This is a genomic window from Proteiniphilum acetatigenes DSM 18083 (genome assembly GCF_000380985.1).
Taxonomy (GTDB): Bacteria; Bacteroidota; Bacteroidia; order Bacteroidales; family Dysgonomonadaceae; genus Proteiniphilum; species Proteiniphilum acetatigenes.
Genome location: NZ_KB905694.1, coordinates 115,343 through 346,028 on the forward strand (window position 1 = coordinate 115,343; position 230,686 = coordinate 346,028).

Annotated in this window: 192 protein-coding genes and 1 pseudogene (2 of these 193 cut by a window edge); 79 read left to right on the forward strand and 114 right to left on the reverse strand. The window is 43.6% G+C overall.

The window, feature by feature from the left end:
* From F597_RS0104820 to F597_RS0104835, 3 genes are all read right to left on the reverse strand, one after another.
* Positions 1 to 1,075, reverse strand: partial view of an alpha-2-macroglobulin family protein gene (locus F597_RS0104820; RefSeq protein WP_019538585.1) — the 5' portion only. The gene continues 4,829 nt to the left of window position 1, outside the view; the window shows 1,075 of its 5,904 coding nt (coding positions 1-1,075); it begins with the start codon at positions 1,073 to 1,075; its stop codon lies off the left edge, out of view.
* A gap of 196 nt (positions 1,076 to 1,271) precedes the next feature.
* Complete coding sequence (locus F597_RS21490; protein ID WP_019538587.1) at positions 1,272 to 2,015, reverse strand: Ig-like domain-containing protein; 744 nt, start codon at positions 2,013 to 2,015, stop codon at positions 1,272 to 1,274.
* Between the two features lie 213 nt (positions 2,016 to 2,228).
* A complete protein-coding gene (locus F597_RS0104835) occupies positions 2,229 to 5,213 on the reverse strand; it encodes a PEP/pyruvate-binding domain-containing protein (RefSeq protein ID WP_019538588.1) in 2,985 nt (994 codons plus the stop codon).
* A 250-nt stretch (positions 5,214 to 5,463) separates the two neighbouring features.
* Between F597_RS0104835 and F597_RS0104840 the strand changes: the two genes are divergently transcribed.
* The 5 genes from F597_RS0104840 (at position 5,464) to F597_RS0104860 (ending at position 11,442) form a co-directional block, all read left to right on the forward strand.
* Positions 5,464 to 6,441, forward strand: coding sequence for a lytic transglycosylase domain-containing protein (locus tag F597_RS0104840; protein ID WP_019538589.1), 978 nt, complete (start codon positions 5,464 to 5,466; stop codon positions 6,439 to 6,441).
* 8 nt (positions 6,442 to 6,449) lie between these two features.
* Positions 6,450 to 9,269, forward strand: a complete 2,820-nt coding sequence (uvrA, locus tag F597_RS0104845) for an excinuclease ABC subunit UvrA (protein ID WP_081624337.1) — start codon at positions 6,450 to 6,452, stop codon at positions 9,267 to 9,269.
* Positions 9,270 to 9,571: 302 nt separating this feature from the next.
* On the forward strand, positions 9,572 to 10,072 hold the full coding sequence (tpx, locus tag F597_RS0104850) for a thiol peroxidase (RefSeq protein ID WP_019538591.1): 501 nt from the start codon (positions 9,572 to 9,574) through the stop codon (positions 10,070 to 10,072).
* Positions 10,073 to 10,220: 148 nt separating this feature from the next.
* On the forward strand, positions 10,221 to 11,216 hold the full coding sequence (locus F597_RS20155) for a YihY/virulence factor BrkB family protein (RefSeq protein ID WP_019538592.1): 996 nt from the start codon (positions 10,221 to 10,223) through the stop codon (positions 11,214 to 11,216).
* Between the two features lie 10 nt (positions 11,217 to 11,226).
* Entirely contained in the window at positions 11,227 to 11,442 is a 216-nt protein-coding gene (locus F597_RS0104860; RefSeq protein ID WP_139224037.1) for a hypothetical protein, read from the forward strand.
* 20 nt (positions 11,443 to 11,462) lie between these two features.
* Here F597_RS0104860 and F597_RS21495 read toward each other — a convergent pair whose 3' ends face one another.
* Positions 11,463 to 12,305: a hypothetical protein gene (locus F597_RS21495; RefSeq protein ID WP_019538594.1), complete on the reverse strand. Its 843-nt coding sequence runs from the start codon at positions 12,303 to 12,305 to the stop codon at positions 11,463 to 11,465.
* A 377-nt stretch (positions 12,306 to 12,682) separates the two neighbouring features.
* Between F597_RS21495 and F597_RS0104870 the strand changes: the two genes are divergently transcribed.
* From F597_RS0104870 to F597_RS0104895, 5 genes are all read left to right on the forward strand, one after another.
* Positions 12,683 to 16,081, forward strand: coding sequence for a protein O-mannosyl-transferase family (locus F597_RS0104870; protein ID WP_019538595.1), 3,399 nt, complete (start codon positions 12,683 to 12,685; stop codon positions 16,079 to 16,081).
* 396 nt (positions 16,082 to 16,477) lie between these two features.
* On the forward strand, positions 16,478 to 19,015 hold the full coding sequence (locus F597_RS0104880; RefSeq protein ID WP_019538597.1) for an FtsK/SpoIIIE family DNA translocase: 2,538 nt from the start codon (positions 16,478 to 16,480) through the stop codon (positions 19,013 to 19,015).
* Positions 19,016 to 19,111: 96 nt separating this feature from the next.
* Positions 19,112 to 19,756 carry an outer membrane lipoprotein periplasmic chaperone LolA1 gene (lolA1, locus tag F597_RS0104885; protein WP_019538598.1) on the forward strand — a complete coding sequence of 215 codons (645 nt, stop codon included), beginning with the start codon at positions 19,112 to 19,114 and terminating at the stop codon, positions 19,754 to 19,756.
* A gap of 257 nt (positions 19,757 to 20,013) precedes the next feature.
* Complete coding sequence (gene trxB / locus F597_RS0104890; protein WP_019538599.1) at positions 20,014 to 20,955, forward strand: thioredoxin-disulfide reductase; 942 nt, start codon at positions 20,014 to 20,016, stop codon at positions 20,953 to 20,955.
* Positions 20,956 to 21,155: 200 nt separating this feature from the next.
* Positions 21,156 to 21,863, forward strand: a complete 708-nt coding sequence (locus tag F597_RS0104895; protein ID WP_019538600.1) for a hypothetical protein — start codon at positions 21,156 to 21,158, stop codon at positions 21,861 to 21,863.
* 24 nt (positions 21,864 to 21,887) lie between these two features.
* On the opposite strand, the gene F597_RS0104900 is transcribed toward F597_RS0104895, so the two are convergent.
* The 14 genes from F597_RS0104900 to F597_RS0104965 all read right to left on the reverse strand — a co-directional run bounded on the left by F597_RS0104900 (position 21,888) and on the right by F597_RS0104965 (position 38,608).
* A complete protein-coding gene (locus F597_RS0104900; RefSeq protein WP_019538601.1) occupies positions 21,888 to 22,337 on the reverse strand; it encodes a GatB/YqeY domain-containing protein in 450 nt (149 codons plus the stop codon).
* A gap of 62 nt (positions 22,338 to 22,399) precedes the next feature.
* Positions 22,400 to 23,695: a cell division protein FtsZ gene (ftsZ, locus tag F597_RS0104905; RefSeq protein ID WP_019538602.1), complete on the reverse strand. Its 1,296-nt coding sequence runs from the start codon at positions 23,693 to 23,695 to the stop codon at positions 22,400 to 22,402.
* A gap of 21 nt (positions 23,696 to 23,716) precedes the next feature.
* A complete protein-coding gene (gene ftsA, locus F597_RS0104910; protein ID WP_019538603.1) occupies positions 23,717 to 25,063 on the reverse strand; it encodes a cell division protein FtsA in 1,347 nt (448 codons plus the stop codon).
* A gap of 149 nt (positions 25,064 to 25,212) precedes the next feature.
* Complete coding sequence (locus F597_RS0104915; protein WP_026327135.1) at positions 25,213 to 25,944, reverse strand: cell division protein FtsQ/DivIB; 732 nt, start codon at positions 25,942 to 25,944, stop codon at positions 25,213 to 25,215.
* A 65-nt stretch (positions 25,945 to 26,009) separates the two neighbouring features.
* Positions 26,010 to 27,392 (reverse strand): UDP-N-acetylmuramate--L-alanine ligase, encoded by a 1,383-nt coding sequence (gene murC / locus F597_RS0104920; RefSeq protein ID WP_019538605.1) that lies wholly within the window; start codon positions 27,390 to 27,392, stop codon positions 26,010 to 26,012.
* Positions 27,389 to 28,492: an undecaprenyldiphospho-muramoylpentapeptide beta-N-acetylglucosaminyltransferase gene (murG, locus tag F597_RS0104925; RefSeq protein WP_019538606.1), complete on the reverse strand. Its 1,104-nt coding sequence runs from the start codon at positions 28,490 to 28,492 to the stop codon at positions 27,389 to 27,391. The genes murC and murG overlap by 4 nt, the downstream gene beginning before the upstream one ends.
* Positions 28,489 to 29,850: an FtsW/RodA/SpoVE family cell cycle protein gene (locus F597_RS0104930; RefSeq protein WP_019538607.1), complete on the reverse strand. Its 1,362-nt coding sequence runs from the start codon at positions 29,848 to 29,850 to the stop codon at positions 28,489 to 28,491. The genes murG and F597_RS0104930 overlap by 4 nt, the downstream gene beginning before the upstream one ends.
* Positions 29,851 to 29,967: 117 nt before the next feature.
* Entirely contained in the window at positions 29,968 to 31,308 is a 1,341-nt protein-coding gene (gene murD, locus F597_RS0104935) for a UDP-N-acetylmuramoyl-L-alanine--D-glutamate ligase (protein ID WP_019538608.1), read from the reverse strand.
* 89 nt (positions 31,309 to 31,397) lie between these two features.
* A complete protein-coding gene (gene mraY, locus F597_RS0104940) occupies positions 31,398 to 32,657 on the reverse strand; it encodes a phospho-N-acetylmuramoyl-pentapeptide-transferase (protein ID WP_019538609.1) in 1,260 nt (419 codons plus the stop codon).
* Between the two features lie 54 nt (positions 32,658 to 32,711).
* Positions 32,712 to 34,193 (reverse strand): UDP-N-acetylmuramoyl-L-alanyl-D-glutamate--2,6-diaminopimelate ligase, encoded by a 1,482-nt coding sequence (locus F597_RS0104945; RefSeq protein WP_019538610.1) that lies wholly within the window; start codon positions 34,191 to 34,193, stop codon positions 32,712 to 32,714.
* A 176-nt stretch (positions 34,194 to 34,369) separates the two neighbouring features.
* Complete coding sequence (locus F597_RS0104950) at positions 34,370 to 36,568, reverse strand: penicillin-binding protein (protein ID WP_019538611.1); 2,199 nt, start codon at positions 36,566 to 36,568, stop codon at positions 34,370 to 34,372.
* 110 nt (positions 36,569 to 36,678) lie between these two features.
* Positions 36,679 to 37,011 carry an FtsL-like putative cell division protein gene (locus F597_RS0104955; protein ID WP_019538612.1) on the reverse strand — a complete coding sequence of 111 codons (333 nt, stop codon included), beginning with the start codon at positions 37,009 to 37,011 and terminating at the stop codon, positions 36,679 to 36,681.
* Positions 37,012 to 37,208: 197 nt separating this feature from the next.
* Positions 37,209 to 38,135 (reverse strand): 16S rRNA (cytosine(1402)-N(4))-methyltransferase RsmH, encoded by a 927-nt coding sequence (gene rsmH, locus F597_RS0104960; protein WP_019538613.1) that lies wholly within the window; start codon positions 38,133 to 38,135, stop codon positions 37,209 to 37,211.
* Between the two features lie 29 nt (positions 38,136 to 38,164).
* On the reverse strand, positions 38,165 to 38,608 hold the full coding sequence (locus F597_RS0104965; protein WP_019538614.1) for a division/cell wall cluster transcriptional repressor MraZ: 444 nt from the start codon (positions 38,606 to 38,608) through the stop codon (positions 38,165 to 38,167).
* A 436-nt stretch (positions 38,609 to 39,044) separates the two neighbouring features.
* Between F597_RS0104965 and glsA the strand changes: the two genes are divergently transcribed.
* From glsA to F597_RS0105010, 9 genes are all read left to right on the forward strand, one after another.
* Entirely contained in the window at positions 39,045 to 39,866 is an 822-nt protein-coding gene (glsA, locus tag F597_RS0104970; RefSeq protein WP_026327137.1) for a lyso-glycine lipid O-acyltransferase GlsA, read from the forward strand.
* Between the two features lie 35 nt (positions 39,867 to 39,901).
* Positions 39,902 to 40,942: a glycine N(alpha)-acyltransferase GlsB gene (gene glsB / locus F597_RS0104975; RefSeq protein ID WP_019538616.1), complete on the forward strand. Its 1,041-nt coding sequence runs from the start codon at positions 39,902 to 39,904 to the stop codon at positions 40,940 to 40,942.
* A gap of 363 nt (positions 40,943 to 41,305) precedes the next feature.
* Entirely contained in the window at positions 41,306 to 44,323 is a 3,018-nt protein-coding gene (locus F597_RS0104980; RefSeq protein WP_019538617.1) for a SusC/RagA family TonB-linked outer membrane protein, read from the forward strand.
* A gap of 12 nt (positions 44,324 to 44,335) precedes the next feature.
* On the forward strand, positions 44,336 to 45,967 hold the full coding sequence (locus F597_RS0104985; RefSeq protein ID WP_019538618.1) for a RagB/SusD family nutrient uptake outer membrane protein: 1,632 nt from the start codon (positions 44,336 to 44,338) through the stop codon (positions 45,965 to 45,967).
* A 162-nt stretch (positions 45,968 to 46,129) separates the two neighbouring features.
* A complete protein-coding gene (locus F597_RS0104990) occupies positions 46,130 to 47,287 on the forward strand; it encodes a SusF/SusE family carbohydrate-binding protein (protein ID WP_019538619.1) in 1,158 nt (385 codons plus the stop codon).
* Positions 47,288 to 47,304: 17 nt separating this feature from the next.
* Positions 47,305 to 48,843: an Outer membrane protein SusF domain-containing protein gene (locus tag F597_RS0104995; RefSeq protein ID WP_019538620.1), complete on the forward strand. Its 1,539-nt coding sequence runs from the start codon at positions 47,305 to 47,307 to the stop codon at positions 48,841 to 48,843.
* Positions 48,844 to 48,997: 154 nt separating this feature from the next.
* Positions 48,998 to 50,032 carry a glycoside hydrolase family 53 protein gene (locus F597_RS0105000; protein WP_026327139.1) on the forward strand — a complete coding sequence of 345 codons (1,035 nt, stop codon included), beginning with the start codon at positions 48,998 to 49,000 and terminating at the stop codon, positions 50,030 to 50,032.
* Positions 50,033 to 50,115: 83 nt separating this feature from the next.
* On the forward strand, positions 50,116 to 51,948 hold the full coding sequence (locus F597_RS0105005; RefSeq protein WP_019538622.1) for a glycoside hydrolase family 13 protein: 1,833 nt from the start codon (positions 50,116 to 50,118) through the stop codon (positions 51,946 to 51,948).
* A 56-nt stretch (positions 51,949 to 52,004) separates the two neighbouring features.
* The gene (locus F597_RS0105010; protein WP_019538623.1) at positions 52,005 to 54,335 is read left to right on the forward strand and encodes an alpha-amylase family glycosyl hydrolase; all 2,331 of its coding nucleotides are present in this window, start codon (positions 52,005 to 52,007) and stop codon (positions 54,333 to 54,335) included.
* Positions 54,336 to 54,500: 165 nt separating this feature from the next.
* Here the strand turns inward: F597_RS0105010 and F597_RS0105015 are convergent, their stop codons facing one another.
* The 4 genes from F597_RS0105015 to F597_RS0105030 form a co-directional block, all read right to left on the reverse strand.
* Positions 54,501 to 55,808 carry a M23 family metallopeptidase gene (locus tag F597_RS0105015; protein WP_019538624.1) on the reverse strand — a complete coding sequence of 436 codons (1,308 nt, stop codon included), beginning with the start codon at positions 55,806 to 55,808 and terminating at the stop codon, positions 54,501 to 54,503.
* 190 nt (positions 55,809 to 55,998) lie between these two features.
* Positions 55,999 to 56,955 carry an ABC transporter permease gene (locus tag F597_RS0105020; protein WP_019538625.1) on the reverse strand — a complete coding sequence of 319 codons (957 nt, stop codon included), beginning with the start codon at positions 56,953 to 56,955 and terminating at the stop codon, positions 55,999 to 56,001.
* A complete protein-coding gene (locus F597_RS0105025; protein ID WP_019538626.1) occupies positions 56,948 to 57,685 on the reverse strand; it encodes an ABC transporter ATP-binding protein in 738 nt (245 codons plus the stop codon). Before F597_RS0105025 ends, F597_RS0105020 begins: the two co-directional genes overlap by 8 nt.
* A 2-nt stretch (positions 57,686 to 57,687) precedes the next feature.
* On the reverse strand, positions 57,688 to 58,824 hold the full coding sequence (locus F597_RS0105030; RefSeq protein WP_026327140.1) for a COG1470 family protein: 1,137 nt from the start codon (positions 58,822 to 58,824) through the stop codon (positions 57,688 to 57,690).
* A 561-nt stretch (positions 58,825 to 59,385) separates the two neighbouring features.
* Between F597_RS0105030 and F597_RS0105035 the strand changes: the two genes are divergently transcribed.
* Positions 59,386 to 59,892, forward strand: a complete 507-nt coding sequence (locus tag F597_RS0105035; protein ID WP_026327141.1) for a flavodoxin — start codon at positions 59,386 to 59,388, stop codon at positions 59,890 to 59,892.
* On the opposite strand, the gene F597_RS0105040 is transcribed toward F597_RS0105035, so the two are convergent.
* From F597_RS0105040 to F597_RS0105055, 3 genes are all read right to left on the reverse strand, one after another.
* Complete coding sequence (locus F597_RS0105040; RefSeq protein ID WP_026327142.1) at positions 59,880 to 61,235, reverse strand: alpha-amylase family glycosyl hydrolase; 1,356 nt, start codon at positions 61,233 to 61,235, stop codon at positions 59,880 to 59,882. The two genes, F597_RS0105035 and F597_RS0105040, sit on opposite strands and share 13 nt — an antisense overlap.
* A gap of 96 nt (positions 61,236 to 61,331) precedes the next feature.
* Positions 61,332 to 62,858, reverse strand: a complete 1,527-nt coding sequence (locus tag F597_RS0105045; protein WP_019538630.1) for an MFS transporter — start codon at positions 62,856 to 62,858, stop codon at positions 61,332 to 61,334.
* 200 nt (positions 62,859 to 63,058) lie between these two features.
* Positions 63,059 to 64,069, reverse strand: a complete 1,011-nt coding sequence (locus tag F597_RS0105055; RefSeq protein WP_044060082.1) for a LacI family DNA-binding transcriptional regulator — start codon at positions 64,067 to 64,069, stop codon at positions 63,059 to 63,061.
* Positions 64,070 to 64,158: 89 nt separating this feature from the next.
* Here F597_RS0105055 and F597_RS0105060 point away from each other — a divergent pair, with 89 nt between their 5' ends.
* The gene (locus tag F597_RS0105060; RefSeq protein WP_019538632.1) at positions 64,159 to 65,430 is read left to right on the forward strand and encodes an arginine deiminase; all 1,272 of its coding nucleotides are present in this window, start codon (positions 64,159 to 64,161) and stop codon (positions 65,428 to 65,430) included.
* Here F597_RS0105060 and F597_RS0105065 read toward each other — a convergent pair.
* The 5 genes from F597_RS0105065 to F597_RS0105085 all read right to left on the reverse strand — a co-directional run bounded on the left by F597_RS0105065 (position 65,414) and on the right by F597_RS0105085 (position 70,104).
* Positions 65,414 to 66,106, reverse strand: coding sequence for a YjjG family noncanonical pyrimidine nucleotidase (locus tag F597_RS0105065; RefSeq protein WP_026327144.1), 693 nt, complete (start codon positions 66,104 to 66,106; stop codon positions 65,414 to 65,416). The genes F597_RS0105060 and F597_RS0105065 overlap by 17 nt on opposite strands.
* Positions 66,107 to 66,180: 74 nt before the next feature.
* A complete protein-coding gene (locus F597_RS0105070; RefSeq protein WP_019538634.1) occupies positions 66,181 to 67,035 on the reverse strand; it encodes a Cbp1 family collagen-binding glycoprotein adhesin in 855 nt (284 codons plus the stop codon).
* A 69-nt stretch (positions 67,036 to 67,104) separates the two neighbouring features.
* Positions 67,105 to 67,773 (reverse strand): 16S rRNA (cytidine(1402)-2'-O)-methyltransferase, encoded by a 669-nt coding sequence (gene rsmI, locus F597_RS0105075; protein ID WP_026327145.1) that lies wholly within the window; start codon positions 67,771 to 67,773, stop codon positions 67,105 to 67,107.
* 17 nt (positions 67,774 to 67,790) lie between these two features.
* Positions 67,791 to 68,597 carry a hypothetical protein gene (locus tag F597_RS0105080; RefSeq protein ID WP_019538636.1) on the reverse strand — a complete coding sequence of 269 codons (807 nt, stop codon included), beginning with the start codon at positions 68,595 to 68,597 and terminating at the stop codon, positions 67,791 to 67,793.
* Between the two features lie 82 nt (positions 68,598 to 68,679).
* Positions 68,680 to 70,104, reverse strand: coding sequence for an ATP-dependent DNA helicase (locus F597_RS0105085; RefSeq protein WP_026327146.1), 1,425 nt, complete (start codon positions 70,102 to 70,104; stop codon positions 68,680 to 68,682).
* Positions 70,105 to 70,220: 116 nt separating this feature from the next.
* On the opposite strand from F597_RS0105085, the gene F597_RS0105090 reads away from it, so the two are divergent.
* From F597_RS0105090 to F597_RS20165, 7 genes are all read left to right on the forward strand, one after another.
* A complete protein-coding gene (locus F597_RS0105090) occupies positions 70,221 to 70,925 on the forward strand; it encodes a hypothetical protein (RefSeq protein ID WP_019538638.1) in 705 nt (234 codons plus the stop codon).
* Positions 70,926 to 70,945: 20 nt separating this feature from the next.
* Positions 70,946 to 71,761, forward strand: a complete 816-nt coding sequence (locus F597_RS0105095) for a DUF3822 family protein (protein ID WP_019538639.1) — start codon at positions 70,946 to 70,948, stop codon at positions 71,759 to 71,761.
* Entirely contained in the window at positions 71,752 to 72,285 is a 534-nt protein-coding gene (locus tag F597_RS0105100; protein ID WP_019538640.1) for an RsmD family RNA methyltransferase, read from the forward strand. Before F597_RS0105095 ends, F597_RS0105100 begins: the two co-directional genes overlap by 10 nt.
* 190 nt (positions 72,286 to 72,475) lie before the next feature.
* Positions 72,476 to 73,819 (forward strand): magnesium transporter, encoded by a 1,344-nt coding sequence (gene mgtE, locus F597_RS0105105; RefSeq protein ID WP_019538641.1) that lies wholly within the window; start codon positions 72,476 to 72,478, stop codon positions 73,817 to 73,819.
* Positions 73,820 to 73,906: 87 nt separating this feature from the next.
* The gene (locus F597_RS0105110; protein ID WP_026327148.1) at positions 73,907 to 75,949 is read left to right on the forward strand and encodes a TonB-dependent receptor plug domain-containing protein; all 2,043 of its coding nucleotides are present in this window, start codon (positions 73,907 to 73,909) and stop codon (positions 75,947 to 75,949) included.
* Between the two features lie 234 nt (positions 75,950 to 76,183).
* Positions 76,184 to 77,080, forward strand: coding sequence for an NAD(P)-dependent oxidoreductase (locus tag F597_RS0105115; protein WP_019538643.1), 897 nt, complete (start codon positions 76,184 to 76,186; stop codon positions 77,078 to 77,080).
* Between the two features lie 173 nt (positions 77,081 to 77,253).
* Positions 77,254 to 77,814: an RNA polymerase sigma factor gene (locus F597_RS20165; RefSeq protein WP_019538644.1), complete on the forward strand. Its 561-nt coding sequence runs from the start codon at positions 77,254 to 77,256 to the stop codon at positions 77,812 to 77,814.
* Positions 77,815 to 77,820: 6 nt separating this feature from the next.
* Here the strand turns inward: F597_RS20165 and F597_RS0105125 are convergent, their stop codons facing one another.
* A complete protein-coding gene (locus F597_RS0105125) occupies positions 77,821 to 79,569 on the reverse strand; it encodes a PNGase F N-terminal domain-containing protein (RefSeq protein ID WP_019538645.1) in 1,749 nt (582 codons plus the stop codon).
* Positions 79,570 to 79,789: 220 nt separating this feature from the next.
* On the opposite strand from F597_RS0105125, the gene F597_RS0105130 reads away from it, so the two are divergent.
* From F597_RS0105130 to F597_RS0105165, 8 genes are all read left to right on the forward strand, one after another.
* The gene (locus F597_RS0105130) at positions 79,790 to 80,980 is read left to right on the forward strand and encodes a FecR family protein (protein ID WP_019538646.1); all 1,191 of its coding nucleotides are present in this window, start codon (positions 79,790 to 79,792) and stop codon (positions 80,978 to 80,980) included.
* A 127-nt stretch (positions 80,981 to 81,107) separates the two neighbouring features.
* Positions 81,108 to 84,566, forward strand: a complete 3,459-nt coding sequence (locus F597_RS0105135) for a SusC/RagA family TonB-linked outer membrane protein (RefSeq protein WP_019538647.1) — start codon at positions 81,108 to 81,110, stop codon at positions 84,564 to 84,566.
* 17 nt (positions 84,567 to 84,583) lie between these two features.
* Positions 84,584 to 86,206, forward strand: a complete 1,623-nt coding sequence (locus tag F597_RS0105140) for a RagB/SusD family nutrient uptake outer membrane protein (protein ID WP_026327149.1) — start codon at positions 84,584 to 84,586, stop codon at positions 86,204 to 86,206.
* 26 nt (positions 86,207 to 86,232) lie between these two features.
* Complete coding sequence (locus F597_RS0105145) at positions 86,233 to 87,381, forward strand: SusE domain-containing protein (protein WP_019538649.1); 1,149 nt, start codon at positions 86,233 to 86,235, stop codon at positions 87,379 to 87,381.
* A gap of 26 nt (positions 87,382 to 87,407) precedes the next feature.
* Positions 87,408 to 88,535: a SusE domain-containing protein gene (locus tag F597_RS0105150; RefSeq protein WP_245541994.1), complete on the forward strand. Its 1,128-nt coding sequence runs from the start codon at positions 87,408 to 87,410 to the stop codon at positions 88,533 to 88,535.
* Positions 88,536 to 88,624: 89 nt separating this feature from the next.
* The gene (locus F597_RS0105155) at positions 88,625 to 89,761 is read left to right on the forward strand and encodes a glycoside hydrolase family 76 protein (RefSeq protein ID WP_019538651.1); all 1,137 of its coding nucleotides are present in this window, start codon (positions 88,625 to 88,627) and stop codon (positions 89,759 to 89,761) included.
* Positions 89,762 to 90,001: 240 nt separating this feature from the next.
* The gene (locus F597_RS0105160; RefSeq protein WP_019538652.1) at positions 90,002 to 91,276 is read left to right on the forward strand and encodes a glucuronyl esterase domain-containing protein; all 1,275 of its coding nucleotides are present in this window, start codon (positions 90,002 to 90,004) and stop codon (positions 91,274 to 91,276) included.
* A gap of 30 nt (positions 91,277 to 91,306) precedes the next feature.
* The gene (locus F597_RS0105165; RefSeq protein WP_019538653.1) at positions 91,307 to 93,460 is read left to right on the forward strand and encodes a GH92 family glycosyl hydrolase; all 2,154 of its coding nucleotides are present in this window, start codon (positions 91,307 to 91,309) and stop codon (positions 93,458 to 93,460) included.
* A gap of 29 nt (positions 93,461 to 93,489) precedes the next feature.
* Here the strand turns inward: F597_RS0105165 and F597_RS0105170 are convergent, their stop codons facing one another.
* Positions 93,490 to 93,963, reverse strand: a complete 474-nt coding sequence (locus F597_RS0105170; RefSeq protein ID WP_019538654.1) for a GNAT family N-acetyltransferase — start codon at positions 93,961 to 93,963, stop codon at positions 93,490 to 93,492.
* Between the two features lie 103 nt (positions 93,964 to 94,066).
* On the opposite strand from F597_RS0105170, the gene F597_RS0105175 reads away from it, so the two are divergent.
* From F597_RS0105175 to F597_RS0105185, 3 genes are all read left to right on the forward strand, one after another.
* Complete coding sequence (locus F597_RS0105175) at positions 94,067 to 96,721, forward strand: DUF5686 family protein (protein WP_081624332.1); 2,655 nt, start codon at positions 94,067 to 94,069, stop codon at positions 96,719 to 96,721.
* A 463-nt stretch (positions 96,722 to 97,184) separates the two neighbouring features.
* Complete coding sequence (locus F597_RS0105180) at positions 97,185 to 100,325, forward strand: SusC/RagA family TonB-linked outer membrane protein (RefSeq protein ID WP_019538656.1); 3,141 nt, start codon at positions 97,185 to 97,187, stop codon at positions 100,323 to 100,325.
* A gap of 21 nt (positions 100,326 to 100,346) precedes the next feature.
* Positions 100,347 to 102,263, forward strand: a complete 1,917-nt coding sequence (locus F597_RS0105185) for a SusD/RagB family nutrient-binding outer membrane lipoprotein (protein ID WP_026327151.1) — start codon at positions 100,347 to 100,349, stop codon at positions 102,261 to 102,263.
* A 130-nt stretch (positions 102,264 to 102,393) separates the two neighbouring features.
* Here F597_RS0105185 and recG read toward each other — a convergent pair whose 3' ends face one another.
* Together recG and glyA are read right to left on the reverse strand one after the other, a co-directional pair.
* On the reverse strand, positions 102,394 to 104,487 hold the full coding sequence (gene recG / locus F597_RS0105190; protein ID WP_019538658.1) for an ATP-dependent DNA helicase RecG: 2,094 nt from the start codon (positions 104,485 to 104,487) through the stop codon (positions 102,394 to 102,396).
* Positions 104,488 to 104,652: 165 nt separating this feature from the next.
* A complete protein-coding gene (gene glyA / locus F597_RS0105195) occupies positions 104,653 to 105,933 on the reverse strand; it encodes a serine hydroxymethyltransferase (protein WP_019538659.1) in 1,281 nt (426 codons plus the stop codon).
* Between the two features lie 404 nt (positions 105,934 to 106,337).
* Here glyA and F597_RS0105200 point away from each other — a divergent pair, with 404 nt between their 5' ends.
* From F597_RS0105200 to F597_RS0105215, 4 genes are all read left to right on the forward strand, one after another.
* On the forward strand, positions 106,338 to 106,886 hold the full coding sequence (locus F597_RS0105200) for a hypothetical protein (RefSeq protein ID WP_019538660.1): 549 nt from the start codon (positions 106,338 to 106,340) through the stop codon (positions 106,884 to 106,886).
* Positions 106,887 to 106,895: 9 nt separating this feature from the next.
* Positions 106,896 to 107,957 (forward strand): GDP-mannose 4,6-dehydratase, encoded by a 1,062-nt coding sequence (gmd, locus tag F597_RS0105205; protein WP_019538661.1) that lies wholly within the window; start codon positions 106,896 to 106,898, stop codon positions 107,955 to 107,957.
* Between the two features lie 45 nt (positions 107,958 to 108,002).
* The gene (locus F597_RS0105210; protein ID WP_019538662.1) at positions 108,003 to 109,073 is read left to right on the forward strand and encodes a GDP-L-fucose synthase family protein; all 1,071 of its coding nucleotides are present in this window, start codon (positions 108,003 to 108,005) and stop codon (positions 109,071 to 109,073) included.
* Positions 109,074 to 109,286: 213 nt separating this feature from the next.
* The gene (locus F597_RS0105215) at positions 109,287 to 110,669 is read left to right on the forward strand and encodes a tyrosine phenol-lyase (RefSeq protein WP_019538663.1); all 1,383 of its coding nucleotides are present in this window, start codon (positions 109,287 to 109,289) and stop codon (positions 110,667 to 110,669) included.
* Here F597_RS0105215 and rfbB read toward each other — a convergent pair.
* From rfbB to F597_RS0105240, 5 genes are all read right to left on the reverse strand, one after another.
* Positions 110,666 to 111,712: a dTDP-glucose 4,6-dehydratase gene (rfbB, locus tag F597_RS0105220; RefSeq protein ID WP_019538664.1), complete on the reverse strand. Its 1,047-nt coding sequence runs from the start codon at positions 111,710 to 111,712 to the stop codon at positions 110,666 to 110,668. The genes F597_RS0105215 and rfbB overlap by 4 nt on opposite strands.
* Positions 111,713 to 111,878: 166 nt before the next feature.
* On the reverse strand, positions 111,879 to 112,427 hold the full coding sequence (gene rfbC, locus F597_RS0105225) for a dTDP-4-dehydrorhamnose 3,5-epimerase (protein ID WP_019538665.1): 549 nt from the start codon (positions 112,425 to 112,427) through the stop codon (positions 111,879 to 111,881).
* Positions 112,428 to 112,514: 87 nt separating this feature from the next.
* Positions 112,515 to 113,384 carry a glucose-1-phosphate thymidylyltransferase RfbA gene (gene rfbA / locus F597_RS0105230; RefSeq protein ID WP_019538666.1) on the reverse strand — a complete coding sequence of 290 codons (870 nt, stop codon included), beginning with the start codon at positions 113,382 to 113,384 and terminating at the stop codon, positions 112,515 to 112,517.
* A 223-nt stretch (positions 113,385 to 113,607) separates the two neighbouring features.
* Positions 113,608 to 114,282: a tRNA (guanosine(37)-N1)-methyltransferase TrmD gene (gene trmD / locus F597_RS0105235; RefSeq protein ID WP_019538667.1), complete on the reverse strand. Its 675-nt coding sequence runs from the start codon at positions 114,280 to 114,282 to the stop codon at positions 113,608 to 113,610.
* Between the two features lie 73 nt (positions 114,283 to 114,355).
* Positions 114,356 to 116,824: a TonB-dependent receptor gene (locus F597_RS0105240; protein WP_019538668.1), complete on the reverse strand. Its 2,469-nt coding sequence runs from the start codon at positions 116,822 to 116,824 to the stop codon at positions 114,356 to 114,358.
* A gap of 319 nt (positions 116,825 to 117,143) precedes the next feature.
* Here F597_RS0105240 and F597_RS0105245 point away from each other — a divergent pair, with 319 nt between their 5' ends.
* Positions 117,144 to 118,277 (forward strand): metallophosphoesterase, encoded by a 1,134-nt coding sequence (locus F597_RS0105245; RefSeq protein WP_019538669.1) that lies wholly within the window; start codon positions 117,144 to 117,146, stop codon positions 118,275 to 118,277.
* 3 nt (positions 118,278 to 118,280) lie between these two features.
* On the opposite strand, the gene F597_RS0105250 is transcribed toward F597_RS0105245, so the two are convergent.
* Positions 118,281 to 119,579 carry a UDP-N-acetylmuramoyl-tripeptide--D-alanyl-D-alanine ligase gene (locus F597_RS0105250; protein WP_019538670.1) on the reverse strand — a complete coding sequence of 433 codons (1,299 nt, stop codon included), beginning with the start codon at positions 119,577 to 119,579 and terminating at the stop codon, positions 118,281 to 118,283.
* Between the two features lie 18 nt (positions 119,580 to 119,597).
* The gene (locus tag F597_RS0105255; protein ID WP_019538671.1) at positions 119,598 to 120,767 is read right to left on the reverse strand and encodes a C1 family peptidase; all 1,170 of its coding nucleotides are present in this window, start codon (positions 120,765 to 120,767) and stop codon (positions 119,598 to 119,600) included.
* A 207-nt stretch (positions 120,768 to 120,974) separates the two neighbouring features.
* On the opposite strand from F597_RS0105255, the gene F597_RS20170 reads away from it, so the two are divergent.
* Positions 120,975 to 121,400 (forward strand): hypothetical protein, encoded by a 426-nt coding sequence (locus F597_RS20170; protein ID WP_019538672.1) that lies wholly within the window; start codon positions 120,975 to 120,977, stop codon positions 121,398 to 121,400.
* A gap of 10 nt (positions 121,401 to 121,410) precedes the next feature.
* Positions 121,411 to 122,043, forward strand: a complete 633-nt coding sequence (locus F597_RS0105265; RefSeq protein ID WP_026327153.1) for a ribonuclease H1 domain-containing protein — start codon at positions 121,411 to 121,413, stop codon at positions 122,041 to 122,043.
* 4 nt (positions 122,044 to 122,047) lie between these two features.
* Here the strand turns inward: F597_RS0105265 and F597_RS20175 are convergent, their stop codons facing one another.
* The 7 genes from F597_RS20175 to metK form a co-directional block, all read right to left on the reverse strand.
* The gene (locus F597_RS20175; protein ID WP_019538674.1) at positions 122,048 to 122,749 is read right to left on the reverse strand and encodes a TatD family hydrolase; all 702 of its coding nucleotides are present in this window, start codon (positions 122,747 to 122,749) and stop codon (positions 122,048 to 122,050) included.
* Between the two features lie 3 nt (positions 122,750 to 122,752).
* The gene (yidD, locus tag F597_RS20180; RefSeq protein WP_044060086.1) at positions 122,753 to 123,016 is read right to left on the reverse strand and encodes a membrane protein insertion efficiency factor YidD; all 264 of its coding nucleotides are present in this window, start codon (positions 123,014 to 123,016) and stop codon (positions 122,753 to 122,755) included.
* A gap of 5 nt (positions 123,017 to 123,021) precedes the next feature.
* Entirely contained in the window at positions 123,022 to 123,423 is a 402-nt protein-coding gene (rnpA, locus tag F597_RS0105275) for a ribonuclease P protein component (RefSeq protein ID WP_026327154.1), read from the reverse strand.
* Positions 123,424 to 123,506: 83 nt separating this feature from the next.
* The gene (locus F597_RS0105280) at positions 123,507 to 124,271 is read right to left on the reverse strand and encodes a uroporphyrinogen-III synthase (RefSeq protein WP_019538677.1); all 765 of its coding nucleotides are present in this window, start codon (positions 124,269 to 124,271) and stop codon (positions 123,507 to 123,509) included.
* Positions 124,268 to 125,158 (reverse strand): DUF4271 domain-containing protein, encoded by an 891-nt coding sequence (locus F597_RS0105285; RefSeq protein WP_019538678.1) that lies wholly within the window; start codon positions 125,156 to 125,158, stop codon positions 124,268 to 124,270. Before F597_RS0105285 ends, F597_RS0105280 begins: the two co-directional genes overlap by 4 nt.
* A gap of 26 nt (positions 125,159 to 125,184) precedes the next feature.
* On the reverse strand, positions 125,185 to 125,769 hold the full coding sequence (locus F597_RS0105290) for an LOG family protein (protein ID WP_026327155.1): 585 nt from the start codon (positions 125,767 to 125,769) through the stop codon (positions 125,185 to 125,187).
* 104 nt (positions 125,770 to 125,873) lie between these two features.
* The gene (metK, locus tag F597_RS0105295; RefSeq protein ID WP_026327156.1) at positions 125,874 to 127,178 is read right to left on the reverse strand and encodes a methionine adenosyltransferase; all 1,305 of its coding nucleotides are present in this window, start codon (positions 127,176 to 127,178) and stop codon (positions 125,874 to 125,876) included.
* Positions 127,179 to 127,482: 304 nt separating this feature from the next.
* Here metK and F597_RS0105300 point away from each other — a divergent pair, with 304 nt between their 5' ends.
* From F597_RS0105300 to F597_RS20195, 15 genes are all read left to right on the forward strand, one after another.
* On the forward strand, positions 127,483 to 128,499 hold the full coding sequence (locus tag F597_RS0105300) for an N-acetylmuramoyl-L-alanine amidase family protein (RefSeq protein ID WP_019538681.1): 1,017 nt from the start codon (positions 127,483 to 127,485) through the stop codon (positions 128,497 to 128,499).
* 72 nt (positions 128,500 to 128,571) lie between these two features.
* Positions 128,572 to 129,105: an RNA polymerase sigma-70 factor gene (locus F597_RS20185; RefSeq protein WP_044060053.1), complete on the forward strand. Its 534-nt coding sequence runs from the start codon at positions 128,572 to 128,574 to the stop codon at positions 129,103 to 129,105.
* 100 nt (positions 129,106 to 129,205) lie between these two features.
* Complete coding sequence (locus F597_RS0105310; protein WP_019538683.1) at positions 129,206 to 130,183, forward strand: FecR family protein; 978 nt, start codon at positions 129,206 to 129,208, stop codon at positions 130,181 to 130,183.
* Between the two features lie 157 nt (positions 130,184 to 130,340).
* Entirely contained in the window at positions 130,341 to 133,745 is a 3,405-nt protein-coding gene (locus F597_RS0105315; RefSeq protein ID WP_019538684.1) for a TonB-dependent receptor, read from the forward strand.
* Positions 133,746 to 133,756: 11 nt separating this feature from the next.
* Positions 133,757 to 135,718, forward strand: coding sequence for a RagB/SusD family nutrient uptake outer membrane protein (locus F597_RS0105320; RefSeq protein ID WP_019538685.1), 1,962 nt, complete (start codon positions 133,757 to 133,759; stop codon positions 135,716 to 135,718).
* Positions 135,719 to 135,931: 213 nt separating this feature from the next.
* The gene (locus tag F597_RS0105325) at positions 135,932 to 136,918 is read left to right on the forward strand and encodes a glycoside hydrolase family 43 protein (protein WP_019538686.1); all 987 of its coding nucleotides are present in this window, start codon (positions 135,932 to 135,934) and stop codon (positions 136,916 to 136,918) included.
* A gap of 98 nt (positions 136,919 to 137,016) precedes the next feature.
* On the forward strand, positions 137,017 to 139,227 hold the full coding sequence (locus tag F597_RS0105330) for an alpha-galactosidase (protein WP_019538687.1): 2,211 nt from the start codon (positions 137,017 to 137,019) through the stop codon (positions 139,225 to 139,227).
* A gap of 137 nt (positions 139,228 to 139,364) precedes the next feature.
* Positions 139,365 to 139,742 carry a hypothetical protein gene (locus tag F597_RS0105335; RefSeq protein ID WP_019538688.1) on the forward strand — a complete coding sequence of 126 codons (378 nt, stop codon included), beginning with the start codon at positions 139,365 to 139,367 and terminating at the stop codon, positions 139,740 to 139,742.
* A gap of 20 nt (positions 139,743 to 139,762) precedes the next feature.
* On the forward strand, positions 139,763 to 142,936 hold the full coding sequence (locus F597_RS0105340; RefSeq protein WP_019538689.1) for a UvrD-helicase domain-containing protein: 3,174 nt from the start codon (positions 139,763 to 139,765) through the stop codon (positions 142,934 to 142,936).
* A gap of 109 nt (positions 142,937 to 143,045) precedes the next feature.
* A complete protein-coding gene (locus F597_RS0105345) occupies positions 143,046 to 144,371 on the forward strand; it encodes a glycosyl hydrolase (RefSeq protein WP_157278966.1) in 1,326 nt (441 codons plus the stop codon).
* A gap of 40 nt (positions 144,372 to 144,411) precedes the next feature.
* The gene (locus F597_RS0105350) at positions 144,412 to 145,467 is read left to right on the forward strand and encodes a glycoside hydrolase family 5 protein (RefSeq protein ID WP_019538691.1); all 1,056 of its coding nucleotides are present in this window, start codon (positions 144,412 to 144,414) and stop codon (positions 145,465 to 145,467) included.
* Positions 145,468 to 145,672: 205 nt separating this feature from the next.
* Positions 145,673 to 146,278, forward strand: coding sequence for an HAD family hydrolase (locus F597_RS0105355; protein ID WP_019538692.1), 606 nt, complete (start codon positions 145,673 to 145,675; stop codon positions 146,276 to 146,278).
* Between the two features lie 131 nt (positions 146,279 to 146,409).
* Positions 146,410 to 147,381, forward strand: coding sequence for a C40 family peptidase (locus F597_RS21500; RefSeq protein ID WP_169337965.1), 972 nt, complete (start codon positions 146,410 to 146,412; stop codon positions 147,379 to 147,381).
* Between the two features lie 165 nt (positions 147,382 to 147,546).
* Positions 147,547 to 148,660, forward strand: a protein-coding gene (gene prfB, locus F597_RS0105365) for a peptide chain release factor 2 (RefSeq protein WP_139224035.1) whose coding sequence is annotated in 2 segments (ribosomal slippage) — positions 147,547 to 147,609 and positions 147,611 to 148,660 — 1,113 coding nt in all. Because the reading frame shifts where the segments join, the coding sequence is not laid out codon by codon here.
* The gene (locus tag F597_RS20195; RefSeq protein WP_019538695.1) at positions 148,660 to 149,742 is read left to right on the forward strand and encodes an AI-2E family transporter; all 1,083 of its coding nucleotides are present in this window, start codon (positions 148,660 to 148,662) and stop codon (positions 149,740 to 149,742) included. The genes prfB and F597_RS20195 overlap by 1 nt, the downstream gene beginning before the upstream one ends.
* A 45-nt stretch (positions 149,743 to 149,787) precedes the next feature.
* On the opposite strand, the gene F597_RS0105375 is transcribed toward F597_RS20195, so the two are convergent.
* Positions 149,788 to 150,540 carry a TIGR02757 family protein gene (locus F597_RS0105375; protein ID WP_019538696.1) on the reverse strand — a complete coding sequence of 251 codons (753 nt, stop codon included), beginning with the start codon at positions 150,538 to 150,540 and terminating at the stop codon, positions 149,788 to 149,790.
* A 149-nt stretch (positions 150,541 to 150,689) separates the two neighbouring features.
* Between F597_RS0105375 and F597_RS21505 the strand changes: the two genes are divergently transcribed.
* Positions 150,690 to 152,960 (forward strand): trypsin-like serine protease, encoded by a 2,271-nt coding sequence (locus tag F597_RS21505; RefSeq protein WP_019538697.1) that lies wholly within the window; start codon positions 150,690 to 150,692, stop codon positions 152,958 to 152,960.
* Positions 152,961 to 152,963: 3 nt separating this feature from the next.
* On the opposite strand, the gene F597_RS0105385 is transcribed toward F597_RS21505, so the two are convergent.
* The 5 genes from F597_RS0105385 to F597_RS0105405 all read right to left on the reverse strand — a co-directional run bounded on the left by F597_RS0105385 (position 152,964) and on the right by F597_RS0105405 (position 158,678).
* Complete coding sequence (locus F597_RS0105385) at positions 152,964 to 154,700, reverse strand: lytic transglycosylase domain-containing protein (RefSeq protein ID WP_019538698.1); 1,737 nt, start codon at positions 154,698 to 154,700, stop codon at positions 152,964 to 152,966.
* A 47-nt stretch (positions 154,701 to 154,747) separates the two neighbouring features.
* Positions 154,748 to 155,515, reverse strand: a complete 768-nt coding sequence (locus F597_RS20205; protein ID WP_139224034.1) for a DUF5683 domain-containing protein — start codon at positions 155,513 to 155,515, stop codon at positions 154,748 to 154,750.
* A gap of 6 nt (positions 155,516 to 155,521) precedes the next feature.
* Positions 155,522 to 156,430: a ParB/RepB/Spo0J family partition protein gene (locus tag F597_RS0105395; protein WP_019538700.1), complete on the reverse strand. Its 909-nt coding sequence runs from the start codon at positions 156,428 to 156,430 to the stop codon at positions 155,522 to 155,524.
* Between the two features lie 25 nt (positions 156,431 to 156,455).
* Positions 156,456 to 157,220 (reverse strand): ParA family protein, encoded by a 765-nt coding sequence (locus F597_RS0105400; protein WP_019538701.1) that lies wholly within the window; start codon positions 157,218 to 157,220, stop codon positions 156,456 to 156,458.
* Between the two features lie 126 nt (positions 157,221 to 157,346).
* Positions 157,347 to 158,678, reverse strand: a complete 1,332-nt coding sequence (locus F597_RS0105405; protein ID WP_019538702.1) for a KamA family radical SAM protein — start codon at positions 158,676 to 158,678, stop codon at positions 157,347 to 157,349.
* A gap of 419 nt (positions 158,679 to 159,097) precedes the next feature.
* Between F597_RS0105405 and F597_RS0105410 the strand changes: the two genes are divergently transcribed.
* The 8 genes from F597_RS0105410 (at position 159,098) to argH (ending at position 167,478) form a co-directional block, all read left to right on the forward strand.
* Entirely contained in the window at positions 159,098 to 159,715 is a 618-nt protein-coding gene (locus F597_RS0105410) for a GNAT family N-acetyltransferase (RefSeq protein WP_019538703.1), read from the forward strand.
* Entirely contained in the window at positions 159,712 to 160,902 is a 1,191-nt protein-coding gene (gene argG, locus F597_RS0105415) for an argininosuccinate synthase (RefSeq protein WP_019538704.1), read from the forward strand. Before F597_RS0105410 ends, argG begins: the two co-directional genes overlap by 4 nt.
* Positions 160,895 to 161,869 (forward strand): N-acetyl-gamma-glutamyl-phosphate reductase, encoded by a 975-nt coding sequence (gene argC, locus F597_RS0105420; RefSeq protein ID WP_019538705.1) that lies wholly within the window; start codon positions 160,895 to 160,897, stop codon positions 161,867 to 161,869. Before argG ends, argC begins: the two co-directional genes overlap by 8 nt.
* A gap of 111 nt (positions 161,870 to 161,980) precedes the next feature.
* Positions 161,981 to 163,105, forward strand: coding sequence for an aspartate aminotransferase family protein (locus tag F597_RS0105425; protein WP_019538706.1), 1,125 nt, complete (start codon positions 161,981 to 161,983; stop codon positions 163,103 to 163,105).
* Positions 163,102 to 164,055: an N-acetylornithine carbamoyltransferase gene (locus F597_RS0105430; protein ID WP_019538707.1), complete on the forward strand. Its 954-nt coding sequence runs from the start codon at positions 163,102 to 163,104 to the stop codon at positions 164,053 to 164,055. The genes F597_RS0105425 and F597_RS0105430 overlap by 4 nt, the downstream gene beginning before the upstream one ends.
* An 89-nt stretch (positions 164,056 to 164,144) precedes the next feature.
* A complete protein-coding gene (argB, locus tag F597_RS0105435; protein WP_019538708.1) occupies positions 164,145 to 164,933 on the forward strand; it encodes an acetylglutamate kinase in 789 nt (262 codons plus the stop codon).
* 173 nt (positions 164,934 to 165,106) lie between these two features.
* On the forward strand, positions 165,107 to 166,165 hold the full coding sequence (locus F597_RS0105440) for a M20/M25/M40 family metallo-hydrolase (RefSeq protein WP_019538709.1): 1,059 nt from the start codon (positions 165,107 to 165,109) through the stop codon (positions 166,163 to 166,165).
* A 17-nt stretch (positions 166,166 to 166,182) separates the two neighbouring features.
* Entirely contained in the window at positions 166,183 to 167,478 is a 1,296-nt protein-coding gene (gene argH / locus F597_RS0105445; RefSeq protein ID WP_019538710.1) for an argininosuccinate lyase, read from the forward strand.
* A 51-nt stretch (positions 167,479 to 167,529) separates the two neighbouring features.
* On the opposite strand, the gene F597_RS0105450 is transcribed toward argH, so the two are convergent.
* The 24 genes and pseudogenes from F597_RS0105450 to F597_RS0105575 all read right to left on the reverse strand — a co-directional run bounded on the left by F597_RS0105450 (position 167,530) and on the right by F597_RS0105575 (position 185,283).
* Positions 167,530 to 167,919 carry a VOC family protein gene (locus tag F597_RS0105450; RefSeq protein ID WP_019538711.1) on the reverse strand — a complete coding sequence of 130 codons (390 nt, stop codon included), beginning with the start codon at positions 167,917 to 167,919 and terminating at the stop codon, positions 167,530 to 167,532.
* 110 nt (positions 167,920 to 168,029) lie between these two features.
* Entirely contained in the window at positions 168,030 to 168,494 is a 465-nt protein-coding gene (locus F597_RS0105455; protein WP_044060057.1) for an SRPBCC family protein, read from the reverse strand.
* Positions 168,495 to 169,173: 679 nt separating this feature from the next.
* Positions 169,174 to 169,608 carry a hypothetical protein gene (locus F597_RS0105465; RefSeq protein WP_157278969.1) on the reverse strand — a complete coding sequence of 145 codons (435 nt, stop codon included), beginning with the start codon at positions 169,606 to 169,608 and terminating at the stop codon, positions 169,174 to 169,176.
* Between the two features lie 38 nt (positions 169,609 to 169,646).
* Positions 169,647 to 170,180, reverse strand: a complete 534-nt coding sequence (locus F597_RS0105470; protein ID WP_019538715.1) for a dihydrofolate reductase family protein — start codon at positions 170,178 to 170,180, stop codon at positions 169,647 to 169,649.
* Positions 170,181 to 170,318: 138 nt separating this feature from the next.
* On the reverse strand, positions 170,319 to 170,756 hold the full coding sequence (locus tag F597_RS20210; protein WP_019538716.1) for an SRPBCC family protein: 438 nt from the start codon (positions 170,754 to 170,756) through the stop codon (positions 170,319 to 170,321).
* 86 nt (positions 170,757 to 170,842) lie between these two features.
* Positions 170,843 to 171,346 carry a DUF4199 domain-containing protein gene (locus F597_RS0105480; RefSeq protein WP_019538717.1) on the reverse strand — a complete coding sequence of 168 codons (504 nt, stop codon included), beginning with the start codon at positions 171,344 to 171,346 and terminating at the stop codon, positions 170,843 to 170,845.
* A 113-nt stretch (positions 171,347 to 171,459) separates the two neighbouring features.
* A complete protein-coding gene (locus tag F597_RS0105485) occupies positions 171,460 to 171,927 on the reverse strand; it encodes a helix-turn-helix transcriptional regulator (RefSeq protein WP_019538718.1) in 468 nt (155 codons plus the stop codon).
* A 340-nt stretch (positions 171,928 to 172,267) separates the two neighbouring features.
* The gene (locus F597_RS0105495; protein ID WP_019538720.1) at positions 172,268 to 173,074 is read right to left on the reverse strand and encodes a carbon-nitrogen hydrolase family protein; all 807 of its coding nucleotides are present in this window, start codon (positions 173,072 to 173,074) and stop codon (positions 172,268 to 172,270) included.
* 85 nt (positions 173,075 to 173,159) lie between these two features.
* Positions 173,160 to 173,438: pseudogene (gene arr, locus F597_RS20215) on the reverse strand (NAD(+)--rifampin ADP-ribosyltransferase); the annotation flags it as partial.
* A gap of 78 nt (positions 173,439 to 173,516) precedes the next feature.
* Positions 173,517 to 173,924, reverse strand: a complete 408-nt coding sequence (locus F597_RS0105505) for a GNAT family N-acetyltransferase (protein ID WP_019538722.1) — start codon at positions 173,922 to 173,924, stop codon at positions 173,517 to 173,519.
* Positions 173,925 to 174,006: 82 nt separating this feature from the next.
* Complete coding sequence (locus F597_RS0105510) at positions 174,007 to 174,462, reverse strand: GNAT family N-acetyltransferase (protein WP_019538723.1); 456 nt, start codon at positions 174,460 to 174,462, stop codon at positions 174,007 to 174,009.
* A gap of 105 nt (positions 174,463 to 174,567) precedes the next feature.
* Positions 174,568 to 175,398: a class I SAM-dependent methyltransferase gene (locus F597_RS0105515; RefSeq protein ID WP_019538724.1), complete on the reverse strand. Its 831-nt coding sequence runs from the start codon at positions 175,396 to 175,398 to the stop codon at positions 174,568 to 174,570.
* Positions 175,399 to 175,428: 30 nt separating this feature from the next.
* Complete coding sequence (locus F597_RS0105520) at positions 175,429 to 175,821, reverse strand: VOC family protein (protein ID WP_019538725.1); 393 nt, start codon at positions 175,819 to 175,821, stop codon at positions 175,429 to 175,431.
* A 2-nt stretch (positions 175,822 to 175,823) separates the two neighbouring features.
* Positions 175,824 to 176,123 (reverse strand): type II toxin-antitoxin system RelE/ParE family toxin, encoded by a 300-nt coding sequence (locus tag F597_RS0105525; protein ID WP_019538726.1) that lies wholly within the window; start codon positions 176,121 to 176,123, stop codon positions 175,824 to 175,826.
* On the reverse strand, positions 176,113 to 176,367 hold the full coding sequence (locus F597_RS0105530; protein WP_019538727.1) for a type II toxin-antitoxin system ParD family antitoxin: 255 nt from the start codon (positions 176,365 to 176,367) through the stop codon (positions 176,113 to 176,115). The genes F597_RS0105525 and F597_RS0105530 overlap by 11 nt, the downstream gene beginning before the upstream one ends.
* Before the next feature lie 94 nt (positions 176,368 to 176,461).
* On the reverse strand, positions 176,462 to 177,949 hold the full coding sequence (locus F597_RS0105535; protein ID WP_026327160.1) for an ArnT family glycosyltransferase: 1,488 nt from the start codon (positions 177,947 to 177,949) through the stop codon (positions 176,462 to 176,464).
* Positions 177,950 to 178,115: 166 nt separating this feature from the next.
* Positions 178,116 to 179,456: a hypothetical protein gene (locus tag F597_RS0105540; RefSeq protein ID WP_019538729.1), complete on the reverse strand. Its 1,341-nt coding sequence runs from the start codon at positions 179,454 to 179,456 to the stop codon at positions 178,116 to 178,118.
* Positions 179,457 to 179,578: 122 nt separating this feature from the next.
* Entirely contained in the window at positions 179,579 to 180,208 is a 630-nt protein-coding gene (locus F597_RS0105545; protein ID WP_019538730.1) for a GNAT family N-acetyltransferase, read from the reverse strand.
* Positions 180,183 to 181,061, reverse strand: a complete 879-nt coding sequence (locus F597_RS0105550; protein WP_019538731.1) for an aldo/keto reductase — start codon at positions 181,059 to 181,061, stop codon at positions 180,183 to 180,185. Before F597_RS0105550 ends, F597_RS0105545 begins: the two co-directional genes overlap by 26 nt.
* A gap of 100 nt (positions 181,062 to 181,161) precedes the next feature.
* Positions 181,162 to 182,082: a nitroreductase family protein gene (locus F597_RS0105555; RefSeq protein ID WP_044060096.1), complete on the reverse strand. Its 921-nt coding sequence runs from the start codon at positions 182,080 to 182,082 to the stop codon at positions 181,162 to 181,164.
* Positions 182,083 to 182,137: 55 nt separating this feature from the next.
* Complete coding sequence (locus tag F597_RS0105560) at positions 182,138 to 182,656, reverse strand: HXXEE domain-containing protein (RefSeq protein ID WP_019538733.1); 519 nt, start codon at positions 182,654 to 182,656, stop codon at positions 182,138 to 182,140.
* Positions 182,657 to 182,736: 80 nt separating this feature from the next.
* A complete protein-coding gene (locus F597_RS0105565; RefSeq protein ID WP_019538734.1) occupies positions 182,737 to 183,624 on the reverse strand; it encodes a DMT family transporter in 888 nt (295 codons plus the stop codon).
* A 98-nt stretch (positions 183,625 to 183,722) separates the two neighbouring features.
* Positions 183,723 to 184,220, reverse strand: coding sequence for a DUF1648 domain-containing protein (locus F597_RS0105570; protein WP_019538735.1), 498 nt, complete (start codon positions 184,218 to 184,220; stop codon positions 183,723 to 183,725).
* 151 nt (positions 184,221 to 184,371) lie between these two features.
* Positions 184,372 to 185,283, reverse strand: coding sequence for a DMT family transporter (locus F597_RS0105575; protein WP_019538736.1), 912 nt, complete (start codon positions 185,281 to 185,283; stop codon positions 184,372 to 184,374).
* Positions 185,284 to 185,664: 381 nt separating this feature from the next.
* Between F597_RS0105575 and pta the strand changes: the two genes are divergently transcribed.
* From pta to F597_RS0105595, 4 genes are all read left to right on the forward strand, one after another.
* A complete protein-coding gene (gene pta, locus F597_RS0105580; RefSeq protein WP_019538737.1) occupies positions 185,665 to 186,678 on the forward strand; it encodes a phosphate acetyltransferase in 1,014 nt (337 codons plus the stop codon).
* Positions 186,679 to 186,687: 9 nt separating this feature from the next.
* Positions 186,688 to 187,665, forward strand: coding sequence for a 3-hydroxyacyl-CoA dehydrogenase family protein (locus F597_RS0105585; protein ID WP_019538738.1), 978 nt, complete (start codon positions 186,688 to 186,690; stop codon positions 187,663 to 187,665).
* 87 nt (positions 187,666 to 187,752) lie between these two features.
* A complete protein-coding gene (locus tag F597_RS0105590) occupies positions 187,753 to 188,955 on the forward strand; it encodes an acetate kinase (RefSeq protein ID WP_019538739.1) in 1,203 nt (400 codons plus the stop codon).
* A 150-nt stretch (positions 188,956 to 189,105) separates the two neighbouring features.
* Entirely contained in the window at positions 189,106 to 190,149 is a 1,044-nt protein-coding gene (locus F597_RS0105595; RefSeq protein WP_019538740.1) for an LLM class flavin-dependent oxidoreductase, read from the forward strand.
* 92 nt (positions 190,150 to 190,241) lie between these two features.
* On the opposite strand, the gene rplI is transcribed toward F597_RS0105595, so the two are convergent.
* The 3 genes from rplI to rpsF are packed head-to-tail and all read right to left on the reverse strand — an operon-like array spanning position 190,242 to position 191,406.
* A complete protein-coding gene (gene rplI / locus F597_RS0105600) occupies positions 190,242 to 190,685 on the reverse strand; it encodes a 50S ribosomal protein L9 (RefSeq protein WP_019538741.1) in 444 nt (147 codons plus the stop codon).
* A gap of 16 nt (positions 190,686 to 190,701) precedes the next feature.
* A complete protein-coding gene (rpsR, locus tag F597_RS0105605; protein ID WP_019538742.1) occupies positions 190,702 to 190,968 on the reverse strand; it encodes a 30S ribosomal protein S18 in 267 nt (88 codons plus the stop codon).
* A gap of 3 nt (positions 190,969 to 190,971) precedes the next feature.
* The gene (rpsF, locus tag F597_RS20220; RefSeq protein WP_019538743.1) at positions 190,972 to 191,406 is read right to left on the reverse strand and encodes a 30S ribosomal protein S6; all 435 of its coding nucleotides are present in this window, start codon (positions 191,404 to 191,406) and stop codon (positions 190,972 to 190,974) included.
* Between the two features lie 676 nt (positions 191,407 to 192,082).
* On the opposite strand from rpsF, the gene zwf reads away from it, so the two are divergent.
* Positions 192,083 to 193,612, forward strand: coding sequence for a glucose-6-phosphate dehydrogenase (zwf, locus tag F597_RS0105620; RefSeq protein ID WP_019538745.1), 1,530 nt, complete (start codon positions 192,083 to 192,085; stop codon positions 193,610 to 193,612).
* Between the two features lie 105 nt (positions 193,613 to 193,717).
* Positions 193,718 to 194,440 carry a 6-phosphogluconolactonase gene (gene pgl, locus F597_RS0105625; RefSeq protein WP_019538746.1) on the forward strand — a complete coding sequence of 241 codons (723 nt, stop codon included), beginning with the start codon at positions 193,718 to 193,720 and terminating at the stop codon, positions 194,438 to 194,440.
* Between the two features lie 104 nt (positions 194,441 to 194,544).
* Here the strand turns inward: pgl and F597_RS0105630 are convergent, their stop codons facing one another.
* The 6 genes from F597_RS0105630 to F597_RS0105655 form a co-directional block, all read right to left on the reverse strand.
* Positions 194,545 to 195,876 carry a DUF58 domain-containing protein gene (locus F597_RS0105630; protein WP_019538747.1) on the reverse strand — a complete coding sequence of 444 codons (1,332 nt, stop codon included), beginning with the start codon at positions 195,874 to 195,876 and terminating at the stop codon, positions 194,545 to 194,547.
* A gap of 73 nt (positions 195,877 to 195,949) precedes the next feature.
* Positions 195,950 to 196,948 (reverse strand): AAA family ATPase, encoded by a 999-nt coding sequence (locus F597_RS0105635; RefSeq protein ID WP_019538748.1) that lies wholly within the window; start codon positions 196,946 to 196,948, stop codon positions 195,950 to 195,952.
* Positions 196,949 to 197,090: 142 nt separating this feature from the next.
* The gene (locus F597_RS21510) at positions 197,091 to 198,317 is read right to left on the reverse strand and encodes a DUF4350 domain-containing protein (protein ID WP_019538749.1); all 1,227 of its coding nucleotides are present in this window, start codon (positions 198,315 to 198,317) and stop codon (positions 197,091 to 197,093) included.
* Complete coding sequence (locus tag F597_RS21515; protein WP_019538750.1) at positions 198,310 to 199,158, reverse strand: DUF4129 domain-containing protein; 849 nt, start codon at positions 199,156 to 199,158, stop codon at positions 198,310 to 198,312. Before F597_RS21515 ends, F597_RS21510 begins: the two co-directional genes overlap by 8 nt.
* Positions 199,148 to 200,077 carry a hypothetical protein gene (locus F597_RS0105650; protein ID WP_019538751.1) on the reverse strand — a complete coding sequence of 310 codons (930 nt, stop codon included), beginning with the start codon at positions 200,075 to 200,077 and terminating at the stop codon, positions 199,148 to 199,150. The genes F597_RS21515 and F597_RS0105650 overlap by 11 nt, the downstream gene beginning before the upstream one ends.
* A gap of 10 nt (positions 200,078 to 200,087) precedes the next feature.
* Entirely contained in the window at positions 200,088 to 201,086 is a 999-nt protein-coding gene (locus F597_RS0105655) for a stage II sporulation protein M (RefSeq protein WP_019538752.1), read from the reverse strand.
* Between the two features lie 24 nt (positions 201,087 to 201,110).
* On the opposite strand from F597_RS0105655, the gene F597_RS0105660 reads away from it, so the two are divergent.
* Positions 201,111 to 201,860, forward strand: coding sequence for an RDD family protein (locus tag F597_RS0105660; protein WP_019538753.1), 750 nt, complete (start codon positions 201,111 to 201,113; stop codon positions 201,858 to 201,860).
* Positions 201,861 to 201,872: 12 nt separating this feature from the next.
* On the opposite strand, the gene F597_RS0105665 is transcribed toward F597_RS0105660, so the two are convergent.
* The 6 genes from F597_RS0105665 to folB form a co-directional block, all read right to left on the reverse strand.
* Positions 201,873 to 202,703 (reverse strand): hypothetical protein, encoded by an 831-nt coding sequence (locus tag F597_RS0105665; protein ID WP_019538754.1) that lies wholly within the window; start codon positions 202,701 to 202,703, stop codon positions 201,873 to 201,875.
* A gap of 174 nt (positions 202,704 to 202,877) precedes the next feature.
* On the reverse strand, positions 202,878 to 203,279 hold the full coding sequence (locus F597_RS0105670) for a hypothetical protein (protein ID WP_019538755.1): 402 nt from the start codon (positions 203,277 to 203,279) through the stop codon (positions 202,878 to 202,880).
* A 196-nt stretch (positions 203,280 to 203,475) separates the two neighbouring features.
* Positions 203,476 to 204,036 carry a peptide deformylase gene (def, locus tag F597_RS0105675; protein WP_019538756.1) on the reverse strand — a complete coding sequence of 187 codons (561 nt, stop codon included), beginning with the start codon at positions 204,034 to 204,036 and terminating at the stop codon, positions 203,476 to 203,478.
* Positions 204,037 to 204,106: 70 nt separating this feature from the next.
* On the reverse strand, positions 204,107 to 204,544 hold the full coding sequence (gene ruvX / locus F597_RS0105680) for a Holliday junction resolvase RuvX (protein ID WP_019538757.1): 438 nt from the start codon (positions 204,542 to 204,544) through the stop codon (positions 204,107 to 204,109).
* A 7-nt stretch (positions 204,545 to 204,551) separates the two neighbouring features.
* On the reverse strand, positions 204,552 to 205,385 hold the full coding sequence (gene lptB, locus F597_RS0105685; RefSeq protein ID WP_019538758.1) for an LPS export ABC transporter ATP-binding protein: 834 nt from the start codon (positions 205,383 to 205,385) through the stop codon (positions 204,552 to 204,554).
* Positions 205,386 to 205,851: 466 nt separating this feature from the next.
* Positions 205,852 to 206,205, reverse strand: coding sequence for a dihydroneopterin aldolase (folB, locus tag F597_RS0105690; protein WP_019538759.1), 354 nt, complete (start codon positions 206,203 to 206,205; stop codon positions 205,852 to 205,854).
* A 226-nt stretch (positions 206,206 to 206,431) separates the two neighbouring features.
* Between folB and F597_RS0105695 the strand changes: the two genes are divergently transcribed.
* The gene (locus tag F597_RS0105695) at positions 206,432 to 208,222 is read left to right on the forward strand and encodes an aminopeptidase P family protein (RefSeq protein ID WP_026327163.1); all 1,791 of its coding nucleotides are present in this window, start codon (positions 206,432 to 206,434) and stop codon (positions 208,220 to 208,222) included.
* 6 nt (positions 208,223 to 208,228) lie between these two features.
* On the forward strand, positions 208,229 to 208,756 hold the full coding sequence (locus tag F597_RS0105700) for a gamma carbonic anhydrase family protein (protein WP_019538761.1): 528 nt from the start codon (positions 208,229 to 208,231) through the stop codon (positions 208,754 to 208,756).
* On the opposite strand, the gene flxY is transcribed toward F597_RS0105700, so the two are convergent.
* From flxY to flxA, 21 genes are all read right to left on the reverse strand, one after another.
* Positions 208,734 to 210,029, reverse strand: coding sequence for a flexirubin biosynthesis putative acyl-CoA ligase FlxY (gene flxY, locus F597_RS0105705; protein ID WP_019538762.1), 1,296 nt, complete (start codon positions 210,027 to 210,029; stop codon positions 208,734 to 208,736). The two genes, F597_RS0105700 and flxY, sit on opposite strands and share 23 nt — an antisense overlap.
* A gap of 2 nt (positions 210,030 to 210,031) precedes the next feature.
* The gene (locus tag F597_RS0105710) at positions 210,032 to 211,708 is read right to left on the reverse strand and encodes a C45 family peptidase (RefSeq protein WP_019538763.1); all 1,677 of its coding nucleotides are present in this window, start codon (positions 211,706 to 211,708) and stop codon (positions 210,032 to 210,034) included.
* Position 211,709: 1 nt separating this feature from the next.
* Entirely contained in the window at positions 211,710 to 213,206 is a 1,497-nt protein-coding gene (locus tag F597_RS0105715) for a phytoene desaturase family protein (RefSeq protein WP_019538764.1), read from the reverse strand.
* A gap of 6 nt (positions 213,207 to 213,212) precedes the next feature.
* Complete coding sequence (locus tag F597_RS0105720; protein WP_019538765.1) at positions 213,213 to 217,076, reverse strand: trifunctional MMPL family transporter/lysophospholipid acyltransferase/class I SAM-dependent methyltransferase; 3,864 nt, start codon at positions 217,074 to 217,076, stop codon at positions 213,213 to 213,215.
* Positions 217,073 to 218,269: a DUF2062 domain-containing protein gene (locus F597_RS0105725; protein ID WP_044060058.1), complete on the reverse strand. Its 1,197-nt coding sequence runs from the start codon at positions 218,267 to 218,269 to the stop codon at positions 217,073 to 217,075. Before F597_RS0105725 ends, F597_RS0105720 begins: the two co-directional genes overlap by 4 nt.
* On the reverse strand, positions 218,221 to 218,592 hold the full coding sequence (locus F597_RS20235; protein ID WP_157278972.1) for an ApeI family dehydratase: 372 nt from the start codon (positions 218,590 to 218,592) through the stop codon (positions 218,221 to 218,223). Before F597_RS20235 ends, F597_RS0105725 begins: the two co-directional genes overlap by 49 nt.
* Before the next feature lie 191 nt (positions 218,593 to 218,783).
* Positions 218,784 to 219,407 carry a flexirubin biosynthesis protein LolB2 gene (gene lolB2, locus F597_RS0105735; protein ID WP_157278975.1) on the reverse strand — a complete coding sequence of 208 codons (624 nt, stop codon included), beginning with the start codon at positions 219,405 to 219,407 and terminating at the stop codon, positions 218,784 to 218,786.
* Positions 219,385 to 220,017: a flexirubin biosynthesis/transport protein LolA2 gene (lolA2, locus tag F597_RS0105740; protein ID WP_019538769.1), complete on the reverse strand. Its 633-nt coding sequence runs from the start codon at positions 220,015 to 220,017 to the stop codon at positions 219,385 to 219,387. Before lolA2 ends, lolB2 begins: the two co-directional genes overlap by 23 nt.
* Positions 220,018 to 220,103: 86 nt before the next feature.
* Positions 220,104 to 220,775: a polysaccharide deacetylase family protein gene (locus F597_RS0105745; RefSeq protein WP_019538770.1), complete on the reverse strand. Its 672-nt coding sequence runs from the start codon at positions 220,773 to 220,775 to the stop codon at positions 220,104 to 220,106.
* Entirely contained in the window at positions 220,772 to 221,641 is an 870-nt protein-coding gene (locus tag F597_RS0105750) for a beta-ketoacyl synthase chain length factor (RefSeq protein WP_019538771.1), read from the reverse strand. The genes F597_RS0105745 and F597_RS0105750 overlap by 4 nt, the downstream gene beginning before the upstream one ends.
* A 23-nt stretch (positions 221,642 to 221,664) precedes the next feature.
* Positions 221,665 to 222,849, reverse strand: a complete 1,185-nt coding sequence (locus F597_RS0105755; RefSeq protein WP_019538772.1) for a beta-ketoacyl-[acyl-carrier-protein] synthase family protein — start codon at positions 222,847 to 222,849, stop codon at positions 221,665 to 221,667.
* A complete protein-coding gene (locus F597_RS0105760) occupies positions 222,846 to 223,103 on the reverse strand; it encodes a phosphopantetheine-binding protein (RefSeq protein WP_019538773.1) in 258 nt (85 codons plus the stop codon). The genes F597_RS0105755 and F597_RS0105760 overlap by 4 nt, the downstream gene beginning before the upstream one ends.
* A 42-nt stretch (positions 223,104 to 223,145) precedes the next feature.
* Entirely contained in the window at positions 223,146 to 224,951 is a 1,806-nt protein-coding gene (locus tag F597_RS0105765; protein WP_019538774.1) for a beta-ketoacyl-[acyl-carrier-protein] synthase family protein, read from the reverse strand.
* Positions 224,924 to 225,367 carry an acyl-CoA thioesterase gene (locus F597_RS0105770; protein ID WP_019538775.1) on the reverse strand — a complete coding sequence of 148 codons (444 nt, stop codon included), beginning with the start codon at positions 225,365 to 225,367 and terminating at the stop codon, positions 224,924 to 224,926. Before F597_RS0105770 ends, F597_RS0105765 begins: the two co-directional genes overlap by 28 nt.
* A complete protein-coding gene (locus tag F597_RS0105775) occupies positions 225,367 to 225,825 on the reverse strand; it encodes a hotdog family protein (protein ID WP_019538776.1) in 459 nt (152 codons plus the stop codon). Before F597_RS0105775 ends, F597_RS0105770 begins: the two co-directional genes overlap by 1 nt.
* Positions 225,822 to 226,913: a FlxJ family methyltransferase gene (locus F597_RS0105780; protein ID WP_019538777.1), complete on the reverse strand. Its 1,092-nt coding sequence runs from the start codon at positions 226,911 to 226,913 to the stop codon at positions 225,822 to 225,824. Before F597_RS0105780 ends, F597_RS0105775 begins: the two co-directional genes overlap by 4 nt.
* Positions 226,914 to 226,968: 55 nt before the next feature.
* Positions 226,969 to 227,874, reverse strand: a complete 906-nt coding sequence (locus F597_RS0105785; RefSeq protein ID WP_019538778.1) for a lysophospholipid acyltransferase family protein — start codon at positions 227,872 to 227,874, stop codon at positions 226,969 to 226,971.
* The gene (locus F597_RS0105790) at positions 227,861 to 228,112 is read right to left on the reverse strand and encodes an acyl carrier protein (RefSeq protein WP_019538779.1); all 252 of its coding nucleotides are present in this window, start codon (positions 228,110 to 228,112) and stop codon (positions 227,861 to 227,863) included. The genes F597_RS0105785 and F597_RS0105790 overlap by 14 nt, the downstream gene beginning before the upstream one ends.
* Before the next feature lie 32 nt (positions 228,113 to 228,144).
* Positions 228,145 to 229,377 (reverse strand): beta-ketoacyl-[acyl-carrier-protein] synthase family protein, encoded by a 1,233-nt coding sequence (locus F597_RS0105795; RefSeq protein ID WP_026327165.1) that lies wholly within the window; start codon positions 229,375 to 229,377, stop codon positions 228,145 to 228,147.
* A gap of 15 nt (positions 229,378 to 229,392) precedes the next feature.
* Entirely contained in the window at positions 229,393 to 230,124 is a 732-nt protein-coding gene (flxB, locus tag F597_RS0105800) for a flexirubin biosynthesis SDR family reductase FlxB (protein ID WP_019538781.1), read from the reverse strand.
* Positions 230,121 to 230,686, reverse strand: partial view of a flexirubin biosynthesis tyrosine ammonia-lyase FlxA gene (gene flxA / locus F597_RS0105805; RefSeq protein ID WP_019538782.1) — the 3' end only. The gene runs 979 nt beyond the window's last position; 566 of the gene's 1,545 nt are visible here — the last part of the coding sequence; its start codon lies off the right edge, out of view; its stop codon occupies positions 230,121 to 230,123. Before flxA ends, flxB begins: the two co-directional genes overlap by 4 nt.

Here is a 230,686-nt window from a genome sequence, read left to right on the forward strand (position 1 = left end):
ATTTTGGAAAAGCAGTAATAGATTTTTTCAGCAATTGATACATCTCTCCTGTTTTCTCTTTCTTCTGAATTGTATCTTCGTCGTTGATCAAACCAATTTCCCGAAGATAAAAATCACAGAGTTTATCGATGATCTCTACACTGAACTCCTCTCCTTCCCATTCCTTCAAAAGTGTCTCCAACGACAGTAAAGCATGTGCCTCATAGGCATTATTCAATCGCCCCAAATAGTCGAGCTTATCAAGTTCGGTCAGCAAAACAGATTGACGCATTCCTCTGCCAAGTAACGACGTTAAGTACTTTTTGTAATTTTCAAGCACCCACACCCCATATTCCCCCGGCTGGGGATCGAATGACAAATTCACAAATTTATCTGCCGTTGCAAACAACGATTCCTGAGAGATATTTTTCTTTGCCAGCAGACGACTCAGGTCTTCATCCTGGTCGATTTGCCCGGACAACTCTATGGTACGCCGTTCCAGAAAGTCGTACATAGAGGGATAAAACCTTCGCGAATCCTTGCCCAATTCCACTACGGCTGCATAAGATTCCACTTTTACCTTCACTAGCTCCTCCTCCGGAGCAACAGAAGCATTCAGATGCTCCACTACTTTATTAAAGAAGATGTTACGCGTCCACTCCTTCATATCGGCAGGTACAAAATCTCCTAACTCGGTACGCTGATCAATATTCCACCGGTCTTTCTGATAGTATTGCAGGTATAACTCTCCCAGCATGGAATGCAAGACCGATTGTTCCACTACATCACTGCTTTTCTCCAACATTTCATTCAGATTCCGGAAGATAAGCGTATCGTTTTGTGCATCCAGTGCCAGGTCATATTTCCCCTGATGGATCAAAGCCTTGATGACCTGGGGACTGTTTTTATCCTCTATCGCCTTGCGTAAAATGTTGCTTACAGCTTCTGAAGCCGATTGGGGAAGTGACTTCTGTTCGAATTCAGCCACCTTTGCCCACTCATTTGCATAATAGTCTTTGTTCATCGGTCGGTTATTCTGGGAAAATACTCCTGAAGCAAATGCCAGAAGGAGCAGTGTGAGGTAAATTTTATTCATAGGGGTGTTGTTTGCGAATAATTTGCACTATCCATTTAACAATTTCAGATACTTTTTGTTTTGATTAAAAAAGGAATAGAACAGGAGGAAACAGGATAATACAGGGGAGCTATTTTCAAAATCAAAAAAACCGGTATCTTCTTTCGTAGCATGCATTGAAAGAAGATACCGGTAAAGTAAAAAACAAACTTTTTTATTATTCTGTTTCCACCGTCAACGGAGCTACACAGAGTCCTGTTTTACCATCTGCCGTAAAGGCAATCCAGTAAGTATCCGGAGTTCCTTCTTCTCCATCGGCAGGTTGAGCTTGTACAAGCCTCCACGAAGTTACATTATAGTCGGTACTTTCCCCTTCAACGGTTACCGTCAGTTCTCCCGCAACAACCACTGATTCTCTTACAGAAGCAGTCTCTTCTTCATCGGCATCGCCTCCGATTCTATCTTCAGGGTCATTCAATGCCAATACCAATGATTCATCTCCCTCTTCATTTGTCCATGAAAAAGTGACGATCTTATCTTCGGACTTAGTCAGTGTAAAGGTACCCTCATCCGTACCTGCAATCTTCTCATACGTATCCCATTTGATACGTACGGTGGCATCATCTTTTTCATCCTCAAAAGGATCTTCTTTCACAGCAACGGTTATGGTAGCTTCCGAACCCTCTTTATCGGTTACCTTGATGGTAGTATTACCTTCTTTCAACCCTTTGATGGTTACATCACTACCATCCACCGCTACTTCGGCTACCGTCTCATCAGCCGCAGTCGCTTCATAAGGAGCTACCCCGCCACTTACTTTTACCGCAGTTTCCTCGCCGATAATCAGCTCAGCGTTATTTTTGTCCAGAGTCAATCCTCTGTTATTATCATCTTTTTCACATGAAACGAAAAATGCTCCTGACAGTATCAGGCTCAATACATAAATAGAAATCTTTTTCATAATAACTCTCTTTTTTTAATAGTTAAAAAATAGTATAATCTGTGTGGTTGAGATCTCGTAGACACATAAGACAGATGAGTAAAAAAGCGAAACGCTGCATGAAAACCCTGTTTTTAACTATGATTAATATATTTACAACACTCATTAACAGCAAAAAAACTCCGCCACCCACCCATAACAATTTAACTATCAATACATAAAGTTAAAATAAAATTATTTTCCCGGTTTCATCACAACTCCTATTCTCTTTTTACCATTTATCTTGATGATCACCGGCTGATCGAAATGTACCTGCCGGATAAATTCCGTCTCATGTGCGGCTGGTTGTGCATTCAAAAACTCCTCATCGAAAAATCCATCGTTCTCAGCAAAGGGATTCACTGTAAAATATCCCACACCAAAGGAGGTCAGATTCTGAAAGAAATGAGTTCCCTGGCTCGGTTCTATACGGTAATTCTCTATCCCTGATTCTACAATTACCCGTGCCTGGCTGATATGCGGCCATTTCACGGGGATACCCAACCATGGGTCGGAAGAACCCCACCGTCCCGGGCCAACCAGCACATAATTGGTACCGGCCGCAGCGAAACGGCTGTTCAGCGCCTCTATTTCACGGGCTATCAATCCGTTTTTCGAAGCGTCAAAAGTTGTGGATTTCACATAAACCACATCATATACATCGTTGGATATCCCATTTCCGAGCGCATTTTTCGAAAACAGTAGCGTATTGGTCGGCTCCACCGCTTCCAGGTTTTCATGTACCACCTCCTTATTATCCACGATGGGACGGATCTGTAGTACATAAAAAGAGGCAAACTGCTTATCTTCAATATCTACAGCAAACTCTATCTCTACCGGTCGCCCCATCTCTTTCTGCCCTGCTTTCAACAGTTTGTCCAGGATCTCCGCTAAAGGAAACATTCCATGCTGTAAAATATTGGCGAAAGAGATGATCTTGCGTCCTCCTTCATAATAGCCATCCCGGATAACCTGATCCTGAGGGTCATAAGTAGAAGCCACATACCTGAGAGGGCCCTCTTTTTCTGCTTCTTTGAGACGAAGTTTCAAGAGATTGAACCCGTCGTCGATCATAAAATCTTTTATCTCCGAGTGAAGGTCAAGTGCATAGAAGCGGGTCTGGGTATCACTCAGCGCCAGATCGAGCGAACTCAGTTGCAGAATATTGGATGCATGGAGCGGAGAAAAACGGAGACCTGTATGACCATCCATAATATATTTTCCCAACCCGAAGGCTATGCTCACAATGCCATCTTCCGGTTTTTCGTTCCCGATAGGATAATAGTTAAGAGAACGGGCCACACCCGAGATGGCAGGGTAGAACAGGCCGCCATATTGAGAGCCGACCACCTCCTGCAAGACGATCGCCATCTTCTCCTGATCGATCAGGTTTTGCGTGGCAGCCATATAAGCCTTGCTATCCTTATAGAAAACAGAAGCATATACCGCTTTGATAGCGTTGCTGAGTAGACGCACCATCTCATATTTATCGTTCACATAAGGGATCATGTAGGTGGAATAAATCCCCGCGAACGGCTGATACTGTGAATCTTCGAGCAAACTCGACGAACGGATGGCAATCGGAGTATCTATCGCTTCAAAAAATACGAGGAAATCACTTACCAACCGCTTCGGAAGCTTGGCGGCAAGGAAATGTTTAAGGATCATCTCGTCTTCCAGTTCCGAAAGGGCGACCGGATAGAGATTGTTCGCCTCCATGAATTCATCGAAGATATCGGTACAAAGCACTACCGTCTTGGGAGTAGTTACGGGGAAATTCTGGTTGTTGTTCAACTCCAGATGTGTTTTCACCATATAGCCTATAAAGGCCAGTCCTCTCCCTTTACCTCCAAGCGATCCCTCTCCTATACGGGCGAAATTGGAATACTGATCGAATCGGTCTTTTTCGAAGACAGCCACCACCCCGGTATTCTTCATTCGCCTGTATTGTACGATAGTGGCATAGATGAGTTCACGCGCGTCGTGCATATTGGCATATTCCGAAACATCTATCTTTTTAAGCATCTCTGCCACAGGAAACATGGCGCGGGAATAGAAAAACCGGGAAAAATGGTTTCTCGAAAGGTGATAGTACAAAGCATCATCGGGAATATTGCGGATGTTCATCTGCAATTCCTTCAGATTCTTGATGCGAAATATCTCCTCTTTGGTGTTGGGATCAGTAATAATAAAATCTCCAAATCCCAGATTCTCCTTAATCGCCTTGCGAAGATCCTGCGGAAAAGTTTTGGAATTCTTATCAATAAATACGGCATCCACATCAGCAGCATATTTACGGTTCTCCGATTCGGAAGAAGTATATATAATAGGGATATAATGATCTTTTTTCCTGATCCATTCGCCGAGCCGCTTGCCGGCTAATTTATCCTTCTCCCCATCAATATTGAAACTCATATCACTGATCACACCCAGCATATTATCACCATACTTTTTATAATAGGTGACCGCTTCCTCGTAATTACGGGCAAGTAATATTTTTGGCCGCCCGCGCATGCGAAGCATTCGCAAGTGATCGTTGAGTGCCTCTTTAGAAAACTCCTTCGATTCACTAAGTACAAACTTATAAAGCAATGGTAAGGCTGTAGAATAGAAGCGAACGGAATCCTCCACCAACATCACAGTCTGCACACCGACCGTCTTCACGTCGTGCTCCACATTCATCCGGTCTTCAATAATTTTGATGATAGCCAGCAACAGATCGGTATCTCCCAACCAACTGAAAACATAATCGATTCCGCTCAGGTCCGATTTCCGTAATGATTGGGTGACCGCTTTGGAAAAAGGTGTGAGCAATACTACCGGAATTTCGGAATAACGCGCCTTGATCTGTTTTGCCAGATCGAATGTATCGCTGTTATCCATGTTGGGCATACAGATGATCAATTCATAATGATTTTGCTTCAGTTCCGCAAGCGCCTCCTTTCCACTCGCCACCTGTGTGAATCGTGGCGGATAACGGAGGTTGAGCGAAGTATATTCGTTGAATATCTGCTCATCGACACGGCCGTCATCTTCAAGAATAAACATATCATACCTGGAAGCCACCATCAGGATGTTGTAGATCCGTTTGTTCATCAACTTCACAAAAGGGGTGTCACGAAATCTGAACCGGTTTATATCATGTGCCCTAATTACTGATCCTGGCGTTTTTAGTTTCATATTTTTTATAATAAAGAATAAAGTTTTGTTCGATTGTTATTCGATTGATGTTCAGTTATTAAACATGAGTGGAGCAAATGAATAACGGCAAAGCCGAATAACACGAAGTGCGAATATATAGGAAAAATCTGAGTTCTCACTTCTCATTTCCAAATTTCCAAAAAAAGGATTATCTTTGTTCAACTCAAAAATATACCGGCATCCACATCGCCGGGAGAATATTATAAGAATTCACAAAGTTAAAACAAGAATGAAGAAATCGACACTATTGATCTCTTTTCCAATATTAATAACAGGACTGGGTGTATTTTTCATTATCCTCACATCAGGGGACAACATCGAAAAAGCTGAATCGGAAAGACCGTTGGTACTCTCCATGACAGCCTCGGTAGCCATTCCGGAAAGTATGGAGTTCGCAGGAGAGCAGATCACTTTTGATCGCTATGATAAACGGGAACGAATGGACAGGGAACTGAACAGTTTCACCTACTTCCATTCCACCACCCTACTGCTTTTCAAGAGGGCAAACCGCTTTTTCCCGATCATCGAACCTATCCTCAAACAGCAAGGAGTTCCCGATGACCTGAAGTATCTGGCGGTAATAGAAAGCAGTCTGGATCCCAGGGCGGTCTCTCCCGCACGTGCGGCAGGACTCTGGCAGTTCCTCCAAAGCACGGGTAAACAATACGGGCTGGAGACAACATCCGATGTGGATGAGCGTTACCATGTGGAAAAATCGACTGTGGCTGCCTGTCACTATCTGAAAGAAGCTTACCACAGGCACGGTTCATGGAGTGCCGCTGCGTTGTCGTATAACGGTGGTCAGGCGCGTATCACCAACGGGTTGAGAGACCAGGGGGTAGACGATTCGCTCGACCTCTGGTTGGTGGAAGAGACTTCCCGCTATTACTACCGGATGCTCGCCATCAAACAGATCTTCGAAAATCCGCAGCAATATGGATTCGTTATAAGGCCGGATCATCTCTATAAGCCCATGCAGTTCAAAGAGGTGAAGGTATTTTCCTCTATCCCCGACCTGGCAACTTTTGCCAAACAACACAACATCACCTATGCGCAGTTGAAAGACTTCAACTCATGGCTACGAAATACCAGCCTGAGTAATCCGTCGGGTAAGACCTACACCCTGCTTATTCCTACACAGGAAGACCTATACTACAAGAAAGGGGAAAGTCCTAAGGTTCATAATCCGGCATGGGTGGTGAAATAAAAAAGGCTATGGCATCCGAAACTGAACAGATACAGGTGTACGGCGCACGTGTACACAACTTAAAGAATATAGATGTAACTATTCCGCGTGACTCTCTCACGGTAATCACCGGATTGAGCGGCAGCGGGAAATCATCACTTGCTTTCGACACCATCTTTGCCGAAGGACAGCGTCGCTATATAGAAACCTTCTCGGCTTATGCACGTGGATTTCTGGGAAAGATGGAGCGTCCCGACGTGGATAAGATCACCGGCTTAAGCCCGGTTATTTCCATCGAACAGAAGACCACCAACAAAAATCCCCGTTCTACGGTCGGCACCACTACTGAAGTATATGACTTTCTCCGCCTGCTTTATGCCCGTGCCGGTGAGGCATACTCCTATATTACCGGGGAGAAAATGGTAAAGTATACCGACAGCCAGATACTGGAACTGATACTGGAAAAGTATATCGGTAAAAAGATCTATATCCTTGCTCCGGTAGTGAGAAACAGGAAAGGACACTACAAGGAACTGTTCGAACAGATCCGGAAAAAGGGATACCTCAATGTGAGGGTCGACGGTGAGATCAGGGAAATCATTCCCGGCATGCGGGTGGACAGATACAAGAACCACAACATCGAAATTCTTATCGATAAGCTGGTTGTATCCAATAAATTCACCGACAAGTTGCAAAGCAGCGTACGTACTGCCATGAAGCAGGGTTCCGGCCTGATCCTTATACAGGATGTAGAGGCCGACGAAGTACGCCACTACAGCCGCAGCCTTATGTGCCCGACCACCGGTCTTTCGTATAATGAACCTGCACCCCATAATTTTTCTTTCAACTCACCACAGGGAGCCTGTCCCCGCTGCAAGGGTATCGGTTCAGTAGATCAGATCGATACCGAGAAGATCATACCCGACCCCAACCTGAGCATCGCCGCAGGAGGTATCGTCCCTCTCGGAAAAGAACGAAGCAACCTGCTCTTCTGGCAAATTGCGGCCATCTGCGAAAAATATGGAGTGACATTAAAAACACCCATTAAAAATATCCCGCAAGAAGCTATCGATGAGATCATGTACGGTACCGACGAAAGGCTCAAGATAAAGAATGAATCGCTGGGAAACTCCAATTATATGGTCTCCTACGAAGGTGTCGCCAAATACATTGAAATGCAGCAGGAAGACGAAGCTTCGGCTACCGCCCAGAAATGGGCAGGACAGTTCATCACCACCTCAGTCTGCCCCGAATGCCACGGACAGCGACTGAACAGGGAGGCATTGCATTTCAAGATCAACGGAAAAAATATCGCCGAACTGGCAGAAATGGACATACACTCGCTGTATCACTGGATTATCTCTTCCGAAACGGAAGTAACGGAGAAGCAACGGCTTATCGCAGGAGAGATTAAGAAAGAGATCCTTTCGCGCCTTCAGTTCCTGCTGGACGTAGGGCTGGGATACCTCTCGCTCTCGCGTGCATCAGCATCCCTCTCCGGTGGGGAGAGCCAGCGCATTCGATTGGCCACCCAGATCGGATCGCAGTTGGTTAATGTACTTTACATACTTGACGAACCCAGCATCGGTCTCCACCAGCGCGATAACCACCGCCTGATCGACTCGCTGAAGAAACTGCGCGATTCTGGCAACTCGGTGGTAGTGGTGGAACACGACAAAGACATGATGCTCGCGTCTGACTATATAGTCGATATGGGTCCTTTTGCCGGTCAGAAAGGAGGCGATGTGGTATTTGAGGGACTTCCTTCGGAAATGTTGCAGAAAAACACACTTACCTCCAACTATCTGAACGGCAAATTAGAAATTGCCATCCCTGAAAAAAGACGGAAAGGAAGTGGTAAAAACCTCACGATCGAAGGCGCGTCGGGGAATAATCTTAAAAATGTAACAGTTACTTTTCCGTTAGGGACGCTCCTCTGCGTGACGGGCGTTTCCGGCAGCGGAAAGTCGACATTGATCAACGAAACGCTGCAACCGATCCTCAGCCAGAAATTTTACCGGTCACTGAAAGATCCTCTGCCCTACCGGTCAGTTAAAGGAATCGAGCATCTCGATAAGGTGGTGAGCGTCGACCAGTCCCCCATAGGCCGTACGCCCCGCTCCAACCCGGCTACCTACACCGGTGTCTTCTCCGATATACGCCTGTTATTCGCCGGAATGCCGGAAGCCAAGATCAGGGGATATAAACCGGGAAGATTCTCTTTTAATGTGAAAGGCGGACGTTGTGAAAAATGCGGCGGCAACGGATATAAAACCATTGAGATGAATTTCCTGCCCGACGTAATGGTTCCTTGCGAAGAATGTCATGGCAAACGATACAACCGCGAAACACTGGAAGTACGATTTAAAGGAAAATCGATTGCGGATGTATTGGACATGACTATCAACGAAGCGGTGGATTTTTTTGAAAATGTGCCAAACATATTGCATAAAATTAAAGTATTGCAGGAGGTTGGATTAGGATATATTAAACTGGGACAATCCTCCACTACCCTGTCCGGAGGAGAGAGTCAGCGGGTGAAACTGGCTACTGAACTGGCCCGTATCGATACGGGGAATACCCTGTATGTGCTGGATGAACCTACGACGGGACTGCACTTCGAAGATATTCGCGTACTCCTGGGAGTATTGAATAAATTGGTGGAAAAAGGCAATACCGTGATTGTCATTGAACACAATCTCGATATTATCAAGTGTGCCGATTATATCATTGATCTGGGGCCGGAAGGAGGAGAAAGAGGGGGGCAGATCCTCGCTAAAGGGACTCCTGAAGAGATTGTCAATAACGGAAAAAGTTATACTGCGGTTTATCTTAAAGAGGAATTATAATAACTTGCATTTAAAGTTAAAAATGTAATAGCCATGAACATTTAAATAAACTCTTTGTTTAGAGATTACAGAAAAGGGACAATTAAAAATGTTTTCGTTAAGCTATAAGAGAAAGTCAAACTTGTTTGAATGTTTTCGTTGAGGATACTTGAACTTTCCCATAGCGAGAATTGAAAATCGAGAAGCAAAGGCGACTCAATTAACAAAGAGAGAAGCAAAGGCGACTCGATTAACAAAGAGAGAAGCAAAGGCGACTCAAAACGACTAATGAAATTGAATAAATTTAAATAAGCAATAATATAATGGCAAGTATTACATTTAAAGGCAATCCCGTTCAGACAAGCGGAGAGTTGCCCGTAAAAGGCGCGGTGGCACCCGATTTCACGTTGGTAAAGGGTGACCTTTCGGAAGCCGGGTTATCGGACTTCAAAGGGAAATATGTTGTTCTCAATATCTTTCCGAGTATCGATACCGGTGTATGCGCCGCTTCGGTGCGTCGCTTCAATCAAGAAGCCGCTTCGCTGAAAAATACGGTAGTGCTTTGTATTTCTGCGGATCTGCCCTTTGCAGCCGGAAGATTCTGTGCTGCAGAAGGTATTGAAAATGTTGTCACACTTTCCAGTTTCCGCAACAAGTCATTTGGAGAAGATTACGGTCTGCTGATGACCGACGGCCCGTTGAAAGGTCTTTTAGCCCGGGCTGTGGTAGTAGTAGACCCGGAAGGAAAGGTAGTATATACCGAACTGGTTCCTGAGATTGCACAGGAGCCGGATTATCATTCTGCAATCAACTCGATAGTGTAGTTTGTTTCATGAAGATTGTGTTAACAAGGAAGGTCTGCGAAGTGATTCGCGGACCTTTCGCTTTTAAGCAGGTAAGATTATTCCATACATCGAAGGAAGAACAATGAACAGGAAAACTTTGTTATACAGGCAGTAGCTAACTGTTATTATGGCAAAAGAACATATCCGTAAGAGAATTTCATCCCGATCGATCCTTAATATCATTAGGTTGACCATAAAAGGATTTACAAATGACGGGGTAACCAAGCTAAGTGCCTCTTTAGCTTATGCCACTATTTTTGCCCTTGTGCCCTTTCTTACTTTCATCGTTACTTTCGGTACCTGGTTTGATCAGGATATCTCATCTCAAGTATACGGAACAATGAATGAGTTGATGGGCAGCGAAGTTACTACGCAGGTTCAGGCCATTATAAGAAATACATCGGAATCAGACAGTTCCTCTCTGGCGAGACTTATAAGTTTAGGAGTAATGATCTTCGGTGCCACAGCCATTTTTGCGGAGATGCAAACTTCCTTGAACACCATATGGGGCATAAAACCCAAGCCTAAAAAAGGATGGTTGCACTATTTAAGAAACAGAGTGCTCTCTTTCTCCATTATTCTGATCCTGGGATTTCTATTGCTGATCACCTTATCCGTTTCCACCCTGATAAACAGTTTGAGGCAACAATTAATTGCTTATTTCCCGGATATAACAGCCATTCTTTTTCAGGTTATCGGGATGGTTCTGAATATCCTGGTCGTATCTTCTCTATTCATATTGATCTTCAAAATATTGCCCGATGCTAAAATAAAGTTTCAGGATGTAATGGTAGGAGGCATTGTTACAACTATCTTTTTCCTGATCGGCCAATTTGCCATATCCGTTTATCTCGGGACACGCAATACCATGTCGGTATACGGTGCCGCCGCATTTCTCATTATCCTTCTTTCATGGATATACTATTCGTCCATTATTGTCTATATCGGTGCCGAATTCACAAAAGCATGGGCCAATGAAATCGGAGGAAAGATCTATCCCGACGAATACGCTGTTTCCACGAGGATTGTAGAAATAATAGGCGATAAGCCGATTGAAGTCATCAACAAAACAGAAACAGATCATTCATCCGACAACAAAGAGGATGAGCATATCACAAATTAAAAATAATCATATGAAAACTATTATTGGTATCATTCTTATTGGAGGAGCAATTTTTTTAGGATATCTGGGGATAACCGGATTACAGGAAAGTTCCAACTCGGTGGAAATATTAGGTGTAGAGATCACTGCCGAAGATAAGGGTTCCAAACAAACGGCTTACATTCAACTCGCGGGGGCTGTTATTCTCCTGATCGGAGGTATCTATCTGGCAGGCAAGAAGAAATAGGCGTTCTTTGCGGACATCCTTCACCAATTATTAGTATACGCTTTCACTAACCGATCGGTCCTTTCCCGCTGTTTTTCTGAACTTTCATAGAATAGACCAAAGTTAAATTTCGGTACTATATAATAGACACTTTCCCATCTTCGCAGCCAGGGATTAAACTCCCGTCTCATACCGCCCTCCAGGCTGAACTTGTCCGTAAATTTATATTCCAGGCTTCCACCAAAATAAGAACTGGGCGCGAATGGCGACTTCGTGTCAACTCCCCCGACCATATTTTTCATTGCATTCATTGAATAACCCCCAAATATATTTATTCCCCAGTTATCTGAAAGGGCGATATAGGTAGAGGCGTTGATGGTAAAATCATTGTGAATGTCAATAAAATCCTGGTATTTAACGGCAGAACCACTTATATTGATGATCCAATTGTCCATTGGTTGCATCATAAAACCTGCCGTCATACTATTCATGGAAGATATTCCAGGCATAAAATCCTGTGTACCGGACAGGTAAAAAGTATTTTTGCCCAATACCGGATAAGAAATGAGGTTGGAATTCAGTAATCTTCCCAGTAAATTCATATCATTATACATTGGCCTATGCCAGATTTCATAGAGTGACGGTTCGTATGGAAGAGGAGTCCCTGAGAGGATATTTTCTTTTATGAGTTTATTTGGCCTCATCAGATCCGGATTTAAACCCTGTATCAATTTAGGGTGGTACTCTAATTTAAATTCACGGCCGGGCAGTATGGAAAACGGGAATGAATCCCCATAGTTTTCCCTATGTTGAGCATAGGCTTCCCCTAAAAAAGAGAAGAGGATAACAGTAATGACAAGTACCTGTTTAAACAATTCAGACATGATATACTATAAAATAACGCAATCAACTCTATGAAGCCTGTATATACTCCCCGATACACATACTTGCTATATAGATGCAATTGCTTACTAAAATACTGCATCAAAAAGGTTAAACTATTCTAATCTGATCTATAAAAGCATCTAATTTACAAAGGAAGATAATTTATCATGAGCTCTATTATTTTTTTATTTCGTAATTCATAACATAGGAATTTACATTATACTTTAATTCCAATTCTATTGAATTTGAACAGTATTCTTTATGGTTTTTCTTATCTTTGCATATCATGTAAAACGTACCTAAGATGAAGGGATATAAACTAATTAATTTAATATCAGGCTGGAGCGTCTTTCTTGTATCTGCAATCGTATATCTAATGACTATTGAACCCACGGCCAGTTTCTGGGACTGCGGAGAATTCATCACCCAGGCCTATAAGCTGGAAGTGGGTCATCCCCCCGGTGCACCTATTTTCATGCTGGTGGGTAATCTCTTCACCCAGTTAACACAGGATCCGTCGCAGGTGGCCAAAATGGTCAACAGCATGTCGGCATTGATGAGTGCGCTTACCATCCTGTTCCTTTTCTGGACCATCACCCATCTGACCCGTAAGCTCATTATTGCAAAAGAGGGAGGTGAACTCAGTATGGGCCAAACGATCGCAGTGATCGGCAGCGGCCTTGTGGGTGCACTGGTCTACACTTTTTCCGACACATTCTGGTTCTCGGCCGTAGAGGGTGAAGTATACGCCTTCTCATCCATGCTCACCGCCCTGGTGTTCTGGCTGATCCTTAAATGGGAGGATAATGCCGACAAACCCCATTCCGACAAATGGATCGTACTGATCGCCTATGTCATGGGGTTATCTATCGGCGTGCACCAGCTCAACCTGTTATGCATCCCGGCAATTGTGCTGGTCTACTACTTCAAGAAGAATGAAAATCCCGACTGGAAAGGCGGGATCAAGGCCCTTCTGTTGTCCTTCGGACTTATCGCTATATTAATGTGGGGGATCATCCCCGGTTTCACAAAAGTAGGCGGATGGTTCGAACTCTTCTTTGTGAACACGTTGGGATTTTCATACCATACAGGCACACTTGTCTATATTATTCTTCTGGTAGGCGTGATCGGATGGACACTCTATGAAACGTTCTCCCCGAAAGGGCAGGAACGCCGTGCCAGGACTGCTTTCTTTATCAGCCTGGGTATGACGGGAGTCCTTTTCATCGGCAGCAATGCCCGGCTATGGGTATTACTCATTGCCGCAGGTGCTTATTTTGCATTCAGATATAAAAAATTAGAGGTCAGATTTATCAATCTTGCGGCAACCTGCCTGATGGTCATCGTTATAGGTTTCTCAGCCTATGCAATAATCCCTATCCGGTCAAACGCCAATCCTCCACTCGACCTGAATAAACCGGAGAATATCTTTTCGCTCGGAGGTATGCTGAGCCGTGAACAGTACGGACAGAGACCTCTTCTCTATGGAACTACTTATGCCTCTCAACCAGCAAGGAATGCCGACGGATCGTATATTGTAGAGAGTGAACGTACGTCCTATCGGCCGGTAGTGAAAACTTCGCCCGAACAAAAAGACCGATACGAAAAGAAAGTGACATCGATCAACTATAAATACACCAATACCATGTTGCTCCCCAGGATGCACTCGCACTCCGGGAATCCGTCGTTTAGGAACCATAGCATGGGATACGAACAATGGGGAGGTGTGACCGACCTGAACCAAAAGCCCACTTTCTGGCAGAACCTGAAGTTCCTTTTCAGCTACCAGGTCAACCACATGTACTGGCGCTATTTCATGTGGAATTTCTCCGGCAGGCAGAACGATATACAAGGCCACGGCAGTATTACCGCCGGTAACGGGATCACCGGAATTCCTTTCTTCGACGAGCATGTGCTGGGATTGGGACCTCAGGATAATATCGCGCCCGATATCGTCGACAACAAGGGGCATAACAAATACTATATGCTGCCCCTGCTGCTCGGCATTATCGGTATCCTTTACCAGCTACAACTGAAAAAGAGAGGAAAACAGAGTTTCGCCATAGTCTTCATGCTCTTCTTTATGACCGGCCTGGCCATCATCCTCTACCTCAACCAGACGCCATATGAGCCGAGGGAACGGGACTACGCCTATGCAGGGTCCTTTTATGCCTTCTCCATCTGGGTCGGGATGGGAGTGGCCGGTATCAGCTACTTCTTAAGGAAATATATAAAGAATACCACTGCTGCTACGATGCTTGCTACAGTGGCAACCCTCTGCGTTCCTGTACAGATGGCCTCGCAGAACTGGGACGACCACGACCGTTCGGGAAGGACCCTGGCAAGGGATACCGGGATGAATTTCCTGAGCTGCGTGGGTGAGAACGCCATTCTCTTCACCAATGGCGATAACGACACCTATCCGCTTTGGTACGTACAGGAAACCGAAGGCTTCCGTACCGACGTGCGGGTCACCAACCTCAGCTTCCTCCAGACGGAATGGTATGTGGACCAACTGTTGCGTCAGACATACGAGTCGGAACCGCTCCCTATAAAGTGGACACGCCGGCAGTATGCAGGTAAAGAAGGAAGCGGTGCACTCGTAATTACAAGGCAAGCCCAGGAAGATATACTCCGTCAGAATAATATTCCATCCATTTCTTTCGGATCCTATTTCGATGTGAATGCCTTTAAAGACACGCTTTCCCTGAAGCATACGATGGAGAACCTGAAGACGGGACAAAACAAACCGATGACTCAACTTTACAATATCGATGATATGCTTGTTATCCCAGGCAACGTTCTTTCGTTAGATGTGGATACTGTGCGGGTAAACTGGAAAAGCCTTGCGGCAAAACCCTCGGACAAGATGTATATTGATCTTAAAGGTAAGTCGTATGTCTCTTTTAGTGAGCAGATGATCCTGGAGATGCTCGACAATATCAATGACGGTCACTGGCAGCGCCCCGTCCATTTCGCAACCACCGTCACCCCGTCGCTCTATATGAACCTGAAAAACCGCAACTTCTCGCTCAACGGCCTTACTTATCAGGTAGTGCCCGGTACGCCTCTTTATAACGGAGTGAATATAGAAGCCGCATACGACAATATGGTGAACAAATTCAGGTGGGGAGGGCTTGAAAAGAATCCGGATATCTACCTCGATGAAACCAGCCGGGGGATGCTTTCCTCCTACCGCCTTTCTTTCACACAACTGATCGATACCCTGATTGATGAGGGAGAGAACGAAAAAGCGCTCACAGCACTGGATAAAGTCACAACCATGATTCCCTCGTCGGCCGTGGCTTACGGTCCTGACGAGATAATTTTTGCCAGGGCATACTACCGTCTGGGCGAAAGAGAGAAGGCAGAAGCGCTTATTGCAGACATCAGCGATAGAATAAACAGGAACCTCGACTGGTTCGTACGGTTAAATCCTATACAGCTATCAAATACACTCTCTGATGTGATCTGGAACAACATTAATCCCCTGCTGCAGATCACAAGTATTTATCAACAATATGACAAGGAGAAATACACTATACTGGTCGACAACCTGCTGCAACGGGCGCAGACCTTCTATACGCTCGGCGTTCCCTATGTCGGAGATACCCTTTTAAAAGAGATCACCGACGGTTCGGTACGCGGATACTATTCCACTTCTGCTAACGATACATTACACCGGGCTACGGAAGAAGAGACTATGCAGAAGGCGCTCAACATGATGCAGCAATTCAGCCCGAGATTGTTAGAACAATATTCTGGAAAAGAGTAATATAGTTAACTCTGTCATCTGTTTGCTAAGATATAATTTATATGTAAATAAGCAATGGATTGAAGCAATTTATTTCAGCTATATCAAACACAAAAGGTTTATCATCCGGTAATCCGGTGAAAAGCATTTCAGCAGTTTCCGGAATAAGAACAGGAAAGGGAATAGATAGACATTGCTCAGCTAAAAAGGAAAAGCCGTTGGATAATTCTTCATTTTTACATACCAGAAGAATATAGCGGAACAACGCTCAACTAACTTATTTTCCAGACACTTAGTTTGTTTACCTACATTCTTCTGTTATACAGTATTTTTTTATTACTTTTGTACTAACGTTTTTGCAAAGCGTTTATGTTATAGATTGCAGCAATTACAAACAGTCCAGGAAATATATCCTATATGGCCAGAAGAAAGAAAAAAAGACAAAGACAAAAACCAAAACAAGGACAAAAGAAGAGGATTGTCTCCTTTTTGAAGAATGAACGGGTACATTTCATCTCGGGGGTGATTATCGCCTTCATGGGTATCTTCATGTTGCTTGCTATTGTATCATTCTTTTTTACCGGCGCAGACGACCAAAGCAAAGTAATAAACAAAACATACTTAGAGGTAGTACGCTCGGGCGCATCCGAGATAGATAACTGGACGGGTGCAGGCGGTGCCTACATTGCAGAAAGACTGGTGAATGACTGGTTTGGCCTGTTCTCTGCACTTATTCCCATCTTCCTGATCTATATCGGATTGCGTATAATGAATGTTACGAGTCTCTCATTCCTGAAAGCCCTTTTTATCACCGCATTCGGTCTTATCGGCGGTTCAGTCTCCAGCGCCTTCATTCTGGACAGGCTTTTTCCGGATACTCATGTAAAATGGGGTGGCTCACATGGTATCCAGATTGAACAGATATTGGAAAACAGTGTAGGATGGCCGGGCATTATATTGCTTATCTTATTGTTCATCACGATTATTGTAGTGGCATTCCGGAAGAGTTCGATGTACAAGATACAGGAGACACTGATCAATAGTACATCCTCTTTTGCTCCGCAAAACGAAATATCCTCTACCATTGAAGAAGACGACTGGGATGAGCCTGAAAAAGAGAAAAAGCCGGGATTGATCAGGCGGTTCTTCACATGGTTGAAGAAAGTAAAGCCTTTCAGGGAAGAGGAGCACGAACAGGAAGCATATGAGCAGGATAAAGAAACACCTCAGACAGTGCAACGGGAAACCCCAACTGCCAATACTACACACAACTTTACGGAGTCCACGACTATATCTCCAAAGCCATCCGTAACAAAGAAGCTACTTCAGGTAGAGGATGATTTCGAAGTGATCGTTCCGGAGGATGATGAAGCTATCCACACACCCCATGCGGAAGAAAATAAGCAAAAAGAAGAAACCGGGCTTCCGGAATTGACACCGGAGTTGGAAGAAGATTACGACCCGCGGAAAGATCTCTCTTCATTCAGATTCCCCACTATGAACCTGTTGAAGATATATAATACAGGCGACAGAGCTGTGGATATGGACGAGCAGAATGAAAATAAAGAAAAGATCATTCACACATTACGCAATTACGGTATCGAAATAACCTCTATCAAAGCGACTGTAGGTCCTACTATTACGCTTTACGAGATCGTACCTCAAGCGGGCGTACGTATTTCAAAGATCAGGAATCTTGAAGATGATATTGCACTCAGCCTCTCCGCACTGGGTATCCGTATCATTGCACCCATGCCCGGAAAGGGAACCATCGGTATTGAAGTTCCCAATAAAGACCCGCAGATCGTTTCGATGCAATCGGTGATCAGCTCCAAAAAGTTTCAGGAATGTGACTACGAACTACCTGTAGCATTGGGAAAGACCATTACCAACGAAGTCTTTATCTTCGACCTTACCAAAATGCCCCACCTGTTAGTGGCAGGGGCCACCGGGCAAGGAAAATCGGTCGGCTTGAACGCCATCATTACCTCTTTGTTGTATAAAAAGCATCCGTCGGAGATGAAGATGGTACTGATCGACCCCAAGATGGTGGAGTTCAATATCTATTCCGCTGTCGAAAAGCACTATCTGGCGAAACTGCCGGATGAAGAGAAAGCCATTATCACCGATGTGACCAAAGTGACCCAGACACTGAACTCACTCACCAAAGAGATGGACGACCGTTATGAGTTGCTGATGAAGGCGCACGTCCGTACCGTCAAGGAATATAACGAAAAGTTTGTCAAACGCCGTCTGAACCCCGAAAAGGGACATAGGTATATGCCTTACATCGTGGTAGTGATTGATGAGTTTGGTGATCTGATCATGACGGCCGGAAAAGAGATCGAGATGCCTATCGCCCGTATTGCACAGAAAGCGCGTGCCGTAGGGATGCATATGGTAATCGCCACACAGCGTCCTACTACCAACATCATCACCGGAACCATCAAAGCGAACTTTCCTGCCAGGATGGCCTTCCGGGTTACTTCCCAGATCGACTCCCGCACCATTCTCGACATGAGCGGGGCCAACCAGCTCATCGGACGGGGGGATATGCTCTTTTCACAAGGAAGTTCGCTTATCCGTATCCAGTGTGCATTTGTGGATACTCCCGAAGTGGAAGAGATCTCCCAATACATCGGAAAACAGCGGGGGTATGATGCTGCTTTCGCACTTCCGGAGGTGATTTCCGATATGGAAGCCGGACCCGGTGCTGCCGACCTGGGTGACAGGGATCCTCTTTTTGATGAGGCCGCCCGCCTTATCGTAGTACATCAGCAGGGATCTACCTCGCTTATACAGCGTAAGTTCTCTATCGGCTATAACCGTGCCGGAAGACTGATGGATCAACTCGAAGCCGCAGGAATAGTAGGTGCCGTACAGGGCAGCAAGCCCCGCGAAGTATTCATTGCCGATGAATATTCACTGGAAAAGTTGTTGGATTCATTGAGGTAAGCGATCGGTATAATCTTCGGATGTAGACTGTCAAAATAAACTAACTCCCGTTTTTGCAGTCCAATCCATCAAACAAATAAAACCAAAACAGCTAAAATGAAGACGATCACATCCATATTATTAATTTTTCTCCTGTCAGGATATACATTCGCCCAGAATTCAAACGATGCCAGGGCGCTTTTGGACAAAGCATATGCCACTTACGAGGCTTCCGACGGTATCAGATTATCATTCAAATCGACACTGACCGATAAGGATGGAACAGCCTATATACCCCAGTCAGGAGAAGCCTATATAAAAGGCGATAAATTCAAACTCGAGATGGAAGCGATGGATATCTGGTTCGACGGAAAAACTCAATGGGTATTGATGAAAGATGTGAACGAAGTGAATATCAGTGCTCCTACAACCAGTGAAATAGCTTCTATCAGCCCGCTGGCGCTTCTGGGGATATACAAGAACGGATTTACGTTGAAAACACCTGCTTCCAAAACAATCAGCGGAAGGAGCACACACCTGATCGACATGGTTCCCGCCAGTCAGAATAAAGATTTTAAATCTATCACTGCAGCCATTGATAAGGAGAGCGGCAATATCATACAAGTGATCCTTACCATGGCCGATGGAATGAAAAATAAAATCGATATTTCCGGCTACAACACTAATCATCAATTTAGTGATACCATATTCAGATTCGACAAAAACGATTATCCCGGCGTTGAAATAGTGGATCTCAGGTAAGTCCATATTTTCCGTTTACTGCAAATAGATTATGATAATAACCGATGCGGTATATGGAAGAAAAGTTGTAACTTTGAACTAATTAATAACCCATACACCTTCTCCCGGTATAACAACAGTGAAGAAGGATTTTAAATTCAACGTTTTCATTAAGCTAAATGATTAGAGGCCAAACAAGTTTGGCCTCTACCATAGCGAGAATTGGAAATCGAGGAGCGAAGGCGACTCAAAACGACTAATGTAATTGAAAAATAAATATGAGAAATAAAACACGTTGCCTGATCATCGGATCAGGACCGGCCGGCTATACAGCTGCCATTTACGCTTCACGAGCAAATCTCGAACCCATTCTTTATGAGGGTTTGGAGCCGGGAGGACAGCTAACGACTACCACCGAGGTAGAGAATTTCCCCGGTTATCCCGAGGGGATTACAGGGCCGGAGATGATGGAAGATCTTAAAAAACAGGCGCAAAGATTCGGCACGGAAGTCCGTTCCGGAAGAGCTACTGCTGTCGACTTTTCGGTACGTCCGCTCAAAGTAACCATTGACAATGAACAGGTGATTGAGGCTGACACAGTCATTATCTCTACCGGAGCATCTGCCAAATACCTCGGCCTACTGGATGAAATCAAGTACGCCGGACAAGGAGTGTCGGCCTGTGCTACCTGCGACGGTTTCTTTTATCGTAAGAAAGTGGTAGCTGTAGTCGGCGGCGGCGATACTGCCTGTGAAGAGGCTACCTATCTGTCAGGCCTGGCTAACAAAGTCTACATGATTGTCCGCAAGGATCACCTGCGTGCTTCGAAGATCATGCAGGAGCGTGTAATGAATAATCCCAAAATTGATATCCTTTTCGAACATAATGCGGTAGGTCTCTACGGTGAAAACGGAGTGGAAGGCGTCCATTTGGTAAAACGCATGGGTGAACAGGATGAGGAACGGTACGACCTCCCCATCGACGGATTCTTCCTCGCTATCGGCCACACTCCCAACACTGATATATTCAAAGATTTCATCAAGATGGACAAGGTAGGTTATATTATTACTGAACACCCTACTGCAAAAACCAATGTCGGAGGTGTTTTCGCCTGTGGCGACGCAGCCGATCCCATTTACCGTCAGGCTGTCACGGCAGCCGGAACCGGATGCAGGGCTGCTATAGATGCGGAACGTTATCTTGCAGAAAAAGGATTGTAAAAAACAGTTTACTACTGCTTATCCTATTCAATAACCGGGAAGGAGGAGAACCACTGGATTTTTCTCCTTCTTTGTTTTGAGACGATTCATAGTAGAGTTGAAAGATATCCGTGATAAGGACCGTTTTAACATTTCATTTTTTTTCATCACGAATATTAATCGTATTTTTGTCTTTTATAATACATGACACGTAAACGAGCATGAAAAAATTTCTGTTACTTACAGGTATACTCTTATCGGGAATATCTCTCTTTGCACAACAATTTGATGGAACCTATAAAAACGGAGCCGACTCTATTGCTTTTTCGAATGAAAAAGTAATATTCCGCATAAGCGGTTTCGGAGGACTTTCTTCAGCGCACGCAGGAGAAGGCACCTATGAATTGGCCGGTGATTACCTGTTTATTCATACATCCGATTATTCCGGGAATAAGACTACCTATGAGTTACTGGATAGTTCCGGAAAAGACACTTGCGTTGTTCATACGGTCAGTCCGCAGAATTATGCTGTTCAGGGCATATTGGTGGAATCACGAAGTAAATCGGGTAAACTCATCAGCGGTAAGGTAACAGGCAATGATGGAAAAGTATTCTTTACACCTTGCAATAAAATCTCCTCCATTTCAGCTACTTCACTGGGGTATAACTCCATCTCCCTTGATTATACGCCGGGAAAAGATTATAGGATAAAACTTGCAGAGAACGATATAATAGAAAACAGGACAGTTGCTTTCAAGATCAATTTCATTGACGAGGAAACCCTCTCCCTGCTGATGCTGACGGACGATTTTAATACCGGCAGAAACAGAGACAAAGAGTTACAGAAATTAGAGAATAGAGCACGAAAAACCAATAAACTGGATAAACGGTTAAAAAAGGTCTATATACCCTATAACAGGAGAAACTAATTCCTTGTACAAAACGTTTGCCGGTTATGCCAGCAAACGTTTTACTGTTTCGGAGATATCTTTTCCTTCGGCCTTGCCTGCAAGTTGTTTGGACGCAATCCCCATCACTTTCCCCATCTCTTTCAGGGAAGATGCCCCTACCTCCTCAATAATACGCTTCACAGCGGCTTCCAGTTCTATAGGCGAAAGTTGTGCCGGAAGGAATTCCCGGATCACCTCCATTTGTGCGATCTCCGGTTCGGCAAGATCATCCCGTTTTTGTGCAGTATAAATCTCCGCACTGTCCCTACGCTGTTTCACCATCTTCTGCAAAAGAGCTGTCGTCGCCCCTTCCGTAAGTTCATCGCCCGCTCCTTTGGCTGTTTTAGCTTCCAGCAATTCTTTCTTGATTGCCCTCAATGCCTCCAGCCGCACCTTATCCTTGGCCAGCATGGCTTTCTTTATCTCGTCGGTAATGGTATCTATTAGTGACATATTTTTGATTTGTTGATGTGATAATGTGATGATTTGTTGATTTCAAAATCTCATGATACAGATTAATCGAACAGAGAGGATGATTGTTGTTGCTGCACATCAGATGAGAAAATACGGGGATTAAAGGTGGACTCCCGTTTAAACACAGGTGTCTTTTCCAATGCCTCCAATACTTTATCGTCATCCAGTTCGTCGATAGTCAATACGAAAGGCTCTAATCGGTAGTTAACACTGGTCAGTGTTTTCAGCCCGGTTTTGCCGTAATATTTCTCGATCAGATCCTTGTCTTTTTTCTCCTGTGCCAGTTTCGCATCCTTTTCGATCTGTTGCTGGATCTGCTCGGCTCGGCTCTTTTCCTGTTCATGCTCTTCGATACCCGGCACGCTAGTAATCGAAAAACCGGTAGCGAGCAATGTCACCTTCACCTCTTCGTCGAGCGACTCTTCCACGGCAGCTCCCCAGATAACCTCTATCTCTCTGCTAAATTTCGACATAAAGTCGTGGAGCGCATTCATCTCTTCCATCATCAGCGGATGTGCTTCGCCAAAAGAGAGATTGATAAGTATCTTCTTGGCACTGAAGACATCGTTATTATTGAGTAACGGTGAGTGCAGCGCATTCTTTATCGCATCGTTGATCCTGTCCTCTCCTTTACCCAGACCACTACTCATAATAGCCACACCACCGTCTTTCAGTGTGGTGTTCACATCGGCAAAGTCGAGGTTCACATGTCCGTGCACGGTAATGATCTCGGCGATGCTCCTGGCGGCTGTAGCCAAAGTATCATCCGCTTTGGCAAAAGCATTCAACATAGTCAGGTCGCTGTAGATATCACGCAGGCGTTCGTTATTGATCACCAGCAGCGCATCTACGTTTTTCGCCATCTCTTCCACCCCTTTCAATGCCTGCACGATTTTCCTTGGGCCTTCAAACATAAAGGGAATGGTTACAATACCAACCGTGAGCACTCCCATATCTTTTGCCACACGAGCCACCACGGGAGCAGCTCCTGTTCCTGTTCCACCACCCATCCCGGCAGTGATAAAAACCATCCGCGTGCCGTCGTTCAGGAGATCTTCAATCAGATCGACACTCTCTTCAGCTGCACGCTGTGCAATCTCGGGTTTATTCCCGGCTCCAAGTCCTCCGGTGGTCTGACCGCCCAGTTGTACCTTTACGGGTACCGGCGATTCCATCAACGCCTGGTTATCAGTATTACACAAAGCGAAAGAGACATCGTGTATCCCCTCTTGAAACATATGGTTCACAGCGTTACCGCCGCCGCCACCCACACCGATTACTTTGATAATAGCGTCAGTGCGGCTCTCTATCTGAAAATCCAATAATTCGTCGTCCATCTGTTGCAAATAAAAACAGTGTTATTCATCATCATCTTCAGAGAAAATACCTCCGAATACATCTTCCATTTTCGAGAAAAATCCTCCCTCCTGTTTCTCAGACTTGGATTTCTTCGCTTTAGGAGGTTTCGGTTTTTTTTCGGGTTTCGAATTTCGTCCTATCCCGCTGAACCAACCGGAAGCACCGGATCTGCCGCTTTCCTCATCTTCAATTTCGACAGGTTCTGATTTTATCATCTCACAATTCTCTTCACCAAAAAGAAGCATTCCCAACGCCTGGGTAAAGGCGGGGTCATGCATCAGATCGGGAAAATTATTGACCAATGTTTTTTTGGCAGATGCTCTTCTTACCGGCATCTTCAGTTTCTGTGTGAGATAGAGGTCCAGGTTTTTGAGTTGCGAGGCACCCCCTGTAATAATCAATCCTGCCCCCAACTGGCCTTCATATCCCGACAGAGAGATCTGTTCCTTGATATTGGCCGTTATTTCATCCAGCCGCATGCCTATCACCTTATTCAGTTCGGTAAGATCGACATCCGGTTTCGAAGAAAAAGGAGACAAGAACACAGGTCCGTCCTGACTTTCGAAAGCTTTTCCGAATTTTATCTTAAGTTGTTCAGCATCGTTCTCGGTAAAGTTCAACGCACAGATATCTTTCGTGAGATTCTTTCCGCCAAAAGGAATGACTATCATCCGACGGAGTATTCCACCTTTGTAGACCGACAGCGTGGTAGTGCCCGCCCCAAAATCCAGAAAAACACAACCTAACTCTTTTTCCTCATCATTTAACGCAATGGATGCCGATGCCATCGGCCCTACGATATAATCTGCAATCTCCAGATCGGTTTTGGCAGTAATACTCTTCTCTATGTTTACGAGTAGATTGGGACGCCCGACAATCAGCTTGAAACCGGCCTCTATCTCGGAGCCTGTTACTCCCACCGGACCCGGTTCCGGTTTATCGTCGATATAATATTCCACATCTGCAATCCTGTAATTGCGTTTCAGTTCGGGCTGGAATTTTTCGGCCGATTTACGTAACCGATTCACCTCTTCCTCTGTGACCATCCCGGATGAGATCCGCAGCATCTCACTGAATTCCATCGTATGCAATGATTGCCCTGAGAGAGTAACATATACTTTACCGATTCTTCGCTCCAGGCTATTTTCGAGCATCATGATCAGTTTATGTACATTCGCTCCGGCCTGTTCGATATTGTAAATCATACCTCTGCGGATCGAGTTCCCGGAATCGATGGAACTGCTTGCCAGAATGGAGATAACCCCATTTTCGTTTTTACGGCCAACAACTCCTTTGATCTTGGAAGTGCCAAGATCAATTACAGCTATAAATCCTGATTGCGTCATATTATTCAGTCAAAGATGAACCTTGGTTACAGTTACATTATTTTTTTAACAAACGTCCTGACAATGCCTTTTGTTTGCTTTTTAACATCATTTGCACCAAAGCAATTTACGTATACCAGCCGGAAATGAAATTTTCACCGGCTGCATACCTATTTTTTCGTACAAACCACCTGGTTATCATACTTCAGATTGATGGAAGAATAGCGATTCCATCCCACCACATTGAGTCCTTCCTCCACAAAACGGGCAAATTTGGCCAGCTTTGCCTGATAATCGTCGAGACTTCCCATAATGATCCTGAAATCACCTGCCCTCGGGATCAACTCCACATCCTGATTCTTTTGCACTACTATCTGCTCTATCCATGCATCCCAATCGGGATGGGAACTGAGGAAGAGGGCAAAGTCATACAGTTGGTTCCGGGCAAATTCCTCGTCAATAACCCCGGTGGCGACAGGTACATACACAGCGAAATTACCGGATACAGGCATGATACGTCGCTCATTATCCACATAGAAATTGCCCTTTATATCAGAGATAACTCTCAATACCGGTTTTCGTTGAGATACCGTCGCCATAACAGAACCACCCGGGGTGATGAACACCCTTGCAGACTCCACCAGCCTGTTGGTAAGGATGGTATCCCGGATGGCCAGCGTGTTGATCTCACCGAATGTCTTGCCGACCGGATCGAGGTCGTACCGCTTTACCAGATTCACAATATCCTGCGTCGATACAAACCGGTAGTGGGCACTGTCTTCAATCACTACGCCAAAACTCTCACATACTCTGTTCCTCGACATATCCCTGAAATAGGATGTCGAAAAGATCAGGTAGCCAATGACCACCGCCGCAATCAATATGATGAGAATTTTTTTCACCTGATAAAAATATTTATCACCTGCAAAGATACAATTTGTTATTCAATCGCATGAACTCTTCAAAATCATTTACTTCCCGACAGATATTTCTCTTTCAACACCTGCTCTATTTCGGGAAGAAGCCTGTCGATATCTCCCGCTCCGAACGTCACCAATACTTCCACATCCTTATTCCGGAGCAGATCGGTCAATTCCTGTTTTGTGCAAAGCGATTTCTGTGCCGATGTTATCTTTTCGAAAATGATCTGTGAGGAGACTCCCTCAATGGGTTCTTCCCTGGCCGGATAAATATCCAGTAGTACCACATCATCCAAAAGCGATAAACTATCCGCGAATTCCTGTGCAAAATCACGGGTACGTGAATAGAGATGTGGTTGGAAAACAGCTGTTATTTTCTTATCTGTATAGAGCGCTTTGATCGATTCAATGGCTGCCGACAGTTCCCGCGGGTGATGGGCATAATCATCGATAAAAACTATCCGGTCGGTCTTGATATGAAAATCGAACCGCCTTCCGGCTCCCTGGAACGTATGTATGGCTTCCCGGATCTCGTCCGGTGTAACACCGCATAGCAGCGCTGCAGCGGCAGCAGCCACGCCATTCTCAATATTGATCTTCACCGGAACACCCGGTGAAATATCTCTGATAACCTCCGAAGGTGTCACCAGGTCGAACAGAATTTCTCCATTCCCTATACGGATATTCTCTGCATGAAAATCACCCTCTGATTCTCCGTAGCTCCATATCTTCACCGTCTCTCCGGTACGTGGAGTCATCGGTATCCCCTTTTTCATGATCAGGTGCCCATTAGGCCGGATCAGCGAGGTAAACTTCTCAAAGCTCTCCCTGTACGCCTCCTCCGTACCATAAATGTCCAGATGATCGGGATCAGCCGAAGTGACGACAGCGATCCACGGCTTCAGCCAGTGGAAGGAGCGGTCGTATTCATCGGCTTCCACAACCGTGATATTACTCTTCTCCGAGAGCAGCAGATTATTGTTATAATTTTTCAGAATACCTCCCAGAAAGGCATTGCAATCCACTTGCGACTGCCGTAACAGGTGAGCGATCATGCTCGACACGGTAGTCTTTCCGTGGGTTCCCGCTACACAGATAGCATCGCTGCTGCCGGTGATCTCACCGAGCAACTGCGCCCTTTTCATCACCACATATCCGTTCTCACGGAAATAGAGAAGTTCACTATGTGATGCGGGGACGGCAGGCGTATAGACTACCAATGTTTTCTCTTTATCGAAAAATGGTGCCGGAATAGAATGAATATCATCCTCATAATGGATAAATGCGCCTTCTTCCTGCAACGAGCGGGTAAGCAGGGATTCGGTACGGTCATAACCTCCCACCTTTTTCCCTTTCGAAAGAAAATAGCGGGCCAGGTTGCTCATGCCGATGCCACCAATACCTATAAAATATATCGATTCATAGTTCATTTCTGAATTATCTTTTCTATTTCGTCGACGATCCGTTTTGCCGAATCGTGTTGTGCCAGTTTCGCAATATTATCGCTAAGTCTTTTCAAATCTTCATCATTTCTTATCAGTGCTATCGCCTTATCGAACAGGATATCAGAAGCATCAGCATCCGGAATCATAATGGCTGCACCCTTGTCCACCAGCGCCTGGGCATTCTTTGTCTGATGGTCTTCGGCTACATTGGGGGAAGGCACCAGAATGACTGCCTTTCCCAACAGGCTGAATTCAGAGATAGACCCGGCACCGGCACGGGATATTATCAGGTCAGCCACTGAATAAGCGTAATCCATCCGCGAGACGAAATCAAACAGATGTACGTTTGACGGTATCTTACCTTCCGCTTGTAGTTGCTGCATCTCCTTATAATAATATTTTCCGCATTGCCAGATCACCTGTAGATCATCAGCTTCAGCCAGTTTTGGGAATGCGTGTGTTATACTTTGATTGAGCGTACGGGCACCAAGACTCCCCCCTAACATCAGAATAGTCCTCTTACCGGGATCCAACTGAAACTGAACGTATCCCTGCGCCCGATTCTCTTCCGATATCACCAGATCCTGCCGACAGGGATTACCGGTAAGGACGATCTTCTCTTTCGGGAAAAATTGTTCCATCCCTTCATAGGCCACACAAATAATGGCCGCCTTACGGGCCAGCATCTTATTGGTTACGCCTGCATAAGAGTTCTGTTCCTGAAGGAGGGTCGGCACACCTTTCACTGATGCCGCCTTCAATGTAGGACCACTGGCATATCCTCCCACGCCCACAGCTATATCAGGCCTGAAATCATTTATGATCTTACGTGCCTTCTGCATGCTTTTGAAAAGCTTTACCATCACAGAGAAATTCTTCAGAAGATTCTTCCGGTCGAATCCGGCCACCGGCAGACCGACAATTTCATACCCGGCTGCCGGCACACGCTCCATCTCCATCCTGTCTTCCGCTCCTACAAAAAGTATTTCACAGTCGGGCCATCGCTCCTTCACGCCATTGGCAATACTGATTGCGGGAAAAATATGTCCGCCCGTGCCACCGCCGCTGATAATTACTCGCTTCATACCTGAATAATTTCAAATTCAACCTTATCTTCCAATTTGTCGACCGATTCTTTTATTTCATTTGCAGGATTGTGAAGATCATTCTCCTTATCCTGGCCAGGTTCTGTTTCAGGAGCTTTCTCCTCTTTCTTCTTTCCAATACCGAAACGGTCGGCACTCAGGATCAATCCAAAATAAGCACAGGTGATCAGCGTGGAAGTTCCACCGCGACTCACTAATGGTAACGGCTGTCCGGTGACCGGGATCAGGTTGACTGCCACCGCCATATTGACAAAAGCCTGTATAGAGAGCATCAATGCCGATCCCAGGACGAGGTACTTGGGAAAGAGTTTCTCAGTCTTCCGCGCGATCATTCCCGCGCGAATCAGAATAATTACATAGAGCAACAGGACAAAAAGCCCTCCCAGAAGTCCCATCTCTTCAATAATAATAGCATAGATAAAGTCGGAATAGGCTTGTGGCAGAAAATCGCGTTCGGTGCTGTTGCCGGGAAAGACTCCCAATACACCACCGTTGGCAATGGCTATCTTGGCATGTGCCACCTGATAATTTTCGTCGGTAATCGTAAAGTACTCCTCTTCCGATAATTCTTTATGCGTACTGAAATTCGCAATGCGGTTTTTCCATGTACCCATGCGGTTCAGGGGTCCGGAATCGGTCCAGTTTTCCGGAATCACATTCAACAGCAGAATAAACAGGAGTACTGCTCCTATCCCCACCCCTGCAACTTTCAACAACCGCAGGAATTTCACATTACCGATGAACATCAGCAGATAACAGATTCCAAACAGCAACACAGCTGTCGACAGGTTATCCATGGCGATGATTCCACAGACAACCACCATCAATCCAATCATCCATCGGAAGAGAAGACCCTCATTCTCTCCGTTCTGTTTGCTCAGAAGAAAAGCGATGGTTCCCATCAGTGATATCTTGGCTATTTCCGAAGGCTGAATAGTGAAGCCCATAAAAGATATCCACCGGTCGGCTCCATTGACACTCGTACCTATAAACGGTGTCAGGATCAGCAACACAATAGCCCCGATCAATACAAATATCAACGATGAAAAGTAACGGTAGGGTATATTATGAATAAGCAGGATCACTCCCACCCCGCCTATCAGAAACATGGCATGTCTCAGTATCGGCCCCCACATATTTTGTTGACGGTAGACTATGGTGCTGGTAGCACTGAATATCTCCACCAGTGAAATAACACACAGAATGATAAAGACCAGCCAGATCACTTTATCACCTTTGAATATCTTACGTCCGAAATCACCTAACGAAGATTCCGTTTCTGCTACCCCATCATACAATCGATCGGGATCAGCCATTTGATTACTGTCGTTAAGCATAATTTGATTTGTTGATTTACTAATTTATTGATTTGCTGATTGAACAAGATTGAACAAGATTGAATGAGATTGATCAAATTATAAAAACCTTTCCACTTTCCCACCATTCCACCTCAATCACAACCGTCTGACGCATTCCCTGAACTGGTCGCCGCGGTCTTCGTAGTTTTTAAACAGGTCGAAGCTGGCACAACAGGGTGAGAGTAATACTGTGTCGCCTTTCTGCGCCAGTTGATAAGCTGCCTCCACCGCTTCTGTCATAGAACCGGCATCTCTAATCTCATCCACTTTACCATCGAAGAATGCGTGCAGTTTACTATTGTCTTTTCCCAGAAAGACCAGTGCCCTTACCTTTTTACGTACCAGCTCTTCAATTTCGGTATAATCGTTCCCTTTGTCAGTTCCTCCGAGGATCAATACTGTTTTCGTATGCATACTTTGCAAGGCATACCAGCATGAATTCACATTGGTCGCTTTGGAGTCGTTGATATACTGTACTCCACGTACCGTAGCCACTTTTTCGAGCCGGTGCGGGACTCCTTTGAAATCGGACAGGGATATACGTAACTGTTCATCGCTGACATCCATCAGTTTTGCGACAATACCCGATGCCATCGAGTTGTACACATTATGCATCCCTTCCAAAGCAAGCAATTCCAGTTCCATATCAAATATATTTTCTTTCGTTTGAATGTACAGTTTCCCGTTTTCGGTATATGCAACCATATGACCGTTTTTTTTCTCTCCAAAGGGATAAATGGTGGCTGCTGGCTTCAACTTCTCAATTTCTTTCGTTACTAAAGGATCATCTATCCAGTAAATGAAGGCATCGTCGGTTTTCTGATTCCGGATGATCCTCATTTTGGCATCCACGTAATGTTGCAGGTTATGATCGTAACGATCCAGATGATCGGGGGTAATATTCAGAAGTACTGCAATATCGGCTTTAAAATCACACACTCCTTCCAATTGAAAACTACTCAACTCCAACACGTAATAGTCATAAGACTCTTCTGCCACCTGGCGGGCAAAACTCTTTCCTATATTACCGCCTAGTCCCACATTCAATCCTGCCGAGCGAAGGATATGGTAGATCAGGCTGGTTGTGGTGGTTTTACCATTACTTCCGGTAATACAGATCATCTTCGCATCCGTGTATCTTCCGGCAAACTCAATCTCGGAGATCACAGGAATACCTTTTGCCAATATCTTCTGCATGATGGGAGCAGTGTCGGGGATACCGGGACTTTTCACAATTTCATCGGCCGTCAATATAGATTCCTCGGTATGTCCTTTTTCCTCAAAATCGATCCGGTATGTTTCCAGTGTTTCACGATGTGTGTCGCTCAGGATATTACTGTCGGAAAGAAATACCCTGAACCCTTGCTTCTGTGCCAGTATAGCAGAACCCACACCGCTTTCACCGCCACCAAGGATTACTATTAGTTTTTTATCCATCATTCCTTTATTTAATTGAACAAACCAATCGGTTCAACAGGCGTTACCGGTGTACTCAATCCCTGTCTCTCTTTTACCGCTCAATATCATTACCGCATCTTGAGTGTCGCCAGCGCCAATACGGCCAGAATCATCCCTACTAACCAGAAGCGGCTCACGATCTTCGGCTCGGCCAACGGAGCAAAAGGCTTCTGAATAAGTGCATCGATACTTCCATCACCCGGTTTCTGGTAATGATGATGCAGGGGTGTCATCTTAAAGATACGCTTACCCACACCATATTTCTTCTTCGTAAATTTAAAATAGAATACTTGTGCAATCACCGATAACGCCTCCACAAAGAATACCCCACATAGAATGGGCAGCAGCAGTTCCTTGTGGATCAACACGGCAAAAACACCAATAATACCTCCCATCGTCAGACTACCAGTATCGCCCATGAATACCTGGGCCGGATAAGCGTTATACCACAGAAAACCGACACAAGCGCCAACAAAGGCAGAGGCAAACACCATCAGTTCGTCTCCCCCCGGTATATACATGATATTCAGATAAGAGGCAAAATCGACACGTCCCGAGACATAAGCAAGGATACCCAATGCCACCCCGATAATAGCCGAAGAGCCGGAGGCCAGTCCATCCAGTCCATCCGTCAGATTGGCACTGTTGGAGACCGCTGTCACTATAAGAATCACCACCAGAATAAAAACGATCCATACCGCAGTATCGGCAAAGTCGCCCATCCAGTTGACAAGCCATCTGTAATCGAAATTGTTATTCTTTACAAAGGGGATAGTGGTGCTGGTGGTCTTCACATCTTCATTCTGATAAGTGACTTCCTCTATCACGTTATTCACCCGGATCTCGGTATTCTCCCGGACAACCATTTCAGGGCTGAAATAGATGGTAAGTCCGACGATAAGCCCCAATCCAATCTGTGCGACGATCTTAAACTTCCCTTTTAATCCCTCTTTATCCTTTTTGAACACTTTGATATAATCATCAGCAAATCCCAATGTACCTAACCAGACGGTGCTGACAAGCATCAGGATAATATAGATATTCTCTAATTTCCCGAAGAGCAGTGTGGATGCCAAAATGGAAAGGATCACAATAACTCCTCCCATGGTAGGTGTACCCCGCTTACTGTATTGTCCTTCCAGATCTAAATTCCGGATAGTCTCCCCTATCTGTCTGCGTTGTAGCGCACTGATAATCCTCTTCCCCGCAAAAATTCCGATCAGCAGGGAGAAGATCGCTGCCATTGCAGAACGGAACATCACGAACTGGAACATGCCCGCTCCGGGAAAATCGAGTTGGTCTAAATATTCAAATAGATAATATAACATACAAATTTAGGATTTGGGATTTGAGATTTAGGATTTGATCAATCTCATTCAATCTCATTCAATCTTTTCACTTTTAGTTTTTAGTTTATCAAATATTTTTTCTACTTCTTCCTTATCATCGAAATGGTGTTTCACTCCTTTTATTTCCTGATAATCTTCATGACCTTTTCCGGCAATGAGAATTACATCCCCCGGTTGCGCCAGTGCACAGGCAGTTTTAATTGCTTCCCTGCGATCGGTAATAGTAAGCGTATTACTTTTCTGTTCTTCAGTAAGCCCATTAAGCATATCCTGAAGAATCTCTCCCGGTTCTTCAAACCGGGGATTGTCAGACGTAAATACTGCTTTATCACTAAGCTGTACTGCTTCACGTGCCATAATAGGCCGTTTGGTTCTGTCGCGATTCCCTCCGCACCCCACTACGGTGATAATCCGGCCCTTCTTGTTCAGCACACCATTGATAGCGTTCAGCACATTGCTCAGCGCATCAGGTGTATGCGCATAGTCCACGATAACAGTATAATCCTGCGGTGAACGGAGGGTCTGGAATCTCCCTGCTACCGGTTTTAACAGCGAGAGCGTGCGGAGTAACTCCTCTTCATCGAGTCCGAGCAGGATACCCGCTCCGTATACTGCCAGCAGGTTATAAACATTAAAAGTTCCCACGAATTGAACGGTCAGCTCTTTTCCGTTTATCTCTATATCTGTACCGTCGAAATGCTTTTCAAAGATGCGGGCTTTAAAATCGGCCATTCCTGTCACCGAATAGGTATATTGGGTAGCTTTCGTATTCTGCAGCATCACCGTACCGTTCTTGTCATCGATGTTGGTCAATGCAAAAGCATCAGACGGAAGGTCGTCAAAAAAGGCCTTCTTCACATTACGGTATTCCAGCATATTTTTGTGATAATCGAGATGATCCTGAGTAAGATTCGTAAAAATACCTCCTGCAAACCAGAGACCATGCACGCGTTTCTGGTGGATGGCATGGGAACTCACCTCCATAAAAGCATATTCGCATCCGGCATCCACCATTTTGCGCAGATAATCGTTGAGAGTGATCGGATCGAGTGTGGTATGCGTAGTGGGATACCGTTCACCATTCACATAATTGGCTACTGTAGACAGCAATCCGGAAGGGTAACCCAGATAGCGGAACGTATCGTACAACAATGTGGCAATAGTCGTCTTCCCATTTGTTCCGGTAACACCGACCAGTTTCAGCAATGACGACGGGTGTCCATACCATGCAGAAGCTACCTGTGCAAGAGCTATTGTACTCTGTTTTACCTGCACATAGGTAATACGGGAAAAATACTCCTCGATCATTGGCTTGTCGTACACTACCGCTACGGCTCCCTGTTCTATCGCTTTACCGATATAAGCATGCCCGTCGGTAAAGATCCCTTCTACCGCAATAAAAAGGGACCCCGGAGTTACCATACGCGAATCGGATGTGATGGATGTCACCTCCGCCTCACCGTTACCACGCAGAGCAACAATATCACAAGCTTCGATCAATTTATTTAAGTTCATATCCTTTAGTAAATTAAAAGTGAAAAGTGAAAAGTGAAAAATTAAAAATGAATTCTCAACTTCTTTACTTCTTAACTTCTGACTTCTTTTTTCATTAGCCACTACTTCCCGATAAATCGGGGCAAGTTATCCCGACTTGTCGGGATTGGCACATTATTCATATTGGCACATTGAATCTATCTCATCGTAATGGTGACGGTAGTACCTTTCATCAATTTCTGACCGGGTGAAAGCGATTGGGACACCACCTTTCCCGCTCCGATCAGGTTTACCCTCAACCCCGACTTCTCCAACAGATAAATTGCATCGCGGGCGCCCATTCCCCTAACATCGGGGATCAGAGCACTGTTCAGTGCAATTGGTTCCGATCGGTAAGTGGTACTGTCGTATTTCATCTTCACCCAATCAGCAGCTTCTGCCGGACCTTCCGCCGGTAAATTCAATGTGCTCAACAACGACCTGTTACGATCCCAGTTGCCGTTTTTCAGCAAAGGTTGTTTTTGCAGCGTAGAGTCTATCCTGCAAGCCTCCACATCTAACCGCACCTTCCTTAAATAGGTCTGCTCGGCTATATTTTTAAAGACCATACCAGCCATTCCTCCACCCGAAGGCACACCTTTCGGTTTTCTCAGTCCTACAAAGATGGTGTACATCGGTTCTTCTGCCGGGAAATAACCGCAGAACGAAACGTAATAGCCTCCATAGCCTCCTCCGGAAGCGATTTGTGCCGTACCGGTCTTACCGGCTATGGTGAAATAGTCGGAATCCACCACTTTGGCTGTACCATTTTCCACCACTTTCAACAGCATCTGATGGATTTGCTCCAAGGTGGTTTCCTTACACATTTTCGGATTTACTACCTCAGCCTCCACGTTCTTCACCACTTTTCCCTTTTCGAAAAACTGCTTGGCGATAAAGGGTTTTATCATTGTTCCGCCGTTAGCGATTCCGTTATAGAACATCAACATATAGATTGGCGGCACCTGGGTTTCATATCCAAACGACATCCAGGGGAGAGTGGTTTTCGACCAGTAATTGGTTTTGTCATTGGGGAAACGGATAGATGAAGTACCTTCGATCCCGTTAAGCGGCACATCCCATGTGAGCCGTTTTCTCAAACCGATACGGTCTATTCCCTCTACAAATTTTGTTGGGTTGTTTTCATATCCTTTTAATGCGATTTTACTCATCACCACATTCGATGAGACGGCCATCCCCTCGGCCACAGTCATGTAGCCCCTGTCTTGTCCTCTACGCCAGTAATGATCCCGCACCCATCTCTTGTTATATTGAAAGAGTCCGTTCCCTACATAAAATGAATCGGTAGGAGTGATTACTCCGTCATCGAGCGCCACCATCGTAGTCACTGTCTTAAAAGTAGAACCCGGTTCATTCATATAGGAGAATGCGTTAGGATTTCCCTCGGCATAATCCCCGTTACTCATACGGTCGAGGTTGACAATTCCTTTTATTTCTCCGGTCTTCACCTCCATGATGATGGCTGTACCCGACTCGGCCTCCGTCTCAATCAACTTCTCCCGCAAGGCACGCTCGGTAATATCCTGTATGGCTGCATCGATAGTAGTAACAATATCCCAACCCTCTTCGGCCGGTTTCTCTACCACATCCATCCATTTACCTTGTATCTTCTGGCGGAATTTTATACCGGGAACGCCCCTGAGCAACGAGTCGTATTTCAACTCCAGACCGCTGGCACCTCCCTTATCAATATCTTTATAGACACTGCCGACTGTACGGTTGGCCAGGTTACCGAAAGGTTTTTTACGGGCATTTCGCTCTTCAGCGATCAGTCCGCTACGGTTAGAGCGCTGGTTCCAGAACGGATAGGTACGAATCTCCTTTAAATCGACATAAGAGATATCGGCCCTCAATATTCTTACATAACGCGAACGGATCGGCACCCGCTTATCGATCCCCTTCTCCTGATTTTCACGGATCTGACGTTCTTCTTTTTCGCGCATCGACCACCCGTTCATAATCACATTCTTATACTGGGCAGCGGTCCTGTCGGGAAATTTCTTAGCTAACGTCACCGACAGGTCATCCACATACTTGATAAGTGTATCTTTCTGCATCCCATCCGCCCAGAAATCCATATAAATATTGTATAGCGGTTCTGTAGTTGCCAGGAGTTTACCATCGTGTGTGTAGATATTACCTCTTTTGGGGAGGATCACACGATCCCTGATCACAGTCTCTTTTTCGCCTACCTCACGCCATTTTTTTCCTTCGGCGGTAAAAACGATCTTACCTGCAGAAACAATAATCATTACGGCAAACAACATCAACAGGGCAACGATAAATCCGTATCTGCCTAAAATAGCCCGTTTGTTATTCCGATTTTGTCGTTTCATTTTCTGTAAGTCGTTTTGAGTCGCCTTCGCTCCTCGATTTTCAATTCTCGCAACGGCATAATCCAAACAAGTTTGGCTTCTGCTCATATTGCTTGACGAAAACGTTCTGCTTATTTATCCAAATAATAAACAGGCTCATTTGTCACTTTCAGTTCCAAACCAGCCTCCTCAATACGTCGCTCAATCTCGCCCTGCCTGCTCGCTTCGGTAAGACTCGAGGAAATAGTGAGCGATTCATATTTTGCATCCCTGAGTTCCTGTTGCAGCTTTTCTATCTCCGCCATCTGCTGAAGCACTTTATAGCGATGACTGATAAACAAGAACATCACCAGCACGATAGCAATAACAAATCTCATGTTTTTGAGGAAGAAGTCCTCAGTGAGGACACTCCCCCCAAAAACACGGACAAACGATTTGCGTATGTTATCGAACTTAAATTTCATTTTCTTTTAGAGCCAAGAATCAAGACACAAGAATCAAGACTTTATTAATTGACAATTGACAATGAATTGCAAATCGACGTAGTCAACTAACAATAGGCGTAAGCCAAATCTTAACTTCAGACTTCTCCACTTCTCATTTCCAACTTCTTCACTTCTCAACTTCTTCACTTCTTTTTTAATTATTCACATTGGCACATTCACTTCTTTTCCACAATTCGCAGCTTGGCGCTTCTTGAGCGCGGATTACGCTGCATCTCTTCCTCCGAAGGAACAATCACCTTGCGGTTTATCACCGTGAAAGGCGTCTCCACATTTCCGTAGAAATCCTTCACCAGTTCCCCTTTGAAATTGGCTGTCTTGAAAAAATTCTTCACCAAACGGTCTTCCAGCGAATGATATGAGATCACACAAAGGCGTCCACCCGGCTTTAATAACTGTAAAGCCTGTAAAAGCATCTCCTTCAATGCTTCCATCTCACCGTTCACTTCAATACGAAGTGCCTGGAATGCCTGCGCCAGCACCTTTTTTTCTTTTTCCCTACGGGTGAAAGGCTCCAGAATTGCAAGCAGGTCGTCAGTCTCCCTGATTTGTTTATCCTGTCGATATCGTATCACAGCCGAGGCTATCTGTCGCGCATTTCTCAATTCACCGTACCGAAAAAAAATTTCGGACAGCTGCTCCTCCTCATATTCATTGAGGATATCGGCAGCCTTCTTTTGGGCATTGCGATTCATACGCATATCCAACTCACCTGGCAAACGGAATGAAAAACCACGTTCGGAAATATCAAAATGATGTGACGATACACCCAGGTCAGCCAAAAGACCATCCATTGCCTCCACGCCGTGATATCGAAGAAAGTTCCTCAGGAAGCGAAAATTGCCGTGTACAAAGGTAAAACGGGGATCGGCAGATATATTCCCGGCAGCATCTTCATCCTGATCGAATGCGATAAGCCGTCCATCTTCAGCTAATCTGCTCAGTATCTCACGGGAATGCCCTCCACCGCCGAAAGTGACATCGACATACACTCCGTTGGGACAAATATTCAGTCCGTCGACGCTTTCTTCAAGTAACGCCGGCGTATGATACACCGTTCCATTTTGTCCGCCTTGTGAAGACATAATTTTAATCCTATTCTACTCCTTATACCCTATTCCATTAATTGCTGTAATTTCGAAGAAAATTCGTCGGGATCGACCAACGGTTTTTCCAATTTCTCTTTGGCCCAGACCTCAATGGTTTCATCCACACCGAGAAAACGAACATCCGATTCAATAGAAACCATTTGCAGATAACGCTTTGGTATAAGTATCCGTCCGTTTGCATCCATCTCAAGCCTTTCGGCATCCAGCACAAACTGGCGGAAAATCTGCTGCTGTTCCTTATTCCATTTATTCAATCTTCCACGGAGTATCCCAATCTCTTTCTCCCATACACTCCCGGGATACAGGACAAGACATTCCTGGAAAATATCTTTACGGAGTACAAGAAACTCTTCACCCTCGCCCTGTAAACGCTTGCGAAAGATAGCCGGCACAAAGATTCTCCCTTTTGCATCGGCTTTGGCTTCCATATTTCCCAGAAACTGCAGCATATTTATACTTATAACGCGGTAAAAGTACAAAATAATCCACTTTCCCCCACATTTCCACACAAAAATTTATAAAAAAGTTTTCAACAATCCTCATATCTTCAGTAAATCATTAACTGTCAAACATTTAATCATTGGAGTGAAAGTGGAAATTATACCCACTTTTTTCTAAAATGTTCTCTATTTCTATCTAAAAAGAACTATTTCGTTAAGCGAATACATAGTCAAAACAAGTTTTGCCTCTGTTGAGCGTAGAATTGAAAATCGAGGAGCGAATGCGACTCAATTGAAAATCGAGGAGCGAATGCGACTCAATTAACAATCGAGGAGCGAATGCGACTCAAATAGTCTAATGTAATTGAAGATTTTTTTGTCGATCGCTATCTTATATGCACTATTTTTGTACATTTGCGACAAATTAGAAGGAGAAGACGATGTAATGGATCACAACGCATTTCGGGTTGATATTGACCGTATTTTAAGAGATAAATCACCCAGATATTACAATAAAATTCCGAAATTTCTAACCAACTACCTCAAGCGGACTGTCCATCAGGATGATATTAACGGCATTCTGGAGCGGAATCAAGGGCTTGAAGGGGTAGCTTTTATGCGTGCCCTCATCGACAAAGAGTTCAAACTTACCCTTCAAACCAGAGGAGAAGAGAATATACCCGATGAGGGAAGATTTATTTTCGCATCTAATCATCCGTTGGGCGGACTCGACGGCATTTGTCTTTCTGCCATTCTGGGTGAAAGATATAACGGGAAGATTCAGTATCTTGTAAATGACGTGCTCTACTATATTGATCCGCTGAAACCTATCTTTGTTCCCATCAACAAATACGGTTCCCAGGCTAAAGATTCGGCACGTGCAATCAACGAGGCTTATGCATCTGACAACCAGATGATCACTTTCCCGGCCGGCCTCTGCTCCAGAAAGCAGAGGGGTGTAATCAAAGATCCGGAATGGTTGAAGAGTTTTATTATTAAAGCAGCTGAATATGAAAGAGATATTATCCCGGTACATTTTGCAGGCAGGAATTCCAACTTTTTCTACAATTTTGCCAATCTTCGCAAGGTATCGGGTATAAAATTCAATATAGAACTGATCTATCTGCCGGACGAAATGTTCAAGAATAGCAACCAGTCGTTCACCATCACCTTTGGGAAGCCCATTCGCCGGCAAATGTTCGACAAATCCAAAACACCAGCCGAGTGGGCTCAATACGTAAAAGAAGTGGTTTACTCGATGGCTTAATGACGACTCATTAAAAATAAAAAAGAAAAAGTATTATGGAGAAGATCATAGATCCTATCGATAAAAATCTGATAAAAAGCGAGCTGACCGTTCAGAAGAGGGTCAGGACAACCAACAAAGCCAATAACGAGATTTATGTGTTCACTGCGCACGATTCACCCAACCTGATGAAAGAAGTAGGGCGACTTCGTGAGATAGCTTTTCGTCACTATGGCGGAGGAACAGGATTAGAGGCCGATATCGATCAATATGACACAATGGATGTGCCCTATCGACAGTTGATTGTATGGGATCCCGAAAATGAAGAAATATTGGGTGGATACCGTTTTATCTATGGTTCGGATGTGGAGTTTGACGAGCAAAACAAGCCTATGCTTGCCACCGCTCATCTCTACAATTTTTCACAACAATTCATATCAGAATACCTGCCGCATACGGTGGAATTGGGTCGGTCCTTCGTCTCACTCGAATATCAGTCGACATTACTGGGCAGAAAGGGTATCTTTGCACTTGACAACTTGTGGGACGGATTGGGAGCGCTCACCGTTATCGATCCCAGAATCAGGTATTTTTTTGGAAAAGTAACCATGTACGGCACCTACAATAAGGATGCACGCAATATGATACTTTATTTCCTTCACAAGCATTTTCCCGATAACGAAAAACTGGTAATCCCCATCGATCCGCTTATGACAAATACCGATGTCAACCAAATGAGGCGACTCTTTACAGGGAAGAAATTCAGTGAAGATTACAGGATACTCAACAAAGAGGTCCGGGCCCTCGGTTACAATATACCTCCACTGATTAATGCCTATATGAGTTTATCACCTACCATGCGCTTCTTCGGTACTGCCGTCAACGATGAATTCGGCGACGTGGAAGAATCAGGTATCCTCATTGAGATAGACCAGATACTGGAAGAAAAACGTGCCCGCCATATTGAGTCTTACCTGAAGAGTAATCCCAGCAAACGTTTTCTTATGCTGCTCAGGAAAAGGATCGCAGGCACAGGAAGAAGAAAAGTAGCACTCCCTAAATTAAAGCGCGTAGAAAAAAGAAAAAACAAAAGATAGCAGCCCCCGGATCATTCTTCACATATCAAAAAGACAGGAATATACTAAATATTCCTACTTCAGACATACATTTCATCTCCCTGAAGAGGCATTTTTACACCTTCACCCGCAAGAACACAACTAACTGATAATTTAATCTTTATCATTCAAAAGTGCAATCGTTTGCACAAGCAAACCGAGTTAATTAACTTCTTTTCAATACCGTTCCATTTAAGAAAATCTAATTTTGATGCTGGTAGTGAGGTGACAATATTATAATAAATGAAAAATGTCTATTAACCTTTCATTTTTTATTATATGATACCCGCAACTTTGTAGAGGATGAAGTGAGTATTAATCAGTTAATCTTATAATGTTAGCAACATGTATGTAAATTTCAAAAAAATTACGAAAGCGTTCCTGATGACGATGTTATCGGTTATGCTAATGATTTTATCGGCCAACGCCCAAACCGGCGTTACGATAAATGTGAGAGGGACGGTAACGGATATTGCCGGCGAACCGATTATCGGCGCCAATATCCTTGTACAAGGCACCTCATCGGGAACAATTACCGATTATGACGGTAACTTTACGCTTCAGGTTCCTGCAGACGGCATACTGGAGATAAGTTACATCGGCTACAGGCCGCAATCCATCCCCGTCAACAACAGAACGACCATCAATATAACGATGGAGGAAGATACGGAATTGCTGGAGGAAGTGGTGGTAATCGGTTACGGAACCGTACGGAAAGATGACGCAACGGGCTCAGTAGTCGCTGTAGACGCAACAAAAATAAACAGGGGACTTGCCACCTCTCCTTCCGCATTACTGGCGGGACAAGTGGCAGGTTTGAGCGTAGTTTCATCAGGCGGGGCTCCCGGATCGTCTTCCAGCATCCGTATCCGTGGTGGTTCGTCCATGTCGGCCAGTAACGATCCGCTGATCGTGATCGACGGCGTGCCTGTAGATACTGAAGGTATCAACGGGATGGACGATCCGTTAAGTACTATCAATGCAAATGACATCGAAACATTCACCGTATTGAAAGATGCGTCTGCTACTGCTATTTATGGTTCACGTGCATCAAACGGTGTGATTATCATTACAACCAAAAAAGGGCATAGTGGAAAATTACGGGTGGCTTACAACGGGAATGTGTCTGTCAGCACCAGAACAGGATTGGTGGATGTAATGGATGCACCCACTTTCAGGAATTATGTTATTGACTCTTTCGGTGAAGGCAGCCAGCAGGCGGCCGCGTTAGGCAATACCGAAACCAACTGGCAGGATAAAATTTTCAGAACTGCTGTCAGCACCGATCATAATCTCAGTGTTTCCGGCGCCATAACAGATTTCCTGCCCTATCGCGTGTCCGTAGGATATACCAATGAGAACGGCATTCTGAAAACCTCCGGTTTAGAAAGATACACCGGAAGCATCAACCTGTCGCCAACCTTTCTCGACGGCTCACTGAGAGTGCAGTTGAACGCGAAAGGGGTGTACAATACCAATCGTTTTGCCGATCGTGGCGCCATCAATTCTGCCACTCAGTTCGATCCGACTATGCCGGTCTATTCTGAGACCAATTCTCCTTATGGAAACGGATATCATATGTCACTCAAAGCCGACGGGACCCCTATCGATATCGGGTTGGCCAACCCATTAGCTATACTGGAACAGAAATCTGACAAATCCAAAGTGTACAGGAGTATCGGTAATATGCAGGTCGATTATAGTCTGCCCTTTTTAGAAGGATTGAGAGCCAACCTCAATATGGGTTATGATATTTCCGAAAGTAATGGCGATGTGATTATTACAGACAACTCTCCCATGAGTTGGGTCTGGGGAGATTATAAGGCCGGCTGGGGTGAAAATTCCACCTATTATCAACACAAGAGCAATACTCTGCTCGATTTCTATCTGAATTATACGAACAATTTCGGCGTACACAGAATCGACGCTATGGGGGGTTACTCCTGGCAGCGCTTCTATCGTGAAGAAGAAAATACATATCCCTATTCGGCTGCGATGGCTGCCCAAACAGGGAATGAATTCTACAAGGAAGGGAATGATTATTCTACGGAGAGCTATGTAATCTCTTTCTTCGGCCGTTTGAACTACTCGTTGCTGGAGCGTTACCTTCTTACACTCACATTGCGTAACGACGGTTCTTCCCGGTTTAGTCCGGGCAATAAGTGGGGATTGTTCCCATCTGCAGCCTTCGCATGGCGTATCATCAACGAACCATTTATGGAAAATGCCGGTGATGTGATGTCCGACCTGAAACTACGGTTAGGATATGGAGTTACCGGACAGCAGAACCTGGGTAACGGAGATTATCCGTGGATGGGAAGATATAGTTACAGTAAGGCGGGAGCTAATTATTTCTTTGGCAACACCAAAGTTCCCCTGATTCGACCGTTGGCATACGACGAAAACCTGAAGTGGGAAGAAACAGCCACTTATAATGCCGGATTGGATTTCGGGTTCCTCAATAACCGTATCAGCGGTACATTCGATGTGTACTACCGTAAGACCACCGACCTGCTGAATACTGTAGGTATAGCTGCCGGAACAAACTTCAGCAACGAGTTACTCACTAACGTAGGGGAACTGGAAAACAAGGGAGTTGAGTTCAGCATCACGGGTCGGCCCATCGTAAGCAAGGATTTAAACTGGAATGTCAGTTACAACATCACTTATAATAGAAACAGAATCACTAAGTTGACCATTAATGATGATCCCAGCTATGTGGGTGTACGTTTCGGTGGCATCGACGGCGGTACGGGTAACAATATCGCCATCCACAGCGTAAATTATCCTTCTGGTTCTTTTTATGTATATGAACAGGTATATGATAATGACGGAAGACCTCTGGAAGGAGTGTTTGTGGATCAAAACGCAGACGGACAGATCAATGAAGAAGATATGATCGTTTATAAAAACGCAGCACCTGACCTGTTTATGGGACTATCTTCTCAGTTGTCATACAAAAACTGGGATCTCAATTTCTCACTGCGGTCCAATATCGGAAATTATGTATACAATAACATACAATCGAATCGTGAGTCAAGGTCAATCACCTACGATCCTTCGGGTTGGCTGAAGAACAAAGTGAATAGTGCTACTTTCACCAATTTTGATGCCGTCCACTATCAGTCAAGTTATTATATCCAAAATGCATCCTTCTTAAAGATGGATAACATCTCAGTGGGGTATAATTTCAATAATGTATCCAATTGGCTGCAATCCGCAAGGCTTCATTTAACCGTACAGAATCCGTTTGTGATCACCAAATACAAAGGACTCGATCCGGAATTCACCAACGACGGTATCGACAACAATATCTATCCTCACCCACGCGTATTTATCCTTGGGTTTAATTTAAACTTTTAATTCTTGAAAAATATGAAACGAGTAAAATATAAATTTCTGTTCATCGTAACAATCAGTCTAATGATTGCAGGACTCTCATCCTGTCTCGATGACTTAAACACCATCCCGCTCGACAAGGAAGAGTTAGTGTCGGAAGTGGTTTTCGGAAGTGAAATAGGCCCCTATCAGGAACTGCTCGCCAAGATTTATGCCGGTCTGGCTATCAGTGGTAACGAGGGCGGCGACGGTGATCCCGATGTGGCTGGTGTAGACGGAGGAAGCCAGGCATCTTTCCTGAGAGGGCTTTGGAACCTGCAAACCCTCCCTTCCGACGAAGCGTTATGTGCGTGGAATGACGTAGGTATCCCTGATCTGAATTATATGACCTGGACAGCAAACAACGTATTTATCAAAGGATTTTACTATCGTCTCTATTATCAGATTAACCTGGCTAACGCATTGTTGAGAGAAACAACCGAAGAAAAACTCTCTTCAAGGGGGGCAAGTGAGGAAGTGAAAGCGCAAATCAAAACCTACCGCGCCGAAGCCCGCTTTGCCCGGGCTCTCTCTTACTACTACCTGTTGGATATGTTCAGGAATGTGCCTTTTGTGAATGAAGATAGTCCGGTAGGCAGTACGCTTCCTCCACAGATCATGGCGGAAGACCTGTTTGATTATATCGAAAAAGAACTCACAGAATGTGAAGCGGATATGCTCGATCCATTTGTGGGTTATCACCCAACCTACTACGGACGTGCACATAAAGCCGCCAACTGGGCATTGCTCTCACGTCTCTACCTCAATGCGGAAACATATATGGGAGTGAATAAGTATACGGAAAGTATTACTTACAGCAAAAAGGTACTCGACGAAAACTTTGCCCTTGACCCGGTGTATAAGAATGTATTCACGGCTGACAACGAAAATTCGGTAGAAATGATCCTTCCAATCCGTTACGAAGGGGAAGATACCCAGACCTGGGGAGGAATGACTTTCCTGATGAGCAGTACGGTTCCTTCCGCCCTGCAGGCCGAAATAAATTCAGTGGGCGCATGGCAGGGTAACCGTGCGTTGGTTTCCCTGTTACGCTTTTTCGAAAGAGAAAACAGACATGAAGATGATACCCGTTTCTCTATGGTACGTACCGACCAAACCGAGAACAATGAAATTGTAGACCCTTCCCTGTTCACCAATAACGGAATACCGATCGTGAAATACTACAATACCTACAGCGACGGGACACTCCCGCCCAGTAATATTGTGTATACCGATTTCCCGCTCTTCCGCCTGGGCGAGATCCATCTCAATTATGCGGAAGCTGTCCTAAGAGGCGGAACAGGAGGTGATCAGGCCACTGCACTGCAACTGGTAAACGACCTTCGCCGACGCGCCTATAAAAATGAGGCAGCGACAGCAGCCACAATTACCGCCGGCCAGCTTACGCTCGATTTTATCCTGGACGAGAGAGGTCGTGAATTTTTCTTCGAGGCACAGCGTCGCACCGACTTGGTCCGTTTCGGGAAATTTACCGGCTCCTCCTATATATGGCCGTGGAAAGGCAATGTACCCGCAGGAAGATCCATTGCCGACACTTATAAGGTGTATCCCATTCCTTCCGACGATATAGGAGCTAATCAAAACCTGACGCAAAATCCGGGATATTAGTAATGTGAATAATGTGCCAATGAGACTAATGAGATGATTTGATAATGTAACGATGTGATAATTCAATGACTATTCATTAGCTAATTTTACCATTTACGAATCATCACATCAGTAAATCAACTAATCAAATATATTCTTGACTCTAAACAAATAATCAATCATATGAAGAAGATATTTAGTTTAATAATTCTACTGGCCGGTATAGGATTTTTCCATGCATGCGAGGATAATGAAAAAATTGTCCTGCAGCAGCCGGAGAGTTTCGTGCTCAACATACCCAAGTACGCTTCGGGGATATATGACCTGAAGAATACGGAAACGATCGAGTTTACCACTTCTCAGCCCAACTATGGGTTTACTGCCGCAACCCTTTATGCAGTGCAGATTTCCCTCTCGCAGAATTTCGCGGAATATACCACCCTGCCGGGTACTTATTCCGCAGCCAAATTCGACATATCTGCACAGGATGTAGCCGTAGCATTGGTCGCCTTGCATGACGTGGAAGAGGAAAGTGATTATCCCGCGGATCCGCATCCCCTGTACGTTCGTCTCACTGCCACCATCGCGGGGAGCAAGGTGGAACCGGTCTATTCAAATGTGATCCAACTCCCTCAGGTACTCGGTTATTTTGCACTTGAAGCAATGACGATGCCCGAAGAGATGTACCTGATCGGTAACGTGGCCGGTAACTGGGATTGGAACAGTGCCACCGAGATGATCCCCGTATGGGGATCCCCCGGAAAGTTCTGGGCAATGCAATATCTCGGACAAACCGAAGGTGGCGATAATGCGGAAATCAAATTCAATTACGCTATGGCGTGGAATGGAAATGAGTTTGGCTACAATGAGGTAACCATTGGTGAAGGTTCTGCCGGATTGGCCGGTACATCCGACGCCGGCGGCAATATAGGAATAGGGAATCCCGGATGGTATATCGTAGTGGTGACCACCTCTATAGAAGGGCGCGATTACAAGTATGCCGTTGATTTTTATCCTCCGCATGTCTATCTGCAAGGCCCTGTGAACGGGGGGAACTGGGGAACAACCGATCAGGCTTACCGGTTCGCGATACCTGATCTTTCATTGGAAGCCGATGCCGAGTTCGTGTCACCTGTATTTACCGCGCCTGCAACCGCTGACGACGGGGGAATACGTGCCAGCATTAAACTGCCCGACCATGAATGGTGGCATACTGAGTTCATGGTGTTTGACGGCGTATTCGTACCCCGCGGTGCAGGAGACGACCAGGCTCGTGTAGCCGGAACAACGGGACAGAGATTATCCATTAACTTTACCAAGAGGACAGGTAAAATAGAATAACTATAAAAATGTGTACAATGAAACCTAAAATATACCTTTTGACAACCCTGCTCGCATTGGTCGGCTTCGGAGCATGCGATGATGTATACGACCATATGGCCGCCCCACCGCAAGCCTATGAACAGGAAGATGCACAATCGGTCGACGGATTCACCATTGCCCTGGGATCAGGTTTTGGTTCGGCGATAGTATTGACGGAGGAAGCACTGGAAGAAAACACTCCTTTCGAAGCGGTCAAAGCAACAGCTACTCCACAATTGGCGGAAGGCGCCACCGTGACGTTTAAACTGGAATTGTCCGACACGGAAAATTTTGACCAGGTAGAGGAACTTCCATCAGTGAGCGGGGAAAATGCCGCAACCGTTACGCCCGGTGATCTGGATGAAGCAGTGAAAGGCCTCTATGGGAAAGCACCCAACCCACGTGAACTTTTTATACGGGTAAAATATTATATCAACGACGGTACTTCGTCGGTGATGATGCCCACTCCCGCTGTTTTGGGTCCCGTTACCGTTACGCCCGTAGGACCCGTCATTGAAGAGGAGTATTACCTGATTGGCAATATCAATGGATGGAATATTGAAGATCTCGATGACTACAAATTCAACCATAGTGGAAAAGACGTATATGAAGATCCTATCTTTACTATTTTGGTGGAAATGAAAAAACCGGAAAGCGAAGATTTCAACGGATATTTCAAGATCGTTCCCAAATCGGGTAAAGAGGCCGCTTCGTGGGATGGTGTGCTAGGTAACCCCGTAGACGGGAATACTGAACTGGAAGGGGATCTTATCATTGAAAATTCCCAGGCCATGCGGGTAATGGAACCGGGTTGGGTGAGGATTACGCTCAATATGATGGAGTATACCTATACAATCCAACTTTTAGGCTATACGAAAGATGTTGTTTATATGACGGGAAACGCTATTACCGGTTTGCCGGAGTGGAACAATGAGATTGCTGCAATCGGAAACGGCCTGCAAATCCTCTTCGCCGACAATAGCTCGGCTGATTCGAAATATACCTTCACGGCACATTTTACAGGAGGAAGGGAGCAGAAGTTTCCGATTAAAGCCGGAGTGTGGGATCCTTGCTGGGGATATAGGGATGGTGCATTGGTGCTGGAAAACAACTCTCCCAATCTACCCGGCCCCGCTACCGATGGTTATTACACCTTAAAGTTAGACTTGGGGACTTTAGCAGCTGAATATATACCCTATACAGGTGATGTTAGCGTTACCTATAATTCAATGGGGGTAATTGGAACGGCAACGGCCGGCGGATGGGATACCGATACGGATTTAACCCAGGTAGCCGAACATATCTGGACTTCAAATGCAATAGAGCTTACGGTAGGCGAATTGAAAATCCGTGCGAATGATGCCTGGGATGTCAGTTGGGGAGCCACTGCCGAAGATAATCAGTCTCTCCCGTTCGGAACAGGCACAACGAATAATGGAGCAAACATAGCAATAGAAACAGCAGGAACCTATTATATTGCTTTAAATGATTTGACGGGACATTATATTATCATACCGACCTCAGAGTTACCATAAACAATATGGTAAATGGGATTATTAAAAGCACGGTGACTGTGCCGTGCTTTTTGTCGCTTTTCGCTTGCTGCACGGCAAAGCAGAATTATCACAGCATTTTATCTAACGAATTACGATAGAATAGTGCCGCTCAGGTATTTAAATTGGACAAACGATGAAAAAGCTTTTTCTCTTTTGCTTTTATCTATTGGTTCTGTGCCTTTCCTGCCAACAAACGACAACGGAGGTAAAACCGGAAGATATGTTTGCCAAAGGAGCCGATATCAGTTGGCTGCCACAGATGGAAGCTGCCGGATACATTTTCTACAACGACAACGGCACTCCCGAAGATTGTTTCAAGATACTCAAAGACCACGGCATCAATTCTGTCCGGTTACGCACGTGGGTGAATCCTTCGGATGATCCGCACAGCGGCCATTGCAGCAAAGAAGAAACAGTGGCTATGGCGAAAAGAGCTAAGGATTGGGATATGCGTGTCATGATCAATTTCCATTATAGCGACAGTTGGGCCGATCCGGGCAAACAACACAAACCCAAAGATTGGGAAGGATTCGATTTCGATCAACTCAAAGAAACACTGTATGATTATACCGAGGGAGTGATGACTGCTTTGAAAGAGGCTGGAGTAACTCCGGAATGGGTGCAGGCAGGCAATGAAATCCCTTCCGGAATGATTTATCCTGAAGGGCATACCGATAACTGGGATCAACTGGCGCAACTGATCAACTGCGGATATGATGCCGTCAAGGCAGTCAGCCCGGCTACCAAAGTGATTTTACATATAGATCAGGGAAATAATAACGGGCGGTTTCGCTGGTGGTTTGACCATGCGAAGGAATATGGTGTCAAATATGATGTTATTGGCATGTCGTTTTACCCTTACTGGTTAGAGGATAAACCCGATTACAGTGAGATCATTGACGATCTGGGATATAATCTGAACGATATGGCAAGCCGTTACAGGAAAGAGGTGATGGTCGTGGAAACAGGAGATGAGGATACCAAACCGCAAAATACGTATGAGATGTTACGTGCCGTGATCCGGAAAGTGAAGGAAGTACCCGACGGCAAAGGAACGGGCGTCTTTTACTGGGAGCCGCAGGGAGCCCGTTCATGGAGCCGTTATCCGCTCAGTGCATGGGGTGATAACGGACGGCCGACAAAAGCAATGGACGCTTTTATAGAGTAATGATAAGATCATCAGAGGAATTAAAAATATAAATCCCTAATCTTTTTTTCAATCTACTTATCCGCATTAAATATAATAATCGTATGAAGAAAATAATTTTACTTTTTTCCCTTATTGTAATAGCAATATCTACGGCACACGCCCGTGAGGTGCATGTCGAACCCTCGTTTTGGTGGAGTGGCATGGAAGAGCCGGAATTACAGTTGATGGTATATGGCGAAAACATTGCCGGTTATATTCCGGAAGTGACTTCAAAAAATGTGAGAATCAAAGAATCGGTACGGCTGGAAAGTCCGAATTACCTGATCCTTTATCTCGATATCTCGGAAAGCAGTCCCGAAACATTCGATATCCTGTTCACCGACGGAAAGGAGAAAATCACTTATTCTTATGAATTGAAAGAACGTAATCCGGACAGATATAATATAAAAAGTTTCGATGCATCAGATGTGCTCTACCTGATCATGCCCGACCGTTTTGCCAATGGAGATCCTTCTAACGACCAGATCCCGATGCGAATGCCATACAAGGTAGACCGCAATCACCATAGTGCACGACATGGAGGCGACCTGAAAGGTATATCGGGCCGGTTGGATTACCTGTCTGACCTGGGCGTAACCGCTATCTGGCTCAATCCGGTGCTGGAGAATGATATGGAGGGCGGATCGTACCACGGATACGCTACCACCGATTACTACCGCGTAGATCCCCGTTTCGGCACCAATGAAGAGTACGCGAACCTGATCGCCGACGCCCATTCCAGAGGAATGAAAGTGGTGATGGATATGATCTTCAACCATTGCGGAAGCGATCACCCATGGGTGAAAGACGTACCCTCGACGGATTGGTTCAACAACATGGGTGAATATGTGCAGACTTCGCACATGAAAGAGATGTATTTCGATCCCTACGCCTCGAAATATGACAAAAGCAAAATGGTGGACGGCTGGTTCGTACCCAGCATGCCCGACCTCAACCAACGGAACCGGCATGTGGCAAAATATCTGATCCAGAACAGTATCTGGTGGATCGAATACTCGGGAGTGGATGGCATCCGGCAGGATACCTACCCCTATGCCGATTATGATATGATGGTCGACTGGATTGAAGCCGTAGAGAAAGAATATCCCCAATACAATATCGTAGGAGAGGCATGGCTCAACAACCCTATCGGCACCTCTTTCTGGCAGAGGAACAGCCCGATCAACCCGAACAACACCAAATTGAAATCAGTGATGGACTTCCGCTTTATGGGATTGTCGCACAGCGCTTTCTTTGAAGAAACGGGTGAATGGAACGGGGGACTGCACGGTATCTACGACCACATGACCTACGATTTTATCTATCCCGATATCTATAATGTGCTGCGCTTCCTGGACAACCACGATACTGACCGGTTCCTGAAAGAGTATCCCTCCGGTCTGTCCGGATGGAAGCAGGGAATCACTTTCCTGCTCACCATGCCCGGTACTCCCCAGATCTACTATGGCACCGAATTGCTGATGTACGGAAACAAAAGCCGAAGCGACGGCGATATCCGCCTCGACGTGCCGGGCGGGTGGCCCGGGGATAAGACGGACCATTTCACTGTAAAAGGGCGCGACAAGTTACAGAATGAAGCGTTCAATTTCATGAAGAAATTGCTCCACTGGCGGCAGGGCAACGACGTAATCGCCTATGGCGACATGAAACATTATGTGCTGCAAAAAGGCGTCTATGTCTATGAGCGTTACTTAGGGAATGAAAGCGTATTGATCTTTATGAACGGGACATCCGGCCGGGTGGAGATAAACCTTGACCGGTACACCGAGTCAATAAGAGACAGAACCGGATGGACTGACCTGCTCTCGGGTAGAAATGTTTCGCTGGAAAAAACGCTGACACTTGCGCCCAAAGAAGTGCTTGTGCTGGAATAATAGTGTGGAATAGTAGAAAGGTCATATGTATAGATTTTTTTAGCTCTAATAATAATATGAAAATATTCTCAAAAGCATTTTACTTGCTGCTAATCCTGTTTCTCGCTGTTGCCTGCGGGGAAGATCCGGTGGTTATTCCGGAGCCGGAACCAGAACCGGAGCCACCTGCTGTAATTCAGCCGGGACTCTCATGGAACCTCGAAGAGGCGGATGCCGACAAAGAACTGACAATCTGGTTCAAACCGCGTTCGGGTACAGCACTCTATAATTACAAAGAAGACGTCTATATCCATACGGGCGTTATATCTGAAGGGGTGTGGGAATTCGTTCCCGCCGAATGGAATGAAAACCTGGAGAAGTGCAAAATGACGAGGGTAGAAGGTGAACTGAGCACATGGTCCATCAAGCTCTCCCCCTCCATTCGTCAATGGTATGGTTCAGGTGAAACTCCCGTCAACAGACTGGGTATTGTTGTCCGCTCTCACGATGGGTCGAAACAAACCGAAGATCTATTTATCCCTGTCACCGATACGCAGTTCAAAGGCTTCGAACCGGCACAGGCAAAATTCGGGGATATGCCGGCAGGTCTGAAACATGGCATCAATATAGTGAACAATAACACCGTCACATTAGCACTATACGACAAAGATAAAAATAATGCAAGAAAAGACTTTGCCCATGTGGTAGGAGACTTCAATGGCTGGACATTGAGTAACGACGAGAAATCGCAGATGTTCCGTGACGAAGATGCCGGTTGCTGGTGGATCACGATTGATGGATTAAGCGCCAATGAAGAATATGCTTTCCAGTATTATGTCGGCAAAAGAGACGGAGACCCTATCCGTGTAGCCGATCCATATGCCCGGAAGATACTTGATCCTAATAACGATAAATACATCTCTTCAACTACCTATCCAGGAAATCTGAATTATCCGGAAGGAGCGAGAGGTATTGTTTCGGTATTCCAAACCCAACCGGAAACTTATACATGGAAGGAGCCTAATTTTGAGATCCCTTCACGGGACAATCTGGTAATCTACGAGATGTTGTTGCGTGATTTTACAGAGAGCGGTGATATCAACGGCGCTATGGCCAAACTCGATTACCTGCAATCCCTCGGTATAAATGCCATTGAACTGATGCCTGTACAGGAGTTCGACGGCAACGACAGTTGGGGATACAACCCTACATTCTTTTTTGCGATGGATAAGGCTTATGGAACCGACAGGATGTATAAGGAATTTATCGACGAATGTCACAGACGTGGAATAGCGGTAATTCTTGATGTGGTATATAACCATGCTACCGGCGCCAATCCCTTCGCCAGAATGTGGTGGGATTCCGCGAACAACCGTACGGCAGCTAATAATCCTTACTTTAACGTAACAGCACCTCACCCTTGGAGCGTATTTCACGATTTCAATCATGAGTCGCCACTGGTAGTCGATTTTGTAAAACGTAACCTGCAATTCTTGCTGGAAGAGTACAATATAGACGGCTTCCGTTTCGACCTGACTAAAGGTTTTACACAAAATAAAAACGGAAATCCTAATAATGATAATAGTGCATATGATCCGACCCGCATTGCTATCCTGAAGTATTACAATGAAGCAGTAAAAGAGGTAAAAGAGGATGCATACGTGATTCTGGAGCATTTTTGTGATGATCGTGAAGAGTTTGAACTAAGTGAGGAGGGAATGATGGTATGGCGTAATATGAATCATGCATTCCGGAATTCTGCTGCGGGTAAAAGTTCTGATTTCAGAGGAACTTATTACAAGACCTCTTCCCGCCCCGCTAATAGCTTGATAAGCTATATGGAAAGTCACGACGAAGAGCGAATGGCGTACGAACAAACGCAAGAAGGTGTTGGTATTTTAAGGACGAACCTTAATACCCGCATGTCACAACTTGCGACCAATGCCGCCTTTTTCTTTACCGTACCCGGCCCGAAAATGATCTGGCAATTCGGCGAGTTGGGATATGATGTTTCGATCGATTATAACGGACGTACCGGAAAAAAACCGGTGAAGTGGGAATATATGGATGTACCACAGCGAAAGGAACTACACGATACTTACACAAAACTGGTTTCCCTCCGTTTCGATCATCCGGAACTGTTCAACGCGACCGCAGAACTCGATTGGAAAGTAACACCCTCATTCTGGGAGGACGGCCGCTTTATCACCCTTTCCTCTTTTGGCGAGGCGAAACAGGTAGTGGTGATAGGGAACTTCACCAATGGCCCTATCTCGGCCACCTTCCCGAAAACCGGTACTTGGTATAATTATATGACGCCCGGCGAACCGCCGTTGAATGTAACATCGACCACAAACATCACCGTCCCGGCGAACAGTTTCAAAATGTATACCAGTTTCACAGAATAAACAGGATATCTCAGTGACTGTCGCAATAATGCCCCCAAAAGATCTTTGTCTAACCTTTGGGGGCATTTCACTTTTGTGGTATACCCTTCTTTTTATTTCATAAACGGAGCGGGTGACACGCTCAGGATCCATGTGAGACGATCAGGAACGGGATAGTGGACGATTTCAGGAGTGGGACGGTATAAGGGTTAAGGAATCAGGGACCTGCTCCTCTTCCGCGAACAACTGTCCTGCCATCCGTAAACTATCCAGTTGAAACATCACCCTGTCCTGCACAAGCATAAAGCTATCCCTCAATTCAGGCCTCACCGGCAGGCAGGGGGGCGACTCGATGGTAAGGGGATTGACGGGCTGATTGTTCTTGTGTACCCGGAAATCGAGATGAGGGCCGGTAGAGAGTCCGGTAGAACCTACGTAAGCGATCACATCCCCCTGCTTTACCCGACTCCCTTTCTCAATCCCTTTGGCAAAGCGGCTAAGATGCATATAAGTGGTCGTATAGGTGGCATTGTGTTTTATCTTCAGAAAATTCCCCGCTCCACCACGTTGAAATCCTTTTTCAACTACTACCCCGTCGCCAATCGTCTTTACGGGCGTACCCACCGGTGCGGCATAATCCACGCCATGATGCGGACGATGACGTTTCAATATGGGATGGAAGCGGGAGTTGGAAAACTTCGACGTAATGCGGAAAAAATCAAGAGGATTTTTTAAAAATGCTTTCCGCAGACTATTTCCCTCTTCGTCAAAAAACTCCATGATGGAATCCTGTTGAAACGGGATCGCCCGGAACTTCTTCCCCTGATGCGTGAAAACTGCCCCTTCGATAGAAGAGATTCCTACCCTAGTAGTATCGTCTATATAGGCTACGTCATACATCAAGCGGAACGAATCGCCTTTTTTGACATCAAAGAAGTCGACCTGCCAGGCATATACATCCGAGAGTTTAAGTGCCAGCAAAGCCGGGGCACCGGTATCCATAATCGCATTCCACAGAGAAGAGTTAATTGTTCCTTCTGCATATTCACGTTTCAGGGTAACCGGTTTTGTATAATCATATACACTGATTGTATCGCCACTTAAATCTACTACAGCGTAATCGGTACGCGACTTTTCAAAAACAACATATTTCACGGTCGATGTAGAGTCGGTGATTGCCGCATATGAATTTCCAACCTGCAATCTTGAAGGAGGATAAATGGAAGATACCGCATCTATAATCTTCTCCCTTTTATTGGCTTCAAATCCCAGATTAGACAAAATAGTGGCAAGATACTCCCCACGCCCTATTTCATAATGGGTTACATCCAGCGAATCGACGCATATCCCATATTCATACACACAACTTGTCTCTTCCTGATCAGTCTGGTCAACCTGTTGTTCCTCCTTTTTTAATCCACATGAAACAACAGCGACTATTAACAAAGAATAGATAATCGACTGAATCGTTTTTTTTCTGTTTGTCTTATACATAACTGGTTACATTTACCATTTCCCTGGTTCCGGAACAGGCAAGAAAAACAGATAATCACCTGACAAATTCACAGATACAGCCTGTATTACGCGCTTTTGGATACCGGGAGGCAGAATGGATCCGACTTAGTTAATCTGAGTACAAAGATGCACAAAAATCTCAGACAAGCAAAAAAATATCGGTGTTCTGTCACCTTGAGCGTACCTCTTTCCTCATAAATGAAATGTAAGCAAACATAAAAAAGAGGAGCGTGATGGAGATTAATCCTGTGAGTTGAGGCCATACCACCAGTAAACTCTGCCCCAATGACAGAGGACTTGGGATAGCACCATCCATCTGTTCGAATGTGAGTGGTCCAAGACTCCTCACCGAAGGCATCAACATGGTCATAGTGATCTCCTGGAACAATTCCCCGGGTGAAAATCGTAGTAAATTCAACATAAACTTCTGGTAGCGGACGACCTGATCAGGCATAGCCATAGGCGAGGGACTCAGTGCTTTACCCACCACATTCATGATAATATTATAGAAGAGACTGAAAAACAACCATACGGCTATCCCCGACAATGCGGATGTTGCAGGTTGTTTGCTCTTGATAGAGAAGAAGAGCGCCAGATTGAGCCAGAGCGCAATGTAGACCATTGAAAGCAACAGGAAGACCACAATACGGCAGAACTCCTCAGCAGTCGGCGGTATACCGATAAATATCAATCCGAAGCCCATCACCAGAAAGCCGAGAGCAAAAAGCATGATGCCAATCACAAAAAGTGCAGCTATCCATTTTGCATTTAAGATATAGTCCCTGTAGATAGGTTGCGACAGCAGGCGACTTAAAGTCCCTTTGTTCTGTTCGGTATTGATTGCATCAAATCCCAGCGCGATCCCCAGCAAGGGGCCGAGGAAACCTATAAAAACAGCGAACGAAGGTAAAGCGCCGTCTGAAGCTGTAAACAGTTTTAAAAAAAGAAAATTATCATCGGTACTCCCCTGTTTCACAGCTTCACCTATATTGCTCAGAGCCGTATAGAGTGAACCCATACAGGTCAGGGCAATAAGAATGATCAGGATAACTGCTTTCCAGCTTTTCATATAATCGGATATCTCTTTCCGCACTATTACCCAGAAAGGCTTTGATATATTATTCATGTTCATTCCCTCCTAAATAATGGTTATATACCTCTTCCAATTCTCCCGGTTTATTATGCAACTCATTTATATCGATCAGGGTAAGCAACCGTCCTTTTCCGAACAGCCCGACCCGGTCACACAGTTGCTGTACCTGATGCAAATGATGCGAAGAAAAGAGCACAGTCAATCCGTTTTCATGACTCAGGTGGCGGATCAGATGAATAAAATCCTGCACACCGGTAGGATCAATACCGGAAGTGGGCTCATCGAGAATGATAATTTCCGGATCTTTGATCAGGACATCAGCCAATCCGAGCCTTTGCCTCATCCCTTTTGAATATTTTCCGGTCCGTTTATCCGTTTCGTTACCCAGCCCCACACGATGAAGGAGGGAAGTGGCTTTTTCACAGGCCACAGATCGGGGAATCCCATTCAGTTCTGCCGTATAAATGAGGTTCTCCATTCCCGTCATATCTTCATAAAATCCGACATCTTCAGGGAGATAGCCTACTTTTCTTTTTACTTCGACGGGAGAAGTGGTAGAATTGATTCCGCAGACCGAAACATTGCCTGCGGTAGGCTCCGTCAAGCCCAGAATCATCAGGATGGTAGTCGATTTTCCGGCTCCATTGGGTCCAAGCAGGCCAAAAATCTCCCCCTTTCGTATGTTCAGGTCAAGATTGTCTACCGCCGTAAAATCTCCGTACCGCTTTGTCAGGCCGGTTAACTCAATTACATGCTGAGCCATTTCTACCTCCTTCCATATTTACGGAACAGATAAAAAATTGTTCCTGCTACTGCCAGAATAATTACTACACCTATCCATCCCCAGAGCAGCGGTGTTTTCACGGTCATCCTGAAACTGGCACTTTTGTTCACCTCAGGCGTATTAGCACTGATATTCAACACATAATCGCCGGGGATAGCTTTTTTCGAGGCCCTGACAACAGCCTGGATATTTGCAGTTTCACCGGCTTTCAACGCCTCTACTGAAACAGGTTCAAAACTTACCTCCCAGCCGGTGGGTTTACTCGACGACAGTTTGATATCTTTCAATTCTGCAGATCCGGTATTGTTGACGACCAGGTCAATACGTTTCGTGTCTCCGGCCGTGATATCCGAACTTAACAAGCCCCGTGGAGTGGTAAGTTCCATATCGTAAGAACCAGTCACTACCACTTCAAGTTCCAACTCGTCGGAAGTGGTTCCGGTGGTTGCCTGAACAGGGATTTTATAGGTTCCCGCCTCCACATTGCCGGGCGGCGTGATCTCAATACTGATGTTCTCAGTAGTGTTCGGCTCCACCTGTGCCGACGTGGCCTGCTTTCCTCCGGCACGGAAAATAACATTCCATCCCCGGGGTGCAGCCGCCATTAAGGCATAGAGTTGTGTCTCGGCAGTCTTGTTGTTCAGATTGGCATTGAAGTTAAAATTAGATCTGGCATTGCCCTGCATATTGGGCTGGTTGGTAGTAAACTCGGTTTTAAAAGTCCCCTGTGAAGATACCGTTACTGAAAGGGGTAATTCAGCTTCACCCGCACGTACGACAAAACGGTAGTTTCCTTTGTTCACCTGCAGCGGAACAGTCACCTGAAGATTAAACGATTTTTTATCGTTGGGCATGACGGCAAGCTGATTGACGACATAGCTGCCCGACTTTATCTCCCACTCCCATCCGCGGGGTATACCGCTGACGGAAATGTCAGGATTTTTGAGACTCTCCGTCTCATTCACAATGTCGATACTGTAATTAATGGTTTCTCCCGGCGGTACGGAAATTTTGGTGTAAGGCGTGTAGAGCAGCATCTGCTTTTCCTTTTCTTCCGCATGTAACAGGCCAACGAAGCCCACAAAAAAAATCATCCAAAAATTCAATCTACATTTCATCATAGCTCATTCACAATTACGATATATTATTATAATATTACTTTTATAGCCTATACCGTGCAAAATCTTAGCGCAGAGTTCTAAGCCGTGCGCTAACAAAATCCTGATTAAAGTGAATCAGTCAAAATATATATGTTATTCAGAATGAAAGCTGCGAAAACAGCCGTACAAAATTAAAAAGAAGAAAGAGGCAAAATTGTTAATTTTTCCAAAAAAACAAAGCTTAACATTTAATTATTTTTAAACATCCCCCCTATTAAAAGAAAAACTCCTACCGGAGGAATATAAACGGAGTATCAGAGCATTTTATTTTCAGTTGCCCTAATTTGAAAGTAACCGGATAAGCCTAAAAGAACATTTCTGATTTTTTGGGAAAGGAGGAACGGTTACATAGGATTATTCGATAATTATGTCCCCTGTTTTTGGCTGTTTTAAAACTTATATTAACTTTGCGTAATTAACAAGGCAAAATCACGGTTGGGAAACAAACATACACTGAAATGTAAAATAATCGTATGAAACAGTAGATGTTTATTCCGAACATAAAAAATGAATAATCTTATGAAGTCGATCGCAATTATTTACGGTTCAAGCACCGAACACACCAAGAATGCGGCGGAAAAAATAGCCGAATTGCTGGCTGATTACTCCCCCACCCTTGCCGATATTTATGAAGGTGATGAAACGCCGTTCCTAACTCATGATGTGTTGATCCTGGGCGTATCTACCTGGGGAGTACAGGACTTACAGGACGATTGGAATGATTTCTATCCCAAGTTGGAAAAACTGGACCTGTCGGGAAAAACCGTAGCACTTTTCGGATTGGGTGATGCTTCTATCTATCCCAGCTCCTACGTGGATGCCATGGGTATATTATATGAAATTGTCATTCAAAAAGGAGCAACCGTTATCGGGGAAGTTTCTCCCGAAGGATATGATTTCGAATATTCCAGGGCATTCAAAGACGGTAAATTCATCGGGCTACCGCTCGATGACGATTACGAACCCGACCTGACGGAAGGGCGTATCATTAACTGGATAGAAAAGCTGAAACCCTATTTGGAATAGATCCTGTATTCCCAGGGTTTCAATTCCATTTCTTCCACAGGGAGCACTTGGGATGTGTCGGGAAAAGAAGAAAATCCTTCACCCGGCACATTTCCGTTAAATTGTACATTTACGATTTCATTGCTGAAATTGAAAACGCAAACCACTTCGTTTCCATTGTTCACCCGTTTGAACGACCACACCTTTTCAGTACAATCGTTAGGTATCTCTGTCATCTCCCCGTCACGCTCCTGAGCTGAGAGTGCTTTATTCTTCTTTTTGAATCTGTTCAGCTTCCTGTAGAAGTCACTGAAGCTACCCTCATCTTCCCATTCAATAATATCCTTCTCAAAAAATTCCAGCCGGCGGTTCAATCCCACTTCCTGTCCACTGTATATCAGGGGAATTCCGGGGAGCATATAGGTCAGTGCCGCGAAAGGTTTTGCTGCTTCACCCATCCGTTCGAATTCGGTACCACTCCATGAATTCTCATCGTGATTAGAAGTAAAATACATCGGTATGGCATGGGATGAAAAACGTTCATTCATTCTTTGCAGGGAAGCGCGTAATGAATCGACAGGCTCTTTTCCCTGTGCTATACTATTCATTTTATGATGGAAGTCCCAGGCGTAATAGGCATCGAACACCGATTCGTTCAATTCCGGTTTTTCCGCCTCGGCTAACAGAAAGATATCCGGATTCAGCATGACCAGGGAATCCTTTGCCACCTCCCAGAAATCAGTAGGTATTTCACCGGCCACGTCGCAACGAAAGCCGTCGATACCAGTCTCCCGGATCCAGAATTTCATCGCATCGATCATCGCTTCACGCATCTCGGGAACAGAGTAGTCCAACTGGGCAATATCAGTCCAGTCGTACATAATATTCAGATTTCCCAAACTGTCCCTTACATACCATTCGGGATGAGCTTTCACCCATATAGCATCGCGGGAAGTATGATTGGCTACCCAGTCGAGAATCACCTTCATTCCCTGGTCCTGTGCTTGCTTCACTACAGCCTTAAAATCGGCCAGCGTACCGAACTCACTGTTGACCTCAGTATAATCCTTGATGGAGTAATAACTACCCAGCGAACCCTTTCGATCCTCTTTACCGATAGACTGTACCGGCATAAACCAAAGGATATCTACTCCCAGCTTCTTTAATCTGGGCAGATGCTCCGAAAAAGCATGGAGTGTCCCTTCCGGCGTATACTGTCGTATATTTACCTCATATATTACTGCATTGTAAACCCATTCAGGATGTGCACTTTTAACAACATTCCCGTTTTCGTGACTCCTGTCCCGATTGCCGCATGCCACCAACAGCACCGACAAAAGAAATAATAGAAATATTTTTTTCATTTTTAAGAATAAAGACTATTTTAAATTTGGGATTTGGGATTTCGGATCTGAGACTTGGAAATTCAAAATCTCCCGGTCTCCTCAATCACCTCAGTCTCATTTACGCAGCCGATACACATCATCCCTGTCCTGGACAAAAAAGACGGAAAGTCCCCCCAAGACAAGTGAACAACCGGCAAGCACCATCGTCAGAATCACCTGTCCATGGAACAGATCGCGGGTAATAGAACCCAGGATACTGGCGGCCAGTATCTGGGGTATCACGATAAAGAAATTAAAGATTCCCATATATGTACCCATTTTAGCTGCCGGTAATGAACCGGTAAGGATCGCATAAGGCATAGAAAGGATGCTGGCCCAAGCGAAGCCCACTCCTATCATCGGAATAAGCAGCATCATGGGATCTTTGATAAAATAGAGTGAGATAAAGGATATTCCTCCTAATGCCAACGCTACCGCATGGGTTGCTTTCCGGCCTACCTGCCGGGCAATCAATGGCAGAAGAAAGGCAGTCACAGCTGAAACGGCATTGTACACGGCAAACAATACCCCTACCCAATTGGCACCCTGGTTATACAAAACCGATGTAGAATCGGTCGTACCATATACATGCTGCGTAATGGCCGGTGTAGTATAGATCCACATAGCATAAAATGCCAGCCAGGAAAAAAACTGCACGACAGCCAACTGCCCCATAGTCTTCGGCATATGTAACAGATCGTTCATGATCCCTACCAGTCCGGTCGGTTGATCCGATTTTCCCCTGATAAAGCCTGAAATAATCAGGATAATGCCGAATACAAGTAACAGACCTCCCACAATATAAAGCTGTTCATTTTGATTTCCCAGGTCGGTAAACATGATCAGCAAAGTGGCGGCAAGACCTATGACAGTCCATACGGCTCCGTTCTTTAAGAACTGAGGCGGAGTCACCGGCGCTTTCACCACCATCTTTACACCGGTAGTCCTCTCTCTCTCCTCCTCACAAGCAGCCAGCTCTTCAGGGGAATACTCCTTCGATGTAAAAACGGTATAAAGCACTGAAGCAAGCAGTACTACACCACCTATATAAAATGAGAGTTTTACCGACTGGGGAATGACTCCCTCTTCGGCTATATTGGAAACGCCGAACCAGTTGGTTAATATATAGGGTAATGCAGAAGCCACTACGGCACCGGTACCGATAAAGAAACTCTGCATGGCAAAACCCATTGTCCTCTGTTCGGTAGGGAGGTTATCACCGACGAATGCCCTGAACGGCTCCATGGAGATATTGATGGATGCGTCCATGATCCACAGCATCCCGGCAGCGATCCAAAGGGAGGGGGAGTTGGGCATAAAGAATAGTGCCAGCGTAGTAAAAAGAGCACCTATCATGAAATAGGGCCGTCGGCGTCCAAAACGGTTCCAGGTTTTGTCACTCAAATGTCCGATAATGGGTTGCACGATCAACCCGGTAATGGGAGCGGCGATCCACAGAATGGGTATATCTTCCACTCTTGCACCGAGCGTTTCGAAAATACGGCTCACGTTCGCGTTCTGCAAAGCAAAACCGAATTGGATACCCAAAAAACCGAAACTCATGTTCCAGATCTCCCAAAAAGATAAGCGCCTTTTCTTCATGTTGTAAGATTATTGAATGATATAAATTTAATGAAGTAAATATACTTCCCTTTCAATATCCGGAAACGGTTTTTCATAAAAACCAATTATTTTTTTCATGCAATCGTATGCATTTCTCCACTCGCCCTACCCATACTATTCGGCTTCGCCGTTGTTCATTCGTTACGTTTATGTTTAACAACTGAACAACTATTGAATAACTATTTTCTGGTCGAACCCTTGATCACCAGGTCAGTTTTGATCAGCCGGCTAACGATCCCCGGTTTGGTCTCTTTCCCTTCAATACGGTTAATCAGCAATCGTGCAGCAACTTTTCCCATTTCGAATCCATGCTGGTCTACCGTAGTCAGTGTAGGATCCGTCACTTCGGTGATGTAACTGTTGGTAAAACCGCACACCGATATCTCCTCCGGTATTGTATAACCGGCAGATTTCGCGATCTGCATACAATAGGCAGCCACCTCATCATTAATACAAAAGAAGGCATCGGGGTACGGATTGAAGCGCAACATTTCCGGCACTACTTTTTTTGCCAGCTCAGGCGTATCACACACCCTGTTCATCTCCTTCAAAATAGGCAATTTATGCTTCCTTAATGCGTCTTCATAACCCATACGACGGTTATTGGCGATAGGCATCGATGGATGGGAGCCAAGAAAAGCAATCCGGCTACATCCCGTATTTATCAGGTATTCAACTGCGTTAAAGGCACCCGCATAGTCATCCACCACTACTTTATCAGTATTGATTCCGGTACATATCCTGTCAAAAAACACAAGGTAAATATTATTGTCGATGATTTCCTGAAAATGGCGGTATTGCTGTGTCTCTTTCGACTGTGACGCCAAAATTCCACATACCCGTGCATCAAGCAGGGTTTCCACACTTTTCACTTCACGTTCGTAATCTTCCTGGGAATGGCAGAAAAGCAGTTTATAGCCTTCACTCTCGGCCTCCTCCTGGATCCCTGAAAGTACAGTGGAAAAGAAATAATGTACAATCTCAGGCACAATAACTCCGATGGTATTATTTCTGTTGGTGCGGAGCTGCATCGCAAGCGTATTGGGTTTATATTTGTGCTCTTCTGCATATTTTTGTACAAGTCTCCTGGTATCCTCACTGATGGCAGGATGGTCTTTCATCGCTCTTGAGACAGTGGATGGAGAGAGATTAAGCGCCTGGGCAATATCTTTCAGGGTTATTCGTCCCATATATAAAATAGTTTCCTCAAAAATAGAGAAAAAATGGGAAGAAAGCAATAGATATTTCCTACTTTTGTTATAATTATTGAATTACCGCTATGACCGAGAACAGAAAATGTACTTTACAGGTTCAGTCGGAAACCGGAAAACTGGAAGCCGTACTGATCCATTATCCCGGTGCCGAGGTGGAAAATATGACTCCACGGCATGCACAAAGGGCTTTATACAGCGACATATTGAATCTTTCCATTGCACGCAGGGAATATGATCAGCTGTTGGCTGTATTGAAAAAAATATCGGATGTGTACGAAGTTGCTGACTTATTGGAAAAGGTATTGGAACATGAACATCTGAAAGACGACCTGATCCGGAAGATATGTACCACGGAACAGGCAACGGAATATATCGATTATCTAATGGATCTTTCCGCCCTTAATCTTACGAAAGTACTGATTGAGGGACTTCCTCTGCAAATTAATACCCTGACTGATTTCCTGCGCGAAGAATATTACGCGCTGAAACCGCTTTACAACTATTATTTCACACGCGATCCGTCGGCCGTTATCGGGAATAATGCACTGGTCTGCAAGATGGCCAACAGTGTCCGTATACGGGAATCGCTGATCATGGATGCCATTTTTAAAAGCGATCTCTTTTTTAGTGGAAACATAGTGAACAGTTATGACCTGTCGCAAAACGACCCTCTGGTAAAGATGGAGGGTGGTGATATCTTAGTGGTAAGGGACGACATCCTTCTGATCGGTAACGGCATGCGAACCAGTGCACAGGGAATAGACTTTCTGGTACGGGAATTCTGTAAGACCGGATCGGGGAAGAAGCATGTGATCGTGCAGCAACTGCCGGAATCTCCCGAATCGTTTATCCATCTCGACATGGTTTTTACCATGCTCGACAACGACAAGGCAATGGTTTACAAACCACTGATCATGAACGACTCACCTTATCAGACAGTGCATATGCAGATCGATAATGGTAAAGTGACAAAAATTTCTTCGGTGAGCGGTATCCTCAGCGTTTTACGAAAATTGGGAATCGACCTGATGCCGATAGTTTGTGGTGGTAAATCCGACGATTGGGATCAGGAACGGGAACAGTGGCATAGCGGTGCAAATTTCTTAGCACTCGCACCCGGTAAAGTGATCTCCTATGCAAGGAATATCCATACATTGGAAGAGTTGAACAAGAACGGGTTTGAAGTAGTGAAAGCAGCCGATATTATTAACGGCCAACGGGATATTGTCTCCGCAGGTAATTGCGTAATTACCCTCGAAGGATCTGAACTTCCCCGCGGGGGTGGCGGCCCACGATGTATGACTATGCCGTTGCGACGAACTACAGAATATCTTTAATCTCAGCCAGCCTTTTCACAGTGTAAGTAGGTTCAAAGCCATCCGAAGCTATCCCTTTCGGGTTAAACCATATCTGTGCAATCCGGCTTTGGTGTGCCCCGACGATATCGGCATCCCAACTGTCACCGATCATCACTGTCTGATCGCGTCGGGAATTGGTATTCTTCAGGGCATAGGTAAATATATCGGGATGTGGCTTATTGATGGCTGCATCCTCCGAAAGGATTATCTTATCAAAATAGGGCTTTAGCCCCGAATTTTTGATCTTCTTGAACTGCACCTCCCGGAATCCATTGGAGAGAATATGCATTCTGTATTTCGATTTCAGGTAATCCAACAGATCCAGAGCTCCAGCGATCAGTTTCGTCTTACGGGTAGTTCTTTCCAGAAAATCGTCACTCAATTTCTTTGCATATTCAGGGTCATCAATTCCGAATGCTCTCACCGGTGCCAGAAAACGCTCCACAGTGAGCATTTCCTTAGTGATCTCTCCCTGCCCGTATAAGCCCCAAAGATGGTAATTTCCGGGCAAATAGACACGGTAATATGCTTCGAACGTAGGATAGAATTCCTCATATCCGTAATCACGATAAATTTCCTCCAGGCACTCTTTCCCGTTTCTATGAATATCCCAGAGGGTATCGTCCAGGTCAATAAAAAGATTTTTGTATTGCATCAGTAAAAAATCACGGAGTGGTTTCAGGCCACTCCGCAACATTTATTTTCAGTTTGACATCATCTACCTGTTGATCAATTCACTTCAATAATCAAGTATTTAGTAAGGCTCCAGAAACGCTGAGTATCGGTAATCTGGAAAGTGAGATTTCCGTCGCTTCCTTTTACAAACTCGTAAGTCCCTTCAGGATGTGTAGACCAGAGTTTACCTTTTGATGCATACAATGGAATCTCCGTCACCTCACGAATATCGATCTTCAGAAAATAATCCTTATTGAATGTATCCTGCAACACACGCGTCTGTTGGAGAAATCCACCGGAAAGTATCTTCTGGTCTTTCAGTTCGCTGGCTGTACCAAAAACATAATAAGCCGTATGCAATGACCTGTCCTGTTCACGGATAGTGAGTGATTGCTGTTCAGCTTCAACAGCGAGGGAAGCGATATCTTGCGACAGTTGGGTGATCTGCTCATCTTTCTCTGCCAGTTGGGTCTGTAATTCAGCCAGTCGCGTTGAACTCTCCCTCATCTCGTTATTCAAACGGTTAATGGTATTTTTCAACGACGCTATCTCTTTATTGCTCCCGCTGTATTTCCTATTCAGTTCATCCAGTTGAGTCTTGTTTCTCTGTAATATTTCGTTGATCATCTTGAAATTATCATTTACCCTGTCCCGGGTAGCCTGGCTCATCTCACCACCTTCCGCCGACTGTGTAGAGATATATTTTTCCGCTTCCCTGATTTTAGCGAAGTTTTCTTCCACCTCGCTGATCACAGCCATCATCTCGGCTGCCTCAGCTTCCGTTCCGGCAGACTGCTGCAACAAAGAATCACGTTGAGCCTGAAGCTCTTTATACTCTTTCGATTCCCTTACATTTGTACATGAGACAATGAGTCCGATGACAAAAAACAGTATTCCAATCTTCTTCATATGATTAAAAATTTTCTTCTCTATTAAACGATTGATGCTATAAAATAGTTTGATTCGTAGATTTTACTTTTATTTTCCTGCCACTACAATAACAAATTCCCCCCTTGGTTCATTTTCGGTAAAATGGGAGATCAACTCTCCAAGAGTACCTCTCACGGTTTCTGCATAGAGTTTCGATATCTCTCTCGACACCGAAGCCGCACGGTTATTACCCATATTCTCTGCCAGTTGGGAGAGCGTTTTCACTACACGATACGGTGATTCATAGAAAATCATAGTCCGGGTCTCCTCCGCCAGTTGTTTCAACCGTGTCTGCCTTCCTTTCTTCTGTGGCAGAAAGCCTTCAAAAGAAAAACGCTCAGAAGCCAATCCCGACTCTACAAGGGCAGGTACAAAGGCGGTTGCCCCGGGGAGACACTCTATCTCCATCCCCTCCTGCACACAGGCGCGTACAAGCAAAAAGCCGGGGTCGGAGATAGACGGTGTACCGGCATCCGATATCAAAGCGATACAATCTCCTGCTTTTATCCTCTCCACAATATGCACCACCGACCGATGTTCATTGAATTTATGGTGGGATTGCATACGTGTTTCTATACCAAAGTGCTTCAACAGTATGCCGCTGGTGCGTGTATCTTCTGCCAGAACCAGATCACATTCCTTCAGTACTCTGATTGCTCTCAGCGTCATATCTTCCAGATTGCCTATCGGCGTGGGCACCACATACAGTTTTCCCATGTTCACTGCTTTTGCGCTCACTCAAACCCTTTTTTGATAATCAGAAGAAACTCCTTTACCGTCTGATTTTCAAAATTCCAACTCTGCTCTCTCTTCAAATAAGTCTCAGCTTCCTCAAAACTCCCCAGCCTGTTTAACGTCTCCATTACTCTATTCATCTCCAAGCGGTTGTTATTGAACAATTCCCTCTGGAACAGAAAGCGGTCGTTGAGACTGATTCCTCTTCTCAAATCCAGTAACGCAGGTGGTACCTGAATAATATCATTCAAAGAACGTGCGACCTGTTTTCCCTCTCCGTTTTTTTCAGGAAGAATTTTCCCTACTCCTGCAGGAGACGGCACCCCTTCACTAATCCGCGGATCCCGGTATTCAGGCAAGATGATTCTTTCTGTAAAACTGACTCTTTCTTGTTCTATGACAATCTCATCCATCCCTTGCGAAGGATACTCCGACGATTCAGAATCTTTTGATTGTTCTGAGTCTTCCGGTTGATCTTCGTAATCGGGTTGTTCTGAATACTCCGGTCGGTCTGAATAATCCGGCGTGGTTTGTTGTACACCCGGATCCGCTTCCTTGACAGCATTACCCCGTCCATCCGACTCTGACAGGAATCGTACCAACCGCTCCATCTGCTCCTTCATCTCTCCGATCTGCATCAGTTCCAGTTCATGGAGCGACCGTGAAATCTTCTCTATCCGGTCGAAAGAGGCGCTGAAAAATGAGAAAGGCAACGTGTCGCTTTCCTGGACTGAAAGGAGTCGTTGTTCCAACAATTTCAGATCGCTCAAAAGCTGATCAATATATTCATTTCTTTTTTTCGACATCTGATATTCTTTTTGCCGGTGATTTCCCTTACACGCTCACCTTGAGCAATGTTCCGATCTTTACAACTTACAAAAGTAATCATTATTTGGAAAGCTCCACAAAATCATCAGGCAAATTCACAAGAAATAACTTCCGGGAGCTCCGGGTGATAGAGGTATAAAGCCAGCGATAAAAGTTCTCACCCATATAGGATTGCTGGATATATCCCAGATCGAGGAATACATTCTTCCACTCTCCGCCCTGCGCCTTGTGACAGGTAACAGCATATCCGTATTTCACCTGCAAGGCATTGAACCAGGGATTTGCTTTCACCTTCTTATATTTTTGCTGTTTACGCGGTATGTCGGTATAATCCTCCATCACGTTGAAAAAGAGACGATCGCTCTGTTCACGCGTAAGTCCCGGAACTTCGGTATACAGTACATCCAAAATGATTTTCGCCTCAAATTCAATTTCATAATCACGATGATACAATAGCACATTACAGAATCTAAAACCATACATCTCTTCCTCGCCCCTCACGCGCTGTACCTCTACAAATTCACCGTTGGCCAGAAAGTCAAGATCCTCGAAATTGTCCACCCAGAAATAGTTATTTTTGGTAATCATCAGGATGTCCCCTGCAGAAATCTCCTCCTCACGGTACAAGACCCTATTCCTGATCCCGTTATTATAGGCATTCACCCGTTTATTGGAACGGGAAATGACAATAGTCTCCTCCATACCCTCCTTCTGGTAAGCATGGGATATCTCATCTATCAGTTCTGTTCCTGTAATACGTACTACATCTGCAAAGCCTTCCAATTTTAGTTTCGGATACTCTTCCGTCATCTGAAACCTCAATGCATTCCTCAGTATCGTGGCATTGTACAGGATACCCGACTCTTCCTCCTGGCGCACGATTTGGGTCAGCGTCGCTTCCGTTACTTCAAGCGAATAGGAACGTAACATATCCCTGTCAAGGGCAGGACTGTTTTCCTGTTTCACCGGAGGTAACTGGGCACTGTCTCCCACGAACAGTATCCTGCACCCCTGGGCAGAGTAGACATACTCTATCAGATCGTCCAATAATCTTCCGGTTCCGAAAATAGAAAAATCGGGCGATTCATTACTGATCATCGATGCTTCATCTACAATAAAAAGCGTATGCTTATGCAGATTCTCAGAAAGAGAAAAATGAGGCGATCCCTCTGCAAACTTCTGCTGACGATATATTTTCTTGTGGATAGTGAATGCCTGTTGGGCCGCATAACCTGAGAAAACTTTTGCAGCCCTTCCGGTAGGCGCCAACAGAACGGTTTTTTGCCTGAATTCAGTCATTGTCTTCACAAGACTTCCGATAAGTGAGGATTTCCCTGTACCTGCATATCCGGTCAGTAAAAAAATATGATCGTCGATCCCTGAAAAAAGAAAACCGGCGATCTTTTCCAGGGCTTTCATCTGGTCGTCCGTGAAGTTAAACGGGAAATTTTCGCTGATTTTCTCAATAAAAAACCGATTTACCATTTTTTTTGGTATTTTTTCCTGTAAAAGTAGCACAATTATCATTCTTTTTCTAAATTTGTAGTCTAAAATCAGAAAATCAGAATTAAAACAGTATAAATATTAAAAAGGAAAAGTCCATGAAAGTTGTAATGAGAGTGCTTTTAGCAGTAGCCATTATTCTTTTGGCTTATGTTAGCTGGAGAAGTATCCAAGGACAGGTTGATTTTGATGCAGAAGTAGCAAAACGTGACAAGGCAGTTATCCAGCGCCTGGTGGATATCCGTACAGCGCAAGTCGCTTTACGTGCTCAGTCCGGATCTTACACAGCCAGTTTTGACACACTGATCCAGTTCGTAAAAGATGGAAGAATTGCTACCGTAGTAAAAGCAGGAGATCTCACTGAAGCTCAGTTGGAAGCAGGTATGACAGAGGTAAAAGCCATGCAGATCATCAATTCAGGGAACGAAAAAGCCATTAGGGATGCTGGTCTTTGGGATGAAACAAAGAATGCTCCTCAATTGGTAAGAGACTCTATCTATTCCCCGGCCGTTCAGGTTTTGTATCCGAATCGTCGCAATTTTATCCCTGATTCTCTGGCATTCGTACCTTATGGAAACGGAGCTAAATTCGAAATGGGAGTCGATTCACTGATCACCGCATCGGGTTACCCCATCCAGGTATTCGAAGCAAAAACTCACTACTCAGTTTATTTAGGAGATCTCGACAAGAGATTAGTGGATCAGAAAATCCAGGAAGTACTCGATCGTCCGGGTAACAGATATCCCGGCTTGCAGGTGGGTTCGCTTGAAATGGCTAACAATAACGCCGGTAACTGGGAATAACAGTTTCCCTATATCACAGTATGTTCTTACCTGAAAATATTGATCTGGCATATTCGGAAAGATACAATTTATCCATTCGGCTGTCGCCGAATGGATTTTCTTTTTGTATTTATTGTCCGGGTGACCCGTCTATTTTTCATTTTCAGGAAACCGGACTAAGTGGTAAACTCTCCTATATAGACAACATCAAAAAACTGATTTTTGACCTTGGTTTTTTTAGTCAGACATTCAATCAGGTAACAGTTACTGTCGTTTCTCCTTTTTATACGCTTGTTCCCGAAGCTTATTTTGAAAAGAAGCGGATTGAAGAGTTGTTCCGGTTCAATTTTCATGAAACGAACGGTGTTATTCTTACAGATAGTCCTCTGGAAAATGATCTCCGGACTCTTTTCAATGTAGATGAAGAGGTACATTCATTCCTTTCACGGAATTTATGGAATCCTACATTCCACCACCACTCTTCTATTCTTACCCGTCTGTTCATATCTCATAGAGGTGATGAAACCGGAAAGTGTTGCTTCGCCGATTTTCACGACAAATATGTCACCATAGTTTGTTTCTCAGGAAACCGGCTGCTCTCTACAAATACGTTTCTGGCAACCGATCCTCATGACACTACTTATTTTATCGCAAGCGTGTGGGAAAAACTCACTTTCGACCAGTCTACAGACAGGCTTTTTCTTTCCGGCGATATCGATTCCCAAAGAGCGACGATAGACCTGCTCAAAAAACTGATCCGATGGGTGGAGCAAATGGAATTGAGTCCGAAAGTGATATTGACAGAAGAGCAAAAAAGAATGCTTCCCACTGATATATTGGCTGCCTTATGCGTATAATCGGAGGAAAATACAAATCCAGACGTATTCAGGTTCCACCAAATCTGAAAGCCCGTCCTACGACTGATTTTGCCAAAGAAGGGCTTTTTAATGTCCTCAATAATCTTTTGGATTGGGAAGAAATAACCGCCTTAGATCTTTTTTCCGGAACAGGAAGTATTGCTTTTGAGTTGATTTCAAGAGGATGTACCTATGTAGTGAGCGTGGAACAGAATCAAAACCATTTTAATTTTATATACCGGGCACAGGAAAAACTCGAAGCAAAGGAATTGTTTCCTGTAAAAGCGGATGTGTTTAAATATCTGCAATCTCTGAAACAACAATTCGATTTTATTTTTGCCGACCCTCCTTATGACCTTCCCGACCTGGAAAAAATCCCCGAAATCATCCTCAATAAACAATTGGTCAAAGAGGGAGGATTCTTTGTCATGGAACACTCCAAAAACCATCACTTCTCACACCTCCCGCATTTCAAAGAAGAGCGGAAGTACGGGAATGTGCATTTTTCCTTTTTTGAATTTTAGATCCTGCTTTTTTCTATAAATCAGAGGGCATTTCCATCTCTCCGCATGGTTTCTACAAGAAAATAACGTATATTTGCCACAGTAAAGTAACAAATTGTCAAATGGACGAAGATTCCCGAAAATATAATAACAGTAATATCTTTGACCTGTAAGGGAATACCCTCCTTTCAGGCAAAGCAGAAAGGAGAGTATGATGACAGATACCCGAATCAATTTTCAGAGACTCATAAAAGAGAGGGCATGGACTACCCTGAAAACGGAACTCACTAAACTGGATGTTCCCGATATCACTTACCTTATTGAGCATAGTAACCAGCTCCACTCTATTATCTTATTCCGGCTGCTTCCAGGAGAAGAAGCAAAAGAGGTCTTCCGTGAACTCCATCCCGACAAACAGGGCGAAATTATCAACGGCCTGGCACATCATGCATCGCGTCTCACCGATCTCATGAATGATATGGATCCGGACGACCGCACAGCCCTATTTGAAGAGTTACCCGGAAAAATAGCCCAACAACTCATGCAATTGTTGAGTACGGAGAATCTGAAGAAAACCACACAACTGCTCGGATATCCGGAAGAAAGCATCGGGCGGTTGATGACGCCTCAGTATGTAGCGGTGAAATTACACTTCACCGTGGCAGAGACATTGCAACATATCCGCCGCTACGGGAAGGAATCTGAAACATTAGATGTAGTATATGTGGTAGATCAACACTGGAAATTGATCGACGATCTGCCTATCCGCGATATATTACTTGCAGGTCAGGATGAAAAGATAAAGGATTTGATTGACCACAAACTCGTGGTATTAAATGCCTTCGATGATCAGGAAACCGCTGTACAGATATTTAAGGATTATAATCGCGTAGCTTTACCCGTTGTGGACAGTACCAATACACTACTCGGTATCGTTACGATTGATGATATTTTCGATGTGGCAGAAGAAGAAGATACAGAAGACTTCCATAAATTCGGTGCGATGCAGAATGCTGTCATCAATCCCGTGCTGGCTACTGTTTCATTTCTCTACAAGAAACGGGTAGGATGGCTAATGGTATTGGTGTTCATGAATGTTTTCTCAGGATATGCCATGTCACAATTTGAAAATGTAATTGAAACGGTCGTCGCCCTGGTATTTTTTCTACCTCTACTGATAGACAGCGGAGGGAATGCAGGATCACAATCCGCTACACTGATGATCCGTGCTCTGGCCATAGGAGATGTTCGCCGACAAGACTGGATACGGTTATTGAGTAAAGAGTTTGCAGTTTCATTACTCCTGGGTATAACTATGGCAACAGGAGTCTCACTCATCGCTATCTGGCGTGCACCAGATATCATTCCCGTGGTTGCTCTCACCATGCTTGCCACAGTGATGGTTGGAAGTATGATAGGCATGCTGTTGCCTCTTATCTTTACCCGGATGAAGTTAGACCCTGCTACGGCCAGTGCACCCATGATCACCACTATTTCCGATATAATGGGTGTACTCATCTATTTTTCTATGGCTAAATGGTTTTTCGGATTGTAAATGCCATCCCTATTTTGATTATACAAACTTCCTACAAACAAAAAATTGGAATATCTTTGCACCGCATTCTTATAAAATCAAATAAATATGCGTAAGAAACAATTGAACACGATGAAGGTATTTCGTTTCAAACGATTCACCCGTAAGTCGTACAGCGTTTTCAACAGCCTGCACAAAGCGGTCACGATCGGCGTACTGTCCGGTTGTGCATTGATAAGCGCTCATGCGACATCGGTAGAACCGGCGGAACGGACATATACCGAAACAACCACAGACTCCATTCCTCTGACAGAGTTGGATGAAGTGGTGGTTACCGCTTCAAAGATCGATCTGCCATTGAACCTGGCAGCCAAGCAGGTAACCGTTATTTCGAGACAGGAAATTGAGCGGGCACCCGTTCGCAGTATTGAAGACCTTTTGAATTATGTGGCTGGTGTAGATATCCTGCAACGCGGACCGCACGGCGTACAGGCAGATATCTCCCTTCGCGGCGGGTCATTCGACCAGACAGCCATCCTGCTCAATGGTGTAAACCTCACCAACCCCCACACAGGACATTACAGTTTTAACATTCCCATCAACCTTTCCGATATCGAACGCATCGAGATCGTACAGGGTCCCTCATCGTTGGTTTATGGAGCCAGCGCTTTTTCCGGCGGTGTAAATATCATCACCCGCAAAGACATGGAATCGAACGGTTTCGCCAAATTAGAGGGTGGTATGCACGGACTTTTCGGTGCTGAAGCAAGAGGTGCATATAAAACGGACGGTTCCCTGCATACTTTATCGGCAGGATACAAGCACTCCGACGGATATATCCGGAACAGTGACTATAATATTGTGAATCTGCTTTGGCAAAGCCGCTTCGAGATCAACGGATCCAATCTCGATCTTCAGGCAGGATTGAATGATAAAAAACAGGGTGCCAACACGTTCTATACAGCCGCCTATCCCAACCAGTTCGACGATACTCGGGGCGTTTTTGCATCTATCCGCGGTGAGACCAACGGACGACTTAAATTCATCCCACATATCTACTGGAGCCGTCATTATGACGAATTCCAACTTATCCGGGAAGGCACTCCCGACGTGCCGGACTGGTACAAAGACCATAATTATCACCGGAGCGATGTTTTCGGTATGAATCTCAATATGCAATACGCCTCCCGATGGGGGATCACCGGTTTTGGAGGCGAGTTCCGCAACGAAGGTATTATGAGTAATGTGCTGGGGAAACCAATGGAAGACACCATCGGAAAATATACCCATTCGGATAATCGCACCAATATCAGTTATTTCCTGGAGCACAACTTCATTTTCAACCAATTCACTCTCTCGGTAGGCGGTTTGCTGAACCATAATACGGCAGTAGTGAATAAATTCGACCTGTATCCTGCGCTGAATGCATCATACCGGCCTATGGAATCACTCAGGATTTACGCTTCCTGGAACAAAGCCACCCGCATGCCCACTTTCACTGACCTCTATTATACAACCGCTACCCATATCGGTAATAGCAATCTTGAAGCCGAATTATCCGAAGCATTCGAGGCCGGCCTGAAATACAGCCGTCGTATTGTCAGAGGTAGTATTGCTGCTTTCTACATGAAAGGCAGGAATATGATCGACTGGGTAAAACCATCTCCCGACGCACTGTGGGAGTCGAGGAACCATACAAAAATCAACACAAGAGGATTCGAAGCCACCATAGGTTTCAATTTGAAAGAGTGGTTCGGGAATGGGCAGCCTTTCCAATCCTTCAACATGGGATATATGCATCTTCACCAGAATATGGTAGAGGACGAGTTGATATCCAATTATACTCTGAACCATCTTCGTCACAAATTCACTGCCGCTCTGCATCACGATGTGGCGAAAAACCTCACCCTGTCCTGGAATTTCCGTTGGCAGGAAAGAGCCGGTTCCTATGTACAGTATGTCGATTTGCGGCCCGGTGAACAGGTGGATTTCAAACCCTTCTCCCTACTGGATGTGAAGGCTAAATATAAGTTTCCCTGCGTAGATCTGTTTGTCAATGCAAACAATATCTTCAACACCACACATGTCGATTTCGGCAACATTCCCCAACCGGGATTCTGGTTGTCAGGCGGTGCGAGTATACAATTTTAAAAATTAATTCATTAACAATAAGAATGTAGCGTTGCTACAGGTAGATGGATAGCCTCCCTGTCATGTCAGGCTATTCAACCTGTGGCAGCGTTTTTTTATTTTGGCAAAGTAAGATCAAAATTGTATATTTAAATAATATAAGATGTGCCTCGGAAAAACTCAAGCAAGCTTGGTTTTTCACTCGGTTTTCATTATATTTGACTTTTCATCATTGTACGTTCAAACAGTATAAATATGTTCCAAAAATTAGTCGCAATTGAACCCGTCAGTTTAATTCCTTCTGCAGAGCAAGAATTGCATTCCTTTGCAAAGGAGGTGATCCTTTATCGTGACATACCTGATAATGATAACGAAATTGCGGCACGTATCGGAGACGCCGACGCAGTCTTGCTCAGTTACACTTCACACCTCGGAAAACCAGCTCTGGAACAATGCACGAATGTAAAATATATTGGCATGTGCTGTTCTCTCTATTCTCCTGAAAGCGCCAATGTAGATATCCATTACGCCAATAGCAGGGGAATCACCGTCACAGGCATTCGTGATTATGGAGATGAAGGCGTTGTAGAGTATGTGATCAGTGAGTTGGTGCGATGTCTGCACGGATTCGATCAGGAACCCTGGGACGGCATGGCACGGGAGATCACCGGACTCAAGGCAGGTATTATAGGGTTCGGCAAATCAGGAGGCATGATTGCAGATGCTCTCCGTTTCTTCGGAGCGGAGATATCCTATTTTGCCCGAGGAGAAAAAGAAAATGCCAAAACGAAAGGATACCGTTTCCTTACACTGGATGATTTACTCAACGAATCGGAGGTGATATACTGCTGCCTCAACAGGAATACCGTATTATTACATGAGCCACAATTTGAAAAGCTGGGCAACAAAAAGATACTTTTCAATACCGGACTCTCCCCTGCATGGGATGAAGCACCCTTCATTCAATGGCTCGAGGGAGAGAACCTTTGCTATTGCGACACGGTAGGCGCACTGGGTGGGGAACATCTTCTCAATCATCCAAAAGTACGCTGCATGAAAGTATCTTCCGGACGTACCCGACAGGCGTTCGACCGACTGAGTGAAAAGGTGCTCCTGAATCTCTCTGACTACACAGGGATCAAAATACAATAGGAGAGTCGACTCCATTGTCACCCTCAACTCCTCAGGTCCTGCCGTCGCCAATAAAGTAGCAACAGCTATGTTAAGTCCGGTGAGAAAGATCAAAAGCAGATATCAGGTAGAGGTTATTCCGGTATTTTTTACTTATTTTGCATTTCTATTACTACGGGAGTTCTACCAAATTGTTGAAAAGAGAGAAAGATATTGCTTCAATTTATACCCTGTATGTGGACAATCTGTTCACGTATGGATGCTATTTAGGCTTTACAAGAGAGGTAGTAAAAGATGCCATTCACGATATTTTTATAAAGATTACTACTGACAGTGATAAGTTGAACGACATATCCAATATCAAGTTCTACCTTTTCAGGTCACTGAAGAACAGGCTTCTGGATATCCATAAAAATCAAAGGGAGCATATTGGACTGGAAAATATAGATCTTCTGCGGGAAATACCTTTCAATATAGAAGTGAATGTGGAAGACCTGATGATCGAAGAAGAGGAACAAATGCAGATAAAAACAGGAATTGAACAGATGCTCAATTCTCTCACCGACCGGCAACGTGAAATTATTTACCTCCGCTATGTACAGGAATACGATTATGATCAAATTGCCGAATTACTCCACATTTCGGTACATGGATGTCGTAAATTGGTATCTAAAGCTATCCTCAGTCTCCGGGAGAAATTCGGTATTTTTTTTCTTTTGGGTTATCAATCCTATTTTCTTCTTATCCTTAAATAATTATACCTACAATCCGTCAGCCGGATCATCGTCTGCATCCCCGACCAACACACCGGAAATACACCAGTAGCTAAGACTGCTACCGGCAGGATCGCCCACGGGAATAGCAATTTTAAGCTGATGTTCTCCTGCTTTGAGCTCACCCACATGGATGTAAACCGGATAACTCACGGTTCCGGGACACCACCCCGATCTGCTTAAATCGGATGAAGAGAGTCCGTTCGCAAAATTGCCCGATGCCGGATTGAGTTCACGATAGCTACCACAATCCTCTCTCCATGGAGTGTAGGCAATAATTCGTTCCCCGTTCAGAAAGATCTCGTTCAGTTTCGGATTGAATTCGTCTCCACCGCCCCAACCGCCATGTCCGGTGGATATATAGCGGATATAACCATCCTTCAGGTCCTTATCGATCTTAAAATTAACTGTAAGTGAGTCGTTCCGGAACATATTTTCGGGATACGCCTGACCGGCCATCTCCATAATATTGACCGTCGCAAAAAGCGGATAAACCTCTTTTGCCTTGTTCAACGATTGCGGGTAATATTTGATATTGAGTGTAATACTATGCCCGTCATGTGAATAATTACCGATCCATGCTCCAATCCATACTTCACCTTTAAGAATAGAAGCATAATCGGTAACCTCCTGCCTGAACACAACAGAATCAGGCCAATTATAATCCGCCACTTCAATATGGTTGTACCCGCGTACCCCAAACGAAGTGTAGAAGCGCATTAATTCAAGCGGAGGAAGATAATCGTCGGTCACCAGCATCCCTTCATATGGTTTACCATCTTTGTCATGATAAATGGGGAGGCTCTCCTTACCGTGAAGGAGTCCATCGAAGAAGGATCGCTCCCTTTCCGTAGGAATGACAAAAATCGATCCTGTACGGTCATAAGCGTCTCCTTCCGAGTAGTGTGATAATTCGGTAAAGATAGAATATCCCCTATTCTCTTCCGGAAGTTTTACCTTTCTCATCAGGATCGATCCATTGGCAAACCGGAGGACTTTCTCTTCATCCAACTGTGTCACTTGAGGAATATCCCTGAAGTATATGCTTTCGTGATCAAACACATTGACCGCGATCACCCGGCTTTGCTGGATTTTGTAGTTAAAAGCCGGTGCTTTCAACTCAACTCCCCGCAGCTTAGGCTCCAACACTGTCTCTTCGTTGAGCAATTCCACCTTACTTGCCACTGCCGTAGGATTACCATTCCTTACTACTTTCAATACTATCCCTTCGGGGATTGCTACTCCCGGCTGTACGGAGCCATACATACCCAGTTCGGTAGTGTACCAGATTTCGAGAGTATTGGAATTGATGATAGTTTTTGCTTTCTTGCATTTATAACCGGCAATCACCTCCGTCTCATCTAAAAACTCAAGCCCCTCGTTGATGGTAAACGAACGGATGGTATAAATAGATTCTTCACCTTTCAGGAGCGCTGTTTTGATCTCTCTTCCTGTGTTGTAATCGAGATAGGTAGCCTGCACCGGCGCATCGGTGTCCCTTCTGTGGGAGACAGTGGTAATTTTTGCCCAGTTTCCTGATATTTCCATCACGGTTTTGGCTCCGGAAGTTCCTTGCCTTGATCCTATAGGATAAGTAACCCTAATGGTTTTATACTCTCCTGTACCATCAAAACTATCTCTCCTATCTGTTGACAATTGCATTTTCGACGTTTCTGCGGCAAGTACCGCCACAATAGTAAGGAATCCTGTCAAAAATGTTGATATAGTTCGTTTCATACGATTTTATTTAGACTATCATACTCCTCTCATACGATGGGCAAATTTAGAGAAAGTTTTGCCGTCATTCCATCCATTTCACTATTTTCCCGGCACAAAAATGTTAAAATTATAAGATTTTATCAGAAGAAGGGGATAAACAAAAATAAGAGTCGTCTTGATAATATATAACAAAGGCTTCTCTTCAAAGGTCCTTTTAGCATAAAAAATAAATACCCGAATGAAGACGGATCATATTTATACCAGTTATACGCATTTTTTAAAAGATAACAAATTCATCCAATGGCAGCTAATGCCTGATGAAAAACTGAATAGTTATTGGGAAAAATTCTTTATGCAACACCCGGAATTGCAGAGGGAGTCGCAACAAGCATTCACATTCCTGAAAAAGGAGGGATTGAACAAAAGTGACTTAAATAAAAATGAGCACACTGAATTACTTGAAAGAATTCAGAGAACCATCCGGCAAAAGAAGAAGATACAACAACGCAGGATCTTTTGGTATGCATCCACCGTTGCTGCGATGGCATTGATCTCCATTGGAATCAAACTATTTTCTCCTTCGGCGGAATCCGTTACTACTATTTCAGACAAAGAACTTATTATAGGAGAACTACTGAATAACGAAGATATTCAACTCATTACAAGCGGAGAAGCCATTTTATTCCAGGATGATGTAGAGGTTACTCTTGGTGAAGAAGGTACTGCTCAAATTGTACAAGCAAATAATGAGTCCAGTAAAATCCAGATCGCCCGGGATAAATTTAATTCACTGATCGTTCCTTACGGTAAGCGCTCCATACTCACTCTTGCCGACGGAAGCAAAGTTTGGCTTAATTCGGGTTCGGCACTCGATTTTCCGGCACAATTCAATGGCAATAAGCGGGAAATACGCCTCACCTCGGGAGAGATGTATGTTGAAGTAGCCCATGATACAGAAAAACCGTTTTACGTGCAGACTGGCAATTTCAATGTAAAGGTATATGGAACAAAGTTCAGTATCTCAAATTATGCCGGTTCACCTCAATCGGTAGTACTGGTGGAAGGGAGTGTCAGTTTGCAATTATCCGACAAGGAAGAGTTGTTTCTAACACCGAATGAGCAAGCAGTCTATTCAGGAGGCAGCACATTCGACACACAAAAAGTCGATGTAAATCAATTTATCAGTTGGAAAGACGGTTATTTTTCCTTCGACAAGACGCCAATGACTGAAGTGTTGCAACAGATCGGAAGATATTACAATCTTTCATTCAATTTTGGCCAGAATGTGCATTTACAGAACCGTACCTGCACCGGGAAAATATATCTGTCCGAAAATATGGACAACGTGATGAGCACTATTGCACTGCTTTCATCCACCCGATATGAAAAAGAAAACAATCGTATATATATTACCAATGAACTCGATTAAACCGAAATGCCTATGGACAGAGAAAAATAGAACCAGCAATAAAAAAAGTCGAACGATACCGCAAATATCGTCCGACAAAATTGAATTTAATTACCCTGATTATTAATAATTAAAATCATACAAAAATATGAATAAATACTTTATTGGAGAGAAGAAAAATCCCAATATTTTTAATTACGTACCAAAAATCATGAGAACAACATTATTCTTACTATTTTGTAGCATCTTGTTTTCTCAAGCAGCGACAAGTTATTCACAAGTATTCACTTTTAATCTGAAATCAACATCTATAAAAGAAGCATGCAAAGAGATTGAAAGAAATAGTGATTACATCTTCGTTTTTTCAGATAATAGCGAAAAAATGATGGATAAAAGAATAAATGTGAATGTCAACTCGAAAAATGTAGAAGAAATATTGGATACGATTTTATCCGAAACCGGACTTACGTACAGGATATTGGATAAACAAATCGTGGTATACGAATCGAAAGAAGGAATTCCCCTGAAGAACGAGGAACGAGCCGTTTCTCATAGCTTGCAACAACAGACCGGAAAACAAATCACTGGAAAAGTAATAGATACACAAGGTGAATCCATTATCGGTGCCAACATTGTAGAGGTGGGCACTGCCAACGGTACTGTTACCGATATCGATGGTAATTTTTCTTTAACTGTGGCGAATGATGCCTCCATTAGAATCACCTATATCGGATATCTTGAACAAACAATTCCTACCTCCGGAAGTAACCAGTTCAATATCATCTTACAGGAAGATACAAAAGCACTGGACGAAGTGATCGTCATCGGTTATGGTACCCGTCAACGCAGAAGTATTACCGGAGCAGTAGACCAGGTCAACTCCAGCATGTTTGAAGACAGGCCGGTGTCGAATGCGGTACAGGCGTTGCAAGGAGCATCAGCCAACCTGATTATTCAGCAAAGGAATATGAACCCTAATGATAACAATCTGAGTATCAATATCAGGGGTGTAAGTACGATGGGGAATAATGATCCCCTGATCGTTATTGACGGGTTGATCTCCACGGCAAACACGCTGAACAATATAAATCAGAACGACATCGAAAATGTCTCGGTGTTGAAAGATGCGGGTAGTGCCGCCATCTACGGATCACGCTCCGCCAATGGAGTCATCCTGGTCACCACCAAGCAGGGATCCAAATCGCAAAAACCGACGGTACGTCTTAATGCCCTTGTCGGATACCAGGATCCTCAGATACTTTTTCAGCCGGTAGAAGGGTGGCAAAACGCCATGTACCGTAATCAAGCCAATATAAATTCAGGAAGTGCACCACTGTTCACGCCCGCACAGATACGCGACTTGTATGAACACCGGAACGAAGAGTATTGGTTTTTTAACGAGATTATGCAGAAGGGACTTCAGCAAAATTATAACCTCAATGTATCCGGTGGAAGTGAAAACACCACTTATATGGTATCTGCAGGCTATCTGAATCAGGAAAGTAATTTTGTAGGAGGCTTCGGGTTAGAACGTTACAACTTCCGTACGAACCTGACCACCGAGTACAACCGGTTCAAGTTGACCGCCTTAACGGCATACAACCGCCGTCAGGAACGGACTATAGCCGGAGGTACCGGTAATGTGATCATCAACTCATCACGTATCCCTCCTTACTATTACTATAAATTTCAACAAGACGGGAAATGGTTGATTAACGATATTATCGGTGACGACAATACAATGGCTAAGTTGAAAGACGGTGGGTATGAGAACAAAGCTGAAGATAATTTTATCGGAAGCCTGAACCTCGATTACAACATTCTCGACGGGCTGACTGCCAAAGCGTTGGTGGGACTGGATCTTACCCAGCATCACCGTTTCAGGAGAGATATACAGGTACCTCTCTATTCGGCAACAAATCTGGAAACCCCAAGCGTCAATATCAATCCGAACAGGCTTACGGAAGATTACAATAACAAACGATACACGCTGAGTACGCAGTTTTTATTGGATTACAGCCGTACCTTCAATAATGTACATCAAGTATCGGGGTTGTTAGGGACATCCAATGAGTCCTACACTTACAAGGCAAGCCGGCTCGCATTTATCAAAACCGATCCCGACCTGGGATTGCCCACCACCGATGAGTCGGAACCCGATCCGGGTAATTTCACTTCCAACGGTACTGAAGGCAGCAATCCTGCCACGGATCAAACCAGTATCACGTCGATCTTCGGACGTGTGGGATATAGCTATATGGATAAATATTATGCAGATATCTCTTTCCGGTACGATGGTTCGTCGAAGTTTGCAAAGGCCAACAGATGGGGTTTTTTCCCTTCCTTCTCCGGTGCATGGAGAATCTCAGAAGAAGGTTTTATGGGAGATTACCGGAATAACGTAGGTGACCTGAAATTGAGAACTTCCTACGGGGTACTGGGTAACCAAAACGTAGCCAATTATTCCTATCAGACGGTCTACCAAATGTATACCAACAGTTACGTGTTTAATAATCAAGCGGTACCGGGTACCGGATTCACCTATGGAAATCCCGATCTGACATGGGAAAAATCGGGAAACTTCAATATTGGGGTGGATGCCGGTTTCTTCAATAACGATCTCTATGTCACTCTCGATTACTTTAACAAGAGAACATGGGATATTTTGCTGGCTCCCGAGGTTTCTTCCGTATTCGGAACTACCGCGGCAAGTGAAAATGCCGGAGAAATGAGAAACAGGGGATGGGAGGCCACCGTGAATTACCGGTTAAGATCGGGTGATTTCAATCACAATTTCAATCTGAATATCTCCGACTCCAGGAATAAGGTAACCGACTTTGGCGGAAAGGAACGAATTGATCAAAACGATCAGATGTACAAATTAATCCGTGAAGGAGAGGCACTGGGTTCTTACTACGGATATAGGACAGACGGCTTTTTCCAGAGCGCTGAAGAGATCGCAGACAGTGCTTTACCAATCGGTGCCACTGTACAGCCGGGAGATGTAAAATATGTGGATCAAAACAGGGATGGAGTCATCGATGAAAAAGACCGTGTTGTACTTGGTAATGCCTTCCCCCGATATACCTTCGGTTTTACTTATGACCTGCAATGGAAAGATTTCGATTTCAGCATCATGCTACAGGGAGTGGGTAAAAGGGATATGTATCTCCGCGGAGAGTTGATAGAGCCATTTCACTCCAACTATTCCTATGCCATCTATCGTCATCAGTTGGATTTCTGGACACCTACCAATCCTGATGCAAGATGGCCCCGATTGATCGCACCCAGTTCCTCTTCAAGTCAGAATAACTGGGGTAGAGCCGGTACGGATATTTATCTGTTGGACGGATCCTACATCCGTATAAAAAATATCCAGTTAGGATACACTTTACCTCAGTTATTTACCAATAAATTTGGCATTGAGAAAATGCGTATAAGTGTTAACGCACAGAATCCGCTCACTCTCACGAAAAACTCTTTTATTGATCCAGAAACATCCGAGTTTGGCAATAACATGGGAGGTATCGCAGGTGTAGGAGCCAACAGTGGGCGCAATTATCCCACACTGGTTTATTATGGATTTGGACTGGACATTGTATTTTAATATTTTACGCTATGAATATGAAAACAAAAATCATACAATATATAACAATTATCATAGTTACAGTTGTCGCTTTCTCTTCGTGTAACGACCTCGATCTTGCGCCCACCAATAAATTCACGGATGCCAATTACTGGACCTCCGTAGAAAAGGCTGATGCGGTACTCAATATGGCCTATAGCCAGATGTTCAATGCCGGCTATTTCTTTGCCAACGAACGCCTGACGGATAATATATACGAAGGCAGGGGTAATACAGATGAAAAGATCATTACTTCGGGACAAGCCGACGCTGCCCTCGGCCGGTTTGCCAATGAGTGGAAAAACTGCTACGAAGGCATTAAAACCTGTCATATTTTTCTTGAAAATATCGATTTAGTGCCAAATATGGATGCAGCTTTAAAGGAGAGAATGATTGCTGAAACCCGTTTTATCCGGGCTTCCCTATTCTTCCGGCTCACCAACCATTACGGCGATGTACCCTTGTTCGATTACAACATCAATCTTCAGGAAGCCAATACCATCAGCCGTTCTCCTAAAGCGGAGGTGATCACTTTCGTGAGAAATGAATTGAATGCTATCGTCAATACCTTACCAAAGAGCGGAGAATATGCCGATAAAGACAAGGGCAGGATCACTCAGGGAGCGGTAATGACCCTACTGGCACGCACCTATCTCTACGAAAATGACTGGGCAAATGTAGCCTCTATCACCGAAGATATTATCAACGGAGAGTACGGCCGGTACGAACTTTTTCCCAGCTATGAAGGACTTTTCCTGCCGGAGAACGAACTGAACCAAGAGGTGATTCTCGACATGGGTTACACTCTTACCCTGAGGACTTGGAGTGAGATGTACGATGCCATCCCCATCAGCGTGGGCGGACGTATCAATGCTGCAGCGCCTACACAGGAATTGGTGAATGATTATATTATGACGAATGGTAAGGCAATCCATGAGGCCGGATCAGGCTATAATGAAGATAACCCTTACGTAAACAGAGATCCGCGATTCGGTTATTCTATCGTTTATCATGGTTATCAGTGGAAAAAAGGGGATGGTTCTGTATCGACTATTTATATCAGACCCGGTTCTTCCGATGGAGTTCCAGGCGCTTCCGATCTGGATGAATACGCCGGCCCGGGACAAAACTCCACCGCCACCGGATATTATATCAGAAAATACTTCGATCCTACTGCTCCGGAAGGAATAGCTGCCGGACTGAACCTGATATTAATGCGTTATGCTGACATCCTGTTGATGTATGCAGAGGCAAAAAACGAATTGGGAGAAATGAACCAGACGGTATGGGATCAAACCATCCGTGCTCTTCGCGAACGCGCCGGCTTCACCGATGCCGGAGCATTAAACTATCCGGCCAATGGCGACCTACGGGAAATTATCCGTCGTGAACGTCGCACCGAACTCTTCCATGAAGGGCTACGTTTATTCGATATCCGTCGCTGGGGTACGATTGAAACAGTGATGAACGCCACTCCTACCGGAGCTAAATTTGCCGGGGGCAACACGCAATACATCCGATTAGACCAGAGAAGGTTTAATAAAGACAGGGACTACCTGTTTGCTGTTCCCCAGTCACAACGTGATATCAATCCTAATCTGACGCAAAATCCCGGATATTAATATCATAATTTTAAACTACAGATAAAATGAAAAATATATTGATAAGACTTATAACGCTATCGTTCCTTATCCCTCTGTTCATTGCATGCGACAGCGAGGGCGTAGTAAGGGATTACGGCGTTACATCCGTACAAAAATTGTATAATCCGGATAATGGAAAAGCAGTTGTATTGCATGCGAAAGGCTCACTCACCTTTGAGTGGGAGCCGGCGCTGGCTGAAGATGGTGGTAACCCGCTCTATGAGGTTGCGTTCGACAAAGAAGATGGAGACTTTTCAGCACCGGTAGCCATAATTACAGCCGACAATAACGGAGGTAGTACCCGGGCTACACTTACCCACAAGCAGATAAACAAGATTGCCGCTGAGGCAGGTGTGGAATCGGCAGCGCAAGGAACACTTAAATGGACTGTCTTTTCCTCTAAAGGATACGAACCTGTGAAGGCACAGGAAGAGCGTACACTCACAGTGACCCGTCTGGCAGGTTTTGCCGATATCCCCGAACAGGTTTACATTACCGGAGAAGCCACAGAGGGCGGTGCTGATCTTTCCAACGCACTTATCATGAGAGAAAGTGAGGAAGAAGAGGGGCTGTTTGAGATGTATACCTTCTTAAAAGCAGATACTCCTTTCCATTTCACCAATGGCACATCGGAGGAATCGGCAATCTATTCTACTGCCAATGGGATACTCGTAGAAGGTGGTACTACCAGCCTTGCCAAAGAGGGAGTCTATCGCATCATACTCGACTTCACTACCGGTTCTGCCACTTACACCCTGATTGAAAGAATCGGCTTCTTCTTTTCACCCTCGAACGCCATGTTGTTTGAATTGCCCTACGTAGGCAACGGAGTTTTCCGGGCTGAAGCGCAAACGGTTACCTTCAAACAAGAGAGTTGGGGAAGGGATGAGCGATACAAATTCAGAATGTATGTCCGCGAGGATGCCGGTGAAGGTGAGATAGTAGAGATGGAATGGGGTACAAAGAATCCCACTGACTCCCGTCCTGAACCCAATAGCCCGGATTCTTATTACCATATTGCCCTGGTGAATCCGTCTCAATGGGATAACAAATGGAAACTGGCGGGTGATTTTGATGGAGTACCGGCCAATTACACGATCTATTTGCAGGCCAATATCCCTTATTATACCCATTCCATTGAACTAAGTGAATAATAGTATAATACACCTTAAAATATAAAATGATGTACAAATCAGATATAACGATCGCGTTGATCATCCTTTTTGCGGCTCTCTTCGCTTCTTGTAGCGACAATATGGGAACGCCCGATGATCGGCTGACAGAGGTAACCTCTCTGATTGAACCGATGAATGCCAGGGAGGTGGTTTTGGAGCCCTCTGTCTCTGCTTCACTCTATTTCGAATGGGATTATATCAACCACGCCGAGGCAGGCGTGGCGACTTACCGGATCGCTTTCGACAGTGCGGATGGCGATTTCTCCAGTCCTATTTATATCATTACGGCGGATAATAACGGTTTGTCAAACCATGTCACTGTCTCTCACAGAGATTTGAACAAGATCGCCGACAAGGCAGGCATCAACCCTTCCGCCACCGGTACGATCAAATGGACCGTACTTTCTTCGAAAGGAACCAAAACGATAAAATCGTCACAGGAGCACAGTCTTGTCATTACCCGCTTAGCAGGTTTTGAGGATATCCCCATGGAGCTTTTTATTACCGGCGAGGCCACCGAAAGAGGTGCTGACATCGCTAATGCCATCGCGATGAAAAATCTTGCCGAGGGAGAATTTGAGATCTACACCCGGCTGACGCAAGGTCAACCATTCAAATTCGTCAGCGGCAGATCAGGCGAATACACAACATACTCCTTAACAGAGGACAACATTGTGGTAGACGGAACTTCGGAGGTACCTGTTACCGGCGTGTATAAATTCTACCTCAACTTTGAAATCGGTTCCTACTCGATGAAGCATATCACCAAAGTGAGCCTCTTCCTTAATTGGGCTCAACGATATATTGAGTTACCCTACATCGGTTCCGGCGTATGGGGTGTGACCGATTACGAGATCAGCGGGCTCTCTGGCAACGACAATACCGACGACCGTTACAAATTCCGTATGGAGAGCAGCGAGGGAGAGACCGAGTGGAGAGCAGCCGATAATGACAGCAAACCTACCGGAGCTCCCGAATATTACTATATGGTTGAAAGGACAAATGTGACACAGTGGACAGACGGGCAGATATGGAAATCACCCGCCACCGACGGATGGAGCGGAAAAAGATATGATGTCACCTTCTCGCTTAACCCGGATGGACCCTATACCCATAATTTAGTTATTAAATAAGAATCATTAAAAAAATATCCAGTCCAAAGGGAGTTTCTTACAACTCTCTTTGGGCAAGGGATACAACTTTTGAATAAAAATCATCTCTTATGAAGAAAAAATATCTCTTTTTAATTATGCTGATAATCCCTCTCTGGTGGTCTTGCGGGAAAGAGGATATACCGGCTAATGGAGAGGACGAAGAGGAAGAAACAATCGATTGGAACGTTGCAGCTAATGCGAGCAGCATGGCTCTGATCAATCAATTCTGGAACAGTGGAGGAAACTATTTCAATACCGACAATAGCGGTAACACTACCTTTCAGTATTGGCCCAATGCACATGCACTCGATGTATTGATTGATGCCTATGAACGTACCAGTAATACCGAATACAGCACTTACTTCGATCAATGGTTCCAGGGGGTGAAAGTACAGAATGGCAATACATGGAATAACGATTTTTACGACGATATGGAATGGAACGCACTGGCCTTACTCCGGGCATATAAGGCCACCAGCGATGCCAAATACAAGGATGCGGCACTGGAGTTATGGGGGTATATCAAAGAAGGTTGGAACGATAATGCCGGCGGCGGGATTACCTGGAAAAAGGGCATGGAATACAGTAAAAACGCCTGCTCTAATGGTCCTGCAGCTATCCTTGCTGCTCGCCTCTATCAGGAATTTGGCAATGAAGAAGATAGAGAGTGGGCCATCAGAATCTACGGCTGGCTCAAGTCGACCTTGGTGAACACCAACACGGGCGCAGTCTGGGATAATATCAACTCCAATACCGGAGAGATTAACAAAGAGTGGGTATTCACTTACAATCAAGGCACCTATATCGGCGCGGCAGTTGAGTTACATAAGATATTCAACGAGAAATCCTATCTCAATGATGCAGTCAAAGCGGCCGATTATACTATCGGCAGTCTGGTGGAAAACTCTGTCCTCAAAAGTGAAGGTACTGGTGACGGAGGGCTTTTCAAAGGCATCTTTATCCGCTACTTCACCGATTTGATCCAACAGGAACGACTCGACGCACCTATCCAGAGAAGGTATCTTCAGTTTATGAAGTTGAATGCCGAGACCCTATGGGAACAGGGAACCACACAACCGGCTGTATTATTCGGACCTAACTGGCGTCAGAAACCGGGAACTTCCACGGGGCTGACCGAGCAACTCAGTGGCTGCATGTTGATTGAAGCCGCCGCCCTGTTAGAGAAAGAAGAATTATTCAATTAAGAATGATTATCTGTAATATCTCTTGGTACAATATGGTGTACAGGAACGGAGAAACAGGAAAACTTTAAAGAGGAGCGTGGCAAAATCGGCATTACCTGTAAAATAGACAATGGCACCAATCACTATTGGCTTGAAACTCGAAGTAAGTATATCGCTACTAATTAAATAATAAAAAACAGTATATTTGTAAAATGCGAGGTAGAAAATCTATGATCGGGTTCAACCATAAAAATACAATAGATGATAACAACGAAAAGAATAAAAGAATTTACAGGTTTAATTGTATGGCTTTTTACCGCTTCCCTCATGTATTCCCAGCAAAACGTGAATTACGATGAGTCGAAAATCCCTTCGTATGTGCTACCCGAGCTTTTGCAATGTGAGAACGGAAAGGTGGTCTCGACCATAGAGCAGTGGGAAACGCAGAGAAGGCCGGAACTGCTGGAGTTATTCGCTTCACAGGTGTATGGATGTAAGCCTGAGGGAAAGATCGACGTTACCTACGAAATACTGACGGGGAACCCTGGTGCGTTGGGCGGTAAAGCAACCGGCAAGCAGGTGAAATTTACTTTTTCCAATGGGAAGAAAAAAACAGAAGCTATCCTTCTGTTGTACATTCCCAATAAACCGGCAGGCAAAGTGCCTGTTTTTGTCGGCTACAATTTCAAAGGAAATCACAGTACTACTTCAGACACAACGGTTCTTTACTCTCCCGTTTTCCATCTGGTAAAAGAACCGGATCATCCGGATTGGGAAAGAGGGAATCAAACAAGCCGATGGAGTTACGATAAAATTATCGACCGGGGATATGCCGTGGCGACAATGTGCTATCACGATATTTATCCCGATAAACCGGAACTAAGAGATCACAGTATTGTCTCTCTTTTTCCGGAATATGATCCTGAAAATATCGTGGCCGACGAATGGCAGGCTATCGGCGCCTGGGCCTGGGGATCGAGCCGGATCATCGATTTTCTGGAAACCCAGGAAAGGATAGACAGTGACAAGATCGCCATCATGGGACATTCCCGGCAAGGAAAGGCTGCGCTTTGGGCCGGCGCCCAGGACAAGCGTTTTCGGATGGTGATATCCAATGATTCGGGTTGCGGTGGCGCGGCACTCTTCCGAAGGGAATTCGGGGAAACCATCGACATTATCAATAAAAACTTCCCACACTGGTTCTGTAAGAACTTTCATCAGTATAATAACCGGGAAGAAATATTGCCGGTAGACCAGCATCAGCTTATTGCCTTGATAGCGCCCAGAAAAGTGTATGTGGCGAGCGCCGAAGAAGATCTTTGGGCAGACCCCAAAGGTGAATTCTTATCCGCCTATCATGCAGGCCCGGTATATCTTCTCTACGGATTGACAGCCATCGATTCTGACAAGATGCCGCAATTGCATAAACCGATCATGGGAGACATAGGTTACCATATAAGAGCAGGCAAACATGATGTGACGGAATATGATTGGGAGTGTTATCTGGATTTTGCAGATAAGCATTTCAAGAATTAATTTGTTTTTAATCAACTTCAACAACATAAGATGAAACTAATTTCACCTATTATTCTCCTGTCGATCGTTTTATTCGGTTGCACAAGTACAGCAGAGAAAAAACTCACTGACTATGTAAACCCTTTCTTAGGTACAGCCACCCTATGGGAACCTGAGGATCTGGGATATGTACGTACCTGGGATGTACGTACCTGGGGGGCCGAAGTCTTTCCCGGAAGTTCCCTGCCCAACGCCATGGTGCAGTTGAGTCCCGTCACCCAGTTCCGGAGCGGAGCGGGATATCAATACGAAGATACGGTGATCTACGGGTTCTCACATACAAATAAAGGGCACTGGAATCTGTTGCATATTCCCCTGTTACCTGTTACCGGAGAGATTGCTCCCGGAAATTATGCCTCCGCTTTCAGTCATGATAACGAATCGGCTCACCCGGGCTACTATCAGGTATTCCTCGAAACATATAGTATCGACGTGGAACTGACTACTACCCTGCGTTGCGGATTTCACCGGTATACCTATCCCAAGGGGGAAGACAAAAAGCTGATTGCCGATATGACCCGTTCCAATAATCGGGTAAAGGACTGGAGCATCCAAAAGGTAGATGAGTATACTTTTTCCGGTTTTCAGGATGCCGAAGGAAAAATGTATTTCTATGCAGTATCCAATTATCCGGTAGAGGATATCCAACAGGTAAAAGACGATCAGCATGAAATTTCACTGGTAAATTTCGGGGAAAACCATCAGAAAGACCCGCTGGAACTCAAAATAGGATTCTCCTTTGTCAGCATCGAAAATGCAAAGATGAACTTAGAAGAGGAGATGCTGAATAAGAGTTTCGAACAGGTCCGTGAAGAGGCCGACAAAGAGTGGAACAGTTTGCTGTCGAAGATCAAAGTATCAGGTGGTAGCGAGCGTGAAAAAGGGATCTTCTACTCTACCCTCTATCGCTCATTCCTCTGGCCTGCCCTGCGCAGTGATATAAACGGGGATTTCACGGATGAAACAGGAGAAATCGTCAATGAAGGATTCCGTTATTATACCAATCCATCGTTCTGGGACGACTATCGCAACAAGTTGGTATTACTGGCTATGTTATCACCCGATGTGACCACTGATATCATCAAATCGATTACCGACAAAGGGGAGAAAAGAGGCGGTTATATGCCTACCTTCTTTCACGGTGACCACGCCTCGGTATTCGTGGCGGGCAGTTATCTTCGCGGCATCACCGATTTCGATCTGGAACGTGCTTACAGGCTGTTGCTGAAGAATGCTACTGTACCCGGACGTGGTGGAAGGCCTTATCTGGACGAATACATCGAACGGGGCTGGATCGCGGAAAAAGATACCACCAACGTACCTACATGGGATGAATACAAAGCGGCTGTTACCAAAACAGTGGAGTATGCCTATGATGATTATGCAACCGCTTTAATTGCAAAAGAACTGGGTGATGAGGCGAATTATTCGTTACTGATGGAACGTTCCAACAATTATAAGAACCTGTTCGACCCATCCACCGGGTTTTGGCGTGGAAAGATCGACAACGGAAACTGGATTGAGGACTTCGACCCCTACTATCCCTACTTCGCCTATATGTACCGGGAAGCGAATGCCTGGCAGTCACTCTTCTTCGCACCACACGATCCGGAAGGAATGATTGCATTGTACCCGTCTCATGAGGCAGTGAATCAGAAACTCGACTCTCTCTTTACCGAACCTTGGAGAGGGTATGAAGCGCATAATATGACCGGATTTATCGGTAATTACTGCCACGGTAACCAACCCTCCCACTCGATACCCTATACCTATTATTTTATCGACAAACAGGAGAAAGCGCAATGTGTACTCGACAGTATCATGGATCGCTTTTACGATATGGGCGCCGAGAAACTGGCTTATGCGGGCATGGACGATGCGGGTGAGATGTCGGCATGGTATGTGTTCAACGCCATCGGGCTGTATACCTATTCACCGGCCGATCCGGAATATATCATCTCTGTTCCCCTGTTCGACGAGGTAAAATTTTCTTTGGGTGAAAGCAGGGAATTTACCATCAGGAAGGAGGGCAACGGAAAGAAGATCCGACAGATCAGATACGGTAACGAAACCATAGACGGATGGTTTATTCGACACGACCAGCTGGCACAGGGCAAAGAACTGATAATAACTACTACTGAATAGTAAAATAACGGGTTGCTAATAACCTCATCTTATTCCAATTCTTTCCGCCAATAATGCATGGCAGGCAAGGGCTCTCCGAATCCGAGACTTTGATACAAATGTTGGGCGGAGAGATTATCCTTGCGTACTTCCAGTGTGATGCGACTGCATCCTCTTTTCCTGCCGATCGCAATAACCGCCTCAAGTAATTGTCGCCCGATCCCCTTGCGGCGATAACCGGGCAGAACGATCAGATCATGAATATTGATCATCGGACGGATAGTAAACGTCGAAAAATTTTCAAAAGCGACCAGCAGTCCACACACAGTCCGGTCTGCTTCAGCCAATAGGACGACAGAAGCAGGATGCCGTTTCAACCCGTTCGTTAACTCTATTTGGTCGGCTACCGATAAAAACTCTCCGCCGCCCATTTTATCTCCAATATAAGCGTTGATTAAATCGGCAAGCCCTTTTGTGTGATCTGGATTTGTATAATCGCATATTCTTATATTCACTTCAGTCATATCGTAGTGATAAATTCAGATTTAACATACGGTGCGAAAATACGGCAAAAATCCCAAATAATCATTACATTTGCACGAGTTTATTTAACAATGGAGTCAGGATATGAAACAATTTCTACTCTTCACATTGAGTTGTGTGATAGTCACTGCAGGCCTTCAGGCACAACAGCTCAAAGGTATTATTGTCAACAAAAAAGGAGAACCTGTTCCAAACTCAACCGTCTATATCTACGAAATTGCCAAAGGAATTGCTGCCGATAACCTCGGCGAATTTCAAACCACCCTTGAGCCGGGTACCTATACATGTGAATTTCGTTCCCTCGGATACGAGATTATCAAGAAAAACATAATAATGGGAAAGGAAAACCAGACTATCCGTGTAGAACTTCAGGAAACATCCTATATGCTGAAAGAGGTGGTGATTTATGCTACCGCCAGTAATGAAGACCCGGCCTGTCGCATCATGCGCAAAGCGATTGCCCATGCTCCTTATTACCGTTATCAGATAAAAGAATTTACATCGGAGGCCTATATAAAAGGAAGCCTGACTATCGATAAGATCCCGGGAATCCTTAAACGCGCCATGAAGGTCAATGACAATAACTTCGATATCAACTCCATCATAGGAAAACCGCTGGTAATGGAATCTAAGAGCAATATCCACTTTACATCACCTGAAACTTACCAACAAAATGTAATTGCACTGAAAAGTTCCATTCCCAAAGAATTCAACGTAGACAAAGGGTTGAGTATTATGACCTCAAGCATCTACAACGCTGAACTGAACGGACGAATCTCCCCGCTCGCTCCCGGAGCATTCAGGTTTTATGCCTTTAAACTTGAAAATGTAGATTACCAACCCGAGCATGTCATCAACAAGATCAAGGTAACTCCCAGAAAGAAAAACCCCAACCTCTTCTCGGGTTATATCTACATCCTGGAAGACACATGGAACGTATATATTGCCGACCTCGTCGCAAGTGAACTGGGCACTACCTTGCATTACCGCATCAATTACCACCAGGTGCAGCCTTCGGTCTACTTGCCCACCACCTATGATGTGAGTATGACTATGAATACGATGGGTGTAAAAGGATCAGGGAATTATTACGCATCAATGAAATACAATTTGGTTCAGGTAGATAAAAGCCGGAATACTGCTGCCGACAATGAAACAGTAGTACCTGATGAATCTGAAGAAGAGGAAATATCTCCCAAAAAGCAAAAAATATCGGATGAATTGGAGAAGCTGGCCCAAAAGGAAGAACTTTCTACCAAGGAGGCCTATAAGATGTCGAAATTGATGAACAAAATGGTGGAACCGGAAGAGGTGAAAAATCAACGGGAGTCGCTTGAGATAAAAGATATTGAAAAGGTAAAGATGAAAGTGGACACGCTGGCATGGAAGAGAGACTCTGCTTTCTGGACAAATATCCGTGAGCTGCCGCTTCGGGAAGATGAGTTGAGAAGTTACCAGATAAGGGATTCATTGTCGGGTGGTGACACTATTTCCGAAACATCCCTTGATAGGAATGAAGTGGTACTATCTATTGACGAAAATCCGAAAACCGTGTTCGGAAAAATTACGCAGGGAGGCGTATGGAAAATGAACCGGGATCTTTCACTCCGTTACGGCGGATTAATGGGTGGATTGAGAGAATACAATTTCACCGACGGACTTTGGCTTGGACAAACCCTTTCCTTGAATTGGGCCATCGATAAGAACCGGAATTTCTCGGTTTCTCCGTCGCTCCACTACGCCACAGCACGAAAAGAATGGTTATGGCATGTTTCCACCTCATTAAATTATGCACCTATGTCCCTCGGACGGTTTCATCTCTCGGCAGGACATATTTCCCGTGATGTGAATAGTGAAAACGGGGAGTCGAGACTGATGAACACCCTTGCAGCCATCGATCTGGGACAGAATTTCATCCGCTTTTACGACAGCCGGTACGTCAAAGCCGATCATTACATCGATATTGCCAACGGATTGCATCTGTATAGCGGCGCAGAAATAGATAAACGATCGGCACTGCGTAACCGAACCTCGTTTAATTTTATCGGCAAAGATGTTCCTGAAAATGTTCCCTCCGACGCCACTTTATATCCCAATCATACAGCTACAAATATTACGGTGGAACTCTCCTATACTCCACGATACCGCTACCGCATGAGAGAAGGTCAAAAATGGTATGTCTCCACCAAATATCCTACTTTTTCAGTTGTATACAAAAAAGGAGTCAATCTTTTTACCGACAATCCTGGACCACTTTATGACCGAATTTCCACATCGATCTCTCAAACTATTAAAGTCTCCCCTTTCGAAGAGATTGATTACCTGTTTTTGGGCGGCACGTTCTTATCGTTCGACAGGTTATACCCGAATGATCTCAAATATTTCAGGAATAACCAAATGCTGTTCACCGCGTCCGATTTTAACCGGAGTTTCAACCTGCTGGAACCTTATACCGCTTCAGGGGAATGGTGGATGGAAGGGCACCTGAATTATCAATCACAGTATCTCTTTTTGAAAAACCTGCCTTTCCTGCAACGTTTTTCCTTTGATGAAGCTGTTCATATGCACGGATTATCCACCGAAAACAGGAGATTCTACCTGGAAGGTGGCTATTCTATAGGGTTCCTCGGCTTGGGCAGAGTAGGAATTTTTACCGGTTTTACCGATAAAAAATTCGATCGTTTCGGAGTAAGGTTAAGTTATCCGCTATGGAATTTTATGGAAAAACCCCTTAAATAATTTTCTCTATAACCATAACATCCGATTTTACCTGTTTTTTTAATCGGCAAAAAACCTGGAAAGAATTTATTACTTTAATAAAAAAATAACCCTAAAATTACATAAATCATAATATTTCATGTCATTTCCTGAGAAAACAGAAATCAAAATAGTTTTTCTATCTTTCAAATTGATTTTTTCAACACTATTTTTTACGTATTTTCAGATTGTTAAAATATCAATTTGACAATTCGGATTAAAATATATTTTATATTTTTGTGCGAATTTTTATATTATAATTATATTAATGGGTGGAAAATTTTTGTGCCGAGGTAAGGCAGGAATAAAAATCACAACTATCCCTTTTTTGATAATCGAAGTTTAACGAGAATGTTTTTAAAGACAAGACAGTTTTTCTGTGCTGCAGTTTATTTTTTTTATACTATAAACAATATTTAATTATTAATTGATTAAAACAATGAGAATGAAAATGAAGAACTTTAAGAGTTTGAAAGGATTGTTCACGTTCCTTTTGTGTATGTGGGTATTTGCCGCATCAGCACAAAATCTGACAATCCATGGAGTTGTGACAGACTCGTATAATGAACCGGTTATTGGAGCAACCGTAGTAGTAGAAGGAAATACTACGCAAGGTACAGTAACCGACATCGATGGAAACTTCACATTGACGAATGTTCCTGAAAACGCCAATTTAATATTTAGCTATGTAGGATTACAATCGCAAACAGTTGCCGTGAACGGGCGCACAACTATAAACGTTACACTCAACGAAGATTCCGAGTTGCTGGATGAAGTTGTTGTAACGGCTTTGGGAATTAGGCGCGACAAAAAAGCATTAGGATATGCTATTCAGGAGGTAAAAGGCGAAGACATTGTGGCTGCACGCGAATTAAACGTAGCCAATGCCCTCTCCGGAAAAATATCGGGATTACAAGTCATCCGGTCCAACAATGGACCTGGAGGTTCTTCTAAAATTGTGATCCGTGGGAACAATTCGGTTACAAACCTGAACCAACCGTTGATCGTGGTAGATGGTGTACCTATGGATAACTTTACCGGGGCTAAAAATAACGACTATTGGAACCCTAGTGCCGACATGGGTAACGGTTTATCGGATATTAATCCTGAAGACATTGAGAGTATGACCGTATTGAAAGGAGGATCTGCTGCCGCACTTTATGGATCGCGTGCAGGAAATGGTGTAATCCTTATTACGACTAAAAGTGGACGCAAAACAGATGGATTAGGGATCACTGTTTCTTCTTCAATATCTGCCGAAACAATCTTCATGAATCCTGAATTGCAAAATACTTTCGGTCAGGGAAGCCAGGGAGCTTACGACCAGTTATCTTCAAGCAGTTGGGGCCCTGAAATTACCGGTCAGGAATACACAAAATGGAACGGTGAAACAGCAAGAATGCAAGCCTACGATAATATTAATAATTATTTTAACAAACCAGGTATTAATCTTACGGAAAACATTGCTTTCTCGCAACAATATAACAATGTATCCGTATATACCTCACTGGGACGGACCGATGACTGGAGTAAAATTCCGGGAGCAGACCTGAGTCGTACGAATCTGACAATGCGTGCAACCACTCAATTCGGACCGGATGACCGCTGGAGTACGGATGCCAAAATACAATACATTTCAACCGATGCCCGTAATCGTCCGGTCGGGGGAAGAAACGCATCAAATCCATTCTTCACGATGTATGCTTTGCCCCGTTCTCTCGATATCCGTGATTTCAGTAATCCGATAAATGAGCAGGGAAGAATGGTCTGGTATCAAGGGGGCACCACTCCTCAAATCAATCCTTACTGGTTGACTAAATACAGATTGAGCAATGATGTTCGTGAACGTTTCTTAATGCAGGGTTCGTTGAAATATCAATTTACCGACTGGTTAAACGGGGAAATCAAAGGGGGAACTGATATGTATTTTACTGAATATGATAACAGGACATACGGAAGAAGCCCGCTCTCTGAAACCGGACGTTATAGCTTCGGACAAGATAAATTCTTCGAAAATAATTTTAGTGCCCTCCTTTCTGCGCAAAAAGACAATGTTTTTGGTAAATGGGGACTCGGAGGTTCATTGGGAGGTAACCTTATGCATCGGAAAAAAACCGGAATAACCGCTGGACCGGATGAATTACTTGTTCTTAATCTTTTCACATTCGGCAATTCAAAAAACAAACTGGATGCCGAACGTGAATATAATGAAAAGAAGATCAACTCAGTGTATGGTACAGCACAGTTGAATTACGGCGGATATTTGTTTATCGATGGGACTTTCAGAAACGACTGGTCTTCTACGCTGCATCCGGATAACCGATCGTTTTTCTATCCCTCAATCAGCACCTCCTGGGTAATAAGCGACATGTTGAACACTGAAGGAAAGGGCATGCCGTCATGGTTTACCTATGCCAAAGTACGTGCATCTTTCGCACAGGTAGGTAACGACCTCGACCCCTATCAGCTTTACAATACTTATAGCATTGGTAAAGACCCTGAAAATAACGCGACAGCCGGAACCAATAATACATTGTATGATCCTACCGTACGCAGTGAGTTAATTTCGTCGTGGGAAGCAGGAACCGAACTCCGCTTTTTCAATAATCGCCTGGGATTTGATTTCGCCTGGTACAAGTCGAATGCACATCGTCAATTACTGAACCTGCCGATGGACCCGTTGAGTGGATACAACTTTAGAAAAATCAATGCAGGTAACATCCAAAACCAGGGGATTGAGTTAATGATCAATGCCCGTCCGGTGGAAACAAAAGATTTTGCATGGAACATACAGGCTAATATTTCCAAAAATAAAAATACGATCATAGAACTGACGGACGACGTAACACTCTATGAATTGGGCGGTTATGACAACCTTAAGGTCTATGCTACGGCAGGAGGGGCTTATGGCGAAATCTACGGGACAAAATTCAGAAGGGTTACCGACGAAAATAGCCCGCATTATGGGAAATTGATCGTGGACGGAAATGGACTTCCGCTCGGAACCACGGAAAGCGAAAAAGTCGGAGATCAGCAAGCCGATGTATTAATCGGATTAACCAACTCTTTCCAGTATAAAGGTTTTTCATTTAGCTTCCTTATTGATGCACGTATCGGAGGAGATATTTTTTCTGCTACAAACTTGTACCTGCAAAGTGCCGGAACAGCGGCTGTAACAGCACCCAATGGAAAACGTGAAGAATTTGTCGTGGAAGGAGTTTATCTTGATAACAACCAGCAATATCAGGTAAATACAACGCAGGTAACACCCCAGCAGTATTGGGAACGTGTAACTACAGCGACCGGAAATCTCGGTATTTCCGAAGCAAATATTTACGATGCAACAAATATACGCCTGCGTAACGTACAGTTAAATTACGACTTTAACCGTTCATTATTGACCAATACTCCATTTACCAGATTAAGAATGGGAGTTTCTGTAAACAACGCGTTAATGCTTAAGAGTCATCTCAAAGGAGTAGATCCCGAGTCGGTATTTGCCATTGGCACTAACGCCGTAGGTTTTGAAAATACGGCGCCTCCTACTTCACGGACATTCCTTTTTAACGTAACATTCGGTTTCTAATAAATTAAAATGACAACAACAATGAAAAAAAGGCAAATATTATATACGTTTTTAGCTGCAATCATGTTATTGGGTGCTTGTTCCGATTTTGAGGACATAAACAAAGATCCCAATGCAGCGAATGAGGATGACATTAAGGTGCAATACATATTAAATAAAGCGATCACCGATGCCCAACAAGATCCGCACATTGCGGAACGGGCTTTCGTATTGTACTGGAGACGGGCCGGACGGCAAGATCGTTCGGGCGGCATCAACCTGGGAACATACAACAACGATTGGAGTTCCGATTACTATCGTTATGTATCCGAATGGATGAGATCGGCCACACAAGCAGTGGATTTGGCCGAAAAGCAAATTGAAAAAGATGATTTTGCGGTAGAATATGACCGTCAGATGGCTAAAAACCTCAAAGAGGTGGCTCGTATTTGGAGAGCATATCTAATGAGTGAGTTTTCCGATAACTTTGGTCCACTTCCCATTGAAGCTTTCAAAGGAACCAATCCGGAATTTTCAAGCGTTAAGGATGTGTATTATTTCCTGCTTGACGAACTAAAAGATGCGACAGCCAATATAGATGTGAATGTAACACCCCAGGACGTGGATAAGAAGTTTGACCGTGCATATGAATTTAATTTCTCAAAATGGGTCAAATACGCCAATTCAATGCGTATGCGTCTTGCGATGCGTTTATCAGAAGTGGATGAAGCAAAGGCGAAATCAGAGTTTGAAGATGCTGCCCTCGGCGCTCTTATTCTGGACGCTAATGATATGTTTTCCGTACAGGAGCGTGATGGATGGGATCCTCTTGCAGGAGTTATGTCCAGACCGTGGAACGCTTTATTGATGAGTAATACACTAAACAATCTTATGATTAACTTAGGCGGTATAAAATCAGCAGACCAGTTGGATGCTTCATATTCTTCTTACATTAAACCTCAGGGATATATGGGTGTTAGATATCAAAACCATTTTTCTACCTATACAAACGATCCCTCAATCGGTTTTGTTTTCGATGGACTCCATTACTCTATCGACCCCCGGGCCTACCAACTTTACTCTATCCCGGGTGATTTCAGTAACTCTAACGCCCAATTTACATCAGAAGATGACTTAGGTCCTATTGAGAGATCTATTTTTACCGACAAAGACCAGAAAGAGGAAATAGCCAAAATAAATCTTGCGTTTACCTGGAATACGATGCCCGGGGGAAGCTGGGGTGATATGACTGCTATGAATCAGGTAATCGGTTCCCTTTACAACCCAATCCTTGTTAAAAAGTACAGGAATCATTCACAAAGACGTGTATTCTTTGCCGCCTGGGAAACTTATTTCTTATTGGCAGAAGCTTCCGTAAGAGGATGGGCAACGCCAGTTGCCGCTAAAGAGGCCTATGAGAGGGGAATAAAAGAAAGTTTGGAATACCACGGAATTGATAAGTTCTACGATTCGTATATTGCATCTACCGATTATAACCGCGTTGGAACCTCTGTAAAATGGGATCATACTACAGAACCACCCTCGACGGTTGAGGTGGATATTATAAACGGTTACACCAGGCAACCTGCCAAATATACTTATACATACCCGGTGGCGAGCCAAACATCTTACGGTAAAGCGCTGAACGATCAGATGACTAAAATCATCACCCAAAAGTTCATTGCCCAGAACCCGTGGTTACCACTTGAAACATGGAACGATTATCGTCGTTTGGGTCTTCCATTCTTTGAAAACATGGTAGTTGAAAATCCGTTGACCGACTTACCCGCATTAACTAAGGACAATGTGAAGACGACACAACAACGTGCATTTTTCCCGCAGCGTCTTAAATATCCGGCTTCACTTGAAAACAGTAATCCTGAAGGATATAAAAAAGCCGTGGAATTGCTGGGTGGTCCCGATGCTGTGTTAACACCGCTTTGGTGGGCTACACACTAACTGGTAGTTTAATTGATTGAAAATAGGAGGAATTTTTTAATTCTTCCTATTTTATTTTCTGACCTCTCGTATCAATTACATAGCGGTCGGCATCATAATACTTTAGATCCGATTATTATCATCAAATATTTCAACTGATCCTGCCCCATTCATAGCGGTTTCCGCCCAAACGGTCCAATTGCTGCTTTAGTACCAGATGCTCCGGCTGTTCCAGTTGAGGGTCTTTTTCAATCAACTCTTCAGCAATCTCACGGGCACGATATAGAATATTATTATCTTTTACCAGATCGGCAATCCTGAGATCGAAAGGGATACCGCTCTGTTGGGTTCCTTCCAGATCACCCGGACCACGCAGCTTCAGGTCGGCTTCGGCAATAACAAATCCATCATTGCTTTCGGTCATGATTTCCATCCGCTTGCGGGTATCGGATGAGATCTCATAGGGTGTAATAAGTACGCAATAGGATTGGTCTGCTCCACGCCCTACCCGGCCCCGCAACTGATGCAACTGGGAAAGACCGAACCGCTGCGCACTTTCGATTACCATCACACTCGCATTAGGGACATTTACTCCCACCTCGATCACTGTAGTGGATACCATGATCTGCGCCTCATTGGACACAAACCGACGCATCACCTCATCCTTCTCGGCCGGCTTCATCCGTCCATGCATCTTGCAAACGCCAAATTCGGGAAAAGCCTCTTTGATATGCTGATATCCTTCTTCGAGATTCTTCAGGTCGAGTTTTTCGCTCTCCTCGATCAATGGATAGACAATATAGGCTTGTCGCCCTGCCCGTATCTGTTCCCGGATAAATTCATAAAGTGCTCCACGTTTTTTATCATATCGATGAAGTGTCTGTACCGGTTTTCTACCCGGCGGAAGTTCGTCAATCACCGACACATCCAGGTCACCGTAAACCGTCATGGCCAGCGTACGGGGAATGGGCGTGGCAGTCATCACCAATACATGTGGGGGTTGGTTGTTTTTGGTCCATAATTTGGCTCGTTGCGCCACGCCGAAACGATGTTGCTCATCGATCACCACAAATCCGAGGTTACGGAACTGCACCGTATCTTCAATCAGGGCATGGGTACCAATCAGGATATTGATCTCTCCCGACTGCAGACCGGCATGGATCCTCTCCCGCTCCTTTTTTTTCGTGGAACCGGTCAGTAATTCTACCCTCAGATCCATCCCCGATAGCATTTCAGCGAATGTCTCAAGATGCTGCGACGCCAGGATCTCAGTCGGCGCCATCAGGCAGGACTGGAAGCCGTTATCGAGCGCAATCAGCATACACATGATCGCCACCAGTGTCTTGCCGCTACCTACATCTCCCTGTAACAGGCGGTTCATCTGCCTTCCTGAGGCGGTATCTTTCCTGATCTCTTTGATTACCCGTTTCTGTGCATTGGTAAGGGGAAACGGAAGTTTTTGCTTATAAAACGAATTGAGATGATCCCCCACTTTTTTGAAGATAAATCCATTCAGTTTTCCTTTCCTTTCCGAGGCATAACGGACAATATTGAGTTGGATATAGAAGAGTTCTTCAAACTTCAGGCGAAATTCCGCATCACGTAGCTGAGGCGCTGATTTAGGGAAATGGATATTCTCCACCGCGTCATGGAACGGCGTCACCTTCGCCTGTTTCACCACATCGGGAGAAAGTGTTTCAGGAAGCCGCTCTTTGATCATTCCGAAAGCATTTCCGATAATATTCTGCATCGCCCTGGAGTTGAGATAATGGTTCTTCATCTTCTCCGTAGTGTTGTACATTGCCATCAGTCCTTCAGGTCGATCCGACTCGTTCATAAAGGGATCAAGTTCGGGATGGGCGATATTCCACTTGTCGTTGAACAAGGCAGGCTTACCGAACACTACATATTCCTGGTTGAGTTTGTATTTTCCTTCAATAAACCGTATTCCCTGGAACCAGACCAGATCTACAAAACCAGTCCCGTCGGTAAAGTGCGCTACCAACCGTCTGCGGCGTCCCTCCCCAAAGGATTCGAAAGCAGTGATCTTACCCTTCAACTGGATATAAGCCATCGAATTATCGATCTCGTGGATATAATAAATCCTGCTCCTGTCGATATAGCGGTAGGGATACCACCTCAACAGGTCGCCAACCGTAAAGAGATTGATCTCCTTATTGAGGATTTCCGCTCTTTTGGGTCCAACGCCGGGAACGAATTTTATATCAGTCTGAAGGATGTTCATTCGAGTTTTGCGCAAATATAAACAAAAATGAGGAACAGCTCAAACCATTCCTCATTACTTATTTCTCAATCAGCCAAATTCCAGTTACAATCAATCATCAAATAGTTAAATCAACAAATCAGCACATTGGCACATCAACCTCCTTGGCACATTGGCATATTGATATTACCAACCAAACAACGGATATTCCCGCATGGTAGCGTTCACCTTTTCACGAACCGCAGCAATTGTAGTGCGATCTTCCGGATTCGAAAGCACGGTATCAATCATCTCCACGATCTCTCCCATCAATTCTTCTTTTGCACCACGGGTGGTGATGGCCGGTGTACCGAAGCGCAATCCCGAAGTCTGGAAAGGGGAACGGCTGTCGAAGGGCACCATATTTTTGTTGACTGTAATATCGGCTTCCACCAATACTCTCTCTCCCACTTTACCGGTAAGATCAGGGAATTTGGTACGCAGATCCACCAGAATGATATGGTTATCTGTTCCTCCGGAAACTACCTTATATCCCTTGTCGATGAACGCCTGCGCCATCCGGGCGGCATTCTTTTTCACCTGCACCTGATAAGTTTTATATTCGGGCTGTAGCGCTTCATAAAACGAAACAGCTTTAGCAGCGATCACATGCTCCAACGGCCCCCCCTGCATGCCGGGGAATACAGCTGAATCCAAAAGTGCTGACATCATCTTCACCTCTCCTTTTGGTGTAGTGATACCCCACGGGTTTTCAAAATCTTTCCCTATCAGGATCACCCCCCCACGCGGTCCCCGTAGGGTTTTATGTGTTGTAGAGGTAACAATATGAGCATATTTCACCGGATTCTCAAGTAATCCGGCAGCAATCAATCCGGCAGGATGCGCCATATCGACCATAAAGACGGCACCGATTTCGTCGGCCACCTTGCGGATACGGGCATAATCCCACTCACGGGAATAGGCAGATGCACCGGCAATGATCAGTTTAGGCCTTTCCCTACGTGCCGCCTCTTCGAGTTGATCATAATCGATCTGTTGATTGTCTTCACGTACATTATACTCCACCGGTTGGAACATCAGTCCTGAAAAATTGACAGGGGATCCATGTGTCAGGTGACCGCCATGCGACAGGTTCAGCCCGAGGAATTTATCACCAGCCTTCAGACAGGCCAGAAATACAGCGGCATTTGCCTGTGCACCGGAATGAGGTTGCACATTTGCCCATTCGGCACCGAACAATTCCTTCAGCCGGTCAATGGCCAGTTGTTCGCTCATATCCACCACTTCGCACCCGCCATAATAACGTTTTCCGGGGTAGCCCTCAGCATATTTATTGGTCAATACCGACCCCATGGCCTGCATCACCTGGTCGCTCACAAAATTTTCGGAGGCAATCAGTTCAATACCTTTCAACTGCCGCTCACGCTCTTTCCCTATGATCTCTGCGATCTGCCTGTCTTGCTTCATTCGAATAATTTTAAAAAAAGAAAAGAATTGAGTGCAAATATAGTGAAAGCCGAGAGAAAAGCCAAACTTGTTTGAACTATTCCGTTAAGAGAGAGCAGAACGAGTAAACTCGTTTTGCCGAACGCAGAATTGAAAATCGAGGAGCTTGCGACTCAAATAGTCTAACTCGTTGAACTTATCCGAGGCGCATCCTATATTCTAATAACCTTAGACAAAAAAGTCGAGATTTTTTATCCACAGGGTTAAAAATCGGAAGAGAATTGAGGGAAAAAGGGCGGCGATATACGCCAATTAAAAAAGTAAAATAATCGGATGAAACGAAGCAAAATAGAATTAACTCGCTATATTTGCAGAATATAAATGCAATCAAGCTTCTATTAGTCACCTTTAAATTATCAAAAAAAATGAAACGAACAATTTTTATCATCATCTTACTTGCCGCACTAACTATTCAGTCGGCAGAAGCACAGGAAACCAATTATATTAATATTTCGGCTGATGCCGGTTTAGTGGCCAACACAGGCCGTGACAAGAAATTCGGTATGGGCGGCACTATTGGCTGGCTCACCCAGGACAATCTGCTCTCGTCCAATCCTAACAACTATATCTCTTTAAGTCTGAAAGCTTTCAACAATCCTTATGGGGAAGGTAAACTTCTCTCCAGCATTAAGAATGATGCCGACGATGGCTTCAACTACATCATGCCGTTAGCCGGTTATCGTTTTACCCAGGAAGGCATTGCCGACGGCTTTTTTGTAGAACCGCGTATCGGAGCAGTATTCGGTGCCAGTTATGCAGGATTTGCTTTCTCACCCTTAGCCGGCTATGCCGTGCAGCAATTCAATTTCTCCCTATACTGTGATATGGGTTTTGGCAGTAAAGAGAGCGCTATCCTCAAAAAAAGTTTCTTTACACCGGGTATCAGTGTGGCGTATAATATCAATTTAAATTAGGTCTTATATATGAAGAAAGCGCTGGTCACCGGCATTACCGGCCAGGACGGGTCTTACCTTGCCGAACTGCTTCTGAAGAAAGGATACGAGGTACATGGCACCCTGAGGCGTTCATCTTCTTTCAATACCGCCAGGATAGAGCATCTTTACCTTGATGAGTGGATCCGTGATATGAAACAGAAGCGACTCATCAACCTGCACTATGCCGATATGACCGACTCCAGTTCGCTTATCCGTATCATCCAGCACATCCAACCCGACGAGATTTACAACCTGGCCGCACAAAGCCATGTAAAAGTGAGTTTCGACGTACCCGAATACACTGCGGAAACCGATGCTGTTGGCACCCTCCGTCTTTTGGAAGCAGTGAGGATACTGGGATTGGAAAACAGGACGCGGATCTACCAGGCATCTACTTCAGAATTATTCGGGCTGGTACAGGAAGTCCCTCAGAAAGAGACTACACCGTTCTATCCCCGTAGCCCTTACGGGGTAGCGAAACTATATGGGTTCTGGATCACAAAAAATTACCGGGAGTCGTACGGAATGTTCGCGGTGAATGGCATTTTGTTCAATCACGAGAGTGAACGAAGAGGTGAAACATTTGTCAGCCGGAAAATTTCGCTGGCGGCCGCCCGTATCGCACAGGGCCTTCAGGATAAGTTGTATATCGGAAACCTGGATGCGAAACGCGACTGGGGTTATGCGCCCGATTATGTGGAGTGTATGTGGCTGATGCTGCAGCATGAAGTGCCGGAGGACTTCGTGATCGCCACGGGAGAGATGCACAGCGTACGGGAATTCTGCATGCTCGCATTTGACGAAGCAGGAATAAAGTTGCGATGGGAAGGGAAAGGTATTGCCGAAAAAGGGATCGACAGTGCCACAGGGCGTGTGTTGGTAGAAGTAGACCCTAAATATTTCCGGCCTGCAGAGGTTGAGTTGTTGTTGGGAGATCCCACCAAAGCCAAAACCCTATTGGGATGGAATCCTCACAAGACATCATTCGAAGAACTGGTCAGACGGATGGTGAAAAACGATATGGAAGTTGCAAGAAAATACTCCCGGTAGGTTTTCAGTCCGATTTCAGGAATAAATAATTAACAGGAATTGATTATGGATAAACAGAGTAAGATATATGTCGCCGGCCATCGCGGATTGGTGGGATCAGCCATTTGGCAAAATCTGCAATCAAAAGGATATACCAATCTGATCGGTCAATCGCATCAGGAATTAGATTTGCTGGATGCCGTAGCTGTGAAATCTTTTTTTGACAGGGAAAAGCCCGAGTTTGTAATTCTTGCTGCGGCCTACGTGGGTGGTATTGTCGCCAACAACACTTACCGGGCCGATTTTATATATCGCAATCTGCAAATCCAGAATAATGTCATAGAAGAGAGTTTCCGGCATAATGTCAGGAAACTCCTTTTCCTTGGCAGCACCTGCATTTATCCCCGGGAAGCACCACAACCTATGTCTGAGGAGGCGTTGCTTACCGGGCCGCTGGAATATACTAATGAACCTTACGCCATCGCCAAAATCGCAGGATTAAAAATGTGCGAGAGCTTTAATATCCAATATGGCACCAACTATATCGCGGTGATGCCTACAAACCTCTACGGGCCGAACGATAACTTCGACCTTGAAAAGAGCCATGTATTGCCTGCAATGATCCGCAAGATCCATCTGGCAAAAGCGTTGATGAACGATGACTGGAACACTGTCAGGCAGGATCTTACCCGGCGTCCGGTGGAGGGAATTTCGGGTAACAGCACGCAGCAGGATATGGAAAGTAAACTCCGGAAATACGGCATCAGTAAGGAACGGGTCGAATTATGGGGAAGTGGAAAACCATTGCGGGAATTCCTCTGGAGTGAAGATATGGCCGACGCCTCTGTCTATATTATGGAGAATGTGGATTTTCCGGATCTGGCGAAAGGGAAAACCGAGATACGGAATTGTCATATCAATATCGGCACCGGAAAAGAAATCAGCATCCACGATCTGGCCGCATTGATCAGAAAAACCATCGGTTATACGGGAGAGATAACTTTCGATACTTCAAAACCCGACGGCACCATGAGAAAGTTGACTGATGTTTCCAGATTAAACGCATTAGGATGGAAACATACTATCGATGTTGATGAAGGTGTGAAGAGGATGTATGAATGGTACATTCAGGGTTAAAATATTTTCGTGCCAGGTAGCGCCGGGCAGTAGTTTTTTCACCTTAAATTTATTTTTACAAATGAATTTTTACTAAAATAGATTTGGCATTCCTCTCGGCTTTCACTACATTTAAAGAATATAAGATGCGCCTCAAAAAAACTCAAGCAAGCTTGGTTTTTCTTTAGGCTTTCATTATATTTGTAAAGGAAAAACCATCAAAAAGACACTAGTATGAATCTAATCAGCTATCCGGCAGAGCCTTTCCGTATCAAATCGATAGAGCCTGTTAAAATGATCCCGCGTGAAGAACGGGAAAAAGTGATCAGAGAAGCAGGGTTTAACACGTTCCTTATTCCAAGCGACGATGTATATATCGATCTGCTCACCGATAGTGGCACGAATGCTATGAGCGACCGTCAATGGGCCGGCATGATGATGGGTGATGAAGCCTATGCCGGCAGTCGTAATTTCCGTCATCTCGAAGAGACGGTGCAGGATATATTCGGATTCAGGCACGTAGTCCCGACTCACCAGGGAAGAGGAGCGGAAAACCTGCTGTCGCAGATCGCCATCAAACCGGGACAATATGTGCCTGGTAACATGTACTTCACCACTACCCGTTATCATCAGGAACGCAACGGCGGGATCTTTATCGATGTCATCCGCGACGAAGCACATGATGCTTCGCTGAACATCCCGTTTAAAGGAGATATCGATCTGACTAAACTGCAAAAACTGATCGACGAAAAAGGGGCTGAAAATATCGCCTATGTATGTCTTGCCGTAACGGTCAACCTGGCCGGCGGTCAACCGGTATCCATGAAAAATATGAAAGAGGTACGGAAGTTGACCTCCCGTTATGGTATCAAACTGTTTTATGATGCTACCCGTTGTGTGGAGAATGCTTTTTTCATCAAGGAGCAGGAGAATGGTTATAGCGACATATCCATCAAAGAGATCGTACGGGAGATGTTCAGTTATGCCGACGGATGTACCATGAGTGGCAAGAAGGATTGCTTAGTGAACATCGGCGGATTTTTATGTTTGAATGACGACGATCTTTTCGCGGAGGCAAAGGAGCTGGTGGTAGTATATGAAGGGATGCCCTCATACGGAGGAATGGCCGGACGCGATATGGAAGCAATGGCCATCGGCCTGAAAGAATCGTTGCAGTATGAATATATAGAACATCGCGTGAAACAGGTGCGCTACCTGGGCGACAGGCTGCGGGAGGCAGGTATCCCGATGATCGAGCCCACCGGCGGGCATGCTGTGTTTCTGGATGCCGGGCGTTTCTGCCCGCACCTCACGCAGGATCAGTTTCCGGCGCAGAGCCTCGCAGCCAACCTTTATGTGGAATCGGGCGTACGCAGCATGGAGCGGGGTATAGTCTCCGCCGGACGTAATAAAGATACGGGTGAACATCACCGGCCTAAACTAGAGACGGTACGACTCACTATTCCCCGCCGTGTCTACACTTACCGACATATGGATCTGGTAGCAGAAGCCGTTCAATCACTCTATCAGAAAAAAGAAAGCATCAAAGGGCTTCGCTTTGTATATGAACCCAAACAACTACGGTTCTTCACCGCCAGGTTCGAAGAGATAGATTAATCACCGCAGACGTCCTGATAGGCGCCACTGGCAATGTCATCGAGCCACTCCTGATTTTCGATATACCATTGTACGGTTTTCTCGATACCTTCTTCAAACTGGAGAGAAGGCTCCCATCCGAGTTCGTCCTTGATTTTGGTTGCATCGATAGCATAACGCAAATCATGACCTGCCCGGTCGGTAACATAAGTAATCAGTTTTTCCGATGTGCCTTCCTCCCGTCCCAGCAAGCGATCTACGGTTTTGATAATTACCCGGATCAGATCGATATTTTTCCACTCGTTGAAACCACCAATATTATAGGTATCTCCTACCTTTCCCTTGTGGAAGATCAGGTCGATGGCACGCGCATGGTCCTCTACATAGAGCCAATCCCTTACGTTTTCCCCTTTACCATAGACAGGGAGCGGTTTATTCTGACGGATATTATGGATAAACAGCGGGATCAGCTTCTCAGGAAACTGATTGGGTCCGTAATTATTGGAACAATTGGAGATAATGGTTTGCAAACCATAAGTATCATGGTAGGCCCGGACAAAATGATCGGATGAAGCCTTTGATGCGGAATAGGGACTATGCGGGTCATAGCGGGTCTCTTCTGTGAAAAGGGTACCGTCGAACTCCAGTGCACCGTATACCTCATCGGTAGAAACATGATAAAAGAGTTTATCCGTATAGGCATCTTTCCAGCTTTCTTTCGCTGCCTGCAACAGATTAAGGGTACCCAACACGTTGGTCTTCGCAAATGAGAAGGGATCGGTAATGGAACGATCTACGTGGCTTTCGGCAGCCAGATGGATCACATCGGTTACTTTGAAGGTGGTGAAAACCTCTTTTATCTTTTCAAAATCACAGATATCGGCTTTCAGGAACCTGTAATTGGGCTTATCTTCCACATCTTTCAGATTCGCAGGATTTCCCGCGTAAGTCAACTTATCGAGGTTGATGATCTGATAATCGGGATATTGATTAACAAACAATCGTACTACATGGGATCCGATAAAGCCGGCTCCACCTGTAATCAGGATATTTTTTTTTGCCATGATTGAATTACTCTTCCCCCATCCGGGGTATTTACATATTAAATTGAAAGTTGAATTTTCTTAGGAATGAGGGCAGAAACAAGCTTGCTTGTACTCTGCCGAGTGACGACAGAAAATCAGTGGAGTTAAAATTAAAAATTGGAGATCGACCATAAGCAACCGGTAATTAGTAATTAGTAATTAGTAATTGAAATGGTGGGTTTTGCCGGTCTTTTTCTGAAAGGATAATATCTTCGGGAGGTAAATGCCAGTCGATACCGAGTTGCGGATCGTTCCAAAGGATTGCCCCTTCATAGTCCGGTGCATAATAATTATCACACTTATACTGGAAGATTGTCTCATTATCCAGCACAGCATAACCATGGGCAAAACCGCAGGGAATAAAGACCTGGCGTTTGTTCTCTTCAGAGAGTTCTATCGATAGATGTTGCCCGTAGGTAGGAGAGTCCTTGCGGATATCCACTACTACATCCAGTACTTTGCCTTTCACCACACGTACCAGTTTCGCCTGTTCATAAGGAGGTTTTTGAAAATGCAGCCCTCTCACTACCCCGTACCCCGACAGGCTCTCGTTGTCCTGTACAAAAACGGTTTTACATACTTTCTCTTCAAACTCTTTCTGTGAAAACGATTCAAAAAAATAGCCACGTTCATCGCCAAACACTTTCGGCTCAACGATCACAACTCCCTCTATTTCAGTCTGTATAATATGCATACGAACATTTAAGTGAATCAGCAATTATAATTACCAATTACTAATTCTTTATCTCTTACAACCTTTCCACTTTACAACCTTTCCCACCTAGACCAATCTAAGCAAATACTGTCCGTATGGGTTATTTTTCATCGACATCCCGATTTCCTTTAATTGCTCGTCGGTAATCCAGCCGTTTCTCCAGGAGATCTCTTCGAGACAAGATATCTTCAACCCCTGTCGTTTCTCCAATACCTCGATAAAAGTAGACGCTTCCGAGAGAGAATCGTGGGTCCCGGTATCGAGCCAGGCAAATCCCCGGCCGAAGAGCAGCATCTGCAACTGTTGTTCGTTCAGGAAAGCCTGATTGACAGAGGTAATCTCCAACTCTCCACGTGCCGACGGTTTGACTTGCTTCGCGATATCCACCACCCGGTTAGGATAAAAATAAAGTCCTGTAACAGCCCAGTTCGACTTAGGTTCAGACGGTTTCTCTTCGATGCTCAACACCTTACCATCCTCATCTAATTCCGCCACTCCATAACGTTGCGGATTAGTCACATTATAACCGAATATGGTAGCTACCCCCTCTTTTTCAGCATCTTCCACTGCTTTACGCAACATGGAGGGAAATCCCTGCCCGTAGAAAATATTATCGCCCAGCACCAAACATACGGCATCATCCCCGATAAACTCCTCACCGATAATAAATGCCTGCGCCAGTCCGTCCGGAGAAGGCTGCTCGGCATAACTGAAATGAACACCATAGTCGGATCCGTCACCGAGCAACCGTTGAAATCCGGGCAGATCAAGCGGAGTGGAGATGATGAGAATATCCCTGATACCGGCTAACATCAGCGCAGAAATAGGATAATAGACCATTGGTTTATCGAAAATGGGAAGTAATTGCTTCGATATTCCTTTCGTAATAGGGTATAACCTTGTACCGGATCCTCCGGCTAAAACGATTCCCTTCATAAATCAATCCAGTTTTTCTACAAAGATAGTGAAAGCTGAGAGAAATCGTGAGAGTTTACTATCAAAAGATTTCCGAAGCGCATCCTATCTTATCGAAAGGTAAAAAAATATTTGGCTTACACAGAATAACTACCGAATGTTTTGGGAATTGGGATTTGGGAATTATTTACGTCCTAAATCCGATATCCGGCATCCTAAATTTTCACGAATATCAACTGAACAACTATCGAAGTAAATCCGGCCTCAATCTCCGGGTGCGTTCCAGTGCCTGTTCATGACGCCATTCCTCTATTTTCCGCTCATGTCCCGACAGCAACACATCAGGCACTTTCCAGCCTTTGTATTCAGCAGGACGGGTATACACCGGCGGCGCCAGAAGTCCATCCTGGAATGAGTCGGATAAAGCAGACTGTTCATCACCGATAGCTCCGGGAATAACACGGACTACAGCATCTGCAATCATGGCGGCAACCAGTTCGCCACCCGTCAACACAAAATCGCCGATGGATATCTCCTTCGTGATAAGGTGTTCCCTTACCCGGTAATCAACTCCCTTATAATGTCCGCAAAGAATAATAATATTTTCTTTCAGAGAAAACTCATTGGCGGTGGACTGGGTAAATTGCTCCCCATCGGGGGTAGTGAAGATCACTTCATCATAGTCCCGTTGCGACTTCAGATAACTGATAGCCCTGTCGATAGGCTCTATCTGCATAACCATGCCGGCCTCACCGCCAAACGGATAATCATCTACCCGCTTATGCTTATCAAGCGTATAATCACGCAGGTTATGCAGTCCGAATTCAACCAGTCCTTTCTCCTGAGCCCGTTTCAGGATACTGGTATGAAGCGCCCCTTCTATTATTCCCGGAAGTACGGTAATGATATCAATTCTCATACACCATTGATATTATGTGGTGTAAAGATAATCAATCTTAATGGGAAAAAGAAATGACATGGCTCAAGGCTCATTAATTTCCTCCTTGTGTCGGAGTACTGCCTCCCTGAGAACCTCCATCCTGGTTCTGCATGACATCATCATTACTGATCGTCCGCTGTACTCTTTTCATCGAAGATTTTAAATCACCAAACCGGTAAGTAACACTCAGGTTAATGCTACGCATAGGATTCAGGAATTTGTTCTTTTGAGTGAATCCGTCCCCGGTAGTTGTGGAAGAAAATTCCCTGTATTTGGAAAAAAGACTCTGTGCATAAAGAGAGACATCCAGTTTTTTATTAAAAAGACTTTTCATCACATTAAAATTGTAATGATAGAAGGGCGATTGTTTGGTCTGCAACTGCACGCGGCTCGAAAATAGTCCTCCGTTAACACCTACCCTCAGATCTTTGGGAAAGGTGAATGTGAGCCCCCCGAAAGCACGTCCTGAAAAGCCGCTATTCCTTAATTCACTGTTTTCAGTACTCTGGATATCGGTGTAATTTATTCCCCCGTTGAGATAGGTACGGATCATCTGAGTGGGAGTCCAACTCAGATACACATTGGTCCCCACCGTATGGTTCCGGCCGATATTGTCGTAAGTATTATGGGTCACTCCATTCTCGATAAAACTGTAACTCGTTACCGCATTCTGTGCAAATGAATAGCTGACTGTGGCATTGAAGTTGAGCTTCTGGGAGAAAGAGCCGTAGTTGATATTGAAGTTATGTTGCTGTTCCGCATCGAGGCGTGGATTACCATAACTGATATTGTTGGGATCGACATCATTCACGTAAGGATTCAACACCCATATCCCCGGGCGGGAAATACGCATATTGTATCCACCCCGCAGTGTACGGGTCATTCCCAACTGCCAGGAGATGGTAGCCGAGGGAACGAGATCGAAGAAATTGGTCTTGATAATCGTATCCTGAGCAGTGCTCATAAAATGGATATCCTGCTGGGTATGTTCAGCCCGTAATCCGACCTTCATTCCCACCTTACCTGTTTTATAGCCATAACCGGCATATCCTGAAGTGATATTCTGCTGATGTTCGAGGTCATTTTTCCGGCTCAGATCGGGCTTCCATATACCTTCTTCCACATCAAAGAAAGTATGATCACCCTCACTGGAATTATCCCTGAAAATATATTTCAATCCGGTCTCAATACTATGTTTCCCGTTGAGTGGATTCACATAGTCGACCTGTCCAGTATGTTCACTCCCACCGGCATTGTTTACACTTTTCATTCGGTATCCGTCGGGATAATAGAACGTCTCTTGCTCATCTGTCACATTATCATATTCACTCTCATATTCACTGTCGTTGGGATTACGTTCGAAACGATAAGAAACCGTTAACATCTCCCCTTTTCTTTTGAAGTTTCTCTGATAATCGGCAGACAAATTCATTCCTCCATATTGTGAGGTACTATTCGTCCGGGTATCATAGGAGTGCAGACGTGCGCCTTCCGAAATTGCATTCTGGACACCAATAGAATTGTATTCTCCCCCAAACCGGGACACCGACAGATTGAACAGGTTCAACGTATCGGGTTCATAACTGAGCGCACCGCTCAGATACAATCCACCGCCCTTACCTTTATTGGTTCCGTTGAGCGACAAAATATTTGCCGGATCGGTCTCTTCACGATAGAAAGAAGATTCGGATGCCGGACGTCTGAAATTGTAATATCCGGCATTTCCTGTAAACCCGAATTTGTTGTACTTGGTAGCCAGATATGCATTTCCGCCATAACCGCCAAAAGTATCGCCATTGACGCCCACAGAACCGGAATAGCCGTCATCTGCACGTTTGTCGGTAACAATATTGATAATCCCTCCTATCCCTTCTGCATCATACTTGGCACCGGGATCAGTGATAACCTCCACATCTTTCACACTGTTGGCAGGCATACTTTTCAACACCTGTGACGGGTTCGAGGTAATCATATTCGAGGGTTTTCCATTCAGATATATCTTAAAATTAGTGGAGCCTTTCAGTTGAATTTCATCCTCTCCGTCCACCGTAACAAGCGGCACTTTACGCAGCAAGTCGAGCACACTGGAAGTAGATGATTCCGGATCGTCCTTGGCGTTATAGGTCAATTTGTCGATCTCCACCTTCACCAAAGGCGCCTGGGCAGTTACACTGATCTCATCGAGTTCGGTAGAACTCTCTGTCATCTCAATTTCACCCATATCAACCGATTTTTGTGATGAGCCGATCTCTACCGGTTTTTCCACCTGATCCATTCCCACAAAATAGAAAGTAAAGATATATTTTCCGGGATCGAGTGTGGTAGAGAACGTACCGTTCTCCTGTGTTGCCAGTTTTTTTACCGCAGTGACGGGAGCCGCTTCACGGGCTACCGAAATGGTAGCGTAAGGTAGTCCGTTCTGATCGGATGCCGATATCAATTTTCCTCTCACTGTAACGGACTCAGCCCATAATGTTGTTGAGAACAGGATACTCAACAGTAAAACAAATGTTTGTCTCATACGATTACTTTATTTTTTCATTTCGGCATTTGGAACGTTTACTACGCACGTCTCATCGATGTTCCAAGTGGTTTTATTTATAAGCCGCTAAAGTACGCATTTAATTGAAGGGTACCGAATAAAACAGCGATTGTTACGAAAATTTAGTAATCCGCTTTTTGTTTAGATTTGATTTTTGCATATTTAAACATCAGAGTGTAAAATTATTCCTGAAAAGCATTTCACTATTTCAACTTTTGTTGTACTATTGCAAGTCCTTTGTGACTATCGATTCATTAAAAATAGTCGTTCAAAAAATCGTCTTCAAAATTCTCCGGACATGCGCGCGCTGATCAATGCTTTTATCATACATCTTACACTCAATATTTTGGTTTTTCTGAAAGGGTGGAATGCCTTTGAAGGAAAAAAAGCGGCACGCATCATAATGATTGTCGTTTTCGGAACGGAACTGCTGGTCTATTCCATTGGTTTTATTTTTTACCGCCATCTGCCGGAAGCCGTTACCCAGTTTATCCGGGTAATGGGTACCAGTTGGATGTTGTTCCTTTTATACAGTGGCGGCATATGGCTGATAATCGACCTGGTTAATGCTATACGCCAAAGAATATCACACAAGCCATGGCGTATAAGGGAACAATCACAGCGTTTCAAAATAACGACCTATCTCGTTACAATACTGATTGTTGCAGGCATTATGACCCATGGTCGATACCAATTTATGCATCCGGTAGTACAACAGGTGCCCGTAACTATCCATAAACCGGCAGGACAAACGGATTCCCTAAGGATTGCGGTAATCGGTGACCTGCATTTGGGATACATGATCAACAGGCAGCACACAAAACGGTTTGTAGACCTGATCATGGCACAGCAGCCCGATTTGATCCTGTTCGTAGGAGATATTATCGATGCCCATATCGAACCGATACTGCAACAACGGATGGGTGATGAACTGCTGCGTTTGCACGCTCCTTTAGGGGTATTCTCCTGTACGGGCAATCACGAATACCGCTACGATTCGGAAGAGAAAATCGCATTATTGAATAACCTGGGGATCACTATATTGCGCGATTCGGCCGTACTGATAGATAGCAATCTTTACGTGGTAGGACGTGAAGACAAGGTTGTCCCCACGAGGAAACCCCTGAAGAAAATACTTGCCGACCAGTCAGTAGAGATGTCGAAACCGGTGATCGTACTGAATCATACGCCGGACGATCTCGCTGAGGAAGCGGATGCGGGAGCAGATATCGCACTTTACGGACATACACACCACGGGCAGGTCTTTCCAGGAAACATAGCAACGGAGTTTGTTTTTGAGGTTGCTCATGGTTACAAGAAAAAAGGTAACACACATATCTATGTGACTTCCGGTATCGGGCTCGTCGGCCCGCAATACCGCATCGGTACGGTCTCGGAAATGGTGATGCTGACTGTAAAATTCCGGCAATAATCTTTACAGGCATTCGACCGCTTTTTCCAAATGGACGGAGTGGGAACCTTTCAACAGAATATAGCGATTGGAGACAGGCTCCTTTTTCAGCGTCTCTGTTAATTCCTCCACATCGTCAAACAACCGGAAAGTATCATTCACCGCGATCCACTTGCTGAAAATTGAACCCACCAGATAAACCTTCTCATAGGGCTGTTCCCGCAAAAACCGTACTATCTTCTCGTGCTCTTCATCACTACTCTCTCCCAACTCTTTCATCTCTCCCAGTATCACCATTTTAGATAACGATGAAGGGATGGAAGAGAAGAATTCCAATGCAGCCCTCATACTGGTGGGGTTTGCATTATAGGCGTCGATGATGAGGTCATTTTTTTCAGTACGCTTGAACTGGGAACGATGGTTTGTAGGCTCATATTCTTCCAGCGCAGCACTGATGCGCTCGGCATTGATTCCGAAGAATTTGCAGACTGCAACCGCCGCAATGGCATTATCGAAGTTGAATTCACCTACCAGTCGGGTCTTGACACGGTAAGGGCTATCGAAAAAGCTCCAGTCGAATTCGAGGAATGGAGTGGCATTGGCAATCGTACCCGAAGCAAAGAGCGACGGATCATTCTTGCCGTAAAGTATCCTGTTCATACCTTCTGACCGCTCGTACAGGATCTGGTTATCTTTATTCACAAACACTTTTCCGCCTCGCTCGCGGATAAAATCATATAATTCGCATTTGGTACCGACCAGATTCTCGAAGCTTCCAAATCCCTCCATATGCGCCTTTCCTACATTGGTGATAATTCCATAGTTGGGTTCGGCAATTTCACAGAGCTCCCTGATATCTCCCGGGTGACTGGCTCCCATTTCCACTACGCCTATCTCATGCGATTTATTCATGGATAATAATGTAAGGGGAACACCAATATGATTATTCAGGTTTCCCTGGGTATAAGCTATTTTAAATTCTTTCGACAGGGCTACGGCGATCAGTTCTTTGGTAGTTGTTTTTCCATTTGTCCCCGTAATGCCGACAATAGGAATTTTCAACTTCTTCCGGTGCCAATTGGCCAGCTTCTGAAGAGAAAGCAATACATCCTTTACCAGAATGATCCTGTCGTTTTCTCTCTCCGGTTCCTCATCTACAACGGCATAAGCGCATCCTGCTTCGATCGCTTTTTCGGCGAACAGGTTTCCATTAAATCTTTCTCCTTTCAAGGCAAAAAAGATAGAATCCTTGGGACATATCCGCGAATCGGTAGTGACGGAAGGATATTGAAGGAACAGATTGTATAGTGCTGCGGTTTCCATATAGCTTAAGCTAATGATCTATAAACCCAATTTTGCTGCAATCGGTGCAGGGATGGCATCCCGATGCAAGACAATACTCAAAGTCTTGTAGCGCACGAACGGATCTGAGGCATACCAAAGACCTTTGTAAGGACCGGTTTCACCCCATGAATTTTTCACCATATAGAACTTGTTTCCATTCTGATCTTTAGCAATACCGTAGATTTGCATACCATGATCATCGGTAGTCTGATAGTTATCGAAAGACTCCTGCCTCATCTCCTGGGTGATCTTTTTTTCCGCAAGCACTTCCGTTCCGACGCGGGCTCTCAGATTGGCATCCCGTTCGCGGATAGAGAGACCGAGCCACTTGGCCTGATCAGTGCCTGCATTCTCAGTAGCATTTTCGTCGGGTATAATAGCAATCCCTTCACGTGAAAAACCAGCTTCACTCACATCGGAGGCCCACGCAATGGTGTATCCCTTCATAATCGCGTTCTCCATCACTTCCATCAATTCATCAATAGGAAGATTATAAGAATTAGCCCAGCGCCAGTTATCGGGCACCTCAATTGCAAAAGGCTTGTAGAAAGGGTGGTGCGTAAAGGAAGTCAACGAAATATAATCCTCTTGCCTGAGGCCAAGAAACTCCTTAAAGGTATGCGGAGTATATTGTTTACCCTGATAGGTAAATGTTTCGGGTAAAGGGCCGAGATAAGTATCCAGTATTCCCGAAAATGCGTCGGACCAGACAGGAGAGAGGCTCCGTGCACCTATAATTCCATCCATATATCCTTTCAGTACTTTATCAAGCTCACCGTGATTATGTGTTTCAGAACCGTAATTGAGTCCCTGGTATGCATCCTCCGGCATTATTCCATATTCATTGATGGTCTCCACCACATCAGCAAAAGATCCCCCCGCTGCAAAATTGAGATTGCCATGCAGACGTGCATATTTTTGCGCCTTGTCTTCATAATTTCTACGTACGATATACATTTCAGAGAGATCAAATTCCCCCTTCCCCATACGGATCAGTTCCGACTCTAACATTCCTATACCCGAAAAACTCCAGCAAGTTCCTGAACTGGCCTGATTCTTTACCGGTGTAATAGGATTTTCTTTTATCACTGAAAAGTTATATGCACTCTGTGCCGAAATGGCTAATGTTGCCAAAAGAAGAATAAAGACCGCAATCAATCTGCTCATAATAATAGTTCTATTTTTTATCAGTTGTTACATGAAATAAATAACGTATGAAGTGCTAATAACGTGCGAAGCACAAATATACCATAAATCGGAGAATTACTGCTGTTTTTTGTACAACGATTTCCATAAAAAGTCAAAAAAGAGGTATCTTTACGGACTCAAATAAATTGTTTTGATATGGATGATTTAAAGCCTACAAAAAAAAGAATGCGTAAGGGACTATTGTGGTTCCTCGGAATATTGATAGTTGCTCTCGGAATTTTCATTTATGTACGTTTCTATTATGTATTTGGAACGGGGGTAAAATCGGGGGAGTTGAACTATCTTGTTTACAAGGGAGTTATCTTTAAAACCTACGAGGGTAAACTGATCCAGTCGGGATTCCGGGCCGACAAACCGGGTGGTTTACAGTCGAATCAGTTTGAATTCTCGGTAGAAGACAAAAAAATTGCAGAACAACTGATGATATCCAGCGGCAAGAATGTTCAGTTGCATTACAAAGAGTATTTCGGCACCTTACCCTGGCGGGGTTACACCAAATTTATCGTGGACAGCATCATTATGATAGAGGAGAAGCCCAACAGTACGGATCTGGAAGAGGAGTTAACTCCCTATATCCTTGAATCTATGTAAGGCGGGGTTGATGGCGAAAAAGAAGTTCTATGTCGTTTGGAAAGGCGTAAAACCAGGGATTTATAACTCCTGGGATGATTGCAAAGCACAGGTTTCCGGTTTCGAGAACGCCCTCTACAAATCGTTTTCTACTCTTGAAGAAGCAGAAAAGGCTTTCTCGGGAAACCCATGGAAGTCTCTGCAGCCCCAACAGCGAAAAAAGCCGGCTTCAGGTACAGCATCCAAGCCTGTAGAAAAATTCTTTCCGGAAAGTATTGCAGTCGATGCTGCCTGCAGCGGAAACCCGGGTTTAATGGAATATCGCGGAGTATTTGTGGCGGATAGGACAGAGATCTTTCACATGGGTCCAATGGCAGAGGGAACAAACAATATCGGTGAATTCCTCGCCATTGTACATGCACTGGCACTGCTCAAACAGAAAGGAAGTACTATCCCCATTTATTCCGATAGTGTAAATGCCATCAAATGGGTGAAAAACAAAAAATGCAACACCAAATTAGAGCAAACTACCGCAAACAGACCGATCTTTGACCTGATCGAGCGTGCGGAGGCCTGGCTTCGATCCAATAGCTATCCCAACCCGATCCTTAAATGGGAAACAAAATTATGGGGTGAGATTCCTGCTGATTTCGGAAGAAAATAATATTTCAGTCCTCGGCTTCTTCTTCGTCGGGATAATAAGGTTTAGGGGGTTGAAGTGTGGGAAATATCCGGCGCACATTCCCGGCGACCCTTTCGGCAAATTCCTCTATATTCATATTCAACGCACGGGAAGTTTGCAGATAGACCTGACGAATAGGCATCTCACCTTCATCAGTCTCACAGAATAGGGAATCGAGGGGAATCATCTGCATGGAATCCACATTGATATTGTCTCCTATGGAAAAAAGAAATCCTTCTTTTACAAGCTGTTCGGTAAGTTCCGGTTTACTCCGGTAACCATGAATAATCCATGGCTGGGTAGGCTTCACCTCTCTTCTGACCCGTATCAACTCTTCCCACGCCTTTACGCAGTGAATAATTACCGGCTTCGACAATTTTTCGGAGAGTTCGATATGTTTTTTAAAAACAGGTATCTGCAGGTCGAATGAAGGCCCTTTTAATCTATCCAGGCCGGTTTCCCCTATAGCAATGATACGAGGATTAGATGCAATTTCGGACAGATAGGCCATCTGGTTATCGCTCTCTTCCGAGTACCAGGGATGGATGCCGCACGAAAAAGCGTGACGTGAATAGGATTCTTTGGCTACTTCAAATTCAAGGGGATAGACATCGAAGATACACGAGTGATAAGGATCATCGCTATCCTCAATAAAGATTTGATGGGTATGTACGTCGTAAAATTCCATATTTTAATTGACCTCTGCTTTCGGCTTTCGCTTTTTCGGCTTAGGATCAGGCACGGGATCATATCCGGATCCTCCCCAGGGGTTACAACTGATAATACGCTTGACAGACAAATAGAAACCTCTAAAAGGTCCATGTTTTTTAAGCGCCTCTATTGTATATTGAGAACAGGTAGGCGTATAACGGCAACTCGGCGGTGTAAGCGGAGAAATAACAGCCCGGTAGAAATAGACCGGCAGAAGTAAAATCCACGTCAGCACGTTCTTGATTATTTTCAGCACTGTTTACTTTCCTCAATCCGGTAATTCAATTCTTTTATGGCTTTCAGCATCCCCTTCTCAACAGTAGCATAATCACAGGGCTTATCTGCCACACAAATAAATGCCACATCCAAATGTTTGTTTTCTTCCGCTTTCCGGGAGAGAAACAGATGCTTATTGAGCCGATAGGCTTCTCTCGTAAGCCGCTTCATCCGATTACGGTCAACTGCTGACTTAATCCTCTTCTTAGGAATGGAAATAAGTATCGACAGCGGTATCGTCCTGTTTTGCATCGTCTCCAGATATACTACCCGAAAGGGGTACGACATAAAAGATCGCCCCTGTGCAAAGAGGGCTTCAATTCTTTTTTCGCCTGTTACCCGCTCTTTCTTTGTAAACCTGAAGCGTTGTTCCATATAATACATGCAATCCTCCGAAAGCAATTACATCGACAAAGATAATTGTTTTTGGAATCAATCGTTACAGATTCGAAAAAAAATCAAGCGTAATGTTTGTGGTTTTCTTTCAGAAAAGCTTCCAATGCGGCAGTCATGGAAGGATAATCGGGTTGCGGAGCTTCACAATCGAGTCTCAGACCTGCATCTATCACCGCTCTCGCCGTAGCATTACCAAAGCATCCTATGGCTATGTCTCCCTGTTTAAAGTCGGGGAAATTCTTCAATAAGGATTGTATTCCTAACGGACTGAAGAAGATAACCATATCGTAATCGAACTTCTCATCTTTATCGAATTCATTACTTACCGTCCTATACATCACACTCTTGGTATAGTTTATCTTCTTCTGATCAAGGAAATTAGTCACTTCATCATTATGTTCTTCCGGAACAGGAAAAAGAAATTTTTCTTTCCCATGTTTGGTAAAAGCATTATTTAATCCGTCGATCTTACCGGTCTGACTAAAAAATATCTTCCGTTTCCTGTAGACAATATACTTCTGCAGATAGAGTGCAACAGTCTCCGAAATACAAAAATATTTCATCGTTTCAGGAATTACAATCTTCATCTCTTCACAAATCGAGAAAAACTTATCGACCGCTGTTCTTGCTGTGAAAATGACCGCCGTAAAATCCAATATATTGATGCGTTGCTGACGGAATTCTTTCAACGAGACCCTCTCCACTTTAATCAAAGGGTAGAAGTGCATATCTACATGAAACTTTTCCGCTATTTCGTAATAGGGCGATTTCTCGCTACTCGGTTTAGGTTGTGATATGAGAATTTTCTTTACTTTCCGCGCGTTCATATAATGTTATCTCCTGCAATAGTTATAGCAAAAAGCACCCCTTTATACAATAGTAAATAAGGTGCAATTTCAATCCCGCAAAGATAGACAAAAAAATAGAAAGGGCTGATCTTATTTTTAACAAAAATATTTAATAACTCAATGTAAATGACCAGGCGACTGATAAAAAAAAGTACAATAAGGCCTATCAGTATAATATTTCTAACTTCGTGTAAATAAACATAAAAAACGACAGGGAGAAAGAAAACAATTCCGAGTATCTCCATCATCCGGGAATAGAAAGTAGACCAACCCTTCATCTCGTTCTGTAAAAAGAAAGTGCCGATCAATCGGTAACCCGTAATTTTCAGATAAACTAACAGAGCAAGGCTCACAAAAATTCCAATAAAACCAAGCACCTGCGTTTTGGTGGAAAACAGAGAAAATCCCTGGCTCCACAGCCATGAAAAAATCAGAATAGAGAAAATCAGGATAGTCTGAAGGAGCAGATAGAATTCCCCCCATGCCTCTGTTTTGGTTACCTGGCTTTTATGTACGGATGAAACAGGCTTTCCGGGAGAAAATACACTCTTAAAATTACTTTTCAGTGCTGTTCCTTCCCATCGAAAAATGAAAGCGAATAACATAAAGCTAAAAAGAAAGAGAAGAAAGAAAACAGAGTGTATCCAGGGAGAAAAAGGCAGTGGCACACCCATGGTTCCACCCGGTAATAACTGCATGGAGAGGGTTGTCCCCTCTTCAAAATTGAAGAAAAGCCGGGTACTGTCAGTGGGAAAAAGATCATACTGTCCGAAAGTCATCGGCCATGACTCCGGGACAACCTGCTCTACTTCAGCCTTCAAATAATAAGGAAGAGTGTCGCGAATAGTATCTGAAACCAGTATCATCCCTTTCAGTGCAATGCGGTCATTGGTTAGTCGTACTTAGTGTAATCATAACTCCAGTCGGGAATAGCCCCGATAAGAGCAACAGCCTCTTGGGGAGTGCTCGCCACCTGCCACAACTCCCGATAAACCTCCTTCATGAACTTTTCACTGATCATCTTCTCCAAAAACGAGAGCAACGGCTGGTAGTAGTTGTTGATATTTAAAACAATAACCGGTTTTTGGTATAAACCCAACTGTCTCCAGGTGATGATCTCTGCCAACTCTTCCAACGTCCCTACTCCACCAGGGAGAGCGATTACCGCATCGGCCGATTTCACCATGGCAGCCTTTCGCTCGTGGATGGTTTCGGTGATAATTGTTTCGGTAAGGTGGGCGTGTCCCCAACCGGCATCGACCATGAATTGCGGGATAATACCTTTCACCCTGCCCCCGTTTTTCAGCACGGCATCATTCAAAGCCCCCATCAGCCCTTGTTTTCCGGCCCCATTGATACAGGTGATGCCATTCTCCGCAAATAACGCCCCCAATTTCGAAGCAGCATCAAAATAGAGCGGGTCGATTTCCGCACTGGAGGCACAATAAACCACTACTTCCCTGTTTCTGTTTTCCATCTTTTCAAATTCAAAATTCAAAATTTCAGGTTCAAAATCAAACATCCCAAATCCTACAACCTCTCGTCTCCCCAGTCTCCCAGCCACCTTGTCACCCAGTCCTTCTACAGACCAAACTCCTTTTTAATCTTGTCTACATAATCCAACTTCTCCCAAGTAAACAGTTCTACTTCCACCCGTACCGGTTTCGGCATATAACGTGAATTGAACACCTTTTTCACTACTTTTGGCTCGCGCCCCATATGTCCATACGACGCTGTTTCCCGGTAAATCGGGTTGCGCAGTTTCAATCGCTGTTCAATGGCTTTCGGACGCAAATCGAACAACATTCCAATCTTTTTTGCGATCTCTGCATCTGAAAGACTTACATTGCTTTTTCCAAAGGTATTGACGTAGATATTCATCGGTTCAGCCACGCCGATGGCATAAGATACCTGAATCAGCATCTCCTGGGCAACACCCGCCGCCACCATATTCTTGGCGATATGCCGCACTGCATAGGCTGCCGAACGGTCCACTTTTGAAGGATCCTTTCCCGAGAAAGCGCCACCTCCATGTGGAGCTTTTCCACCGTATGTATCTACAATAATTTTCCGGCCTGTTAATCCGGTATCCCCATGCGGACCGCCAATCACAAATTTCCCCGTCGGATTCACATGATAGGTGATATCACCGTCAAATAGTTTGTGCACATCTTTTCTCTTCCTGTACTGAGCCTGTACCCGCGGTATAAGGATTGATTTGATATCTGACCTGATACGCGATTGCATCCTTCTGTCGGCTTCAAGCGCCGCTTCTTTGGTATTATTTTTCGGCTTTTCAAACTCATCGTGCTGTGTCGAGATCACAATAGTATCGATACGCTGGGGAACCCCCTCTTCATTGTACTCAATCGTCACCTGCGATTTGGCATCAGGACGCAAGTAAGGCATCAGCTCAGGTTCATTTTTCCTGATATTGGCCAGTTCCTGCAACAAAGCATGGCTCAGATCGATAGGCAGGGGCATATAATTTTCAGTCTCGTCGGTAGCATAACCGAACATCATTCCCTGGTCGCCGGCTCCCTGATCCATAGGATCGGCCTTCTGATCCACCCCCCGGTTGATGTCGTCCGACTGTTCATGTATACTGGAAAAAACGCCACATGAGAGCGCTTCGAAACGATATTCGCTTTTGGTATAACCGATCCCGGCGATCACTTCACGTGCTACTTCGGCCACATCGACATATGTATTTGATTTTACTTCGCCGGCCAATACAACCTGTCCGGTTGTCACCAGGGTTTCGCACGCTACTTTAGAATCACGGTCGTATGCTAAAAACTCATCAAGCAAAGCATCCGATATCTGATCGGCTACTTTATCGGGGTGCCCTTCCGACACCGACTCGGAGGTAAAAAAATAATTCATTCTTAAACTGATAAAAATTAGAAGAACTGAAGCAATGAAGAGAAAGGAAAATGCAGTAAAGCGTTTTAGCATTTTTTTCTGTGGTTGCAAGCAGTTCAAATCTGTCCACATTCATTCTGTCGCCCGCAAAGGTAATAATAAAATAGGCTGATGGTTTCGAATAAAGGTTAAAATGTATTATCGGTTCTTTCTATAAGAGAGAAAGAGAAATAAATTAGCTATTTTTGGTGACAATCCGAACAGGTTAATTTCACGCCTCCCGTTGCTATTTTTCTGTTACGGGATGAAATGACGTTTTTTACGTATGAAGATTTATTTTTTTCGCACCGTTATTATATGGGTATTATTTTCAGGAGTTCTACCATTAACGGCACAAGATATGGCCTACCCCGTAGAAGGTGACGGAGTGCTTTCTTTCCTGCGACGATGGAACAGGATCGGCGATGCCTATGTGCGGGAATTTATGGAACTGAATGCCGATAGGTTCAATGCTCAGGGTGGACTGGAATTGGGTACGGTATACCTGATCCCACCCCTCCATCCGGGCGATGAGTACCCGCCTTCCGAAGAAACAGCAAGCGGTGGAACCGATCCTGCCATTTTTGGAGAAAAACTAAGCGAGATCACACTGCAGTCCGATCGATTGAAAGATGCTTGTTTTTATATCATCAGCGGGCACGGAGGGCCCGACCCGGGGGCTATTGCCCGGGTAGGCAATAGGGTGTTGCATGAAGATGAATATGCATACGATATGGCTTTACGACTTGCCCGCAACCTGATGATGGACGGTGCCACGGTATATGTGATCATCCAGGATCCGAACGATGGCATTCGCGATGAAATGTACCTGAACAACAGTTCCAACGAAACATGTATGGGCGAACCAATTCCCAGAAACCAACTCGATCGGCTAAAACAACGAGTAGACAAAGTAAACGAGTTGTACGAGAGGGATAAAGGGAAATTCAAATACATTCGGGCTATTGATATCCATGTGGACAGCCGCAACAAGGGAAAACGTATTGATGTGTTTTTCTATCATTCCAGTGACAAACATTCCAAATTACTGGCGACGACAATGCGGGACCTGTTCCGTGTAAAATATGACACACACCAGCCAGGCCGGGGGTTCGGGGGATTTGTAGAACAACGCAACCTCTATATGTTGCGTCATCTGAAACCACCCTCCATTTTGGTGGAAACAGGAAATATCCAAAACGAATTTGACCGCCGGCGTATCCTTTCAAGCAATAACCGCCAGGCATTGGCCAATTGGATGGCACAAGCGTTTATTGAAGATTACAAGAAATCGGTCCGGTGAAATCCCGGATTCTTTGTTATCTCCAGACTAAACTGATATCTTTGTTTACGATAAATCAACCTATAAAGAGTTTTGAACGAGAATAAGCTAATACAATACAAACATATATTCATGAAATATTTTCCGAAAGTAAAATGTTTCATAACCCGCTTTATCAAATCCTCTGCAATAGCTGAGGAATTAACTCAAGATGTATTTGTGAAAATATGGGAAAACTTCGATAAGATCATGTATATCGAATACAGGGATGCATATATTTATAGGATTGCCCGTAATGCCGCTTTAGATTATATCACCCAAAAATATAAAGAAGAAAGCCTTATTGATAACGTTAAACTAAGGGAAGGTTATTCAATTGAAGAAGAGATGGATGCCAAAGAACTGGAATTACTTATCGAATTAACCGTTAACGGAATGCCTCCACAAAGGAAGAAAGTGTATGAAATGAGTCGAATAGATGGTCTTACTAACGATGAAATCGCAAAGAACCTGAATATTTCAAAAAAAACCGTAGAGAATCATTTAAACTTGGCTTTAAAAAGAATAAAAAAGATAATTACAGCTTTCCCGTTTTTATTTGTCATCATAGCCTCTCATCTACAATAATATTATCCCCCAGTCCTTAGTTAAAAAAAACAAAAAAATCTTATTTCATTAGGTGTGAATCAAATTTTTCAAGTTATCATTTATAAAGAAGGGAGAATCCATGTCAAAAATCAGGCAAATAGTACAATTATTTTTTGAAGGTGATCATCCGGCAGAAACAAAAAAGAAATTCTATCGATGGTTATTATCACCGTCATCCGAGTCAGAGAAAGAGAAAGCCTTGGTTGAACAGTGGAACGGTATTGAGTCGATAGCCGATTCATCAACAAAGAACTCATTCAATAAAGTGATTGCCCGTTTTGGTGTTGACAAAAGAAAACAGAGGTTGAGAGCAACTCCTAAATTAATACGCATTGCCGCAGTTCTCTTAATTCCTATCATAACGGGGCTGGCAGCTTATTTGTACGTGAAAAACTCGGAAAACCAATCCGTGGAATTTGTCGAATATTTTACCCCCAATGCCAATCTCCGGACAATAGATCTACCTGACGGTTCGTCAGTAACAATGAATTACGGTTCGATTATTGTGTATCCACGCAATTTTACGGCGAAAAGAAGAGAGGTTTTTTTAAGCGGAGAAGCTAAATTTACAGTCAGCCATGACAAAAAAAGACCCTTTATCGTAAAAACCAACGATATGAATATAGAAGCTTTGGGAACTATATTCAATGTCTCTTCTTACGTCGAGAACAGCGAGACCATAACGACTTTAGTGGACGGAAAGGTAAGAATAGACATGAAAAACTCCGAAGAAAACTTTATCCTTGAACCCTTGCAGCAGATTGTACTTGACAGGGAAACCGGAAAGACATTCATACGGCAGGCTAAGCTGGAACTTGAATTGGCCTGGGAAAAGGGATATTTATCTTTTCAGAATGCAGATATAGAGGACATCATGCAGGAAATTCAACGCAAATATGATGTCAGGATATATGCTAATTATAAAGAAATCAAAGGTGAAAAACTTACTGTAAAATTCGCCCCTGACGAATCTCTTTATGAGATATTCAAAACAATACAATTATTGATTAACAAATTCAACTACAGGATAGAAGGAGATAATATATATATCTATTAATAAAAAACAGGCAAAAAACAAAAGCCCATGAAAAAAAAGAACCGGAAAGTTGTACTTGCAGGTCACTTTCCGGTTTGAAATCGCAAATACATCCAATATACGTCAAAGCAATTGTAAAAAATGTATTTAACGACAAATTTTAAAAATAAATCTCATAATGAAAAAAATAATATCAAAACGGAAAACTTTTTCCATTTATCATCTTGTCTTGTTATTATGCTTATCCATACCCCTGAATATTTCGGCACAGACACAGTCTGTAAGCATTCAAAAGACCAATGCAACAATAGCCGACATTTTTGAAGAAATTGAAAAACAAACAGGGCTTACTATCGCATTCAATGCTTCTACTATCGATGTAACACAAAAGATATCCATTCAAGTAAAGGATCAATCTCTCGATAAAGTGCTCTCCGAAGTGCTCAAAGATACAAAAACCACATTTAGGATACAAGACAAACGAATAATAATTTTGTCAGTCTCCCAAACGGATAGAGCATCACATTCTATGCAGCAGGATGTTGAAGAAAAAGAAATCAATGGAAAAATAACCGACAATGCAGGCGAACCACTCATTGGCGTTTCCGTCATGGAAGTAAACTCTTCCAGAGGAACTGTTACCGATATAGACGGGAAATTTACGATTAAAGTACCTGAAAAAACCACTCTTATTGTTTCTTATGTAGGCTATAAGACCAAGCGTGTGAATACCGGTAACATGAACACAATAAATATAGTCCTGGAAGAGGATGAAAGGCTTCTGGATGAAATTGTTGTCATTGGATACGGAACCATGAGACGAAGTGATATAAATGCCTCCATCGTATCCGTCAAACCTGATGATCTGGTAAAATCCTCTTCTCCTGATTTCTCCGAAATGCTGATGGGACGCGCAGCCGGGCTTACCGTTTCACAAACAAGCGCCCAACCCGGAGGTGGAATAGAAGTACTTATCCGTGGGGCAGCATCGACAGGAGCAGGAAATCAACCGCTCTATGTAATTGACGGCTTTCCTATCGTGAACGATGGCATTTCTCCCGGTAGTGGAACACAATGGAGTGCGGGAAACCGCAGCCCTCTTAGCGATATCAATCCGAACGACATTGCCTCCATAGAAATACTGAAAGATGCCTCAGCTACCGCTATCTATGGTGCAAGAGGTGCCAATGGGGTTGTCCTTATTACAACTAAACGCGGAACGAAACAAACACAGGTTGAGTATAATATGAGTACTTCCATACAGCAGATCATCAAAAGACCCGAATTGCTGAACGGAAGTGAATTCATGAGAGAGCAGGAACGCTATAATAAAGAACTGTATCTGATGGCCAATACAATATTTCCTTATGGCAACACCGATCCTTCCAACGTAAGCCCTTATTATCCTAAATATACGGAAGAAGAGATCCGCGCTGCCGGAGTAGGCACCAACTGGTATGACCTGATTACCCGTACAGGGAAAGTCAATCAGCACAACCTTACAATTACCTACGGAAATGATGACATTAAATCGCTTGTATCGTTCAACGTTTTCGATCAGGAAGGGGTTATAAAGACATCAGGTTACAGCAGGTACAGCCTTCGTTATAATCTCGACCATAAGATAGTCAAATGGTGGGATTATGGGATATCGGCCCTTGGCTCATATGCTACGGAAAATAATGCAGCATTGGGTGGTGGACGCGATGCTGCCGCCGGAATAATCGAATCGGCTTTAAACTACAGTCCTCTTGTCAAAGCCGAAAGGAATCCCTCTACCGGAGCATGGATAGAAGATCCCAATCAGGCATTGTTGAATCATCCGCTTTCTTATCTCGACATGCAGGATAAGACAAAGACAAAACGTTTTTTAGCAACAGCTTACACTAATTTTCATATCATACAAGATATACTTTGGATAAAATTATCAGGCGGCACCGATATCCGAGACGGACTCCGGCAAGCCTATTACCCAATGACAACGCGTTATGGCAGTCAGATCGGAGGTGATGCCAACATCAACTCGGCATATAGGGAAGATTACTCAGCCGATGCTGTTGTCAACTTCCAACAAACACTAAACGACAAACATAAATTCATCGCGATGGGAGGTTACTCCTATCAGGTAATGAATTATGAAGACGCGTACGCACGGGCTATGGGATTTACCTCCGATGCCATTTCATGGTATAGATTACAGGCAGGGGAAAGAAGGCCGGTGGTGAGTTCATCCAAATCAAAACACGTACTGGCATCTTACTTCGGGCGTGTTCAATACTCCCTTTCCGATAAATATTTATTTACATTTACGGGACGTATCGACGGCAGCGACCGTTTCGGGGAAAACAACCGTTATGCTTTTTTCCCGTCAGGGGCTTTTGCCTGGCGTGCTATCAATGAAGACTTTCTCCACAATATTGATTGGTTGTCCGATGCTAAACTGAGAGTCAGTGTGGGACAAGTAGGTAATGAGAATATAGGCAATGGTGCGGCATCCGAATATTACCAATTTGAGGGTAGGAATTATTACTTTGGCGACAGTGAAAAGCGCGGAGTAAATTTAGGTAAATTCGGGAATCCCAACCTGAAGTGGGAAACGACAACAGAAGCCAATTTCGGAGTAGATTACGGATTTTTCCGCAACAGAATAAACGGAAGCATAGACATATTTTACAAAGAAATAAAAGACTTGCTCAGTTACCGGGCATTACCTCATACATCCATTATAGGCAATATCCCCTGGAATATAGGGAAAACGCGCAGTTCCGGTGTTGAAGTAACGTTGAATACGATCAATCTGGAAGGGCCTCTTTACTGGGAATCAACCCTTACCTATACCTCTTACCGGGATAGGTGGAAAGAAAGAGACCCGAAAGTAATACTAAGGCCTTATGAGAAAGAGGACGCACCTCTCACGGCCTTGTATGCACTTATCCCCGACGGAATAAAGCAACCGGGTGAAGAAACACCTCATATGCCCGGCCTGTTACCCGGACAACAAAAGTACAAAGATGTAAACGGTTTGGACGAAGAGGGCAATCTTACGGGAAAACCCGATGGCAAAATTGACCAGGCTGACGTAGTGTATATCGGTACCCATGCTCCCAAGTTCACGATGGGATTTAACAATGAATTCAAATACAAGGGATTTGATCTGAATCTTTTCCTTTATGCGTCGGTCGGAGCATACAGGTGGCCTTCCACTCATGTGGAACATGGCGTCTATGGCAGTTATGGGACACAGATGCTAAGGGATAATTATAATTATCTGCGGGAGATCCAAAATCGCTGGGGTTCGGACAATCTGGATGCGACTATGCCGAGCGGCGAAGTCAATAGTTACGATGCATTCGGAGCGCCTCATTTCGAAAAAGCGTCGTACTTGCGTCTTAAAAACCTGACACTAGGCTATGACATTACGAGACTTTTTAATACAAATAGACTGAATGCGCGAGTTTTCTTCACAGGACAGAATTTGCTCACAATAACAGGTTATAATGGTTTTGATCCTGAAGTAGAACGCGACAGAGCCTCTTACCCGCAACAAAAAACATTCTCTTTTGGTCTGGATATCAAATTTTAAAACCAAGAATCATGAAAGGTAAAATTAAATATATATTTATCTTATTATTAGGGTTTCACTTCTTATCATGTGAAGGAGACTTAAACCCTCAACTGTATGGGACCATCACCAACGAAGATGCATTCAAAACTCCCCAGGATCTGGAAGCCGCCACTACAGCGTTGTACTACGAACTCAGGCAAAAAGGATGGGGACCTTATCTGTTCACCGACGGAAGTTCTTTTGTTATGGATGTAGCCGTAACAGACGAATGGACTACAAAATGGGCCTGGACTAATTTTCTTAACGGAACATGGACAACCCAGGAAGCAATGGCCATAAGATTTTACGATTGGACTGCACCCAATATCACACGCTGTACATATACCATTGCACGAATAGAAGAATGTGCGTTAAGTGATGAGGTGAAAAACGAATATATCTCTCAAATCAAAGCGTTACGCGCCTTTTTCATGTTCGACCTTTACCGGTTCTACGGGCCCATGCCGATGATCATCGAAGCGGAACGCGCCATCAATCCAGATCCTGATTATAGGCCTGAAAGACCCTCGGCAGAATCGGTGGAAGAATTCATCAGGACAGAATTAAGAACCGCTGCCGATATGCTGCCCGTCGAATGGAGTCAATACGGCAGAATAACCAAAGGGGCTGCTCTACACTATTTGCTAAAATACCACATGTTTAAGAAAGAATGGCAGGAGGCATTGAATATAGCAAATGAGATAATCGGCTTGAATTATTACAGACTTGAAGAAAATTACGCGGATATATTCTCAGCGCAGAATGAAGGTAACCGGGAGTTGATATTTGTCATACGTGCCGAGGCATTGGCCGATTACGGCAATCATACTTATGCCAATATTCTGCCCGGGGATTTTGCATCGCCTCACGGCAATGTGGTCGACGGATGGAACGGACATCGCATGCCCTGGGATTTTTATGATACGTTTGACGAAAATGATAAAAGACGCGAGTTGGCTGTAGTTGAATACAGGACTAAAAGCGGATCGATAACCAACCTGAGAGAAACGGGAGACATTGGTGCATTACCCCTGAAATATGGAATAGACCCTGAGGCATCCGGAATATGGGCCGGAAACGACAAAGTAATGGACAGGTATGCCGAAGTGTTATTGTTTAAGGCAGAGGCATTGAATGAACTGAACGGCCCTAATGAACAAAGTATCAATCTGATCAATGATATCCGAAAACGTGCCTTTGGAGCCGGAGTATCCATTCCCTCTGAAATTATTTTGAAAGAGGAGTTTGATACGGAAATCAATGGGAATGCTGCCGGTTTTTTCACAATGAATAATTATGATGAAAATAACGGTGCAGCATGGACCTACGCTATTGATAATACAGGTGTGCTATCGGGTGAAAATTCGTTGTATATAAACGTGATACGATCCAATAATGAATTTTGGGCTCTTCAGGTACGGGCCGACAACCAACCTGTAAAGAAAGACCGGACTTATTCAGTCAGGTTCAAGGTTAAATCCAGTCAAAACATGAATCTTGATTTCCGTTCCGAAGGACCGTTATCTCACACAGAGATTATTCCTTTGACTGCCGGTGAGGTTAAAAATGTTTCTTTTGACACAGCTCCCGCAGGAGAAGACGGAAATTGCGTAATATTCTTTGCATTGGGAAACACCGGAAACAATTATGACATCTGGATCGATGACATTGTATTTGAGGCCAAGGAACAAGTGACAGGCGGTGTCGGGGATTTTCTTATCAAACTGTCTGACTTTCCCGATAAAGAAAGCCTAAGAGATTGGATATTGAAAGAGAGAGGTTGGGAATTTTGGTATGAAGGTAAAAGAAGACCGGATCTCATCCGTATGAATAAATATATTGAAGTCGGCCAACAAGTAGGAAACAATTTTGGTGAAAAAAACCTGCTGTTCCCTCTTCCATCGCATGTACTGATTGAAAATCCGAGGATAAAACAAAATCCGGGATATTAACAAAAGGTTATTTTAGAGGGTGTGCTAAAAATGAGAATTTGTTTAATACACCCTCTACTAAAAGTTACTGATATGGAGAAGCTGTTTGCTTCTTATTTAAGATATTCCGCAATAATTAAATATAATTATTTACTCTAAGGACAGGTTATTTAGAAACAAAACAAAGAGTATCACATAATTATCTTATAAAAAATCAACAAAAAAGATACAACAATGAAAAAAGCATTTAATTCGTTCCTTTTATTCTTCTTTTTTACAAACACTATCTTTATACAAGGTTGTGAGAACGAGAAAGATCCCAATCCTGACAATCCTACGCCGACACCCGAACCGGAGGAGATCTATGACCTCCGGGTAAATGAGATGCATGTTCGCGATCCATTCATATTGGTGGACAGGGAAAATCAGGTATATTACATGCATGTGAATGGGAATAAAAAAGTCAGAGTTTACAAAAGTAAAGACCTGACCATGTGGAAAGATATGGGAATCGCTTTTAACCCAAGCAGTGATTTCTGGGGAAAATCTGATTTCTGGGCACCCGACGTATATCACTATCAACACAAATATTACATGTTTATCACTTTAAGCGCACCGAATATCAAACGAGGGACATCCGTTTTGGTTGCCGACAAACCCGAAGGTCCTTTTACTCCTGTGGTAAACAGGGCGGTTACACCATCGGAATGGATGAGTCTCGACGGGGCGCTGTATGTCGATAAAGATAAAACCCCATGGATAATATACTGCCATGAATGGCTCGAAGCAGGAGACGGGGAGGTAGTTGCCCAACAGCTCAAAGAAGACCTCACGGAAACCGTAGGCGAACCCAAAGTGTTGTTTAAAGCATCGGAAGCCCCATGGGTTGGTGATATTTCTTCGGGAAATACTACCGGAAAAGTTACGGATGCACCTTTCATTCATACATTGGACAATGGGCAATTGATTATGTTGTGGTCGAGTTTCCGCAAGGACGGAAAATATGCCATCGGGCAAGCAACCTCACAATCAGGGAACTTATTAGGTCCATGGACACAGGAAGCCGAACCATTGAATGATGATGATGGAGGCCATGCCATGCTGTTTAACGATATTAAGGGGCGTTTGATGATTTCATATCATGCACCTAACAGTAATACAGAAAGACCTGTTATTAAGCAGGTTTACATCAATAACGGAAAAGTTATGATACCTGATTAGCATATAAAACTAGCATAATTAATTTTAATAGTTATCTTAATTTTGTAGTTCTTCACTGCAGGATATATCTTATATAGGAATAAATAGTTTTAATCATAATGAAAAATAGAATTATCTATACTATAATACTCTTTTTGACATCTCAACTTATATTTTCTCAGGAGAATAAAGTTTGTTCGATAAACACAGACAATACTGCATTGATCTTCACGGTAAGTGAAACCGGTAGATTGACATTTCGTTACTACGGAAAAAAATTGAATGACGAATCCGTATTTGCAAATGTAAAAAGCTACGGAAAAGCCGACACAAACCGTGATCTGAGTTATGAAACCTACCCCACAAACGGCCTGGGTTATGTAAATGAACCGGCTTTGAGCGTGATTCATTCCGATGGCAGTCTCATCACGGAATTGGTATATACGAACACAGAGGTGATAAAAAAGGATGAAAATATTACGCATACAATTATCAGCCTCAAAGACAGGGTGTATGACCTGAACGTATATCTCCATTTTGAGTCATACCATAAAGAAGACGTAATCGCCCAATGGGTCAGGATAAAAAACGACGAAAAAGGCAGTATACAACTGAAAAATATATATTCCTCATTCCTTAATCTGAAAGCCGGCAGCTATTACCTGACGCATTTCAACGGGGCATGGGCAGGAGAAGTAAACCGCGTGGAGGAGAAACTCGAATACGGTATAAAGAGTATTGAATCGAAAAAAGGAGTACGGACTACCCAAACCGAGAATCCGTCTTTCATCCTATCTTTAAACCATCCCGTTGAAGAGAATGCAGGAATTTGTTACGGAGGGGCATTGGCATGGTCGGGGAATTATAAATTGTCGTTTGAATTGGACGAATTAGACCATTTAAATATTCTGGCCGGCATAAATCCTTATTTATCGGACTACACGCTTGAAACGGGAGAATCTTATGAGACTCCTAAAATGATCTATACATACAGCAGGGAAGGACAAGGCCTTATATCACGTAATTTCCATAATTGGAGCCGTACGTATGCATTGCACAAAGGTTACGAAGAGCGTCCCGTAGTGTTGAATAGTTGGGAAGGAGCCTATTTTAATTTCACGGAACAGACCATTATCGATATGATAGACGATGCTGCCCGTATGGGGGTAGAAATGTTCGTACTGGATGACGGATGGTTCGGGAATAAATATCCCCGTAACGGCGATAACGCAGGATTGGGGGATTGGCAGGTAAACAAGAAAAAACTACCGAACGGATTGCAATACCTGATCAACCATGCGGAAAGGAAAGGAATAAGATTTGGCATATGGATCGAGCCCGAAATGGTTAATCCGAAAAGCGAGCTTGCTGAAAAACATCCCGATTGGATCGTGCAGAGTCCGGGACGTGATAAAATAACATTAAGGAATCAGTTACTGTTGGATTTGACCAATCCTGAAGTGCAGGATTTTATCTGGGAAATGGTAGATAATCTCTTAACGGAAAATAAGGGAATTTCCTATATTAAATGGGATGCCAACAGACATGTTGAACAAGTCGGATCGACCTATTTAAACGCAGAAAGACAAACCCATTTTTGGATAGAATATACAAAAGGGTTATACAGTATTTATGAGAAAATCAGGGAAAAATATCCCGATCTTATATTTCAGGTATGCGCTTCGGGTGGTGGGCGTGTTGACTACGGTTCACTACCCTATCATGATGAATTCTGGACATCGGACAATACAGATCCGCTCAAACGTTTGTATATACAATATTCCACCAATCTGATCTACCCTCCGGTAGCCACCGCGGCCCACGTTTCCACCAACCCGAACCACCAGACAGGGCGTATTACTCCGTTAAAATTCCGTTTTGACGTGGCAATGACCGGTCGGTTAGGACTTGAATTGCAACCCAAAGACATCGTTGGCGAGGACTGGGATTTTGCCCAACAGGCAATTCGTGATTATAAGGCATACGTAAGACCTCTTGTCACAAAAGGAGATTTGTACCGCCTTATTTCGCCTTACGATCCCGGGAACAATTATGCTGCCCAGATGTATGTAAGCAAAGATGCTAAGAATGCTGTAATGTTCGCATTTTGTACCGAAATCAATAATCGTGGAGTTGTTCCCCGTATTCATTTACAAGGACTCCATCCCGATAAATCTTATCGAATAAAGGAAATTAATAATCGTGGAAGATCCTCATTTTGGGGTAACGACAAGGTCTTCAAAGGAGAGTTTTTAATGAATGCAGGTATCGAAATTAATATCTCAACCCAGTTCGATAGTGCTGTCTTCTTGTTGGATGAAGTTCTTTAAATATATATATCAACCAATTATAAGGACAAAAAAGATGGGATTATGCAAATCATAAAATTACATTTTTGTATCTTTACGCCACAGCATATTGCGTGACTTTTGTTTTTCAACTAATTAAACAAAAAAATACGTACAAAATGAAAAAAATCGGTGTTTTATTATCAGCAGTATTATTATTAAGCCTGTATACAACAGTTTATGCAAGCGATTTGACAAAATCTGTACAAGGTACATGGACAGCGAAAGTGGCCGATGCGCCGTATGGTTATCAGGATTATCAGGTAACAATAAAACAAGTTGAAGGCAAGTGCGTGGCTGATATTACAGGTTCACAACTGAATGTAAAGAATCAGGAGTTGAAAGAAGCCGACGGAAAACTGACAACGACAGTATATGCGGGAGAAAATGTGAAAGTAGTGATCTGGAAAGAGAAAAACAAGGTGAAAGGAACAGCTGATACCTCCATGGGCAAGCTGCCGATTCAATTTACCCGTAAACAAGAGTCCAAACAGTAGCCTTATTAGGATCATCGCCTATGTTTTATATTGCCGATCTTCATCTTCATTCTCATTATTCTCGTGCTACCAGCAAGGAACTGAATCTTGAATCGCTTTTCCAGTGGGCGCGTATCAAAGGCATTCATGTGGTAGGCACGGGAGACTTTACGCACCCCCTCTGGTTTAAAGAGATAAAAGAAAAGCTGGAGCCGGACGGAACAGGTTTGTTCCGTCTGAAAAATCCCCCGAAAAAAGAGGTCGACGGATTCAAATGCAAGGATATTGACGTACGGTTTTGCCTTACTTCCGAGATAAGCTCCATTTATAAGCAGGGAGATAAGGTGTACAAAAATCATAACTGTGTATATGCCCCGGATTTTGAAACAGTCGCCCGCATTAATGCGAAGTTGGCGCAAATCGGGAATCTGGAAGCAGACGGGAGACCCATATTGGGGTTGCCTTCGCGCAACCTGCTGGAGATCGTGCTGGAAACTTCCGATGACGCCCATCTTATTCCGGCTCATATCTGGACACCCTGGTTTTCCCTCTTCGGCTCAAAATCGGGTTCCGATACAATAGAAGAATGTTTCGGCGATTTGTCCCCCCATATCTTTGCCCTCGAAACCGGCTTATCTTCCGACCCGGAAATGAACTGGCGGTTGAGCATGCTTGATAAATATACGCTGGTATCCAATTCAGACGCCCATTCTCCGCAAAAACTCGGACGTGAAGCCAATTTGTTCGATACCGAACAAAGCTACTACGCCTTGTTCGATGCACTCAAAACAAGGAAAGGATTCCTCGGCACCTATGAGTTTTTTCCCGAAGAAGGCAAATACCATATGGATGGACATCGCAAGTGCAATGTCTGCTTTGAACCGACAGAAAGTATCCGGCACAAGAATATTTGTCCAAAATGCGGACGGCCACTTACGATAGGTGTCCTGCACCGTGTCTTCGAATTGTCTGACCGCAGACAGCCGCAGCAGCCTGAAGGAGCACCGGATTTTCATTATATCATCCCCCTGCCCGAAATACTTGCCGAAATCAAAAATGCTTCCTCTTCCGGCAATGTGGTAAACCGGTTTTTTCAGCAGGCCATATCTTTGTTCGGCAATGAGTTTACCCTGCTGAGAGAGGTTCCGGTCGAAGATATCAAAAAACAGGCAGGCATGTTGCTGGCTGAAGCCATTCAACGGATGCGTGCACGGAAAGTATATCCCCAGGGCGGGTATGACGGAGAATACGGTATCATTAAAATTTTTAAAGAAGGGGAAATCGAACGGCTTACAGGCCAGATGAATCTCTTTGGAGGGGCTGATATAACTAAAACCGCCAGGCGAGAAAGCAGGGATACGGAAATTACGAAAAAAACACCCTTACCCGGTCTGACAGAACCCACCGATACTCCCTTAAATACGGAACAACAGGTTGCCTGTGAAGCAGAAGGAGCCGTATTGGTTACGGCAGGGCCTGGTACAGGAAAGACCAAAACACTGATCAGTTGGATCGCCCATTGTATCCAAAAAAGAAAGGCACTTCCGGAGGAAATACTGGCTGTTACTTTTACAAATAAGGCCGCCGAGCAAATGAAAGACCGCCTGTTTATCCTTCTGAAAGAAGCATCAAGAGGAATTACGCTGGGTACCTTCCACTCGCTGTGTTTTACCATATTGCAGGAACGTTATGAAAACCTGCATACGGTCTACGACGATGAAAGCCGTGAAATCGTCCTAGGTATGCTTTTCCCGGAAAAAGAAGAAAAGACGCTGAAAAGCCTGTCAACCAAACTAAAGGAATATTTTGAGGAAAACTGTCCGGAAGATGCCGATGAGTTAAAGGAAATCGCTGCGCCATATCAAAGTTTTATGCTGCAAAACGGTGGAATCGATCTGGCCGATATTATCGGTGCAGTCGTCAGGTTGTGGCGCACGGAACCAAAGTGGCTGGAGACTCTCCGGAACCGTTATCATTATATTGCCGTCGATGAACTGCAGGATATCAATCCCCTGCAATATGAATTTTTAAAACTGTTGGCGAAAGATAAAAACATCCTGGCAATTGGTGACCCGGACCAAAGTATTTACGGTTTCCGCGGATCGGATGTAAGATTGTTCTTTCAATTCAGTAAGGATTTCGGTGCAAAAGAAATCTCACTTCAGCGGAACTACCGTTCTTCCGGTTTTATTGTGGATTCGGCCAGTAGTCTTATCCGTAACAATATGTTGCGTAAGGATATCCGACCGGTTGCCCATAAACCCGGCAAGGAAAAAATCCACCTCTTCAGTGCGGACAACGAATATAAAGAAGCGACCTTTATCGCCGGAGAAATTGAGAAACTGGTCGGGGGATTCCACAATCTGATCGGGGATAATACCCATCAGGATGGTCAATACGGTTTCTCTGATATGGCGGTGCTGTTTCGTACCCGTGCCGTAGGCAAGGCTTTGCTTACCTCATTTAAACAATCGGGCACACCGGTACGTTTTGGTGACGCATCCTCTTTTCTGGAAACCTATCCGTTCCATCTCATAACCGATGTAATAAAACTGTATCTCTATCCGAGAGATATGATTGCCTTAGACAGTATACTCAGGCATGGTTTCAACATGAACAAAGAAGAGAGACAGGAATTTCTTTTATCGCATCCGGAAGAAGCGCGTTTTGTTTCTATTTTCGGAAATAAAGGAAAAGAAATTTTTGCAAAGCAAGGAGCAACCGACGCTGTGTCATTTGTTTTTGAAAAATTTATCCCTGATGAAACCCTGGATGATACGGGAATCATCCGGAAAGAAACCATTCTTTATATCGCCAGGGAATACGAAGAAGATCTGGAACAATTTCTGCATAAGATTTTACTGGATACCTATACCGATGTGGCACGCCTGAAAACCGATGCGGTAAGCCTGTTAACCTTTCACGCTTCCAAAGGGCTCGAGTATCCGGTTGTATTCATTGCAGGAGCCGAAGAAGGAGTCACTCCTTTACTGAGAAATAATATTGATATCGAAGAAGAAAGAAGACTTTTTTATGTAGCCCTTACCCGTGCCAAAGATCATTTGTTTATTACAAATTCTTTAACGAGAAAAAATTTCAACCGAACAGGAAATAAGATCCTGTCAAGATTCGTTGGAGAAATACCCGTTTCCTTCACGGAAACCATAGAAAAGAAACCTCCGAAGCCCAAACCTGAGCAGTTACGGTTATTTTAGTATTAATTTATAAAACTATCCTTAAGCCTTTTCGAAGTGAAAAATTTTGTGAAATAATATAATTCCATTATTTTTGGAAATAATAAGAAGTGACGATAATGCAGATCGTATGAAACAAAAAATATTCATTTTATTCTCTTTATTTACTCTTTTGTGTGCAGGAGTTGAGGCAAAAGGAACAAAAGCAATGAGCGCCAATGATTTTTTAAACAGCCTAGGAGCTTGTTCATCTGTTTCACGGAGAGGCGAGAATTTGAACGAAACTATTGAAAATGTAAAATATACCGGACTGAGATGGTTGCGTGTAGGCTATGAAGACGATGTACCGGTTGAAGATTTTATCCGGTTGCACCGCCAAACAAATGTGCTTTTAAGTTTTGGATTACTCAGCGGAGGGAATAATATTGATAGACTTATTACAGAGTCGAGGCAATTGGCAGAGGCAGGCGCTTTGCTTGCCATCGAAGGCGCGAATGAGCCAAATAATTGGGAAATAACCTATCAGGGTGAAAAAGGTGGCGGAAGAAATTCATGGATACCTATCGCCAATTTGCACAGGGATCTTTATAAGGCCGTGAAAGAAGATTCTATTTTAAAAGATTATCCTGTTTGGGCAATCAGTGAAAGTGGTGCGCAAACGGATAATACAGGATTACAATTTTTAATTATTCCCGAAAGTGCAAATACACTGATGCCTGCCGGAACGCAATATGCCGATTATGCTAATTGTCACAATTACATAGTGCATCCGAGTTGGTCCGGCTTACACGATAATCAAACATGGCTAAGTGCTTCGCCCACGAAAGATTGCCCTGTTGACGGATTATATGCCAATTATGGTTTGACCTGGGCGAAAAAATTCCCCGGTTATCCGGAAGATAAATTAAAAACTTTGCCTCGCGTTACTACGGAAACAGGATATGCCATGAATGAAAAAGAAGGAGTAACAGAAGAAATTCAAGCCCGTTTGTATTTAAATTTATATTTATCTCAATATAAACGTGGTTGGAAACATACGGCCATTTACTTATTAAAGGGGCGGGCAAATGAACCGGATCATGAAGCATTCGCTTTTTATACGCTGGATAATCAACCTAAGCAAGCCGCTCATTATCTACATAATTTTACAACGATTTTAGCGGATAATAAATCTGTTTCAAAATCAGGTGTATTGGATTATACTATCCCCGATCAACCTGATACCACACATGATTTATTGTTACAAAAAAGCGATGGACATTTTTATCTTGTGTTGTGGGGTGAACGATTTGCGGGGGGAACGGACAGTGTTACCGTGAAGTTCGGTAAACAACAAAAAACGGTAAAAATATACAATCCCACTGTAGGTATTTTACCAATTAAAATATTGAATAAAGCAAATAGTTTGCCGTTATTACTCACAAATCATCCTCTGATTATTGAAATAGAAAAATAAATATCTTTGAGATACCAATATAAAATTCTATTTTTTTAAAATGAAAAAGATTTACACATCTCTCTTTCCGGTGCTTTTATTTGTGCTGTTGAATTGCACTAACGCCGATTCCAAAGGATCGGAGAATCACGATGCGGAAAAAGAACCATCATGGGCGACAGCCCATGAAATAAACAAACGGCTGGGCCGGGGAATGAATATCGGCAATACCTTCGAAGCAATGCCTTCATGGCAATCGCCCTTCGACTCACAGGATTTGCAACGCATAGCCGATCTCGGCTTCAGCCATGTGCGAATCCCTATCCGATGGGAAAGGGAAGACCGGAGTATATCTTCCAGCCCATATACTATTTATCCCGAGTTTATGAAAACCATTCAATCGGTTGTGGATGAAGCATTGAGAAACAGGCTGCATATCATTATCAACATGCACCATCATGACGCGCTCTATGCTGATCCGGCAGGACAGAAAGAATGTTTCCTGTCGCAATGGCAACAGATTGCTGATTATTTCAAAGAGTATCCCGACAGCTTGCTCTTCGAGATTATGAATGAACCGCATGATAATCTGACTGCCGATCTATGGAACAACTATTCAAAAGATGCCTTGCAGGTGATCCGTGAAAGCAATCCCAGGCGCTGTGTGCTATTGGGTGTAGCCGAATGGGGCGGAGTCAATGCATTACAAAAGCTCGACATCCCCGACGATCCGAACCTTATCCTTACTATCCATTATTATAATCCTTTCCAATTTACCCATCAGGCTGCAGAGTGGGTGGAAGGCTCCGAAGCGTGGCTGGGAACTACCTGGCGCGATACGGAAGACGAACGTAAAGCGATACAGGAAGATTTCAGGTTGGCAAAGCAGATAGCCAAAGAGAAAAATATTCCCGTCCATATCGGAGAATTCGGGGCATTTTCACGAGCCGATATGGATTCCCGAATCCGATGGACACAATATCTGGCGCGTTGGGTCGAACAACAGGGGTTCAGTTGGGCATACTGGGAATGGAATGGAAGTTTCGGTATCTTTGATCCGAAAACAGGTACATATCGTACCGAATTGGTAGACGCCCTGCTTAAAAATCCTATTTAAAAAATAATAATGAAACGAGCATGAGAATTGGTCTTACACAAGAACGTTTTCGATAAGCGAATACAGAGGAAAAACTTGTTTTTACTATGTTGAGCGTAGAATTGAAAATCGAGGAGCGAAGGCGACTCAAAACGACTAACTTCAGTGAACATGATTAAAAGCGAGTTCCATACGACCATAGTGTAAAAAAATTAAATATTATCGTATGAAACCATTAAAGAATATTGTCTTTGACTTCGGTGGGGTACTGATCGATTGGAATCCCATCTATCTCTACCGGGAAATCTTTGATAAAGAAGAGGATATGAATCATTTCCTGGAACATATATGTCGCTATGAATGGAATGTGCTACAAGATGCAGGGCGCTCCCTGGCAGAGGGCACCAGAGTCTTACAGGAACAATACCCTGAGTATCGTAAAGAAATAGCGATGTATTACGGTCGATGGGATGAGATGCTGGGAGGCATTATCGAAGAGAATGTAAAACTGATTAAACCGCTGAAAGAGAAATACAACGTATACGGGCTTACCAATTGGTCGGCTGAAACGATCCCTATTGCCATGGAACGCTACAATTTTTTCAAGGATCTGGATGGGATGGTTGTTTCAGGTGCGGAAAAGATAATAAAGCCCGATCCGCAACTCTATCGTATTTTGCTGGAACGTTATGGGATGCAAGCCGGGGAATCTCTGTTTATCGATGACAATTATACGAACATCGAGACCGCACAACAGCTGGGATTCCAAACGATCCATATAGTGGATGGGGTAAATCTGGAGGAAGTGTTGAAAGCGAGAGCTATCCTGTAATATATTTAGCCTGATGTATTCTTTCCTCCCACCCGCACGTCTTGTTGTTAAAAAATAAGAAGTATACTCGCTACAACAACGATTTTACCTATTTTTGCGGTCTATATATGTTACTATACAGTGTATTTCCTATGGCATACAGGAATAACGGCTGGTTAAAAGTCGTTTCTCTTGCAATCATAACTTTTATCCTGGCCTCCTGCGGTGCGGGAAGAACCACTGTCTCCAGTAGCAAAACATCCACAACTTTACAAGACGATATCATTCAATATGGAAGGCAATACCTCGGCAAACCTTACCGGTTTGCAGGAAAAGGGCCTAACTCTTTCGATTGTTCAGGTTACACCTCCTTTGTATTCAGAAAATTCGGATACAGATTAGATCCCAGTTCAGCGGGACAAGACAGGCAAATCCCCACTATCGCCAGAAGGGAAGATCTCAGGAAAGGGGACCTTGTCTTTTTTGAAGGAAACAGAAGAAACGGAAGAGTCGGACATGTGGGAATAGTGACGGAAGCATTTTCCAACGGACAATTTAAATTTATACATTCTTCTACCACCAGTGGAGTGATCATATCTTCCTCTACTGAACCATATTACGCATCCCGCTATTTACGCGGAGGGAGAGTCCTGGAGGAAAATGCATCTTATGTGACACGACGTAATCCTCCCGCCAGTAAAAAACAACTTGTCACGACAAATAAAGAACCGGTACAACCAAATATTCCGGAAGTAGCTCTCCGCGAAACAGTGGAATCTACTGTAACCACCGGACAAAGGGAAGGTCATTCGGCGAACGGATCTATTATTCTTGTACAGACCGATCCGCAGAAAAATCCGCCCCTCACACATCACCAATCCACTACGAACGGGAAAGGGCAGGGAAAAGACACTCTTCGGCGGACAAAAAGCGACATGGTGCTGAGAGAAGAAGAGAATACTATAATCTCCTCCCCTCCTAAAAACCATACAGTACAAATGGGTGAAACACTCTACTCAATCTCCCGGATATACGGATGTACCGTAGAGCAATTGAAAGCATGGAACCCACAACTGAAAACGGTATTAAAACCCGGAGAGACCTTACTCGTCTATACTAATTAACCTGAATAACATACCATAAAGCCATCCTTCCGTATTTGAATTTCCTTATCTTAATGGTATTTCGGCATCTTTTGTGTATTTTTGTCGCTCCTTACAAAGTCAATTCTTTCTTTATGCCGGAAAGTTGACGAAGAACAAAGAAAAGTATAATATAAAAAATATAATATGATAACGACAGACCAACTAAAAGATGTGTTGGAGCGCGAGAACGCGCTGAGGGGGTATCTTTGACGTCGATGCAAAGCGTATCCAATTAGAAGAAGAAGAACTACGCACCCAATCGCCCGATTTCTGGAATGACGCCAAAGCGGCTGAACAACAGATGAAGGTGGTGCGTGAATTAAAATACTGGATCAATGCATACCAGGAGGTAAAGTCCGCAACTGAAGAATTACAGTTAGCATTCGACTTCGCCAAGGAAGGAATTGTGTCGGAAGAGGAGGTGGATGCCAATTACACGCATGCACTTCAACTGATCGAAGAACTGGAGTTGAAAAACATGCTCCGTCGTGAGGAGGATCAATTAGGCGCAGTACTAAAGATCAACGCTGGTGCAGGCGGGACGGAGAGCCAGGACTGGGCTTCGATGCTCTTCCGCATGTATCAGCGCTGGTGCGAGAGCAAGAACTATAAAACCACCGTCACCAACTGGCAGGATGGCGATGATGCCGGCATTAAGACTGCGACCCTGCAGGTGGAGGGCGATCTGGCTTACGGATTCCTGAAAAGCGAGAACGGCGTGCACAGGCTGGTACGCGTATCCCCTTTCAATGCGCAGGGGAAACGGATGACTTCGTTTGCTTCGGTGTTTGTCGTACCGTTGGTTGACGACTCCATTGAGATAGAAGTGAATCCTGCCAACCTGAGTTGGGACACTTTCCGTTCGTCAGGAGCAGGTGGACAGAATGTAAATAAGGTGGAGACAGGTGTGCGCCTGCACTACCAGTATAAAGATCCTGATACGGGCGAAGAACAGGAAATAGTGATTGAGAATACCGAGAGCCGTTCACAAATGGGTAATCGCGAAAACGCCCTGCGTTTGCTTAAGTCTCAGCTTTACGAGATAGAACTGGAGAAACGCCGTGCAGCGCAGGCAGCCATTGAAGCAGGTAAAAAAAAGATCGAATGGGGATCCCAGATCCGCAGTTATGTATTCGATGACCGCCGTGTAAAAGACCACCGTACCAACTACCAGACATCAGATGTAACAGGTGTAATGGACGGTGATCTGGATGAGTTTATCAAAGCCTATCTAATGGAATTTGGAGGCGAAGCATAATGCCAGACGAAAAGAACCGATATCATCGTTTTGTCCTTTTAGGGTTGATCCTGCTCTTGTCAATTATCATTTTCAAAGAGCTGCAGCCCTATCTGGGAGGCTTTTTCGGTGCTTTCACCCTTTTTATACTTCTGAAAGGGATGATGGTGAAACTGGTAGAAAAATATAACTGGAGAAAAGGATTGAGCGCATCGGTCATTGTGCTGGGAACCACTATATTTATCCTGATCCCTCTCACAGGATTCGGACTTCTTGCAGCCGACACTATCTCGGGAATAAGTATAGATCCCGCACAGATCATGAGGACCATGAGAGAATTCTCTGATAGTATTGAAGAGCGTATCGGGATCACCCTGTTCACCCCGGAAAATCTCTCCTTTGTGCCCCGGGCCGGATCTACCATCATGCAGGCACTTGTCTCAGGACTGAGCTCGATGGTCATTAACGGTATTATCGCCATCTTCCTGCTCTATTTCATGCTGGTGAGCTATCAACCATTAGAAAAGGCCAGTAACGAGATGCTCCCATTCAGTCAGGAGAACAAACAGATTCTCCGGGAAGAGACAAAGTCGATTATCCAGGCAAATGCCATTGGTATACCGATGGTTGCTATTACGCAGGGAATACTGGCTTATGTAGGATACCTCTCCTTTGGCGTAAGCAATCCGCTTGTATATGCCGTGTTGGTAGCTTGTACCACCATCATACCTGTAGTAGGCACTTCACTGGTATGGGTGCCGATCGGTATCTCGGCATTGGCACAGGGTGATATAGCAAGAGGGATACTACTGCTTTGCTATGGGCTGCTCATCATCGGGGGATCCGATACCATCCTCCGGTTTGTACTGCAAAAAAGGCTGGCCAATATTCACCCGCTGATTACTTTTTTCGGAGTGATCATGGGGCTTGCGATGTTTGGATTCTGGGGTATTATTTTCGGACCATTGCTGATCTCCTTGCTATTGCTCTTTTTCAATATGTATCGTCACGATTTCATTCCCGGTTCGACTGCACAACCCCGTATTACCACGAAGGAAAATGGAAAAGGGGGAATCCTTTTCCGAAGAAAACAGGCAAAGTAGTCTGTACATTTTAACCTGCCATAATCCGGCATTCTTTCCTGCACCCTACCAACTGTTTTCCAACGATAAACCGAAAAGGGCAAAATCATATTTCACCGGATCAGAAGGATCCAGAAGTCGAAGATTTTCAGTAAGCTCAAGGGCTGTTTTCCAATCGGTCTGTTTCCTGGAGATTAACTCCAGGCGACGTGCCGCCCTGTCCACATGCAGATCGATAGGACAGATCAGTGTACTCTGTGGAATACGTTTCCAGATACCAAAATCCACACCTCTGTCATCACTTCTCACCATCCAGCGCAGAAACATATTGATCCTCTTGCAGGCTGAGTTGCGAAAGGGAGTCGCCACATGCTTTCGGGTACGATGCGGAGCGTCGGGAAAATCAAAAAAAAGTTGTTCAAACCGGATCAGCGAATCTTCTACCGAGCGGAAAACACCTCCATCCAGAAATGCATCCTCTAATGTAGGATAACGTGAGTAATGCCGATGCAGGAAATCCACAAAATAGAGCAGGTCAGTATCGTTAAAGGTACGATGTGTAAAGCCGAGCAGACTTTTCAGATCGTCATCGCTATGCTCCATAATAAAACGGTAAGGCTCGCCCCCGAACCGTTGCACCAGTTCACCGCATTTGGCGATAATCGTTTTTCGTTGTCCCCACGCCAGTATAGCAGCAAAGAAACCCATGATTTCACGGTCTTGTCTGCCGGAAAACAGGTGAGGAACAGATATCGGATCATTTTCAATAAATGAAATATTGTTATATCGATCTACTTTCTCATCCAAAAAACTCTTCATACGATTAAATATCATTCCGGTTACTTACTCCACTTTCTTACACAAATAATTTAGTACAAAATTACGCCTATTCCTTAAAAAACCTTACATTTGCAATTATTTCTTCAATTACAAAAGAAGAAATAAAACATTGAAATTAATTCCTATTCATGAGAAGTGTACCCTACTCTTTCCAGCCTATACTGAAGAGCAGTCTTCTATTTGTTTTCTGTTTCCTCTTCCATACGGTTTCGGGGCAGATCAGTTACGGAGGTAAACCCCTTCCGCTTTACGCCGGGATGGGGGCAAGATCTATAGAACCGGCCACAGATATCTTCGTAGAGATGCCGTCATTCAACGTGACGGCAGCATTACGGCAGTCCCAGCAGGATCAGGCAAACCTCAAAAGCTTAGAGTTTGCCCACAAATTTCATCCGTTCCTTCGTCCCGACAATTCAGGTATTGGCTTTGTTACCGGCAATATGAAGGTGTGGCGTGTGGGGATTCGTTCAAAAGGTGCTTACTCATTGAATATTCTTTTTTCAAAATTCAGGTTACCCCCGGGGGCACAATTGTTCGTGTATAACTCCGACCAGTCGGAGATCTTAGGTTCATATACCGAAAAAAACAATACAGAACTAAACATGCTTCCCGTACAGCCTGTCGGGGGCGATGAATTAATCGTGGAATATCAGGAACCGCTGGATGCGGTATTCAACGGTGAGGTCGAGATAGGTGAAGTAAATCACGATTTTCTGGGGATCTTCTTCAGGGCCACTGAGATGAGAGATCCGCAGCAGGATTGCCATCCTAACCTGATTTGCTACCCGGAGGATATCCAACCCGGAAGCGGCGTAGTGGGACTGATCATCAACGGAACAACCTATTGTACCGGCTCTCTTGTGAATAATACGGCAGAAGATAGTACACCCTACCTGCTGACTGCCACCCACTGCCTGAATAGCAATTACAACCCCAGCTTCCTGGCCAACAGAAGATATGACATCGTTGCCGGCAGTATCGTCGCCTTTTTCAATTACAATTCACCGTTGTGCGATATCGATATCCGCGGCCCGTTACAGATGACCATGGCTTCGGCCGATTCGGTACTGATCAGCGAAAGGCATGATATCTCCCTGCTCAGATTGAAAGAGATCCCTCCGGCAGAATACCAACCCTATTATCTGGGATGGAATGCCGGCTCTTCTCCCTCAGCACCGTTTCACGGCTTACATCACCCCAACGGAGGGATCAAGAAAGTAGCAATAGACGAAGACCGGCTACGCCTCGGTTCATTTACTCTTCCCAATAATTACCAGGCAGAACCCAACTCCTTTTGGGAAGTAGGGGCATGGGATACCGGAGCCACCGAAGGGGGATCCTCGGGTTCGCCACTCATCGACAGGGAAAAAAGGGTATTGGGTACGCTTACCGGAGGGGCGTCGATGTGTTCATCGCCCAGAGGTCCGGATTCTTATGCCTCTCTCTCCAAATTCTGGGATGTGCCGGGGTCACTCGACAACCCGAACCCGATCAGCCATTATCTTGATCCGGAGGAATCACAAGTTATGCAATTGGGAGGTTTCAACCCCTATGCACAACAACCCTTCACTAAAAGCCATAATTTTAAACCGGAAGACGAGGCGGTGAGATACCTTTTTCAACAGGTACCATTATTCGCAACAAACAATACTTTTGGATATACGGAATTTGCTGAGCAGTTTTATGCCAGGGATAATGCAGAGTTACGGGGAGTCTTTATCTCTTCTCCTTCTGTCAACAGTATTTCGAATATGAACATCAGAATAAGGGTTTATTCCGGAGAAAACGGTCCTGAACGGCTCCTTTACGAACAGCCCTACAATTATAGTTTTGAATACTACGATAATTCCGGATTCAACTCAACAACCCGCAATATGGGCTACAGTCTGGAGAACTATATCCGGTTTAACAACCCTGTGGCCGTTTCCGGAACATTTTATATCTCCTATTATGATGCTAACGGGATATCTTCCGGTTTTTCGGCATTCAGCGCAGAACCCAGAAAAATCGGGTCGGGGCTTGTTTCCACGGCATGGATGAAAAACCTGTCGGGATGGGTAAAATCATCGGAAAACATTGAAAATCCCGTCAATACCACTTTACTGATCGCACCCTACGTAATCGGTAATACTTCCACATCGGTAGAACCGGAAAAAGAACAACCCAAACTGGTGGTCTACCATTCTAATGAAGTGAAACGGATATTTATCGAATCGAACTACGATATAGTCGAATGGGAAATCTTCTATTCATCGGGAATAAAAATCCATCATGAGACCACCGATATAAGTATGAACAGAGGCTCATACTCATCGGCCCATCTCCCAAAAGGAGTTTATATAGTAAGGGTCAGAACCGTTGACGGCACTGTCTCCACAAAAAAAGTATTAGTGATATAATTACTACGGAGATGATGTTGTTGTTTCTGTGCTCTCTTCCTCCGACTCCATAGATATCTCTGCTTCGACTTCCGAGGCAGTTTCCTGTTCATCCGGCCCCTTATTTTGTTCCACTTTTTCAATTTGATCTCTCAGGTAAGACGAAATAATATTACCTCCACCTGCTGCTGTTTCGGCACGATTGTAGTCACCCTTTTCGGATTCCGGCTCCTGAGGGGCAGGCACTACTTGCTTCCCGACAATCAACTGATCTCCGATGCCGATCCGGGAAGAGTTCAATCCATTCCATGATTGAAGCTGTGCCACCTGGATACCGTTTTTCCGTGCGATATCTCCGAGTGTATCACCTTTTCTGACCCGATAATACTGATTGACTGTCTGGATTTTTCCATCGGGATTGTCAGTAACGGCTTGTGCCAGTTGTTTCTCTGTTGTTGCCTGGGGTGCCACTGCTTTTTTCCCCACGACCAGTTGTTTTCCTATATTAATTTTATTGGAACGCAGGCCGTTCCAGGATTTGATCAAGTCAACAGTCGTACCATGCCTTCTGGCAATAGTCGAAAGATTATCCCCTTTTTTTACCCGATAATAGACATTGGTTGTATTTCCCGATACCGATGAAACCGAACCATCCAGAAAACCGTCGGTATTAGCCCTGTGCGTAAAATACCGCTCCTTATCATAATTAATAATGGTATCGTTTTTATCAATAAATGCATACATCTTTTCCGTAGGCAGCACCAACGCATGCGCTCTAAAATCACCCGGTATCACATCCCGTTTGAATTGGGGGTTCAACCGCTGTAACTCGCCCAATGGGATATCCAGTACTCCTGCAATTTGCTCCAGATGTATCCTCTCATTCACCTGTACCGTATCGAGCGCAGCTGTCAGGGATGAAGAGTGTGCAGGGCAGATGTTATGATCTGCATAGTAATTCATAATATAGTTGGCAGCGATAAAGGCGGGTACATATCCTCTTGTTTCTCGCGGCAGACGATAGTAGATTTCCCAATAATCGCGTTTACCTCCGCTCCGGGCAATCGCCTTGTTCACATTCCCCGGTCCACAGTTATAGGCCGCAATTACTAAGTTCCAGTCCCTATAAATAGCATACAGATCTTTGAGGTAACGTACGGCGGCATCAGTCGATTTATATGGATCGCGCCTTTCATCCACGAGGCTGTTTACCTCCAATCCGTAGCCTTTTCCCGTGCGTAGCATAAACTGCCACAACCCCGTAGCCCCGACACGGGACACAGCTACAGGATTGAGCGCTGATTCAATTACAGGCAGATATTTTAGTTCCAACGGAAGTCCGTGTCTGTCCAACGCTTGCTCAAACATCGGAAAGTAGTAGTCGCCCAACGCCAGCATATAACTCACCTGCTCTCTTTTTCGTACGGCATACATCTCTATGTAATTCTTCACCACACTATTGAATGAGAGCTCCATCTCCGAGGGTAAATTATGAAGTTTTTTAATATAGACTGAGTCATGAAAGACCACATTCTGTCCCCTTTTACAATCAATCTCTGCATTCGACAGATCGAGTTGCCAATTACGTAACAGGTCACTTAGTTTTTCCGTCATACTTTCCGGATAAACAATTGCATTATCCTGAATGGTATCCGCACTGGTAGACAGAGTCTCCGGTGAATTTTCCGGCGGAGTATTCTGAGCTATAAGCCCCAATACGGTCCATATAGTTATCAATCCAATTAAAATAGTCCTCTTCATACCAATAAATTGCCCATCCGGAAGGGATGAGCCTTGTTCTTTAATTGTTAAAAATTAAAACTCCATTGTACTCCGTAGGAGGAGCTTCCCAGGCTATGAGTCCTTTCTTCCCTGATGATAACAGGGGTCATACGCATGGATAAATCGGGACTCATATCAAAATCAAACAACTGCGCATCTACATACGCATCTACAATAGCAGCCAAATAGACAGCCACCGTACCGATAATACTCAGATCCCTGTAATAGCGGTAATGATCTTTCCTTTGCTGCAATACCCCTGTGAACCACTGTGTATCTACTGTTTCCGGATCTTGCCCGTAAGGCAACATATTGTGCCAGCGGTTGGTTTCGGGATTATCATCCATAATATCCTGATATGCACCCAAATAGTCCCGATAGTAACCGTTATTCCAGGTAATAGCATACGTCAATCCCACAAAACCTCCGTACAGGATAGGTAATTTCCAGTATTTACGGTTGTAAATCTGTCCTAAACCCGGAAAGACAGCCGAGTAGATAACCGCTTTCCGTGGAGAAGGGCTAAACATATAGGACGGTGCAAAAAATTTATCGGAAGTTATTTCAATGAGTGGGCTGCCTGTTTTTGTCCGGACGGAATCCTGCTTCCCTGCTACCTCCTTTCCATTTTTGAGATCAACGGAAACGGAGTCGGGTACCTGCTGGAGAAGCGAATCTCCTACTAACACGGGAACACTATCCAGTGGCTGTTCTCGTGAATGATTCTGCGCCTGGATATCCACTGCGCAAAAAAGGATCGACAAACAAGTAAGGATTCCAGCCACATTCATCATCAGCAATTATTTTTGCATTTTATCAAACATAACGATAATACGTTCCAGGTCTTCCGGAGAATCGAAAGGGATCGTAATCTTACCCTTGCCACGTTTGTTATAACTGAACTGCACATCGGTCTGGAAATAGGCAGAAAGATGTTGTTTTAACGCATCAAAATCGTCTGGCGATTGTTGTCTCGAAGTTGATTTCCCGGTTTTGGGCTTACGGCTACCGGCATCTTTTAGTTGCTGAGTAGACGTTCCTTCGTCATAATCTTTCACCATTGACTCCACTTTCCGCACCGACAACCCTTCTTCGAGGATCAGGTTGTAGAGGGAGAGTTGGGCCACCGGATCATTCATGGTGATCAATGCACGCGCATGCCCCATGTCAATTTTTTTGTTTTTTACTCCCATCTGTACTTCCGCCGGAAGCTTCAACAGGCGCAGATAATTGGTGACAGTCGCACGCTTCTTACCCACTCTTTCGCTCAACTGTTCCTGTGTTAGGGAAAGGGTATCGATGAGATTCTGGTATGCCAGGGCGATTTCTATAGAGTTGAGATCTTCACGCTGAATATTCTCAATCAGCGCCATTTCCATCATCTCATCGTTGTCAGCCGTTTTAATATAAGCCGGGATAGTAGACAATCCCGCCATTTGAGAGGCACGGTAACGACGCTCACCTGCAATAATCTGATAAGTGTCGTCTTCCAGCTTCCTTAATGTGACAGGTTGGATAACACCAATTGATTTAATGGAAACGGACAGTTCCCGTAATGCTTCCTCGTCGAATACCCTACGGGGTTGGTCAGGGTTAGGAATAATTTTATCGAGCTCCACCTCACTAATGGAAGAAGAGCCTTGTGTTTCACCGTCGTTGAAGGTGATCAACGCATCCAGTCCTCGTCCTAATGCATTCTTTTTCGCCATAGTCTATACCATAAAGGGTACAAAGTTAGTGAACTTTTTCAATCAACTCCTGTGCCAGCTGTATATGATTTGTCGCCCCGCGGGAACCGGCATCGTACATAAGCGCCGGCTTGGCATGGCTCTGTGATTCGCTGAGTGTAATATTGCGCTGAATAACCGTAGTGAATACCAACTCTTTGAAATGATGTTTCACCTCTTCGTATATCTGATTATGAAGACGCAGACGAGAGTCATACATAGTGAGTACAAAACCCTCTATCTCAAGCTTGGTATTCAGTTTCGATTTGATGATTTTTATCGTATTCAGCAGTTTACTCAACCCTTCAAGGGCAAAATATTCGCATTGTACGGGTATCAATACCGAATCGGCAGCAGTAAGCGCATTGACCGTAATGATACCTAATGAAGGCGAGCAATCGATCAGGATAAAATCATACTGGCCTCTTACCGGATACAAAAGATCCCTGAGCCTTTTCTCCCTGTTCTCCATCTGCACCATCTCCAGTTCCGCACCTACCAGATTGATATGGGACGAGATAATATCGATATTTTCAAATGGAGTATGTTGCACCGCCTCTGCGGGGGTACATTTACCGATCAACCCTTCATAAATAGTATTTGCAGCTTTTTTAATATCAATACCCAAACCGGAGGAGGCATTTGCCTGCGGGTCGGCATCTACCACCAATACCTTTTTTTCCAACGCAGCAAGTGATGCCGCAAGATTAATCGTGGTCGTGGTCTTGCCCACTCCTCCCTTCTGATTTGCCAGAGCAATGATTCTTCCCATATTATTCTATTTACAGGCAACAAAATAAGTAATAAATCAGTTAACTCTATGTTAATTATTTAAAACATTGTTTTTTTTGTTGATAAATAGGAAAAACCAAGACAATCCATACAGGAAACCGGGTATCTATTCCCATATAAAATCGAGTTCTTTTTCATACTTACCCAACAGGTTATCTTTCTGAAAGAAAAACTCTTCTTCTCCGAAAGCCGGCTTGAGTTCATCGAACCAGGTCGCCTTTTTATCGTATTGGGCAAAAAAAGGAATATCCACTAAATTAGGATTACGGCACTGAAGGAAGCGAAGCACAAACACCTTCTCCCCTCTCACTTCTGTCACACCCAACACCTGTATTTTTCCGGGATTAGCGCTCATACTGGGGCCGCGGACAGTCCGACAGATACCGCTCACATTACGATAAGCCTTCCTGAAAACATTCCATGCTTTCTCAAGCGGCACTTCGAAAAAAGTTTTGGAACCTGTATCCCGTGCAACAAACATATAATAAGGGATCAGTCCCTGCCTGACCTGCTCTTTCCACATATTTGCCCACACCTTCGGATCATCGTTAATATGACGCAACAAAGGTGATTGGGTTCTGATCTGCGCACCGGTATTAAGTATCCTCTCAATAGCCTGTTTCACCGCATCGGTAGAGAGCTCTACCGGATGATTGAAATGTCCCTGAAAAGCAAGGTGCTTTCCTGCTTTCTTCACCTTCTCGAATAAGCGTAACATGTCATCGGCATCTTTGTCTGTCAGGAACCGGTAAGGCCAGTAAGCCAATGTCTTAGACCCTATACGGATATTACGGATATGTGAAAATTCCTTTGTCAGTAGCGGTTCGATATAGGCCGACATGATACTTGCTTTCGCTGTAAGCGGATCGCCCCCTGTAAAAAGGACATCCGACACCTTGGGATGCTTCAACAAATATTTATGGAGCAGATCTGCCTCTTTCATCGCAAATTTCAGCTCATTCATGCCGGAGAACTGCGGCCAGCGGAAACAGAAAGTACAATAAGCATGGCATGTCTGCCCCTGACTGGGAAAGAAGAGTACCGTCTCACGGTATTTATGTTGCACACCGTGCAATTTTATCCCGTCTATCATCGGTACATTATGTTCCTGCCCCGCCGGATTGGGATTCAGCTTCATCCTGATATCATAAACTTTCTGCTTCAATCCTGCCTCATCATTTGCATCGATCAATTTTTTCACCTGCGCATAATGGGTTTTCGATAGCATCTCTTCCCGGGGAAAAGTCAGCGTGAAGATAGGATCTTCCGGTACATTACTCCAGTCGATCAACTCTTCCACCACATAGTTGTTCGCCTTAAAAGGCAGTACCCGACCCACCACTCCAATGGCCTCCCGTTCCTGATCGGACAGGGCACTCAGTTGGGGCAGATCATTATAGTTACGCAAAATGAAATTTCTATACTTTTTATTTTCCATATCAATTGAATTATGTTTTATTTGATGAACTACAGGAAGTGAATAAGAACCCGAGTATCGGGAAATGAGGGTTTAGATTGCAGTTCGAGATAAACAAAAATAAGACAAAAGTATCAAAAAGACAACCGAATTAATACATTTTTGTATTTTTTGGGGAAATAAAAAATCAGTTTGCCTATTTTTGAAGAAAAAAGCAATATTTCTCATCAAAGTATCGATAAATACAAATATAATGATTAATTTTGCAGCCTGATGAAAATATATTTTTCACATACACACTACCCCAAAGCAACAGTTTTAGTCCGACGATGCTTTTGACCTATACGGAGACTCCGGTTTCCGTACCATTTCCCCTTTTATCTTTTTTCGCCTTCGGGCATCACTCTACCAACAACCCATTAATTTTTTATTGTTTTAGGATGAATGTTATTATTCATATAGCCAATAGCGGCTACGTAGGTTATGCGCAAGAGATTTGCGATTTGATTTACGAGTCGGCGCAAGCACGCGGTACCGGTATTGCCAAGCGCAGTGCTGAGTATATTGCTGAAAAGATCGAGGCCGGCAAAGCGGTAATCGCCCTCGATGGTGATAAACTCGTGGGCTTTGCCTATATTGAAACTTTCAGCCACAAACGTTTTGTGGCTAACTCAGGACTGGTGGTACATCCCGATTACCGCAACCAGGGACTGGCAAAGAAGATCAAACGAAGAATTTTCGATCTCTCCCGTAAACTCTATCCCAACGCCAAAATATTCAGTATCACTACCGGCCTGGCTGTGATGAAAATGAATACGGAGCTGGGATTCAAACCGGTCACTTTTTCAGAACTGACTGACGATGAAGAGTTCTGGAAAGGATGCCAGGGATGCCGGAATTTCGATATCCTACAACGTAATAACTACAAAATGTGCTTATGTACAGGGTTGCTTTACGACCCCAAAGTGCATCCGGTACAGCAGGCGAGCCCCTTCGCCAAAAGAGTGGTTAAACCGGTCATCAAAATAAAGAAAACCAATAAATTGCATAAAAAATGAAGAAAAAAGTAGTATTAGCATTTAGTGGCGGCCTCGATACCTCCTTCTGTGTACCCTGGCTGATCAATGAGAAAGGACTGGAAGTACACACTGTGATTGTGAATACCGGCGGGTTTTCCGATGAAGAAGCAAAATCGATTGAAGAACGGGCCCTAAAACTGGGCGCTACCACGCACACCTGTATCAATGCTGTTGAAGATTATTATGAGAAAGGCATCAGATACCTGATCTATGGTAACATATTAAAGAATAACACCTATCCGTTGTCGGTCAGTTCCGAGCGTTTTTTTCAGGCAATGGCGGTGCTGGATCATGTAAAAAAGATCGGCGCCGATTTTGTGGCTCATGGGAGTACGGGAGCCGGAAACGACCAGGTACGTTTCGATCTTGTATTTGAAGTGCTGGCACCGGAGGTACAAATCCTTGCACCGATCCGCGAACTGAGTCTCTCCCGTCAGCAGGAGATCGACTACCTGAAAGAGAAAGGTTTCGACTTCTCGTGGGAGAAATCGAAATATTCCATCAACCAGGGTATATGGGGTACCAGCGTAGGCGGTGTGGAGACGTTGAAATCATCGGGTGTCCTCCCCGAAGAGGCATATCCGTCGCAGGTGACCGACTGGGGTACGGAACGCATCACTCTGGGATTTGAAAAAGGCGAACCGGTCTCACTGAACGGCGAAAAGATGGAGCCTGTTACATTAATTCACACACTACACAAAATAGCTTCCAAATACGGTATCGGCCGTGATGTTCACGTAGGTGATACTATCATCGGCACCAAAGGGCGTGTCGCTTTTGAAGCGCCTGCTCCACTGATCATCGTCAAGGCGCATCATCTGTTGGAAAAACATGTACTGACCAAACAGCAACTCTACTGGAAAGACCAGCTCTCCAACTGGTATGGACAACTCATGCACGAAGCACAATATCTGGAGCCCGTGATGCGTAATATCGAGACTTTCCTCGACGACACCCAGCAGTTTGTGACCGGTGATGTGGAAATAGAATTACGTCCCTACCATTTTGCGATATTGGGATGTTCCAGCGAATACGACCTGATGAACTCTAAATTCGGCGAATACGGAGAGACCAACAAATCGTTCTCCGGACAGGATGTAGTAGGATTCACAAAAGTGATCGCTAACCCGTTGAAAATTTATTATACCATTCACGACAATGATTAACGTAAGTATAGCAGGCGGAACCGGCTATACGGCAGGCGAACTGCTTCGTATCCTGCTCCGCCATCCTGAAGTCAATATAGAAACGGTCATCAGCACCACCTCGGTGGGGATGCCCGTAGCGGAGATGCACCGTGATCTGTTGGGTGAGACCGATCTGGTCTTTAGCGACACTTTCCGTCAACCCGATGTGCTATTCCTTTGCCTGGGACATGGACTGTCACGTGCATTTCTGAATGACAACGATATTCCTCCCTCATGCAAGATCATCGATCTTGGAAATGATTTCCGCAATAATCCGGTATTTAACGACAGGAATTTTGTGTTCGGACTGTGCGAACAAAATCGCGAACAGATCCGCACGGCAGATAGTGTGGCCAATCCAGGCTGTTTTGCCACGACCATCATGCTGGCACTATTGCCGCTGGCATCCCGGAATCTATTGACAAACGAAATACATATACACGCCATTACAGGTTCCACGGGTGCAGGGAAACGGCCGGCCGATACAACTCACTTCAGTTATCGCGACAATAATATCTCCGTATATAAGCCATTCACACATCAGCATCTGGAAGAGATCGCCAACACATTGACGAGCGCGGGTAACAGCGACCTACCGCAGATCAACTTCGTACCAATGCGGGGCGATTTCACTCGTGGTATTTTCGCCAGCGTATATACAAGATGGGATAAGAACATGTCGGAATCGGCTGTGATCGATCTTTACGAAGAGTATTACCGGTCATCTCCATTCGTGTTTGTTTCCAAACAGCCCATCAGTCTGAAAGAGGTGGTAAACACCAACAAGGGATTATTACATATCGAGTTTCATAACGGCTATATCCATATTACCTCGATTACCGATAACCTCGTAAAAGGTGCGTCAGGACAGGCAGTACAAAATATGAATCTGATGTTCGGACTGGATGAAACGACAGGGCTGAAACTGAAAGGAAGCGCGTTTTGATAAAGTGGGAAAGTGGGAAGGTGGAAAAGTGATTAGGCAACATCCCAAATCAAACTTCCCAAATTCTTTCTTCACTTTTCATTTTCAATTTTCAATTTTCAATTTGACAAGATGAATCTATTCGACGTATATAGTTTATGGGAGATTGAACCGATACGGGCACAGGGTTGTCATGTATGGGATAATGAAGGAACGAAGTATCTCGACCTTTACGGCGGACATGCAGTGATCTCCATCGGACACTCCCATCCCCATTATGTAAAAGCGGTGCAGGACCAGGTGGAGAAGATCGGCTTCTACTCCAACTCGGTACAGAACTCTTTACAGCAGGAACTGGCCAATAAACTGGGAGAGCAGTCCGGTTATCCCGACTATTCGCTTTTTCTATGTAATTCCGGTGCCGAAGCCAATGAAAATGCGTTAAAACTGGCATCGTTCCATACCGGAAAAAAACGCGTGATTGCGTTCCACGGGGCATTCCACGGACGCACCTCCGGTGCGGTCGCTGTTACGGAGAATCCGGCCATTCAAGCTCCTTTCAACACAGGGCATGAGGTCACCTTTGTGCCACTCAATGATATAGAAGCAGTGAAAGCTGAAATCCTGAAAGGTGATGTAGCGGCAGTTATTATCGAAGGTATCCTCGGTGTTGCCGGTATTTTTACTCCGGAAACTTTATTCTTGCAACAACTGGCACTTCTCTGTAGGCAAAACGACGTAATATTGATCCTCGACGAGATACAATCGGGTTACGGTCGCAGTGGACAATTCTTTGCTCATCAATCAGCCGGCATACGACCCGACTTAATTACGATGGCCAAAGGGATGGGTAACGGCTTTCCGATCGGAGGTTTACTCATCTCATCCAAATTCGAAGCAAAAAAGGGAATACTCGGAACCACTTTCGGAGGCAATCATTTGGCTTGTGCAGCTGCCATTGCGGTTCTCGATGTATTGAAAGCAGAGTCGCTGGTGGAAAATGCAGCGGATATGGGTAATTATCTGAAACAGGAGCTATCGGAAATAAATGGTATCACGGAGATCCGTGGACGGGGATTGATGCTCGGTATCGAATTCCTTCCGGAATTTGGTGCCGTTCGCAACCGGCTTCTTTTTGAAAGCCATATTTTTACCGGCGGGGCAAAGAACAACGTGATGCGTCTGTTACCTCCACTTTCGATATCAAAAGCAGAAATCGATATTTTTATTACTGAACTAAAAGATAAATTGATATGAGAAACTTCACATCCGTGCATGACATCGGAGACCTGAAAAGTGCACTTGCAAAGGCAAAACACGTCAAAGAGAACCCTTTTGCAGACCAGGAACTGGGTAAAAATAAAACCTTGTTGATGATCTTTTTCAATTCAAGCCTGCGTACCCGCCTGAGCACCCAGAAAGCGGCATTGAACCTCGGCATGAACGTAATTGTACTCGATATCAATCAAGGCGCCTGGAAGTTAGAGACCGAAAAAGGAGTCATTATGGATGGAGATAAACCGGAACATATCCTGGAAGCGATCCCCGTGATGGGCTCTTACTGCGATGTGATCGGGGTACGCTCTTTTGCCCAGTTCGAAAACAAGGCTTCTGATTATAATGAAGTCATACTGAATCAGTTTATACAATATTCGGGTAAACCGGTCTTCAGTATGGAGGCAGCTACACGTCATCCATTGCAAAGTTTTGCCGACCTGATCACTATTGAAGAATATAAAAAAACAGAGAAGCCGAAAGTGGTACTCACCTGGGCACCCCATCCACGCGCGTTACCCCAGGCGGTTCCCAACTCATTTGCCGAGTGGATGAACGCTGCCGGCTATGAATTCGTGATCACCCATCCCGAAGGATATGAACTCGACAACAAGTTTGTCGGTAAGGCCGTAGTGGAATACGATAAAGAGAAAGCTTACAAAGGAGCCGACTTTATTTATGCCAAAAACTGGGCGGCATACCAGGATCCGAACTATGGAAAAATTTTAAGTACCGACCGTGCATGGACTGTAGACACCGAAAAAATGGCCCTGACTAATAACGCTTATTTTATGCATTGTCTGCCGGTACGCCGTAACATGATCGTCAGCGACGAGGTGATCGAAAGCCCACAATCGATTGTGATCCCAGAAGCGGCTAACCGTGTGGTTTCAGCACAAGTGATACTGAAAGAGATATTGCTGGGACTGTAAAAGGTGGAAAGGTGGGAAGGTCAGCATATCCGTAAGTCACTAATCAACCTTCTTCAATCCTATCCAATCTGAATCAATCTATATAAATTATGACAGAGAGCAAAAAAGCAGCCCTTTCAATTGTAAAGATCGGGGGAAATATAGTAGATAATCCGGAAGCACTGGAACTCTTCCTGAATGACTTTCATCAACTCGAAGGGCATAAACTCTTGGTACACGGCGGGGGGGTGATGGCATCCAAGATGGCAGAACAACTTGGGATCGAGACCAAAATGATACATGGCCGCCGCATCACCGACGAAGAAACCCTGAAATTGGTTACCATGGTATATGCAGGATGGGGAAACAAAAATATAGTGGCATTACTACAAAAAACAGGATGTAATGCCATCGGGCTCTCAGGTGCCGATGCCAACACCATTCCGGCAATACGTCGCTCTCCTGTACCGATCGATTTTGGTTTTGCCGGCGATCCTGATCCGGATAAAACCAACACGGATTTTATCTCTCAACTGATAGAGAGTAGCATCACTCCAGTGTTTTGCGCCATCACGCACGACGGTAACGGTTCATTACTGAACACAAACGCCGATACCATCGCCTATACATTAGCAACAGCACTTTCAGAAAAGTATCTTGTTACGATCTATTATTGCTTCGAGAAAGAAGGAGTAATGATGGATGTGAACGATCCGGCCAGTATGATTCCGATGATGACCAGGGAAGAGTATGAAACATACAAACAAAAGGGTATTATCGTCGACGGTATGATCCCAAAACTGGACAATTCTTTCAGGGCAATAGAGAATGGCGTATCGAAAGTGGTGGTTTTACATGCGAAAAACTTATTATCCGGAAAAGGGACGGTGTTAGGCTGATGTGATGATTTAACGATGTGATAATGTGAAGATTTATTGATGTGATAAAACTTAGAACTCGAAACTTAGAAATGGGAAGTAGAGTCTACCTTTTTTCACTTTTAGTTTTTAATTTACAAAAAGCCTTGGCTACAAACTCACAGAAAGTGCCAATTTGCAACTAGTAATTTCTTATGGATACTTTTACACAAAACGCGGTTGAACTGTTAAGGAAACTGGTTTCTATCCAATCATTTTCCGGAGAGGAGCATCTGCGGAGCAATTTTCTGACGGAATATTTCAATGAAAAAGGGATTTCCACAGAGCGTATCGGCAATAACCTGATTGTCCGTCAAACCCATCACGACGTATCGAAACCCACGCTGATGATGAACTCGCATCTCGATACTGTTCAACCGAACGCCGGATATACATTCGATCCGTTCACCCCACCCCACTCCGATTCACATGTTTACGGACTGGGGAGTAATGATGCGGGAGCTAGTGTGGTTACTCTGCTGCAGACATTCTTATATTTCTACGAAAAGGAACTACCTGTTAATCTCTTACTGGCTTTGTCCGCGGAAGAGGAAAACTCCGGTCCGAATGGAATGACGTTGCTTTGGCAGAAACTCTCGGGCGAAGTGGATATGGCTATTATCGGGGAACCAACCGGTATGAGAGCAGCCATAGCTGAAAGAGGATTGCTGGTGATCGACGGGGAAGCGAAGGGGGTGAGCGGTCATGCAGCCCGTAACGAGGGAGTAAACGCACTCTATATTGCACTGGACGATATTGCCGTCCTAAGATCGATGAAGTTCGACAAAATATCACCCACGATGGGAGAGGTAAAACTAACCGTCACGCAGATCAATGCCGGCACACAACACAATGTGGTTCCGGACCGGTGCAGTTTTGTGGTGGATATTCGACCCACAGAAATGTACACCAACAGCGAGATCATGGAGATACTGCAACCGAAAGTGAAAAGCGAACTGAAAGCACGCTCGCTTACCAATCGGAGCTCAGCCACACCAACTGATCACCTGTTAATGCAATGCGTACAACAACTCGGTATTGAAAGCTATACCTCCCCGACCACATCGGACTGGATGAGGGTCACCTGCCCTGCCCTGAAAATGGGGCCTGGAGAATCAGCACGTTCCCACCGCCCCGATGAGTTCGTGTTGATAGATGAACTGAAACAGGGTATCGAAGGATATATCCGTTTTATAAAGAATTTAATGAAGTAACAAAACATAAAAAAGATATGGCAAAAATATGGGATAAAGGCTTTGATGCCAATCAGAGAGTGGAAGATTTTACCGTAGGAAACGACCGTGAACTCGACCTGCGTTTGGCAAAATATGATATCCTGGGCTCGATGGCGCATATCAAAATGCTGGTGAAAATCGGCCTTCTGGAAGCAGAAGAGGAGAAGGTACTACGAACCGAACTGCAAAATATCCTGGCAGAGGTGGCACAGGGAAATTTCAGGCTCGACAACGATGCCGAAGACATCCACTCGCAGGTAGAAGCGATGCTGACCGGGAGGCTGGGAGAAATGGGCAAAAAGATCCATTCAGGCCGTTCCCGTAACGACCAGGTATTGGTCGATATCAAGCTTTATCTCAGAGAGGAAATCCTGCAGATCAAGGAGGAGGTAATTCAACTGTTCAATTTGTTGCAGTCACTCAGCGAACAACATAAAGAGGTATTGCTGCCCGGTTACACGCACGGACAGATTGCGATGCCCTCTTCTTTCGGGTTGTGGTTCGGTGCCTATGCCGAATCGTTGGCAGACGACATGCATACGCTTGCGGCAGCATGGCAGGTAGCCGATCAGAATCCATTGGGATCGGCCGCCGGTTATGGCAGTTCTTTCCCATTGGATCGGGAGATGACCACCCGCGAACTGGGATTCGCAACTATGAGCTACAACGTTGTTGCTGCCCAGATGGGACGTGGCAAGACTGAACGGATCCTGGCCCAAAGCATGTCGAATATTGCTTCCACACTCAACAAGCTGGCCGCAGATAACTGTATGTATCTTTCGGGAAACTATGGATTTATTTCCTATCCCGACGAGCTGACCACGGGATCGAGTATTATGCCACACAAAAAGAATCCCGACGTGTGGGAACTGATCCGGGGTCACAGTAACCGACTGCAGAGCCTGCCCAATGAAATTGCATTGATGACCACCAATATGCCGCACGGCTATCATCGTGACTACCAGTTGCTGAAGGAAGTACTCTTCCCGGCGTTAGAAACCCTTCACAGGCTTTTACAGATGACATGTTTCATGCTGGAAAATATTTCGGTTAACAAAGACATTCTCTCCGACCCACGATATGAATACCTCTTTACCGTAGAAGAGGTGAACAACCGTGTATTACAGGGTATTCCGTTCAGAGAAGCTTATCAGCAGGTAGGTAAAGAAGTACAGGCCGGTTCTTTCCGTGCCCCGAAAGAAATACACCATACCCACGCCGGCAGTGTCGGCAATCTCTGTACGGAAGAGATCAGAAAGAAGATGGAGAAAGCTTCAGAGCCTATCAGGTAACAAAATGTATGGTCTTTATATACTCGGTCTGTGATGACGTGAATATAAATATTACCCCACGACAAAACAGAACGGATGTCCCACGGGGTCAAGCATAACTGTCCACTCGTCGCTATATTGGATCGCTGCTTTCGTTGCGCCGCATGAAATTGCGTGTTTCACAGCACGTTCCATATCTTCCCTACTTTGTACCGTAAAGTCGATGTGTAACATCTGTTGCTGCGCACCAGCCTTTTCCGGCCAAACAGGCGGAACGTAGTCGGGGTTGGTTTGAAAGGCGATCTTAACACCACCCGACGGAGAACGGATGTCCAGAAAATCTCCTTCTTCTATAAAATCCTTTTCCCATCCAAGCATCCGGATATAAAAATCAGACAAAGCCTGAATATCGGGGCAATCAAGTACGATTGACTTTAATTTGATTACAGGTATGTTATTCATATACTGCTCCTTTCCTCATTATAAATCTTTTATTAGTATATTTTTTGATATGAGATAGATTTAATCATCAAAACAATTCTGACTTTTTCATCTTCCTGAAGTTCATTTTTTTATTTTTGTCTGATATGCGGAAATTTGTCTTTTACCAAATTCAGTTCAATTCCAAACTCTAAATAAGCTTTCAGTCCGTCCAATACAGTTGTAAAACCACCTGTATTGTTCTTGATTGCTTCAATTAAATCATCACCTTTTTGGCTAAAACCATAATTCCTGATTATCACATAGGTCGTTTCTTCTGTCAATGCTGTAAACTCAAAATCAACCGTTGTGGCAGGATTGTCCCATTCAATTGTTACTTTTTGATTGGGTATAATTTCTTTTACTTTTATGTTGTCAGATACACCATACATTTCCCATTGCCAAGTAATTGTTTTACCTGTTTCAAGTTGTCCACTCGATTTGGTAAACCAAAATTTGGTGGTTATTGCCGGGTCAATGAATGCCTGAAAAACTGTCGAAACGGGTTTTCTTATCATCATCTGACATTCTACTGTTGGAATTTTTATTTCTGCCATTTTCTTTTCCTTGGAATTTTATCTTTTGTCTTTGTTGTCGGATGTCGTCTGTTACAATGGTCACTAACAGTTCGTGCTGTTGGGCACAGTTGTTTTTATCTTTGGACTCTCAAATATTTCCATTTAATCATTTGGCTAATAAATACCAGGAATACTCCTGCAATCATAAATGGAAGCCATATGCTAATTATCGCATCTGCTCTAGCTACATTAGCAATCATATAAATTAAAGCTGAAATCAAAATTACTACACCCAAGTATAGTACTGATTGGCTCGCAATTGAAACATAACGAGTACTTTTTAATGCTCGTTTTCTGTCTTTTGTCAGAAATCCTTTCTGTATCATAGTCTTGTTGTTTATTATTCAATAAGTTGTAAATATATTGAATATTTTTTTGTTACTCCGTAATACTTTCTTGTATCATTATCTCTATATGACATTCGTAAACAGGGAATTTATCACATGCGTAAAAGACTTTATTTTTATCCGTTAGTCGCCTGTCCAATCTTCGATAACAATTCGATTCCATCAGACTATTTCATAATTCTTCTCGTTTACGGGAAAAGTTTCTTGCATTTTTCAATTCTTGCACAAGTTCGTCTGTTCAAAGGTAGTAAAAATTTTAAGTAGTATTTCCGTCCGTCTATCGCCAATATGATATTATCAGGACTTTGTTTTCATACGTTCAGTTTACCATAACTATTGTTATATATTTTCCCTTTTTTGGGATGAGTAAATTTTAATCCTGACCATATTTCGTTAATACTTAAGCAGGTGCTTTCAACAAGGCCAAAATCATAGCCCAGTTTTATTACTATTTTCAGGTTCAAGTCAGTTCCTAATTTCCCGGCTTTGGGCCAGGATACCCGCATCATTCCGTCCGGTTTCGGGTGATTCTTTAGTTTGGGAAAGTGCTCGGCAAACTCTGACTGCGTTTTTACAAACAGATGTATGTAATCAAATTCTTCTTCAATTGTGGTCGGAATGTCAAGCAAAGGCAGTTCAATATTGTCCATAGCTTTTGAGTCAGCATTTACGAAAAATGCTCTGTCATTTTGACTAATGCCCATTTTTCGAGCTATTGTCCTTCTGGATGGTGTATCTTTAGTCATTTGGCGGTTCGCTATTTCTCTATTAGTGTATTAATCTATTATTTTTTCCGTTTGTAATGCAGTTGCGTTAACCCCGTGTCGTAGGTTTTTACACTTACAAGTTCAAGTTGTTGTTCGGGTCTTCCGTCTTTGAAAAGTCGTATCCCGTTACCAACCAATACAGGGATAATTGAAATAACAAACTCGTCTATCAAGTCATTTTTCAAAAGTTCATTTATTATTTCCGCTCCACCGTCACAATAAATATTCTTTCCGTTTTCTGCTTTTAGTTGTTGGACTAATTCAGTTAGGTTTTTTGTATAGAATATTGTTCTTCCCACATTCGGCCTTTCTGTTCTTGTAATAACATACACATTTCTTTCTCCGTTATCATAGTAAGAAGGGCCAATTTCTTTAAGAACCCAATCGTAAGTTCTTCTGCCAAGAATTATGGTGTCAATAGTTTTGGTAAATTCGTTATAACCATAATCTTCATCCTCTTTTTCTACTACTTTCAAAAAACTAAGGTCGTCATTGGGCTTGGCAATGTATCCGTCCAGACTTGTCGCTATGTATATCGTTAATGTTCGCATTGTTCTTTTATTATTACTTAGTCCTCAATTGCTTCAATACCTTGCTCTGCAAGCTTTGCTAACCCTTCTTTCATTGCTTTTACTTGTTCCGGCGAATGTCCTTGCCATTTGGTTTATTCTCGCTTTTATTTTTATCCATTAGTCGTTTTTCCAAGATTGTTCCATTAAGTCAAATCCTAATTGCCACCCCTTTTCACTCTCGGAAGCTGTTCCTTCAGGTAATTCTTTCAGTTCAGTGTCAATACCTTCTCCTTCCTGAATGAAAATCATTTTTGAACCACCTTTTCCGTTTGAGTAAATTTCTATTGAAATAGTATCCACGATTGGTGAGAAATCCGGCATTGCACAAGTGTATTTGAGTTTGCCGGGGTGCTCTATTTCCATATACTCTCCTGTCATTCTGTAGATTACCCCACCTTCTTCTCTGGTTATAGTATAATGTCCGCCAACCCGTAAGTCTATATCAAATTGAGTGTCTTGTGTCCACCAAACTCTCATTTCCCGGGGATTGGTAAATGCTCCGAAAACTTTTTCAGGAACTACGTTAAACTCTCTTTCTATTTTAAGTTTTTTCATTTTTCCCTTGTGTTGAATTTTCTTTTATTTGTGCTATTACGAAAAAAATAATGAAAAATAAATAAACAAGGTTGCCATGTGCTGTTTCATTGTTTTTTCCTTTTTAAAATGAGTGAACTCACCAATGCAACTATTAATCCGATGGGCAATACTTCCGAATAGGTAATCAAAATCACGAAAAGCGGATTTTTATACATTTCCCTGAAGTTTGCCATTTCTGCGGTTTTGGACTGCAAATCAGCCTCCGAACAGTTGTCCAAAACATAGGAAGTATATACGTCAATAAAGTCGGGAACAAACAAGTAATAATAAAACAACCAAACGACAACATACATTGTAGAGCCTAACAATGCAATTAAAACTCCTGTTTTAAAAGCTTTTCCAAAGGAAATAAATCCGTCAAGGTATTTGTTCCGGTAATTCCTGATACCAAAGAAAATGAGCGAGAAAAGCACCACCATGGCAGCATAGCCGAGAACATCATTACCCTTGAAATCGGGGTTACTGTACATCATATTTACCATTACGATCATATTGGCACATAAGATTGTCCCGATGATCAGACCAAAAATCAATACTATTTTTCTCATCTGTTTAATTTTTAAAATTCGCTGCAAAACTAAAATCAAAAAATGAGATTGGGGTCATACTTTAGTTTCAAAATTTGATTTTCAATGAGTTTCATACTAAAGCATGAGTCTTATTACTCTATTATTTTCAGTCTTTTAGCCTTATCTATTGCCTGTGTTCTGCTTTTCACGTCCATTTTTAAATAGAGGTTGGAAACGTGAGTTTTTATCGTACTCAATGAGAGAAATAAACTTTCTGCAATGTCCGTATTGCTGTATCCCTTTGACAAAAGCTGCAGTACTTCATATTCACGACTGCTTAAATTGAGTTTCTTCAATTCGGTTTCGTTGATTGTAAACTCTTCGGGTTGAGCTACAAATACTTCTTTCTCTACAATTACGGTTTGCACTTTGGGTTTTACAAGCTGTGTTGCTACCCAAATCCCCAATACTGTAAAAAAGACTGCAACAAGACCGATATAGATATCTATAGCGTTGTCAACGATTAAGAATTTCCATTGCAACCATTTCAGAACAAAAATCAAAATCGCTAATACCAATCCGTATAAAATGATATGTCTAAAGTCTCTTAAGAGTGTCATTGTTTATTTTGGGTTATGCTGTTAAGTTTGTTTGCCGCTACCGTCCAATTTACGCAATATACAACATTCGTAAATACGAGATCTATTTTGCGTACACCAATCTTTGCGACATTCTTTTCTAAACGCAAATATATATGCATCAGGTAAATTATCCAAAATACTCATTTCTATTCTTTTGCATTTATGCGTATTTTGTTGTTTTTGGGGGGCTTATAATAGCTCGCCAATCTGCCTATTACCAATAGGACATTAGCTGATTTTCCATCCACCGCCTTTTTGGATGTAATTTTGAATACACTTGTTTCTAACGGGTTCGGGGTTTATGTTTAGAGTATAAAGTTTAATACTGGTAATTAGCTTTTATATTAATATTATACTTTCTATGTTCCGTCATAAAGTCTTTTGTAATCAAACTGCTAAAAGCAGGATTATCTACTTCAGAGAGGTCTATATTAACAAAACAAAGCATTTCTTCATTACCCGCGTAAGCCAAGACCTTTCCATCAGGACTCACAATCTGACTTTTACCACAATATGATTCAAACTCTCCATCAAACTTTTCGGTACCAATTCGATTACAACTAACATAAAAACATTGGTTTTCCAATGCCCGTATAGGAATAATTGTGGGAGTAACTTCTCCGCCAAAACATGCGGAATGGCAAATGATACTCACTCCTTGCAACTTTAAATCAGAACTTAGAGGTGCAAACCATACATCAAAACAAATTGTCAGGCCGACCTCTCTTCCTCCACAATTACACGAGATAATACTATTTCCTGATACAAAAGCTCGTTTCTCATAATCCGGTAAATGAATTTTTCGGTAAGAACCTATTAATCCCTCAGGACCAACGATAATTGAAGTGTTGTAAAGCTTACCTTCACTTAACTCAGGTATTGTTCCTGTTATATATCCGCCGCTTTTCTTTGCCATATTTGTTAAACAACAAACAGTGTGGCTTTCATCTAAGTTTTCGGCAAAAGGAATTAATTCTTCTACTGATTCAAAAGCGTATCCACTTGTAAATAATTCAGGAAGAACCAATAAATCAAATTTTGAATCTTTGATTTTTGAGTCTATATAAGATAAATTTGCCTCTCTATCTCTCCAAAAAACATCATATTGAAAAAAACCGATCTTCATAAATCTAATTTCTCACTTATTCAACACAAATATAGCTGTATCGGATAAACTGTCCAAAATGCTTATCGCCATTCTTTTACATTTACGGATGTTTTGAACGGTAAGACATTGTTGGATTGCCGGGAAATTTTTTGTCAGTCAAGTCAGGGTCGTCCTCGATTGTTCCTGTTGGTTCTACTAAATAAACTCTTTCCCGTCCTTCACCCAATACAAGTTCAGCACCCCAAACAGCAGCGTCCAAAGTTGCTGCCAGATAGATATATTTCGCTTTATTATTTCGTCCATAGTTTGAGCTAATACCTGTTTCTATCAAGTCGCCATTTTTCAGGTCAACTTTTGTCCCGTGAAAGTAAGTCTGAGAAAAAGGACTTTGAGCAGGAAATTTCCATTACCAATAGTTTGGATTATATGTATTGGATTTTAACTCGTTGCCAAAATACACCTATGTCCATAGTGAAGTTATAAACATCGGTGCTTTTTCATCTCCGATTTCAAACCCCATATTTTTATAAAATGGCGTTTCTTTCTCATACGCAATTAACACGATCCGGAGATAATCCTTGTATTTGTCCTTGACATAGTTTACTAAACTTTTTCCAATTCCTTTCCCTTGAAATTCAGGGTTTATCAATAAATAATGCACGTAGGCTGTCATAATTCCGTCATCTAACACATTAATAAGTCCTACTAATCTTTCTCCATCCCAAGCTGTGAAAACAGAAGAAGAGTTTTCCATTGCAATTACCAACTTATCGGGATAATTGCCCGAGGACCAATTCACCGAAAGAAATAAGTCTTTTAATTCATTTTCCGAGAAGTTTTTAGTTGTTTTGTATTGAATTTCTTTCATATTTATAAACCTGTTTTGTTGAGTTTTCGTATCCCGCTTGTCTATAACGGTGTATTATTTATGAATTCTAATGTTCCTTTCCTTAATATAGCCTTTTGGCAAAACAAAGGCTTTTTTCCATACCTTTATATTGTCCGTAATTGGGAACTTGAATGTAATTGTTCCTTTTATAGAGTCCTATAGCTTCAGGTAGCATAGTCCCTGTTTCCAAAATGCTTTTTTTATATCCTAACTCTTTTGCCCAGGTTTCTAGTTCTATCAATATTTTAGTTCCAACTCCTTTTTTCCGTGTATTTTTGGATACGAACATCCTTTTTATTTCGATTGTATCGTGGTCATATTTTCGTATCGCACCACAACCGATAGCTTTTTTATCAATATATACAACAATTACGTGTTTTATGGATTCAAGCTTATTGTATTGTTTGCATTCAGAATGAACTTTTTCGTCTCCACATGTCAAATGATCTTCCAATTCAGAAACTAACTTACGAAAATCTTCATTTTCAGAATTTGTCCGTTCAACTTCAATTGTCATATCTTGTTCTGTATTAAATTTCTCAAATAAAATTCCCCTTTAATTTACGCACCTATAACATATTGATAAATAAAGAATTAGTTACGAACCTTTAATTACATTAATTCATTCTTTTATTGCATTTATCAATACAAACGGAATACTTAATCTAAGTTTTCCCAATAATTTGGCTTGTTGATTCAATTTTTCTTCAATAATATCAAAAATCTTTTCGACTGACTCCATTGGTAAAAGTTTTCTCCATGAACCCATAAATGCAATTCGGATAAAATAATGATTCAACATAGCTGTTCCATCTGAAAACAAATAATCAAATTGATCGTATTCCAAATCTTTTATTCTGAAACCATTTTCCTGTAATTTATATGTTATTGTTTTAACATCGGGACGTTTTTGAGAAATATGCTGATTGACAGACTCTATTTCTTTTTGTAATCCGAGTTCAGTAAGCGTTTCTTTCAACATATCATAGAACTCAAACATACTTGTATCTAAATTCATTGTTTGAACGAATTGACCTCTTTTCTTTATGATTCTGGCACATTCACGAAACACTTGATCTATGTCTCTAACATTATTCGTGCCATTATTGCTTGTTATCAAGTCTATAGAGTTGTTTTTTAGTGGTATTGACTCTGCTGCTCCGTCAATAAGTGTGACATTATCGATGCCATAAATCTCCAATTTTTTCTTTGTCCGCACAGCAGCTTCTTTCCAAGGATCTATTCCGTAAACGATAGAACTATTTCCCAGTCGCATCGCTATTTCTGTAAGTGGAAAGCCAGTTCCAAAACCAATATCAATAGCCGAAATAGTATGTTTATAATCAATGTAGTCAAGTAATTTTAATCCGAATGGGGCAGACCAAATAGGTAATTCGTCCCCGACATCAGCATATTTAGTCAAATCGTAATCGTCCTCTGTATATTTTTTCATCGTTGGTATCGTTTCTCATTCTCCTTTTAATTATAATTTTTTGGCAAATGCAATTATGTGCCCATCCAAATCAGCAAAATAGCTAACCTTATCACCCCAATCTCTGTCTTCAATCGGACTGATAAGTTTTGCTCCGCTGTTAATCGCATTGTCAGACTCGAGTTCTATGTCTTCCACATACAAATAAAGTTCACATCTTGGTATGCCGTTTCCCTGATCCGGATGTGGTGTTCTGCCCGAAAGAATTTTTGCAATTCCTTTGTTTGGCATCAATCCTAATTTACAGTTTTCGGCAAGTCGGAATTCTGTCATTCCCGAAACATTCAAATCAGGGTGCCGTCGGAATATTTTTGTATAAAAATCCGCGCTTGCTTGCTGGTCGTTCACATAAAGAACGGTTTCTATAAGTTGAATGTGTTTCATTTTTATTCGTTCAGTCTCTCTTCAATATCCATACTTTGATGAAGTATTCTGATTATTTCCACTATTTTATCCGACTCCCTGTATCTGTAAAATATCAAATGAGATTTTACTTTGGAACATCTGTAGTTTTTTCGAACATGATTGAAATCTCTTCCCGATAACGGATTCTTTGCAATATACTCAATTTCGTCAAAAATCAGATTATAATACCTGTCAGCCTGTTCCACACACCAGGTTTCAACCGTATAAAGCCAGATGTTTTCAATATCTTCAAATGCTTTCCCGCTTATCTCAAATTTCATCGTGTAGATACTTGGAATGAAGATGAGAGAGTGCTTCTTCTCTGTCAAAATTTGAAATTATTCCCGATTTCTCTCCTGCTTTCAACTCGTTTACAAGAATTTTAGCCTTGTTTTCCTGCTGTTCAAACAAACGTAAAGCGGTTCTTACCACTTCACTTGCCGATGCATATTTTCCCGATTTGACTTGTTCGTTTATAAAGTTCTCAAAATATTCTCCGAGTAATATAGATGTGTTTTTAGCCATAATTATTTTTCCTTATTAACCTCTACAAAAATACCAATTTATGGTATTATCGCAAAATTTAATCTGTTTTTTATTGAATATTATGGTCTTCTATTTAATTGAATATATGTTTTTCATAATCTTTCCACCATTTATCAATATCAATTTTTGGTCTTCTGCAAATGTAAAGAGGGATTCCGTTCTCTTCTTCAATTGCATATTTGTGGGTTATTATTTTCACCAATTCAACTTCTTCAAAAACATATTCTACCGATGGTTTCTCATTTCCTACACTAATCCATACATCTGCATTCTTATTGCCGTATCCCCAAATCCAAAAACTTCCGTGCCTGCTAATCGGGTTAGGAAGGCCATATCTTTTCCCTAATATTTTAAGCGCTCCTGCTTCTCCATAATTTTCCGCCCATAAAACACAATTATCTTTTTCTTTAGAACTTAAAGATTGATAAACACTATCTACCAGTTTTACCTGTTCTTCCCAACCAAACATATCGGCATAATCTCCTGTCAGTTCTATTCGTCCATTTCTCTCTTCTAAACCTTTATATTCGACATATTTTTCAATGGGAAGGATTGGAATGGCCTCCGGAATAAAATAGATGGACGGCAAGAGAACGATTACGGCAACTACATATACCAGAGATGGTTTTCCCGAAAGCAAAGATTCTATTTTTACAGCACCACCGGCAAAAAGGACAGGATAAATGGCAAATATGTAATAGGCTTTTGAATGAAGGAGCCACATCGTAAAGAAGATAACTAAAGCTGCAATACCTATGGTCCTGTATTTTTTTAAGTTCTTGTCGATCAGGAAGGCACTTATACCCAAAAGGCTTATGACTAAAGTGAAAGGATATTTCAATTGTTCCAGGCCAAATTCCATCGGGTTGATTCCGTCCAATTGCTTGTCGTTTAACGCCTGTAAATGCTTTAACAGAGGGAAGTCGTAATAAATCTGCCAAATAATATTGGGCAAGAAAATCAGCAATGAAACCAATGCCGAAATATAAAACCATTTATTTTTAAATATCTGACCCTTTTGATGGAAAATCAAACTAACGAATATCCCAAAAGCCCAAACCAATATGGTGTATTTGGTCATTAATCCTAATCCTAAAGTTATACCCAAAAGAACCAGGTATTTTTTGTTTTGTGTGTTTATAAATTTTATGATAAAGTAAAATCCTAATGTCCAGAATAATTGGTCAAACGCCACCGGTTGAAATAAAGTGTGATTCCGATAAAACGGAAGAAAAGCAAGAATGCAGATTCCGGACAGTAATACCGCCCTGGATTTTCCACCAAGCTCTTTCGCAATCAAACAACATAGGATCAATATTCCAACACCTGCCAACGTGGGAAAAAGTCTGACTCCCAAAAGTGAATAATCAAAAAGCCAATAAGATATTTTTGCGATTACACCAATGAATGGTGGGAATTCCATAAAACCCCAATCTAAATGCTCACTGACCGATAAATGCAACAACTCATCACGATGAAAACCATAATTCTGATTTCCAAACCAATGAATCATGAATTTGATAGTAGACAAAATTAGAATTATTGGCAAGTATTTTCTCATTGTTTGATCTCAAAATTCTGAGTAACGGCAAATTTAGCAATTTTTCCCATTTACTTTTCCAACTTTTTCTTGACATTTTCGTCCAACCAATTAGTTCCGTCTTGATTGTTTTTTAGTTGATGAACAACGTTGTCTATTAGTTTTTTGATATATCAAATGTGAATTATTACGAAAGAGTTTTCCTATTCTTTTGAAGCAGTATTATATACATCAATACAACAAAAGCGGCATAAACATACTGGGTACGGGATACACCTACTCCATACGGGAACCAAATTCCTGGAATATACAATGCAGATACTTCTTTTGAAAATATACCTATTGATACCAGCAAGGTTGCCAATAATGTTATCCAATCTCTCAATCCATGTTTTAGGATTGTTAGATAAATTATAAATAGCATTAACATGATGAATAATAAGCGTGTATAGTCAACAATGGTTAGAAAAAGAGCATGATTCATTGATTCCGAAATCCATGAAAGTCCCAATAATTGGGAAACCAAATAACTCAAGGTAAGTATTAAAATAATTTTCGGTATCCATTTTGGCTTTTCCAAGCCATACCATTCCCACCAGGCCATAAGCCAACTCCCGAGGATCAATGGCATTAGAATAACGGTTGTCACGATGTCAAATTGATGAGCGCTCTCTATTTGAAACCAATAGTAAACAGCCTGATTAAGACGTACCAGGGCTAACAAAACTAAGGCAATAATAAACCATTTGCAGGAATGGGTCAGCCTTTTCTTTCTATGCAATAGGAACATTGTTATTGCCAGGAGAATAAAAATCAGGGGTAACACAACTTCTACAATATAGCCTTTGATACTTTGTTGCCATTGAAGTTTATAGATTGATTCAATTTTACTTTTCTCTCCGATCATAGGAGCCACATGAATACCTCCCAAATCAGGAAGTTGTCCTAACGTGGCTGCACTCATCCATACCCTGAAAGCAATCGTTATATTATTTTCTTTTCCTGTACTCTCCGGTAGTAGGAACATACGAGGCTGAATGCTGTATGCTGTGGGAGGTGTGTCAAAGAAATCACCTGCACTGGCCAACAATTCTCCATTAATATATATTTGATACGCATCATCTACAGCGGAAGGTGCAAGCAAAAATAATTTTTTTTTATCAAGATTTTCAATCGAAACCTTCATGCGATACCAGGCGTATCCTGAATAATTGGGGTGTCCTTTGCCAGTCCAACCTGGCACATATCCCGAAATTCCTACATCACCATCCCGTGCTCCCGGAGGTGCGGTAAAATCAACTATTTCCCATTCTGAATCATTAAAATCGGGGACAGCCCATTGTTGATTATCACCTGTCCTAAATTTCCAGGGACCGTTTAATGTTATATATGTATCACCGTTGTCGAATATTATTCCATTGGTTGCTGAAAACTTAAAATATATGAAGGTGAGTATCATCAAAAGTATTGAGATGATCAGCATTATATATATGGTAGCTGAAATCTTGTCTTTTGTTTTAAAGCTCATATCATTTGAAATTAATTCTTTGTTGGCTGTTCTCAATGCATTACAATGTTCCACCAGACTTGTGATTCGATGGGAACATTGCTGTTAACGAGTGGGCGCTTGCCGAAGTGGCGGAAATCGTGTCAAAACGATGTATCAAAAAGTGAGGTATCAACATAATATCGAACCATAGGCCTGTTTTTCGATGTTTCGTCAACGATTTCAAAACCTGCTCTTTCAAACGCTTTATACAGACCTACCCACGCAAAGGCGTCAGGAAGTTTTCCCTGTGTGGGTATGGTCGGATAGGCTTCAATAATTTTTATTCCGTTTTCCTTGGCGTATTTTATCAATCCTTTTAAAAGTGCAACCGAAACCCCTTGCCGTCTAAAATCTTTTGCAATAAAAGTGCAGGGAACAGACCAGACGGGTTTATCGTCGATACGTTTATGAATTCTTGATTTTTCCAGTTTCAAAAAATCTTCCCGGGGTGCAAATGCACACCAGGCAATCGGAATGTCTTTATAAAAGCCAAGAAGTCCTGTCGGTTGATTGTTCCAGACAAGCTGTTTCATCGCATTTTTGTTTCCGTCATTCATTTTGCCTTCTTTATAATCTGCCTTTTTTAGCCGGTAAAACATACACCAACAATTGCCGCAGGCTCCTTTCACTCCAAAGAGTTCTACAAACTTGTTCCAATTGTTTTTTGTCAATGGCTCAAATCTTAACTCGACTAAAAAATCTTTATCAATGGTTGGTGATACTGAATCCATATTCTGTTTGTCGTATGAAATAGTTATTACTTGGTTTTACCCTTCTATCAGGGTCATGACCCACCCTTTGTCCTTTATCAAGTGCGCAGATAGCCTGCATGTCCTCTTCGCTGATCTCGAAATCGAAGATTCTCTTATTCTCCAAAATCCTTTCGGGGTGCGTTGATTTTGGAATGGTAACCACTCCCATTTGAATATTCCAACGCAGAACAATCTGTGCAACTGTACGTCCATACTTTTCCGCCATCTCTGCTAACATGGGTATACTGAATATTTTCCCCTGCATCAATGGACTATATGCCTCATATTGTATTTGCTGCTTCTTACAATATTCAAGCAGAGGAGTCTGTAATAATCGGGGATGAAACTCAATTTGATTTACCATAGGTCTTATTTCGCATTCGGCAAACAGTGATTCCAAATGGTGAATATGAAAATTGGATACACCAATAGCACGAACACGCTTTTCACAGTATAGCTTCTCCAGAGCTTTCCATGTACCTTTGTTTTTATAATTAGGCCAATGAATAAGATAAAGGTCCAGATAATCCGTTCCAAGCCGTTTTAAACTTATGTCGAAGGCTTTGAGCGTATTTTCATATCCGGAGTCGGAACCCCACACCTTGTCGGTGAGAAAAATTTCACTGCGATCGACTCCGCTTTGGTGAATGCCTTCGCCTACGCCGATTTCGTTCTTGTAGTAAGCTGCCGTATCAACATGGCGGTATCCTGATTCCAATGCCTTCCTGACTGACTGGACGACAATCTCTCCGTCGGGTATTTTGAAGGTTCCGAATCCAAGTATCGGCATTTTAACACCGTTGTTCAAAGTTACATAAAGTTGATTATGCATAAAATTCTCCTTTCCAAATTATTATTGTCGTCTTTTTATATTCCGGTCCTTACTTAAAAAACCGTATGCCTTCCTTTATGTACCGCAGGTTTGCGCCAATTTAATTCATCACCGAGGTTGAGGCAAAGGTCCTTTTGATACCTTTTCTATATTTCATCCCCGGATATCCGAAAACAACAAATATTCCTTCTCTGCTGGCATATTTTATTCCATGCTCTTCCCTGAACCTTTCTGCTTTTTTGCCACTTTGAATTAAAGGATGCACCCCTCCCAGCATACAGGTTCCTAATCCCAAAGATTCTGCCGCATACATTGCTGTGGTTGCAGCAACAATCGGATCAGCAGGATCAGTATAAGGAGAACCATAAAAATATAAAGCTAAGGGAGCATCATAGTTGACCAGGTTAATCCCTTCCCTGATATTATGAATATATATATCAAAAAGAGGTTTTACAAAACCCTTGAACATTTCATCGTTTACTTTGCCCCAAAACGGACGCATCATTGTTAAGAACCATTTGGAAACGAACCATTTCATCCCGTTAAGATATTCACAAAAATCAACGGCAAACTTTCTTGTTTTTTCTTTACTGTCAAGAATCAGGACATTTACATCAGAAGGGGGTAGCCCCATTGGAGAGGTGCTCGCTGCATCGAGTATTTTTTCGACGATTTCGGGTTCTACCTCTTTATCCAGAAATTCCCTTACACTCCTTCTTCTCCGGAACAAGGCAAGCAATTGCCCATAATTTGCGGTGCTTGCTTCAGGCGGTAAATCAAATAGATCCTCTTTGGATAATTCCCTGCCGGATATCTCAATTGCACCCACCGGACAAATAGCCATACAATGTCCACAACCAATGCACCCAAATGCCGGAGTGATGCTGACCCTGACTTTATTATTTTCAAGGTAAAGGCTGAAATCTTTACAAACCTCTACACATTTTCCGCAGCCGGTACACTTATCACTCTTTATATGTATTTCGGCTTTTTCTTTTGTTCTTGATGTTGGTATAGCCATGTTCAAATGATAAGATTCGGGAAATGGAACGTCGGTTTCATTTTTCAATGAAGTTTTATAAATGGTTCTTTCGCCAGTTTTCTATTTTGTCGGCATAACGGAACATTAGTTGCAGATTAAGTAATAACGCTATTAAAAGCGCTAAACTCCAAATTGCTATATTTGTTACATTCAAATTGTTGTTAACAAATGTTATGTAGAATATATAAAAAACAGGCAATATCGTTATCAACGCTGTTCGGCTTCCCGGGATCCATTTTCTGAATTTTATGTATTGGAATATATGTCCGAACAAATGAAGCGTATAGGCAATAAATAATCCGATAGCCATTTCTGTTATTTGAAATCTAACTGAAATAAAAAGTATTATTGATGCCAAAACGAATTCTTCCATTATCATTAAACTGATTGTTTCGGTAGATTGATAATGTTTTTTCCCTTTGATAAACATTTCGTCTGACAACTTTTTATCGTTCTCATTCTTTTGTATCCAATTTCTAATAGTTATGATTTCTTCAAATTCGTGAATCATAAAAAGGGATAATATAAGAAAGGATAATTCTGCTGTACTCATTTGGATACAAATTTAGAAAAATATCTTTCATCACAAAAGGTCCCACTTGATAATTTGGGTCAGCCAGAATTCATCGCTTACTAATTTCTAAGTAATATGATCATCACGGAACCAAAGATCATGATCACTGAGCCGATAATCTTTTTCTTGATCTCCTTTTCCTGAAAAAATTTATAGCCAAACAGAATACTTACAATGATTGAAAGCTGAAAAAGCGATAACGCATAACCCACCGGGATATGATCAAAGACATAATTTGTCGTGTATTGCATTGTTCCAATACAAGCAACCAAAAGCAAAAATTTATTCAGATTTTCCAGTTTAACCGTTCTCCTGAACTCTGTCTTAAGTCTGGTCTTATAAAAGAACAGCACGATGAAAGAAAACAAAGCACCGAATATGCACCAACTTATAAATGCCAACACTGTTGAGGACGCCAAGATCACTCTTTTTATAAAAACAGCTTCAATAGCTGTCAGGACCATTGCCCAAATTCTGAATTGAATAGCCGGATTTTTCAGAAGCTTCCATGAGAACCTGTCATCAGTTGTATCTAAAACATAATAACTTCCATAAATAATAAGCGATATCCCTATAATACCCCAAATATTCGGTATTTCCGAAAGCAAAAATATTCCGGCAATTATTCCGATAACCGACTTGTATGAGTTTATGGGACCCAAAATCGATAGATCCCCCGTTTGAAGCGCCTTCACAAGAAAACCGTTTCCCACAGCGCCTGCGATTCCTCCTAGAATTGAATACAGCCAAAAATCTTTTTCAAAGTCAGGTATTTGCATGAAACAGAGAAGAATACCACAAAATAATGAGAGTAAGAAATAGGTCAGAAAGTTAACGATTAACGGATTATTCCCTTTTGAGGCAAGTTGTTTCTGATAGACATTCGCCAAAGGATTAGAGATTACTCTTAAGACAACAGCAATTGCAACTAAAATTATTCCAGTCATTCAACACACTTCTTATAATATATTTCTCAGCATGGTATTGCTTAGTTCTTTATTAAACTGTATCTCATTCGACATAAGTCGAATTTTCGATTGCTCGATTAATGTCTCCTTACACTCTTCAGATAATAATACATTATCAGAATAAAAAACAATCCGATCGTCAGGGGTAAGAACCAGACTCCAAGCCCATCCGCAGTTCCTTTTGCAATTTGTATTGTCATGAACACAATAAGCCCGAAAACTACAACAAATAATAATTTAACTGACCTGATTAATCGAGTTGCATTCGAGTATTGCCAAAAGACATTTTCCTGTGTAATAGGGACAAAATAATTAAAAACACGGGGATATTTATTGAGGACTGTCAGTCCGGTAAAAAGTAGTGTCGCGACAATTGGTAAAATCAGGATATGACTTTTATCTCCAAAGCCATCCACTTCTCCGGTACCATTATAATGAATAGGGATCTGTTCCGGTAATTTTTCATAATTCATTAATGTCAAAACCCAGATTCCAATAATAACCATCCAACTGATAATTTCTATTATTTTATCAGTCGTAGTCAAATTGATTTTTACCTTTGGATGATCTTTCATTTATGGATCAAAGTTATATTTTTTATTCGCACCATCTTTCTTCAACATTACATTTTGATGAGGAATGTTGATTATTTCTACAATTTCCACCTGTTTTTATATACTTTCCCAATACAAAAAAATGCCATTTTATATTACTGTAATATCTACTCTATTTTTTCAGCACGTTCACACCGATAATTCCTGTCAGAACCATTATACCACCAATGATATGGTAAAGATGAAGCGTTTCATTCAGAAACAACACACCGCTGAAAACGGCTATCACGGGACTGAGGTTGTTGAAAATAGATACCTGTGAAGCCGGTATTACCGTCAGGGCACTGTTAGTCAGGAAGGAAGTCAGGAAGGAGGATAGAACACCCAGATAAAGTATTGTCCACAAGAACTCACTATTCTTGAATGCGGCGAAATAGAGCGGCAATGTACCCCATTTCAGATGGGTTATTACAGCAATGAGGTTAAATAGGATACAAGCGGTTAGGGTCATGAAGAATGTAATGTCCATAGCGTTGAACTGCTGTGTAATCTTTCGGCCAAGTACAAAATAAACAGCCATGGATATTACCGAAAGAAGAATGAAAAAATCGCCTTTCAACGTTTCGTTACTAACTTCTCCCAGTCCGTTCTTATACATAATATACACAACACCACCTACCGACAACAGCACAAAAATAATTTGCCAAAAGGAACTTTTCTCCTTCAGGAATACCGCTGCCAGAATAACCGTAAAAATGGGTGCGGTTGCCGATAAAATACCGGCTTCGGAAGCAGTGGTAAACTGTAAACCTATTGTCTGCATTGAGAAAAGCAGTAACGGATAAAACAGGGATAATACGAGCAGAGGTAATATCCTTTTTCGGTCAATCACAGGCCATTCCTTCCTGCGCAACAAATAAAAAAAGAATAAACCGGCAGTTGCCGCCGTAAAGCGGTGTGCCAGCAAATCAATGGGCGAAGCGTGGCGCAACGCCATCTTTACAAAGATAAAAGAAAAACCGATAATGAAGGTCATCAATGTGAGACCGGCATAAGCTACTACTTCCCTATTTACCCGTTTCATCCGATTAGAACTATTTATCTTCTTCGCACGATTATTTTATATCAAATCAATACATCATCACTACTTCCCGAAAGATGGGGACAGGTTGTTCCGGCTTGTCGGGATTATTAAATCAATTTTCATATTCGTTCCATATAGCAAAAATAACATACAAGTTTATTATAACAAAACGATTCATAAACTTCCGGGATCACTGTCAAATTATAGTGGAGAATGATCCATCGCCTTCTGACTCTATTGTTTGTCGAAAATGTTGACATTTTGCTACTTCATCTGCGCTTTTTTTCGTACTTTTGCGGGAAATATTGGATATTCTGAAATCGTTCCCTATAGGAATTAAGAACCAAAGCATACATCCACCATTAGTGAATTTAGCATACAATGAACTTACTTGACAGTTTGATCGAAAGGGCAAAAGCGAACATACAACGGATCGTATTGCCCGAAGGTACCGAAAAGCGAACTCTGACAGCAGCCGATCAACTGCTCCGTGATGGTCTGGCAGAAATAATCCTGCTGGGAAATCCTGCAGAAATCAGGGAAATCGCAAAAGAATCAGGACTCTCCCACATCGGAAAAGCCCAAATCATCAATCCAAAAGAGCATGCAAAGAAAGAGGCATATACCCAACTTCTTATCGAATTACGTAAAAAGAAAGGGATGACATATGAGCAGGCCTCTCAATTAGTGGAAGATCCGCTATATCTGGCCTGTCTGATGATCAAAGCCGGAGATGCCGACGGTGAGATCGCCGGTGCGAAGAATACCACAGGCGACGTACTCCGGCCTGCATTGCAAATTATCAAGACCTCACCCGGAGTAAAGGTTGTGTCGGGGGCGTTCATCATGTTCACACAAACCCCTCAATATGGGGAAAACGGGACATTACTTTTTGCAGATTGCGCCGTAATGCCTGATCCTACGGCCGAAGAACTGGCATCTATCGCAGTCGCCTCCGCACAAACGATGAAAAGCCTGGTGGGCGTAGAACCACGTGTAGCCATGCTCAGTTTCTCCACGAAAGGAAGCGCCGAACATGAGATGATCGACAAGGTACGAGAAGCAACCCGTGTCGCAAAGGAGATCGATCCGGAATTACAGATTGACGGAGAATTACAGGCAGACGCTGCACTGGTCCCCTCTGTAGGAGCAAGTAAAGCGCCGGAAAGCCCCATTGCCGGCAAAGCCAATGTACTGGTTTTCCCTACCCTCGAAGCGGGAAATATCGGTTACAAACTGGTACAGAGACTGGGAAACGCAGAAGCTGTCGGACCGGTACTGCAAGGCATGGCTGCTCCGGTAAACGATCTTTCACGTGGCTGCTCTGTAGAAGATATTTACAACATGGTAGCCATTACAGCCAATCAGGCTATCGGATTAAAACAAAATAAATAGTCGCAGGATATGAGTGAAATAATCATAGAGCCTATTGAGAATTACGGACTTACGATCTCCTCCGAAAGCAAGAATAAACCATTGTTCTCGAAGATCGGGGTAGTAGGTGCCGGGAAAGAGGGACGGACCATCATCAATATGGCTGCAACAGCCGGTATGGAGGTGGTCTTTTTAGATGAGTCGCAGGAGCGAATCGATTTTGTTATAGGTGAATTGGAGAAGATCATGGATCAGAAGATCAGCAGTTGGGGATTGACACCATCAGAAAAAAAGATCATTATGAACCGTATCACTCCTACTCTTGTGTATGAAGATTTCAAAGGCTGCGACCTTGTAATAGAGTGTACACGGTATTCGGAAAGCGGTCGTCGTAGTACGCCGCTACGTAAGAATATCTTCAAAAGATTGGAAGAGATACTGGATGAAGATGCCATCATCGCCTCCAACGGATCTACTGTAATCATCAGTGAGCTGGCTGCCGATCTCGTTCATAAGGAGCGCTGCGTGAGCCTCTATTTCCCTGTGTCGCATCCCGATGCCCGCATCCTGGAGATCGTGAGCGGTATGTACACGTCGGAAGAGGTTTATCACAAGATGGAGATCTTTGCCAAATTGATCAAATACAAGCCTCACCGTATTAACGAAAGCAACGGGAACGTAAGCCTGCGGATGCTGGTAGTTATGATCAATGAGGCTTGCCAGATTCTGTTGGAAAGAGTCAGTTCCATAGAAGATATTGAAGAGACTTTTACTATCATTTACGGTCAACGCTACGGTATTTTCCGTATGGCTGATATTATCGGGATAGAACGCCTTGTCACACTCATGGAGGCCATGTTCAACGATTTCGGGGCGAAGCATTATAAGCCCAATCCTATTTTATGGAAACTGTACCGTTCCAACCAATTGGGTGTGCGTACAGGAAAAGGGTTCTATATTTACGATAGTGACGGGAACCCGGTATCCATCAACAAAAACATAGTTTAACCGGATTCAAGATTCCAAATTCAAGATTCAGGATTAAGAATTAAGGATTTGAAAATCAAAATAATTGAGATATAAAGAACAAAGAAGATGAAGATATTGGTCTTAAATTGCGGAAGTTCATCCATCAAATATAAGCTTTTCGAAATGGAAAGCAAAGAGGTGATTGCCCAGGGAGGTGTGGAAAAAATCGGAATGAAGGGTTCTTTCCTTAAATTCGCACTTCCCGACGGACAGAAAGTGATGTTAGAGGGCGAGATCCTTGAGCACCGTGCCGGTATTGAATATATTTTGGGTGTTCTGCTCAGTGAGAAATACGGATGCATCCAATCGTTGGACGAAATAGAGGCGGTCGGCCACCGCGTGGTGCATGGCGGTGAACGTTTCAATTCAAGCGTACTTATTACCGATGAGGTGATTGAGATACTGAATGAATGTATAGAGTTGGCTCCATTACACAATCCTCCCAACCTGAAAGGTATTTATGCGATTCAGGAACTGATGCCCGATACACCACAGGTGGGAGTCTTCGACACCGCTTTTCATCAGACCATGCCCGATTATGCCTACATGTACGGGATACCCCATTCATTATACGAAAAATACGGCATCCGCCGGTACGGTTTTCACGGTACCAGTCATCGCTACGTTTCGGCACGTGCCTGTGAATTTCTGGGTGTTCCTTACGAAGAGCAACGTATCATCACCGCCCATATCGGCAATGGAGGATCGGTCACCGCCATCAAAAACGGGAAATCCATTGACACCAGCATGGGAATGACTCCCGTGGAAGGTTTGATCATGGGTACCCGGTCGGGTGATGTGGACCCCGGTGTGATCTCCTACATCATGGAAAAAGAACACATGGGTACTACAGGCATCTCTACACTGTTGAATAAATTCTCCGGCGTACTCGGTATTTCCGGAATTTCTTCCGATATGCGCGAGATCGAAGCCGGTATCAAAAATGGCAATAAACGAGCTATCCTGGCAATGGATACTTACAATTACCGTATCAAGAAATATATAGGATCATACGCTGCCGTGCTGGGAGGTGTAGATATCCTGGTATTTACGGGAGGCGTAGGCGAAAATCAGGCTATCACCCGAAGGGATGTATGCAGAAATATGGAATTTATGGGGATTGAACTGGATGAAGAGGTGAACGCCTCGGTACGTGCCAAAGAGGTAGTGATCAGTAAACCGACTTCCAAGGTGAAAGTGGTGATCATCCCTACAGATGAGGAGTTGTCAATTGCAAATGATACGATAGAAATATTACAGGAGGCATAATATACATTCCCGTATGGAGAAACTCTCCTCCTATTCCTTTCAATAATCGTATATTCACCCTGTGCATATCATTGCCCGGGACATCGCCATACAGAATTCTGTCCTGATGACGGTTGCCCCCTTTCATGTTTTTTAAAAGAATAAATATTTATGCCAAAAAGAATAGAATTCGGAATCGGGATGTTCGGGGATTTGGCTTTCGATCCGGGAAAAAGAACTTTTCAATCCCCAAAGGAACGATTAAAAGAGATGATTGAGGAAGTCCGGTTGGCGGATGAATTGGGATTGGACTGTTTCGTACTGGGAGAGCACCATCGCCCCGATTATGCCGTTTCCTCAACGGAAATTGTGCTGTCGGCACTTTCGACCGTCACACGAAATATCAAACTTGGCAGCGGTGTCACTGTACTCAGTTCGACCGATCCTGTAAAAGTATATCAGGATTATGTCACACTCGATTTACTCTCCAACGGAAGGGTAGAGATAATGGCCGGCCGGGGCAGTTTTACAGAGTCATTCCCTTTGTTTGGATATGACTTAAACCATTACAATGAACTCTTTACGGAAAAATTAGACCTGCTCTTATTACTGAACAAAGAAGAGATCATCCACTGGGAAGGAAAATTCAGGGCGCCCATTCAGGATCAGGTCATTTATCCGCGACCGGAAAGAGAATTACCTGTCTGGATTGCTGTCGGAGGAACACCTTCTTCCATTGAAAGGGCAGGCAGGCTGGGCTTACCCATCATATTCGCTATCATCGGAGGAAGACTGTCCCAATTCAAACCGTTAGTAGATTATTACAAGGAGGTATACCGCCATTACGGTCATCCGGAAGATAAAATGCAAATAGGTATCCATTCACACACTTTTGTCACAGATAGCCAGGATTACCTGTTAGAAAATTATTTCCCCCATTATGCCGCCCAAATGGACAGGATTGGGAAAAGCCGCGGCTGGCAACCCTATACGCAAGCACAGTTCCGGGGAGGAATGAGCAATGAGGGTGCTCTGTTCATGGGATATATCGAGAGTGTAAAGGAGAAAATAACAGGCCTGATAGAAATGTTCGGTATTACCCGTTTCGTGGCGCATATCGATGTAGGCGCTCCTTCTCACGATGAGATAATGAGATGTATAGAATTATACGCCACAGAAGTAGTGCCGGAGATTAAAAAAAACTACAGGCTATAAAACCTGTAGTTTTCCGTCTGTTCTCAAATACAGACACTGTTATATGATATATGCCGTAATGGCATTCAATATCGGTCCGGTTGAAGCTGGCCTTATTCCGCCACCACTTCAAAGGGAATATCTACTGAAACCTCTTTGTGAAGTCTTACCACAGCATTGTAGCTTCCGACTTCTTTCACTTGGTCTTTGATCACGATCAGCTTACGGTCTACTTCAAAACCTTTTTCTTTCAGTGCATCAGCAACCTGAATATTGGTAACCGAACCGAAAATTGTTCCGGTAGAACTGGTTTTTGCTCCAATAGTCAGTGTAACTCCTTCCAGTTTATCCGCAAGTGCTTGTGCGTCTGTCTTTATCTGGGCCAGTTTGTGTGCACGCTGCTTTTGGGTCTCAGCCAGTACCTTCTTTGCAGATTCGGTAGCAATGACCGCCTTACCCTGAGGGATAAGGAAATTACGGGCATATCCTTTTCTTACGTTCACTACATCATCTTTGTAGCCTAAACTCTGTATATCTTCTTTTAAAATTACTTCCATTTCTCTTCCTCCTTATTTATTTCATTAAATCGGCTACGTATGGAAGCAAAGCTATATGACGAGCCCTCTTCACTGCTTGCGCGATCCGGCGTTGAAACTTCAATGATGTACCGGTAATTCTTCTTGGTAAGATCTTTCCCTGTTCGTTCAGAAACTTCTTCAGGAATTCGGGATCTTTATAATCGATGTATTTGATACCGTTCTTTTTGAAACGGCAATATTTTTTCTTCTTCACATCCACCGATAGCGGGGTCAGATATCTGATTTCTGTCTGTTTAGCCATTTCTTAATCCTCCTTTTCGTTAAGTTCTACTTCCGCTTCAACAGCTTCTGTTCTTTCTTTCTTTACTGTCTTTGCACCTTCACCGGCAGCACGTGCTTCATGTCTTTTGCCACCTCTGTTGTTTCTTCTCTTTTCGGCATATTCCAGCGCGAATTTATCCTGTTTCACAGTTAAGAAACGGATCACACGTTCGTCACGACGGAAATTCACTTCGAGTTTATCGATTACCGACGGATCGGCTTTGAACTCCAGGAAGGCATAAAATCCTGTCGTTTTCTTGTCGATGGGATACGCTAATTTACGCAAACCCCAGTCTTCTTCGTTTACAATTTCGGCCCCTTGATCCGTGAGGAGGGTTTTGAATTTTTCAACCGCTTCCTTCATCTGAGCATCAGACAAAACGGGAGTCAAAATGAAAACGGTTTCGTAATTGTTCATACTAATTTAATTATTAATTCGTTAATTGAAAAAATTTCGAGCGGCAAAGATACAATAAATTATCTAATTTGCAAAATGATAATAATGATTACTTTCATCCTAACAGAATGTCTTTCATAGTTTCAGAAATAGTATTCAACAAAGGGACGAGCCAGCATTAAGTAAAGAGAAAATTCAAAGAGCATTGGAGTATTTAGGTCGTATGTTTTTTGATGATACAGAATTGAATCTGAAGCTACTAAAGATAGCCCGCAACATGAAATCAAAGGGATATCATTCACAAGAAATAGCTGAAATTATTGAATTGCCTGTTGATTTAATTGATAAATTATAAGTCCGATCCCATCCTATTTAAACCCCCATTTGGGGAAATCGGTGTAAACGATTTGCTGTATTTCTTTGATCTCCCCTGCAAATCATTTTCTCATGTCTGATCAGTCACCTTTCAGGAAGACATTTTCGTTCTTCAGCAAAGACTTAATGCAATTCCTAACGATTAAAATAGTCTCCACCTTCCCGAAGGGGCTGGTAGTATTTCTCTTAAAAAACCTTGTATCCGCTAAACCGCTATCTTTTGTAGCCTCGAGACAAAAATATTCCTCTTTAGATATGTAGCCGATAATTCAACTTTTTAGACCTACGTTTGTTATCTTGATATCGTAAATCCATTCAAAAAATGAAGAAAACAATCAACCAGGCGCTTGTAATTTTCGGCGCGTCGGGCGATCTTACATACCGGAAACTGATCCCTGCCGTGTTCGACCTGTTTATGAACGATTCACTACCGGAGGGATATGCTATCCTCGGGGTGAGCCGGACTGAATTCACAAACAAACAGTTCCGCAAGAAGATGAAAGAAGGCATCCGGCAGTTTGCCCACTATAAGGAAGCGGAAGAAAAAAAGATCGACAGTTTCCTCTCCTCTGTTTTTTACCTGAGTATCGATACCGCAAAGGGAGAAGAATATATATATGTAAAAAAGAAACTGAGCGAACTGAACACAAAATTCAACCTCGGGCATAACTATATTTTTTACCTCTCTACACCGCCCTACCTCTACCCCATCATTCCCAAATTTTTATACGGGCAGGGGCTCACATTACAGCAAAAAGGTTTCCGGAGAATTATCATTGAGAAACCTTTCGGACACGACCTTTCGTCGGCTATCGAGTTGAATGGGCAATTGCTGGACTTTTTCCAGGAAGACCAGATTTACCGTATCGACCATTATCTGGGCAAAGAAACGGTACAAAATATGCTGGTGACCCGTTTCGCGAATGGTATCTATGAACCGCTATGGAATCGTAATTATATTCAGCACATAGAGATCACGGCTGCCGAGAGTGTCGGAGTGGAAAACCGCGGCGGTTATTATGATGGATCAGGCGCACTGCGCGACATGATCCAGAACCATTTGCTTCAGGTGTTGTCGTTAGTAGCCATGGAGCCTCCGAACAAAATAACGCCTGAAGAGATTCGCTATGAAAAAATGAAAGTATTCCGCTCCCTGCGTCCCCTGAGTAAAACCGACCTGAAAAAGAATGTGATCCGTGGACAATACACCGAAGCGACCGTACGGGGAAAACATTACAAGGGATATCGCGAAGAAACCAATGTAAAACCTGATTCGCGCACAGAGACTTATGCCGCAATGAAGATATATATCGATAACTGGCGGTGGGAAGGAGTACCCTTTTATATCCGTACAGGAAAACGACTTCCCACACAGGTATCGGAAGTAGTCATCCATTTCAGGCCATCGCCCCAAAGGTTGTTCAAAGCAGCCGAGGGGACAGCTCATTCCGATAACCAACTTATCCTGCGTATCCAACCCGATGAAGGTATTCTGCTAAAGACCGGAATGAAAGTACCGGGAAGTGGCTATGAAGTGAAATCAGTCAATATGGATTTTCATTATTCGGACCTGAACGACCATTATATACCCAGTGCCTATGAACGGTTGATACTCGACTGTATGGCGGGCGATAATATGCTTTTTATGCAGGGTGCCGCTGCCGAAGAGACATGGAAATTCGTACAGCCTATTCTCGATTACTGGGAGAACGACAAGGATGCGCCCCTCCACGGTTATCCCGCCGGATCCTGGGGACCGGACGTGGCTGACGATCTTATTGAAGGCAAAGAAAACACCTGGCGCTACCCATGCAAAAATCTGGCGGAAGACGGAATATATTGTGAATTGTGAGTTAGAAGTTGACAATTGACAATTGATAATTGATAATTGATAATGGATAATGGACAGTTGATAATCAGAAATTTATAATTTAATAATACCAGCAATACAAAAAGGATGGAGATACAAATTTTTAAAACAAAAGACGATCTGAACCATACTTTTACCGAGCAGATAAAGGAGATCATATCAGAAAAGGAAAGAGTGACAGTTGCCCTGTCGGGCGGCTCCACCCCTAAATCGCTGTTTGACTACTGGGCACAACTACCAAAGGGTGAAATAGACTGGAAGAAAGTCAGATTTTTCTGGGGCGATGAGCGCTGTGTACCCCCATCCGACGATGAGAGCAACTACAAAATGACAAAAGAGCATCTGTTCGATTTAGTGCCGGTACCCAACGAAAATATTTTCCGTATCCATGGAGAAAACGATCCCGGATCGGAAGCCGTAAGGTATGGTAAACTACTCACTGGGGAGTTAGAAACGACTAATGGCGTACCTTCTTTCGATATTTTGATGCTGGGAATGGGAGACGACGGACATACCGCTTCCATTTTCCCTCATGAGATAACACTCTGGGATAGCCCGGAGAATTGTGTAACTGCTACTCACCCCGTAAGCGGGCAAAGACGGGTAAGCCTTTCCGGAAAAGTAATCAATGCGGCAAAGAATGTTTTTTTTCTGGTAACCGGAGAAAACAAGGCGGATAAAGTGAAAGAGATCATAGAGCAGCCCGACCAGGCCGGAAAAAAATATCCCGCAGCATTGGTACAACCGGATTCGGGTAATCTTTACTGGTTCCTGGATCATGGCGCAAGCAAATCACTTCGAAACAAATAATCCTCCATTTTCAAGGCTAATTTATCATATCGATACATCACCAATTTATTCTTATTAAGCACATTAAAATCAGTAAATCATCAAATCGTTAAATCAACAAATCATCAAACCATCCCTCTCGCTTTTATTTCCAGGTATTTATTGATACTGTCGATAGTCAGGTTTTCGGGAGAAGAAAGTATACATTGGATGCCGTGCCGCGTTAATTCCTGCACGATCACCCGTTTTTCAAAAGTGAACTTTTCGGCAATAATCTTATCGTATACTTCATTCAGTTTTTCGGCTCTCTTGTCAATCAATCGATCCAATTCAGTATTCTTGAAAAATATCACAATAAGCAGATGGTTTTTGGATATGGCTTTAAGGTACGGTAGTTGGCGTTGTAACGCATCGGTCGTTTCAAAATTGGTATAAAGTATCAACAGGCTTCGTTGTGCAATACTTTGTTTGATCTCCACATATAACCGGTTGAAATCGCTCTCGAAAAAGTTGGTCTCAATCCGGTACAGCGCATTCATGATTTTCTGCATTTGTCCTGCTTGCCGGTTAGCGGGAACACGATCTTCCACTTTTTTGGAAAAAGTAAACAGACCTGCTTTATCCTGTTTCCTTATAACAATATTGCTGAGTGCCAAGGAGGAATTTATAGCCCAATCCAACAGACTCATACCATCAAAAGGCATTTGCATGCTTCGCCCTTTATCAATGAGCAGGTAAACCGGTTGTGATTTCTCTTCCTGGTATTGGTTCACCATCAGTTGCGCCTTTTTAGAAGTTGCTTTCCAGTTGATGGTCCGTATATCATCCCCCTGCACATATTCTTTGATCTGTTCAAATTCCATGGTGTGCCCGATCCGTCGGATTTTTTTTAATCCGTATTCAAACGGATTGTGCGAGAAAGCAATCAGGTCATATTTTTTCATTTGGATGAACGAGGGATAGGCCGCAACGATGGCGTTTTCCGAGAAAATATAGCGCCTCATGGCCAGCTGGAGCGGGGAAAGCACGAAAATATTGAGCTTTCCGAACAGGTATTCACCCCGCTGAACCGGGCGTAGAGTGTATTCGTATTCTTTTTCTGAAAATTTCCCGATACGGCTTTTTAGTAAAAAATCTCGCTTCTGATATTGACAGGGAACTTCGTCGATGATACGTAGATAAACAGGAATACGGTAATTGTTGCAGATTTTTATCCATACAGAATTCTTATCGCCGTTCGAAAGCATCTCGGGCAAAACACGCGATGCCGATATACTGTTCTTACCCGAGAAAAGAACGAATATATCCACCAGAAGCAGCAACAGCAGAAGGGCAAGTAATCCTGCGGCAACAGGATACAACCAATCCACAAAAAAGGAAACGAAAGAGAGCACTGCAATGCCAAGCAGCGACCAGAAGAACATATCGTTGATGTATAATGACTTTAATATCTTCATCCGTATATATTTATTTTGACACTGGTCTCATTGCTTTTTCGTTTCAATGGGAATAGACAAAGAACAATCTGTTCTATCGTGGAACTTCTATATTAGCTACGATCTCCGAAATGATTTGTTCTGCCTTCAGGCCTTCCATCTCTTTCTCGGGCGATACGATCACACGGTGGCGTAACACCGGAACCACCACATCCTTGATGTCTTCAGGCGTCACGAAATCGCGCCCGTTGAGGGCTGCCATTCCTTTGGCCGTGTTCAAAATAGCGATTGAAGCACGAGGCGATGCTCCCAGGTAAAGGAACGGTGTCTGTCGCGTTTGCTGCACAATATTCGCAATATAAGCCATTAAGTGGCTTTCTACGACAACTTCACGAACCAGTAATTGAAATTTCACAACCTGTTCGCCCGACACCACACTGTGAATGTTGTCGGTTTTGTTGAAACCCTTTGTTTCATGCTCCCTGCGGATGATCTCAAATTCCTCTGCTACATTCGGATAATCGACGACGATCTTGAAAAGGAAACGGTCTAACTGTGCTTCCGGCAGACGGTAAGTACCCTCCTGTTCTATGGGATTCTGCGTGGCGATGACGATAAACGGTTCTTCCATACAATAAGTTTCACCGTCGAGTGTAACCTGCCGCTCCTCCATTACTTCGAACATAGCCGCCTGCGTTTTCGCCGGGGCCCTGTTTACCTCATCCACCAGAATAAGATTGGCAAAAACAGGGCCTCTCCTGAACTGAAAATCCGAGGTCTTCATATCGAAAACCGATGTACCGAGAATGTCGGAAGGCATTAAATCGGGGGTGAATTGTATCCGGCTGAAAGAGGTATCCACTGCTTTGGCCAACAGTCTCACGGCAAGCGTCTTTGCAATACCCGGCACCCCTTCCAGGAGTACATGACCGTTGGCAAGGAGTGCAACCAGCAGGAAATCCACTAATTTATCCTGTCCTACAATTACTTTTTGCAATTCCGCTCTCACGGCGTCCATTGTCTGACGCAACTCGCTTAAGTCGAGCCTTGATTCAAACCGGATATTATTCTCTAAATTTTCGTTCGATTCCATATTTTGTATATTTTAATAGAGTAAAGACTTTATAAGTGAAAAGTGAAAAACTTAATTTCATTATTCACATTGGCAAATTAGTCTCATTAGTCACATTAATCTCATTGGCACCACCTGTCCCGACTTGTCGGGATTAGTCACATTAATCACTGTCCCAGAAACGATCCATCAGCAGACTTAATTGTATAAGTTCCTGTTTACTGCATTGATCCCGGTCATTTATCTCTGCGATCAAAGAAAGGATCTCTTTGACCAGTTCCACATCCTTTCCCGATTTGAGATGTAATCGATGAATCAGCTTATCTTCGGGCAACCGGGTGTCTATATTGTATGTTCTTCGCACTCTGTCCAGAAAATAAATAATTTTCTTTCGGGCGATATCTGAAATGTCTCCTTCCTGAAAATAGAGATTCCCTATTGTCTGTACAAATTCGACTGTGGTATTCCTCACCGGTTTTATGACAGGGACAACGCGTTGTTTGCGTTTGGCAGTAAAGAGAATAAACACAACCAGTCCGTATAGGAAGATCAGCCATGTCATCCGTAACGCAGGATACCGGAAAACAATACTCAGTTGATTTCTCCCCATATTCTCATCATGCTGTTGCGATGCAACGAACCAAACAACCGGCTGATCGGGAAGATAACTTAATACTCTCTCGGCATACTCCTGCGACAGCTTATTCGAAAGTAACGAGTAATTGGAGAAAACAACCGGCTGGTTATGCAGGATGATTTTACCTTTCCCAACTCCAAACTCAATAAAATTGATGTATTCCGCCCCATCGGGAAACGTCATATAACCTAATGCCGTAGCAGAAGCGCTATCGGCTGACAAGAACGCGTATCGCCCGAAAACAGGAGAATAGGAATACTCTTCACCACTCCATATACCTTTTGAAAATTTAAGTTTCAATTCAGGTCTCTCATCGATTTTAGAGTTAAAACTAACCGGATTATCATAAGAGACGTATTCACAGGTAGCACGTAATGTATCGGTTAAATAGGGATCAAATCCGTCGGAAACAATAAAAAGTGTATTGCCTCGTTCCACGGCCTTCAATATTTTGTTAGTCGATGATTCATCAATATATACTGATTCCCTGATAAACAAATAGGTCTCTTTTCTTATATTCAGACTGTCCTGCTGCTGAAAATATTCAAACGGATTTTTGCCGTAACGGACAACACTGTCACTGAATAAATGATCGATTTCCCCATTCAACACATATAAATCCAGTGGCTTTTTTTCATCCAGATAGTAGCTTGGAAACCAGTCCAACGGTCTTTGACGCGTCTGGTCTATTACAATCATTACGGCAATGAGTACCGCAAAAGCAAACAGATATATTTTCAGCGTCTTACTCATTTTCCAATTTTATTTTTATATGACGGAGAAACGTTTCGCGGGCGTTCCGGTATTCCGAATCGTTAATAGAAAACTCGCCGTACCAGATGTAATTGTACAGATAGGAAAGATATCTGAATTGTTCCTGCAATACCTTATCCTCTATTTCGGAAAGATAGTCAATGTTCGTTTTATCCGGATTCCATCGGATGATATGATTGTCTGTAAACGTCTTAAGCACCCATAAATAGAGCAACCGGACGGATTGGCGGGTATCTGCGTTCTGCTCCGCCTCATTGAGAAGAGCTTCAAAATCTGCTTCGTGAATATGTTTTTCAACGTTTAAGAGATTGACAGCAACCGTTTCGTTCTTCTTTTCAAAAAACCACCGCCCACGGTGATTCATGAACAAGCGCACAGCGACATACACGGCAGCCAGGAAAATCGTCACCAATACAATATTCAATATTTTATCAGAGAGATTATTGACCCTGGAAGTATCCGGCGTTCCGAACAGTTTTCTAAGCCACGCAGAGATAGTCTCTTTAAGTCGCTGAAAGAAACTTTTATTGATATTTCTTTCATAATTCAGCTCGCTATCCGATGCATATTTTTCGGTAAGGTGTCCGTTAAAATGCCGCAACGTAGTCAGGGAAGTAGTGTCTTTCGGGATAGCATCTATAATGCTGTCACGTTGAAACCGGGTTAAAGCATCCGGGTCTATAAATTGAATGTCCGGTATAATGTGCAGGGAGTCGGCAAACGTTTCTTCGGTTGCAACTACAACACTATCCTGCGGAAAAACTTCAAAAAATGAGATAAATCCGGCAATAAAGATTATGGATAACAATTTATTCCACATTCTGTCCTATTAAATCAATTTCCGACAATGCCTGAGTATGGTTCTTCTGTTCCAGCGTACTATAATACACGATACCCTGATTCACCGTTAAAATATTGGATAATATGTACGATAATACGAGTGATACGATATACAATATGGATACATAAATTCCAAATTCCGGGTTTAATTGTCCGTTTCCGGTTGCCAATACCGAAAACACCATGATAATATAGGGGATCATCGTTACCATGCCCTGAAGAATACTCAATATAAAATAAATAACTACTGCAGAGCCGATAATATGCCAGAATTTCTTTGAAAACAGAATTTTCCACCCTTGTCTCATCGCATCTGTAAACGATACTTCATTGAGCATATAAACATAAAACGTCTGCGTAATCCAAACCGATGCCACAGGTATAAGCAGTATCAGAATAAAGACACCTACTACTAACAAGACCAAAACGCTTGCCAGCAAGGTTGCCACGATAATAAGCGGGAAGAATGTAATGAGCGAATAAAGCCCGAAACGGATAATTCTCGGCAAGAACTTCTTAATCCGGTCAAAAATTTCTGACGAAGTAAAGTCCTTTCTCCCTGTTTCTTCAATCAATTTCAGATAAACAACAGGATAGGCTACGGCAAAAATGGAAAAAAGGATACTCAACACTATCACCATCATCAACATGGATATGAACAACACAGGATTATCTGAGAAATAATAACTTATATCATATCCCACCCCGTCATTGACCGTGTTAAACAATGCTGTGAAAAGATCGCGGAAGACAAAGAAATAAATCACACAGAGCAGAGCCAGGATTCCACCCGTGATTACAATATAATTCCCGAAAAAATTCTTCCAGTAAACTTTAAAAAATACGATAGTGTCACTGATATACGCACTGAAATCCCGTTGTTTATATAACTGAAACATGTGATTTATATTAATTTATTGATTGTATATAATGTGATAGTTCCTTTCCCTTTTCCGATTTCTTCGCAACAATAAAGGGATAAACCATATAATAGAAAAAAATGAATAAAAAAGACCCCAGAATAATTACCAGATTCAACCACAGCGACATACTGTCGGAAAGTCTCGTAACAAAACCTTCAATAAAACCCGCCGCAACAAAGAATGGAACAGTACTCACTATGATGTACAAACTCTCTTTGAATCCACTCCGGAAGGAGTTGAAACGGGAATATGTCCCTGGAAAAAGGACAGATGCCGCCAGAATAAATCCCGAAGCTGTAGCCACGATGATGCTGAATATTTCCATTGCGCCATGAAGCCAGATCCCCTGCAAACTTTCTACGAAAACACCATGCTCATAAAAGAAATACTGAAACGAACCTACCATAATGCCGTTCGTCATGGCAATATAGAAAGTGGGAATACCGGCCAGGACACCGAAAATAAAGGCACGTAATGCCACATAAACGTTGTTTACAGTGATACCGATAAACGATCCCATACGCCCGCCCGACTTATACACTGCCATCGGATCACCCTTTTCAATATTCTCCAGTGTCATATTCACATAGCCGTCACCAAGGATCATGCGGACAAATGTATCGTCATATCTTGCTGAAACAGCACCAAGAATAATGAAAAACAGAAACATCGCAAATGCAAACCACATGGTTTTTCTGTACTTATAGAGAGTGAGCGGGACGTCGGTTTTGAAAAATTTCCAGAATCTGTTCTTTTCCAAACGCTTCGTTTTATAAATTTTGCGGTATATTTGTGAAACCAGAAAATTGAGGTAATCGGTCGTCTTGCTTTTCGGATAATAAGTCTGTGCGAAAGATAAGTCATTAAGCAAATGGATATAAAGGTTAGCCATTTCATCCGGGTTCTGGGGATGATTTGAGGCTAACAATTGCTCAAATTCCAGCCATTTGCTTTTGTTTTGCTTTATGAATGCGACTTCCTTCATACAGTTCGCTAAATTAATTATAAAATGTCAAAGTTATACATTACTACTACACAAAATGTACCGCTTTTTTTTATTCCGGCATCGGTAGGCGAACGGATGCTGGGCTATATCATCGATATGATAGTAAAGGCTTCTTACATTATAAGCATATATTACTTATTTAAATACCTGAAATTGTTGGATTTATTCATCAATATGGAAACGTGGGGACAGATTGCGCTATTTCTGGCAATATACTCACCCGTTGCATTTTATTCGCTTCTAAGCGAGAGTTTAATGGAAGGAAGAACCCTCGGGAAAATTTTGGTTAAAACGCGTGTAGTGAAAATCGATGGTTATCAGGCGTCCTTTAGTGATTATTTTACACGGTGGATATTCAGGCTGGTAGATATTGACATGGGGTTTATGCCTGGTGTGCTCTCTATGTTGCTGACCAGGCACACGCAACGTTTGGGCGACCTGGCTGCAGGCACAGCCGTCATTTCTGAAAAATCGAAATACAACCTGTCTCACACGATCCTGGCTGACATAAGGGGGGATTACCAGCCTTACTTTTCAAGGACACAGATACTGCAATTTAACGATAACGATATGCGCATCATCAAAGAAAACGCCCTCGATGCCATCCAAAACAGGGACATGGTATTAATGGAAAAGCTTACGACAAAAATAGAAGAGGTACTCCGTATAGAGAATAAATTCTCCAGTCGGGAACAATTTATCCGGAAAGTAATCGAAGACTATAACTATTATACCGGCGAACAGACGAAATAAATATTACTCCCTTTATTCTTTTCGGGCTGAGAATATAAAATCAAAAAGCAATGTATTATCAGATTCCTCTGTCATTTTCCTTTTAATGTAATATTTCCGTTGCTTGATTACGTTAATTTCTGTAGACCCAAAACACAAAGCTTTTCCGAAAGAACTTATAGGCAACAATGAAAGACAACATAATTTAATATCATTTTGCGAAAGCCTGGCATCAATACAACGTAAATCTTTTTGAAAATTCTCAAAAAGGATATCGAGTTCTCGTTGTAGATGATCCTGCTTTTCATAAGTCAACACTTTAATATTTTTGCTCTTATCCTGTTTTTCAAGTTCTTTAATTTCTGCATAAATTGTAGTTTGCTTAAATATCTCTGCCTGTAAAAGATAAGTATTGTAGCTTAATGACTGATTTATGTCTTTTTTTGATAGAATGGTTGAGTTCAATTTCTCTAATTCAGCTTTTTTCCTTTTAGAAAAAACAGATAATCCTTTATGCTGCAGATATATCATTAAAAGGATGATAGTTAATAAGATTACACATAAAAAAATAACAACGTAAAGTCTTGTTTTATTCTGACGATTTATAGAATAAATTATATTATCTATATTTTCTTTATGGTTTCGAACCGAATCTTCAATTTCCAGGGAACGGTGAAAAAGGAGCATTGCATTTTTATGATATTGTTCCAGATAATTTAGAGCGATATCATAGTTTTGAAGCCGGGTTTCTATAAAATTCAAATATAAATATGATTCAGTCTTTATCGGAATATTATCAGAGTTAGCACTTTTCAGTAAATAAATGGCGGCTGAATCATAATCCAATTTTTCTATAAACTCCATTCCTTTACGCAGATATAAAGAATCCCGGGAAAGAACACACTCACTCCTAAGCACTTTCGTTTTGGGAATATTTTCTTCACAAATACTCCCAAAACAAAAATGAACAGATATTAAAATACAATATGCGATATTCAGAACTCTCACATCCGAATCGTGTGTTTTTACACAGTCAAATTATTCCACTCTTTCCCAATTTTCGGAATTTTTTACTTTCTGGTTTTGGTCAAATTCAAGATATCCTGAAATTGACATTCTTTTCCCTTCTATTTTCACCTCATAAACAGCATTTTTCCCTTTCCAGTTTTGCATTCCCGGTAACGTATATAAGATAGTTTCAGTATAAATACCATCTTTCAGGGTATAAGTTCCTCCTGCACCGGAAATTATATTTCCATCTTTATCAGACATCGTCCAAATAAAATGAGTGGACGTTATATGCTTCAAAGTAGTATACCCTTCAGGTGAATTACGACCTGAACTCTCTAACGATTTCCATGTACCTTCTAAACTCTGAGCGCCTAAAATAAAACTTGTTGTCATCAGCAACAGTGTGAGAAAAAATGTTTTTGTTTTCATACAATAAAATTTATTTTTAACATTAAGGTCATTTACAACAGCTATTTTTGATAATACAAAGATCGAAATAGAATTGGTATAATCAATAGAAAGAAGGTTATATTACCTTTTCATAAGGTACTATATATCAAACAAAAAGAAAACCAGAAGTAATATAAATAAAATAATTATCGATATTTCTCAATAGTGCACAGAATTATCTCACTGTTCTGATCCTGTATTCGCAAGCTACTTTCCCTTTTTCCATATTGGCAAGTTTCCCTTTGACCATTCGTTTACGAAGCGGCGAAATCTTATCGATAAACAATATTCCTTCTATATGATCATATTCATGCTGGATTACACGTGCCATATAGCCGGAGTAGGTCTCATCACGTGGTTGCAGGTTTTCATCTATATACTGAATACGGATCTCACCTTCACGGGATACTTTCTCGTGAATACCGGGAATACTCAGACATCCTTCTTCGGCGGACACTAACTCCCCTCCCCGTTCAATAATATGAGCGTTGATAAATGCTTTTTTGAAATCTTTGAACTCAGGATGTTCTTCGTCGGCAAGCGGGGAAAGATCCACTACAAAGATGCGGTCTTCCAGTCCCACCTGCGGGCCGGCAAGCCCAACCCCGTCAGCACCGTACATGGTCTCGAACATATTGTCGATCAACTCTTGTAAATTGGGATAATTTTCCGGATCGATATCCTGTGCCACTTTTCGTAAAACCGGGTGTCCGTAAATATATATAGGTAAAATCATAATCTTTTAAAATCAATATTGATTCTCGTTGAGGCAATTTTAGTTTCTAGTTTTATCATCAATCAGCAAATCATTTAATCAACAAATCATTTTGCATCCTCCTGCTCTCCATATATCCCTGCAGGATGATAGCAGCACTGATTTCATCAACCAACTCTTTATTCTGACGGTCTTTCTTTTTCAGTCCGGCATCCCTCATTGTCTGCTCGGCCATTTTGGATGAAAATCGCTCATCCCAATATTCCACGGAAATTTGCGGATATAATTTTCTTAATCGGTTTACAAAAGGCTCTACCCTTTTCATATTTTCCGAAGGTTCATTGTTCATCTGTTTGGGTAGCCCTACCACGATGCACGACACCTCCTCCTTCTGAAGATATTCATTCAGGAAATCGAAAATTTTGGATGTCTCCACTGTAGTCAAACCGTTGGCAATGATTTGCAATGGATCACTTACCGCCAAGCCGGTACGTTTTTTCCCGTAATCGATAGATAGAAGCCGACCCATTATCAATTTATTGAATGTCAAACGTACGCTTGCGTAACTCGAAGTCACGGCCCAGATACTTTTCCCTTACCACCGGATTGGCCGCCAGCTCCTCGGCTGTCCCCTGAAACAGCACTTTTCCTTCAAAAAGCAGGTAAGCACGATCGGTGATACTCAACGTCTCATCCACATTATGATCAGTAATTAAAATACCGATATTCCTGTATTTCAACTGGGCCACAATCGACTGAATATCCTGCACAGCTATAGGATCGATACCGGCAAACGGTTCATCGAGCATAATAAACTTCGGATCAATAGCCAGACAACGGGCAATCTCCGCACGACGGCGTTCACCACCCGAGAGACGATCACCCGTATTCTTTCTCACTTTTCCAAGTCCGAACTCACTGATGAGACTCTCCAGCTTTTTCTTTTGCTCCTGGGGTGATTTATCGGTAAATTCCAATACCGATTTGATATTATCCTCCACCGTCATTTTCCGGAAGATAGATGCCTCCTGTGCCAGATAACCAATTCCGTTCTGCGCACGTTTATAGACCGGAAAGCGGGTGATATTCCGCTCACCAATAAATATTTCACCTTCATTCGGCACAATCAACCCCACTGTCATATAGAAAGTGGTAGTCTTACCTGCTCCGTTAGGGCCTAGCAACCCGACGATCTCCCCTTGCTTCACGTCAATAGAGACATGATTCACCACCGTCCGTTTGCCGTATTTCTTCACCAGATTCTCGGTACGCAACGTCAGCGACTCTTCCTGCTGCTGGCTTTCCTTTGCTATTGTTTCCAGCTCTTCGGTCTTGGCGCCGGGTACAATGTCATCTCTCGTCTCGTCCATTTACTCGAAATATTTCTGCAAATATAGTGAAAGCCGAGAGAAAAGCCAAGCTTGCTTGAACTTTTCCGTTAAGAGAGAGCAGAACGAGTTTACTCGTTTTGCCGAACGTAGGAAAAGTCTAACTCGTTGAATGTTTTCGATAAGCGAGCACAGAGGCAAAATTTGTTTTGACTATGTCGAGCGTAGAATTGGAAATCGAGGAGCGAAGGCGACTCAAAACAACTAACTTGTTGAGATTTTCCGAGGCACATCCTATATTATGGAAAGTTAGGAAAAAGTTGGAAGATAGGAGACACAGATAATAGAAAGGTTATAAAATTCACAGTTTTAAGAGTGGAAATTTACATGTTACCTGAAAGCAACATACTTTTATTGTGGCCCATTGGTAACAATGACGATAAAATGCCCAACCGGGTTCATTGGTCAAATGCCACATTAATTTTCATACAATTAAAATATTTAATTTTTATTCTGAAATAGTGATTGCCGAATAATCCATCCGACCGGCTACGGGGGGATTCATTTTTGCCAACTTCACTTCAATCCGTTCGATCTGAGGAAACGCCTCCTTTACTCTCCGTAAAATACGGTATGCTGCATTTTCGATCAATCTGGAAGGTTTTGCCATTTCCTCTTTTATCAGATCATACACTTCCGCATAATTGACTGTATCCGCCACGTCATCGCTGAGACAGGCCTCTGACAAATCGGCTGAAAACCGCAATGTCACGGAAAAATTGTTTCCGTGAATTGTCTCGTGTTCCAACACACCATGATAGGCAAAAAAATGCATATTTTTTAATTCGATGGATGTCTTCATTAATTTATTCTCGTTTTTAATAGTTCAAATGTAAGAACATTTCGTTATTTTTGTTGATCTAAATACAAATATAATGAAAGTCGAGAGGTAAGCCAAGCTTGCTTAAGCTTGCCCGAGGCGCATCTTATATTCTACAAATATAGTGAAAGCCGAGAGACAAAAAAACTGTTTGAATTTGCCCGAGGCGCATCCTATATTCTATAAAAATACAAAAAAATCTGCGATAATGAAGACAAACGAAATCCCCGAAAGACTTTCAGCCATAAGACAATTTATGGAGGAGAAACAACTGGATGTATTCATCGTTCCCAGCACCGATGCCCATCTGAGTGAATATCCGCCCAAACATTGGGAATCCAGGAAATGGATCAGCGGCTTCACCGGTTCGGCCGGAACGGCTGTGGTAACCAAAAAGAAAGCAGGTGTATGGACCGACTCGCGTTATTTCCTACAGGCTGCCGACGAATTGAAAGATACTGGATTCGAGTTGTTTAAAATGGGACAATCCGGCACACCCGATATGACGGACTGGATTATCGAACAGGCCGGTAATAGTGGAACGGTAGGAATCGACGGGTTGGTCTACGCGGCTTCCGAGGCAAAAGCGTTAAAAACAAAACTCGATGCAAAAGGTATCCGGCTGGAAACCTCTCTCGATCCTTTTGCGACAATATGGAACGATCGCCCGGAAATCCCTAAGAATGAAGCTTTCACTTTGCCGGATACAGTAGCCGGAGAATCGGTCCCAGGCAAAATTAAACGCATCAATGCCGAGTTGAAAAAAGTGGATGCAGATGGGTTGATCATTGTGACCCTCGATGCGGTGGCATGGACTTTCAACTTACGTGGAAACGATGTAGATTACAACCCGGTAGCTGTTGCCTATGCCTACGTATCGGGGAAAGAAACAGTATTGTTTATCGATCCGGAGAAGTTATCCGAAGAAGTAAGTGAAACTTACAAAAAACAGGGGATCAAGATTACCGATTACAATGATATTTTCGAATATGTTGCCGGACTACCCGAAAACAGCTCTGTATGTATCACCGGTAATAAAATCAATTACAAGTTGCTACAAACTATTCCGTTTTCATGCAGGATCGTAGACGTGCCGTCGCCGGTGGATCTGATGAAAAGCGTGAAAAACGAAACAGAGTTGAAAGGGTTCAGGAACGCCATGATCAAAGATGGTGTGGCCCTCGTGAAATTCTATATGTGGCTGGAAAGAGCGGTTCCGGCAGGAGAAGTGACTGAAGTGACCGTAGAGGAAAAACTGTACGAGTATCGTTCACAACAGGATCTCTTTGTAGGAGAGAGTTTCGGAACTATTGCCGGATATGCCGGGAATGGAGCCGTTATTCATTATCATGCCTCTCCCGAAACCTGCCTGCAGGTGCAACCCGAAGGATTACTGCTGATCGACTCCGGTGCCCAGTATAAAGACGGGACGACCGATATCACCCGTACGGTGACTGTCGGCAGGTTGAGCCGACAGATGAAAAAAGATTATACCCTGGTGCTCAAAGGACATATTGCCCTTGCTACCGTTATCTATCCCGAAGGAACACGCGGGTCGCAACTCGATATTCTTGCCAGAAAAGCACTGTGGGAGAACGAACTCACTTACTGGCACGGTACCGGACACGGTATCGGGCATTTCCTTAATGTCCACGAAGGGCCTCAAAGCATCCGTCTGGAAGAAAACCCAACCCAACTCATACCGGGAATGGTCACTTCCAATGAACCCGGAATATATCGTGCCAATCAATATGGTATCCGTATCGAGAACCTGATTGTTACGCAAGAGTATAAGAAGACCAAAGAATTCGGTACTTTCTATAATTTTGAGACCATCACGCTTTGTCCTATCGATACCAAGCCGATTACGAAGAAACTGCTCACAAAAAAAGAGATTAAATGGCTCAATAATTATCATAAGATGGTATACCGGAAACTTAAGAGATATCTCAACGAAGAGGAAAGAGTATGGTTGAAACGTAAAACAAAAGCGATATAAGAAACAATGCCCCTTATAAAATCAGTTCGCGGCTTCACACCCGAAATCGGCGAAAACACATATATGGCAGAAAATGCCACTATCATTGGAGACGTGATCATCGGCCGCGATTGCAGCATTTGGTTCAATACCGTACTGCGCGGCGATGTGAACTCCATCCGTATCGGAGATAGAGTGAATGTGCAGGACGGTACGGTCATTCATACCTTATACCAGAAATCGGTATCTATCATTGGTAACGATGTATCCATCGGTCATAATGCAGTCATCCACGGTGCTGAAGTGAAGGATGGTGCACTCATCGGGATGGGAGCCATCGTACTCGATCATGCTGTGGTAGGTGAAGGCGCTATTATCGCTGCAGGTTCCGTAGTGCTCAGTGGTACACAGGTAGAACCGGGTAGTATCTATGCCGGCGTACCGGCCAAATTCGTCAAGAAGGTCGATCCGGAGCAATCCAAAGAGATGAACCAGAAAATAGCCGGCAACTATTTAATGTACGCGAGTTGGTTCACCTCAGATCCACGAACTTAATGGCCTTACGGCTCGTTTCGGGATATTTGATTTTGGCGATGTATTCGGGTGAAGCAAACTGAATAGTGGGTGCTACCCGCACACGGGAGCGGAAGAGGTCTTTCAGCTCCTTTTCAAATTTTTCCGAAGGGTGTTCGCAACCCACACGCACCACGATCTCATCAGTACCCAGATCGTTGGTATAGACATCTATTATATAATCCTTTATCTGCGGTATATTGTCGAGTATATCGTAAAGTGCTGGCGGATAGAGCGAAGTGCCTTTGAATTTGATAAGTTGTCCTTTCCGCCCCACAATGGCACTCAACCGGATGCTGTTTCTGCCGCATGTACAAGGTGAAGTGTAATGACAGCAAATGTCTCCCGTCCGAAATCGCAGAAGTGGCATACCCGTAACACCCAGCGTAGTAATAGTGACTTCTCCGGGTTCACCTTCCGGGACAGGATTTCCGCCATCATCCAGAAATTCGGTGATAATCAGTTCGGGTTGCAGATGTCCTCCGTTCTGGTGCTCACATTCGGTAAACGATGCCTGCATTTCGGTTGAGGCATAGGTACTCAAAAGCATAGGTACATGCCACTTTTCATGGATGCGTTGTCCCAGTGTATTCAGCGTAAAATCAGGATTCCGGAGATTTTCGCCGATACAAATGGCTTTCTTTAGTGAACTTGCATTGTAATCAATGCCATTCTGCTCGGCGTAGTCAATAAGTTTCAGTAGAAATGAAGGCACTACCATGCAAAATGTGGGCTTCACACTACGAATGCTATCCCATTGCAATTGGGGAATTCCGTTACCTACACGTATAATTCCCGCACCGAGCAGACGTGCACCCATATAATATGCCAATCCGGCCATAAACCGGCGATCGAGTGTGGTCATCAGTTGCATCACATCGTCAGCCGAACAACCAGCAGTGGAAAATGAGAGATACTCATTATAAGCCAGCCGGTCGAGATCGTTATTGGTCAGTGCAAACATTACCGGTTCACCCAATGTGCCGGATGTAGTGACGTAATCGATTATTTCCGATCGCTCCACACAGATAAAATCCTGATTGTATTTTTGCAGATCTACCTTATCAGTAGTGGGCAACAAACGCAAATCCTCCAGCCTTTGAATTTTCCGAAAATCGATATTGTTTTCGGTAAACATCTTTTGATAGAATGGTGAACGTGCTGCCAGATATTCGATATTTTCTACCAGTAATTTCTCTTGAAATTTCTTGATGGTATCTTCTGTTTCAAACTGAATATGCGTGTGATGTTTCATTTTTAGTTGTTTTTCCTGATCTTTTTCTCAATATTTTCCTTATCTCCCAGTCGTGGAATTTCCTTTGTCAATGCCGTTTGCCAGTAACTAAGCGCTTCTGCAGGTTTATCTTGTGAAAAGTAATAATCCCCTAACAGTTCATAGGTGTAAAAATACTCGGCATTGGTTTGCAGGAATACTTCCAACCTCTTTGAATCGACTGTTTCTCCCTGTTTTATGGCGTTACTAATTTCATCCTTCAACCGACGGTAATCCTGTACCCGGATGTAAGTACCTGAAGTGAGCCCGGCATCAGGTTCAATTGTCAGATCAGTATCTACACTGGAAACAGTAATTTTTGCACTATCCATTTTCCCGAAAATTTCACCCAGATCATACATCACAAATTCACCCATCTGCCATGGTGAGGTGGTAACCCACATTTTTAATTCCTGTGGTTTAAAAACCATCGAGTGATGAGCAATAAACTGGTTAATAGCCTTTTCATTGGTTAGTCCGATAAGTTTGTCCTGCAGGCCCAGTGTATCCCTTAGGATCCCGGCAGCCTTTTGATAGTTGACCTTTCCGGCGCGATCGAGTAATTCGTTCATTCGGTGCAGACGGTAATCGCTGTCCGTCGTACGGATATTTTCCACATTTTTCGGATCATTCCTGAAAACGTCGGATTGATAATGGTTCGTGCATACGATTCGCCCGGACGATGATTGGTGCATGCCTATTTTATCTGGTGATTTCTCGATAATTACAGCTTTCCCATCCTTTGCAGAACCGATAAGCAGGCTTTCAGCCACAAATGTTTTGTGAGATTCGGCTATTCTGTAGGCTTCATCGATAGTGCCGGCATACTGCAAAATAATGCGCGCCAGGATCGAAATAGGTGTCGCAGAACCGATAGGCACAGACGCCTGTGAAGCGTTGATAGTAACGGTGAGTCCCACTTCATTCATTCCCGAAAGCACGCCTGTCATCCCAATCCAGCAAACCGATGCAAATTTATAGCCTTCATCAGGATTATAGAATGCCACCACTTTGTTTTTGGCAAAATCATCTCCCACGAAAAAGTCGAAATTTCGCCCGATAATCAACATGGAGTCGGCACTCTCACTCCCCCAGGTGCCAAACGAACTGCATCCCACCAACATGTATGCCTGCATCATATGTCCGATGTCGTGTGCAGCATGATAATTGAGCTGACGCTCGTAGGGTGTGCCGATGGCGTCAAACTCGTCTGTACACGAAAGTGAAATACCGTAAATCTCTTCGCGGTTTTCTTCGGGCACCTGTTTACCCAAATTGCGGTTGAAAATGACCAGGAAATAACGCAGGAATTTCAGGTATTTTTCCGAAGGGATGATTTTCCTGATTTCATCCACAAACACTTTTTCCTGATAATAAAGCAGATCTTCCGAAATTCGTCCAATAGCCACTCCTCTTTCAAAAGGTGTACCCTTCACATATAATTCCCAGAGACCTTGCCGGTTTAGGATGAGCGTATTGTCTCCGTACGAACGGAGACTGTCGGTGATGGAAAACGGAAGGTCAGATAGATCGGACACGTCCAGATCGGGTTGTTTCATGTCAGCCGTGGAGTAGAGAATATACGAACCTGCAATGAGGATTATCACCAAAGTTATAAATCCGATTGCCAACCATTTCAATATTTTCATCAGGAGGTGCATATCAACTGTTTCCTATTTTCTTTGCCAGATATTCTTCGCCCAATAACTCGCTGCAACTAAGCAGAGAAGTGAGTGTAACCCCGAGTACGCCGTGCATGTTCACATTTTGTCCGGCAAACATGAGATTTTTCACCTTGCTCCGTATCGGAATAAGTGTGGAAAGGGGGTTCTGGTAATTTTTCATTATACCGTATGCCGAACCTTCCGGTGAACCGGTATAGTCGCGATACGAAAGCGGAGTGGTAGTCACTATCCGTTCCGTATTGTCCAGGATATCAGGATCAAACTGTCTCACAAACCGGATAATATCTTCGGTTTTCCGTTCTTTGAATTGCCTGTAATCATCGCCACGCCGCTCGTAAAGCGTATCTTTCCACGGTTCCACTTCTCTGTAAAGCATCGGCGTCAGCAACTCTACCACATTGGTATAGCGGAGATCTTCTTCGCTGGGGCGCATCGACGTCAGTACACCAACCACACCTTTATCATCCGGAAACGATGTTCTGTGCCACGCATCCTGCCCGTCAGCATAAAAATAAATATTGTGATTGATATACCTTGAAGAATTTTTCTTCTTAATCAGATACACCGTAAAAAAACCATAAGAATTAGGCAACGCACTCAGTCTCGACAGATACGCCTTACGAATATTAGTGGTTCTGTCGGTGATTTCGAGCGTTTTCATCGGATGCATCGTAGAAATGACATTCTTTGCCTGAATCAATTCACTGTTATTCACTTCCACACCACTTACAATGTTTTGGTCGCAACGAATAGCTGTAGCCTGGGCTCGGGTGATCACTTTTCCGCCGTTACTTTCAATCTTATGCACGAGGGCATCGGTCAGTTGCATACTGCTCCCGACAAAACGATAGGAGCCATGCAGGTATGACGATGTGGTCATAGCATGAATATAAAATGTGGACACCCCCTTATCGCCTCCGTAAAGCATGGCAGGATTTGAAAGCACGTGACGAAGACGCTCGTTTTGAGTGATCCCGGCAATGGTTTTCCAGGCCGAGAGAGAAAAAATATCCAGGTTTGACGTTGAAATCCTACCCTTTCTGAAGCCCTCCACTGTGACGGCACTTGCAATATCCGAGATCACTTTCATATAACGTTGCAGGTTCTCCCTTTCGTCAGGAAAATCTTTGGCAAGTGTCTCAATAAACCGCTTTTCTCCCATGGCATAGGAATATGATTTATCGGGATATACAATCCGATCGAAACCATCTTCATCCAATCGTACAAGTTTTATCTCGTTCATGATACCAAGGTAGGAAAAGCAACGGTTCAATGGCTCATCTTCGTCCATACTCCCGATGTAGTGCACACCAGTATCAAGTGTTCGTCCGAAACGTCTGAATCCCTGAAAACAACCGCCCGGTATGGCGTTTTTCTCAAGTACGCATACCGAATAACCTTCTTTGGATAGCACTGCGCCGCAAAGCAAACCACCCAATCCGCTACCGATAATGACGATATCATATTTCTGCATAAAACGTTATCCTTTTTTCTTCCTGAAAATAAAAATCTGATTGGATGTCAGCTTGTCATTCGAATGCCGCTCCAAATCCAGTCGGTGTTTCCGGGCAAATGCTTCAAACTGCTTCGCCGTAGGGAATTGTAACTGCTGTTCCGTTTTGTTGAATTTGAAAAAACGGGTGGAAAGCATTTCGGTAAACCGTGTTATTTTATGCTCCCGACGTCGATCGGCATCACTGTCACGTACGATAATCATACCGCTATCGTTTATCTTTTCCACGCATTTCTCCAATAAAATTTCCTGCGAACCATAATCCATATAATGCAGCATATCATTTACCACAAACACATCGGCATACGGATATTCATATTGCAACGCATCAGTGCATTCAAAGCGGATTTGCGGTGTTTTGGAGAAATTGTGATTGGCTATCGCAATTTTGTCATCGTCGTAATCGATACCTAAAACTGTACGTTCAGGCGAAGTTGTGGACAGCATGTAGGCGAGCATACCATATCCGCAACCCACATCTACCACCGATGCACAACGGGGAATAATACGTTCGAAATAAGCGTAATATTTCTCCATTGCCGATTTCACCCGCACGTACCACTCTTCCACCGGCCCTTTGTACACATAGTTTTGTACCAGTTTATGCCTGAAATAGAGGTTATCGGGTCGATTGTAGCACTCCTGTAAACGATGGTATTCGTTGCTTATAATAGTTTTCACCGCTTTTGCGGCATCATGCGATGAACCGTATTCCGATAGCTTTTCAGCCGAAATTCTCGGTAGGAAGCTTGCTCCGTAAGTACCCGGCTTCACATAAAACATCTGTCGCTTATTGAGTATCTGTCCGGTACCGTAAATCACCATTGGAACCACATCTAACTGTAGGCTCTCAGCCAGCATAAATGCGCCTTTGTGGAACCGTTTGATCTGTCCGTCCGCCGAGCGGGTACCTTCAGGAAATACTACAACCGAATAGCCGTCGGCAACTTTTTCACGAAGTATTTCACCCATATTTTCAAACCCTTTCTGCGTAGGTATAAATCCGGCATAACGCACCACGTGCCCGAAAACAGGTGAGTTCCACACCCACTGATTGGTTACCATGACAATCTTCGGCGAAAGCGAAAGCATGATCAGGATATCGATCATGGATTGATGGTTAGCCACAATAACAGCCTGTTTTTTTAAATCTTCATCACTGTCATTAATAATTCTCTTTCTCGTATAGAAAATAAAGAATAGGAACAGCCGTGTACTGTACATGATCATCCGGCTGAACAGTACTTTTTTCTTTCTGATTGAGACGGGCACTAAAGCCAGCAGAAGTCTTGCAATAAACAGAAGCAGGCTTCCCAAAACAAATGATACATAAATCAGTGTGGTGCAAACCAGATAAAAAAGCGTGTAGGGATAATTTCCTTTGCGTGCGGGACGGGTAATGAAAGTGCGGAACAGAACCGGGATCACCGTGTATGAAACCAGCAAAACAGACATCATGCCCAGAATGCTGATCAACGAAATGGATTTCAGGGCGGGATGTCTGGCGAAGATCAGTACACCCATCCCTACCGTAGCAGTAAATGCTGAAAACAGAATAGCTATTTTATGTGAATTGACCAGTTTCTTACCTGTACGGTATTCCTGCTGTACACCATCCATCATAAAGATGGAGAAATCGTCTCCCAATCCAAAAATAAACGTAGACAATATGATATTGATGATATTGAATTCGATACCGAAGATAGCCATCAGACCCTGAATAATCACCCAACTGATTGCCATCGGAGCAAAAGCCATCAACGTAAGTTCGAACCGCCCATAGGAAATAAGCAACGCCAGAAAAATAATCAGCGATGAGAGAAATAAAATGGTGTTGAAATCGTCATTGATCACCGAAACCCATTTATTGATAAAAAATGCTCGGTCAAAAATTACCAGGTCGGGATCAGTGCCCATTGTATTGTACACGAAATCTTTCTGATTGTCCGACAACTGTACCTGGGTGATGCACATCAGCGAATTGCCGTCACTCACTACCCAATCCGCCAGGAAAGGGATATTCTCACCCAGCTCTTCCGGTGAGAACGGTTTGAATTCTTTATCCAACAGGTTAAAAAACGGCTCAAAGGCATCAGGAGAAAATCCATACTTCATTCCGCTCTCCCGGATTTCGGCTTTTAGCCATTGTTTTCTGTCATCCGTCCAGAAATCGTTCCATCGGCGGATGCGCTCTTGCTGCTGTTGCGGTGAGATCATCAGTTTTTCCGACGATACAAAATCCTGAATCTTCCCTTGTGCTTTTAATAGGGCCAATGAACTGTTATTTTCAGCATAATTGTGCAGGGCCTCCTCCACCGTTTTGCCTATCGAAACAAACATGATTTGTTGACGGTCACCTGTCATAAAAAGATGGCTCATTTTATGCTCGGCTTGTCTGATATGCGCAGGTTCGTAATTCAGGTTAGACATATCACTGTCGAACTTCACATTACGCATGGTGAAAAGTCCGGCAACAAAAAGCGCCAGGATCACCCCTAATAGGATTTTGTTTTTCTCAAAAGGATAGGATGTGATTTTTTCGACTACCTTCAGCGCTCTCCGGGAAGTTTGCGAATCAGTCTTTCTACCCAGAAGATGAGGCAGAAAAATCAGGCAGAACAAGGTGGTACCCACCAACGAAAGGGCGGAAAACAACCCGAAATCGCGCAACATGTCGGACGAAGTGAACAACAGCGAAAGGAATGCACCAATGGTGGTGAATCCGCCCACGACCAGCGGATAGGAGAGTTCTTCGATTAATTGGCGGCGCGATTGTACGTGGTTATAATGGGTAAGCACATGAATAGAATAGCTCAGCGCGATACCCAACACTACTGCTCCTACTCCTATGGCAATAGCAGAAATGGATCCTTTAATGAAAAAAATCATTGCCAAAGCAAAAATTCCACCGTAAACGACCGGTGTAAGCAAAAGAGGGATCGCACTCCGGCTTCTGAACATCACCGACATAAACAGGATGATGATAAGCAACGCCGCTCCGAGTGTAAGATAGGTATCTTTTTTCACCTGTCGGGCATTGTACACCGCTACCGAGGGACCACCAAAGAACTGTACATGCACACCGGAATATTCCTGCTCCACTTCGGTAGAAAGTCTTTCCAATTCAGCAATCAAATTGTCATTTTTCCCGGTTTCTCCCGTACCGTATTTTGGCGAAAGAATAAGCAAAAGCGTAGATAGATCGGATGAGAAGATATGGTTGTCGTATATTTCGTAATTCGAGATATTTTCAAAATCTTTCAGTCCCAGCATTACATTTCCGCCAAAGCCGAGCGGATCTTGCGGAATAGTCGATTTAAGCGCCAGTCCGGCAGGCGACATCAGGTTAGCAAAGTTTTGCTGCATCCGAAGGTCAACCGCATCTGCCGTCAGCAACGTATCCATATGCCGGTAATCGTCGTCCATCAGGAAAACAGGTAAATAGCTATACAGAAAATCACCTGTCTGGGACACTACATCCTCACCCACTTCAGAAAGGATATTAAGCAGATAATCCGTAGCAATACCCGTACTGATGAGCTCACTCATCCGGTCGCCTGCGAGCACGATCGAATCGAGCAGTTCGTCTCCCCTGAGCGAATCACGCGCCGAGATCATCACAATGATCTTATCTTTTACTTTCAGGTTTTGAAAAACCAGTTCATTGTTTTTTGAACCCGCATTGTCGGGAAAAAAACGGGTAAATTCTTCTTCAAACCGCAGTTGAACGGCAAAAAGAAGCAACAGCGCAAAACTGCCGAACATCAGTATATTTCGCAAAATCCTCTTTTGCGATAAATATTCGTAGATATTGACAAAAATTTTGCTCATAGCACGGCCGTTTTGGGTTTACGGAAAATTACCAACAGCGTATAGCAAACCAATCCGGCAGCCAAACCACATGCCACGGCAAATACGATACTTCCCAACACGTATTGCAGGAGCGAGCTCATCACAAACTCAAGCGACATATTTTCGACGGAGAAATTCAACGCTCTTCCCAACAACCACGCTCCGGTAGCATAACTGCCGAACAGGATAAGCGGGATCATCGGCGGAATACTGATGTTCGACGCCACCAGCGTGATCACTTTGTTAAGTTTAAGCAAATGTGCCAGAAGAAAAGCAAGCACCATCTGATAGCCCCATACCGGCACGATACCCATAAAAACACCCAGCATCACGGCACCGGTAATTCGTTCGTTACTTTCGTTGGAATGAGTGATATTGTTCCGGATAAACTTCCGGATATTTTCTTTTGTCAGACTGCGTACCGTTTTCCACGGATAGTACCAAAGCAGTGCCACCAATACCAAAACGGTATTGAGCAGGCTGATGCGGGTAAAATCACGCCACGGATGGAAATGGCTCACCCGTTCACCTTCGGGCGGATAATATACACGTACGGGCACATTACGGACATTCACTCCACGCCAGGCCGATTGCACAATAATCTCTAACTCAAATTCATATTTTCCGGTGAAAAGTGTCAGATTTTTTATTTTTTCTAAGGGGTAGAGGCGGTAACCCGATTGTGTATCCTCCATTTTTTTACCCGTTTCGATCCTGAACCAGAAATTGGAAAATTTATTGGCAAAAGTATTCTTGCCGGGCATATTGTCGGCTTGCAGATTGCGTGCCCCTATAAGCAGGGCATCGGGTGTTTTTTCGACCTCTTCCAAAAAGACGGGAATATCTTCGGGATAATGCTGCCCGTCGGAATCAAGTGTGATGGCATAGCGGAAATTCTCTTTGGCCGCAGTTTTCAATCCGGCTTTCAGCACGGCTCCCTTGCCCTTATTTTTAGGAAAATGGATAACACGGATCGTGGGGAATTGTGTCAACACTTCCCGTGTGTTATCTGTTGAACCGTCGTTTACTACCAGCACAGGAAGCCCGAAAGGAAGGGTACGCTCAATCACATCACCTACTGTGGCAGCGTTATTATATGTAGGAATAATTATAATCGTATTTTTCAGATATCCTTCCATTCGCAAGACAAAGTCGCTTTCAGTTTCATACATCGCGTGTCGCCTATAAAAACCGCGGCACGCACTTCCTGTTCACCGGTCAACCCGAATTCTATATCAAATACCTTATTCTCCATAGGATTTATTGCCGACAAAAATTTGCATTCCCTGATTTTCCAAAACGAAACTTCACGATCGAGCTTTTGGGAAACCGCACGCTTCACCACGTTGAGCAAACACACACCCGGTACTATAGGCATTCCGGGAAAATGCCCGGCAAACAGAGGATGCCCGGCATCTGTTTTGCAATGGAAACGGGAAACACCCCCGGCCTCGCTTTGAAACTCGAGTTGAAAAAGTTCTTCCAGTTTATTCATAAGAAACAAGCATGAATTACAAAGTAATCGACGTAGTCAAAATTGTTCTCACACAAGAATATGATTAAAAGCGACTTCCATATGACACCTCTAAAAATAATAGTTATAATCATATGAAAATGCAACTCTTAGATCACACAAATGTACATGAAATTTTTGATTTTACCCGTTTCAGAATCAATGATCTTCCTTTATTCCATTTCCCTGATCACTATCGCAGGGCTAAAGATACCGCGGTGTTTGAGGGTGATAGTGCGCGGATAGGTATAGTGCGGGATTTCAACGTTTACGCCGGGAGCTTTTATTTGGTTAATATATTGATTTTCAACATTTATCCTGTATTGATATTTTCCATTTACAGTTTCAACAGAGATCAATTGTTCAGGATGGCTGCATAACGATTTTTGAGCAGTAAATTGTTCCGGCAGATGGATCCCAAGCAATAATCCGAAATCGTTTTTGAAGAGGTTCACCACCGCCGGTTTATCCATGGCGTCGAGCAGATAATGCACTGTAAAAGTACCAGGTTGTAATTCAAAATCGGCCATACTCATCCCGAAGTAGCTATTGATAAGTATTCGGACAGTCTCGGGATCTTGCCTCTTCACAAGCATCATTCCATTCAGGTGTTTTCCAAAAAATGATATTTCTATGTCGAAAGTTTGCAGGCTATCGTTCGCTTCTATCACCGACGGAATATCTGTACGGTTAAGAGACACCGTTTCGGTTTGCCTGCATCCACTGCGTATGGAGGATCCACACGAAGTAGCGAGCAGACAAAAAGCTGCAATACTAACGAACAGTGAATTTCTCATCCGATTGAAGTGTGTTGTATTGAGAATTGATGAAAATGTAATCAGTGTAATCATCGTTGTTTTCAGCCATTCGAAGCCTTCTTACCTCCATAGTTTGCCTGTCGAACGTAATCCCGATCTCCTTGATATAGGCTTTTACGGCCTTGCTTGTCGGGGATATCCTTACAAAATATTCCGAATCCGATTGAAAATACTGCAAGTCATATTCCTTGCCCAATGCTGAAATGTTGCCTATCATACTCGCTTCGATCAGGCCTCTCATTTGTGCCATCATTTTGTTCGAACCCAGATTGACGGTTGTCTTTTTCCCGCCTGTAACGGTTTGCAGCTTGTCGCCATTGATAGTAACTGTGTACTGCATTGGCTTGTCGTATTGCAGACTGATTTTATTGGGTTTGCGGTAGTAGAACATACCAGTCGAAACCATTTTCTCGGAAAAGACTTTCATGAATTTCTCCTGCCGGAAGTTGCTTTCCACCGATTGGATCTTTTCAGCAGCATCCTTCAGGTTCTTCTCAAAATCCACGGTATTTGTGATGGGTTGCATCTCCTGACTGAAGATGACAAAAGAGAGTGAAAGGGTATATAACAGGGCTGTAATTTTATACATATATTGATTTGTTGATTTACTGGTTTACTGGTTTACTGATTTGTTGATTTAACGATTTATCATCACATCTTCAAATTATTAAATCATCACATCGTTATTGGTACGACCTTATATCCGTTTTCTTTGAGATATATCAACAATTTCTCGGTCAATTCGGCAGAGAACGGCATCCGGTCATGCAACAAAATAATGACTCCCGGTTTCAGTTTTCGTTTAATCCGGTGCAGCACTTTGTCAGCTGTTTGGGTTTGCGTGTCGAACGAGCGGATACTCCATCCTATGGCTGTCCATCCGAGTTCTTTGACCACACTCCCTATCGTAGGGTTTGTCACACCGAAAGGGGGACGGAAAAGGCGGACTTCCTGTCCTGAAATTCCTTCCAGTATTTGCTGAGCTTTCAGTAAATCCTCCTTCATCTTACGCTTTCCATAAAGTGGAAATTTACTTTCATGATGATATGAGTGGTTCCCTATTTTGTGTCCTTCGTCCACTATCCGCCTGACAATATCGGGATACTGTTCCGCTTTTTGTCCGATACAAAAAAAACAGGCTTTGGCATTATGTTTTTTCAGCACTTCGAGTAGAGGTAGTGTTGCAGCAGGTTCCGGACCGTCGTCATAAGTGAGTGCTACCACCTTATCTTTTGTGTTGAGTCTACAAACCGCTTTCACATACACCCCTGCTGAAATGGAATAAGAAGCGTAAAACAACATAAACGCCAGGATAAGAACCAAACTACCAATACCAAGCCAGATCATTCTTTTGTAAATTTTTCGATCAGGACTGCCGTATAATTATTCAGCCAAGAGTTGGTAATCAGCACAAAACCGTTACCGCTCAATTGCGTGCAGGCATACCATAAACCAAACGAGGATGCGGTTTGGTATTCGCCGCAAATGGGTTTGAACATTTCCTCGGAAACAATACGAGCGTCGGAGACACCATTTCTTTGCAGAAGATCTGACTGCTTTTGGGTCAATTGCTCCTGCGAGAAATTCCCGCTTTGCATATCCACTGCCACAAGGCGGGCAACGGTTTGCATTGTTTTTTTATTGCCAAGCAAAAAGAAGGATGCCCCTTCACCTGCCGGAAATTTTCGCCATGCCCCCATTCGTTCCAGAATATGAAAAACGGTGGGTGTCAGTTCATCCACCGCACCCACAAGCACGCTTCCGGCATCTCCGGCCTGCAACCGCATCATCCCGTCGAGCAGGGCACTCTCGAATGAAAACGCACGATGGACATAGGTGCTATTGTAGGCTTTGTTGCCCGACAGCAGGGCGATCTGTGCGCCGATGGTGTTGAACGTGGACTGGATAAACGGTGTGGGCGACAGCAATTCCTCGTTTTGCGAACCGATCGATTGCAAAAACTTCTCCGTATCGGCCAGACAGCCCAGTCCAGTAGCGGTGATAATGGCTTCTGGTTTTACAGGTATATTTTGCAGGCATTGCAGACCGGCGGTAACACCCATTTTCACAATACGGCTCATGCGGCGGCGCAATCCCGCGTCTTTGATCCATTCTTTGTAATCGGGTTCACAGGCTGAAAAACGGCCTTCCGACGGCTCCCCTTGCGGGTAAATGGATGCAAGAGACTGTATGTAAACAGGATATACGTTCATGAGACCTTTATTTCTGAAAAACTTTATTTCTGAAAAATTAATGACGCGTTGTTTCCGCCAAATCCGAATGAATTGGAAAGCACAGTGGTTATATCCTGATCCTCCCTCATCTCCGTAACAGGTGATAATCCGGTTTGCATGATAGGCGTTTTGAAATTGAGATTGGGAAAAATTGCCCTTTCATTAAGGGCCAGTACACTGAAAACGGCTTCCAATCCTCCGGCTGCGCCAAGCGTATGTCCGGTAAACGGTTTGGTGGAACTAAACGGCGGTACGCGCTCGCCGAAAAGCCGTTTGATCGCAGTACTTTCGGATAGGTCGTTATTGTTCGTTCCCGTTCCGTGAGCATTGATATAATCTACGGCTGCAGATTCGATCCCCGCTTTCTCCAGAGCGTGCTGCATCGCCAGAAACGCCCCTTCCCCTTCAGGAGATGAAGCCGTTTGGTGATAAGCGTCGTTGGCATTGGCATAACCCGTAAGCCGGCAATACACCTTCGTGCCGGGCGTGAACGACTTTTCCGATTGCAGCACCAGATAGCCTGCGCCTTCTCCCAGATTAAGACCTGCCCGACTTTCATCAAACGGGCGACAGGGAGCATTGTCCAGGATCATCAGCGAATTGAAACCGTTGAGCGTAAAACGGCATAATGCATCGGTTCCACCTGCTATCACGGCATCGAGCAAACCCTGCTCAATCATCCGCGCACCAAACATAATGGCGTTGGCCGACGACGAACAGGCGGTGCTGATACTCGTCCGAAAACCGTCCAACTGAAGATAATCAGCGATGCACTCGGTATGGTCGCCTATATCGTGATGAGCAACCATACGCAAACGACCTTTTCTGGGATTGACGGAATATTCGATGAAAAACTGCTCACTCAGATCCATTCCGCCTACCGATGACGATGAGATCAGTCCTATGCGTAGACGACCGTTAGAAAGTCCTGCATCCTGAAAAGCCTGCTTGCCTGCCGTCATTCCGAGCAAAGCGGTTCGGGAAAACAACCGGTCAGAATCCAGACCGAGTTGGTTCTTCAACTGTTTGTTGCTCATTTTCACCTCTGCAACGGACATCTGAAGTTTGGTCTGAAAAAGCGTAACCTTTCCCAATCCACTCCGTCCGGACCTGAATGCCTGCAAATGCTCATCAGCACCGCACCCCAAGCCCGACACACACCCTATTCCGGTAACGGCAACACTCATTTTTTACGGTTCTTGCCGATAAAATCGGCCAGCGTATCAATCGAGTAAAAAATCTCCTTTGCTTCTTCGGGTTTTGTCAGGCGGATACCATAGTTGCGTTCGAGAATAAGGATAATTTCAAGTGCATCGATAGAATCCAGCCCCAGCCCGTCACCAAAAAGCGGTTCCTCGTCCACGATTTCCTCTGCGGTTATATCTTCCAGGTTCAGCGCCTGAATCAGCGCTTCTTTTAGTTCTTGTTTCAGTTGATCCATAAATAAAGGTAATATTTTTTATAAGACAAAGGTAACAAACCCTCACCTTTCCATCAAATAAAATTCCGACAGAAAGTTATTGTCTAACAAGTCACACCATCCCACAATACAATAATTCAAATCCTGCTCATTCATCACCATTCCGGCATATTGAATTAAAAAATCCTTATCGAATTCCCGTTGGATAAAAAAGGTGTTTTCACCTTTCATTTTCCAATAAATGCAGATCTCACCCAACATAACATTGGGCAATGTGTAGACGAAAATGGCAGGGCTTGCTTCCCGGTCGCCCACCGCATCGAGGTTTTGTCGATAGTGAATGTCCGTATCGAGCGATGATGAACGATTGGCTATAATGATACCTTTTGATTCCGGTGGGAGCCCTGAAAAACCATCCACCGAACGGGTGATCCAGGCTGTGGTGATAAAGCCCAGTTTCGACAGATCGTCCATCTTGTAAAACTTGCGATAAGACAGATTGAGTGATGCGTAAGCCTTTCTTATAAAAGTAGGAAAATCATCTGTCGGTTCGTTTGCAAGCACACGTTCATCATTCAGTTCCACCCCCAAAGCACTTATATTACATTTGGAGACAATTTTCGCTCTTTTTAGTATTTGAGAAGAGGTTTCCTCCAGCTGTTTTCCCTGGAGTGGTGCGCTCCCGGACAGGGGTTTATTCCCCGGCACAGATTCTTTACCTATCACGATGGTCGCATTACAACCGCCAAAACCAGAGGCTGTTTTCAGGCAATAAGTCAAATTCATCGGGCGATGCAGAGCATCGATATTGAGCGGATATGGTACACCGATGGTTTCAAACCCCGGCACACCAAACACGATATCGTTTTCGAGCTGTTGTTTACAGATGATCGTCTCAATTACTCCGGCCGCTCCGAGCGTATGCCCGAAATAGGGTTTCAGGCTTTGCAAAGGTTTGCCGGAAAGTCCTGAGAGATACAGTGCCTTGCTTTCCATTTCGTCGTTGTAAATAGTGGCTGTCCCGTGTGCATTGACAAAAGATACATCATTTGCAGAAATTCCGGCTTGAAGCAAAGCCTGTTCTATGGCCATATGCAACTCTTCTCCCGTACGTGATGGCCCTGAGATATGGTTTGCATCATTGGTGATCGCCCCACCGAGCAGCATCGCAGGTTGTTGCTCTGTCACATGCTTTTTATCACTGGTAAGTAAAAGCGACCCAATGGCTTCACCCAAAGAAAGTCCATCGCGACCGGCATCGTAAGGTTTACAGATACCTGTGCTTACCGATTTGAACGCATGGAACCCACTGACGATAAAATCCGATAGTTCGTCGCCTCCGGCCACTACCATATGTGTAAACATACCGTTCTCAATCAACCTTTTTGCAACAATCATAGCCGAAATACCCGAAATACAGGCATTACAGAGCACGACAGGTTTGGCTGAAAATCCAAAGTATGCGGCAATTTTTTCGGCAGAATGAGAAAGGAGAAGTTCATCTCCGGTCTCGTTTCCGGCAGAAAGCCGACCAATATTGCCTTTGGTGGAAGCCAGTATAAATCCGCAATTATTTTGACGTATATCCACACCACTTTGTCCAAGCGTCTGACGGATAGAAAGTATAAGAAGCTGCTCAAAACGGGAAAAATCATATAAATTGTGTTCCGGGACAAGTAATTGTAAACGATTATCATCAATTTTTGCCCCGTAAAACAATTCGGAATAAAACTGCGAATCACGGATAGGTTGCACTCCCGATTGATACTTAAACATACGTTCCCGGCATTCCCCGGAAGAAAACCCCAGTGAACTGATCAAGGCATCTGCCGTCAGATAAATCACCGGATGTTCCATTTCTCTTTCCATCTCAGATAAAAATCGGGATTATTCAGCTCTAATAAATTAGAGTTTAGATGGGTGAAAACCTGTATGGTAGATGCTTCGGCAACCACGGCGCCGTCGCTTTTGCGATAAATAGTATAGTCGAACTGGATCTTTGCCGCATCGCAATCCACATAACGCGTTTCTACAATGGCCTGTTCGTTGAACGAGAGCGAGAGTTTGTAATCAATATTCAGCTTCACGATCGGCGCTGCAAAACCGGCTTTCCTCATATCCATATAGCTGAGTCCGTAGTGTTGGCCAAAGGATTCCCGTCCGTCTTCGATGTATTTCACATACTCGCCGTGCCATACTATCTGCAATGCATCCACTTCGCTAAACCGCACCTGAATTTCCACACGGTCGGTAAGCGACGCTTCCCGTTTTTGTTTTCGCTTCATTATTTGTTCAAGTATATTTTGAGTTCACCTTCGGCAATCAATTCATCTTCCACCCACGACTTTACACCCGCAAGCGTGATATTTCCCACCTCCTGGATTATGCTAACTACTGTCAACAATTCATTACCAACCCGGGGATGTGCATGGATGGAAAATTTGCTCACTGCGCCGATAAATCCGACAGGGACAGTTTCGTTATTTTGTACGAAAAGAAAACCTATCCGGGCTGCTGCCGACTGTGCAAAATGCTCGATCACCCCTTCCTCGGTGAGTATACCATTGTAACAGAAAAGGTTTCCTTCCGTGACCGTAAGCCCTGAAAATGAATCACGATCGTCTATACCGAAGAACTTATCGACCATCACCATCGGTTCGCGCTGTGGGATCAACTCCCAGACAGCAGCACCAGAATAAACCGGATATTGAAAATGAGATATGTAAGGCTCTTCACTCTTCATTCTTCACTCTTTACGCATTCCAGAATACTATGCCCCAGTCCGATATTATCATGAATCTTATCGATCTTCAGACCGGCTTTCTCAATAATCCGTATCATATCCCCGGAATAGTACATTTTACTGTTTCCGTTTGCCATGGCAGTGAAATAAACACTGGTCTGTGCCAGACAGAATGCCGAAGTCTCAAACCGTTGCCGGTCCCAAAATGTTTCCATCACGAACAGGCGGGTACTTCCGGTCATGGAATTTGCCGCACGGGAAACAATGCTGAAAACCTGTTCCTCCGAAAAACAATCCAGGAACTGACTCATCCAGATGGCATCAAAAGGGCCGGGAAACGAAGTTTCAGTATCCAATAAATCAGCCGGATATCCGTGAATACGATCAGCCTCCGGCAGATGTTCAGTTTGTGATTTCATCAATCCTATCTGCTGTGGTAAATCCATGATGGTAACCTGTACATCGGGTGAATGATTCACGCATTGTAATGACCAACGACCAGTATTTCCTCCCACGTCGAGCAACGTTTTGGGCGAATGGGCAAAAACCACTTCAAGCGCCTGGGGAAATGAGTTGTCGGAATAAAAATGGTCGAACCCGAACCAGCTTTTCTGCACATGGTCAGGTAGCGACGAAAGTCCTTCATAAATGGTCGGCCAGTCACCAAAAACTTTCAATCCTTCAGGTTTACCGTTCAACAAAGCTTCTTCAAGCGAAAAGAGTCCCAGATAATTCACATCGTGGTTGAAGCTCATGTTCACTTCAATCATCGGATCGGTCAGGAAAAACCAGCCCGTCTTACTTAGGTGAAAACGTTCATCTTTCAGCAGAACCGTTCCGGCAGTAAGTGACGACTCCAGTAAGACCTGTGCCGCATAACGTGAAATCCTCACCCGTTCAGCCATCTCATCCATACTCAGCCCGTTATCGCTGTCACGCAAAAGCGAAAAAATCCCGAATTTGTACATCAGTCTGGCAACCTGAAAGACCACCGGTGCAAATGCGATCAAATGTGCCATCCGCTGCGCCTCAGAGGCTGTAAGATGGTCGCTTTCATAAGCTTGTTTTAGTGGCGCTTCTAATTTCATTATTTTCTATTATCGAAAAATATAAATCTTCATAAAAATAGTCATCACAATAACCTCATTTCCCCCAGAACCGGTAATAGTTGAACCATTGGTGCGGATATCTTTGCACAATGGTTTCAAGTGCTTGTACGTATTGTTCCAAAAGCCGGAATTCAGGTTTTGATCCGAGGCCCCCGGGTACAGGTTCGGCTATCCGGAAATGAAATTTGTATTTCATCCCCCGTTCACGCATGGAGAAATAGAAAATTACGGGAACCTGTAAGCGCGAAGCCAGCAGAAAAGGACCGATGGGAAAACGGGCTGTTTTACCAAGAAACCCGACTTCAGCAGTCTGTGTATTTTCTAAAAAACGGTCACCCTGAAAACAGATATATTCATGACGGTCGAGTATAGCTTTCGCCCGGAGGATATTCGATAACCCGTCCGTTTCATCAAGGGGGAGCACGTTATAGTTGCGGCTTTCACTATGCTGCTCAAGCATTTCCTTGATTTTCCGGTACTCGGCATCGAGCATGGCGATATACATTTTCTTACCGTATTTATCAAAAAAAGGGGATCCGATTTCCCAGTTCCCGACATGTGCACTCACCATGATAGCCCCTCTCTCCTGATTCAGAATTTCCAGAAAACGGGAATACGATTCATCAAAAACAAACTGATACCGGTCTTTTTTTCCTGCCGAAACAGCGACTTTATCGATGAGTGTCTGTCCGAAACGGTAATAATTCGCAAACAGGAAAAGGAACGATTGAAAGGCGCCTTTCTTCAAAATATTCCGCGCGTACCACCATGATGCTGCAGTAGCTTTCGGAGCAAAAGGAATGAAATAGACAACGACAAAAGCCAAAAAAATATACGCGAACCGCACTCCCAATCGGTCAATCAGAAAAATAAAGAAACCATAACCGAAAGAGCCTCCACGCGTTTTCCCGCTCCATTCCTTGTCGTTATTGTCGCCCATTCATTTTTGATTCTATAAAATCATAGAAGTCTTGAAAAGTGGCTATTTCCCTGAAATCAGTCGCTTTGGGTGTGAAGTGAAAATTTTGCTCTATCAGCACTACCATATCCACCAGATCGAGACTGTCCAGATCGAGCGTTTCCATAAGGTGTGCCCCGGGCGTAATTGTCTCGATATCCACTTCGAACTCCTCTGCAAGATTTTCGTTAATGAGTTTGATAAGTTCCGTTTTATCCATGATTCAATATAAGATGATTGCGTTCATTAAAATTAGTCATTTTCTTGCTTGAATTTCCTGATTACCAACGATGAATTGGTACCTCCAAAACCAAATGAATTCGATAAAAAAGTATCAAAAGAATGATGTATTGTTTTTGTTGGAATGTTGAGTTGGGGGGCATCGTCATCTGCCTGTTCAAAGTTGATAGTCGGAGCGATAAAATCATTTTGCATCATCAACATCGAATAGATCACTTCGCTCGCACCCGCCATCCACATTTCGTGCCCGGTCATCGCTTTGGTAGATCCCACATAGGGTTTATGATCGCCAAAAACGGCATCGATCGCTTTCGCCTCGTTCAGGTCGCCTACGGGCGTGGAAGTAGCGTGTGCATTGAGATAACTGATTTCTTCAAGCGAAATGCCGGCATCGCGTATCGCCATCTCCAAAGAACGTTTCGGGCCATCTACATTGGGTACGGAAATGTGGTTCCCATTGGATGAAAACCCATAACCCGCCACTTCGGCAAGGATGGGTGCACCACGCCTGACTGCCGACTCATAACTTTCGAGAATGACCGTAGCCCCACCACCGCTTGGCACTAATCCGTCGCGGTTTCTATCGAACGGGCGGGATGCTTTTGCCGGTTCGTCTTCGCGTACCGAAAACGCCGAAAGCCCGTCAAAACTGCCTATGGAAAACAGATTTACCTCCTGCGCCCCACCACATACAATGCAATCCTGAAGTCCCTGTTTAATAAGCAGATAACCTATACCGATAGCGTGCGAACCACTTGCGCAAGCGCCCGACACAGTAAAATTGATCCCTTTCAGTTTGAATATAACCGACAAGTTCATTGTGATGGTAGAGTTCATACTCTGAAAAATAGAACCTGAACCCACCAACGCAGTATTTCTTTTTTGACGAATGATATCGCAGGCCTCAATAACCGGTTGAGCAGAACTGTCGTTGCCGTAGAGAATTCCTACTTCGTTATTTTCCAGAAAATCATTGTCGATCTTTGCCTGTTCAAAAGCTTCTAAAGTGGCTACGTAAGCATATTTTCCCTGCTCGGGAATCCCTGCACGTTGACGGCGGTCGAGCTGAGTTTTCAGGTCGGGCACTTCGAGCAGACCCGTGAGTCCTGAACGAAAGCCAAATTCCTTCCGGACAGGATCAAACCCGATACCTGATTTCCCTTCATATAAAGATTGACGAACTTCGTCTTTGTTTTTTCCGATACAGGAATAAATACCCATTCCTGTGATAACTACTCTGTTCATATAATGAATTGACGATTACGTATAAATCCCCCCGTTGATTGAAATCACTTCGCCCGTGATGTAACCGGCTTCATTGGAAACAAGAAATCCGACGAGGGACGCCACCTCTTCAGGCGTCCCGAATCTTCCGCAGGGGATCATTTTTTTCAGTTCGTTTTCATCCAAATCCTGTGTCATATCCGATTTGATGAAACCCGGCGCCACTGCATTCACAGTAACTCCTTTTTTTGCCACTTCCTGTGCAAGCGCTTTGGTTCCGGCAATTACACCGGCTTTGGATGCGGAGTAATTTGTCTGACCCGGCATGCCTTTTATACCGGACAAAGATACAATATTCACAATCCGGCCAAAACGTTTTACAAGCATATTCTTCACCAACAGACGTGTAATATTATAAAATCCGTTAAGACTGACATTGATCACGCTGTCCCATTCGTGTGGTTCCATCCAAAGCATCAGGTTGTCTTTACGGATGCCGGCATTGTTGACAAGCACTTCGATATAATGGTCGGGATGATTGGCTGCCCATTCATTAAGTACGAAAGCCACCTGTTCGCGGTCAGCCACATCAAAACGCAGCAGTTCACCATCAGATCCCGCATTACGGACAGCTTCCAATGTCTGCCCTGCTTCCTGCGGGCTGTTGTTATAATTGATCAAAACGCTGTACCCCATCGATGCCAGGCGAATGCAGATTGCCCGTCCGATACCCCGGCTTCCGCCCGTTACGAGTGCATATTTTGTCATGATACAATACTTTTGGTTTTCAGATATTCAACAATCCGGTTAATATCTTTGTATCTGGGTTTATCATCCACAAATGTAGGAAAAAAACTTCTTGTTTCATGATAAATTTCCTGGCTTTTTGGGGATAACTTCTCCGCCGCCTGCAAACAATCAACAGCCTGAACAATAGCCATATAATGAATTGCCATTACCTGAAAGCCGTTTTCGATAACCGTCTTGGCGAGCAACGCAGAGTTGGTCCCCATACTTACGATATCCTGGTTGTCGTTATTGTTGGGGATGCTGTGTAGATACATCGGATAAGAAAGGGTCTGGTTTTCAGCTGTGGTGGATGTAGCAGTAAACTGCATGGCTTGCATCCCATAGTTGAGCCCGAGCGTGCCGAGATTGACGAACGGAGGAAGAATTTCGTTCACTTTATCATGCATCAGGTAGTTGAGTTGACGCTCCATCAGCATAATCATTTTGGTAACGGCAATTTTCAGTTTATCCATTTCGAAAGAGATATAATCGCCATGAAAATTCCCACCATGATAGATATTTTCCGAAGAACAATCTATGA

Bases quoted from the DNA above. Each gene is read 5' to 3' on its own strand.
- F597_RS21490 (WP_019538587.1), bottom strand. From the start codon at position 2,015: ATGAAAAAGATTTCTATTTATGTATTGAGCCTGATACTGTCAGGAGCA.
- F597_RS0104835 (WP_019538588.1), bottom strand. From the start codon at position 5,213: ATGAAACTAAAAACGCCAGGATCAGTAATTAGGGCACATGATATAAAC.
- F597_RS0104840 (WP_019538589.1), top strand. From the start codon at position 5,464: ATGAAGAAATCGACACTATTGATCTCTTTTCCAATATTAATAACAGGA.
- uvrA (WP_081624337.1), top strand. From the start codon at position 6,450: ATGGCATCCGAAACTGAACAGATACAGGTGTACGGCGCACGTGTACAC.
- tpx (WP_019538591.1), top strand. From the start codon at position 9,572: ATGGCAAGTATTACATTTAAAGGCAATCCCGTTCAGACAAGCGGAGAG.
- F597_RS20155 (WP_019538592.1), top strand. From the start codon at position 10,221: ATGGCAAAAGAACATATCCGTAAGAGAATTTCATCCCGATCGATCCTT.
- F597_RS0104860 (WP_139224037.1), top strand. From the start codon at position 11,227: ATGAAAACTATTATTGGTATCATTCTTATTGGAGGAGCAATTTTTTTA.
- F597_RS21495 (WP_019538594.1), bottom strand. From the start codon at position 12,305: ATGTCTGAATTGTTTAAACAGGTACTTGTCATTACTGTTATCCTCTTC.
- F597_RS0104870 (WP_019538595.1), top strand. From the start codon at position 12,683: ATGACTATTGAACCCACGGCCAGTTTCTGGGACTGCGGAGAATTCATC.
- F597_RS0104880 (WP_019538597.1), top strand. From the start codon at position 16,478: ATGGCCAGAAGAAAGAAAAAAAGACAAAGACAAAAACCAAAACAAGGA.
- lolA1 (WP_019538598.1), top strand. From the start codon at position 19,112: ATGAAGACGATCACATCCATATTATTAATTTTTCTCCTGTCAGGATAT.
- trxB (WP_019538599.1), top strand. From the start codon at position 20,014: ATGAGAAATAAAACACGTTGCCTGATCATCGGATCAGGACCGGCCGGC.
- F597_RS0104895 (WP_019538600.1), top strand. From the start codon at position 21,156: ATGAAAAAATTTCTGTTACTTACAGGTATACTCTTATCGGGAATATCT.
- F597_RS0104900 (WP_019538601.1), bottom strand. From the start codon at position 22,337: ATGTCACTAATAGATACCATTACCGACGAGATAAAGAAAGCCATGCTG.
- ftsZ (WP_019538602.1), bottom strand. From the start codon at position 23,695: ATGGACGACGAATTATTGGATTTTCAGATAGAGAGCCGCACTGACGCT.
- ftsA (WP_019538603.1), bottom strand. From the start codon at position 25,063: ATGACGCAATCAGGATTTATAGCTGTAATTGATCTTGGCACTTCCAAG.
- murC (WP_019538605.1), bottom strand. From the start codon at position 27,392: ATGAACTATGAATCGATATATTTTATAGGTATTGGTGGCATCGGCATG.
- murG (WP_019538606.1), bottom strand. From the start codon at position 28,492: ATGAAGCGAGTAATTATCAGCGGCGGTGGCACGGGCGGACATATTTTT.
- F597_RS0104930 (WP_019538607.1), bottom strand. From the start codon at position 29,850: ATGCTTAACGACAGTAATCAAATGGCTGATCCCGATCGATTGTATGAT.
- murD (WP_019538608.1), bottom strand. From the start codon at position 31,308: ATGGATAAAAAACTAATAGTAATCCTTGGTGGCGGTGAAAGCGGTGTG.
- mraY (WP_019538609.1), bottom strand. From the start codon at position 32,657: ATGTTATATTATCTATTTGAATATTTAGACCAACTCGATTTTCCCGGA.
- F597_RS0104945 (WP_019538610.1), bottom strand. From the start codon at position 34,193: ATGAACTTAAATAAATTGATCGAAGCTTGTGATATTGTTGCTCTGCGT.
- F597_RS0104950 (WP_019538611.1), bottom strand. From the start codon at position 36,568: ATGAAACGACAAAATCGGAATAACAAACGGGCTATTTTAGGCAGATAC.
- F597_RS0104955 (WP_019538612.1), bottom strand. From the start codon at position 37,011: ATGAAATTTAAGTTCGATAACATACGCAAATCGTTTGTCCGTGTTTTT.
- rsmH (WP_019538613.1), bottom strand. From the start codon at position 38,135: ATGTCTTCACAAGGCGGACAAAATGGAACGGTGTATCATACGCCGGCG.
- F597_RS0104965 (WP_019538614.1), bottom strand. From the start codon at position 38,608: ATGCTGCAGTTTCTGGGAAATATGGAAGCCAAAGCCGATGCAAAAGGG.
- glsA (WP_026327137.1), top strand. From the start codon at position 39,045: ATGGATCACAACGCATTTCGGGTTGATATTGACCGTATTTTAAGAGAT.
- glsB (WP_019538616.1), top strand. From the start codon at position 39,902: ATGGAGAAGATCATAGATCCTATCGATAAAAATCTGATAAAAAGCGAG.
- F597_RS0104980 (WP_019538617.1), top strand. From the start codon at position 41,306: ATGTATGTAAATTTCAAAAAAATTACGAAAGCGTTCCTGATGACGATG.
- F597_RS0104985 (WP_019538618.1), top strand. From the start codon at position 44,336: ATGAAACGAGTAAAATATAAATTTCTGTTCATCGTAACAATCAGTCTA.
- F597_RS0104990 (WP_019538619.1), top strand. From the start codon at position 46,130: ATGAAGAAGATATTTAGTTTAATAATTCTACTGGCCGGTATAGGATTT.
- F597_RS0104995 (WP_019538620.1), top strand. From the start codon at position 47,305: ATGAAACCTAAAATATACCTTTTGACAACCCTGCTCGCATTGGTCGGC.
- F597_RS0105000 (WP_026327139.1), top strand. From the start codon at position 48,998: ATGAAAAAGCTTTTTCTCTTTTGCTTTTATCTATTGGTTCTGTGCCTT.
- F597_RS0105005 (WP_019538622.1), top strand. From the start codon at position 50,116: ATGAAGAAAATAATTTTACTTTTTTCCCTTATTGTAATAGCAATATCT.
- F597_RS0105010 (WP_019538623.1), top strand. From the start codon at position 52,005: ATGAAAATATTCTCAAAAGCATTTTACTTGCTGCTAATCCTGTTTCTC.
- F597_RS0105015 (WP_019538624.1), bottom strand. From the start codon at position 55,808: ATGTATAAGACAAACAGAAAAAAAACGATTCAGTCGATTATCTATTCT.
- F597_RS0105020 (WP_019538625.1), bottom strand. From the start codon at position 56,955: ATGAATAATATATCAAAGCCTTTCTGGGTAATAGTGCGGAAAGAGATA.
- F597_RS0105025 (WP_019538626.1), bottom strand. From the start codon at position 57,685: ATGGCTCAGCATGTAATTGAGTTAACCGGCCTGACAAAGCGGTACGGA.
- F597_RS0105030 (WP_026327140.1), bottom strand. From the start codon at position 58,824: ATGAAATGTAGATTGAATTTTTGGATGATTTTTTTTGTGGGCTTCGTT.
- F597_RS0105035 (WP_026327141.1), top strand. From the start codon at position 59,386: ATGAAGTCGATCGCAATTATTTACGGTTCAAGCACCGAACACACCAAG.
- F597_RS0105040 (WP_026327142.1), bottom strand. From the start codon at position 61,235: ATGAAAAAAATATTTCTATTATTTCTTTTGTCGGTGCTGTTGGTGGCA.
- F597_RS0105045 (WP_019538630.1), bottom strand. From the start codon at position 62,858: ATGAAGAAAAGGCGCTTATCTTTTTGGGAGATCTGGAACATGAGTTTC.
- F597_RS0105055 (WP_044060082.1), bottom strand. From the start codon at position 64,069: ATGGGACGAATAACCCTGAAAGATATTGCCCAGGCGCTTAATCTCTCT.
- F597_RS0105060 (WP_019538632.1), top strand. From the start codon at position 64,159: ATGACCGAGAACAGAAAATGTACTTTACAGGTTCAGTCGGAAACCGGA.
- F597_RS0105065 (WP_026327144.1), bottom strand. From the start codon at position 66,106: ATGCAATACAAAAATCTTTTTATTGACCTGGACGATACCCTCTGGGAT.
- F597_RS0105070 (WP_019538634.1), bottom strand. From the start codon at position 67,035: ATGAAGAAGATTGGAATACTGTTTTTTGTCATCGGACTCATTGTCTCA.
- rsmI (WP_026327145.1), bottom strand. From the start codon at position 67,773: ATGGGAAAACTGTATGTGGTGCCCACGCCGATAGGCAATCTGGAAGAT.
- F597_RS0105080 (WP_019538636.1), bottom strand. From the start codon at position 68,597: ATGTCGAAAAAAAGAAATGAATATATTGATCAGCTTTTGAGCGATCTG.
- F597_RS0105085 (WP_026327146.1), bottom strand. From the start codon at position 70,104: ATGGTAAATCGGTTTTTTATTGAGAAAATCAGCGAAAATTTCCCGTTT.
- F597_RS0105090 (WP_019538638.1), top strand. From the start codon at position 70,221: ATGAAAGTTGTAATGAGAGTGCTTTTAGCAGTAGCCATTATTCTTTTG.
- F597_RS0105095 (WP_019538639.1), top strand. From the start codon at position 70,946: ATGTTCTTACCTGAAAATATTGATCTGGCATATTCGGAAAGATACAAT.
- F597_RS0105100 (WP_019538640.1), top strand. From the start codon at position 71,752: ATGCGTATAATCGGAGGAAAATACAAATCCAGACGTATTCAGGTTCCA.
- mgtE (WP_019538641.1), top strand. From the start codon at position 72,476: ATGATGACAGATACCCGAATCAATTTTCAGAGACTCATAAAAGAGAGG.
- F597_RS0105110 (WP_026327148.1), top strand. From the start codon at position 73,907: ATGCGTAAGAAACAATTGAACACGATGAAGGTATTTCGTTTCAAACGA.
- F597_RS0105115 (WP_019538643.1), top strand. From the start codon at position 76,184: ATGTTCCAAAAATTAGTCGCAATTGAACCCGTCAGTTTAATTCCTTCT.
- F597_RS0105125 (WP_019538645.1), bottom strand. From the start codon at position 79,569: ATGAAACGAACTATATCAACATTTTTGACAGGATTCCTTACTATTGTG.
- F597_RS0105130 (WP_019538646.1), top strand. From the start codon at position 79,790: ATGAAGACGGATCATATTTATACCAGTTATACGCATTTTTTAAAAGAT.
- F597_RS0105135 (WP_019538647.1), top strand. From the start codon at position 81,108: ATGAATAAATACTTTATTGGAGAGAAGAAAAATCCCAATATTTTTAAT.
- F597_RS0105140 (WP_026327149.1), top strand. From the start codon at position 84,584: ATGAAAACAAAAATCATACAATATATAACAATTATCATAGTTACAGTT.
- F597_RS0105145 (WP_019538649.1), top strand. From the start codon at position 86,233: ATGAAAAATATATTGATAAGACTTATAACGCTATCGTTCCTTATCCCT.
- F597_RS0105150 (WP_245541994.1), top strand. From the start codon at position 87,408: ATGATGTACAAATCAGATATAACGATCGCGTTGATCATCCTTTTTGCG.
- F597_RS0105155 (WP_019538651.1), top strand. From the start codon at position 88,625: ATGAAGAAAAAATATCTCTTTTTAATTATGCTGATAATCCCTCTCTGG.
- F597_RS0105160 (WP_019538652.1), top strand. From the start codon at position 90,002: ATGATAACAACGAAAAGAATAAAAGAATTTACAGGTTTAATTGTATGG.
- F597_RS0105165 (WP_019538653.1), top strand. From the start codon at position 91,307: ATGAAACTAATTTCACCTATTATTCTCCTGTCGATCGTTTTATTCGGT.
- F597_RS0105170 (WP_019538654.1), bottom strand. From the start codon at position 93,963: ATGACTGAAGTGAATATAAGAATATGCGATTATACAAATCCAGATCAC.
- F597_RS0105175 (WP_081624332.1), top strand. From the start codon at position 94,067: ATGAAACAATTTCTACTCTTCACATTGAGTTGTGTGATAGTCACTGCA.
- F597_RS0105180 (WP_019538656.1), top strand. From the start codon at position 97,185: ATGAAAATGAAGAACTTTAAGAGTTTGAAAGGATTGTTCACGTTCCTT.
- F597_RS0105185 (WP_026327151.1), top strand. From the start codon at position 100,347: ATGAAAAAAAGGCAAATATTATATACGTTTTTAGCTGCAATCATGTTA.
- recG (WP_019538658.1), bottom strand. From the start codon at position 104,487: ATGAACATCCTTCAGACTGATATAAAATTCGTTCCCGGCGTTGGACCC.
- glyA (WP_019538659.1), bottom strand. From the start codon at position 105,933: ATGAAGCAAGACAGGCAGATCGCAGAGATCATAGGGAAAGAGCGTGAG.
- F597_RS0105200 (WP_019538660.1), top strand. From the start codon at position 106,338: ATGAAACGAACAATTTTTATCATCATCTTACTTGCCGCACTAACTATT.
- gmd (WP_019538661.1), top strand. From the start codon at position 106,896: ATGAAGAAAGCGCTGGTCACCGGCATTACCGGCCAGGACGGGTCTTAC.
- F597_RS0105210 (WP_019538662.1), top strand. From the start codon at position 108,003: ATGGATAAACAGAGTAAGATATATGTCGCCGGCCATCGCGGATTGGTG.
- F597_RS0105215 (WP_019538663.1), top strand. From the start codon at position 109,287: ATGAATCTAATCAGCTATCCGGCAGAGCCTTTCCGTATCAAATCGATA.
- rfbB (WP_019538664.1), bottom strand. From the start codon at position 111,712: ATGGCAAAAAAAAATATCCTGATTACAGGTGGAGCCGGCTTTATCGGA.
- rfbC (WP_019538665.1), bottom strand. From the start codon at position 112,427: ATGCATATTATACAGACTGAAATAGAGGGAGTTGTGATCGTTGAGCCG.
- rfbA (WP_019538666.1), bottom strand. From the start codon at position 113,384: ATGAAGGGAATCGTTTTAGCCGGAGGATCCGGTACAAGGTTATACCCT.
- trmD (WP_019538667.1), bottom strand. From the start codon at position 114,282: ATGAGAATTGATATCATTACCGTACTTCCGGGAATAATAGAAGGGGCG.
- F597_RS0105240 (WP_019538668.1), bottom strand. From the start codon at position 116,824: ATGAGACAAACATTTGTTTTACTGTTGAGTATCCTGTTCTCAACAACA.
- F597_RS0105245 (WP_019538669.1), top strand. From the start codon at position 117,144: ATGCGCGCGCTGATCAATGCTTTTATCATACATCTTACACTCAATATT.
- F597_RS0105250 (WP_019538670.1), bottom strand. From the start codon at position 119,579: ATGGAAACCGCAGCACTATACAATCTGTTCCTTCAATATCCTTCCGTC.
- F597_RS0105255 (WP_019538671.1), bottom strand. From the start codon at position 120,767: ATGAGCAGATTGATTGCGGTCTTTATTCTTCTTTTGGCAACATTAGCC.
- F597_RS20170 (WP_019538672.1), top strand. From the start codon at position 120,975: ATGCGTAAGGGACTATTGTGGTTCCTCGGAATATTGATAGTTGCTCTC.
- F597_RS0105265 (WP_026327153.1), top strand. From the start codon at position 121,411: ATGGCGAAAAAGAAGTTCTATGTCGTTTGGAAAGGCGTAAAACCAGGG.
- F597_RS20175 (WP_019538674.1), bottom strand. From the start codon at position 122,749: ATGGAATTTTACGACGTACATACCCATCAAATCTTTATTGAGGATAGC.
- rnpA (WP_026327154.1), bottom strand. From the start codon at position 123,423: ATGGAACAACGCTTCAGGTTTACAAAGAAAGAGCGGGTAACAGGCGAA.
- F597_RS0105280 (WP_019538677.1), bottom strand. From the start codon at position 124,271: ATGAACGCGCGGAAAGTAAAGAAAATTCTCATATCACAACCTAAACCG.
- F597_RS0105285 (WP_019538678.1), bottom strand. From the start codon at position 125,158: ATGATACTGGTTTCAGATACTATTCGCGACACTCTTCCTTATTATTTG.
- F597_RS0105290 (WP_026327155.1), bottom strand. From the start codon at position 125,769: ATGGAAAACAGAAACAGGGAAGTAGTGGTTTATTGTGCCTCCAGTGCG.
- metK (WP_026327156.1), bottom strand. From the start codon at position 127,178: ATGAATTATTTTTTTACCTCCGAGTCGGTGTCGGAAGGGCACCCCGAT.
- F597_RS0105300 (WP_019538681.1), top strand. From the start codon at position 127,483: ATGAAGATTTATTTTTTTCGCACCGTTATTATATGGGTATTATTTTCA.
- F597_RS0105310 (WP_019538683.1), top strand. From the start codon at position 129,206: ATGTCAAAAATCAGGCAAATAGTACAATTATTTTTTGAAGGTGATCAT.
- F597_RS0105315 (WP_019538684.1), top strand. From the start codon at position 130,341: ATGAAAAAAATAATATCAAAACGGAAAACTTTTTCCATTTATCATCTT.
- F597_RS0105320 (WP_019538685.1), top strand. From the start codon at position 133,757: ATGAAAGGTAAAATTAAATATATATTTATCTTATTATTAGGGTTTCAC.
- F597_RS0105325 (WP_019538686.1), top strand. From the start codon at position 135,932: ATGAAAAAAGCATTTAATTCGTTCCTTTTATTCTTCTTTTTTACAAAC.
- F597_RS0105330 (WP_019538687.1), top strand. From the start codon at position 137,017: ATGAAAAATAGAATTATCTATACTATAATACTCTTTTTGACATCTCAA.
- F597_RS0105335 (WP_019538688.1), top strand. From the start codon at position 139,365: ATGAAAAAAATCGGTGTTTTATTATCAGCAGTATTATTATTAAGCCTG.
- F597_RS0105340 (WP_019538689.1), top strand. From the start codon at position 139,763: ATGTTTTATATTGCCGATCTTCATCTTCATTCTCATTATTCTCGTGCT.
- F597_RS0105345 (WP_157278966.1), top strand. From the start codon at position 143,046: ATGAAACAAAAAATATTCATTTTATTCTCTTTATTTACTCTTTTGTGT.
- F597_RS0105350 (WP_019538691.1), top strand. From the start codon at position 144,412: ATGAAAAAGATTTACACATCTCTCTTTCCGGTGCTTTTATTTGTGCTG.
- F597_RS0105355 (WP_019538692.1), top strand. From the start codon at position 145,673: ATGAAACCATTAAAGAATATTGTCTTTGACTTCGGTGGGGTACTGATC.
- F597_RS21500 (WP_169337965.1), top strand. From the start codon at position 146,410: ATGGCATACAGGAATAACGGCTGGTTAAAAGTCGTTTCTCTTGCAATC.
- F597_RS20195 (WP_019538695.1), top strand. From the start codon at position 148,660: ATGCCAGACGAAAAGAACCGATATCATCGTTTTGTCCTTTTAGGGTTG.
- F597_RS0105375 (WP_019538696.1), bottom strand. From the start codon at position 150,540: ATGAAGAGTTTTTTGGATGAGAAAGTAGATCGATATAACAATATTTCA.
- F597_RS21505 (WP_019538697.1), top strand. From the start codon at position 150,690: ATGAGAAGTGTACCCTACTCTTTCCAGCCTATACTGAAGAGCAGTCTT.
- F597_RS0105385 (WP_019538698.1), bottom strand. From the start codon at position 154,700: ATGAAGAGGACTATTTTAATTGGATTGATAACTATATGGACCGTATTG.
- F597_RS20205 (WP_139224034.1), bottom strand. From the start codon at position 155,515: ATGATGAATGTGGCTGGAATCCTTACTTGTTTGTCGATCCTTTTTTGC.
- F597_RS0105395 (WP_019538700.1), bottom strand. From the start codon at position 156,430: ATGGCGAAAAAGAATGCATTAGGACGAGGACTGGATGCGTTGATCACC.
- F597_RS0105400 (WP_019538701.1), bottom strand. From the start codon at position 157,220: ATGGGAAGAATCATTGCTCTGGCAAATCAGAAGGGAGGAGTGGGCAAG.
- F597_RS0105405 (WP_019538702.1), bottom strand. From the start codon at position 158,678: ATGGAAAATAAAAAGTATAGAAATTTCATTTTGCGTAACTATAATGAT.
- F597_RS0105410 (WP_019538703.1), top strand. From the start codon at position 159,098: ATGAATGTTATTATTCATATAGCCAATAGCGGCTACGTAGGTTATGCG.
- argG (WP_019538704.1), top strand. From the start codon at position 159,712: ATGAAGAAAAAAGTAGTATTAGCATTTAGTGGCGGCCTCGATACCTCC.
- argC (WP_019538705.1), top strand. From the start codon at position 160,895: ATGATTAACGTAAGTATAGCAGGCGGAACCGGCTATACGGCAGGCGAA.
- F597_RS0105425 (WP_019538706.1), top strand. From the start codon at position 161,981: ATGAATCTATTCGACGTATATAGTTTATGGGAGATTGAACCGATACGG.
- F597_RS0105430 (WP_019538707.1), top strand. From the start codon at position 163,102: ATGAGAAACTTCACATCCGTGCATGACATCGGAGACCTGAAAAGTGCA.
- argB (WP_019538708.1), top strand. From the start codon at position 164,145: ATGACAGAGAGCAAAAAAGCAGCCCTTTCAATTGTAAAGATCGGGGGA.
- F597_RS0105440 (WP_019538709.1), top strand. From the start codon at position 165,107: ATGGATACTTTTACACAAAACGCGGTTGAACTGTTAAGGAAACTGGTT.
- argH (WP_019538710.1), top strand. From the start codon at position 166,183: ATGGCAAAAATATGGGATAAAGGCTTTGATGCCAATCAGAGAGTGGAA.
- F597_RS0105450 (WP_019538711.1), bottom strand. From the start codon at position 167,919: ATGAATAACATACCTGTAATCAAATTAAAGTCAATCGTACTTGATTGC.
- F597_RS0105455 (WP_044060057.1), bottom strand. From the start codon at position 168,494: ATGGCAGAAATAAAAATTCCAACAGTAGAATGTCAGATGATGATAAGA.
- F597_RS0105465 (WP_157278969.1), bottom strand. From the start codon at position 169,608: ATGACTAAAGATACACCATCCAGAAGGACAATAGCTCGAAAAATGGGC.
- F597_RS0105470 (WP_019538715.1), bottom strand. From the start codon at position 170,180: ATGCGAACATTAACGATATACATAGCGACAAGTCTGGACGGATACATT.
- F597_RS20210 (WP_019538716.1), bottom strand. From the start codon at position 170,756: ATGAAAAAACTTAAAATAGAAAGAGAGTTTAACGTAGTTCCTGAAAAA.
- F597_RS0105480 (WP_019538717.1), bottom strand. From the start codon at position 171,346: ATGAGAAAAATAGTATTGATTTTTGGTCTGATCATCGGGACAATCTTA.
- F597_RS0105485 (WP_019538718.1), bottom strand. From the start codon at position 171,927: ATGACACTCTTAAGAGACTTTAGACATATCATTTTATACGGATTGGTA.
- F597_RS0105495 (WP_019538720.1), bottom strand. From the start codon at position 173,074: ATGAAGATCGGTTTTTTTCAATATGATGTTTTTTGGAGAGATAGAGAG.
- F597_RS0105505 (WP_019538722.1), bottom strand. From the start codon at position 173,924: ATGAAAGAAATTCAATACAAAACAACTAAAAACTTCTCGGAAAATGAA.
- F597_RS0105510 (WP_019538723.1), bottom strand. From the start codon at position 174,462: ATGACAATTGAAGTTGAACGGACAAATTCTGAAAATGAAGATTTTCGT.
- F597_RS0105515 (WP_019538724.1), bottom strand. From the start codon at position 175,398: ATGAAAAAATATACAGAGGACGATTACGATTTGACTAAATATGCTGAT.
- F597_RS0105520 (WP_019538725.1), bottom strand. From the start codon at position 175,821: ATGAAACACATTCAACTTATAGAAACCGTTCTTTATGTGAACGACCAG.
- F597_RS0105525 (WP_019538726.1), bottom strand. From the start codon at position 176,123: ATGAAATTTGAGATAAGCGGGAAAGCATTTGAAGATATTGAAAACATC.
- F597_RS0105530 (WP_019538727.1), bottom strand. From the start codon at position 176,367: ATGGCTAAAAACACATCTATATTACTCGGAGAATATTTTGAGAACTTT.
- F597_RS0105535 (WP_026327160.1), bottom strand. From the start codon at position 177,949: ATGAGAAAATACTTGCCAATAATTCTAATTTTGTCTACTATCAAATTC.
- F597_RS0105540 (WP_019538729.1), bottom strand. From the start codon at position 179,456: ATGAGCTTTAAAACAAAAGACAAGATTTCAGCTACCATATATATAATG.
- F597_RS0105545 (WP_019538730.1), bottom strand. From the start codon at position 180,208: ATGGATTCAGTATCACCAACCATTGATAAAGATTTTTTAGTCGAGTTA.
- F597_RS0105550 (WP_019538731.1), bottom strand. From the start codon at position 181,061: ATGCATAATCAACTTTATGTAACTTTGAACAACGGTGTTAAAATGCCG.
- F597_RS0105555 (WP_044060096.1), bottom strand. From the start codon at position 182,082: ATGGCTATACCAACATCAAGAACAAAAGAAAAAGCCGAAATACATATA.
- F597_RS0105560 (WP_019538733.1), bottom strand. From the start codon at position 182,656: ATGAGTACAGCAGAATTATCCTTTCTTATATTATCCCTTTTTATGATT.
- F597_RS0105565 (WP_019538734.1), bottom strand. From the start codon at position 183,624: ATGACTGGAATAATTTTAGTTGCAATTGCTGTTGTCTTAAGAGTAATC.
- F597_RS0105570 (WP_019538735.1), bottom strand. From the start codon at position 184,220: ATGAAAGATCATCCAAAGGTAAAAATCAATTTGACTACGACTGATAAA.
- F597_RS0105575 (WP_019538736.1), bottom strand. From the start codon at position 185,283: ATGAAACGGGTAAATAGGGAAGTAGTAGCTTATGCCGGTCTCACATTG.
- pta (WP_019538737.1), top strand. From the start codon at position 185,665: ATGAACTTACTTGACAGTTTGATCGAAAGGGCAAAAGCGAACATACAA.
- F597_RS0105585 (WP_019538738.1), top strand. From the start codon at position 186,688: ATGAGTGAAATAATCATAGAGCCTATTGAGAATTACGGACTTACGATC.
- F597_RS0105590 (WP_019538739.1), top strand. From the start codon at position 187,753: ATGAAGATATTGGTCTTAAATTGCGGAAGTTCATCCATCAAATATAAG.
- F597_RS0105595 (WP_019538740.1), top strand. From the start codon at position 189,106: ATGCCAAAAAGAATAGAATTCGGAATCGGGATGTTCGGGGATTTGGCT.
- rplI (WP_019538741.1), bottom strand. From the start codon at position 190,685: ATGGAAGTAATTTTAAAAGAAGATATACAGAGTTTAGGCTACAAAGAT.
- rpsR (WP_019538742.1), bottom strand. From the start codon at position 190,968: ATGGCTAAACAGACAGAAATCAGATATCTGACCCCGCTATCGGTGGAT.
- rpsF (WP_019538743.1), bottom strand. From the start codon at position 191,406: ATGAACAATTACGAAACCGTTTTCATTTTGACTCCCGTTTTGTCTGAT.
- zwf (WP_019538745.1), top strand. From the start codon at position 192,083: ATGAAGAAAACAATCAACCAGGCGCTTGTAATTTTCGGCGCGTCGGGC.
- pgl (WP_019538746.1), top strand. From the start codon at position 193,718: ATGGAGATACAAATTTTTAAAACAAAAGACGATCTGAACCATACTTTT.
- F597_RS0105630 (WP_019538747.1), bottom strand. From the start codon at position 195,876: ATGAAGATATTAAAGTCATTATACATCAACGATATGTTCTTCTGGTCG.
- F597_RS0105635 (WP_019538748.1), bottom strand. From the start codon at position 196,948: ATGGAATCGAACGAAAATTTAGAGAATAATATCCGGTTTGAATCAAGG.
- F597_RS21510 (WP_019538749.1), bottom strand. From the start codon at position 198,317: ATGAGTAAGACGCTGAAAATATATCTGTTTGCTTTTGCGGTACTCATT.
- F597_RS21515 (WP_019538750.1), bottom strand. From the start codon at position 199,158: ATGTGGAATAAATTGTTATCCATAATCTTTATTGCCGGATTTATCTCA.
- F597_RS0105650 (WP_019538751.1), bottom strand. From the start codon at position 200,077: ATGTTTCAGTTATATAAACAACGGGATTTCAGTGCGTATATCAGTGAC.
- F597_RS0105655 (WP_019538752.1), bottom strand. From the start codon at position 201,086: ATGAAGGAAGTCGCATTCATAAAGCAAAACAAAAGCAAATGGCTGGAA.
- F597_RS0105660 (WP_019538753.1), top strand. From the start codon at position 201,111: ATGTCAAAGTTATACATTACTACTACACAAAATGTACCGCTTTTTTTT.
- F597_RS0105665 (WP_019538754.1), bottom strand. From the start codon at position 202,703: ATGGAGTTTATAGAAAAATTGGATTATGATTCAGCCGCCATTTATTTA.
- F597_RS0105670 (WP_019538755.1), bottom strand. From the start codon at position 203,279: ATGAAAACAAAAACATTTTTTCTCACACTGTTGCTGATGACAACAAGT.
- def (WP_019538756.1), bottom strand. From the start codon at position 204,036: ATGATTTTACCTATATATATTTACGGACACCCGGTTTTACGAAAAGTG.
- ruvX (WP_019538757.1), bottom strand. From the start codon at position 204,544: ATGGGTCGGCTTCTATCTATCGATTACGGGAAAAAACGTACCGGCTTG.
- lptB (WP_019538758.1), bottom strand. From the start codon at position 205,385: ATGGACGAGACGAGAGATGACATTGTACCCGGCGCCAAGACCGAAGAG.
- folB (WP_019538759.1), bottom strand. From the start codon at position 206,205: ATGAAGACATCCATCGAATTAAAAAATATGCATTTTTTTGCCTATCAT.
- F597_RS0105695 (WP_026327163.1), top strand. From the start codon at position 206,432: ATGAAGACAAACGAAATCCCCGAAAGACTTTCAGCCATAAGACAATTT.
- F597_RS0105700 (WP_019538761.1), top strand. From the start codon at position 208,229: ATGCCCCTTATAAAATCAGTTCGCGGCTTCACACCCGAAATCGGCGAA.
- flxY (WP_019538762.1), bottom strand. From the start codon at position 210,029: ATGAAACATCACACGCATATTCAGTTTGAAACAGAAGATACCATCAAG.
- F597_RS0105710 (WP_019538763.1), bottom strand. From the start codon at position 211,708: ATGCACCTCCTGATGAAAATATTGAAATGGTTGGCAATCGGATTTATA.
- F597_RS0105715 (WP_019538764.1), bottom strand. From the start codon at position 213,206: ATGCAGAAATATGATATCGTCATTATCGGTAGCGGATTGGGTGGTTTG.
- F597_RS0105720 (WP_019538765.1), bottom strand. From the start codon at position 217,076: ATGAGCAAAATTTTTGTCAATATCTACGAATATTTATCGCAAAAGAGG.
- F597_RS0105725 (WP_044060058.1), bottom strand. From the start codon at position 218,269: ATGTATGAAACTGAAAGCGACTTTGTCTTGCGAATGGAAGGATATCTG.
- F597_RS20235 (WP_157278972.1), bottom strand. From the start codon at position 218,592: ATGAATAAACTGGAAGAACTTTTTCAACTCGAGTTTCAAAGCGAGGCC.
- lolB2 (WP_157278975.1), bottom strand. From the start codon at position 219,407: ATGAGAAATTCACTGTTCGTTAGTATTGCAGCTTTTTGTCTGCTCGCT.
- lolA2 (WP_019538769.1), bottom strand. From the start codon at position 220,017: ATGTATAAAATTACAGCCCTGTTATATACCCTTTCACTCTCTTTTGTC.
- F597_RS0105745 (WP_019538770.1), bottom strand. From the start codon at position 220,775: ATGATCTGGCTTGGTATTGGTAGTTTGGTTCTTATCCTGGCGTTTATG.
- F597_RS0105750 (WP_019538771.1), bottom strand. From the start codon at position 221,641: ATGAACGTATATCCTGTTTACATACAGTCTCTTGCATCCATTTACCCG.
- F597_RS0105755 (WP_019538772.1), bottom strand. From the start codon at position 222,849: ATGAGTGTTGCCGTTACCGGAATAGGGTGTGTGTCGGGCTTGGGGTGC.
- F597_RS0105760 (WP_019538773.1), bottom strand. From the start codon at position 223,103: ATGGATCAACTGAAACAAGAACTAAAAGAAGCGCTGATTCAGGCGCTG.
- F597_RS0105765 (WP_019538774.1), bottom strand. From the start codon at position 224,951: ATGGAAAGAGAAATGGAACATCCGGTGATTTATCTGACGGCAGATGCC.
- F597_RS0105770 (WP_019538775.1), bottom strand. From the start codon at position 225,367: ATGAAGCGAAAACAAAAACGGGAAGCGTCGCTTACCGACCGTGTGGAA.
- F597_RS0105775 (WP_019538776.1), bottom strand. From the start codon at position 225,825: ATGAAGAGTGAAGAGCCTTACATATCTCATTTTCAATATCCGGTTTAT.
- F597_RS0105780 (WP_019538777.1), bottom strand. From the start codon at position 226,913: ATGAAATTAGAAGCGCCACTAAAACAAGCTTATGAAAGCGACCATCTT.
- F597_RS0105785 (WP_019538778.1), bottom strand. From the start codon at position 227,874: ATGGGCGACAATAACGACAAGGAATGGAGCGGGAAAACGCGTGGAGGC.
- F597_RS0105790 (WP_019538779.1), bottom strand. From the start codon at position 228,112: ATGGATAAAACGGAACTTATCAAACTCATTAACGAAAATCTTGCAGAG.
- F597_RS0105795 (WP_026327165.1), bottom strand. From the start codon at position 229,377: ATGAACAGAGTAGTTATCACAGGAATGGGTATTTATTCCTGTATCGGA.
- flxB (WP_019538781.1), bottom strand. From the start codon at position 230,124: ATGACAAAATATGCACTCGTAACGGGCGGAAGCCGGGGTATCGGACGG.